General features: G+C 70.8%; 212 protein-coding genes, 4 tRNA genes, 2 pseudogenes and 1 riboswitch (2 of these 219 cut by a window edge). Of the genes and pseudogenes, 84 read left to right on the forward strand and 134 right to left on the reverse strand.

The genetic code is table 11. The annotated features are described in order from the left end of the window. The 3 genes in view from Dvina_RS52470 to Dvina_RS52480 are tightly spaced (at most 54 nt apart) and all read left to right on the forward strand, a layout consistent with a single transcriptional unit that may run on beyond the window. Positions 1-385: the 3' portion of a GNAT family N-acetyltransferase gene (locus tag Dvina_RS52470; RefSeq protein WP_223099850.1), read on the forward strand. The gene continues 116 nt to the left of window position 1, outside the view; 385 of the gene's 501 nt are visible here — the last part of the coding sequence; the start codon falls outside the window, past its left edge; the stop codon is at positions 383-385. Positions 386-439: 54 nt separating this feature from the next. After that, positions 440-940, forward strand: a complete 501-nt coding sequence (locus tag Dvina_RS52475; RefSeq protein WP_223099852.1) for a SigE family RNA polymerase sigma factor — start codon at positions 440-442, stop codon at positions 938-940. A 1-nt stretch (position 941) separates the two neighbouring features. After that, positions 942-2,156: a hypothetical protein gene (locus Dvina_RS52480; RefSeq protein ID WP_223099854.1), complete on the forward strand. Its 1,215-nt coding sequence runs from the start codon at positions 942-944 to the stop codon at positions 2,154-2,156. On the opposite strand, the gene Dvina_RS52485 is transcribed toward Dvina_RS52480, so the two are convergent. Further along, a complete protein-coding gene (locus Dvina_RS52485) occupies positions 2,153-4,234 on the reverse strand; it encodes a S9 family peptidase (protein WP_223099856.1) in 2,082 nt (693 codons plus the stop codon). The two genes, Dvina_RS52480 and Dvina_RS52485, sit on opposite strands and share 4 nt — an antisense overlap. A 149-nt stretch (positions 4,235-4,383) precedes the next feature. Between Dvina_RS52485 and Dvina_RS52490 the strand changes: the two genes are divergently transcribed. Further along, the gene (locus Dvina_RS52490) at positions 4,384-5,379 is read left to right on the forward strand and encodes a dienelactone hydrolase family protein (RefSeq protein ID WP_223099858.1); all 996 of its coding nucleotides are present in this window, start codon (positions 4,384-4,386) and stop codon (positions 5,377-5,379) included. A 241-nt stretch (positions 5,380-5,620) separates the two neighbouring features. Then, positions 5,621-6,874 (forward strand): FAD-binding oxidoreductase, encoded by a 1,254-nt coding sequence (locus Dvina_RS52495; RefSeq protein WP_223099860.1) that lies wholly within the window; start codon positions 5,621-5,623, stop codon positions 6,872-6,874. A gap of 205 nt (positions 6,875-7,079) precedes the next feature. Here the strand turns inward: Dvina_RS52495 and Dvina_RS52500 are convergent, their stop codons facing one another. The 9 genes from Dvina_RS52500 to Dvina_RS52540 form a co-directional block, all read right to left on the reverse strand. Further along, complete coding sequence (locus Dvina_RS52500; RefSeq protein ID WP_223099862.1) at positions 7,080-8,036, reverse strand: threonine ammonia-lyase; 957 nt, start codon at positions 8,034-8,036, stop codon at positions 7,080-7,082. A gap of 71 nt (positions 8,037-8,107) precedes the next feature. Then, positions 8,108-9,076 carry a TAXI family TRAP transporter solute-binding subunit gene (locus Dvina_RS52505; RefSeq protein WP_223099864.1) on the reverse strand — a complete coding sequence of 323 codons (969 nt, stop codon included), beginning with the start codon at positions 9,074-9,076 and terminating at the stop codon, positions 8,108-8,110. Positions 9,077-9,092: 16 nt separating this feature from the next. Then, positions 9,093-9,506, reverse strand: a complete 414-nt coding sequence (locus tag Dvina_RS52510) for a roadblock/LC7 domain-containing protein (protein ID WP_246655886.1) — start codon at positions 9,504-9,506, stop codon at positions 9,093-9,095. Further along, a complete protein-coding gene (locus tag Dvina_RS52515; protein WP_223099866.1) occupies positions 9,503-12,082 on the reverse strand; it encodes a sensor histidine kinase in 2,580 nt (859 codons plus the stop codon). The genes Dvina_RS52510 and Dvina_RS52515 overlap by 4 nt, the downstream gene beginning before the upstream one ends. 787 nt (positions 12,083-12,869) lie before the next feature. Beyond that, entirely contained in the window at positions 12,870-13,097 is a 228-nt protein-coding gene (locus Dvina_RS52520; RefSeq protein WP_223099868.1) for a hypothetical protein, read from the reverse strand. Between the two features lie 29 nt (positions 13,098-13,126). Further along, positions 13,127-18,880: a pullulanase-type alpha-1,6-glucosidase gene (gene pulA, locus Dvina_RS52525; RefSeq protein ID WP_223099870.1), complete on the reverse strand. Its 5,754-nt coding sequence runs from the start codon at positions 18,878-18,880 to the stop codon at positions 13,127-13,129. Positions 18,881-18,950: 70 nt separating this feature from the next. Further along, positions 18,951-19,400 carry a MarR family winged helix-turn-helix transcriptional regulator gene (locus Dvina_RS52530; protein ID WP_223099872.1) on the reverse strand — a complete coding sequence of 150 codons (450 nt, stop codon included), beginning with the start codon at positions 19,398-19,400 and terminating at the stop codon, positions 18,951-18,953. Positions 19,401-19,842: 442 nt separating this feature from the next. After that, positions 19,843-21,618: a gamma-glutamyltransferase gene (gene ggt / locus Dvina_RS52535; protein ID WP_380031472.1), complete on the reverse strand. Its 1,776-nt coding sequence runs from the start codon at positions 21,616-21,618 to the stop codon at positions 19,843-19,845. A 43-nt stretch (positions 21,619-21,661) separates the two neighbouring features. Further along, a complete protein-coding gene (locus Dvina_RS52540) occupies positions 21,662-22,648 on the reverse strand; it encodes a GlxA family transcriptional regulator (protein ID WP_223099874.1) in 987 nt (328 codons plus the stop codon). 19 nt (positions 22,649-22,667) lie between these two features. Between Dvina_RS52540 and Dvina_RS52545 the strand changes: the two genes are divergently transcribed. Then, positions 22,668-23,996 carry an MFS transporter gene (locus Dvina_RS52545; protein ID WP_223106212.1) on the forward strand — a complete coding sequence of 443 codons (1,329 nt, stop codon included), beginning with the start codon at positions 22,668-22,670 and terminating at the stop codon, positions 23,994-23,996. Between the two features lie 156 nt (positions 23,997-24,152). Here Dvina_RS52545 and Dvina_RS52550 read toward each other — a convergent pair whose 3' ends face one another. The 8 genes from Dvina_RS52550 to Dvina_RS52585 all read right to left on the reverse strand — a co-directional run bounded on the left by Dvina_RS52550 (position 24,153) and on the right by Dvina_RS52585 (position 34,645). Continuing rightward, positions 24,153-26,282, reverse strand: coding sequence for a DUF7933 domain-containing protein (locus Dvina_RS52550; RefSeq protein WP_223099876.1), 2,130 nt, complete (start codon positions 26,280-26,282; stop codon positions 24,153-24,155). A gap of 122 nt (positions 26,283-26,404) precedes the next feature. Further along, positions 26,405-27,964, reverse strand: coding sequence for an aldehyde dehydrogenase family protein (locus Dvina_RS52555; RefSeq protein WP_223099878.1), 1,560 nt, complete (start codon positions 27,962-27,964; stop codon positions 26,405-26,407). Positions 27,965-28,014: 50 nt separating this feature from the next. Continuing rightward, positions 28,015-28,449: a T3SS (YopN, CesT) and YbjN peptide-binding chaperone 1 gene (locus Dvina_RS52560; RefSeq protein WP_223099880.1), complete on the reverse strand. Its 435-nt coding sequence runs from the start codon at positions 28,447-28,449 to the stop codon at positions 28,015-28,017. A gap of 22 nt (positions 28,450-28,471) precedes the next feature. Then, the gene (locus Dvina_RS52565) at positions 28,472-29,020 is read right to left on the reverse strand and encodes a hypothetical protein (RefSeq protein WP_223099882.1); all 549 of its coding nucleotides are present in this window, start codon (positions 29,018-29,020) and stop codon (positions 28,472-28,474) included. A 519-nt stretch (positions 29,021-29,539) separates the two neighbouring features. Continuing rightward, positions 29,540-31,567, reverse strand: coding sequence for a glycosyl hydrolase family 28-related protein (locus Dvina_RS52570; RefSeq protein ID WP_223099884.1), 2,028 nt, complete (start codon positions 31,565-31,567; stop codon positions 29,540-29,542). A gap of 224 nt (positions 31,568-31,791) precedes the next feature. Then, the gene (locus Dvina_RS52575; protein ID WP_425516578.1) at positions 31,792-33,000 is read right to left on the reverse strand and encodes an adenosylmethionine--8-amino-7-oxononanoate transaminase; all 1,209 of its coding nucleotides are present in this window, start codon (positions 32,998-33,000) and stop codon (positions 31,792-31,794) included. Between the two features lie 107 nt (positions 33,001-33,107). Continuing rightward, positions 33,108-33,521: a VOC family protein gene (locus Dvina_RS52580; RefSeq protein WP_223099886.1), complete on the reverse strand. Its 414-nt coding sequence runs from the start codon at positions 33,519-33,521 to the stop codon at positions 33,108-33,110. A 92-nt stretch (positions 33,522-33,613) separates the two neighbouring features. Continuing rightward, positions 33,614-34,645 carry a winged helix-turn-helix domain-containing protein gene (locus Dvina_RS52585; protein WP_223099888.1) on the reverse strand — a complete coding sequence of 344 codons (1,032 nt, stop codon included), beginning with the start codon at positions 34,643-34,645 and terminating at the stop codon, positions 33,614-33,616. A 65-nt stretch (positions 34,646-34,710) separates the two neighbouring features. Between Dvina_RS52585 and Dvina_RS52590 the strand changes: the two genes are divergently transcribed. From Dvina_RS52590 to Dvina_RS52600, 3 genes are all read left to right on the forward strand, one after another. Beyond that, positions 34,711-35,952 carry an MFS transporter gene (locus Dvina_RS52590; RefSeq protein ID WP_223099890.1) on the forward strand — a complete coding sequence of 414 codons (1,242 nt, stop codon included), beginning with the start codon at positions 34,711-34,713 and terminating at the stop codon, positions 35,950-35,952. A 157-nt stretch (positions 35,953-36,109) separates the two neighbouring features. Further along, positions 36,110-36,754 carry a LysE family translocator gene (locus Dvina_RS52595; protein WP_223099892.1) on the forward strand — a complete coding sequence of 215 codons (645 nt, stop codon included), beginning with the start codon at positions 36,110-36,112 and terminating at the stop codon, positions 36,752-36,754. Between the two features lie 10 nt (positions 36,755-36,764). Further along, positions 36,765-37,979, forward strand: a complete 1,215-nt coding sequence (locus Dvina_RS52600; protein ID WP_223099894.1) for an RNA polymerase sigma factor — start codon at positions 36,765-36,767, stop codon at positions 37,977-37,979. 174 nt (positions 37,980-38,153) lie between these two features. On the opposite strand, the gene Dvina_RS52605 is transcribed toward Dvina_RS52600, so the two are convergent. From Dvina_RS52605 to Dvina_RS52645, 9 genes are all read right to left on the reverse strand, one after another. Further along, positions 38,154-38,363 carry a hypothetical protein gene (locus Dvina_RS52605; RefSeq protein ID WP_223099895.1) on the reverse strand — a complete coding sequence of 70 codons (210 nt, stop codon included), beginning with the start codon at positions 38,361-38,363 and terminating at the stop codon, positions 38,154-38,156. 875 nt (positions 38,364-39,238) lie between these two features. After that, the gene (locus tag Dvina_RS52610; protein ID WP_223099897.1) at positions 39,239-40,141 is read right to left on the reverse strand and encodes a DUF4142 domain-containing protein; all 903 of its coding nucleotides are present in this window, start codon (positions 40,139-40,141) and stop codon (positions 39,239-39,241) included. After that, on the reverse strand, positions 40,141-40,788 hold the full coding sequence (locus tag Dvina_RS52615; protein WP_246655888.1) for a COG4315 family predicted lipoprotein: 648 nt from the start codon (positions 40,786-40,788) through the stop codon (positions 40,141-40,143). The genes Dvina_RS52610 and Dvina_RS52615 overlap by 1 nt, the downstream gene beginning before the upstream one ends. Positions 40,789-41,057: 269 nt before the next feature. Beyond that, positions 41,058-41,633, reverse strand: coding sequence for a sigma-70 family RNA polymerase sigma factor (locus tag Dvina_RS52620; RefSeq protein ID WP_223099899.1), 576 nt, complete (start codon positions 41,631-41,633; stop codon positions 41,058-41,060). Between the two features lie 13 nt (positions 41,634-41,646). Continuing rightward, positions 41,647-43,155 carry an NADH-quinone oxidoreductase subunit NuoF family protein gene (locus Dvina_RS52625; RefSeq protein ID WP_223099901.1) on the reverse strand — a complete coding sequence of 503 codons (1,509 nt, stop codon included), beginning with the start codon at positions 43,153-43,155 and terminating at the stop codon, positions 41,647-41,649. Further along, positions 43,152-44,708: a ferric reductase-like transmembrane domain-containing protein gene (locus Dvina_RS52630; RefSeq protein ID WP_223099903.1), complete on the reverse strand. Its 1,557-nt coding sequence runs from the start codon at positions 44,706-44,708 to the stop codon at positions 43,152-43,154. The genes Dvina_RS52625 and Dvina_RS52630 overlap by 4 nt, the downstream gene beginning before the upstream one ends. A gap of 471 nt (positions 44,709-45,179) precedes the next feature. Beyond that, entirely contained in the window at positions 45,180-47,480 is a 2,301-nt protein-coding gene (locus tag Dvina_RS52635; protein WP_223099904.1) for a hypothetical protein, read from the reverse strand. Positions 47,481-47,522: 42 nt separating this feature from the next. Beyond that, complete coding sequence (locus tag Dvina_RS52640) at positions 47,523-47,963, reverse strand: MarR family winged helix-turn-helix transcriptional regulator (RefSeq protein WP_223099906.1); 441 nt, start codon at positions 47,961-47,963, stop codon at positions 47,523-47,525. Further along, positions 47,960-49,162 (reverse strand): FAD-dependent monooxygenase, encoded by a 1,203-nt coding sequence (locus Dvina_RS52645; protein WP_223099908.1) that lies wholly within the window; start codon positions 49,160-49,162, stop codon positions 47,960-47,962. The genes Dvina_RS52640 and Dvina_RS52645 overlap by 4 nt, the downstream gene beginning before the upstream one ends. Positions 49,163-49,294: 132 nt before the next feature. Here Dvina_RS52645 and Dvina_RS52650 point away from each other — a divergent pair, with 132 nt between their 5' ends. Both Dvina_RS52650 and Dvina_RS52655 read left to right on the forward strand, forming a co-directional pair. After that, positions 49,295-49,834: a TetR/AcrR family transcriptional regulator gene (locus Dvina_RS52650; protein ID WP_223099910.1), complete on the forward strand. Its 540-nt coding sequence runs from the start codon at positions 49,295-49,297 to the stop codon at positions 49,832-49,834. Between the two features lie 174 nt (positions 49,835-50,008). Beyond that, complete coding sequence (locus tag Dvina_RS52655; RefSeq protein ID WP_223099911.1) at positions 50,009-52,225, forward strand: NACHT domain-containing protein; 2,217 nt, start codon at positions 50,009-50,011, stop codon at positions 52,223-52,225. Here the strand turns inward: Dvina_RS52655 and Dvina_RS52660 are convergent. Beyond that, positions 52,222-53,115: an expansin EXLX1 family cellulose-binding protein gene (locus tag Dvina_RS52660; protein WP_246655889.1), complete on the reverse strand. Its 894-nt coding sequence runs from the start codon at positions 53,113-53,115 to the stop codon at positions 52,222-52,224. The two genes, Dvina_RS52655 and Dvina_RS52660, sit on opposite strands and share 4 nt — an antisense overlap. Positions 53,116-53,238: 123 nt before the next feature. Between Dvina_RS52660 and Dvina_RS52665 the strand changes: the two genes are divergently transcribed. Beyond that, positions 53,239-54,558 (forward strand): CehA/McbA family metallohydrolase, encoded by a 1,320-nt coding sequence (locus Dvina_RS52665; RefSeq protein WP_246655890.1) that lies wholly within the window; start codon positions 53,239-53,241, stop codon positions 54,556-54,558. Here Dvina_RS52665 and cax read toward each other — a convergent pair. From cax to Dvina_RS52685, 4 genes are all read right to left on the reverse strand, one after another. Next, the gene (cax, locus tag Dvina_RS52670; RefSeq protein WP_246655891.1) at positions 54,511-55,608 is read right to left on the reverse strand and encodes a calcium/proton exchanger; all 1,098 of its coding nucleotides are present in this window, start codon (positions 55,606-55,608) and stop codon (positions 54,511-54,513) included. The two genes, Dvina_RS52665 and cax, sit on opposite strands and share 48 nt — an antisense overlap. A 21-nt stretch (positions 55,609-55,629) precedes the next feature. Further along, the gene (locus tag Dvina_RS52675) at positions 55,630-56,691 is read right to left on the reverse strand and encodes a reverse transcriptase family protein (protein ID WP_223099913.1); all 1,062 of its coding nucleotides are present in this window, start codon (positions 56,689-56,691) and stop codon (positions 55,630-55,632) included. Positions 56,692-57,014: 323 nt separating this feature from the next. Then, a complete protein-coding gene (locus Dvina_RS52680; protein WP_223099915.1) occupies positions 57,015-58,340 on the reverse strand; it encodes an NAD(P)/FAD-dependent oxidoreductase in 1,326 nt (441 codons plus the stop codon). A 77-nt stretch (positions 58,341-58,417) separates the two neighbouring features. After that, positions 58,418-58,927: a mycothiol transferase gene (locus Dvina_RS52685; RefSeq protein WP_223099917.1), complete on the reverse strand. Its 510-nt coding sequence runs from the start codon at positions 58,925-58,927 to the stop codon at positions 58,418-58,420. Positions 58,928-59,189: 262 nt separating this feature from the next. Here Dvina_RS52685 and Dvina_RS52690 point away from each other — a divergent pair, with 262 nt between their 5' ends. Further along, positions 59,190-60,332, forward strand: coding sequence for a DUF1996 domain-containing protein (locus tag Dvina_RS52690; RefSeq protein WP_223099919.1), 1,143 nt, complete (start codon positions 59,190-59,192; stop codon positions 60,330-60,332). Between the two features lie 51 nt (positions 60,333-60,383). Here Dvina_RS52690 and Dvina_RS52695 read toward each other — a convergent pair whose 3' ends face one another. The 3 genes from Dvina_RS52695 to Dvina_RS52705 form a co-directional block, all read right to left on the reverse strand. Continuing rightward, positions 60,384-60,950 carry a hypothetical protein gene (locus tag Dvina_RS52695; protein ID WP_223099921.1) on the reverse strand — a complete coding sequence of 189 codons (567 nt, stop codon included), beginning with the start codon at positions 60,948-60,950 and terminating at the stop codon, positions 60,384-60,386. Then, entirely contained in the window at positions 60,937-61,476 is a 540-nt protein-coding gene (locus tag Dvina_RS52700) for an RNA polymerase sigma factor (RefSeq protein WP_223099923.1), read from the reverse strand. The genes Dvina_RS52695 and Dvina_RS52700 overlap by 14 nt, the downstream gene beginning before the upstream one ends. Positions 61,477-61,579: 103 nt before the next feature. Beyond that, positions 61,580-65,833: an Ig-like domain-containing protein gene (locus tag Dvina_RS52705; protein WP_223099925.1), complete on the reverse strand. Its 4,254-nt coding sequence runs from the start codon at positions 65,831-65,833 to the stop codon at positions 61,580-61,582. Positions 65,834-66,247: 414 nt separating this feature from the next. Here Dvina_RS52705 and Dvina_RS52710 point away from each other — a divergent pair, with 414 nt between their 5' ends. Further along, positions 66,248-67,606: a S53 family peptidase gene (locus Dvina_RS52710; RefSeq protein WP_223099927.1), complete on the forward strand. Its 1,359-nt coding sequence runs from the start codon at positions 66,248-66,250 to the stop codon at positions 67,604-67,606. Between the two features lie 52 nt (positions 67,607-67,658). Here the strand turns inward: Dvina_RS52710 and Dvina_RS52715 are convergent, their stop codons facing one another. After that, a complete protein-coding gene (locus tag Dvina_RS52715; protein WP_223099929.1) occupies positions 67,659-67,796 on the reverse strand; it encodes a hypothetical protein in 138 nt (45 codons plus the stop codon). 289 nt (positions 67,797-68,085) lie between these two features. Here Dvina_RS52715 and Dvina_RS52720 point away from each other — a divergent pair, with 289 nt between their 5' ends. The 6 genes from Dvina_RS52720 to Dvina_RS52745 all read left to right on the forward strand — a co-directional run bounded on the left by Dvina_RS52720 (position 68,086) and on the right by Dvina_RS52745 (position 72,710). Next, positions 68,086-68,892 carry an LPXTG cell wall anchor domain-containing protein gene (locus tag Dvina_RS52720; protein ID WP_223099931.1) on the forward strand — a complete coding sequence of 269 codons (807 nt, stop codon included), beginning with the start codon at positions 68,086-68,088 and terminating at the stop codon, positions 68,890-68,892. 171 nt (positions 68,893-69,063) lie between these two features. After that, positions 69,064-69,594 (forward strand): SigE family RNA polymerase sigma factor, encoded by a 531-nt coding sequence (locus Dvina_RS52725; RefSeq protein WP_246656706.1) that lies wholly within the window; start codon positions 69,064-69,066, stop codon positions 69,592-69,594. After that, on the forward strand, positions 69,587-70,804 hold the full coding sequence (locus tag Dvina_RS52730) for a hypothetical protein (RefSeq protein WP_223099934.1): 1,218 nt from the start codon (positions 69,587-69,589) through the stop codon (positions 70,802-70,804). Before Dvina_RS52725 ends, Dvina_RS52730 begins: the two co-directional genes overlap by 8 nt. Positions 70,805-70,897: 93 nt before the next feature. Further along, positions 70,898-71,365 (forward strand): RNA polymerase sigma factor, encoded by a 468-nt coding sequence (locus Dvina_RS52735; RefSeq protein WP_223099936.1) that lies wholly within the window; start codon positions 70,898-70,900, stop codon positions 71,363-71,365. Further along, positions 71,358-72,164, forward strand: coding sequence for a DUF4232 domain-containing protein (locus Dvina_RS52740; RefSeq protein WP_223099938.1), 807 nt, complete (start codon positions 71,358-71,360; stop codon positions 72,162-72,164). The genes Dvina_RS52735 and Dvina_RS52740 overlap by 8 nt, the downstream gene beginning before the upstream one ends. 144 nt (positions 72,165-72,308) lie before the next feature. Continuing rightward, the gene (locus Dvina_RS52745; RefSeq protein ID WP_223099939.1) at positions 72,309-72,710 is read left to right on the forward strand and encodes a hypothetical protein; all 402 of its coding nucleotides are present in this window, start codon (positions 72,309-72,311) and stop codon (positions 72,708-72,710) included. 70 nt (positions 72,711-72,780) lie between these two features. Here Dvina_RS52745 and Dvina_RS52750 read toward each other — a convergent pair whose 3' ends face one another. Further along, positions 72,781-74,397, reverse strand: coding sequence for an alpha/beta hydrolase (locus Dvina_RS52750; protein WP_223099942.1), 1,617 nt, complete (start codon positions 74,395-74,397; stop codon positions 72,781-72,783). A gap of 169 nt (positions 74,398-74,566) precedes the next feature. Between Dvina_RS52750 and Dvina_RS52755 the strand changes: the two genes are divergently transcribed. Further along, positions 74,567-75,328, forward strand: coding sequence for an RNA ligase family protein (locus Dvina_RS52755; protein WP_223099944.1), 762 nt, complete (start codon positions 74,567-74,569; stop codon positions 75,326-75,328). Further along, positions 75,325-76,158 (forward strand): AAA family ATPase, encoded by an 834-nt coding sequence (locus Dvina_RS52760; RefSeq protein ID WP_223099946.1) that lies wholly within the window; start codon positions 75,325-75,327, stop codon positions 76,156-76,158. Before Dvina_RS52755 ends, Dvina_RS52760 begins: the two co-directional genes overlap by 4 nt. On the opposite strand, the gene Dvina_RS52765 is transcribed toward Dvina_RS52760, so the two are convergent. The 3 genes from Dvina_RS52765 to Dvina_RS52775 all read right to left on the reverse strand — a co-directional run bounded on the left by Dvina_RS52765 (position 76,155) and on the right by Dvina_RS52775 (position 77,517). After that, positions 76,155-76,874: a hypothetical protein gene (locus tag Dvina_RS52765; protein WP_223099948.1), complete on the reverse strand. Its 720-nt coding sequence runs from the start codon at positions 76,872-76,874 to the stop codon at positions 76,155-76,157. The genes Dvina_RS52760 and Dvina_RS52765 overlap by 4 nt on opposite strands. Positions 76,875-76,944: 70 nt before the next feature. After that, entirely contained in the window at positions 76,945-77,217 is a 273-nt protein-coding gene (locus Dvina_RS52770) for a hypothetical protein (RefSeq protein WP_223099950.1), read from the reverse strand. Positions 77,218-77,247: 30 nt separating this feature from the next. Beyond that, a complete protein-coding gene (locus Dvina_RS52775; protein ID WP_223099952.1) occupies positions 77,248-77,517 on the reverse strand; it encodes a hypothetical protein in 270 nt (89 codons plus the stop codon). 164 nt (positions 77,518-77,681) lie between these two features. On the opposite strand from Dvina_RS52775, the gene Dvina_RS52780 reads away from it, so the two are divergent. After that, entirely contained in the window at positions 77,682-78,749 is a 1,068-nt protein-coding gene (locus Dvina_RS52780) for an App1 family protein phosphatidate phosphatase (protein ID WP_246655892.1), read from the forward strand. Here Dvina_RS52780 and Dvina_RS52785 read toward each other — a convergent pair. Then, positions 78,714-79,670: an exopolyphosphatase gene (locus Dvina_RS52785; protein ID WP_223099954.1), complete on the reverse strand. Its 957-nt coding sequence runs from the start codon at positions 79,668-79,670 to the stop codon at positions 78,714-78,716. The genes Dvina_RS52780 and Dvina_RS52785 overlap by 36 nt on opposite strands. A 72-nt stretch (positions 79,671-79,742) precedes the next feature. After that, positions 79,743-80,765: a coiled-coil domain-containing protein gene (locus Dvina_RS52790; protein ID WP_223099955.1), complete on the reverse strand. Its 1,023-nt coding sequence runs from the start codon at positions 80,763-80,765 to the stop codon at positions 79,743-79,745. A 9-nt stretch (positions 80,766-80,774) separates the two neighbouring features. After that, positions 80,775-80,930: riboswitch (cyclic di-AMP (ydaO/yuaA leader) on the reverse strand. Positions 80,931-81,294: 364 nt separating this feature from the next. On the opposite strand from Dvina_RS52790, the gene Dvina_RS52795 reads away from it, so the two are divergent. The 3 genes from Dvina_RS52795 (at position 81,295) to Dvina_RS52805 (ending at position 83,462) form a co-directional block, all read left to right on the forward strand. After that, a complete protein-coding gene (locus Dvina_RS52795) occupies positions 81,295-82,422 on the forward strand; it encodes a glycoside hydrolase family 19 protein (RefSeq protein WP_246655893.1) in 1,128 nt (375 codons plus the stop codon). A gap of 117 nt (positions 82,423-82,539) precedes the next feature. Continuing rightward, positions 82,540-82,611, forward strand: a tRNA-Lys gene (locus Dvina_RS52800). A 296-nt stretch (positions 82,612-82,907) separates the two neighbouring features. Continuing rightward, positions 82,908-83,462 (forward strand): Uma2 family endonuclease, encoded by a 555-nt coding sequence (locus Dvina_RS52805; protein ID WP_223099957.1) that lies wholly within the window; start codon positions 82,908-82,910, stop codon positions 83,460-83,462. Between the two features lie 213 nt (positions 83,463-83,675). Here Dvina_RS52805 and Dvina_RS52810 read toward each other — a convergent pair whose 3' ends face one another. The 3 genes from Dvina_RS52810 to Dvina_RS55920 all read right to left on the reverse strand — a co-directional run bounded on the left by Dvina_RS52810 (position 83,676) and on the right by Dvina_RS55920 (position 87,697). Further along, on the reverse strand, positions 83,676-84,989 hold the full coding sequence (locus Dvina_RS52810) for a condensation domain-containing protein (RefSeq protein ID WP_223099959.1): 1,314 nt from the start codon (positions 84,987-84,989) through the stop codon (positions 83,676-83,678). A gap of 12 nt (positions 84,990-85,001) precedes the next feature. After that, positions 85,002-86,009: an OmpA family protein gene (locus Dvina_RS52815; RefSeq protein ID WP_223099961.1), complete on the reverse strand. Its 1,008-nt coding sequence runs from the start codon at positions 86,007-86,009 to the stop codon at positions 85,002-85,004. Between the two features lie 80 nt (positions 86,010-86,089). Beyond that, a complete protein-coding gene (locus tag Dvina_RS55920) occupies positions 86,090-87,697 on the reverse strand; it encodes a helix-hairpin-helix domain-containing protein (RefSeq protein ID WP_223099963.1) in 1,608 nt (535 codons plus the stop codon). Between the two features lie 258 nt (positions 87,698-87,955). Between Dvina_RS55920 and Dvina_RS52825 the strand changes: the two genes are divergently transcribed. The 3 genes from Dvina_RS52825 (at position 87,956) to Dvina_RS52835 (ending at position 90,469) form a co-directional block, all read left to right on the forward strand. Next, positions 87,956-89,068, forward strand: coding sequence for an MBL fold metallo-hydrolase (locus Dvina_RS52825; protein ID WP_223099964.1), 1,113 nt, complete (start codon positions 87,956-87,958; stop codon positions 89,066-89,068). Between the two features lie 135 nt (positions 89,069-89,203). Next, the gene (locus Dvina_RS52830) at positions 89,204-90,265 is read left to right on the forward strand and encodes a LacI family DNA-binding transcriptional regulator (protein WP_223099966.1); all 1,062 of its coding nucleotides are present in this window, start codon (positions 89,204-89,206) and stop codon (positions 90,263-90,265) included. Positions 90,266-90,274: 9 nt separating this feature from the next. Beyond that, positions 90,275-90,469 carry a hypothetical protein gene (locus Dvina_RS52835; protein WP_223099968.1) on the forward strand — a complete coding sequence of 65 codons (195 nt, stop codon included), beginning with the start codon at positions 90,275-90,277 and terminating at the stop codon, positions 90,467-90,469. A gap of 184 nt (positions 90,470-90,653) precedes the next feature. On the opposite strand, the gene Dvina_RS52840 is transcribed toward Dvina_RS52835, so the two are convergent. The 8 genes from Dvina_RS52840 to Dvina_RS52875 form a co-directional block, all read right to left on the reverse strand. Continuing rightward, positions 90,654-92,162, reverse strand: coding sequence for an APC family permease (locus tag Dvina_RS52840; RefSeq protein ID WP_223099970.1), 1,509 nt, complete (start codon positions 92,160-92,162; stop codon positions 90,654-90,656). Between the two features lie 26 nt (positions 92,163-92,188). Further along, complete coding sequence (locus Dvina_RS52845; protein ID WP_246655894.1) at positions 92,189-92,815, reverse strand: GOLPH3/VPS74 family protein; 627 nt, start codon at positions 92,813-92,815, stop codon at positions 92,189-92,191. A gap of 171 nt (positions 92,816-92,986) precedes the next feature. After that, positions 92,987-93,583: a DsbA family protein gene (locus Dvina_RS52850; RefSeq protein WP_223099971.1), complete on the reverse strand. Its 597-nt coding sequence runs from the start codon at positions 93,581-93,583 to the stop codon at positions 92,987-92,989. Positions 93,584-93,621: 38 nt separating this feature from the next. Then, positions 93,622-93,987, reverse strand: coding sequence for a hypothetical protein (locus Dvina_RS52855; protein WP_223099973.1), 366 nt, complete (start codon positions 93,985-93,987; stop codon positions 93,622-93,624). Between the two features lie 38 nt (positions 93,988-94,025). Beyond that, the gene (locus Dvina_RS52860; RefSeq protein ID WP_223099975.1) at positions 94,026-96,392 is read right to left on the reverse strand and encodes an immune inhibitor A domain-containing protein; all 2,367 of its coding nucleotides are present in this window, start codon (positions 96,390-96,392) and stop codon (positions 94,026-94,028) included. A gap of 150 nt (positions 96,393-96,542) precedes the next feature. Further along, positions 96,543-97,199 (reverse strand): Crp/Fnr family transcriptional regulator, encoded by a 657-nt coding sequence (locus Dvina_RS52865; RefSeq protein WP_223099976.1) that lies wholly within the window; start codon positions 97,197-97,199, stop codon positions 96,543-96,545. Further along, positions 97,196-99,100, reverse strand: coding sequence for an adenylate/guanylate cyclase domain-containing protein (locus Dvina_RS55610; protein WP_343217119.1), 1,905 nt, complete (start codon positions 99,098-99,100; stop codon positions 97,196-97,198). Before Dvina_RS55610 ends, Dvina_RS52865 begins: the two co-directional genes overlap by 4 nt. Before the next feature lies 1 nt (position 99,101). Further along, positions 99,102-99,257 carry a hypothetical protein gene (locus Dvina_RS52875; RefSeq protein ID WP_223099978.1) on the reverse strand — a complete coding sequence of 52 codons (156 nt, stop codon included), beginning with the start codon at positions 99,255-99,257 and terminating at the stop codon, positions 99,102-99,104. 247 nt (positions 99,258-99,504) lie between these two features. Here Dvina_RS52875 and Dvina_RS52880 point away from each other — a divergent pair, with 247 nt between their 5' ends. Further along, positions 99,505-100,188: a hypothetical protein gene (locus Dvina_RS52880; protein ID WP_223099979.1), complete on the forward strand. Its 684-nt coding sequence runs from the start codon at positions 99,505-99,507 to the stop codon at positions 100,186-100,188. A 305-nt stretch (positions 100,189-100,493) separates the two neighbouring features. Here the strand turns inward: Dvina_RS52880 and Dvina_RS52885 are convergent, their stop codons facing one another. Beyond that, complete coding sequence (locus tag Dvina_RS52885) at positions 100,494-100,979, reverse strand: collagen-like domain-containing protein (protein ID WP_223099981.1); 486 nt, start codon at positions 100,977-100,979, stop codon at positions 100,494-100,496. Positions 100,980-101,112: 133 nt separating this feature from the next. Here Dvina_RS52885 and Dvina_RS52890 point away from each other — a divergent pair, with 133 nt between their 5' ends. Both Dvina_RS52890 and Dvina_RS52895 read left to right on the forward strand, forming a co-directional pair. Then, positions 101,113-101,664: a DUF6529 family protein gene (locus Dvina_RS52890; RefSeq protein ID WP_246655895.1), complete on the forward strand. Its 552-nt coding sequence runs from the start codon at positions 101,113-101,115 to the stop codon at positions 101,662-101,664. A gap of 16 nt (positions 101,665-101,680) precedes the next feature. Next, complete coding sequence (locus Dvina_RS52895; protein WP_223099983.1) at positions 101,681-102,193, forward strand: Rieske (2Fe-2S) protein; 513 nt, start codon at positions 101,681-101,683, stop codon at positions 102,191-102,193. A gap of 200 nt (positions 102,194-102,393) precedes the next feature. Here Dvina_RS52895 and Dvina_RS52900 read toward each other — a convergent pair whose 3' ends face one another. Both Dvina_RS52900 and Dvina_RS52905 read right to left on the reverse strand, forming a co-directional pair. Continuing rightward, the gene (locus Dvina_RS52900) at positions 102,394-104,820 is read right to left on the reverse strand and encodes an FtsX-like permease family protein (protein ID WP_246655896.1); all 2,427 of its coding nucleotides are present in this window, start codon (positions 104,818-104,820) and stop codon (positions 102,394-102,396) included. Continuing rightward, positions 104,817-105,761, reverse strand: a complete 945-nt coding sequence (locus Dvina_RS52905; RefSeq protein WP_223099987.1) for an ABC transporter ATP-binding protein — start codon at positions 105,759-105,761, stop codon at positions 104,817-104,819. Before Dvina_RS52905 ends, Dvina_RS52900 begins: the two co-directional genes overlap by 4 nt. A 169-nt stretch (positions 105,762-105,930) precedes the next feature. On the opposite strand from Dvina_RS52905, the gene Dvina_RS52910 reads away from it, so the two are divergent. Continuing rightward, a complete protein-coding gene (locus tag Dvina_RS52910) occupies positions 105,931-107,130 on the forward strand; it encodes a sensor histidine kinase (protein ID WP_223099988.1) in 1,200 nt (399 codons plus the stop codon). 263 nt (positions 107,131-107,393) lie between these two features. Then, on the forward strand, positions 107,394-108,056 hold the full coding sequence (locus tag Dvina_RS52915; RefSeq protein WP_223099990.1) for a response regulator: 663 nt from the start codon (positions 107,394-107,396) through the stop codon (positions 108,054-108,056). 350 nt (positions 108,057-108,406) lie between these two features. Here the strand turns inward: Dvina_RS52915 and Dvina_RS52920 are convergent, their stop codons facing one another. The 6 genes from Dvina_RS52920 to Dvina_RS52945 form a co-directional block, all read right to left on the reverse strand. Further along, entirely contained in the window at positions 108,407-109,918 is a 1,512-nt protein-coding gene (locus Dvina_RS52920) for a sensor histidine kinase (protein WP_223099992.1), read from the reverse strand. Beyond that, a complete protein-coding gene (locus Dvina_RS52925; RefSeq protein ID WP_223099994.1) occupies positions 109,915-110,610 on the reverse strand; it encodes a response regulator transcription factor in 696 nt (231 codons plus the stop codon). Before Dvina_RS52925 ends, Dvina_RS52920 begins: the two co-directional genes overlap by 4 nt. Before the next feature lie 290 nt (positions 110,611-110,900). Then, a complete protein-coding gene (locus Dvina_RS52930) occupies positions 110,901-111,176 on the reverse strand; it encodes a hypothetical protein (RefSeq protein WP_223099996.1) in 276 nt (91 codons plus the stop codon). A gap of 9 nt (positions 111,177-111,185) precedes the next feature. Beyond that, positions 111,186-112,823: a sodium:solute symporter family protein gene (locus Dvina_RS52935; protein ID WP_223106223.1), complete on the reverse strand. Its 1,638-nt coding sequence runs from the start codon at positions 112,821-112,823 to the stop codon at positions 111,186-111,188. 111 nt (positions 112,824-112,934) lie between these two features. Next, entirely contained in the window at positions 112,935-113,309 is a 375-nt protein-coding gene (locus tag Dvina_RS52940; RefSeq protein ID WP_223099997.1) for a response regulator, read from the reverse strand. Further along, positions 113,306-115,792 carry a hybrid sensor histidine kinase/response regulator gene (locus tag Dvina_RS52945; protein WP_223099999.1) on the reverse strand — a complete coding sequence of 829 codons (2,487 nt, stop codon included), beginning with the start codon at positions 115,790-115,792 and terminating at the stop codon, positions 113,306-113,308. Before Dvina_RS52945 ends, Dvina_RS52940 begins: the two co-directional genes overlap by 4 nt. A gap of 198 nt (positions 115,793-115,990) precedes the next feature. On the opposite strand from Dvina_RS52945, the gene Dvina_RS52950 reads away from it, so the two are divergent. After that, positions 115,991-116,212 (forward strand): hypothetical protein, encoded by a 222-nt coding sequence (locus Dvina_RS52950; RefSeq protein ID WP_223100001.1) that lies wholly within the window; start codon positions 115,991-115,993, stop codon positions 116,210-116,212. Here the strand turns inward: Dvina_RS52950 and Dvina_RS52955 are convergent. Beyond that, positions 116,162-116,524 (reverse strand): TraR/DksA family transcriptional regulator, encoded by a 363-nt coding sequence (locus Dvina_RS52955; RefSeq protein WP_246655897.1) that lies wholly within the window; start codon positions 116,522-116,524, stop codon positions 116,162-116,164. The genes Dvina_RS52950 and Dvina_RS52955 overlap by 51 nt on opposite strands. A gap of 119 nt (positions 116,525-116,643) precedes the next feature. Between Dvina_RS52955 and Dvina_RS52960 the strand changes: the two genes are divergently transcribed. Continuing rightward, positions 116,644-117,015 (forward strand): ATP-binding protein, encoded by a 372-nt coding sequence (locus Dvina_RS52960; protein WP_223100005.1) that lies wholly within the window; start codon positions 116,644-116,646, stop codon positions 117,013-117,015. 103 nt (positions 117,016-117,118) lie between these two features. Here the strand turns inward: Dvina_RS52960 and Dvina_RS52965 are convergent, their stop codons facing one another. Further along, positions 117,119-117,463, reverse strand: a complete 345-nt coding sequence (locus Dvina_RS52965) for an STAS domain-containing protein (RefSeq protein ID WP_223100007.1) — start codon at positions 117,461-117,463, stop codon at positions 117,119-117,121. Positions 117,464-117,572: 109 nt separating this feature from the next. On the opposite strand from Dvina_RS52965, the gene Dvina_RS52970 reads away from it, so the two are divergent. Together Dvina_RS52970 and Dvina_RS52975 are read left to right on the forward strand one after the other, a co-directional pair. Next, a complete protein-coding gene (locus Dvina_RS52970; protein WP_223100009.1) occupies positions 117,573-118,832 on the forward strand; it encodes a PP2C family protein-serine/threonine phosphatase in 1,260 nt (419 codons plus the stop codon). Further along, positions 118,829-119,782 carry a cobalamin B12-binding domain-containing protein gene (locus tag Dvina_RS52975; RefSeq protein WP_223100011.1) on the forward strand — a complete coding sequence of 318 codons (954 nt, stop codon included), beginning with the start codon at positions 118,829-118,831 and terminating at the stop codon, positions 119,780-119,782. Before Dvina_RS52970 ends, Dvina_RS52975 begins: the two co-directional genes overlap by 4 nt. A gap of 22 nt (positions 119,783-119,804) precedes the next feature. Here the strand turns inward: Dvina_RS52975 and Dvina_RS52980 are convergent, their stop codons facing one another. Next, positions 119,805-120,500, reverse strand: a complete 696-nt coding sequence (locus Dvina_RS52980; RefSeq protein WP_223100013.1) for an HAD family hydrolase — start codon at positions 120,498-120,500, stop codon at positions 119,805-119,807. Positions 120,501-120,542: 42 nt separating this feature from the next. Here Dvina_RS52980 and Dvina_RS52985 point away from each other — a divergent pair, with 42 nt between their 5' ends. The 4 genes from Dvina_RS52985 to Dvina_RS53000 all read left to right on the forward strand — a co-directional run bounded on the left by Dvina_RS52985 (position 120,543) and on the right by Dvina_RS53000 (position 125,667). Next, the gene (locus Dvina_RS52985; RefSeq protein WP_223100015.1) at positions 120,543-120,719 is read left to right on the forward strand and encodes a hypothetical protein; all 177 of its coding nucleotides are present in this window, start codon (positions 120,543-120,545) and stop codon (positions 120,717-120,719) included. 31 nt (positions 120,720-120,750) lie between these two features. Continuing rightward, positions 120,751-121,617 carry a mechanosensitive ion channel family protein gene (locus Dvina_RS52990; protein ID WP_223100017.1) on the forward strand — a complete coding sequence of 289 codons (867 nt, stop codon included), beginning with the start codon at positions 120,751-120,753 and terminating at the stop codon, positions 121,615-121,617. A gap of 177 nt (positions 121,618-121,794) precedes the next feature. After that, on the forward strand, positions 121,795-125,145 hold the full coding sequence (locus Dvina_RS52995; protein WP_223100019.1) for a S8 family serine peptidase: 3,351 nt from the start codon (positions 121,795-121,797) through the stop codon (positions 125,143-125,145). Between the two features lie 66 nt (positions 125,146-125,211). After that, positions 125,212-125,667, forward strand: coding sequence for a MaoC family dehydratase (locus tag Dvina_RS53000; RefSeq protein ID WP_223100021.1), 456 nt, complete (start codon positions 125,212-125,214; stop codon positions 125,665-125,667). A gap of 74 nt (positions 125,668-125,741) precedes the next feature. Here the strand turns inward: Dvina_RS53000 and Dvina_RS53005 are convergent, their stop codons facing one another. Genes Dvina_RS53005 through fabG form a run of 3 tightly spaced genes read right to left on the reverse strand, consistent with a single transcriptional unit; the run spans position 125,742 to position 128,716 of the window. Then, positions 125,742-126,779, reverse strand: a complete 1,038-nt coding sequence (locus Dvina_RS53005) for an acyl-CoA dehydrogenase family protein (protein ID WP_223100023.1) — start codon at positions 126,777-126,779, stop codon at positions 125,742-125,744. Continuing rightward, entirely contained in the window at positions 126,776-127,939 is a 1,164-nt protein-coding gene (locus Dvina_RS53010; protein ID WP_223100025.1) for an acyl-CoA dehydrogenase family protein, read from the reverse strand. The genes Dvina_RS53005 and Dvina_RS53010 overlap by 4 nt, the downstream gene beginning before the upstream one ends. A gap of 12 nt (positions 127,940-127,951) precedes the next feature. Continuing rightward, the gene (gene fabG / locus Dvina_RS53015; protein ID WP_223100027.1) at positions 127,952-128,716 is read right to left on the reverse strand and encodes a 3-oxoacyl-ACP reductase FabG; all 765 of its coding nucleotides are present in this window, start codon (positions 128,714-128,716) and stop codon (positions 127,952-127,954) included. A gap of 168 nt (positions 128,717-128,884) precedes the next feature. Here fabG and Dvina_RS53020 point away from each other — a divergent pair, with 168 nt between their 5' ends. From Dvina_RS53020 to Dvina_RS53035, 4 genes are all read left to right on the forward strand, one after another. Continuing rightward, the gene (locus Dvina_RS53020) at positions 128,885-129,865 is read left to right on the forward strand and encodes a TolB-like translocation protein (protein ID WP_246655898.1); all 981 of its coding nucleotides are present in this window, start codon (positions 128,885-128,887) and stop codon (positions 129,863-129,865) included. Between the two features lie 171 nt (positions 129,866-130,036). Beyond that, entirely contained in the window at positions 130,037-130,672 is a 636-nt protein-coding gene (locus Dvina_RS53025; protein WP_223100029.1) for a hypothetical protein, read from the forward strand. A 4-nt stretch (positions 130,673-130,676) separates the two neighbouring features. After that, positions 130,677-131,486, forward strand: coding sequence for an endonuclease/exonuclease/phosphatase family protein (locus Dvina_RS53030; protein ID WP_223100031.1), 810 nt, complete (start codon positions 130,677-130,679; stop codon positions 131,484-131,486). Between the two features lie 170 nt (positions 131,487-131,656). Then, a complete protein-coding gene (locus Dvina_RS53035; RefSeq protein ID WP_246655899.1) occupies positions 131,657-133,405 on the forward strand; it encodes a VWA domain-containing protein in 1,749 nt (582 codons plus the stop codon). A gap of 147 nt (positions 133,406-133,552) precedes the next feature. On the opposite strand, the gene Dvina_RS53040 is transcribed toward Dvina_RS53035, so the two are convergent. Together Dvina_RS53040 and Dvina_RS53045 are read right to left on the reverse strand one after the other, a co-directional pair. Then, entirely contained in the window at positions 133,553-133,858 is a 306-nt protein-coding gene (locus Dvina_RS53040; protein WP_223100033.1) for a ribbon-helix-helix domain-containing protein, read from the reverse strand. Further along, entirely contained in the window at positions 133,845-134,126 is a 282-nt protein-coding gene (locus tag Dvina_RS53045; RefSeq protein WP_223100035.1) for a hypothetical protein, read from the reverse strand. Before Dvina_RS53045 ends, Dvina_RS53040 begins: the two co-directional genes overlap by 14 nt. A 54-nt stretch (positions 134,127-134,180) precedes the next feature. On the opposite strand from Dvina_RS53045, the gene Dvina_RS53050 reads away from it, so the two are divergent. The 4 genes from Dvina_RS53050 (at position 134,181) to Dvina_RS53065 (ending at position 139,017) form a co-directional block, all read left to right on the forward strand. Continuing rightward, positions 134,181-134,969 (forward strand): SDR family oxidoreductase, encoded by a 789-nt coding sequence (locus tag Dvina_RS53050; protein ID WP_246655900.1) that lies wholly within the window; start codon positions 134,181-134,183, stop codon positions 134,967-134,969. A 26-nt stretch (positions 134,970-134,995) separates the two neighbouring features. Next, positions 134,996-137,482: a valine--tRNA ligase gene (gene valS, locus Dvina_RS53055; protein ID WP_223100039.1), complete on the forward strand. Its 2,487-nt coding sequence runs from the start codon at positions 134,996-134,998 to the stop codon at positions 137,480-137,482. Next, entirely contained in the window at positions 137,482-138,288 is an 807-nt protein-coding gene (locus Dvina_RS53060; protein ID WP_246656707.1) for a TrmH family RNA methyltransferase, read from the forward strand. The genes valS and Dvina_RS53060 overlap by 1 nt, the downstream gene beginning before the upstream one ends. 396 nt (positions 138,289-138,684) lie before the next feature. Next, the gene (locus Dvina_RS53065) at positions 138,685-139,017 is read left to right on the forward strand and encodes a hypothetical protein (RefSeq protein WP_223100043.1); all 333 of its coding nucleotides are present in this window, start codon (positions 138,685-138,687) and stop codon (positions 139,015-139,017) included. Here Dvina_RS53065 and Dvina_RS53070 read toward each other — a convergent pair. Both Dvina_RS53070 and Dvina_RS53075 read right to left on the reverse strand, forming a co-directional pair. Further along, entirely contained in the window at positions 139,010-140,275 is a 1,266-nt protein-coding gene (locus tag Dvina_RS53070; protein ID WP_223100045.1) for a cryptochrome/photolyase family protein, read from the reverse strand. The genes Dvina_RS53065 and Dvina_RS53070 overlap by 8 nt on opposite strands. Next, entirely contained in the window at positions 140,272-141,234 is a 963-nt protein-coding gene (locus tag Dvina_RS53075) for a phytoene/squalene synthase family protein (protein WP_223100047.1), read from the reverse strand. Before Dvina_RS53075 ends, Dvina_RS53070 begins: the two co-directional genes overlap by 4 nt. Positions 141,235-141,335: 101 nt before the next feature. On the opposite strand from Dvina_RS53075, the gene crtI reads away from it, so the two are divergent. The 10 genes from crtI (at position 141,336) to Dvina_RS53125 (ending at position 147,889) form a co-directional block, all read left to right on the forward strand. Continuing rightward, the gene (gene crtI / locus Dvina_RS53080) at positions 141,336-142,826 is read left to right on the forward strand and encodes a phytoene desaturase family protein (protein ID WP_223100049.1); all 1,491 of its coding nucleotides are present in this window, start codon (positions 141,336-141,338) and stop codon (positions 142,824-142,826) included. 1 nt (position 142,827) lies between these two features. Then, positions 142,828-143,358 carry an isopentenyl-diphosphate Delta-isomerase gene (idi, locus tag Dvina_RS53085; RefSeq protein WP_246655901.1) on the forward strand — a complete coding sequence of 177 codons (531 nt, stop codon included), beginning with the start codon at positions 142,828-142,830 and terminating at the stop codon, positions 143,356-143,358. Then, the gene (locus tag Dvina_RS53090; RefSeq protein ID WP_223106226.1) at positions 143,355-144,233 is read left to right on the forward strand and encodes a MerR family transcriptional regulator; all 879 of its coding nucleotides are present in this window, start codon (positions 143,355-143,357) and stop codon (positions 144,231-144,233) included. The genes idi and Dvina_RS53090 overlap by 4 nt, the downstream gene beginning before the upstream one ends. Before the next feature lie 168 nt (positions 144,234-144,401). After that, entirely contained in the window at positions 144,402-145,271 is an 870-nt protein-coding gene (locus Dvina_RS53095; RefSeq protein WP_246656708.1) for a polysaccharide deacetylase family protein, read from the forward strand. A 132-nt stretch (positions 145,272-145,403) separates the two neighbouring features. Beyond that, positions 145,404-145,476, forward strand: a tRNA-Glu gene (locus Dvina_RS53100). Positions 145,477-145,516: 40 nt separating this feature from the next. Further along, a tRNA-Asp gene (locus Dvina_RS53105) sits at positions 145,517-145,590 on the forward strand. Positions 145,591-145,619: 29 nt separating this feature from the next. Then, a tRNA-Phe gene (locus tag Dvina_RS53110) sits at positions 145,620-145,693 on the forward strand. A gap of 249 nt (positions 145,694-145,942) precedes the next feature. Further along, the gene (locus tag Dvina_RS53115) at positions 145,943-146,500 is read left to right on the forward strand and encodes a Uma2 family endonuclease (protein WP_246655902.1); all 558 of its coding nucleotides are present in this window, start codon (positions 145,943-145,945) and stop codon (positions 146,498-146,500) included. 378 nt (positions 146,501-146,878) lie between these two features. Next, positions 146,879-147,436 (forward strand): Uma2 family endonuclease, encoded by a 558-nt coding sequence (locus tag Dvina_RS53120; RefSeq protein WP_223100056.1) that lies wholly within the window; start codon positions 146,879-146,881, stop codon positions 147,434-147,436. Between the two features lie 249 nt (positions 147,437-147,685). Continuing rightward, complete coding sequence (locus Dvina_RS53125) at positions 147,686-147,889, forward strand: hypothetical protein (protein WP_223100058.1); 204 nt, start codon at positions 147,686-147,688, stop codon at positions 147,887-147,889. A 529-nt stretch (positions 147,890-148,418) separates the two neighbouring features. On the opposite strand, the gene Dvina_RS53130 is transcribed toward Dvina_RS53125, so the two are convergent. Together Dvina_RS53130 and Dvina_RS53135 are read right to left on the reverse strand one after the other, a co-directional pair. Further along, positions 148,419-148,724, reverse strand: a complete 306-nt coding sequence (locus Dvina_RS53130; RefSeq protein ID WP_223100060.1) for a hypothetical protein — start codon at positions 148,722-148,724, stop codon at positions 148,419-148,421. A 214-nt stretch (positions 148,725-148,938) separates the two neighbouring features. Then, positions 148,939-149,478 (reverse strand): bacterial proteasome activator family protein, encoded by a 540-nt coding sequence (locus Dvina_RS53135; protein WP_223100062.1) that lies wholly within the window; start codon positions 149,476-149,478, stop codon positions 148,939-148,941. A 120-nt stretch (positions 149,479-149,598) separates the two neighbouring features. On the opposite strand from Dvina_RS53135, the gene Dvina_RS53140 reads away from it, so the two are divergent. Together Dvina_RS53140 and Dvina_RS53145 are read left to right on the forward strand one after the other, a co-directional pair. After that, a complete protein-coding gene (locus Dvina_RS53140) occupies positions 149,599-150,417 on the forward strand; it encodes an alpha/beta hydrolase family protein (RefSeq protein ID WP_223100064.1) in 819 nt (272 codons plus the stop codon). 109 nt (positions 150,418-150,526) lie between these two features. Continuing rightward, positions 150,527-151,738, forward strand: coding sequence for an ABC transporter substrate-binding protein (locus tag Dvina_RS53145; protein ID WP_223100066.1), 1,212 nt, complete (start codon positions 150,527-150,529; stop codon positions 151,736-151,738). A 7-nt stretch (positions 151,739-151,745) separates the two neighbouring features. On the opposite strand, the gene Dvina_RS53150 is transcribed toward Dvina_RS53145, so the two are convergent. Both Dvina_RS53150 and Dvina_RS53155 read right to left on the reverse strand, forming a co-directional pair. Further along, complete coding sequence (locus Dvina_RS53150; protein ID WP_223100068.1) at positions 151,746-152,138, reverse strand: hypothetical protein; 393 nt, start codon at positions 152,136-152,138, stop codon at positions 151,746-151,748. A 49-nt stretch (positions 152,139-152,187) separates the two neighbouring features. Further along, on the reverse strand, positions 152,188-152,595 hold the full coding sequence (locus Dvina_RS53155) for a PaaI family thioesterase (RefSeq protein WP_246655903.1): 408 nt from the start codon (positions 152,593-152,595) through the stop codon (positions 152,188-152,190). A gap of 96 nt (positions 152,596-152,691) precedes the next feature. Between Dvina_RS53155 and Dvina_RS53160 the strand changes: the two genes are divergently transcribed. Both Dvina_RS53160 and Dvina_RS53165 read left to right on the forward strand, forming a co-directional pair. Next, entirely contained in the window at positions 152,692-154,038 is a 1,347-nt protein-coding gene (locus Dvina_RS53160; RefSeq protein WP_223100070.1) for an ABC transporter substrate-binding protein, read from the forward strand. 98 nt (positions 154,039-154,136) lie between these two features. Next, positions 154,137-154,385 carry a hypothetical protein gene (locus Dvina_RS53165; protein WP_223100071.1) on the forward strand — a complete coding sequence of 83 codons (249 nt, stop codon included), beginning with the start codon at positions 154,137-154,139 and terminating at the stop codon, positions 154,383-154,385. Between the two features lie 33 nt (positions 154,386-154,418). Here Dvina_RS53165 and Dvina_RS53170 read toward each other — a convergent pair whose 3' ends face one another. Continuing rightward, positions 154,419-155,834: a hypothetical protein gene (locus Dvina_RS53170; protein WP_223100073.1), complete on the reverse strand. Its 1,416-nt coding sequence runs from the start codon at positions 155,832-155,834 to the stop codon at positions 154,419-154,421. Positions 155,835-155,997: 163 nt separating this feature from the next. On the opposite strand from Dvina_RS53170, the gene Dvina_RS53175 reads away from it, so the two are divergent. Beyond that, positions 155,998-156,153, forward strand: a complete 156-nt coding sequence (locus tag Dvina_RS53175; protein WP_223100075.1) for a hypothetical protein — start codon at positions 155,998-156,000, stop codon at positions 156,151-156,153. A gap of 54 nt (positions 156,154-156,207) precedes the next feature. Here Dvina_RS53175 and Dvina_RS53180 read toward each other — a convergent pair whose 3' ends face one another. From Dvina_RS53180 to Dvina_RS53195, 4 genes are all read right to left on the reverse strand, one after another. Then, positions 156,208-157,008, reverse strand: coding sequence for an HAD family hydrolase (locus tag Dvina_RS53180; protein ID WP_223100077.1), 801 nt, complete (start codon positions 157,006-157,008; stop codon positions 156,208-156,210). Next, positions 157,005-157,823 (reverse strand): HAD family hydrolase, encoded by an 819-nt coding sequence (locus Dvina_RS53185; RefSeq protein ID WP_223100079.1) that lies wholly within the window; start codon positions 157,821-157,823, stop codon positions 157,005-157,007. Before Dvina_RS53185 ends, Dvina_RS53180 begins: the two co-directional genes overlap by 4 nt. A gap of 100 nt (positions 157,824-157,923) precedes the next feature. Then, the gene (locus Dvina_RS53190; protein ID WP_223100081.1) at positions 157,924-158,538 is read right to left on the reverse strand and encodes a hypothetical protein; all 615 of its coding nucleotides are present in this window, start codon (positions 158,536-158,538) and stop codon (positions 157,924-157,926) included. Next, entirely contained in the window at positions 158,525-158,986 is a 462-nt protein-coding gene (locus Dvina_RS53195; RefSeq protein WP_223100083.1) for a hypothetical protein, read from the reverse strand. The genes Dvina_RS53190 and Dvina_RS53195 overlap by 14 nt, the downstream gene beginning before the upstream one ends. Positions 158,987-159,066: 80 nt before the next feature. Between Dvina_RS53195 and Dvina_RS53200 the strand changes: the two genes are divergently transcribed. The 4 genes from Dvina_RS53200 to Dvina_RS53215 all read left to right on the forward strand — a co-directional run bounded on the left by Dvina_RS53200 (position 159,067) and on the right by Dvina_RS53215 (position 161,511). Then, a complete protein-coding gene (locus tag Dvina_RS53200; protein ID WP_223100085.1) occupies positions 159,067-159,492 on the forward strand; it encodes an OsmC family protein in 426 nt (141 codons plus the stop codon). Positions 159,493-159,550: 58 nt separating this feature from the next. Beyond that, positions 159,551-159,898, forward strand: a complete 348-nt coding sequence (locus Dvina_RS53205) for a metallopeptidase family protein (protein WP_223106229.1) — start codon at positions 159,551-159,553, stop codon at positions 159,896-159,898. 105 nt (positions 159,899-160,003) lie between these two features. Further along, complete coding sequence (locus Dvina_RS53210) at positions 160,004-160,729, forward strand: AIM24 family protein (RefSeq protein WP_223100087.1); 726 nt, start codon at positions 160,004-160,006, stop codon at positions 160,727-160,729. Positions 160,730-160,797: 68 nt separating this feature from the next. Then, the gene (locus Dvina_RS53215; protein ID WP_223100089.1) at positions 160,798-161,511 is read left to right on the forward strand and encodes an AIM24 family protein; all 714 of its coding nucleotides are present in this window, start codon (positions 160,798-160,800) and stop codon (positions 161,509-161,511) included. 24 nt (positions 161,512-161,535) lie between these two features. Here the strand turns inward: Dvina_RS53215 and pheA are convergent, their stop codons facing one another. The 5 genes from pheA to Dvina_RS53240 form a co-directional block, all read right to left on the reverse strand. Further along, complete coding sequence (gene pheA / locus Dvina_RS53220) at positions 161,536-162,483, reverse strand: prephenate dehydratase (RefSeq protein WP_223100090.1); 948 nt, start codon at positions 162,481-162,483, stop codon at positions 161,536-161,538. Between the two features lie 9 nt (positions 162,484-162,492). Continuing rightward, positions 162,493-163,008 carry a hypothetical protein gene (locus Dvina_RS53225; protein WP_223100092.1) on the reverse strand — a complete coding sequence of 172 codons (516 nt, stop codon included), beginning with the start codon at positions 163,006-163,008 and terminating at the stop codon, positions 162,493-162,495. A 91-nt stretch (positions 163,009-163,099) separates the two neighbouring features. Continuing rightward, positions 163,100-163,489 carry an ACT domain-containing protein gene (locus Dvina_RS53230; RefSeq protein WP_223100094.1) on the reverse strand — a complete coding sequence of 130 codons (390 nt, stop codon included), beginning with the start codon at positions 163,487-163,489 and terminating at the stop codon, positions 163,100-163,102. Positions 163,490-163,571: 82 nt separating this feature from the next. Beyond that, positions 163,572-163,997 carry a nitrogen regulation protein NR(II) gene (locus Dvina_RS53235; protein WP_223100096.1) on the reverse strand — a complete coding sequence of 142 codons (426 nt, stop codon included), beginning with the start codon at positions 163,995-163,997 and terminating at the stop codon, positions 163,572-163,574. A gap of 97 nt (positions 163,998-164,094) precedes the next feature. Next, a complete protein-coding gene (locus Dvina_RS53240; RefSeq protein WP_246655904.1) occupies positions 164,095-164,796 on the reverse strand; it encodes a nuclease-related domain-containing protein in 702 nt (233 codons plus the stop codon). 191 nt (positions 164,797-164,987) lie between these two features. Between Dvina_RS53240 and Dvina_RS53245 the strand changes: the two genes are divergently transcribed. Beyond that, positions 164,988-166,178 carry an arginine deiminase gene (locus Dvina_RS53245; RefSeq protein WP_223100098.1) on the forward strand — a complete coding sequence of 397 codons (1,191 nt, stop codon included), beginning with the start codon at positions 164,988-164,990 and terminating at the stop codon, positions 166,176-166,178. Position 166,179: 1 nt separating this feature from the next. Here Dvina_RS53245 and Dvina_RS53250 read toward each other — a convergent pair whose 3' ends face one another. The 26 genes and pseudogenes from Dvina_RS53250 to Dvina_RS53375 all read right to left on the reverse strand — a co-directional run bounded on the left by Dvina_RS53250 (position 166,180) and on the right by Dvina_RS53375 (position 195,426). Beyond that, a complete protein-coding gene (locus tag Dvina_RS53250) occupies positions 166,180-167,067 on the reverse strand; it encodes a DUF5926 family protein (protein ID WP_223100100.1) in 888 nt (295 codons plus the stop codon). A gap of 99 nt (positions 167,068-167,166) precedes the next feature. Then, the gene (locus tag Dvina_RS53255; RefSeq protein WP_246655905.1) at positions 167,167-167,568 is read right to left on the reverse strand and encodes an ATP-binding protein; all 402 of its coding nucleotides are present in this window, start codon (positions 167,566-167,568) and stop codon (positions 167,167-167,169) included. A gap of 4 nt (positions 167,569-167,572) precedes the next feature. Continuing rightward, entirely contained in the window at positions 167,573-169,063 is a 1,491-nt protein-coding gene (locus tag Dvina_RS53260; RefSeq protein WP_223100104.1) for a sensor histidine kinase, read from the reverse strand. A gap of 55 nt (positions 169,064-169,118) precedes the next feature. Further along, the gene (locus tag Dvina_RS53265; RefSeq protein ID WP_223100106.1) at positions 169,119-169,967 is read right to left on the reverse strand and encodes a glycerophosphodiester phosphodiesterase; all 849 of its coding nucleotides are present in this window, start codon (positions 169,965-169,967) and stop codon (positions 169,119-169,121) included. Beyond that, positions 169,948-170,286 (reverse strand): rhodanese-like domain-containing protein, encoded by a 339-nt coding sequence (locus Dvina_RS53270; protein WP_223100108.1) that lies wholly within the window; start codon positions 170,284-170,286, stop codon positions 169,948-169,950. Before Dvina_RS53270 ends, Dvina_RS53265 begins: the two co-directional genes overlap by 20 nt. Before the next feature lie 9 nt (positions 170,287-170,295). After that, entirely contained in the window at positions 170,296-171,372 is a 1,077-nt protein-coding gene (locus Dvina_RS53275; protein WP_246655906.1) for an LCP family protein, read from the reverse strand. Between the two features lie 316 nt (positions 171,373-171,688). After that, positions 171,689-172,939, reverse strand: a complete 1,251-nt coding sequence (locus Dvina_RS53280; protein WP_223100112.1) for an LCP family protein — start codon at positions 172,937-172,939, stop codon at positions 171,689-171,691. A gap of 71 nt (positions 172,940-173,010) precedes the next feature. Then, a complete protein-coding gene (locus Dvina_RS53285) occupies positions 173,011-173,979 on the reverse strand; it encodes an NAD-dependent epimerase/dehydratase family protein (RefSeq protein WP_223100114.1) in 969 nt (322 codons plus the stop codon). A 361-nt stretch (positions 173,980-174,340) separates the two neighbouring features. Then, a pseudogene (locus Dvina_RS53290) lies at positions 174,341-175,820 on the reverse strand (solute symporter family protein); the annotation flags it as partial. Beyond that, the gene (locus tag Dvina_RS53295) at positions 175,813-176,202 is read right to left on the reverse strand and encodes a DUF485 domain-containing protein (RefSeq protein ID WP_223100118.1); all 390 of its coding nucleotides are present in this window, start codon (positions 176,200-176,202) and stop codon (positions 175,813-175,815) included. The gene Dvina_RS53295 and the pseudogene Dvina_RS53290, both read right to left, overlap by 8 nt. A 165-nt stretch (positions 176,203-176,367) precedes the next feature. After that, complete coding sequence (locus Dvina_RS53300; RefSeq protein ID WP_223100119.1) at positions 176,368-176,871, reverse strand: flavin reductase family protein; 504 nt, start codon at positions 176,869-176,871, stop codon at positions 176,368-176,370. A gap of 10 nt (positions 176,872-176,881) precedes the next feature. Next, entirely contained in the window at positions 176,882-178,732 is a 1,851-nt protein-coding gene (locus Dvina_RS53305) for an ABC transporter permease (protein WP_223100121.1), read from the reverse strand. Beyond that, a complete protein-coding gene (locus Dvina_RS53310; RefSeq protein ID WP_246655908.1) occupies positions 178,723-179,502 on the reverse strand; it encodes an ABC transporter ATP-binding protein in 780 nt (259 codons plus the stop codon). The genes Dvina_RS53305 and Dvina_RS53310 overlap by 10 nt, the downstream gene beginning before the upstream one ends. A gap of 22 nt (positions 179,503-179,524) precedes the next feature. After that, entirely contained in the window at positions 179,525-181,222 is a 1,698-nt protein-coding gene (locus Dvina_RS53315) for a sodium/solute symporter (RefSeq protein ID WP_223100124.1), read from the reverse strand. Further along, positions 181,219-181,599: a DUF485 domain-containing protein gene (locus tag Dvina_RS53320; protein WP_223100126.1), complete on the reverse strand. Its 381-nt coding sequence runs from the start codon at positions 181,597-181,599 to the stop codon at positions 181,219-181,221. Before Dvina_RS53320 ends, Dvina_RS53315 begins: the two co-directional genes overlap by 4 nt. 105 nt (positions 181,600-181,704) lie before the next feature. Then, positions 181,705-183,282: a DUF4153 domain-containing protein gene (locus Dvina_RS53325; protein ID WP_223100128.1), complete on the reverse strand. Its 1,578-nt coding sequence runs from the start codon at positions 183,280-183,282 to the stop codon at positions 181,705-181,707. A gap of 227 nt (positions 183,283-183,509) precedes the next feature. Further along, on the reverse strand, positions 183,510-184,541 hold the full coding sequence (locus Dvina_RS53330) for a HAMP domain-containing sensor histidine kinase (protein ID WP_223100130.1): 1,032 nt from the start codon (positions 184,539-184,541) through the stop codon (positions 183,510-183,512). Beyond that, a complete protein-coding gene (locus Dvina_RS53335) occupies positions 184,538-185,185 on the reverse strand; it encodes a response regulator transcription factor (protein ID WP_223106231.1) in 648 nt (215 codons plus the stop codon). Before Dvina_RS53335 ends, Dvina_RS53330 begins: the two co-directional genes overlap by 4 nt. Positions 185,186-185,302: 117 nt before the next feature. Then, entirely contained in the window at positions 185,303-186,082 is a 780-nt protein-coding gene (locus Dvina_RS53340; RefSeq protein WP_223100132.1) for a LytR/AlgR family response regulator transcription factor, read from the reverse strand. Continuing rightward, positions 186,079-187,263, reverse strand: a complete 1,185-nt coding sequence (locus Dvina_RS53345) for a sensor histidine kinase (protein ID WP_223100134.1) — start codon at positions 187,261-187,263, stop codon at positions 186,079-186,081. The genes Dvina_RS53340 and Dvina_RS53345 overlap by 4 nt, the downstream gene beginning before the upstream one ends. 14 nt (positions 187,264-187,277) lie before the next feature. Then, a complete protein-coding gene (locus Dvina_RS53350; RefSeq protein WP_246655909.1) occupies positions 187,278-188,786 on the reverse strand; it encodes a sugar transferase in 1,509 nt (502 codons plus the stop codon). A gap of 164 nt (positions 188,787-188,950) precedes the next feature. Next, positions 188,951-190,402, reverse strand: coding sequence for a DUF2142 domain-containing protein (locus Dvina_RS53355; protein ID WP_223100138.1), 1,452 nt, complete (start codon positions 190,400-190,402; stop codon positions 188,951-188,953). A gap of 5 nt (positions 190,403-190,407) precedes the next feature. Next, positions 190,408-191,268: an Fpg/Nei family DNA glycosylase gene (locus tag Dvina_RS53360; protein ID WP_223100140.1), complete on the reverse strand. Its 861-nt coding sequence runs from the start codon at positions 191,266-191,268 to the stop codon at positions 190,408-190,410. Positions 191,269-191,381: 113 nt separating this feature from the next. After that, positions 191,382-192,539: a glycosyltransferase gene (locus tag Dvina_RS53365; RefSeq protein ID WP_223100142.1), complete on the reverse strand. Its 1,158-nt coding sequence runs from the start codon at positions 192,537-192,539 to the stop codon at positions 191,382-191,384. Between the two features lie 58 nt (positions 192,540-192,597). Further along, positions 192,598-193,941 carry an MATE family efflux transporter gene (locus tag Dvina_RS53370; protein WP_223100144.1) on the reverse strand — a complete coding sequence of 448 codons (1,344 nt, stop codon included), beginning with the start codon at positions 193,939-193,941 and terminating at the stop codon, positions 192,598-192,600. A gap of 105 nt (positions 193,942-194,046) precedes the next feature. Next, positions 194,047-195,426 carry a GuaB1 family IMP dehydrogenase-related protein gene (locus tag Dvina_RS53375; protein ID WP_425516579.1) on the reverse strand — a complete coding sequence of 460 codons (1,380 nt, stop codon included), beginning with the start codon at positions 195,424-195,426 and terminating at the stop codon, positions 194,047-194,049. 163 nt (positions 195,427-195,589) lie between these two features. Here Dvina_RS53375 and Dvina_RS53380 point away from each other — a divergent pair, with 163 nt between their 5' ends. From Dvina_RS53380 to Dvina_RS53390, 3 genes are all read left to right on the forward strand, one after another. Then, a complete protein-coding gene (locus Dvina_RS53380; RefSeq protein ID WP_223106232.1) occupies positions 195,590-195,976 on the forward strand; it encodes a CBS domain-containing protein in 387 nt (128 codons plus the stop codon). A gap of 117 nt (positions 195,977-196,093) precedes the next feature. Next, positions 196,094-197,188: an aminotransferase-like domain-containing protein gene (locus Dvina_RS53385; protein ID WP_379993147.1), complete on the forward strand. Its 1,095-nt coding sequence runs from the start codon at positions 196,094-196,096 to the stop codon at positions 197,186-197,188. A gap of 258 nt (positions 197,189-197,446) precedes the next feature. Continuing rightward, complete coding sequence (locus Dvina_RS53390; RefSeq protein WP_246655910.1) at positions 197,447-198,589, forward strand: magnesium and cobalt transport protein CorA; 1,143 nt, start codon at positions 197,447-197,449, stop codon at positions 198,587-198,589. A 92-nt stretch (positions 198,590-198,681) separates the two neighbouring features. Here Dvina_RS53390 and Dvina_RS53395 read toward each other — a convergent pair whose 3' ends face one another. Then, entirely contained in the window at positions 198,682-199,338 is a 657-nt protein-coding gene (locus Dvina_RS53395) for a hypothetical protein (RefSeq protein ID WP_223100149.1), read from the reverse strand. A 203-nt stretch (positions 199,339-199,541) separates the two neighbouring features. On the opposite strand from Dvina_RS53395, the gene Dvina_RS53400 reads away from it, so the two are divergent. The 4 genes from Dvina_RS53400 to Dvina_RS53415 all read left to right on the forward strand — a co-directional run bounded on the left by Dvina_RS53400 (position 199,542) and on the right by Dvina_RS53415 (position 202,471). Further along, positions 199,542-200,084 (forward strand): peptidylprolyl isomerase, encoded by a 543-nt coding sequence (locus Dvina_RS53400; RefSeq protein ID WP_246655911.1) that lies wholly within the window; start codon positions 199,542-199,544, stop codon positions 200,082-200,084. An 83-nt stretch (positions 200,085-200,167) separates the two neighbouring features. After that, complete coding sequence (locus Dvina_RS53405) at positions 200,168-201,112, forward strand: rhomboid family intramembrane serine protease (RefSeq protein WP_223100153.1); 945 nt, start codon at positions 200,168-200,170, stop codon at positions 201,110-201,112. 73 nt (positions 201,113-201,185) lie between these two features. Further along, positions 201,186-201,680: a SigE family RNA polymerase sigma factor gene (locus tag Dvina_RS53410; protein ID WP_223100154.1), complete on the forward strand. Its 495-nt coding sequence runs from the start codon at positions 201,186-201,188 to the stop codon at positions 201,678-201,680. Then, positions 201,671-202,471 (forward strand): hypothetical protein, encoded by an 801-nt coding sequence (locus tag Dvina_RS53415; RefSeq protein ID WP_223100156.1) that lies wholly within the window; start codon positions 201,671-201,673, stop codon positions 202,469-202,471. The genes Dvina_RS53410 and Dvina_RS53415 overlap by 10 nt, the downstream gene beginning before the upstream one ends. Here Dvina_RS53415 and Dvina_RS53420 read toward each other — a convergent pair. The 4 genes from Dvina_RS53420 to Dvina_RS53435 are packed head-to-tail and all read right to left on the reverse strand — an operon-like array spanning position 202,453 to position 207,053. Continuing rightward, positions 202,453-203,745 carry a hemolysin family protein gene (locus tag Dvina_RS53420; RefSeq protein ID WP_223100158.1) on the reverse strand — a complete coding sequence of 431 codons (1,293 nt, stop codon included), beginning with the start codon at positions 203,743-203,745 and terminating at the stop codon, positions 202,453-202,455. The genes Dvina_RS53415 and Dvina_RS53420 overlap by 19 nt on opposite strands. A gap of 43 nt (positions 203,746-203,788) precedes the next feature. Further along, entirely contained in the window at positions 203,789-205,339 is a 1,551-nt protein-coding gene (locus Dvina_RS53425) for an AMP-binding protein (protein WP_223100160.1), read from the reverse strand. Between the two features lie 38 nt (positions 205,340-205,377). Further along, positions 205,378-206,592 carry an acyl-CoA dehydrogenase family protein gene (locus tag Dvina_RS53430; RefSeq protein ID WP_223100162.1) on the reverse strand — a complete coding sequence of 405 codons (1,215 nt, stop codon included), beginning with the start codon at positions 206,590-206,592 and terminating at the stop codon, positions 205,378-205,380. Between the two features lie 5 nt (positions 206,593-206,597). Further along, positions 206,598-207,053, reverse strand: a complete 456-nt coding sequence (locus Dvina_RS53435; protein WP_223100164.1) for an SCP2 sterol-binding domain-containing protein — start codon at positions 207,051-207,053, stop codon at positions 206,598-206,600. Positions 207,054-207,120: 67 nt separating this feature from the next. Here Dvina_RS53435 and Dvina_RS53440 point away from each other — a divergent pair, with 67 nt between their 5' ends. Then, positions 207,121-207,741, forward strand: coding sequence for a TetR/AcrR family transcriptional regulator (locus Dvina_RS53440; protein ID WP_223100165.1), 621 nt, complete (start codon positions 207,121-207,123; stop codon positions 207,739-207,741). On the opposite strand, the gene purD is transcribed toward Dvina_RS53440, so the two are convergent. Continuing rightward, positions 207,712-208,974 carry a phosphoribosylamine--glycine ligase gene (gene purD / locus Dvina_RS53445; RefSeq protein WP_223100167.1) on the reverse strand — a complete coding sequence of 421 codons (1,263 nt, stop codon included), beginning with the start codon at positions 208,972-208,974 and terminating at the stop codon, positions 207,712-207,714. The genes Dvina_RS53440 and purD overlap by 30 nt on opposite strands. Positions 208,975-208,996: 22 nt before the next feature. Beyond that, a complete protein-coding gene (locus tag Dvina_RS53450; protein WP_223100169.1) occupies positions 208,997-210,283 on the reverse strand; it encodes an adenylosuccinate synthase in 1,287 nt (428 codons plus the stop codon). Between the two features lie 83 nt (positions 210,284-210,366). On the opposite strand from Dvina_RS53450, the gene Dvina_RS53455 reads away from it, so the two are divergent. Further along, positions 210,367-211,245 carry a diacylglycerol kinase family protein gene (locus tag Dvina_RS53455; protein WP_223100170.1) on the forward strand — a complete coding sequence of 293 codons (879 nt, stop codon included), beginning with the start codon at positions 210,367-210,369 and terminating at the stop codon, positions 211,243-211,245. Positions 211,246-212,997: 1,752 nt separating this feature from the next. Further along, a complete protein-coding gene (locus Dvina_RS55495; protein WP_425516515.1) occupies positions 212,998-214,713 on the forward strand; it encodes a MinD/ParA family ATP-binding protein in 1,716 nt (571 codons plus the stop codon). A 3-nt stretch (positions 214,714-214,716) separates the two neighbouring features. Here Dvina_RS55495 and Dvina_RS53465 read toward each other — a convergent pair whose 3' ends face one another. After that, on the reverse strand, positions 214,717-215,130 hold the full coding sequence (locus tag Dvina_RS53465) for a DUF3151 domain-containing protein (RefSeq protein WP_223100172.1): 414 nt from the start codon (positions 215,128-215,130) through the stop codon (positions 214,717-214,719). A 187-nt stretch (positions 215,131-215,317) separates the two neighbouring features. Here Dvina_RS53465 and Dvina_RS53470 point away from each other — a divergent pair, with 187 nt between their 5' ends. After that, complete coding sequence (locus Dvina_RS53470; protein ID WP_223100174.1) at positions 215,318-216,538, forward strand: LOG family protein; 1,221 nt, start codon at positions 215,318-215,320, stop codon at positions 216,536-216,538. Positions 216,539-216,620: 82 nt separating this feature from the next. After that, on the forward strand, positions 216,621-217,775 hold the full coding sequence (locus Dvina_RS53475) for a hypothetical protein (RefSeq protein WP_223100176.1): 1,155 nt from the start codon (positions 216,621-216,623) through the stop codon (positions 217,773-217,775). A 61-nt stretch (positions 217,776-217,836) separates the two neighbouring features. On the opposite strand, the gene fbaA is transcribed toward Dvina_RS53475, so the two are convergent. After that, positions 217,837-218,862, reverse strand: coding sequence for a class II fructose-bisphosphate aldolase (gene fbaA, locus Dvina_RS53480; RefSeq protein WP_223100178.1), 1,026 nt, complete (start codon positions 218,860-218,862; stop codon positions 217,837-217,839). 217 nt (positions 218,863-219,079) lie between these two features. Between fbaA and Dvina_RS53485 the strand changes: the two genes are divergently transcribed. Beyond that, the gene (locus Dvina_RS53485) at positions 219,080-219,292 is read left to right on the forward strand and encodes a hypothetical protein (RefSeq protein WP_223100180.1); all 213 of its coding nucleotides are present in this window, start codon (positions 219,080-219,082) and stop codon (positions 219,290-219,292) included. On the opposite strand, the gene Dvina_RS53490 is transcribed toward Dvina_RS53485, so the two are convergent. From Dvina_RS53490 to amrS, 6 genes and pseudogenes are all read right to left on the reverse strand, one after another. Continuing rightward, positions 219,276-220,172: an LCP family protein gene (locus Dvina_RS53490; RefSeq protein WP_223100182.1), complete on the reverse strand. Its 897-nt coding sequence runs from the start codon at positions 220,170-220,172 to the stop codon at positions 219,276-219,278. The two genes, Dvina_RS53485 and Dvina_RS53490, sit on opposite strands and share 17 nt — an antisense overlap. Next, positions 220,169-220,660, reverse strand: a complete 492-nt coding sequence (locus tag Dvina_RS53495; protein ID WP_223100184.1) for a SigE family RNA polymerase sigma factor — start codon at positions 220,658-220,660, stop codon at positions 220,169-220,171. Before Dvina_RS53495 ends, Dvina_RS53490 begins: the two co-directional genes overlap by 4 nt. A gap of 76 nt (positions 220,661-220,736) precedes the next feature. Continuing rightward, the gene (locus Dvina_RS53500; RefSeq protein ID WP_223100186.1) at positions 220,737-221,624 is read right to left on the reverse strand and encodes a phytanoyl-CoA dioxygenase family protein; all 888 of its coding nucleotides are present in this window, start codon (positions 221,622-221,624) and stop codon (positions 220,737-220,739) included. A gap of 165 nt (positions 221,625-221,789) precedes the next feature. Continuing rightward, the gene (gene amrB, locus Dvina_RS53505; RefSeq protein ID WP_281428332.1) at positions 221,790-222,308 is read right to left on the reverse strand and encodes an AmmeMemoRadiSam system protein B; all 519 of its coding nucleotides are present in this window, start codon (positions 222,306-222,308) and stop codon (positions 221,790-221,792) included. Positions 222,309-222,411: 103 nt separating this feature from the next. Beyond that, positions 222,412-222,558 (reverse strand): annotated as a pseudogene (gene amrB / locus Dvina_RS55925) (AmmeMemoRadiSam system protein B); the annotation flags it as partial. Beyond that, positions 222,555-223,619: an AmmeMemoRadiSam system radical SAM enzyme gene (gene amrS / locus Dvina_RS53515; RefSeq protein ID WP_223100188.1), complete on the reverse strand. Its 1,065-nt coding sequence runs from the start codon at positions 223,617-223,619 to the stop codon at positions 222,555-222,557. The pseudogene amrB (Dvina_RS55925) and the gene amrS, both read right to left, overlap by 4 nt. A gap of 46 nt (positions 223,620-223,665) precedes the next feature. On the opposite strand from amrS, the gene Dvina_RS53520 reads away from it, so the two are divergent. Continuing rightward, positions 223,666-224,439, forward strand: coding sequence for a DedA family protein (locus Dvina_RS53520; RefSeq protein ID WP_246655912.1), 774 nt, complete (start codon positions 223,666-223,668; stop codon positions 224,437-224,439). A gap of 2 nt (positions 224,440-224,441) precedes the next feature. Here the strand turns inward: Dvina_RS53520 and Dvina_RS53525 are convergent, their stop codons facing one another. The 7 genes from Dvina_RS53525 to clpB form a co-directional block, all read right to left on the reverse strand. After that, on the reverse strand, positions 224,442-225,089 hold the full coding sequence (locus tag Dvina_RS53525) for a class II aldolase/adducin family protein (protein ID WP_246655913.1): 648 nt from the start codon (positions 225,087-225,089) through the stop codon (positions 224,442-224,444). Positions 225,090-225,106: 17 nt separating this feature from the next. Then, the gene (locus Dvina_RS53530; RefSeq protein ID WP_033359976.1) at positions 225,107-225,487 is read right to left on the reverse strand and encodes an ArsR/SmtB family transcription factor; all 381 of its coding nucleotides are present in this window, start codon (positions 225,485-225,487) and stop codon (positions 225,107-225,109) included. Between the two features lie 57 nt (positions 225,488-225,544). Further along, on the reverse strand, positions 225,545-226,087 hold the full coding sequence (gene pyrE, locus Dvina_RS53535) for an orotate phosphoribosyltransferase (protein ID WP_223100189.1): 543 nt from the start codon (positions 226,085-226,087) through the stop codon (positions 225,545-225,547). A gap of 395 nt (positions 226,088-226,482) precedes the next feature. After that, the gene (locus Dvina_RS53540; RefSeq protein ID WP_223100191.1) at positions 226,483-227,259 is read right to left on the reverse strand and encodes an SDR family NAD(P)-dependent oxidoreductase; all 777 of its coding nucleotides are present in this window, start codon (positions 227,257-227,259) and stop codon (positions 226,483-226,485) included. Positions 227,260-227,282: 23 nt separating this feature from the next. After that, a complete protein-coding gene (locus tag Dvina_RS53545) occupies positions 227,283-227,975 on the reverse strand; it encodes a hypothetical protein (protein WP_223100193.1) in 693 nt (230 codons plus the stop codon). Positions 227,976-228,054: 79 nt separating this feature from the next. Further along, on the reverse strand, positions 228,055-228,420 hold the full coding sequence (locus tag Dvina_RS53550; protein WP_223100195.1) for a hypothetical protein: 366 nt from the start codon (positions 228,418-228,420) through the stop codon (positions 228,055-228,057). 24 nt (positions 228,421-228,444) lie between these two features. Then, positions 228,445-229,173, reverse strand: partial view of an ATP-dependent chaperone ClpB gene (clpB, locus tag Dvina_RS53555; RefSeq protein WP_223100197.1) — the 3' end only. It continues 1,866 nt past the right edge of the window; the window shows 729 of its 2,595 coding nt (coding positions 1,867-2,595); the start codon falls outside the window, past its right edge; it ends in the stop codon at positions 228,445-228,447.

The raw sequence follows: 229,173 nt of genomic DNA on the forward strand, positions 1-229,173 counted from the left end.
GTGGTGGGCAAACGTCAAGTCCGATCCGGCCCGGCGGGTGCTGATCTTCAACTACCGCGGCAACGACTGCGGCGTGGTGACGTTCAACGACCACGATCCTTCGGCGGGTACCGCGGAATGGGGCTTCTTCCTCGACGTCGACGGTCTGGAGGCCCGGGGCGAGCTCCTTCCGGCCTGGATGGAGCTGGAAAAGGCGGCCGTCTCCTACGCCTTCGAGGACATGGGCCTGCGGGCGTTCGGCGGGCGCACCCTGGCCTGGAACAAGCCGGTCATCGCACTGCACAAACGCTTCGGCTTCACCGAGGTACCTTCACGGCGCTACACCACGCAGATCGACGGCACCGACCAGCTCGTGGTCTGGACGGAAAAGTCGCGTACAACCTGAGCACCGCACCGACCCGTCTGAGGGGAGTCGATTTCTCAGGACGGAGGGACGCGGATGGGCGACGACGACTACGTCGAGTACGTCACGGCGCGACTGCCGGCACTGCACCGCCTCGCGTACGCGCTCACCGGCGACCCCCACCGCGCCGACGACCTCGTGCAACAGACGATCACCACGCTCTACGTGAAGTGGGCGAAGGTCCGGCGGGTGGAGCACCCGGACCGGTACGTCCGCAGCATGCTCGTCAACACGTTCGTCGACGAGCGACGCCTGGCCTGGTCGCGGGTCCGGCTGTTCGCCCAGCCGCCCGAGCGCCCCGCGCCGGACGACTATCGCGCGGAGCGCACGGCGGTGCGCCAGGCGCTGGCCCGGGTGCCGCGCCGCCAGCAGGCCGTGCTCGTCCTGCGGTTCTTCTACGACCTGCCCGTCGCCGAGGTGGCGGAGATCCTCGGCGTCACGCCCGGCACGGTGAAGAGCCAGACCGCCCACGGCCTGACGGCGCTGCGCAAGCTGCTCGGCGAGCAGTCCGTGACCGCCCTGACCAAGGAGCGCTGACATGGTGGACCTCAACGAGAACAATGCCGGCGACGTGTTCCGCGCCGGCCTGAGCGCCGACTCCCCCCGCCCGCCCCGCGTCAACATCGCGGAGGCGATGCGGGCCGGCCGCCGGGTGCGCACCGTCCGGCGGGCCTCGGTCGCCGGCGGGGTCGGCCTGGCGGTGCTGGTGGCGATAGCGGTCCCGGCCGCCCTGGCCGCGAACCGCAACAGCGCCACCCCGCCGCCGGGCGGGGCCACCCCGTCCGCGTCGGCCACCGGCACCCGGCCGTCGCGGGCCGCCCTGCCGCCGCTGGCCCCGCCCACCTCCTGCACCGCCGAGAACGTGCCCGCCCCGAGCGGCGCGAGCACCTGGTCGGTGACCGCGGCCTCGCCCGACGGCAAGATCATTTATGGCCAGTACATCCACGGCCGCGACTCGCGGGTGTGGCGGGTCCCGAAGCTCACCGCCCCGATCCCACCCGATGACCAGTACGTCTCCGGGGTCAACAACGACGGGCTGGCGGTCGGCTTTGGCAACATCGACGTCCAGGTGACCGCCTGGACGCTGCGCGGCAACCAGGTGACGCCGCTGCCCGGGGGTGTCATGGCCTACGCCACCGGCGTCAACGCGGCCGGCCAGGTGATCGGGAGCCGGGGGTCGACCGGGCCCGGCGGGCACCCGATCGTGTGGCGCGACACCGCCGCCGCCCCGGCCGACCTTCCCCTGCCGGAGGGCGCCTACGGCGGCGAGGCGCTGGCCATCGCCGACGACGGCACAGTGGTCGGCGCCGTCACCGTCGGCCTGCGGGAGTACCCCTACGCCTGGGGCCCCGACAACACCGGGCGCCCGCTGGCCATCCCGCCGGGCGTGTCGACGTCACCGAACGCCGGCACCGAGCCCGGCCCGCTGACGCTGGCCCGGCAGGTCAGTGGCCCGTGGGCGACGGGCGTCGCCGGGCTGCACCTGTCCCCGCAGCCGGTGCGCTGGAATCTCGACACCGGCGTCGCCGAGGTCATCCCCGGCCTGCAGGGCAAGGCCGTCGCAGGCAACGGGCGGGGCTGGGTGGCCGGCGTCCAGGCCGGCGGCAAGGGTGTCCTGCTCGCCGGCGATCAGCGCGTGGTCCTCGGCGCCGGCGATGCACCGGTGACGGTGAGCGAGGACGGCCGCACCATCGCGGTCAACCACGCCACCGGCCAGTCCACCACCAGCGCCAAGATCTACCACTGCACCTAGGATGCCTTGCCGACCTGATCCAGCAGCCAGGCGGAGACGAACGCCTCCTCGCGCCAGGCGTCATAGCGTCCGCTCGGCCCGCCGTGCCCGGCGCCCATCTCCGTCTTCAGCAGCACCTTCGTCGACGGGGAGACGGCCCGGAGGCGAGCCACCCACTTCGCGGGCTCGTGGAACAGGACCCGGGTGTCGTTCAGGCTCGTCACGGCCAGGATCGGCGGGTACTGCACCGCGCGCACGTTCTCGTAGGGCGTATACGACTTCATGTACGCGTACACCTCGGGATCGGCCAATGGGTTGCCCCACTCCTCCCATTCCGTCACCGTCAGCGGGAGTGACGGGTCGAGGATGGTGTTGAGCGCGTCCACGAACGGGACCTGGGCCACGATGCCGCCGAACGCCTCGGGGGCCAGGTTGGCCACCGCGCCCATGAGCAGGCCGCCGGCCGAGCCGCCGCGGGCGACCAGGCGGTCCGAAGCGGTCCAGCCGGCCTTCACGAGGTGCTGGGCGCAGGCGATGAAGTCGGTGAACGTGTTCTTCTTCGCCAGCAGCTTGCCCTCGTCGTACCAGCGCCGGCCCATCTCGCCGCCGCCGCGGATGTGGGCGATGGCGAAGATGACGCCGCGGTCGAGCAGGGAGAGGCGCGGGATCGAGAACCACGGGTCCATCGAGGACTCGTAGGAGCCGTAGCCGTAGAGGGTGGCCGGGGCGGAGCCGTCGCGCGGGGTGTCCTTGCGGGCCACGATCGAGATCGGCACCCGGGTGCCGTCGTCGGCGATGGCCCACTCGCGGTGCTGCTCGTAGCGGGAAGGGTCGAAGTCGCCGAGCACCGGCTTCTGCTTGCGCAGGGTCAGCTCGCCGCTGTCCAGGTTGCAGTCGTACACCGAGTCCGGGGTCACCATCGAGACGTAGTGCAGGCGGAAGGACGTGGTGTCGTACTCCAGGTTGGCCTCCGGGCCGACCGAGTACAGCGGCTCGGGGAAGGCGATGTCGTAGGGCGCCGAGCCCTGCAGCGGCACCACCCGGATGCCGGTCAGCCCGTCGCGGCGCAGCGAGACGACCAGGTGGCCGCTGAACGCGTCGACCTGCAGCAGCCGGGTGCCCGGCTCGTGCTCGATGAGCGTCGTCCAGCTGCCGGGGGTGTCCACCGACGTGTAGGAGAGCGCGAAGTCCTCGGCACCGTCGTTGTGCAGGATCAGGAACCGGTGCCCGTGGTGCTCGACGGAGTATTCGACGCCCTGGCGCCGCGGCGCGATCGAGCGCGGCTCGGTCAGCGGGGCGTCGGCCGGGATGACGAGCACCTCGCTCGTCACCTTACTGTTCACGTCGATCAGCAGGAAGCGCTCCGATCGCGTGAGCTCGATGCTCACCCAGAACCGCTCGTCGGGCTCTTCAAAGACGATTGCGTCGTCAGTACTGCCGGAGCCCAGCGAATGCCGCAGCACGCGATACGGCCGCCAGGCTTCGTCGACCCGGGTGTAGAAGAGCGTCGAGCCGTCGGCCGCCCAGGCCGAGCCGTAGAACACGTCCTCGATGACGTCCGGGAGGTCCTCGCCGGTGCGCAGGTCCTTGATCCGCAGCGTGAAGCGCTCGTCGCCGGAGAAGTCGGCGCTGTAGGCGAGCAGGTTGCCGTCGACGCTGACGTCGAACGTGCCGAGCGCGAAGAAGTCCGAGTCGCCGGCCAGCGCGTTGCCGTCGAGCAGGATCTCCTCGCCGGGCAGCGGGGTGCCGTCGCCGATCTCGGGGGGAGCGGTGCGCCCGTCGGCGGCGCGGACCCGGCAGTGAATGCCGTACTGGCGGCCCTCTTCGGTGCGGGTGTAGTACCAGAAACCGCCCTTGCGCGTCGGGACCGAGAGGTCGGTCTCCTTCGTGCGGGCCTTGACCTCGTTGAACAGCGTCTCCCGCAGCGACGCCAGGTGCGCCGTGGCCGCGGTCGTGAAGGCGTTCTCGGCCTCCAGGTAGGCCACCGTGTCGGGGTCTTCGCGATCCTGGAGCCAGAAGTACTCGTCGGCCACGGTGTCGCCGTGGTGGACCCGGTCGTGCGGGACCCGCTTCGCTACGGGTGGCTGCTCGCTCGTCACGCGACTCAACTCTACTTCCCCCGGCCCCAAATTACCCGTTCTCGAAAAGACGCAACCAGGCGCGTCATTTGGAGGTCTGTCCATGCAGAGAGAGCGACGCCGGTACCGTCATGGTCTCGTAGTTCGGGCGAGACCACGGAGGGATGCCGGTGCGGCGTCGTGGGGTGTTGCACATCGGGGTGACCGGGCTGGCAGCAATGCTGGTCCAGGCGTGCTCCGAGGGGTCGTCGACGACACCACCTGCGGGGAGTGGGTCCGCGGCGGGGGGTTCAGCCTCGCCGAGCACCGAACCGCAGGCGGCGTCGACGTTCGACCCCTCGGGGTACGTCCCGCCGCCCGTCGCGCTCGCGGAGCTCAAGAAGCTCTACAACTACGACAAGGGCTCGACGCTCAACGCCCAGCTCACCGACAAGCGCACCGGTGACGGCGTCATCCTCGAGGACATCACCTACTCCGACACGCGCGGCAACGACGAGATCCCGGCGTACGTCGTCAGCGCCGACATCCCCGGCGACACCCTGCGGATGCCGGCGATCGTCCTCGGGACGGGCCCCGACGGCGACCGGGACAAGCTGCTGGCCGAGGCCACGGCGATCGCCAAGATGAAGGCGCTCGTCATGGTGCCCAGCCTGCCGATCAAGCCGACCGGCGACCCGGTGGCCGACGCCAAGGTCATGGCGAACGCCGTGGTCGCCCAGCGCCGGGCGTTCGACCTGCTCATCCGGCGCAGCGACGCCGACGGGTCCCGGGTCGGCTACGCCGGGCACCACTCCGGCGCGGCGCTCGGTGCGGTCCTGCTCGGGCTCGAGTCGCGGATCACCGGGGCGGTGCTCGCGAGCGGGACCGGGCGGTTCTCGCGGTGGATGGTCAAGCAGAAGGTGCCGGCGGACTGGCACGCGTACCTCGACTCGCTGTCCCGCTTCGACGCCGGCCCCTACGTCGCCGCCTCCGGCAAGCGCTCGGTGCTGCTCCAGTTCGGCCAGCAGGACACCATCGTGCCCGAGGTCGAGCGGGCCGAGCTGGTGGCGGCGGTCGCGGGCGCGAAGCAGCGCAAGGACTACCCGACGGGGCACGACCTCGCGTCGTTCGCCGCCGCCACCGCCGATCGGGCGGCCTTCCTGAAGCAGGTCCTGCGGCTGTCGTAGGAGCGACCCGGCTCCTGGCCGGGGACAGGGCTTGCGGCCGGAGCGCCGACGCCATAGGCTTTCGAACGTACGTTCGAGTGCCGGTTGGTGCATCATGTGCACCTGACCGGGGCTCGACTCTATTCGAGCGTGTCATTGGGAAAGCCTGGATCATGTCGTCCTCTTCCAGGCTGCCGCGAAACCCAGCGACCGGTCTTCCCCACGTCCACAGTGGCCGCGGTGGGTGCTTACGCGCCGGCCGGTGAGCAGGGAAGCGGGATCAGCGGTGACGGTGATCGAGGCGTTGACCGAGGCGTGCGGCCCGGACCACGCATGGGAGGCGGGCCCGGCGGACACCGTCGACGGCGTCCCGGTCGGATGGGTGGCCGAGCCGGCCGACGCTGAGGGTGTGGCCGCAGTCCTGCGCTTCACGGCGACCGAGGGCCTCTCCGTCCTCGCCACCGGCGCCGGCACCAAGCTCGACTGGGGTGTCCCGCCCACCCACGCCGACGTCCTGCTCGACGTGGGCCGCCTGACCGGTGTGCTGGCCCTCGACCCGGCCGGCCACACCGCCACCATCGCCGCCGGCACCCCACTGCGGGCCCTGCGCGCCGCGCTGCTGAGGGAGCGCCGCCGCCTCCCGCTCGACGTGGGCTCCCCCGCCGCGACCCTGGGCGGCGTCCTGGCCACCAACGAGGCCGGCCCTCTCCGCCACCGCTTCGGCACCCCCCGCGACCTGGTGACGGCGGTGCAGGTGGCGCTGGACGAGGGCAGCCTGGCCCGCTCGGTGGACGGCTTCGACCTGCCCCGCCAGGTCTGCGGCTCCTACGGCACCCTGGGCGTCGTCACCGAGGCCACGGTCCGCATCGAGCCGATCCCGGCGAGCCGGGCCTGGGTGATCCGCCCGGTCTCGACCCCGCGCGAGGTCCAGCAGCTGACCGAGGCCCTTGTCGCCTCCCCGCTCGACCCGGCCGCCATCGAGGCCGACCTGCCCGGCAGCACCGCCACCAGCGCCCGCCCGGCCGAGCTGGCCGCGCTGTTCGAGGGCGACGAGGCCTACGTGACCCACCGCGCCGAGTCCGCCGCCAAGCTCCTGGGCGGCGGCGCGACAGTCGAGCCCCTCCCGCCCGCCTGGTGGGGCCGCTACCCGTTCGGCACCGACGACGTGGCGCTGAAGATCTGGGGCCGCCCGACCGAGCTCTTCGCCGTCGTCTACGCCCTGCGCGACGCAGCGGGGGCACCGGTGCCGGTCCGGGGCTCGGTCGGCCTGGGCGTGGCCCACGTGGCGCTGCCCGACACCACCACCCCCGACCGCCTGGACGGCATGCTCACCGCCGCCCGCACGGTGCTGATGGCCCGGGGCGGCGGGGGCTGCACGCTGCTACGCGCCCCGCTCGACCTGCGCGAACTGGTGGAGACCCACGGCCCCGAACCACTGCCCTCAAGCACGGCCCGCCTGAAGCTGACCCTCGACCCCGAGGACCGCCTGGCCCCGGGCCGCCTGCCCGAGCCCTGACCGGCAGGCGAGTTATCCACAGCCCTGTGGATACCAGGCTGTGGATAACTCACCCACGCGGGAGTAGCCATGGGGTTAATCCCCCATATCGGACTCACTCCGCGGCAACGATTCGGCGCGCTGCGCGTGACTGTGCGGATCCACACAGGCACTACACACAGGCTGTGGATAACTTTTCGCCGTGAACGCCGGACGTGCGGATCGGTCAGGCGAAGAGGGTGGCGGCCAGCTCAGGGGCAATGTTGCCGCCACTGATCACCGCGACCGTCCGCCCGGCCGGCAGTTCATCGCGCCGATGCAGGACCGCGGCGGTGGCAACGGCGCCGCTCGGCTCGACGACCAGCCGGGCCTTGCGGGCCAGCGTGCGGACCGTGTCGAGGATCTCCTCCTCGCTGACGGTCACGATCGCGTCCAGGTATGACGACAGGTGCGCCAGCGTCAGCTCGGACAGCGGCGTGCGCAGGCCGTCGGCGACGGTGCTCAGCATGCGGGCCTCGGGCCATACGCGGACCATGCCCGCGGCCAGGCTCTCGGCGGCGTCGGCGGCCACGGCCGGCTCCACGCCGATGACCGCCACGTGCGGGGCCAGGGACTTGACGGCTGTCGCGACGCCCGAGGAGAGGCCACCGCCGCCGACCGGCACCACGACGACGTCGACGCTCGAGAGGTCCTCGAAGATCTCCAGGCCCACGGTGCCCTGACCGGCGATGATGTCCGGGTGGTCGTACGGCGGGATGAGCGTCAGCCCGCGCTCCTCGACCAGCTGCCGGGCCCGTACCTCCCGCTGCGACTGCGGCACCAGGATGACCTCGGCGCCGTAGCCGCGGGTCGCCTCGATCTTCAACGGGGTGGAGACGTCGGGCATGACGACCGTGACCGGCACGCCGAGCGCCCGGCCCGCATAGGCAAGCGCCTGGCCGTGGTTGCCGGAGGAGTGGGTGACCACCCCGGTGCGGCGGTGTTCGATGTCGAGGCGGTGCAGCGCGTTGGTGGCGCCGCGGAGCTTGAACGCGCCGATGGGCTGGAGGCTCTCGGGTTTGAGCCACAGCTCCTCGGCCCAGGGGCTGGGTAGCAGCGGGGTGCGCACCACGAGCCCGGAGATCCGCGCGGCGGCGTCGCGGATGTCCTCCAGGTGAACGAGGTTTTGCTGGGTGGCGGTCACGGGGCCATCGTGACATCACCCGGGCCGGATCGCCCTAGTCTCTTGGACCGAATGAGAGATCCGTAACGCCCTTAACCACTGGTGTAGTAGCGGGCCGCACCTGGATGAAGGGGTATCGGATCGGTCTGCGGGGCCGCGCTGCGGTCGAAGTTGCCGCCCTCGGGGTGCACCCGGCTCAGCTCCGCCTGGTAGTCGAACAGGACCTTCGTCAGGTCGTGCGCGAGCTGCTCCGGCATGTCCGGCGAGACCACGATGAAGTTGCCGATCGTGATCGTGTCGACGTCGCCCGGCGTGTTGTACCGGTCCTTGGCGATCTTGCCACTGCCGTAGACGGGCCCATACTTGGCCTGCAGTGGCTGCACCAGGAAGTTGAGCGGCAGCACGGCGTAGGCGTTGGGTGAGCTGTTGAGCAGGTCGCTGATGCCCGGCGTGGGCACGCCGCCCACGAAGAACAGCGCGTCGGTGGTGCCGGCCTGCATGCCCTTGGTCGTCTCGGGCAGCGACAGGCGCTGGCGGATCACGTCGGTGTCCGGGTTGAGCCCGCCGGCGGCCAGCACGCGCCCGGCCGCGGTGTCGGCGCCGGACCCCAGCGAGCCGGTGGACACCCGCTTGCCGCGCAGGTCGGAGAATTTCGTGATGCCTGCCGATTTGCGCACCACGAGCTGCACGTAGCTCTGGTAGATGCGGGCCAGGGCGACGACCTTCTGCGGTTTGCCGTCGAAGGCGCCCTTGCCCGCATAGGCGTCGGCCGCGGTGTCGGCGATGGTGAATGCGACGTCCATGTCACCGGTCGCGACCCGCTGGATGTTCTCGCCGGACGCGCCGGTGGCCTCGGCCCGGGCCTCGTAGCCCTTGACGTGCTTGGTGATCAGGTCGGCCAGGCCGCCGCCGATGGAGTAGTAGACACCTGTCGTGTTGCCGGTGGCGATGAACAGCCGGCCGCCGTGCCACAGGTCGGCGCCCGGGCGCTGGATCGAGCCGGCGCAGCCGGTGACGGCGAGGACCGCCACCAGCGCCAGCGCTAACTTCCTGATCTTCAAGCCGGCCTTCTCGGGTTCAGCGGGACAGGGCGTCGCGCGGAAGGGGGTCCAGGGCGTCGGCCACGCGGTGGACGAGCATGGCCGTCTCGTAGCCGACCTGGCCCAGGTCGCAGCCGGGCGCCGCGAGGACGCCGAGCAGGGCCCGGTCACCGACGGACATCACGATCATGACGCCGCCGTCCATGTCGACGATCGTCTGCCGCACGTGCCCGGCCTGCATGACCCGGGCCGCACCGAACACCAGGCTGGCCAGGCCGCTGATCACGGCCGCGAGGTGGTCGGCCTGATCGATCGGGAGATCGGCGGAGGCGGCCAGGCGCAGGCCGTCGCCGGAAACGGTGATGGCGTGCGCCACGTCGGGCACCTGGCGCGCGAAGCTCACCATCAGCCAGTCGAGCTGTCCGGCGCCGTGCGGTTGCTGAGACATCATGATTCCTTGTTTCCTGGGGTACTGCTCTGCCCTGTTGCGGTGCTGGTGCTACGTCGTGCGGCCGCCGAGACTCCCTCGGCGAACGCGGACAGTCGCGACCGGATCTGATCCGGGTCGACCGCCGCGGCGCTGCGGCTCTCGGCAGGTGGTGCGGTGGTTTCCGGCGCCAGCTGGGCGCCGGGACGACGGCGAGGAAGATCCTGGTCCTGCTCCGACGACATCGAGCCACCTCCGGCACTGGAGGACGGGCTCCCCGGGCGTGGCGGCCAAGTGCCGGGGGATCCCCAGGTGGTTTGCGCGCTGTACTGCGGCGGCCGGACCGGCGGGTTCGCCGGTGGGGTGGCGGCCACCTGGGCCACGCCGCGCGACGGGGTGTTTCCGCCCGGCTGGACCCTGCTCGTGGCCGGCGGCGGGGTGGATCCGCCGGCCCGGAAACTGCCTTGCCCTTCAGAGCTGCCACTCAGATACGGACGGAACCACGGCGCCATGCCTCCCGCTGACGGACCGGCGGCGACAGGCGTGGGGGCCGGGGCCGGGGCCGGCTCCGGGCGGCGCTGCTGCGGGATCTGCGGCGCCTGCGGCTGGGACCGCTGCGGCTGGAACTGCTGCTCCGCGCGGCCGAGCGGGGCACCGACGGTGGAAGGCACCTGCACCGGCCGGCTCGGCGGCGGCTTGACCGCCGGGATCGTCTCGGTCGGGGCCGACCGGCCCATCGGCAGGGCGCTCACCGTGTCCAGCAGGCGGTGCGGGATGGCCACGTATGCCACGGTCCCCGAGCCGCTGGCGTGGAGCTGGACCCGGATGCCGTGGCGGGCCGCGAGGTGGGAGACCACGTGCAGGCCCATCGTGCCGGCGGCGGCACTGGACAGCACGCTCGGCACGGCCAGCCGGGAGTTGATCTCTGCCAGCCGGGCCGGGAGGATGCCGATCCCCTGGTCGTGCACGCGGATCATGGCGCCGTCGGTGGTGGCCCGGGCGTCGACGGTGACCGCCTCGGTCGGCGGGGAGAAGGCCGTCGCGTTCTCCAGCAGCTCGGCCAGCAGGTGCACGAGGTCGCCGACGACCGGGCCGGCGATGGCCAGGTCGGCCGGCTGGAACTCGACGCGGGCGAAGTCCTCGATCTCGGACGCGGCCGCGGTGATGACCGCGCCCAGCCCGACGGCCTTGGTCTGCGGGCGGCCGGGCTCGCCGCCGGAGAGGACGAGCAGGTTCTCCCCGTTGCGGCGCAGGCGGGCGGCCAGGTGGTCGAGGGCGAAGAGCCGGGCCAGCACGTCCGGGTCGGTCTCGTCGCGCTCGAACTCGTCGAGCAGCCGCAGCTGGCGGGTGATGAGGGTCCGGATGCGCCGGGCCAGCACCTCGGCCATGCGACCGACGTCGACGCGCAGCTCGGCCTGCTCACCGGCGAGGCGCAGGGCGGTGCGGTGCACCGTGCTGAACGCCTCGGCCACCTGCCCGACCTCGTCGTTGAGGGCGGCGATGCCCCGGGTGACCTCGGCCGCGGTCCGGCCGCCCTCCATGAGCGAAGGAGCCGGGGAGGACGAGCCGGCCGAGACGGCGTTGATCGCGTCCGGCAGGTCGCGCCGGGCGACCTGGAGTGCGGCGCCGCGCAGCGAGTTGAGCCGGCGGGCGGTGCGCACGGCCAGGACGATGGCGATGGCCAGAGCGCCCAGAGCGAGCAGGACGGTGAGGATACCGGTGGCCCAGGCCCGGCGGGACGCGCTGACGGCGATCTCGTCGGCCCGGACGTCGAGGTTGTCGGCGATCTCGACGGAGACGATGCTGACCCGGCGGATCACCCCGCTCTGCGCGACGAACCAGGCGTCGGCGTCGACCTTGAGCCCGGCCGCGTCCCGCTCGACGTCGCGTACCTTGGCGGCCATGCCGTCGGCGGTGTCCACGTCGGTGCCGCGCACCTCGTTGGAGTACAGCTGCCGCTGCTGGTCCGTCGAAACCCGGCGGAACTCGGCCTCGCGCTGCCCCTTGGCGCCCTCGATGAGCGCCAGGTTGCCGAGGTCTCCGGGCTGGAGGTTGCCGCGGCTGAAGATGGTGCGCAGCAGGTCGCGCTCGACGGCCGCGTAGTGCTCGATGAAGGCGCTGGAGGCCAGGGCGCGGGCCGCGTTGGACAGCTCGATGTCCTCGATCTGGCCGGGGACGGCGTCGGCCACGGTGAGCAGGGCGTCGGCGAGGCCGCCGTAGATCACGTCGGTGACGAGCACCATCGTGGCGGTGCCGTTGTCGATGGAGGCCCGGGTGAAGCCGAGCTGGCCGTAGTTCTCGCCGGCCACGCGCACCCGGTCGGCGAGAGCGGGCACGGCTTCGACGGCCTTGGCGGCGTCGGCGAAGAACCGGGACGCGGCCTGGTCGGTGCGGGACCGCTGGGCGGTGACGAGGGCGGCGCCGCTCGTGCCGCCGCGCTGGCGGAGCGCGGCGGTCTCGGCCAGCTCGCGCTCGATCTCGTGGACGAAGAGCACCGCGCTGGTGGCGGTGATGCTCAGGGTGCGGGCGTTGCCGGCGTCGCGGGCCGAGTTGACCGCGTTGGTGACCTGGATGCCACCCAGGACGAAAAGGCCGACCATCGCGACGATGATCGGCGCCAGCAGCTGCGCGCGGACCGACTGGAGCAGGCTCGCGCGGGGACCACCGCCTCGGCGGTGCCCGGCGACTGACGTATCAGTGCCCGCCGCACGGCGAGCCGGGCCGCCGGAGCTGACGCCGTGGCGCGGAACCGGGGCGCGGGAGGGGCCGCTGCCTGCCACCGCCTGGCCTCCTAAAAGTAGCGTCTCCAATACGGAGCGTGCCGCTGAGAGCGCTCCAACGCCACAGCGCCGGAGTCGGATCCATTACGGAACACGATCAGGCACGCTACTGGAAGAGGTTGAATCCCTAAAGGGTCCTTAGCCGTTCGTCTGAGTCGGTATGACTAAGCGTGATTACGGCGTCGCACAACGAACCAGATAAGGGCTCCGACGAGCACGAAAGCCCCTCCGCCGAGGATCCACGGGGTGGAGTTGCGCGATGACGCTTCCACGGCCACCGGGGTCGGGGAGATTGCGCTCGGGGCGACCGGCGGGCTCCACGACGAGGGCGGCGCGGCCACCGAGGACGGCGGCCGACCGGTGGGCACCACCGGTGTCGTGAGCGGCGGAAGTGTCGCGGGCGGGGTGAGATCCGGCAGCGTCGCCGAGGGCCCTACGGGCTCCAGAATCGGCGGTGGCCCGGGCAGGGGCGGGCCGGGCGGCGGCGTCGGCCCGAGGGCCGCGCCGCCGATCAGCAACGCGGCCACGAGCGACTTCACACAGGTCCCAACGGCAGCGGTGGGACCGGGTTGAGCCTTTTGGAACGGTTAAGCGAAGCTTTCGCCGATCAAGCCCGGCGGTCGTTACGGGGTGCCTGCACCGCGACCGGCTCGCCGTCGCGGAGGTTCTGCATGAACCTGTAGAACAGCACGCCGGACAGCACCACGCAGACGGCCAGGACCGTCGCCGCGGTCAGGGCCGTACGCGAGCTCGCCACCCAGCCGGCGTCGGCGAGCAGGACGAGCAGCCACATTGCGGCCGTCGCCTTCAGGACGCGGTTGCGGTATCGACTCATGCGAAGGGTGATACCCCGCTGCGCGGATCTCACTCCTCCACGAACACCGCCACTGTGCGTGCCGGAACCGTGAACGATCCGTGAGCACCGTCGAACGTGGATTGCCTGGCCACCGGGTCCGCCGAGGCCGCCTGGACCGGGTGGAGCGACACGTGGGCCCCGCGATACGCCGCGACCGTCTGCGTCGTCGCGACCGCGCCCGCATTGAACACCACGACGATCGAGCGCCAGTGCCCGTCCAGCCCGCGGGCGTCGAGCACCATCGTGATCACGCCCGGGGTCGCCTGCGCGCCCGAGAGCGGGAAGCTCAGCCGCTGCTGGACCTGGGCCGCCGTGCCGAGCGCGAACACCGGCGAGCCGGCCCGGATGCGCAGCAGCTCCTGGAAGCGGGCCGCGGCCAGGTCGACCGCGGCGCAGTTCGGCACCAGCGCCGGGTTGGCCAGCAGCGGCTGCGCGTACGGCCACTTGTCCTGGTTGTCCGCAGCGGGTGGCAGCCCGGCGCCGAAGCCGTTGCCGTCGGCACAGTTCCAGCGGATCTGGTTGAACCAGTCGCCCGAGTTGAACGAGTTGCGGTCGAGGGACTTGGAGCGCAGCCGGTCGGAGCCGGCCGTCACGAACCCGGTGCCCTGCCCGAGAATCGTCGTGGCCAGGGCCAGGACCTGCATCCGGGCCCGCTGCTCGGCGGTGGTGCCGGTCGGCAGCTTGTACGCCATCGTGTCGTACAGGATCTCGTTGTCGTGCGCATCCACGTATGTCACCGCCTCACTCGGCGAGCGCGTGTATCCGGCCGGCGAGCCGTTGTAGTCGACCTGCGCGCCGGTGACCCGGTGCCCGCTCGAGTCGGTGAACTCGTAGGCGGCCAGGTTGCCGGTCAGCCCCACCTGGATCAGGTCCTGGTAGTGCAGGAGCCGGGTGCGCTGCTCGGCCGCGGTGCCGTTGGCCGCGTCGCCGTTGGGGTCGGTGTACAGGCCGGTGGCGAAGCCCTGGATGCGCGGGTTGCCGTCGAACGGGCCGCCGCCGCGGACCGCGTCGCGCATCCGGTCGTTGAAGGTCCCGACGCCGGTGCCGGCCATGTTGGCCTGGGTGGCCTGCACGAACCGGGCGTCGCCGGCGACCTCGCCGAAGTTCCAGCCCTCGCCGTAGAGGAGGATCTTCTTGCCGTCGACGCCGTCCTTGGCCACGGTCAGCTGGTCGAGCGCGGCCCGCACGGCCATGATGTTGGCCTTCGGGTGGTGCCCCATGAGGTCGAACCGGAAGCCGTCGACCTTGTACTGCCGGGCCCACTGCACGATCGAGTCGACGACGAGCTTGCCCATCATCGCGTTCTCGGGTGCGGTGTTGGCGCAGCAGGTGGAGTTCGCGACGGTGCCGTCGTCGAGCAGCCGCTGGTAGTACCCGGGCACGATCTGGTCGAGCACCGAGTACTGATCGGTGCCGGCCGCGGTCGTGTGGTTGTAGACGACGTCCATGACCACGCGCAGACCCGCGTTGTTGAGCCCGGCGACCATCTGGCGGAACTGCGTGATCCGCGGGGTGCCCTGCGGATCGGTCGCGTAGGAGCCCTCGGGCGCGTTGTAGTGGAACGGGTCGTAGCCCCAGTTGTACCCGTCCCGGTCGGCGATCTGCGCGATGCACGCCTGCTGCTGCGGCGAGTCCGGCGGCAGCGCGGCCAGGTCGCACGGCGGCTGGGCCTGGTCGGCGCGCACCTCGGGGATCGTGGAGATGTCGAAGACCGGCAGGAGGTGGACGTACGACGCACCGGCCTGGGCCAGCTGCTTCAGGTGCTGCATGCCGGCCGACTGGGCCTGGGTGAAGGCCAGGTACGTCCCGCGCTGCGCGGCCGGCACGGTGGAGTCGGCGATGGAGAAGTCGCGCACCGACAGCTCCTGGATCTGCGGCCGGTTGGGGGCCGGGGGCTTGCGCAGGTCACCCCAGCCGCCCGGGCGCAGGCTCGGATCGTTGAGGTCGGCCAGCTGACTGTGGGTGCCGTTGGCCGCCAGCGACACGGAGTAGGGGTCGGTGACGGCGGCCGTGGTGACCGCGTGCACCGCCGGCTGGTAGGCCGTGACCCGGAACTTGTAGTAGAGGTTCTTCCAGCTCCGGTCGCCCGTCACCGACCAGACACCGGTCCGCTCGTCCCGGCGCATCGCGATGACCTGCGGAGGCTGCTTGATGTCGCGGTACAGCTCCAGCGCGACGTTCTGGGCGGTCGGCGCCCAGACGCTCACGCCCGGCTTCCCGCCGTCGAAGGTGGGGCCGAGCTTCGCGCTCAGGGCCGCGCCGTAGAGGTCGTCGAGGGCCCCCGCCAGCTGGACTCCGGTGGCCTCCGTGACCTGCCCGGAGCCGTCCCGTTCCACCGCCACCAGCTGCCCGCGCAGGGCGGCCGTGAAGGCGTTGCGGTCACCGTCGACGTGGAAGGTCTGGTAAGCCCACAGGTGCGGGAACTTCGCCCGCTGCGCCTCGGTCAGGTTGCCCGGCACGGCGCTCATGGCGAGCTTGGTGCCGTTGCCGATCACCTGCCCGTCCACGACCTTGAGCCCGCCCGCCGGCGCCGACCACAGCTCGTAGCTGTGCCCGTCGGTCGGCCCGGCGCGCCACGCCACCGTGTTGCGGTCGATCCAGACCGCCTTCGCCCGGTTGACGTCGGTGTCCGGGGTGCCCTGGGCCGGGATCGGCCGCAGGTACTTCTCCACGCCCGACAGGATCCACACCTCGTGCCCGACGGTGACCAGGTCGAGCGCCTGGTCGGACGGCAGGTCCTTCGTGTCGCCCCGGTGGATGATGTAGTTCAACAGTGGCGCATTGTCGGCCAGCGGCACGGTGAACGTCTTGCCGAACGCGTCGGTGCCGGACGGCTGCAGCGGGCTGCCCCAGTCGGTGCCGGTCGCGGCGCCCGTCCACACGTGCAGGCCCCAGCCGTCGTAGTCGCCGGCCGGGCGCCGGTAGTGCAGCACCGCGGTGTGCTCGGCCGCGGCCCGGGTCGGGTGCACGGCGGCCTCGCCGGAGCGCACCCACGCCTCCCCCTGGGTGCTGGGCAGCACTGACTGGTCCGGGCCGGGGTCCTTGGTGTCGCCGTTGTGCACGATGAAGTTCACCGGCTTGCTCGGGTCGGAAACGGGCACGTGCCAGTAGGCGCCGAACGAGTCGGTCCCGTCCGGCGGGCGCGGGCTCGCCCAGTCGGTGGCGGTGCCGGCGGCGAGGCCGTCGCCCCACAGGTGCAGGCCCCACCCGGTGTAGTTGCCGTCCGCGCGTCCATAGTGGATGGAAACACTGCCGGTAGCGGCCGCCTGGGAGGTGTAGATGGTCGCATCTCCTTGCTTGAGCCAGATCTCCGGATGCTTCGTCGGATCGAGCGAGCGGTCGGCCTCGACGTCCTTCACGCCGTTCGCGTCGACCACCAGGAAGCCCATGGTGGCAGCCCCCGGCTTCAGCTTGACCCATGCGAAGCGCCCGTACGAGTCCTCTCCGGCAAATGGCGCACCCTGCGGCCAGGTCATCGGGTCCTGGATGTCGCCCCAGGCGTACAGGCCCCAGTTGGTGTAGTCGCCGGCCGGCCGCTGGTAGTGCACGAGCGCGTAGTCAGGGGCGGCGGCACTCGGCGCCGTCCCGACCTTCGTGGTGACTTTTGCTTCGGCGGTACGCCCCGAGGCGTCGCGGACAACCGCCTTGTATTCGAGCTTCGTTCCCGCCGCGAGCCCGTCGAGATCGTGGTACGCGGCGTAGGGGCCGGCCTTGTCGGTGCCGAGCAGCTGCCACGAGCCGTTGCCGACCTTCGCCGCGAAGGTGACGGTGGCCAGCGGGTCGCCGGTGACGTCGGCCTTGACCGCGGCGACGCCGGCCGGGGCGGGGTCGACCGCGAGGGTGATCTGCGGCTTCGCGGTGGCCTTGCGGACCTGCCCCCGGGCCTTGAACACCAGCGTGGTCAGGGCCGGGATGCTCACCTGCAGCGAGCCGTCACCGGCGGTCGCGGCGATGGCGCCGGTCGACGGATACAGCTGGTCGAAGGTGGTCGTGGCCATGTACGTCGGGATCGTCACCGTCTTGGTGCCCGGCCCGTTGTTGCTGGCCACGACGTACTCGACCCGCTGGTCGGGGTCGATGCGGGAGAAGGCGAAGACGTTCTGGTCGGCGTACCGCGTGACCTGCACGCCCTGGCGCAGGCCCGGGTTGCGCTCGCGGAGGTTCGCCAGGCTCGAGATGGTGCGGTAGATCGGGTGGCTCGGGTCGTAGTGCGCGCTCGCGTGGGTGGTGTCCGTCCCGAGCAGGTCGTCGTCGAGGTAGTCGGCCGTCTTCGTGGCGAACATGTCCTGCCGGGCGTCCTTGTCCCCACCGGCCCCGGTGAAGCCCTGCTCGTCGCCGGAGTAGACGACCGGCTGGCCGCGGGTCAGGAACATGAGCTCGTGGCCGAGCTGGTCGCGGCGCAGGTGGGTGGCCGGGTCGGTGCCGCCGGTGGCGACGAAGTAGCCGATGCGGCCCATGTCGTGGTTGCCGAGGAACGTCGGGAGGTACTGCGCGCTCGTGCCCGGTGAGGTGTAGAGGTCGTCCTGGGCGTACATGGTGGCGAGCTCCTGGCCGGAGCCGCCGCGGGCCACGAAGTCGGTGGCGGCCTGCTGGAACGGGAAGTCCAGGGTGGCCGGGAGCCGGCCCTTGCGCACGTACTGCGAGTCGAACGCCGGGTTCGCGTCGTACACCTCGCCGAACATGAAGAAGTCCGGCTTGCCGGCCCTTGTCGCGGCCGCCTCGACGCCCTTGGTGAACTGCGGCCAGAACTGCATGTCGACGTGCTTGGTGGTGTCGATGCGGTAGCCGTCGATGCCGCTGTCCCGGACCCAGTCCGAGTAGATCTTCGTCATGCCCTGCACGACTTCGGGCCGCTCGGTCCACAGGTCGTCGAGGCCGAAGAAGTCGCCGTACTCCGAGTTCTCCCCGCTGAACGTCGAATCACCGCGGTTGTGGTACATCGTCGGGTCGTTCAGCCACGCCGGCTGCTTGACGGTCCTGTCGGCCGCCGTCGGGAACACCGGCGTATAGGGGAACGAGTCCAGATTGACCTGCGGGAATCCGTGCGTCCCGTCCGCATAGTTACGGTCGTCGAACTTGTTCCCGTTGGCGTCTTTGTACGGGTAGTCCGTCTTGTCGCGGTACGAATACTGGTTCTGTGCATACCGGATGACGTCAGCGGTGTGGTTCGTGATGACGTCGAGGTAGATCTTGATCCCGCGGTCGTGCGCCTTCTTGGTGAGGACCTTCAGGTCCTCCTTGGTGCCGAAGTGCGGGTCGATCTGGGTGAAGTCGGTGATCCAGTATCCGTGGTACCCGGCCGAGACGTCGGCCCCGCTGCCCTGCACCGGGTTGTTCTTGAACACCGGCGCGAGCCAGATCGCGGTGGTGCCCAGACCCTGGATGTAGTCCAGCTTGTCGATGACGCCCCTGAGGTCGCCGCCGTGATAGAAGCCCTTGTCAGTGGGGTCGTAGCCGGTGCTGAGCCGGTCGCCGGACAGCCCGCCGGTGTTGTTGCGCGCGTCGCCGTCGGCGAACCGGTCGGCCAGCACGAAGTAGAACTGCTCGGCCCGCCGGGCGTTCGCGCCCCGGCCGCCGTCGAGCAGTCCGTTGTCGATCAGGCTCGCGATCGACGGTTCGTTCGCCCACTCCGGCACCCCGGTCACGGAGTAGCTCGTCGGCTCCTGCGGCACGTCCGGTGTGCGGGGATTGTCGCCCGGCACCGCGGCCAGCACGGCGAGCGTGGTGAGAATGCCTAACGTCAGGTGCTTTGCGGACGGCATGGCGGGGCCTCCCTCTCTGGCGAGGTGGGCACCGTATCGACCGATGGAGATCCTTACAAGGCTTGACAACCTAGCCTTTGAGCGTTTGCCGGATCGCCTCGCTGATTTGTTTGAGCTGCTCAACCTGCTGCGGGCTGAGCGGGTCGAACAAATGGGTGCGAACCGTCTCGACGTGCCCCGGCGCGGCCGCCGCAAGTGCCGCGAACCCCTCGTCGGTGAGGTCGGCGAACTGGCCGCGCTTGTCGTCGTCGCAGTCGCGGCGCCTGACCCACCCGCGGGCCTCGAGCTTGGTGACCGCGTGCGAGAGCCGGCTGCGGGAGGATCGGGTCTGGACCGCGAGCTCGCTCATGCGCAGCGAGCGGCCCGGGCACTCGGAGAGCACGACCAGGATCTCGTAATAGGCGTGCGGCATACCGGCTTCGTGCTGCAGCTCGCGGTCGAGCCGGTCGATCAGCAGCGTGGTCGCGCTGTAGAAGGCGCGCCAGGCGGCCTGCTCTTCCTCGTCGAGCCAGCGGGTCATGGCATTTATTTTTGCACGGTCGGAAACGTTGTCCGCGATCTCGGGCCGGGCGCTAGGATCGGCTGGTCAACGACTACCAGCGCGCCGTCGAGGAGGCCCTCGCCGGCGTCCCCGCCCACCGGCGCGCCGAGCTGCTCGCCGATCTCTCCGAGCACATCTCGGCCAAGCGGGCCGAGCTGGGGCCGGAGACCGAGGTCGAGGTCCGCTCCGGTCTCGACCTGCTCGGCAGCGCTGAGGAGGCCGCGGCGGAGGCGCCCGAGGACGACGTCGAGCCCATCGTCATCGAGCCGAGGAAGAAGTCGGCCGCGCTGCTCTGGGTGCTGATCACGATCGCCGTGGCGGCCGGTCTCTGCGTGCTCGGCGTCCTGGCCATCGGCCTGCTCGTGATCGCCCGCGCGTAGCGGCCCCGGCCCCCTCGCGAGGGGGCCGGGGCCGACCTGCTCTAGCGGACGGTGCCGGCCGAGCCCGTGCCCCGCCGGACCGGTTCGGCACAGGCCAGCAGCTTGCCGTGGCCGAGGAACTCGATCGCGGTGGCCGCGCCGATCTCGGCCATCGGGGTGAAGGTGTGGCCGAGCCCGGCCAGCGCCGTGCCCTCGGGCGAGCTGATGAACGCCGGCTCCGCGGTGACGCTCGCGGTGTTGCGCTGCGAGGCCCGCGGTGCGGCGACCGCCTGCGGCAGGCTCATGCCGAGGTCGAGCCGGTTGACCAGGATCTGCAGGACGGTCGTGATGATCGTCGAGCCGCCGGGCGAGCCGACCGCGAGGAACGGCTTGCCGTGCTGCAGGACGATCGTCGGCGCCATGGAGCTGCGCGGCCGCTTGCCGGGGCCGGGCAGGTTCGGGTCGGCCGCGGTGCCCTGGGTGTTGGTGAAGTTGAAGTCGGTCAGCTCGTTGTTGAGCAGGAAGCCGCGGCCCGGCACGACTATCGCGTTGCCGCCGATCTGCTCGATCGTGAGCGTGTACTCGACCACGTTGCCCCACTTGTCGGCGACCGTCAGGTTGGTCGTCGACTGGCCCTTGTCGGGGCTCGCCCCGCCGGTCGCCGTGGTGCAGTGCCGGTCGTAGCGCCCGTCGGGGTTGCCCGGGAGCACCGGCTTGGCCTGGGCCTTGGCCGGGTCGATCCGGCACGCCCGCTCACCCGCGAAGCCGTCGGTCAGCAGCGCGTCCAGGAGCGGCCGGGGCGTGTAGTCGCCCACGTAGCGGTTGCGGTCCGCGAACGCCAGCGCGCTGGCCTCGAGGTACCGATGCAGCGCCTGGGTCTTGTCGAGCTTGGACAGGTCGGACCGCTCGAGGATGTTCAGCGACTCGCCCACCGTGGAGCCGCCGGACGACGGGGTGGCCATGCCGTAGACGTCGTAGCCGCGGTAGGAGATCTTCGTCGGGGCCGGGTTGCGCACGTCATAGGCGCGCAGGTCGTTCAGCGTCATGCCGCCGGGCCGGATCGGATACTGCCACGGCTGCCCCGGACTCGCGGCGACCGGCGGGTGCTGCACGGTGTTCACGATGTCCCGTCCGACGTCGCCCTCGTAGAACACGCCGGTGCCGCGCCGCGCGACGAGGTCGTAGGTGGCGGCCAGGTCCGGGTTGCGCAGCGTGGTCCCGACCGCGGGCGGCGCGCCGCCGGGCAGGAACAGCTTCGCCGTCGGCTCGAACTGCGCGAACGCGGCGGCGTTGTCCTTGACCTGCTGGTTGAACGTGGCATCGACGAGGAAGCCGTCGCGGGCGACCTGAGCCGCCGGGCGCAGCGCCGAGGCGAGCGGGCGGCTGCCCCAGCGCCGGGCCGCCTCCTGCCACGTCGCGAGCGAGCCGGGCACACCCGCGGACAGGCCGCTGACCCGGGCCTCCTGGAACGCGAGCGGCTGGCCGGTGGCCGGGTCGACGAACGCGGTCTCGCCCATCGAGCGCGGCGCGGTCTCCCGGCCGTCGAGGGTCGAGATGCGCCCGGTGCGGGCGTCGTAGTACACGAAGAATCCGCCGCCGCCGATGCCGGACGAGAACGGCTCGGTCACGCCCAGGGTGGCCGCGACCGCGAGCGCGGCGTCGACCGCGTTCCCGCCGTCGCGCAGCACCTTGAGCCCGGCCGCGGTGGCGGTGGGGTCGACGCTCGCGACCGCCCCGCCGTAGCCGGTCGCAGTGGGTCCGTTGACGGCCGACGCGGATGCGGGTGTGGCGGGCACTAACAGGAACGGAGCAAGGGCCAGTGGAATGAGCCTTCGCACGGGTGCCTCCCTGATGAGGATCGACGGCGATCGCTCCTCCTGCCTACCCGCCGGTGGTCTCCGGCACAACCCGGAACGTACGACGATAGGCACTCGGCGCGACTCCGATCGTGGCCTGCAGGTGCTGGCGCAGCCCGGCCGCGGTGCCCAGGCCGGAGCGGCGGGCGACCACCTCGACCGGCAGGTCGGTGCTCTCCAGCAGGGCCCGCGCGTGGTCGACGCGCCGCTGCAGCAGCCAGCGCGCCGGGCTCACCCCGGTCTCCTCACGGAACCGCCGGGTGAACGTGCGCACGCTCATGTTCGCGTGCGCGGCGAGGTCCTGGAGGGACAACGGCGCATCCAGCCGCTCGGCCGCCCACGAACGGGTGGCGGCCAGGGTGACGTCGGCCGGGCGGGGCAGGGGCCGCTCGATGTACTGCGCCTGCCCGCCGTCCCGCCACGGCGGCACCACGCTGCGCCGGGCCGCCCGGTTGGCCACCTCGCTGCCGAAGTCGGTGCGCACCACGTGCAGGCACAGGTCGATGCCGGCCCCGACGCCGGCGCTCGTCAGCACGTCCCCGTCGTCCACGAACAGCACGTCGGCGTCGAGCTTGACCTGCGGAAAGAACTCCCGGAACCGCTCCGCCCACCACCAGTGCGTGGTCGCCGGCCGCTCGTCCAGGAGCCCGGCCGCGGCCAGCACGAAGGCCCCGGTGCAGATCGACATGATCCGCTTGCCCGCTCGATGCGCCCGCTGGAGCGCATCCTTGACGTCCGGGGCGACCGTGCCCCGCTCGACCGGGTCGCCGGCGTGAATACCGGCCACGACGACGGTGTCGACCTGCTCCAGCAGCTCCAGCCCGTGATCGGGCACGACCTTGAAGCCGCCCGCCGTCTCGACCGGGCGCCCTTGCGGGCTGCAGACCCGGGTCCGGTACTTGCGCTGCCCGGTCTCGTCCCGCGCCGTCCCGAAGATCTGGTTCGGCGTGCCCAGGTCAAACGGGACGAGCCCATCGAGCACGAGGATCGCCACCTGATGCTTCTCGGTCATGGCCTAATTCTTGCGCATGATGGCTGTCGGGCCACTCGTCGCGGCGTGCCGAGTCGGTTGCAATTGTCACGTGAAGAGACTGCACCCGGCCTGGCTCGTCGCCGCCGTCGCATTCGTCGCCCTGGTCGGCGCCGCGGGCTTCCGCGCGACGCCGGGCGTGCTGATCCACCCGCTGCACGACGAGTTCGGCTGGTCGCTGGGGACCATCTCGCTGGCCGTGTCCATCAACCTGCTGCTCTTCGGCCTGACCGCCCCGTTCGCGGCGGCGCTGATGGAGCGGTTCGGCATCCGCCGGGTCGTCGCCTATGCGCTGCTGCTCGTCTCCGCGGGCAGCGGCCTGACGGTGTTCATGAAGCACAGCTGGGAGCTCATCGCGCTGTGGGGCGTGCTCGTCGGCCTCGGCACCGGCTCGATGGCCCTGGCCTTCGTGGCCACCGTCACCGGCCGCTGGTTCGTCAAGCGCCGGGGCCTGATCACCGGCGTCCTGACCGCGGGCGGCGCGGCCGGCCAGCTCGTGTTCCTGCCGCTGCTGGCCCTGCTCACCGACGCCCACGGCTGGCGCACCGCCGCCCTCACCGTCGCCGGCGCCGCCCTGGCCGTCGTGCCGCTCGTCCTCTGGCGCCTCCGCGACCACCCGTACGACCTCGGCGTCACGGCCTACGGGTCCGACGGTGACGTGACCCCGCCCCCACCGGCCACGACCGGCGCGGCCCGCCGAGCCCTCGGCGCCCTGCGCACGGCCGCCCGCGTGCCCGCGTTCTGGCTGCTGGCGGGCGGCTTCGCGATCTGCGGCGCGACGACCAACGGCCTGATCGGCACCCACTTCATCCCGGCCGCCCACGACCACGGCATGGCCGAGCCGACCGCCGCCTCGCTGCTGGCCCTGATCGGCCTGTTCGACATCGCGGGCACCATCGCCTCCGGCTGGCTGACCGACCGCATGGACAGCCGGGCGCTGCTGGGCTGGTACTACGCGCTGCGCGGGCTGTCACTGCTGGTCCTACCGGTGCTCTTCGCGGCCACGGTCCGTCCGAGCATGCTGGTGTTCATCCTGTTCTACGGGCTTGACTGGGTCGCGACGGTACCCCCGACAGTCGCCCTCTGCCGCGAGTACTTCGGCGCCAGCGGCCCCGTGGTCTTCGGCTGGGTCTTCGCCTCCCACCAGTTCGGCGCCGCGATCGCCGCGACCGCCACGGGCCTGCTGCGCGACCGCCTGGGCAACTACGACCTGGCCTGGTACATAGCCGGCGGCCTCTCCATCACCGCCGCGGCGCTGTCCCTGCTGCTCTTCCGCACCCGCCGGTCCGCACCGGCCCCGACTCCGCAGGTGGTCACGGCGGCGGCCTGATGCCGTCCGTGCACAACGGCCGGATCCGCTCTCGGATCCGGCCGTTGTTGCCACCCGGCTCGACGTTGCCAGCCGGCTCCGATAAGTCGGGCGCTCCGCGCCGCGACTTATCAATTATTTCGTAGTATTTTGCGCTCTGACCGTTTTACGAGGAATCTAGGCTTTCCGACGACGGCTTGCGAACAGCAGCCCTCCGCCGCCGAACACGGTCGCGAGCCCCAGCTGCAGCATCGCCGCGATCGGCGCGCCGGTGACCGCGAGCCCGCCGCCACCGCCGGCGGCAGCGACGGTGATCGCCATCTTCAGGCTGTGCGGCAGCCCGTTCGGCCCGACCCCCGCGGCCACGAGCGAGTGCGCGCCGACCACGAGGTCCGGCGGCACCCGCACCGGCTTGGAGAAGTTGCCCTGCCCGTCGGTGACGGCGGTCCCGAGCTCGATCGGCTGGGAGTACACGACGATCGTCGCGGTCGAGTAGGGCATGAAGCCCGTCCCGATCACCACGATGTCCTGCCCCGGCTCGGCCGTCTTGATGATCCCCTGGTCGGTCGTCAGCGTCAGGTCGGTGTCGGGCGGCGTGGCCGGAATCGTCGGCGCGGTCGGCGTGGCCTGGTTGGACGGCCCGGCCGCGCTGGAGTCACCGAGCGGATTGTTGGTGACGACAGTGACGGTGTACGTCACGCCCGCCGTCCCGCCCATGACGCACGACGTGGCCGCGGCCGATGTGGTCGTGCACTTCGCCGGCCCGGGGTTGGCGAACGCGGTGTACCCGGTCACGCCCGTGACGTCCCCGGGCGCGACCCAGCTGACGCTTATCGAGGACACGCCACCGGTCGCGGTGACCGACGACGGTGCCGGGATCGGCGCGCCGACCGTGAACGTCCGCGGCACCTGCGTGGCCATGGCCCAGGTCGTGTCGCCCGCCTGGTCGGCCAGGACGGTGCACGACCCCGGGGCCACGAGCGTGGCCGTGCTGCCGGAGACGGTGCAGACCGACGGCGTGGAGCTCGAGAACGCCACCGGCAGCCCCGAGGTCGCCGACGCGACGAGCCCGACCGAGCCCTTCGACACCGACCAGTCGGCCGGGGCGGTGAAGTCGATGGTCTGCGGCTTGAGCCGGACGCGCAGGCTGGGCCCGCACTCCCCCTCGGTCCGGTGCCGCCGCCGGCTCTCGGCGCAGCCGCCGCTCATGCGGGCCGCGACGCCCACCGGATCGGCGATCACCGTGTCGTCGAGCTCATAGGTGCCCGCGATGGAGCTGGTGATCGGCACCGTGAACGAGCAGTTGGCTGCGGCCCCGGTCAGCGAGCCGCCGGCCAGCGTGAAGAAGGTCGAGCCGGCCGCCGCCGTCACCGTGCCGCCGCACGTGTTGCCCGTGCTGCCGCCGGTGCCGACGGTCAGACCGCTCGGCAGGTTGAGCCGGAACCCGAGGCCGCTCGACACCGCCGTCGCGTTCATGTCGGTGCGGTCCAGCCCGACGGTCAGCGAGCTGCTGTCCATCACCACGATCTGGTAGGGCGAGATGTTGGCCCCGACCCGCGCCGGCGCGGTGGTGACGGTGAGCGTCTGCGTGGTCTGGCCGGTGGTCAGTCCGGTCAGGTTGCTGTACTGCGCGGACGTCAGCGAATACGACCCGGACGCCTCGGCCACGACCGGGAACGTGATCGTGCAGTCCTCCTGCACATCGGGCATCGAGATCCCATTCACGACCAGCGCGGTGCTGCCCGGGCTGGTCACGATGCTTGTCGTGCTGCATGTCGACACCTCGCTGCCCTGCGCCCGCCACAGGGCTCCGCCGCCGGGAAGCGTGATCGTGAAGTCCATCCCGCTGACCGTTGAGCAGGTGATGCCCTTGCTGACGGTGGCGACGAGCGTCGTCGTCTGGTGGTCGTCGACCGTTGCGTCGCCCCACACCGCCGAGACGGTGACGCCGGCGCTCTCGGCACAGGCGAACGCCCGCGCGCCCGGCTTGGCCGCGGCTTTGCCGGCACTCAGCCCGGTCGCCGCCTTGTCCGCGACGTCGGCCCGGCCCTTGCTGTCGCCCGTGACCGGCTGGACGTCCAGGTGCTTCTTGACGTCCTTGTCCGGCTTCTGCTGCCCGCCGTCCTTACCGGGCTTCGTGACCGTGTGCGGCTTGTCCGCCCGGTGGGCTTTCGCCGCCTTCTGCGGCTTGGCGGCGGTGTCGTGAGCGTGCGTCCTGCTCTTGGCGGCGGCGTGGGCCGGCCCGGCCGCCGCCGCGAAGCTCGTCTGTGGCACGGCCAGCACGCCGCAGGTGGCGAGCAGCGCCACCGCAACCCAGCGTGTCGGCCGGGCCCCCTTCTGCCGAAACATCTGTGGTTCCCCCCGTCGGGGCGTCCGTGCCACCTCGAGCACGGAATGCCCTGCTGGAGAATTTACGGCAAATATCCGATTTACTCCGGGTCGAGCCGATAATCCAGGTCCGGAGAAATGGTGAGCGTGTCCATCTGCGCCCGCTGCAGTCGCCCCGAGTAATCCCAGTTCATCGACTGCCACCGGGTGAACTGGTCGAGCACCCATACCCCGGACTGCCGGCTCCCGTTGCCCGAACGTCCGTTGCCCCCGAACGGCAGGTGCGCCTCCGCCCCCGACGTCGAGTTGTTGATGCTGACCATGCCCGCCCGGGTCCCGCGGCGAAACTCGAACGCCTTGCGCGGGTCGGTCGTGTAGATCGCGGCCGACAGCCCGTAACCCGGCGCGTCGGCGAGCTCGATCGCCTCCTCGAGCGTGGAGTACCGCGTGACGCCCACCATCGGGCCGAACGTCTCCTGCTGGAAGATCTTGTCCTCCGGGCGCACGCCGTGGACGAGCACCGGGTGGTAGAACAGCCCGGCCGCCGGGTCGCCGACGAAGCCGGCCCGCGGGTTGTCCGCCGTGATCCGCCCGGTGCCCGACGATCCGGAGACCCGGTGGTGGTCCTCGATCCAGTCCAGGAAGCCGTCGTACCGCTCGGCGAACCGCTCGCTCATCAGTGGCCCGTAGAGCACCGACGGGTCGGCCGGGTCACCGACGACCGCGCCCTGCACCGCGTCCTCCAGCCGCCGGGTGAACTCGTCGAGCACGCTGTCGTGGACGATGAGCGTGCCGAGCGAGGTGCAGCGCTGGCCCGCGGTGCCGAAGCCGGCGAAGAGCGCGCCGTGCACCGCCAGGTCGAGGTCGGCGTCCTCGGTGATGACCATCGGGTTCTTGCCGCCGAGCTCCAGGCACGCGCTCTGCAGGTGCCGGCCGGCGAGCTCGCCGATGCGGGCGCCGACCTCGGACGAGCCGGTGAATCCGATCTTGTCGATGAGCCCCTCACGCAGGCCCGCCTCCAGCCCCGCGTAGGTGTTGGGGCCATCGGAGTACACCACCTCGAAAACGCCCTTGGGAACGCCCGCACGCCGGATCAGCTCGGCGAACGCCTCGGCACACGCGGCGGCGTACTCGGCCGGCTTCCATACGACGGCGTTGCCGCAGAGGAGGGCCGGCACGAGGTACCAGCTGGGGACCGCCACCGGGAAGTTGCCGGCGGTCACGATGGCCGCCACGCCAACCGGCACCCGGAAGGTGAACAGCTGCTTGTCGGGCATCTCGCTGGGCACCGTCTGCCCGTAGAGCCGCCGCCCCTCGCCGAGGAAGAAGTCGCAGGTGTCGACGATCTCCTGCACTTCGCCCCGGGCCTCGGTGAGCGTCTTGCCGACCTCGCGGGTGACGAGGGCCGAGAGAGCCTCGAAGTTGGCCTCGACCAGGCGGCCGAGGTTGGCCACGACCCGCCCGCGGACCGGTGCCGGCACGTCGGCCCAGGCTTTCTGCGCCCGGCGGGCGGAGCGGCAGGCGGCGGCGAAGGTGTCGGCGTCGGCCAGCGCGACCTCGGCGACGACGTCGTCCAGGCGCGACGGGTTGAGCGAGGCAACGCGGTTGCCGGTGGCCGCAGCGGGTTGGCCGCCGACGGTCGAGGTGATGAGGCGCTTCATGCGTCTTATCTAACTGGTCGCCGCCGCCGGACCGAAGGCCAACCGCCCGCCTATCCGGTCGTCTCGGCCGGATCGAAGGCCAACCGCCCGCCGAACTGGTCGCGCAGCCGCTCGTCGTAGTAGTCCGCGGTGTCCGCAACCCAGTCGCAGGCGTTGCTGAGCTCGATCGGGTCAAGCGTCGAGGCGAGCATCTCCACCGCCGCGAACACACTGCCGTCGCGCCAGAACAGCCGGATGAAGTTGAGCCGCCCGTTGAGGTCGTTCAGCTCCACCAGCAGCTCCGGCGTGCGCTCCAACTCCCGCAGCACCGGCGAGAACACCCGCACGAACGGCGGCTCGCTGGCGATCAGGCGCAGATACACCACCGCCGTGCCGCTGCGGATCGCGACAGGCGTCGAGACCAGGTCAGCCGGCACCTCCGGCCCACCGAGGTAGTCCGTGACGAGCCCGTGCACCCTCGCCCGTAAGGCGTCGTCTATCGACACGCGTCCACGATACAAAAGGCGTTCACCCGCTCTTACCGGGCCGTCCGGGCGGCAGGAACCCTCGGCGGCGGGCCTCCTTCACCCAGCGGTGCGCCGTGCTGACCGGCACCCCGTGCTGATCGGCCAGGTCACAGGCCGGGCGGGGCGACTCCTGCGCATACTCGAGATACACGTCCGCCACCCGGCGGTAGAACACGTCGGGCCGGCCGCGCAGCCGCACCGACTCGGGCGCCGCCGTCCGCACGACCGCGAGAGCCGGCTCCACCATCTCCCAGCCGATGTCCGCGGCGAGCGGCGGTCCCACCGGCGCCTCGCGAACGCGAACCACCGCTGTCGTACTTCCCGCCACCTCATCCGCCGCCAGCTGCGCATTGGCCGCCGCCTCGATCCGCCCGACGGGGATGGCGCGCAGGAGTTCCGCACTCGGCGTCCCGTCGATGCGCAGCCCGGTCAGCACCAGCCGCCCGCCCGCGCCGACCGCGACGCGCACCAGGACCGTCCCGGCCAGCGGAGGCTCGTCCTGGCGCCATTCGTACCAGCCGTCAGCGACTGGGAAGAGGCGGCCGCGCACGAGGCCAGGCTAGCCACATTTCCTCAAATCAACAATTGCGCTCACTTAGACGTCTAGATACGCTGATCTGGACCCACCAGCCACAAGGCGTTCGGGCGTCTCAGGCGACACATGTCTTGGGGGTGGAGACGCCTGTCGGCCCGCGGCGACTTCGGGGGTCGGTCGTGCGGTTCAGCTTTGGCTGAGCGCACAACCGCGCAGGCCGGTGGCTCGTCCGCGTCGAGATTCGGGGGACAACGGGGCGACGCGGACGGTGGCCGCCGAGCGGGGGCGCGTACAGGCGCGATCCGCTCGGCGGCGTCCAACTCCAAAGCTGCGGTCGCGGGGTCTCGCCGGGCCCCGCGGCCGCTTCTTTTGCGCTCCTGTCGTTTTCTTCTGTGCTCCCGTCGGTGCCGACGGCCGCCGCTCTCTTGATGGCCGTTGTTCGTGGTGGACGTGAAGCGCCCCCGCCGGTCCATTGACACGACGGGGGCGCTTCGGTTCTGAGCGGTGTTGCCCGGTTCGGAGCGGTGCCGACTGCTACCAGGGCTGCGGCGCGGGAGGCGCCACGACCGGCGGGCGGTCATCGCAGGTGATCGTGTTCGGCAGCTCCCACGGCGCGAACCACGGGCCCGTGGTGCCGCCGCCGTCGTTGCCGCCCTGGTCGACGAGCGAGAACTCCGAGCCGGCCGGGGTGAAGTGGAACGAGCCGCAGTTGTTGATGCCGACCGCACCCACATTGCGGGCGTCGACGTTCTCGAACGTCGCCGACCCGGCCACGCGCGCCGAGACGACCGAGGTGCCGGTGCCGTCGACCTTGACGTCCTTGAAGTGGACGTTCGTGATCGAGTACTGGTCCTTCACCGGGAAGTCCACGACCATCATGATCGCGTTGTAGGTGTTGTCGAGGAAGTTGTCGCCGACGACCTGGACGTTCGCGTCCATGTTGCGCTCGAGGGCGTACAGCCAGATCGCGCCCAGGCCGATGTTCCAGTTGAGCTCGTAGGTGCCGGCCCGGACCGTGGTGTTGTCGGTGACCTTGATCGTCCCGGCGAACGGCTGGGCGCCGAAGCGGGTGCCCAGGTGCAGTGCACTGCCCTCGCGGATCGGGTCCGCGACCAGGTTGCCGGAGACCGTGATGTCCTTGCCGCCGTAGATCGCGATGCCGTTGGCCAGCGTCGGGGTCTGCACGGTGTTGTGGTCGAACGTGTTGTTCGCGTTCGTGGTCGTCTCCGCCCACATCGCCAGCGCGTCGTCACCCGTGTTGCGGAAGAAGCTGTTCGACACGGACGAGTTCGTGACGCCGGTGTGGAAGTTGAGCCCGTCGGCGATCTGGTCGACCACCGTGGTGTTGGTGACCTTCGTGTTGTTCATCGGGCCGTCGAACCACAGGCCCACCTTCGTGTGCTGGATGTACAGCCCGTCGACGGTGGAGTCCGACAGCGCCCCGCCGACGCCGTTGACCTGGTCGGTGTCGATGCGCTCGCGCACGTCACCGACGATCGAGAAGCCCGACAGGTGCACGTTGCGGCTGCCGCCGTCCTGCGCGTACTTGCCGTAGAACCCGACACCGGTGTGGATCGACTTGTCGGGCGCGGGCGTGCTGAGCGCAACCTCGTGCCCCTTGATGATCGTGTACCACGAGCCGGCGCCCTCGATCGTCACGTTGTCGACGATGATGTGCCGGTTCACCTGGTATGTGCCCGGCGGGACGTACACCTTCAGATGCGTCCACTTGGCGAACGCGATCGCCATGTCGAACGCGTCAGCCGAGTCGCGCTTGCCGGTCGGGTCGGCCCCGAAGAACAGCACGTTCGACGCCACCAGGTCGAGCTTCGGCGCGCCGACGAGCTGCGAGTCGAGCAGGTCGATCGCGGTCCACGCCGCGTTGCTGCCGCTGGGAACGCTCAGCCGGACCTTGTCGCCCGCCTTGTACGTCCGGCCGAGCAGCAGCCGCTGCTCATCGTAGAAGTGGAACGGCCGGAACGGCTTGGTGATCTGCGGCGCCGGCGACGTGGCGGCCGGCACGCACGCGCACTCGGTGATCCACCAGTCGGGGTGCAGCAGCCCCGCGTTCGGGTCGTTGCTGAACGGATACTGGTTGTACAGCCACGAGTACTGCGACGTCAGCGTCATCGTCTGCTTGGACTTGCCGTTGACCGTCACATCCAGCGGCGCGGTGATCCCGCCGCCGTTCGCAGCGTCCGGAATGCTGTAGCGGACGTTTATCGCGTTCGCCGAGCTGGGCAGCGTGAACTCGACGTACTGCCCGGGCGCGAGCTTCACCGCCGACCGGCCGGACGCCTCCGCCGGCAGCGTGTAGGCCGTGCGGTCCGGCCCGATGACCACCCCGTTGGTCGCGGCCTTCTCCGCCTCCTGCTCGGCGAAGCCGACGTTGGCGCCCCGGCCCGCGACGAGCGCAGGGTCCAGGCCCGCCCGCGTCACGGCCGGCGCCGCCGACGCGGCAAATGCGGTGGTCCCACCGGCGACGATGACCCCAAGGCCGACAGCGGCCGCGGTCGCCGCCGCGGACCACCGCGATGGTAATCCTGTGGTGCTCCGTGACATCGATTGACTCGTTTCTCTCGGGTAGGCGGCGCACCCAGATGCATCGAGTTGGCGGAACGTTCGAGCGGGGGGTGGCGGGTTTGGCAAACCTCGACGCTCGAGGCGGGATGGGAGCGGACGCCATGGAGGTGAAGGTGACAGTAGGTCGGCCGCACCCCCTTGCACAAGGTCTAGCGCGATAATTGCGCAACCCTGCCGCCTTCTTGCACAACCGAATGCCCGAATTACCCCGCGGCCGCCGCTCCCACAACCCCGGCGCAGATGCGGGCCAGATCAACGTCATCGGTCACGTACGGCGGCATCGTGTACACCAGGTCTCGGAACGGCCGCAGCCAAACCCCCAGCTCAACCGCGGCCCGGGTCGCCGCCGCCATATCCACGTCATGGTCGAGCTGCACGACCCCGATCGCCCCCAGCACCCGCACGTCCCGCACCCCGGGCACCGCCCGTGCCGGCGCGAGGCCGGCGACCAGGCCCGACTCGATCCGCCGCACGTTGCCCGCCCAGTCCCCGCCGAGCAGCAGCTCGATCGAGGCGTTGGCCACCGCCGACGACAGCGGATTGCCCATGAACGTCGGCCCGTGAGCCAGCACCGGCAGCTCCCCCCGGCTGATGCCCTGCGCCACGCGCGGCACGCACAGGGTGGCCCCCATCGACAGGTACCCGCCGGTCAGCGCCTTCCCCACACACAGCACATCGGGTGCGACCCCGGCCAGGTCCGCCGCGAACAACGCCCCGGTCCGCCCGAACCCGGTGGCGATCTCGTCGAACACCAGCAGCACGTCGTGCTCGTCGGCGAGCTCGCGCAGCGCGGTGAGGTACTGCGGACTGTGAAAGCGCATCCCCCCGGCCCCCTGCACCACCGGCTCGACAATGATCCCGGCGATCTCGTCCCGGTGCTCGCGCAGGGTCTCGGCGACGAGGTCGACGTAGCCGGGGTCGTACTCGACCGGCGGCATCGGCACGAAGACCTGCTCGGGCAGCACGCCGCGCCAGAGGCTGTGCATTCCGCCGTCGGGATCGGTCACCGACATCGGGTGGAACGTGTCGCCGTGATACCCGCCGCGCCAGGTAAGCATCCGCCGCTTCCCCGGCCGCCCCATCGAGCGGTGGTACTGCAGGCACATCTTGATCGCGACCTCGACCGACACCGATCCGGAGTCGCACAGGAACACATGCCGCAGCGGCCCGGGCGTGATATCGACGAGCGTCTTCGCCAGCCGCACCGCCGGCTCGTGGGTCAGCCCGCCGAACATGACGTGACTCACCCGACCGACCTGCTCGATCACCGCCGCGTCGAGCACCGGGTGCCGATACCCGTGAATCGCCGCCCACCACGACGACATCCCGTCGACGAGCTCCCGTCCATCCGCGAGCGTCAGCCGCACGCCCGATGCCGACGAGACGACCAGCGGGGGCTGGACGGCCGGCATCGGCGCGTACGGGTGCCAGACATGCTCGCGGTCGAGCGCGACCACCTCGTCGAGGTCCTCAATCGCCACGGCCAGACGATAAACAGCTTCTCCGTGGGTACCGCGAATCAGCCCTGCGCCTGCGTGATGTTCACCATCCACTGGACCCCGAACTGGTCGACGCAGGAGCCGAACTCATCGCCCCACATCTGCTTCTCCAGGGGCATCGACACCTTGCCGCTGGACGAGAGCTTCTCCCAGTACCCCCGCAGCTCGTCGCCGTCGGTCCCGCTGAGGCTGATCGTGATGTTGTCACCCGGGCTGAGCGTCATGTTGGGAGGCGTGTCGGAGGCCATGAGCGTGTATCCGCTTGGCGTCTCCAGCTGGCCGTGCATGATCTGCTCGGCCAGCGAGGTGTCGTCGGAGCCGAACTGCCCGAACGTATTCAGCCGCAGCTCACCGCCGAAGACGGCCTGGTAGAACTCCATCGCCTGGCGAGCGTTCCCCCGGAAGTTGATGTACGGGTTGAGCACGGAAGCCACAGCAAACTCCTTCGGTCGTGTGACGTGCACAATTTCCCGCAGCCTAGTTCCGCCACCCGGCCCCTGACGCGCTTTGCCCGGAACGTTCACGCTCAGGCCGCTCCTTGCGCAGCCAGCGCGTCCCCGAGCGCGGTCCGCCGGTACAGGACCGACCGACCGGCCCGAGCGGAGTCCACCAGACCACACCTCCTGAGCACAGCCAGATGATCCCCGACGGCACCGACCGCCAGCCCGAGCCGCCCGGCCAGCTGCGTAGTGCTCCCCGGCTCCTCCAGCGCCAGCAGAACCCGAGCCCGGGACTGCCCGACCAGCTCACCGAGCGCCCCACCACCACCCGCCTCCTTCTCCCAGAGCGCCCCCACCCCGCGCGCCGGATACACGAGCGCCCGCCGCCAGGGCTCCTCGGTGTACGCCCCGATCCCCGGCCAGATCAGCGCGGACGGCATCAACAGGAGCCCTTCCCCGTCAGACGGCACAACCCGCACCCCGTCCCGAGCCGGGCCGCCCCCGTCGTCCGGCCACCGAACCCGGGCCGCGTCCGCCGGGTCGGGCCGATCGGCCACCTCTACCGCCCCGTCCCGCCAGCGAACCCGCCGATGCAGCCCCGAGAACGCCGCCGCCCAGCCGCCTTCGCCCAGCCGTCCCGCGCGGTAGACCACGTCGCTCTCGCAGATCGCCCGCAGCTGCGGCCACTCCGGCGCCAGCAGCTCGCGCCAGGCGATCTCCAGTGCCGTGGCCAGCCGGTCGACCACCGCGTCGGAGCGCAGCACTTCCCGGGCATCGGCGCCGACCCGCGGCCCTTGAGCCAGCGCCCGCTCGATCTCCCGCCGTGCCACCGGCAACGGCGTCGCCCGCACCGTCGCGAGGTCGGCGGCGATGGTCTGCTGCATCCCGGCGGGCGGCGGCCCGATGAAGTCCGCCCCGTACCACACGGTGTGCAGCGCAACCACCGCGTCGAGCTCGGTCTCGGCCAGCAGCCGCGCGTAGACCGGCCGCAGCCGCGCGAACGGCCCGAGCGGCGCCAGCCCGTTCAGCCGCCGCAGCAGCCCGCCGAGCTCGAACAGCGGCGACACCGCGAACCGCGTCCGCAGCAGGTCCTCCGCGGCCACCTCAAGCCGGAGCATCTCTCGACCTTACGTCCGTGGACGTAAAAGTCCCCCCGAGCCGCGGACCCGGCGAGCCTGAGTCCATGACCACGTACTCGGCTGTGCTGCGCGACCACACGTTCCGCGTCCTCTTCGGCACCAGGACCCTGAGCGTCCTGGCCGACACCCTGCGGATCGTCGCGCTGTCGCTGCTCGTCTACGCGGCCACCGACTCGCCGGCGCTGGCCGCCCTCGCGTACGGCATCGGGTTCCTGCCCCAGCTCGCCGGAGCCAGCCTGCTCGGAGCCCTGGCCGACCGCGTCCGCCCGCGCCGGCTGATCGTGCTTGGCTATCTCGCCGAGGCCGCCGTTGCCGCGGTCCTGGCGACCGTCGCCCTCCCGGTCTGGGCCGCGCTCACCCTTGTCGCGGCGGCCGCTCTGCTCACCCCGGTGTTCATGGGCGCCCAGAACTCGCTCATCGCCGAGACGCTGACCGGCGACGCCTACGTCCTGGGCCGCTCGCTGGCCAACGTCGCTTCTTCGCTGGCCCAGCTGATCGGGATGGCGGGCGCCGGCATCGCGGTCGCCACCCTCGGCGGACGCAACGCCATGCTGCTGGCCGCGCTCGGCCACATCATCGCCGCCGCGTGGACCCACCTCTCCCTGCCCGACTTCCCGGCCCCGCGGCACCACCGGTCCGAAGCCCGGCGCGCACCCGGGACCGGGTTGGCCGCCGCCAGCTGGAAGGGCAACGCGGCCCTCCTGCGCGACCGCACCGTCCGCCGCCTGCTCCTCGTCCAGTGGCTCCCGCCGGCGTTCATCACCGGCGCCGAGGCCCTCATGGTCCCGTACGCGGCCACTCGTGGCTTCCCCGCCGGCGCCGCCGGCTGGCTCCTGGCCGCGATCCCGGTCGGCATGGTCGCCGGCAACGTGGTCGTCGGGCGGCTCCTCGCCCCTACCCGCCGCGAGCGCCTGGTCCCGGCGCTCATCGCGCTCATGGGCCTCCCGTGCCTGGCCTTCGCCGCCCCGGTGTCGTGGGGCCTCTCCTGGCCGGTACTGGCCGCCGCCCTGGTCGTGGTCGGCGTCGGCTTCGCCTTCGGCCTGGGTGTGCAGGCCGCCTTCCGCGACGCGCTCCCCGCCGACGGCCGCGGCCAGGCGTTCGGCCTGCTCAGCACCGGCCTCATGACCGCGCAGGGCCTCCTGCCCGCGCTGGCCGGCCTCCTGGCCGAAGCGCTGCCGACGGGCCTGGTCATCGCCCTCCTCGGCACGGCCACCCTCCTGGCCGCCGTCACCGCCGTCGCAAGACAGACCAGCTCGCGCCCACCGGCACCGGCGCACGTCGCCTAGAAGAACGCGCCGGGCTCGGGACGGCCGGTGGGCAGCCCGGCGGAGCGGCGGCCGTTTGTCGTCGCCCCGCGGGCGTAGCCGGGGCACGCCCTGGTCGTACGCCAGTCGATGCGAATTGGCCGTTCTGCGCCAGGCCGGCCACGGGCATCGTGTGGACATGATCTCCGTCGGTGCGGTGGTGGGTGTCGCGCTCGTGGCGCTCGGGATGGTGCTCACACCCGGGCCCAACATGATGTACCTGATCTCGCGCAGCATCACGCAGGGGCGTCGGGCCGGGATCACGTCGCTGGGCGGCGTCGCTGTCGGGTTTCTCGTGTACCTGGCGCTCGCGGCGACCGGGCTCTCCGTGGTGTTCGCCGCCGTGCCCGCGCTGTACACGACGGTCAAGCTGGCCGGGGCGGCGTACCTGGCGTACCTGGCCTGGCAGGCGGTCCGGCCCGGTGGCGCGTCCGTGTTCACGCCGGTCGAGCTGGAGCCGGACTCGAACCGGCGGCTGTTCACCATGGGGCTGATGACGAACCTGCTCAACCCCAAGGCCGCCATCATGTACGCGTCCCTCATCCCCCAGTTCGTCGACGTGCACGCCGGCCATCTCGTGGCCCAGGCGTTCCTGCTCGGCGGGGTGCAGATCGTCGTCAGCCTGCTCGTGAACACCGGCATCGTGTGCGCGGCCGGGAGCATCGCGGCGTTCCTGGCCCGGAGGCCGGCCTGGCTGCGCGTCCAGCGGTACGTCACCGGCACCCTGCTGGGGCTGATCGCCGTCAAGCTGGCGACCGACAGGGCGCGACCCGTCGTGGTGTAGAGATGGTGATGTGACGGTCGAGGAGGAGCTGCGCACGCTCGCGCCGCAGGTGCTGGGCATCCTGATCCGGCGCTACGGGCAGTTCGACGCGTGCGAGGACGCCGTGCAGGAGGCCCTCCTGGCGGCCGCGCTGCAGTGGCCCGCCGAGGGCACGCCGGCCAACCCGCGCGGCTGGCTCATCACCGTCGCGGTGCGGCGCCTGACCGACCAGTTCCGCTCCGAGGACGCCCGCCGGCGCCGTGAGGTGGCGGTCGCCGCGCTCGAACCGGAGCCGTCCGACGCGGTACCCGACCGCGACGACACCCTCACCCTGCTCTTCCTGTGCTGCCACCCGGCCCTGTCACCGGCGTCGCAGCTCGCCCTGACCCTGCGTGCGGTCGGCGGCCTCACCACCGCCGAGATCGCCAACGCCTTCCTCGTCCCCGAGGCCACCATGGCCCAGCGCATCAGCCGCGCGAAGGCCAAAATCAAGTCGGCGGGCGCCCGGTTCGCCCCGCCACCCCCGCAGGAGCGCGCCGCCCGCCTGGAGGTCGTGCTCCACGTCCTCTACCTCATCTTCAACGAGGGCTACACGGCCAGCTCCGGCACCGACCTCCACCGCGGTGACCTCACCGCCGAGGCCATCCGCCTGACCCGTGAGGTCCACCGGCTGCTCCCGGCGGACGGTGAGGTGGCCGGCCTGCTGGCGCTCATGCTCCTGACCGACGCCCGCCGCCCGGCGCGCACGCTCGCGGACGGCACCCTGGTCCCGCTGGCCGAGCAGGACCGCACACTCTGGCTGCGCCCGATGATCGACGAGGGCACCGAGCTCATCACGCGCACGCTGCCGCAGGGGCAGACCGGCCCTTACCAGCTCCAGGCCGCGATCGCCGCCGTCCACGACGAGGCCCCCGACGCCGCAGCGACCGACTGGCCGCAGATCCTGGCCCTCTACCAGCTCCTGGCGCACGCCGTCCCCAACCCCGTCATCACCCTGAACCACGCGGTCGCCCTCGCCATGGTCAAGGGCCCGGAGGCGGGGCTGCAGCTCCTGGCCACCCTCGACTCCGACGACCGCATGGCCGCCAACCACCGCTTGGCCGCGGTGCGCGCGCATCTGCTGGAGATGGCCGGATCGCACGCAGAGGCCCGCGAGTGGTACGCCCTCGCCGCCAAGCGCACCACCAGCCTTCCCGAGCAGCGCTACCTCGAGCAGAAGGCCGCCGCGATCCCTCTTGACTTGTGAACCAACGCGTTTGTGAACCCGAGCCTAGGCACCGGGTACGACACTTCCGCCCCCAACGAACCGGCGGGGTGCGAACGAACCGCACCCCGCCGAAAACCCGCCGAAACCAGCCATCCGAAGCCGCCGACAGAGGCCGCCAGAGGGCGAAGAAAGCCGCCAGAGGCGCCGAACTACCTACCGCCCACGCACCATGTTGATGAGACCGCGGATCACCTTGATGACGCCGTAGATGATCGGCCCCCAGGCCACGACGTACACGGGGATGTCGGCAACGTAGGTGATCACCGTGATCGCGATGCCGCCACCCATCCAGAGCAGACCCGAGATCAGCTCCTGCTGCCCCTGCGACCCACGCTTGACCTCCGCCCCCGGCTGCGGGGCCACATAGGGCGGCTGGCCGAAAGCCTGCGGCTGTCCGTAAGGCTGCTGCCCATACGGCTGCTGTTGCTGCCCGTACGCCGGCTGCCCATAACCCTGCTGCGGCGGCCCGTAAGCCGGCGGCGCCGAGTTCGGAGGCTGCCCATAAGCGGGCTGCCCATAAGCCGGCGGCGCGGAGGCGGGCTGTCCATAGGCCGGCGGCCCGGAAGCAGGCGGAGCAGAAGCGGGCGACGCAGAGGTGGGCGGCGCGGAAGCGGGCGGCGCAGAGGTGGGCGGCTGCCCGTAGGGAGCCTGCGGCTGCCCCCAGGCCGGAGGGGCAGGCGGCCCGGACGGCGCAGGCGGCGCCGAGTACGGCTGCTGCCCATAAGGCTGAGTGGAGTCCTGAGGGGAGTTCGAGGGGTAACCAGGTTGCATGCCAGTGGTCCTGTCAGGTGATCGGTAGGCCGTGGCGACTCAGCGCCGCGATGAGCTGGTCAGGGAACTCGTCGAAGAGGCGGGTCCGGCCGCGCTGCCGCCCCCGCCGAGCGCCGACTCCGGTCCGAGGGTCGCCGCCAGGCGCCCGGACCTTCCCGTTGTGTCGGTAGACGAGGTCCCCACTGAAGACAAAGTAAGCAGGATCGCCCGCGGCCGACGCGGCCCGGCCGACGCCGGGCAAGGTAATGCCCCCGTAGGTCACCGCGTCCTCCCCGTGTCATCGGCAACCGGCCCGCGCGGGGCCTAGCGCACGATAACAGCCGATCACCTGTGACAAAACCAATCGCCGCTCCTCATGGTGCCGAGAGGAGCGGCGATCGCGGGGTGCAGACAACTGGGCTCGGCGCCGTCGAGGCCTTCCTTGCACTCAACGGCGCCGAGGTCTCAGGGGTTAGGGGAAGCGTTTCCTAGTAGGCCGGTCGGCGCCGGGAACCCCGCGATCCGCGGAACATCCGGAAGGCGGCGATGGCACCGATGGCGACGGCGAGCCCGGCGACCGCCCAGATCGCATCGGGATGGAAAGTCGCATCGGTGGCACCGCCCTTCGCCGCCGATGACGCAGCGCTCACCGGCTCCGGCAGCGCCGCGAAGTTGACGTTGCCGATGCTCTCCAGCAGTGTCATGTGCTTCATCACGACGTTTACCGCCGTTTGGGCGAAGGTGCGGACCAGCTCGTTACGGGTACCGGAGCGGATCTGCGAAACGAGAGCGAAGACCTTGCCGTGGGCGGCGCGCAGGCGATTCGAGAAGACATCGTCGAACTGCTGCGGCGTCGCCGCGGCGTTCATCTCGTTGAGCCAGCCCTGCTGCTCGTCACTCGGTTTGTCCGGCAGGGGTACCCCGAGCTGCGCGGACACCTGCCGCACCTGCTGGTCGAGGCCCTTGTGGTCGGTGGCGAGCTGGCGGCCGACCTCCTTGACGCGCTCATCGGCGGCCTTGGTCTGCGCCATGGTGCCGGCCGGACCTTCCCAGAGCCCGGCCTGGCGCACCTTGGTCAGGAACTCGCGGTCGACCGGGCCCAGCGGGCCGAAGCTCGTCATGGAGTAGCCGGCGGGCAGGGCGGTGCCGGTCGCCTGCGGGCCGGTCGCCGCCACCTGCACGGGGTTGTTGCCCTGGGCTGCGTTGTACCCGGCCGCCGGCGCCGTCTGTTTCGCATCCGCCGAGCCCGCCTGGCCTCCGGTCAGTGCGGTGCGCACAGAGGGCACGGCCATACCGATGCCCGCGGCCGCGACGATGAGCAGCCACCAGGGCCACGCTCGGCGGCGCGACCACGGCCGGGGTGCGGCTCCTTCGGGCTCGACGGAGTACATCAGTAGCCGCCGGTTCCGCCGTCACCGTTCGTGGTGGCCTCGGCCGAGGCGGCCGGCGGCTGCACCGCGGTGGGAGCGGGCGTGGGCAGGCAGGTCAGGTTCTTCTTGCCGGTGGGGTCGACGACGAACCAGACGCCACCGACGTTCTGGCCTTTCCAGGCGCCCGGCTTGGGGTCGCCGATATAGCGGTACACGGGCCAGCCGGCCAGCGTGATCTGGCGGGATCCGTCGGCGCGGGTCACGGTACCGACGACTGAGGGGTCCACACCGGAGAGGTCGGGGTTGCCGTCGGTGGTCGCCGGCGGCCAGACCTGCGCGCACTTGTCGACGCAGTTCGACTTCGGGGGCTTGGCGGTGTCCTTGTCGAAGCGGTACAGGACGAAGCCGTCCTGGTCGGTGACAACCTTGCCCATCTTCGGGATCGACGCGGCCTTCAGCGTCGTGGTCAGCGGCACGGCCGGCGTCGACGCGACCGGGGCGAGGCTCTCGCCGCCGACCTCGTTCAGGGCCGGGACCTGCTGCTGCGCCGAGACGTCGTTGGTGTTGTCGGTGTTCGCGCCGGGGGGCGCGCACGCGGTCAGGGCGGCCAGCGCGGCCGCCGCCGCGGCGCATCCCGCCACGGTGGCGGTGAGCCTGGTTGCTGCCACTGGATCCTCCTCGGTTGGCGTATTTCGTGTTCCGCCCGGTGGTACGTGGGGCGGGTGGGGCCGAGACTGAAGGATCCACAGTGGACAAATTCACAAACATTGCGGTGAATTTCTTCGAACCCTCGCGAGTCCGGCCCCGTACAAGTGGGACGAAGCACGAAACGCCCGAACGCGGGTCAGCGGTTAAACCGGCAAATACCCCGTCGGGCGATAAGTCCGATATGTCGCGGCGCGGAGCGCCCGACATATCGTCACCCCGCCGACAACGGTCACCGGCCGGCGTTGTTGCGGGCGTCGAGCGCCGCGCGCAGCGAGCGGAGTGCGTAGTACACCCGGGACTTGGCGGTGCCCAGCGGCAGGCCCAGGAGCTCGGCGACCTCGTTCACGGTGCGGTCGCGCAGGTAGGTCTCGACCAGGATCTCCCGGTGCGCGCGCGAGAGGCTGCGCAGCGCGTCCATGACGACCATGTTGGCCAGGACGCGCTCGGTCTCGTCGGACTGGGTGATGTCGGTCATCCAGAGTTCGTCGAGGTCCTGACCGTAGGTCTCGCCCACGCGGGCGCTCGCGCTGCGGTGCTCGTCGATGGCGATGCGGCGGGCGACGGTGAAGAGCCACGGGCGCAGGGAGCCGACCGCGTTGTGGTCGAAGCGGTCCGCGTTGCGCCAGGCCCGCAGCAGGGTCTCCTGCACGATGTCCTCGGCCCGCTGGCGGTCGCCGCCGGTGAGGCGGGCCACGAAGCGGAGCAGGGCGTCGGCGTGCTCGCGGTACAGGGCGACGAGCAGCTCGTCGTCGGCATCGCGGGCGGGGGCGGGCCGTTGAGTGCGGGATCCGTATGCCTCAATCATCAACGTCACCGTTTCACCGTTTCGGGGCAGCCATGCGGAGCGCGAGTGCCGGACACACCGCAACCGCTTGCGCGGCAACGTTTTCCAGTCGTACCGGCACTGGCGTATCGAGGAACGTCGGGAAGCCGTTGCCGTCGAGCTTGATGAGGTCCGGGGCCACGTCGGCGCACAGCCCGTGGCCGTCGCAGCGGGACCAGTCGACGTGCAGGCGCCGCGTGCTGAGCTCTTCACGGGCGTCGGGCACCGGCAGGACCTTGGCGACCGGGCGCCCGCAGTCACCGGAGCGGGCGTGGTGGGCGAGGTCGTCGGCGAAGACTTCGAGGGCCGATGTGGCGAATCCGGCGGTACCGTCGGGATGGCTGCACGCGCCACGGCCCTTCACCGCCGCGGCGGCCGCGCGCACGACGGCCGGGTCGCCGGCCCCCGAGTTGAGGCCGTCGACGGCCCGGGCCAGGTCCGGCAGGCCCAGCCGGCACGGGCCGCACTGGCCCGCCGACTCGGCCGCGAGATACCGCACCACCCGCGCCACCTCGCCGACCGGGCACGTCTCCGGCCCGAGCGGCAGGATGATCCCGGCCCCGAGCGCACCGCCGACCGACTGCATGCCCTTGCGCGACACCAGCGCCCGCGCCGCCACGCCCATCTCCAGCCAGCGGCCGTGGAAGCCGCCGGTGAGGACGGCCGGCCCGGCCGGCACTCCGCACAGGTCCAGCACCTCCTCCAGCGGCGTGCCGGTGGGGCACTCGACGACGGCCGGGTGCCGGGCGCTGCCGGTGACGCTGAGCAGGACCGTGCCCGGCTCCTTGTTCTCCGCGTCGCCGATCTCGCAGTATCGCCGCGGCCCCATCCGAGCCGCGATGGCCAGCTGTGCGAACGTCTCGGCGTTGGACAGCAGCGTCGGCTGGCCCTCCACGCCGCCCTCGGCCGCCCGGCGCTTGATGCCCGGCGGGATGTGCGGGAAGCCGTTGATGCCCTGGACGAGCGCGCCGCCCTCACCGGAGATGAACCGGTGTGGCACCCGGACCACCCGCGCCGGCACCGGCATGTCGCGCTCGGCGAGGGCGTTGAGCAGCGAGCGCTCCCCCACCCCGTCGTCGGCGACGCAGAGCACGATCTCGATCGCCTTCAGCGCCCAGGCGACGAGCGCGGCGCCGTCGAGGATGAGGTGCGGGGCCCGGGTGAGCAGGACCTTGTCCTTCCACGCCGCGGGCTCGCCCTCGGTCGCGTTGACCACGACGAACGGCGCGAGCATCCGGCGCTCGACGGCGTCGGCGACGGCCTTCACCTTCTTGTGGAACGGGAAGCCCGCGCCGCCGCGGCCGGTGAGCCGGATGTCCTCGGCCAGCTCCAGCATCGCGCGCAGCGACAGGGGCCCGATCGGACCGTGGACCTGCTGGTGCGAGCGCAGGTCGAGCCGCTCGGCGCGGTCCAGGCCCGCGGTGAGCCGGGCCGGCCCGATGGACAGGACGGTCGGCACCTGCGGCGCGGCAACGGCGGTCCCGCCGCCTCGACGCGAGCTCATCGGGCCTCGCCCCGGATCTGGTTCCAGAACGCGACATCGTCCTCGTCGTCGTCGCGGTAGCGGCGGCCCCGGCGACCGGTGGTCTGCGCCTGCGCCCGCTCCTGCCGCAGCACGCGGCGGGTGTCGAGGTTGACAAGGGTCGGAGTGTCGTCGGCGACGTACGGGTCCTCGTCCGCCTCGGGCTCCGCGGCGTGGGCGGCGCGGCGGGCGGCGAAGCGGTCCCGCAGCGTCAGCGGCTCCTCGAGCACGGGCTCCACGTAGGACGGACGCTCGGCGTAGTCGGCGTACGGGTCGTAGTCGTCGTTGACCGGCGCCGTCGCCACACCGCGGTAGGCCGGGGCCGGCTCGTCGAAGTACTCGTCGGTGAGGTACGGGTCCGGCGCGGCGGGGCGCTCGTCGTAAGCGGGCGGCGGCACGTCGTCGGAGAAGACCGGCCGTTCCTTCGTGGAGAAGCGCTCATCGGCCGCGTAGACCGGGCGCTCAGTGGTGGAGAAGCGCTCACCGGCCGCGTAAACGGGGCGCTCCGTGGTGGAGAAGCGCTCACCGGCGGTGTAGACCGGGCGCTCCTCGCGGGCCACGACGGGGCGCTCGCGCGTCGAGAACGCCTGGCGCTCCTCGCGGGCGAACGGCTCGACGAAGCTCTCCTCGTAGGACGGGATAGCGGTCACCGGGGTGATGTCGACCGGAGCCGGCTCGCGGCGGTACTCCGCGCGCAAGTCGCTCGGGCCCTCCTGCGACCAGGTCTGGTCGGCCGGCGGCGCGTCCCAGCGGAAGCGGCTGCCGAAGCGCTGCTGACGGCGCTCGTATCCGGCCGGCTCGGGCCGCCCGACGGGCGCGATCTCGGTCGTGGTGCGGTCGGCGGCGAGCTTCTGCTGCCGCCGGGTGCGCTCGGCCGACAGCCGCAGGCCGAGCGCGGCGGTGACCAGGAAGAGCAGGACCAGGTAGCTGGCGGTGACCCAGACCGCCGGGGGGCGCCCGGCGTTGAGGCCGTGCCACATGGCGACGGGCCAGCTCAGGTACGCCGTCGCGTGCAGCGGCCGCCACATCCACGGCCGGCCGGTCTGGGCGAAGCGGGAGCGGACGATGCCTGTCCACATCACCATGACCATGAGGTAGGCCGCGACGGTCCCGGCCCCGACCGCGAACGGCGCCGCGACGAACGGCACCAGCGCGCCGAAGACGCCGACCCGTGCAGCCGCCAGCTCGGTGCCGATGTGCAGGGCGAGGCAGGCGATCGCGACGATGCCGAGCGTGCGGTGCAGCGACTGGACCCAGACCCGGTGCCGGGCGACGAGGATGATGCGGTCGGTGGCGACGAGCCCGATGATGACCGTCAGGGTCAGCGACACCAGGGTGAAGACACCGCAGTAGAAGACCAGGAAGCTGAAGAGCTGGCCAAGCGTTTCGCGCCCGCCCCCGGTCGCCACACCCAGCAGCAGCAGCCCGGCAAGGACCGCGAGCGCGACGTTGACGGCGGACGGCGGACCCCCCGGTGTGGATCGACCGCGTGACGACTGGACCCCGCCGGAGCCCGACGGGTGCGGCTGAACCATTGCAGATCCTCAATCCTGTTGAGCTGGTTCCGGCGGTTTCCACCAACCGGCGAAACCAACGTAGGCAAGGCCTGAGGAATGGGTCAATTTAAGTTTCATCCAGCTCGGGCAAGGCTCCGGAGCATGATCAACAAGCCGAATTCAAGGACTGTTAAAGTTCTTTGTTGATCCACTTGACCCGCGGCCGAGCGCTCAGCCGCCGAGAGTCGGGGGCATTTGCCCGTTTTGCCGCGCGCCACCAGCACATGCTGAACACATCGAGAAACACCGTGACCAAATGATTGCGAACGGTAACCCTCAACATTTTTGTGGCCTTTCTTAAGTAGCCGTTAGGGCTTCTTTCGGAAAGCCTTGAGCCAGTCATTGATCTCATCGTTCGGGCCCACACAAACGGTGCGACGGGGCACCCGCGGGGTTCGTACACAAGTTCTATCCACAGCCTGTGGACGAACATGTGTACGACGGTGGCGATCAGATCCGGTACACCGCGCAGGCTCCGGAGCGGTACATCAACGTCGCGTAGCGTGACAGCTCGGGCGACGGCGGCATGATGTCGTCCTCGGTGAAGAGCCAGCGGACGCGGTACCTGTCCCGCAGCACGCCGATGCTCGCCGCTGACGGGTTGCTGAAGGCGTTGTCGTTGTCGGCCAGGACCTGTGGGAGCCAGTACGCGGTGTGCTCCTGCGGCACCCCCTGGACCGCCTCCTGCTCGTGCGCGGCGGCGGTGTACGCCCAGGACTCGACCAGGACCCGGCGCTCGCTGTAGGCGGCGATCCCGAAGTGCCGGCGGTCGCACGGCGAGTGGCCGCGGCGCCCCTCGTAGGCGCAGTGCATATTGGTGGCCACGAGGTCGTTCGGGGACGAATGGTCGCGCAGCCAGCGGCCGGCCTCGAGCGTCCCCTGGGTGACGATCGGCCACAGGTCGGCCCGCTCACTCCAGCCGTTGTCGCGGCCGTCCTCGGCCGCATAGACCACCTGGCGTACGGCGGTCGGCGCCGTGCAACCCAGCAGGAACACGGCGACCAGGCCGAAGAACACCGGCCGGCGCCGGGCGATCAACAGCCCACCCAGGGCCACGGCGGCCGGCACCGCCCACGGCCACACCAGCGCCACCGTCACGGCCACCGCCCCCCGCGAAGGCCCGATGAGCGGCACATCGCCGCCGGTCGCCAGGCGCAGCACGAAGACCGTCGCCAGACCGGCGCCGAAGGCGAGGAGCCCGGATGGCCGCTCGAAGACGCGAACGATCCCCCAGACCGCCAGCGCCGCCAGATAGGGCCGGGCACCCTGGAGGAAGAAGCCCTCCGCCTGCCCGCCGGAGTGCCCGAACAGCACCAGGGTGGCGAAGCCGGCGAGCCCCAGTCCCAGCAGCAGCAACGCATCCGGCTCCAGGAGACGCCGGCGCAGGCCGAAGGCGCCGCCCCAGATCGCCAGCCAGCCGAGGACGGTCAGGGCGAGGAGCACCAGCAGGCGGTACAGCCGCGGGTCCTCGGTGTAGTGCGTGGTGACCCCGGCGGGATTGCGGCGCATGGCGTCGAGCGGCCCCAGGCCGAGCCCCTGGCTCTTGCCCCCGAACAGCACGAGCTGCGCGAAGACCAGCCAGCCCAGGACCACCGCCAGGGCCGCCGCGGCCACCCGGTGCAGGCGCCGGTGCAGTGCGAAGTGCGCGGCGACCACGAGCAGCAGGCCGCAGAGCAGCGTCGGCAGGAAGCTGGCCTTCGCGCCCATCACCGCGGCCGGCAGCAGCAGCAGCGCGATCCGGCGCCGGCGGTCCCCACCGTGCTCGCGCAGGAGGTCGAGCAGGATGAGCATCAGCGGTACGAACAGCAGCGCACCGAACGTCTGGGTCGGGCTCGTCCACAGGGTGAGCCGCAGGTTGGAGCCGTCGTCGGTCGCGTTGAAGCCGTAGTCGCGGTAGAAGAGGTCCTGCACCCAGCCGTACGGGTCGGGCGAGAGCGCGAAGAACGTCGCGAGCGCGGTGAGCGCCCCGGCCGGCCACGAGCCGCCGACCCGCCGGCCGACCGCGGCCACGGCCACGACCAGCGCGAACATCACCGGGAGCATGGACAGGCGGGTCACCAGCACGTAGGGCTCGATGCCGGTGGCCCAGCTCGCCGCGGCCATGTCGGCGTACGCGAACCAGTGGTAGTAGATCGGCTCGCTCACCACCCACGGCGTGACAAGTCCCATGTGGTGCTTGAGCTCGCCGACCAGGGCCAGGTGGAATGTCAGGTCGATGTCGGGCTTGCCGTAGCTGGGCCAGCCGAAGCCGTGGTGGCGGTAGTAGACGGTGCTCCAGAACAGCAGGACCAGCGCCGTCCCGGCAAGTGTCCACGAGTGCGCCATCGGGGCTCGTTCGGCGCACCGCCAGTACGATCGGCGCAGTTTTTTGATTGCCACGAAGGCAGCGATGACGCCGGCCGGCACTGTCAACGACGCCAGCGGGAAGCCGGCCGCGCGGGCGGGAACGTAGGCGAGGACCTCGAGGCCGTAGCCGACGGCCGTGCCCACCGCGAGATCCTCGCCGAGCCCGCGGGAGCCACGGTGGATCAGCCGCCACAGCAGCATCCCGGGCATGGTGACGGCGAGCCCGACGTACAGGGCGAACGCGAGGTACGTGACGACGGAGACGCCGTAGGTGTGCAGGACGGCCCCCGTCGCGGCGAACACCAGCCCGGCCGGCCACCAGCCGGAGCTCCAGCGCACCCGCAGGCGCCCGCCGGCCCGCTGGGGGCGCGTGTCCGATCCGTCCCGTTCCGCCAGCAGGGCCATGAGAGGCTTTCCTACCGGCCCGGCCCGGATCGCCGGCGCGTTTTACGGGGAATTCACCCGCTGGCGCTCGGCCACGCGGATCAGCACGGCCTTGAACGCCGCGTACGCGTCCGCGCCCACCGCGGCCGCGTGCCCCGCCTCGATGTCGGCCAGCACGGCCCGCGACTTCGCGATGAAGTCGAGCCCTCGATCCGTGGGGACGACCAGCTTGGCCCGGCGGTCCTGGGGGTCGGGGCGCCGGGTGACGTACCCCAGCGCCTCCAGCTCGTCCACGAGCGTCCCGATGACCTGCTTGTGCTGCCCGGACTGGGCGGACAGGTCGGTGGCCCGGCTGCCCTCCCGGTCGAGGTAGGCCAGCACCGCGCCGTGCCGGGGCCGCAGCTTCGGGTGCCCCTGCGCGGCGAGGCGCCGGTACAGCTCCTTCTGCAGAGCGAACAGCACCTGCGCGGAGAGGACGCCGAGATCGGTGGGTGTAGTGGTCACTGAGCCTGACTATAGGCCGGGCGAAGCACGACACCGTCGAGCATGGCCGCCGGCCCGCCGCCGAACGACGTGAGCCGCTTCTGCAGCGGCTTCGGCAGCCGGGGCAGCACCTTGAGCGCCTGGGCCATCGTCCACACCTGAAGCCCGCTGCGGGGCACGAGCGTCGCCAGCACCGACGGCCCGATCCGCCGGCTCGCGGCCACCGTCGACGCCATCGCCCGCTCATAGGCCGGGTAGGCCACGCCGTGGTCCCCGCCGGCCGCCGCCAGCTCGGTGGCCAGCACGTATCCGCCGACGAGCGCGAGGCTGCTGCCACCGCCGACCGCCGGCCCGGGCCCGTATCCGGCGTCCCCGGCAAGCGTGACCCGCCCTCGCGACAGGCTCTCCAACCGGATCTGACTGATCTCGTCGAAGTAGAAGTCGGGTGCGGATTCCAGATGCTCCAGGATTCGCGGTACCTCCCATCCGAGCCCGTCCACGAGCGTTCGCAACACCCGGTGCTGCGCCGCGGTGTCGCGGTAGTCGTAGGGGATCTCGGGACTGCGCATCAGGAACGCGGCCCGCACTCGTCGGGGATCGCTCGTCGGATAGATGGCGACCGACCGGTCGACGGTGCTGTAGTTGACCACCCGGTCGCCGAGGCCGAACACGTCGGGCAGCGTGTAGACGGCGAGGTAGGCGCCGAGGAAGTGCCGATACCCCCGCTCGTCACCGAACACCAGCCGCCGCACCCCGGAGTGCAGCCCGTCCGCCCCGACGATGAGGTCGAAGTGCTCCCGGGACCCGTCGCTGAGCGAGACCACGGTGTCGTCGATGCCATTGACCTGGACCCCGAACCTGTACTCCACGTGCCGCTCGGTGGCATCGTGCAGAATCCGGGCCAGGTCCCCGCGCATGATCTCGATGTGCCGATCGGAGACCCCGGCGAGCAGCTCGGCACCGTGAATGGTGACGTCCGCCTTCCCCGGCCGCACCAGTGTCATGAGGTCCGTGGACGTTCGATGCGCCCGCACGACCTCGCCGAGCCCCATCCGATCCACTACCTCGACGGCCGGCCCGAGCAGGTCGACCGGATGCCCCCCGCCCCCGGTGCGCAGCGACGCGGTCCGCTCGACGACAGTCACCTCGAACCCGGCCCGCTGTAGCCAGAACGCCACCACCGGCCCCGCGATGCTGGCCCCGCTGATCAATGCACGCATCTCGAACCCTCCCCCTGCTCCATTTTGGTGCAGCCCCATGTACTACCGCTCGGTTTACTTACCTACCGGACGGTAAACCCTTACCGCCCGGTAAGTCAATTAACTGTCCGGTAGGTCATTTAGGCTGGACGGGTGCCACGACCGAGGACGAGTGAGACCGCCGACCGCATCCGCGCCGCCGCGATGGCCCTGATCGCCGAGAAGGGGGTGGCGCAGGCCAGCCTGCGCGAGATCGCGGAGCGCGTGGGCATCACGAAGCCGGCGCTGTACTACCACTTCGCGTCCCGCGAGGAGTTGCTGCGCGGCCTGGTGCAGCCCCTGGTCGACGACATGGAGGAGCTCCTGGCCGCCGCTGAGGCCGCCCATGAGGAGGACCCGCAACGCCTCCTGGCCGACTACTTCGACGTGACGTACCGCCACCGCGCCATCACCAGCATGGTGATGACCGACCCGAGCGTCCTGGCCCACCTGAACCTGGCCGCGGCGGTGGACGGCTGGCGTCGCCGGCTGACGGCGCTGATGTACGGCCCGGAGCCGACGCTGGCCCAGCGGGTCAGGGCCACGGTGGCGATCGGCGGCCTCGGTGACTGCACGATCCTGGACCTGGACGCCGCACCGACCGAGGTGCGCCGGGCGACCCTGGAAGCCGCCTACGCCACCCTGGGCTTCTGACCCCGGAAAACCGCCGCTCGTGAGCCTGGCGGACGAGCCGGCCGGCGGGCCGTCCGTCAGTACAGACCATGACGTCCATCTCCCGCGTCGGCGGCCATGAGGGCGGACAGCGCCTCCGGCCCGCCGGACGAAAGGGCCCGCATGCCCGACGGCCGTAGCAGGTGGCTGTTCCGTGTGGGCGCCGCGGTCATCGTGCTGGCGGTCCTGTGGGCCACCTGGGTTCGCTTCCTCCCGCGCGAGAGCCGGAACGACGAGGCGACGTTCGGGCAGTTCCTGCTGGCGCTCATCGGCTTCCTGATGGCCGGGGCCGGCGCGCTGAAGACGCGGCCAGGCCCAGCCGCGCCCATCAAGATTGCCGATGAACTGGCGAGCGCGGTCCATGCCCAGTGGAAGAATTCCGCGGGCGAGCGAAGGCTGATTGTCCCGGCGCCGATCCCGTTGCGCTGGCGATCGACCATTTTCCCCATATTCGGCGGCCTGGATACCGTCTGGCCAGACGATCCGGACGCAGCGCCTTTTCCGCCACTTCCCGGCATGCCCGCGGTGACCCACCGGACCCTGCTGAGCGGAGGCCGTCAGGACCTGCTCCGGCTGTACGGTGGCCTGCCCACCGGACGCCTGGCGATCAGCGGCCCAGCCGGCAGCGGCAAGACAAGCGCCGGAATTCTTCTGGTTCTGGACGCGCTGAAACACCGAATGGACCTGCCCGAGTCAGACCGTGCGCGCACCCCGGTGCCGATCCTGCTGAGCCTCTCGTCGTGGGACCCCCTAGCCGAATCCCTCGAACGGTGGCTCATCACCCAACTGCGGCAGGCATACCCGGTCGTGCGTTCCGAACCATCGCGTGTGATCGAAAAGCTGTGCCGCGATGGTTCGCTATCGCTGATATTGGACGGCTTCGATGAAGTGCCGACCGGCACCAGGACCAATATCCTTGAAGCTCTGAGCACGCAGGCCAACGGTCGCGTCATCATCCTGTCCCGCCCTGACGAACTGGCCGCGGCGGCCCAAGCGCGGTTCCTGACCGGCGCCCTGGTCATTGGACTTGAGCCGATCGCCGGTAGCGATGCGGCAGCCTACCTGCAACGCGCCTTGAACAGGCCGGCCCCGGCGGACTGGGACACCCTGCTGAAGAACCTACGCTCCGACCGAGATGGCACGGCGGCGCGCGCATTGTCGACGCCGCTGAACATCACTCTGCTCCGTGACTCCGTGGAGCCTTCCGATGGCATCTCCGGTCTGCTCACGACCCGGGCCACCGATTGGCCGGATTTCGAAAGGCACCTCATCGACCGATTCACGAAGGTCGCGTACCAGAGTGAGATGGGCCCGACCGCCACGGGCGACCGAAACAATGCCCGGCAGGCCCTAGGCTGGATCGCGGCCGACATGGAGCGCCGCGGGACGCGCGATCTCGGTTGGTGGCATCTGCCGCTGGCTATACCTCTTGGCTGGCAGACGGTCATCATCGCGATGGTCGCGTTCGTACTGTTCGCAACGGACTGGAGCTGGGCTCCGGGGATCCGATGGGAATTTCCGGTCGTTCCGGCCCTGCAGGAGGCGTTCGCCTTTGCGGCCATCGTCGTGCTGGCGACGCAATGGCGGCTGACCGGGGCCCTCCAACCGAAGCCTTCGGTCATCATCACCGCGGCCGTCGGTATGACCTGCGGGGTCTTCTACTTCGTAAGCGGCGACGTCGATCTCGTGAGAGTAGTGGTCGCGGCCCTCGGCATCGCGTTCGGCTCCGGCACTCCCACCCTGCTCAGCCGCTCGCGTCGACCAGGGCGGGCACACCGCCGGTCAGCCCGGTTTCTGCTGCTGCTCATCCTCGCCGCGACATTTCTCATCGCGGTGGACCTCAATGCCATTCTGGCCGCCCCGTTCGGCCTCGGGCTCTTCCTTGCGGTCGCGGCCGTCCGCCGCGTCACCGTGCGATCCGATGTCAGCAGTCTGGGCCCTCTCGACACGTGGCGGGGTGACGCCGTCCACGCAGTCGTTACCGGATCCATCTTCGGGTGCCTGGTCGGTCTGGTCGTCATGGCCAACTGGAACCCGTTCGTCGAACGGAGCTCCTTCGGCCCCAACCCGCTGGTCGGAGGCTCGGTCGCGCTTGCCTACTACACTTTGGCCGGCCTGGTCCTGACAGCGGTGGCCCATCCGTCCGGTCAAACCTGGATCGCCGCGCTCTGGCTACGCATCCGAGCCGGGACGCCGATTCGGATCCTGGCGTTCCTGGAGGACGCCCGTCGGCGCGGGGTCCTGCGCACTGTGGGCGCCCTCTACCAGTTCCGTCATGCGACGCTCCAGGACCGGCTGGCCGCTGCCGCGGGGCAAGGGCCCGAGAGCTCGCCGACGTCGACGGGTTCGAACGTTGGCGGGGCGCCGCGCTAGCCCTGGCAGTGGGCGGCGGTCGGGGTGGAGGTGGGTGCGGCGGCGAGGGCGGTCGACGGGGCGGCGTTGGCGGGCTCGGGCTGGACGTCCAGGGCGGCCGCTGACGCCGGTGCTGAGGACGGTGCGGCGGAGGTGCGGGTGGGGGCGGTGGTCTTCGGGGCCGCGGCCGTCGGGCCGGTGGTGGTTGTGGCGCCCGGGCGTTGGACGGTGCCCACGGTGAGCGTTATGCCGGTCAGGGTGGTTCGGCGGCCGGCCGTGTCGGTGGTGCGGATGGTGAAGGGGCCCTTGCCGGCGCCGGACTCGGCGATCCAGTAGTTGTAGTCCGTCCTGGACAGCGGCTTCCACGAGCTGCCGACCTGGATTTCGGCGGTGGACAGCGGATTGCCGGTGTTGTCGAAGCGCAGCGCCAGCCAGTACTGCGACGAGCCCTCCTTCACCCGGACCGAGACCGGGCCGGGGACGGAGGGGCTGGCGACCTGGGTGTACGAGACCTTGATGATGCCGTCGCTGATCGTGCCGATGCGGGCGAACGCCTGCTGGCTCAGGTCGATGTGGCCGGCGGCGCATTCGGGGCAGCGGTCGGTGATTTTGACGCGGACCGAGCCCTTCGGGCCCTTCACGTCCAGGTAGCCGCCGCACGCGGCGCCCGACTGATACTCGGCGTTGCCGAGCGCGACGACAAGCGGCTCCGCCACCTTGTCGAACGAGCAGTTGCCGCCGCCGTCGGCCGCGTAGTACGTGGCCTGGCCCGAGCTCGACTGCACGACCGCCGCGCAGGCCGCGCCCGAGGTCTGGGCCACCAGGACGGCGGTTGCGGTGCCGGCTACGACAACGCCGACTCCGGCGCCGATCAGGAAGCGGCGGGTACGCCACCACGCAGTCTCTGCCACCGCCGCAGCGTACCGACGGCGGCGGGGGCGCGGCCGGAACCAAAGCGAACCTTAAGACGGGCCAGGAATCCTTTTCGCGCCGACGTAACCACCTGACCGGCCCTGATCAGGGACGCTGTCTGAGTGACGACGACGCTACGGCAGGTAAGGCCGACGGTGCTCGACTTCCGGGGACGGTTCGGCCCGAGCATCGACCGATGGGCGTACCTGCCGGTCGACGTGCCGCCGGGCGTCAACCGGATCACCGTGCGGACCTGGCACGAGCGGTTCTCCGTGCTGGGGCCGGCCCGCAACGTGCTGGACCTGGGGATCTTCGGGCCGGACGGGTTCCGGGGCTGGTCGGGCGGGGCGCGCGACGGGTTCACGGTGGCCGCCGGCGACGCCACGCCCGGATACCTGCCGGGGCCGATCACGCCCGGCCGCTGGTCGGTGGCGTTCGGGCCGGTGGTGCTGAACCCGTTCGGCATGCGGTGGCGGGCCCGGGTGACGCTCGAGCACGGCGACGACGAGCCGGTCGAGCATCCGCTCGGGCCGGCCGAGCGCACGAACCGCAGCCGCGTCGGCTGGTACCGCGGCGACCTCCACCTCCACACCGTGCACTCCGATGGCGTGCGCGAACCGGGCGAGCTGGCCGCCGAGGCGGCCCGGGCCGGCCTGGACTTCGTCGCCTCCACCGAGCACAACACCAGCTCCGCGCACCGGGCCTGGGCCGGCGGACCGGCGGACGGCCCGCTGGTGATACCCGGCGAGGAGGTCACCACCCGGCACGGCCACTGGCTGGCGCTCGGCCTGCGGCCCGGAGCCTGGGTCGACTGGCGCTACGGGCCGAAGGACGGGCGGTTCCCGGGCGAGGCGGACCGGGTGCGCGAAGCCGGTGGGCTGGTCGTGGCCGCGCACCCGGCGGTGCCGATGCCGGGGTGCGCGTGGGAGTTCGGGTTCAGCGACGTCGACGCGATCGAGGTGTGGAACGGCGCCTGGAGCGTCGACGACGAGGTGGCCCTGCGCATCTGGCACCGGCTCCTGCGCCGCGGCCGGCGGATCGTGGCGGTGGGCGGCAGCGACTCGCACGCGCCGCACCAGCCGGTCGGCCACCCGCAGACGGTGGTGCTCGCCGGCGCTCTGGCCCCGGAGGCGCTCATCGCCGGCCTCCGGCGCGGCCGGGCCTACATCGCCGAGTCGAGCGCCGTCGCCCTCGAGCTGAGGGCGCAGGGCGCATCGGTGGAAGCGACTGTCACCGGTGCCCCGAACGCGACGCTCTCGCTCATCACCGAGCGGGGCCGGATCGCGAGAGGCCGGGGCCGCGTGGAGGCGCAAGCCGCCGGGTGCCGATTCGTCAGGGCCGAGGTGCGGCACCGCTACACGAGAAGGATGGTGGCCCTGTCGAACCCGATCTGGCTAACCCCACCAGAAGACGGCGCCGATGATGGCGTACAGGGCGACTAGGCACGCGCCCTCCAGCCACGTCGACTCGCCGTCGAAGACGATGAACGCGACGGCGATCACCGTGATCGCCACGGCCATGATGAGCATCGGCGCGAACACCAGGGTCAGCGTCGTCGCGGTGAGCAGCGACAGCAGGACCAGCGCCGGGGCGAGGACCAGCGCGATCTGCAGCGGGCTGTTGATGATGACGCTCAGCGCGTAGTCCGACTGGTTCTTCCAGGCCAGCTTGATGCCGATCACGTTCTCGATCGCGTTGCCGGCGATGGCCACGATGACCAGGCCCGCGAACGCCTGCGAGATGCCGAGGGCCTCGATCGCCGGCTCCAGGGCGTAGACGAACCAGTCCGAGACGAGGGCGGCGCAGCCGCTGGCCACGGCCAGGAGGGCGACGGCGAGCCAGATCGGCCAGCGCGGCGGCTCCGTGTGCGCGGCGGCGCCGGCCCCCGAGGCGGTGGATGCGGAGCGCTTGAGGCTGGCCGGCAGCGAGAGCGCGAACACGACAAGCAGGATGATCGCCACGAAGATGGACAGCGCCTTCTCGTGCGGCTCGGCCGGCGTGTGGACATACGAGGCCAGGCTCGGCAGCACCAGCGCGCCCGTCGCCAGCACCATCAGGACCATCGTGGTGCGGGCCCGCTCGGAGTTGAACGTCTGCGTGCCGTGCTTCAGGCCGCCGGCGACGAACGCGAGGCCGAGCACCAGCAGGATGTTCGACAGGATCGAGCCGATGATGGCCGACTGGACGACCGAGACCAGGCCGGCCTTGAGCGCGAAGAAGCCGATGAACAGCTCCGGCAGGTTGCCCAGCGCGCCCTGCAGCACGCCGGTGGCGCCGGCACCGAACCGGTCGCCGAGCTGCTCGACGCTGCGGCCGACAAGCGAGGCCAGGCAGGCCACCGCCGCACCGGCCACGATGAACGCGACGACCGACGGCACGTTCGCGTAGCGGGTGACCGCCGCCGCTCCTACGGCCACGGCGCAGAGCCCGAAGACCATGAAATCGGAGCGCTCGAAAATCCGGTGCGGAGTGGGGGCGGCCTCGACAGTCACGCCGTCGAATATGACAGACGATCACAAGCCTGTCGCGGCGACCAGCCCGAACAGTTCCCGCAGTTTGGCCGCGCGCGCCGGGCTGCCGTGGCCGACCCAGGCGATCCGCCCGAGCAGGTGATTGCGAAAATCGGGGTGATCATCCCGGTTGGCCGCGTCGAGGCCGTCGCGGGCGGCGGCGTGCAGGATGGCCCGCAGCCGGTCGTACTCCTCCCGGGCCACCCCCGGCCGCTCGTTCACCACGAGGCCAGCCAGCCGCTGCCGATCGCCCCGCCCGCGCACGCGCGTCTTCGCCGGATTCACCCGGAAGCCCTCGCCGGCCACGATCTGCCTGACGGCCGCGATGACGTGATCGGCGTTGAACGACCCGGAAAAGGCGAGATCGTCGGCGTAGCGCGTATACGTGGCACCGAACGACAGCGCCAGCCCGGTCAGCCGCCGGTCGAGCCGGAACGTGCACAGATTGGCAAGCGCCGGCGAGGTCGGTGCGCCCTGCGGCAGATGCGGGGTGCGCAGCGCAATCGAGCCGCGCGCGATGTCCGACGGGGTGCTCGTCGTGCACAGTGCGGCGAGGGCGTGCGCGACCGGCTCCGGGTAGCCGACCGAGCGGAACAGGCCGTACACCCGCTGCACCGAAATGCTCGCAAAGAAGTGCGCGAGATCGATCCGTACGACGACGTCCCGCCCGGTGTGCGGCGCCGCGAAGGTGTGGACCGACCGCCCGGGGACGAAGCCGTGCGCCGCCGGGTGCACCGGAATGCGCCCGAGCACCTCGTCCAGCAGCCGGCGCTGCAGTCCGCGCAGGAGCGGCTTCGGTGCCTCGATCAACCGCCGGCCCATCCAGGTGTACCGGTAGTGCCTGAGCGGTTCCCGCAGAGTCTTCCGGTTCATCTCCCGCCGGTCGGCGAGCCAGTCGAGCCGGTCGCCGTCGAGCTCCAGGAGTTCGGCGAGGGCCGCGAGGTCGTCGAGCACGGGCGTGTCCCACCGCATCCGCACCGTCCGCGTCGGCACGGCCCGGCGCACGACGATCCGGACCGGCAACCGGGCCGGCAGGTGCGCCGCGATGAACTCGGCGAGCTCCATCGGGCGGTCGGCGGGCCTGTGGGGGTACCCCCGGAAAACGTCTGAAAGCAGTGCGGCCAGCCATCGCGGACGGCGCCCGAAGGTCGCGGCGCCGGCTTCGGCCAGCGCCGGGCGGGACCATTCCGGTGCCGCCAGCATCGCCAGCGCCAAGGCGTGTGCGACAGCGCGCCCCGACGTTGCCCGGTCGTGCCTGCCCGGTGTCGCACGAAGTGCGGCTGAGGGCCGGCGGTGTGCTGCGGTGCTCATCACTGCGCCCCCGGGGTTGCCCCGGAGCGATCACGGCGAGCCGCGATCAGCTCGGGGCGCGCTGCCACGGGCTCAGCCTACGGCAGCTTCTCCTGATACTCCTGAAGCGCCCGCCGGGCGAACACCTGCTGGAACGTGGCGACCCGCTCCGAACGGCCGCGGCCGATGAAGCTGACGAACCAGTGCAGGACAGCTGTCACCCGGTTCTTGAAGCCCACCAGGTAGAGCAGGTGCACCACCAGCCAGAGCAGCCAGCCGAGCAGGCCGGCGAAGTGGAACCGGCCGACGCTGGCGACGGCCGAGAACCGCGAGATGGTGGCGAGGCTGCCCTTGTCGAAGTACTTGAACGGCTGGCCGGTCGGCTGCCCGGCCAGGCGCTTCTTGATCTGCCCGGCCGCGTGCCGGCCGCTCTGGATCGCGACCTGGGCGACGCCGGGGAGCTGGTCGAGCGCCATCATGTCGCCGACCGCGTAGATCTCCGGGTGCCCGGGCACCGTGGTGTCCGGGTTGACCTTGAGCCGCCCGGCCCGGTCGGTCTCGGCGCCGGTCGCCTGGGCCAGCTGCACCGACAGCGCCGGCGCGGCCACGCCGGCCGCCCAGATCTTGGTCGACGACTCGATGCGCCGCCGCCCGTTGTCGGTCTCGACCTCGATGCCGCTCTCGTCGACGTCGACGACCTTGGTGCTCAGCTCCACCTCGACGCCGAGCTTGTGCAGTTGGCGCAGCGCCTCGGTGGAGAGGTGGTCGCCGAACGTGGAGAGCACCGTCGGCAGCGCGTCGACAAGGATGATCCGGGCCTGCCGCGGGTCGATGTTGTGGTATTGCCCCGGCAGGTGCCGGTGCGCGAGCTCGGCGATCTGCCCGGCCATCTCGACGCCTGTCGGGCCGGCGCCGACGACCACGAAGGTCAGCAGCCGATCGATCGCGGCCGGATCGGTCTCGATCTCGGCCAGCTCGAACGCGCCGAAGATCCGCCCGCGCAGTTCCAGCGCGTCGTCGATGCTCTTCATGCCCGGCGCGAATTCGGCGAACTCGTTCTTGCCGAAGTACGACTGGGAGGCGCCGGCCGCCACGATGAGCGAGTCGTATTCGACGCTGTAGGCGACCCCGGGCGCGACCACGTCGACCCGCTTGGCCACCGGGTCGATGTGGGTGGCGGTGCCGAGCAGCGTCTTGGCGTTCTTCTGGCGCTTGAGCACCTCCCGGATCGGCGGGGCGATCTCGCCCTCGGACAGGATGCCGGTCGCCACCTGGTACAGCAGCGGCTGGAACAGGTGGTAGGCCGTGCCGTTGATCAGGGTGACGTCAACCGGGGCGTTCTTCAGCGCTTTGGTCGCGAAGAGTCCTCCGAAGCCGGCGCCGATGACGACCACCCGGTGTCGCGGCTGCTCATGCTCGTCCATAAATCAAGTACACCACCGTTGCGTCGCTGCGAATGTGTGTCGTGCACTACCTGCTGTGAGCCGGCTCAGGTCGCTCGTTACGCGGGCAGCAGGCCCCGCACGTACGCGGCCTGGCCCGCGTGCTGGACGTCGTCGTCGAGGATGCTCACCAGCCGGACGCCGAGCGACACCGGCGGGTCCCAGCGCTCGTCGACGATCCGGTCCAGGTCGCCTTCCTCGAGGTGGGCCAGGTAGGAGCGGGTCCGGGCGTAGACGGCGTCGAAGTACTCGAGCAGCGCCGCGGCCGACTCCGGCCGGACCGCGTCGACCTGCTCGGGGCCGTGCCCGTAGCCGCTGTCACTGGCCTGCGCCTTCAGCCCGAACTTCGCCGCGTAGTCCCCGGTCACCCACAGTTGCTCCGCGCCGTCCATCAGGTCGGTGATGTGGTCGTCCTGCACCCGGGTGAGGTGCCACACCAGCCAGCCGATCGAGTTCGCCCCCGGCTTCGGCGCCCAGTGCAGCTGCTCGGCGCTCAGTCCGTCGACCGCTTCGCGCACCAGGTCGGGGAGCCGGCCGAACCCCTCGGCCAGCAGTTCGTGCACCCGCATCCGTCTCGCTCCCTCTCTGCTGTGTCGGCTCCGTCTGTTGTACCCCTGCAGCCGGAGTGCAGTCGTGTCGCAGCGCACGTTCACAACGTCTCGCCCCGCCAGCCCCACTCGGGCGAACGGAATCCCTCGATGCTTGTGAAGCGACCACCGGCCGGGACCATTCCCACCGACGCCGAGGGTTCGGAGAGCGCTCTCTTTGGGCTGCTTTAAGTGCGGCTTAGATGGCTCCCGGCGGTGGCCGAAGGCCGTCTACCATTCCGCCGTGGCGAAGAGGCTTACGCGGGGTCTGCTGGCGGGTGGAGCTGGCGTTTTGGCGCTGGCTGTAGTGGCCGGGGCGGTGTATCTCCGGGCCGGTGACGACGCCGCAGCGCCGGCGGCGGAGCCGGTGAGCGCTCTACAGTCGGGGGTCTCCGGCTCGTCCTCCGATGGTTCGGCCGGTCTCGGCGGGACTTCGGCCTCGGCCTCGGCCTCAAGCCCGGCCTCCGCTTCGCCGACGTCGGCCAAGGCCCCGGCGGCCGTCGGCGGGTGGGTCCCCGTTGACCCGGCCGTGTGGAAGGCGCAGGTCGACGCCTACGCGGCCCTGTCCCCCGACCCGGTTCCCGCCGGTGTGGGCAACCTGGCGGAGTTTCGGGCCGACTGCCAGTACAGCCACTCGGCCGCGGACGACCCGATCGTCTTCCCGGGCCTGCCGGGCGCCTCGCACATGCATTCGTTCGTGGGGAACAAGGCCACAAACGCCGCCACGACACCGTCGGACCTGACGAAGTTCACGGCCACGACGTGCAAGCCGGTCCTGGACCACTCCGCGTACTGGGTTCCGACCCTCTACGACGCCGCGACGAACCAGCCGGTCGAGACCACGGGCTTCCGCGTGTACTACCGCACCCGCATGAACACCTCGACCGGCCAGTTCCCGATGCCCAACGGCCTGCGCATGATCGCGGGCGACGCCAAGAAGAGCGTCCCCACACCCCGCGGCTCCCAGGGCCAGTTCTACTGCGCCTTCTACGGCCCGGGCGACCTGGACGGCATAGCCCGCAGCACGAACGGCAACTGGCCCATCTGCGGCGGCGACGCGACGCTGCACTTCATGCTGGCGTTCCCGGACTGCTGGGACGGCAAGAACCTGGACAGCCCGAACCACAAGGACCACGTCGCCTTCGGCGCCAACAACGCGTGCCCGAAAACGCATCCGGTGAAGATTCCCGCGGTGACCTTCGACATCCAGTACGGCGCCAAGGGCACGACCGCCGGCTACTACCTGTCCTCCGACAAGCAGGGCGCGAGCGCCTCCTCCATGCACGGCGACGCCTTCATCATGTGGGACCAGACCACCATGAACAAACGCACGAAGAACTGCCTCCTCCAGCGCCGCACCTGCGACGACAACGGGTACCAGCAGTAAGCCCACCGCCGGCCACGCGCCGCGCCGGCCGGCCGGCTTCCTCGATACGTGCTAGGCGGGAACCTGGTCGCAGGCGGCGACCGGGCCGTTGGCGAGGCGGATCGCGGCGCGCTGGTCGTGGGCCTTGCGGTTGACTCGGACCGTGTAGACAAGGGTTTGGCCCGGGGCGATGTACTGCGGGTGGATGCGGAAGTAGCTGTCGTTGCGGCCCGGCTCCGGCCACTCCACCAGCGCCAGCGGCATTGCGGCCGCCGGGACGTAGTCGGCGCGGGGTTCGCGGCAGGTGCGGTCGAAGGGCAGGAAGTCGACCTGGGCCCGGACGCCGAACGCGGCGAGCCTGGCGCGTAGGCCGTCCGGGTCGCGGTAGTCGAAGATGGAGACGCGGACCGAGCCGTCGTCGTCGCGGGAGACGGCGTACGCCGGCTGGTTCAGCTGGGTGATGAGCACCGCACCCAGAGCGACGGCCGACGTGGCGGCCACGGCGGCCACGGCGACCGGCCGGCGGCGGCGGGTGGAACGGGCGGGGGCCGGGGCGGTGCCGGCGGCCGAGCCGGTGGCCACCACCAGCTTCAGCTCGTCGAGCAGGCGGTCCTCGAAGGTCATTTCAGGCGTACCCATGGGCGTTCACTCCGATGCTGAGGCGGGCGCGGTGGAGGCGTACTCGGGCCAGGACGGGCGAGATGCCGAGGGCGGCTGCGGCTTCGGCTATGGTCAGCCCGTCGACGGCGACCAGTTCGATGATTCGTCTCGTGCCGTGGGGGACGTCGGCCAGCGCGGAGTACACCTGCCGGGCCTTTGACTCGGCGTCGATGCGCTCTTCCAGGCGGGCGATGTCGGAGGGGTCCAACAGCCGGCGGCCGGCGATGCGGCGGCCGGCGTCGTGCTCGCGGGTGGCCCGGCGGCGTTCGGCGGCGACCACGTTGTGGGCCACGCCGTAGAGCCACGGGAGCAGGGGGCCGCGGTCCGGGCGATACGTGTGGGCCGAGTCGATGACGGCCAGGAAGACGTCGGCGGTCAGGTCGGCGGCGGTGTGGGGGTCGTCGACCCGGCGGGCGATGAAGCGCTGGACCGCGTTGATGTGCTCGCGGTAGAACGCCTCGAACGCCTCCGGGCTCCGGGCGAACTCGGGAACCTTGTCAATCACACCTGTACTTGGTCTTTGCGCACCGGAGCGTTACAGGCCCGGCCACCGGACTCCGACATGCGGCGCAGTCCGGTGGCCGGGCCTCTCGACCGATCAACCGTGGCTAGTACTGGATGTTGATGTTGCTCGCCTCGTGCGTGTCGTACCAGCCGCCGGTGCCGCCGCTGAAGCCGGGCAGCACCGTGGCGGGCAGCGTCACCAGCGTGTCCAGGACGGTGGTGCCGTCGATGGTGACGACGAGGTCGCCGCCGCCGCCGGCCCGGACCTGGACGTTGTGCGTGCCGGCGCGCAGGTTGGGCACCCCGGCGGTGGCGGTCGCGATGAAGTTCACGCCCATGGCGCTGCCGCCCGTGGTCGCGATCCCGATGAAGTTGTTCGACGCCTGGCTACCCTGCGGATACGTCACGAAGCAGACCGCCACCCCCGGGACGCCCGCGAAGCCGAGGCCGCCGCCGGCCGCACCGAGCGAGCTCGACGTGCCCGCGGCCGGGTCGACGAGCATGAAGGTCATGCCGTCGGCACCGCCCTGGCCGTCCCCGATCCGGATCGTGAAGCTCGCGTTGAGGCGGGCCGGGTTGATCGGGGTGGTGTAGATCGCGGTACCGGCCTGCATCGCCACCGGCCCGGTGAGGCGGACGGTGCCGCCGTTGACCACCGTGGAGCCGTTGGCCTTCCAGTTCGCCGACGGCGGGGCCGCCAGCGGGGTGAGCGCCGCGCCCGACGTGATCTGCACGTTGGAGGCGGCGTGGACGTCGTTGACGCCACCGGTGCCGCCGGTCAGACCGACAAGCGCGGTGGCCTGCAGCGCCGGGACCCGGCCGCTGAGGACCTGGACCCCGTCGAGCTTCACGATGACGGTGAGCCCGACGACCTCGATCTGCACCTGGTGGTCGCCGGTGCGCATGTCGGTCAGCTGGGTGTTGGTGGCGACGTACGTGAAGTCGGCCGCGCCCGGTTTGGTGGTGGCGATGCCTATCCAGTTGCCCGACGCCACCCCGGAGCCCTGGTACGTCCGGAACGTCACCGCCACCCCGGACAGCCCGTTGACGCCGACGCCCGAGCCGGCCGTGCCGACGCCACCCGCCGACGTGGCCGGGTCGAGCAGCGCGAAGGACATGCCGTCGCCGCCGCTGCCGCCGCCCATGGTCATCGTGAAGGAGGCCTTGAGCCCGTTGGTGTTCACCGGCGTGCTGTAGAAGGCCGAGCCGGCGAGGTTGTTCTGGGCGGCCGTGAGGATCGCTTCGTCGCCGTTGGGATAGGCGCTTCCGTTGTACCGCCAGCCGGTCCCCGGCGCCGGAATGCCCGTGCCGCCGGAGGTGATGGCCACGTTGCTCACCGCGTGCCGGTCATAGGCACCGCCGGTGCCGCCGCCGAACGCGAGCAGCGTGCTGGCCGGCAGGGCCACCGTCGACTCGAGCACCTGGGTGCCGTCGATGGACACGGTGAGCTTGCCGGTGGCCGTGCTCACCACTATCGCGTGGGTGCCGGTCCGCAGGTTCGGGATGTTCGTCGCCGTGGCCAGGTACTGCAGGCCGGCCGCGTTGCCGGTCGTCGCGATGCCGATGAAGTTGGCCGACGTGTCGTTGGCGCCCTGCCACGTATCGAGCGAGACGTAGACGCCGGGCAGGTTCTGCACGCCCATCCCGCCGCCACCGCCACCGACGCTCTTGAGCCCGATGCTCCGGGACGCGTCGAGCAGTGCGAAGGCCAGGCCGTCAGCGCCGCTGCCGCCGCCGATCTGCGCGGTGAACGAGGCCGTCAGGTTGGCGCTGGGCAGTGGGTTGGAGTAGATCGCCGTGCCCACCTTGTCACCCGCGTTCGGGGTGAGCTGGAGGGCGGTGCCGTCCATCGAGGCCGAGCCGTTCAGCACCCAGCTGCCGCCGACGATGCTCGGCACCGGCGCGCCCGTCACCGTGGCCGTGCCCCGGACCGGGATGCTGTGGGCGCCGTGGCCGTCGTCGGAGCTGATGAGGTACTGCCCCGTGAACGTCCCGGCCTGGGTCGGCGTGAACTTCACCTGGATGGTGAGCTCGTCGTCCGGGCCGATGGCCTGGCTCTCCGGCAGCGGCGTGTCGACGACGAACGGCAGCGTCGGCGGGGCCGCCTTGGTGATGGTCAGCCCGAGGTTGCCGGCGTTGGCGACGGTGAGGGTCTTCGTGACCGACGTGCCGACCGGGACGGTGCCGAAGTCGAGCTCGCCCGGGTCGATGGTGAGCTCGGCGCTTCCGGTCACCCCTTGACCCTTCAGCTGTACTGTTGCAACCCCATTGGCCCCGGAGATGCTCAGCGACCCGGTGTGGGGGCCGCTGGTGGTCGGCACGTAGCTCACGCCGACGGCGATCGTCTGCCCGGGCGCCAGGACGGTGCCGGTGGCGGGCAGGCCGGTCACCGAGAACGGCGCCGCCGGGGAGGTGGTCGCGGTGACCGTCTCGTTCGCGGTGCCGGTGTTGGTGAAGCTGGCCGTCAGGACCTTGCTCGAGCCGACCGGCCGGTCTCCGAAGTCGACGACAGGCGTGTTGGCGGTGAAGCCGGGCTTGATGCCGTTGCCCACGAGCGTCGTGGCGACGGTGCCCGTGTTGGCGCCGTCGGTCACGGTGAAGTTGAGCAGCCCGCTGGCCGGGCCGGGCACTGTCGGCGTGAACTTGATCGGCACGCTTATCGTCTGGCCGGCGCTCAGCGTGACCGGCAGCGCCGGCGGGGTCGCCGTGAACGGGGCGGCCGTGTTCACCGCGGAGATGGTGATCGTGCGGGTGGCGGTCGCGGTGACGGTGCCGGTGCCGTTCGCGCCGAGGGCGACGTTGCCCAGGTCCAGCTGGGGCGCGGCGAGCGACGACGTGGTGGGCTGGCCGAAGCCGTAGACGAAGCCGTCACGGGTGCCGGCGTAGACCCGGCCGTTGGAGCTGGCGGGGGACGAGAACTTGGAGACGTACCCCAGAGTGAAGCACCGCAGTTGCTGCATCTGCTTGTTCACCGGCACACCGCGGTAGGCGCAGAGGCGGCCGCCGTTGCCGGCGGGGCCGTCGGCGCCGATGAGCCAGACCACCGCCGAGCCGGGGGTGGTGCCGTCCGATGTCACGATCGGTGAGCCCGAGGTGTACCCGAACGACTCAGCGCTGTTGCCGGCGAGTGAGAGGGCCGGCTTGCCGTCGCCGGTCGCGGCGTACTTGAAGGCCAGCAGCTGCGACGTCGACTGGAGCATGTAGATGTAGCCGCCCTCGCCGCCGTACACCGCGGGCCGGCTCCAGAACCCGTGGTAGGGGCCGAGCTGCTGCACCACGTTGTCGCCGCCGTTGGCGCCCTGCGCCTTGCCGCCGAGGTTGTCGCGGTTGAGCAGGAAGACCCGGCCGTCCTTGCCGCCCTGGACCATGAGGTGCGGGACGCTCGCGGTGCCGAAGTACTGGTCGGGCAGGCCGACCGGGCCGCCGCTGCCGAAGTCCTGGTCGTTCTGGTCGAGCACGGCCGCGTTGGACGGGCTGAAGAAGTCCTTGGAGGAGATGACCCCGTTGGCGTCGACGCCGAGGCGGATCACCGACTGCGACAGCTGCTTCGGCGGCGGCATGCCCGGGCTGTTCGGCGGGGTGGCGCCGTTGCCGGTGGCCACGAACATCCGGCCGTTGCCGTCGGACATGATGCCGCCGCCGGCGTGCCAGATGCCGGCGAGCTTGTTGCTCACGCCGACCTCGTCCGACCAGAGGTTGGTGACGCCGGTGCTGACGTTGACGCCGGCGACCCAGCCGACGTATGTGCCGTAGTCGCAGTGCCCGCCGAACGCCAGGTACACCACGCCGTTCATGAGCAGCAGACCCGGGCGGTTGTTGACGTCCTTCGCGTTGAAGGGGTGGTCCGGGTCGTTCGCGGGGGTGCCGGCGATCTTGATCGGCCAGCCGGACTTCTCGGCTCCGGTGGTGAGGTTGACGGCGTGGAGGTACCAGTTCGGGTGGTTCGCGTCCGGTCCGTCATTGGTCTTCGTGCTGATGTACGTGTAGCCGCTGGAGGCGTCATAGACCCCGGTGGAGGTGCTGCCGATGTTCGGCGTGAGGTCGGCGCAGCCCGTCGTCGCGGCCGGCCACGGCGCGCCGAGCGAGCGCGACCACTTGACGGCGCCGGTGACCGCGTCGAGCCCGTAGACCCAGTTGTCCTCGGTGGCCGTGACCACGGTGCTGCCGACCACCAGTGGCTGGGCGTAGACCTGGCCCTGCACCGGCGTCTTGAACAGCTGGCCGAAGTTGGCCCCGACCACCGTGCTCGGGGTCAGGCCCGGCTCCTGGTTGTCCCATCCGGTCCGCAGTACGTCCTTGGCGATGGTCGTGTTGTCCGCGTGGGCCGCGGGCGGCGCTACCAGTACGGAAGCCGCCAAAATCCCCGTGATTACCGCACTTACTATCGTCCGGGCTCGTACGCGCATGGAACCGGACCGTAGTCATTTTCATGTTCGTTTTCGACCGCTATTCGTACCGCCTCGTAATCCACCTGTCGGACGAGTCCGCGCTTTTACCGCGTAGCAACGAATTCCGCCGGACATTGGTAGGCATATGTCCGATTCAATCGGTTTGGTCGTTGCCGCAAATGGTGCAATGCACCTTTTCAGCGAGCTTCCAGGAGTCGACCAACCATCGTCACGTGATGGTGGCCGGATTATTCCGGTCGCGTGTCGGATTTGAAAGGCCACGGATATCGAGAAAGGGTAACGAATAGGGTCGTAGCCGTTCCGCGAGGGCGGGGTGAGCGGTTCCGATGGGCTTGTCATTGTTGGTCAGCACGAGAGGTGCCGATGAAGCTCATCTCGATCGTGTCCCGGGCCGCCGTCGCGACAGTCGTGACCACCACGGTGGCCGGTGTCGCCGCGGTGGCCGCGCCGGCGGCCACGGCCGCGGTGCCCGCGTTCAAGCTCCGCCCGGCGATCACCGGGCATGTCGAAAAGGTCTCCCGGACGGCGCCGCTGTCCACCTCCGACTGCGTCGCGCAGATCGGCATCCACTGCTACTCCCCGCTGCAGTACCGCACGGCGTACAACCTCAACTCGCTGTACTCCCGCGGCATCACGGGCAAGGGGCGCACGATCGTCATCGTCGACTCCTTCGGGTCGCCGACGATCCAGCACGACCTCGAGGCCTTCGACGCCCAGTGGGGCCTGCCGAACACCAGCGTGCAGGTGGTCCAGGCCGGCACCATCCCGGCGTTCGACCCGAACAACGCCGACCACGTCGGGTGGGCCCAGGAGACCACGCTCGACGTCGAATACGCGCACGCGATCGCGCCCGACGCCAAGATCGTGCTGGTGGAGACCCCGGTCGCCGAGACCGAGGGCGTGACCGGCCTGCCCGAGATGATGAACGCCGAGAAGGCCCTCATCGACAAGGGCGTCGGCGACGTGATCTCGCAGAGTTTCGGCGCGACCGAGAACACGTTCCCGGGCTTCGACAAGGGCGACTTCCGCAGCATCCAGAACCTGCGGTACGCCTTCGCCGACGCCGCGCTGCACGGCGTCACGGTGCTGGCCGCCTCGGGCGACGCCGGCGCGACCGACTACCAGGAGAACGGCGAGGACCTCTACACGTTCCCGGTGAACTCCTGGCCCTCGTCGGACCCGCTGGTGACCTCCATCGGCGGCACCCAGCTCAACCTCGACAACACCGGCAAGCGGGTCTCCGCCGACGTCGTCTGGAACGACGGCTACGGCGCCGGCGGCGGCGGCCTGTCCCACGTCTTCCCGCGCCCGCTCTTCCAGGCCGGCGTGAAGAACGTGGTCGGCAACCACCGCGGCACGCCCGACATCTCGATGAGCAGCGCCGTCGACGGCGGCGCGTGGGTGTACTACTCGTTCGTCGGCGCCGACTCGCCGTGGCACATCTTCGGCGGGACCAGCGAGGCCACCCCGATCTTCTCCGGGATCGTGGCCCTGGCCGACCAGCAGGCCGGCCGCCGGCTGGGCGACATCAACGCGGCGCTGTACCTTCTCGGCGCCGGCAGCACCCACACCCACCTGCCGACCGGCCTGGTCGACGTGACCTCGGGCGACAACAGCTTCGAAGGCGTCACCGGCTTCCCGGCCACACCCGGCTACGACCTGAGCTCGGGCTGGGGCACCATCGACGCGGGCAAGTTCGTCCCCGCGCTCGCGTTCCTGTAGCAACCGCCGCACGGTGAGGGGCCCCGGCGCAATGCCGGGGCCCCTCGCTTGTTCACTCCGACTTCGAGGGCGTCTGCGAGAGCGCGCTGCCCGCGGCCTTCTTGTCTTCCTTTGTCGCCTCGGGATCGCGCAGCACCTCGCTGGCCGCCGAGGCCGCCTGCTCGCTCGTCTGCTTGGTGTTCTCAGCCATCACTGCTCCTTCGCATCACCGGGGCGAGATCCGTTCGTAGGACGTGATGCCCCGTCGACGCCCGGCTCAACCGGCCGGACTCGCCCCACCGCCGGGTTCCAAGCCCTCACGCTGCGAATCCTTGCGATTCCGCAGCGCGGATCCGGCCTCATCCGTTCGGCCAGAACCGGCGGGAACATCCATCCGGCTCGTTGGCTTAAGTGGCGATTAAGTCCGATTCGTCGGCGTTGCTGAACTGGGAACGAGCTGGGAGATTCCTCGGGTCCATTCGCGACTTGATGGGAATCGTATGAAGCTACGGGGAATCAAGCGGATCGCCACGGCGACGGCCGCCACCGCTCTGCTCATCGGCGCCCTCGGCACGCCGGCCCGGGCGGTCGAGACGAGCCCGTCGCCGGCCAAGTCGCCGGCGGTGCAGACGGACGAGACGCCCGGCGACATCTTCCTCGACATCTCCGACGACGGCGTCTACGCCGCCACCGCGCCCAACAAGGGCTGCACCGGAATCGACACCGGCGTGGCGGTCGCGGGCACCGACGGCTGGCTGTTCGGCAAGCCGGCGCTGGAGTTCGAATCGATCTCCTACGCGCTCGCGTTCGGCGACGAGAAGACCGGCAAGCTCTACATCCTCTACGTCACGCCGGACGGCAACCTGTTCCAGGCGATCGACGGCGCCGACGAGGCCCGGGCCGCCGCGGCGATCAAGAGCAAGCGGGCCACGCTCTCCAAGCGGGGCGCGAACGCCGCCATCCCGGCGCCGCCCGCGGGCTGGACCGCCGCGCTCACCAAGGACGGCGTCTGGGCGAAGACCCCGGCCGGCCTCGTGCTCATCACCGGCATCGCGTTCACCGACCCGGAGTACACCGGCGAGAAGGACGTGCCCTTCCAGCTCGTGCGGGCCTGCCCCCAGCAGCAGCCGAACACCTCGCCGTCGCCGTCGCTGTCCGCCACGCCGGTCGCGCACCCGGGCCCGGGCCTGCCGGTCACCGGCGACAACGTCGGCATGATCACCGGCGCCGGTGTCGCGCTCCTCGCGGCCGGTCTGGTGCTGTTCTTCGTGTACCGGCGCCGTAAGAACGTCAAGTTCGTCGCCTGACCCTCCAGCTCCGCAGACCGCCCCCATTGGGGGCGGTCTTTTTTTGTGCCCGTCGATCTCTGTCGGCGGGGCGACAGAAGTTTGCTGCAACCGAAGGGCCCCGCCCCGCGTGTTGTCGCCGTACGGCCGGGGGCACCGGCCGCAATGGGGAGGAAGGGCAGTGTGGTGACGTTGCTTGACGGGGACGCACTCGGGAGGTTGTCCGACAGCGGACCGCCGCGCAGTCTCGGTTTCGAGGAGTTCTACGCGGCCTTTTTCCGACCGCTGACCATTCAGCTGTACGCGTACACGAACGACATGGCCACCGCGCAGGACATGGTCCAGGAGGCGTTCTGCCGCGCCCTGGCCCGCTGGAAGCGCGTGTCGGCAATGGACGATCCGGCCGCCTGGGTGCGCCGGGTCGCCTGGAACCTGGCCACCAGCCGCTGGCGGCGGACGCGGACCGCGCTGCTGTTCGCACAGCGCCAGCGCGAGGAGCACGCACCGTCGCCGAGCCCGGACCGGGTGGCGCTGGCCCGGGCCCTCAACGCGCTGCCCGCGCAGCAGCGCCGGGCGGTGATCCTGCACTACCTGGCCGATCTGCCCATCAATGAGATCGCGCGCCAAGAGGGTGTCGCCGAAGGGACCGTCAAGTCCTGGCTGCACCGGGGCCGCACGGTCCTGGCCGCGCAACTGACCGACAAGGAGAACCACCGTGGCTGACTTCGACGACCAGATCCTCGCCGGCGCGTTCGCGGACTTCCGCAACGAGGTCGCACCGCACGTCAAGCCGGCCGGCACCGCGGCCGCACAGCAAACGGTGCACCGCCGGCACCGGGTGAAGACGATCGCCGCGACCACCCTCGCCGCGCTCGCCATCGCCGCGCCGGTCGTGGCCTATGCGGCGGTCGGCGACTCCAACGGCCCACCGCCCGTCGTCCCCGGCGAGTCGGCGACTGTCGCGCCCACCGAGGCCGCCCCGACCACCGCGGACTCCCCAACCACACCGGCCACGTCCCCGAGCTCCGCCGCGCCGGACGGCAAGATCAGCAAGACCGACCTGGGCAAGGCGACGCTCGACATCCCGGCCTGGCCCGGCGGCCTCGCCGCCGGGACCTGCCCGGAAGGCAAGGTGAAGTTCACCGACGGCAAGGCCGGCTACAACGGTGTTGCCAAGCTGAAAGGCGACCTGGTGTACGCCGACGTCGACCACGACGGCGCGCAGGAGACGGTGGCGCTCATCGAGTGCACGCCCCAGGGCAGCGACTTCCAGGTCATCGCCTTCGACCGGGACGCCGGCGGCAAGATCGTCACACTCGGCCGGGTCGTCGGGAGCGCCGGCAGCCTCGGCAAGCAGGGCACGGACATCGAGACTATCTGGGCGATCGCGACCGGCGACAACGGCCAGGTCCGGGTCGACGTGGGTGACTACCGGCCGTGCTGCGAGATGGCGCAGGCCTCGCAGCACCAGTGGCGCACGTACGGCTGGAACGGCACCAAGTTCACCCAGACCGGCGGCCCGACCGCGTTCGGCACCAACCCGAACGTCACCGCGCTGACCATGACCGCCGACAAGCTGACGATGACCACGCAGGCCGACGGCACCCGCACGGGCACGCTGAAGGTGACAGTCCACAACGGAGCACAGGCCGCCACCCCGGGCCAGGTCGAGTTCTCCCTCGGTGTCGACTCGGGCTGGCAGGCGCAGGCCGGCCCGGAGTGCACCTTCCAGACCGGTGGATCCCCGCGGAGCTGCACGCTGCCGAGCCTGGCCGCGGGGGCGAGCCGAGTGATCACGATCCAGCTGACCGCACCCGCGGGCCCGCTGAACACCCAGTGCACCCTCTACGTCCACGCCGTCACGCCCGACAACGGCGTGTACCCGGACCGCAAGGCCGACAACTCGGTGAGCGTCCAGGTGGTCGAGGGCTGATCCGCCCGTCCCGAAATTCCCGGCCCTCCGCTCAACCGAGGGCCGGGAATCGACGTCTTCAGGTTCGCAACGCTGCGGGGGGCGGTCCAAACGGTGGTGCACGAAAACGCGAGGCGCGACTTCTTCGCGGCGAACTACGCCCGTCTGGCGGGCTGGGTGCGCCGCCAGGTCGACGACGACGAGACCGCGCACGACATCGCGGCCGAGGCGTTCACCCGGCTGCTGTCGCGCTGGTCCGACTCGTACGATCCACACGCGTACCTCTACAAGGTCGCGGTGAACCTCCTGCGGGACCACTGGCGACGCGCCCAGCGGGAGCGCCGGGCCCTGACCCTGGCGGCGGCCGACAGGCACGATGGTCCGGTCCTGCGGTCCGACCTGCGCACGATGCTCGAGCCGCTGCCCGAACACCAGCGCACCGCCCTGGTGCTGCACTACCTGGCCGGCTTCTCGATCCGCGAGGTCGCCGCGATCGTCGGCCGCCCGGAGGGCACGGTGAAGTCGGACCTGTTCCATGCCAGGGCGCGAATCCGAGCAGAACTGGACGGCACCGATGACTGACCCCGACGGCCGGTTCGAGGATTGGCTGCAGCAGCACCGAGTCGAGCCCCTCGGGCCGCCCCCGGGGGTCTACGAGCAGATCGCCCGGGCCGCACGCCGCCGCCGCGCGGTGCGGGTGACAGCCGTCTCCGCCGCCGCGGTGGTGCTCGGCGCGGGCGTTGCCGGCCTCGCGTACCGGATCGTCGAAGGGCCGCCGCCGGTCCCCGTTCCCGGCGCCTCGGCGTCCCGGCCGCCTTCTCCGCCCGCCATCTCCGCCGGCCCGACCGATACCGGCTCTGCGTCAGCCGTCGGCGCCGGCGGCCCCTCGTCGGGCGGTGCGGCCGGCGGCCCGGCCTCGTCGGGCGGTGCCACGACACAGCAGATCGGCCGCTGCCATACCGGCGATCTGAAAGTGACGGCGCAGGGCGCGATGAGCGGCGGTGGCGAGATGAACAACCGATATGTGTGGCTGGTCTTCACGAACACATCCAGCAGATCCTGCACCCTGTACGGCTACCCGGGCGTCTCGTGGGTCGCCGGAGACTCGGGCCAGCAGGTGAACGAGGCCACGGTACGCAAGAGCGGCACGACACCGGCCCGGTTCACCCTCGCACCCCAGGCGTCCGGCCACGCGACGGTCCACGACGGCAATCCCGACGCGTTCGGCCCCGAATGCCAGCCCGTGGAGGTACGCGGCTATCGGGTGTACCCGCCGGACGAGACGGCCGCGATATTCGTCCCGTGGGCGGTCATGGCCTGCTCGGGCCGGGGCGTGAACGTCGGCACCGTCTCGCCGCTCGTGCCGGGCCTCAGCGAGTGACGACAAGCATCACCGACACCGCGCGGGAAGCGATGGCCGGAGCCGTGTCAGGGGCGGCGTCAGGGCGGTGACCGGAGCGTGTCAGGCGGGGTCCGCATTGTGGTGACAACAGCGACACACACCACGATCCAGGGAGCGCCCGCCATGTCGATCAACCTCACCGAGCAGGACCGGCACACCATGCGCGTCGCCGCCTACGGGGCGGTCACGCTGCTGTCGGCGGCCGGGGCCGCCGGTGGGTCGCCGCACCGGATCGCCACCAGGGGCAGTATCGCGCTCGGGTCGGCGACCGGGCTCGTCGGGCACGTGCTGGCCACGCCGGCGAAGCACAGGGAGCTCAACGGGCGGTCGGTGGCGGAGATCGCCGACCGGGTGCTGCCGGCGCTGAGCGCCACAAGTGCGCTGCTGCGGGCGCAGGCGCCGGCGGAGGCCGGGAACTTCCGGGCCGCCGTTGTCACGGCGATGGAGGCGGCGACGCACGACGGGCGGCCCGGGCCGGCAGTTGCCGACATGATGCGGAAGATCACGGCGGCCATCGACGCCTGAGTGACCGGGCCGGGAAACAGCGGAGGCGCGGCCGGGGAGCCCGGCCGCGCCTCGCTGTGTGCCGCAGGTACTAGTGGTGCACCGGGTACAGCGGCTCACGGGCGGCCACGCTGGTGTCAGCGCGGAGCGTCTGGGCCGTTGCGGCGGCGGAGGCCGCGGTCGGGTCGGGCTGCGGGAGGGCGTCGCAGCTCTTGTCGGGGCGGTCGCCCGACTTGCGCTGCGGGAGCTTACCCGTGGCCAGGTAGTCCGCGATGGTGTTGTCCACGCACTCGTTGCCGTTGAGCGAGTTGGCGTGCGTGGTCTGGCCGACCTCGGCCAGCAGCGCGCCGTGCGGGAACCGCCGGCGAGCCTCCAGGCTGCCCTCGAACGGGGTGGCCGCGTCGAGGGTGGTGCCGACGAACAGGACGCTCTTGACCTTCGAGCCGTCGACCTTCACCGGCTTCTGGGCCTTGCCGGGCCAGTAGAGGCACGGCGCGTTGAACCAGGCGTTCGACCAGGTCATGAACGGAGCCTTGAGGAACGTGAGCCAGTTGTCCCGCTCCCACTTGCTCCAGCTCTGCGGCCACTGGACGTCGGTGCACTGCACCGCGTTGTAGACCGCGAAGCCGTTGTCGTCGCCGGGGGCGATGTAGTTGTTGTAGGCGTCGACGATGACCTGCGTGTTGCGGTCGTTGGCCCAGCCGGCGAAGGCGTCGGCCAGCTCCAACCACGTCGACTGGTAGTAGCCGGCGTAGAGGAAGATGTCCGTCCACTCGCTGGCGCCCACCACGCCGCCGGCCGGGGCCGCGCGGAGCTTCTGCTGCTCGGCGTACCAGCGCAGCTCGACCTGCTGGGCCGTCTTGCCGAGGTGGTACACGCTGTCGTACTTCGCCAGCCAGCCGAACCAGATTTCCTCGTTGCGCTGGAAGTTGACGTCCTGGTCGAGGTTGGCCTCGTACCAGACCTTGCGCACGTCGACGTTGCCGTCGAGCACCATCCGGCGCACCTTGTCCGGGTGCAGGGTGCCGTAGACCTGGCCGAGGTAGGTGCCGTAGGAGAAGCCGTAGAAGTTGATCTGCTTCTCGCCGAGCGCCTTGCGGATCGACTCCATGTCGTTCACCGAGTCGACGGTGGTCATGTGGTTGAGGAGCTCGCCGCCGGCCTTGCCGCAAGCCTGGGCGTAGCCCTTGGACTTGCTCAGCCAGAGGTTCTCCAGGCCCTTGTTCCACGGGATGTACTCGGGGCGCGGACCCGCGAAGTAGTTGTCGTCGCAGTGCAGCGCCGGCACGCTGGAGCCAACGCCGCGGGGGTCGAAGCCGATCCAGTCGTAGGCGTCGCCCGCACCGTTGGGCACGAACTCACCGAGGTAGGACAGCGTCAGGCCGGAGCCGCCGGGGCCACCCGGGTTGACGAGCATGGGGCCCTGGTAATCCTTGTCCGCGACCTTGTGCTTGATGCGCGAGACCGCGATCTGGATCTTCTTGCCGTTGGGCTTGCTGTAGTCGAGCGGCACGTCGAGCAGGCCGCACTGCGCACCACGGCGCTGCAGGCCCGGGCTCTCGCACTGGCCCCACGGGATCGTGGCGGCCGCGTAGCCGTCGGCGCTCGATGCACCCGGGGCGGCCAGGGCGCTCGCCGCGGGTGCGAGAGCCACGGCCATGGCCGTGGCGGTGAAGAGGACCAGCCCCTTCACGGTTCTGTTCGTCAAGACAACCCTCCCAAATCTGCCCAAATCTTTGCAGTGGCCAGCTGATTCGGGTCAAACAATGTCACGCCGATGCTTTCTGCCCCAGCAGCCGCGCGGAAGCCGTAACACCCTTTCCTCCACCCGCGTAAAACCGGTGTCGGGCCGCTTTCGGCTCCGGTACAACGGTCTGATGCTGCGCAAATACCCCCGGACGCCCCATGTGCAGGGTTCGCGCCTGCAGCCGGGGGACCACGATCTCGCGCAGGTGCCGTTCACCGAGCTGGCCGGCCGGGCACTGGTCGTGGAGGAGAAGCTGGACGGGGCCAACGCGGCGATCAGCTTCGATACCGACGGCACGCTGCTGCTGCAGTCACGCGGTCACTATCTGTCCGGTGGCCCGCGGGAGAAGCAGTTCGCGCCGTTCAAGGCGTGGGCGGCGGGGGCCCGATACGCCCTCTGGCCCGTTATCAAGGACCGATTCATCGTGTACGGCGAGTGGCTCTACGCGAAACACACCGTCTTCTATGACGCTTTGCCGCACCACTTCTGCGAGTTCGACGTGTTCGACAGGCAGGCGGGCACGTTCCTGTCCACCCGGCGCCGCCGCGAGCTGCTCGCGGGCCTCCCCATCGCGTCGGTGCCGGTGCTGGCCGAGGACGTCTTCACCGACCTCGCCGAACTGACCGCGCTGGCCGGCCCGTCGACGTGCCGGACGGGGTCGTGGCGGGAGGCGCTGCGCGAGGCCGCGGTGGCGGGCGGGGCCGACCCGGAGCGGGTGGTGCGCGAGACCGACACGGCCGAGGAGATGGAGGGCCTGTACCTCAAGCTCGAGGACGCCGACGCGGTGCTGGGCCGCTACAAGTGGGTCCGGCCGAGCTTCCACACCGCGATCCTCGACTCGGGCAGCCACTGGCAGGACCGCCCGATCGTCGCCAACCGGCTGCGGACGTGAACCCCGTCGACGAGGCGCTGCTCCTGCTCGACGCCGGAGAACACCGGGCCCGGCGCGTCCTCTGGGAGCGCGGGGTGCCGATCGCCTTCCGGGAGCACGTGGCCGCCCTGGTCCGCCACCATCGGCTGCCGTTCGGCGCGTTCGAGCACCGCGACCTGGACCGGATCGCCTTCCGGATCAGCCTGGTCGCCCGCAACTACCATCTGGCGGCAGTGGCCGCCGCGGCGGCGGGTGGCGACCGGAGGCTCCTCGGGGAAGTCGCGCTCTTCCGGGAGTACACCCGCGAAATCGGCTGTTTTGATCGTCCGAGGGACTTCCCGTCGGACCATGCGCGATTCGAGTATTTCCGCACGCCCGGCCGCGATCCGGCCTATGCGGCCCACGACGGCACGAAGTGCACGGTGACCGTGATGTCCGGGCTTCCGGGGGCCGGCAAGGACCACTGGATCGCGGCCAATCGGCCGGGCGTCCCCGTGATCAGCCTGGACGACCTGCGCGCGGAGCTCGGCGTGCGGCCGACGGGGGACCAGGGGCCCGTGGCCGCTGCCGCGTACGCCCGGGCGAAGGAGCACCTGCGGGCCGGGCGCGGCTACGTCTGGAACGCGACGAACCTGACCCGCGCGCTACGGTCGCGCAGCATAGCGGTGGCCGCGGACTACGGCGCGCGGGTCGAGGTGGTGAGCGTCGAGGCGCCGCCGGACGTGGTGCACCGGCGCAATCGGGGCCGGTCGCGCACGGTACCGCCGGCGGTCATCGACCGGATGGCCGGGCGCTGGGAGGTGCCCGACCCGTCGGAGGCCCACTCGGTGCTCTGGGTGCCCAACGTCTAACGGCTGGTGATGCGCTGGCGCTGCATGGCCAGGGCCTGCAGGGCCGATGAGCGGATGAGCAGCAGCGGGTTGAGCGGCTCGTTCGCCTTGATCGCCCGGGCGTAGGGGCGGTTCTCGACGGCCCAGCCGTCATGGATGTCGTACTCGATCGAGAGCGACCCGTCGCGCGCCATCTGGTAGTCAAGCAGGACACCGGGCCCGAGCGACCGGGTGGCGATCTCACCGGCCATGTGCGGGATCGGCGAGAAGAAGAACGCGACCTTGGGTACCGGCTGGAACAGGTCGACGTCGATGAGGTCGAAGACGCCGATCGGCTGGTACATCCCGTGCGAGTCGTGCATGCACAGGCCCGCGCTGAGCTCGGTCCGGCCGGCGTTGTCGATCTCCATGTGCCCCGCCGGGCCGCCCGGGGTCACGATGCCGGCGCCGTCGTTGCCCGAGACCGTGAGCACGCTGCCCAGCGGGGCCGGGTAGTTGTGCGTGGCGACGACCTTGGTGCTCGGCGCGTGCGCCATCTTGCGGGACGTGAACATCGAGTAGTTCTCGATCCACGAGATCTCGACATGGCGCTCGAGGTAGTGCGCGGAGAGCCAGATCGTCGGCGCGCCGCTGGCCGAGGTCGCGATCGCGTGGAGCCCGAAAAGCGCGAAGTGGTGGTCGCGCAGCTGCTCGATCGTGGCCTCGTTCATGTCGATCGTGAGTTTGTGCTGCTCCACGCTGTCCTCCTGGGTTGAAAACGGCCCTAGGAGGACAGTGTGGAGCGGACAGGTTGCACAACCCGGGCAATCAGTGAAAATCCCTCACGATGGCCTCGGCCGCCTGCCGAAGCTCGTGCTCGTCGGGGAGCCAGGCGTTGGCGATGTCAGGGTGGAGGCTGCTCCGGGCGATATCCAGGAGCCGGTGACTGACCTCCTCCACGGACTCTCCGTGGTAGTCGTGCTGGATGACCTCGGCGGCGCGTTGCAGCGCCGAGCTCAGCTGGGCCTCCAGCGGCTCCTGCAGCCGCTGGACAGCGGGGTCGGCACCGTCGGCTTCAATGTGGACGTGCAGCTCTTGCATGGCCGTGGTATTGCCCCGCGCGGGCGTTTTTCAAGCGGCGATCGTCCGCATCGTTCGGGGCCGCCGGTTGGTGTAGGTCGCGCGGACCTGGGCGAGGGCCCACGCCATGCGGGTGACGGCGGTCTCGGGGTGGTCGCCGAACTCGGCGGCGACGCAGGCCGCGCAGCCCCTGACGCCCATCCGGCGCAGGGTCGCGGCGACCGCACCGCGGATCTCGCCGCGGGCCGGGCACTGCGACGACTGCAGGTCCGAGGCGAACAGTGCCTCGGCCCGAACGGCCTCGAATGTGGTGGTAGCCATCTCGCACCTCCTGTGCGCCTCGGTCGTGCTTGCTTGATAGGAACTACGTTAGAGACGCCGGTTCGGTTCGGGCTCCCGGTTTCATGCCAGCGTCGTCTCCCCGTCACATTGCGTTGATCGGTTAGCGGGGTGCAGGGGTGGCACGGCTGTGACAGGGTGGGACGGTGTCCCTTCCTGTAGGTAGCGCCACCAGCGCACCGTTGCCGCTGCACCGGGCGGCGCGCATCGAGGACGCGTTCCACGCGGTCCTCGAGCGGCGCCTGCGCCGACGGGGCTGGAAGGTCGCGGTCACCGCCTACACCGGCTACGGCTCCGCCGCCACCGACGCCAAGCCGGGCTGGGTGCGGGTGCTCGGGCGGGTGCTCCTCGCCCGGATCGACCCGAAGCCGGGCAAGCGGCTCAAGAAGCTGCGCGGCTGGCGCTCGTTCACCGCCGTCTCGGTCAGCAACGCCCTGGTGCGCATCGAGGCCGGCGGGCACACCTCCGAGGTGCGCTGCGACCGCGGCGGGTTCATCGACGTGGTCGTCGAGGCGGACCTGGCGCCGGGCTGGGCCACCGTCACCCTGCAGAGTGAGGACAGCGCGCCCGTCGAGGCCCCGATCCGGATCATCGACCCGGCCACCACCCGGCTCGGCATCATCTCCGACGTCGACGACACGGTGATGGTCACGACGCTGCCGCGGCCGCTGCTGGCCGCCTGGAACACCTTCGTGCTCGATGAGCACGCCCGCGCATCGGTACCGGGAATGGCCGTCCTGTACGAGCGGCTGGTCAACGCCAACCCCGGCGCCCCCGTCTTCTACCTCTCGACGGGCGCCTGGAACGTGGCCGCGACGCTCACCCGCTTCCTGTCCCGGCACCTGTACCCGGCCGGCCCGCTGCTGCTCACCGACTGGGGTCCGCAGCCGGACCGGTTCTTCCGCAGCGGCCAGGCGCACAAGCGGGCCTCGCTGTCCCGGCTGGCCCAGGAGTTTCCGGACATCCGCTGGCTGCTCGTGGGCGACGACGGCCAGCACGACCCGGAGATCTACGCCGAGTTCGCCGCGGAGCATCCGGAGTCGATCGCGGCCGTCGCCATCCGGCACCTCTCCTCGGCCGAGACGGTGCTGGCCGGCGGGTTCCCGGGCGTGGCCGGGTCGCCCCGGCGCTTCCCGCCCAACGACCGCCGCTGGCTCAGCGCGCCCGACGGTGCGGGCCTATGGCGTCTTCTGCGGGATACGGAGATCCTCTAGCTTCCGGATGAGGTCCTCCAGCACCCGCTCGGCCTGGTCGTGCGGGACCTGGCAGGTGCCGGCGGCGAGGTGGCCGCCCCCGCCGTACTGCAGCATCACCGAGCCGATGTCGACAGGCGACGAGCGGTCCAGGATCGACTTGCCGCACGCGAACACGGTGTTGAGCTTCTGCTTGCCCCAGATCACGTGGATCGAGACGCGGGCCTCCGGGAACAGCGCGTAGACCATGAAGCGGTTGCCGGCGTAGATCGTCTCCTCGTCGCGCAGGTCGACGACGACCACGTCCCCGTGCATCGTCGACACCCGCCGCAGCTGGTCGTTGAACAGATCCTGCTGCTCCCGGAACAGCTCGGCCCGCTCCGCCACGTCGGGCAGCGCCAGGATCTCCTCGACGTCCTGATGGTCGATGCAGGCGTCGATGAGCTGCATCATCAGCTGGTAGTTGGAGATCCGGAACTGCCGGAAGCGGCCCAGGCCGGTGCGGCTGTCCATGAGGAAGTTGAGCAGGGTCCAGCCGGTCGGTTGCAGGATCTCGGTGATGTCGTACTGTGCCGAGTCCGCCCGGTCGACGGCCTCCATCAGCTCCGGGGAGACGTGCGGGAACCGCTCGGCCCCGCCGAAGTGGTCGTAGATCACCCGGGCCGCCGACGGTGCCTCGGCGTCGATGACGTGGTTGGTGGCCTGGCCGCGGTGCAGCTGCTCGGCGCGCAGCGTCTCCGAGTGGTGATGGTCGAAGACCATGTGCGCGCCCGGCGCGTAGGGCAGGTTGGTCAGGATGTCGGTCGGGCCGACATCGACCGCGCCGTCCTGCACGTCCTTCGGGTGCACGAACGTGATGTCACCGATCAGGTCGAGCTGGCGCAGGAGCACCGCGCAGACCAGCCCGTCGAAGTCGCTGCGGGTCACGAGACGGTACTTCACTGCAATCCCCTAAGCACAAACGGCCGGTCGACGGTTTCCCCATCGGCCGGCCGTTCGTGGAGGTGAGGTGTTTTACAAAATGGAGAGATGCACGTGGTTCGTGTGGTCACTCGAGGGATCACCGGCGACGCCGCTGTAGTGGTGCCAGCCGACCGCCGGGGTCCAGATCTCCTTGAACCAGATCACGTACATCACGCCGAGCGCGTTGGCGTTCTTGACGAAGTACGCCGCCAGCGTGCTGCCGTAGACGAAGTCGTCCCCGGAGGCCACGCCGCCGAAGCCGCTCTTCGTCTGCACCGAGAAGTCGCAGGCGCGACCCTTCGGATGCTCGTAGGGCCCGCTCGGGCGGAAGCAGGCGACGAACCGCTTGAAGCCGTCCTTCTGCGCCTCCTGCATGGCGTGGATCATGCGGGGGGTGATGCAGCCGGTGGTCGTGGGGTCCTTGACGCTGCACGACTCCTTGGGCAGCGCTCCGCCGGCCGTGCGGGGGACGGGGTCCGCGTTGGGCAGGTTGGCGGTGACGAAGCCCTTGCTCGGCCCGCCGGCCAGCTTGAGCGCGTTCTCCGCGTCCTTCTTCTTCTGCTCCATCGTGGCGACCTGCTGCTGCTGGGCGGCGACCTCGTCGTCGAGGGCCTTCTTCTGGGCCGCCTGCTGCTCTTTCAGCTGCTTGAAGTCGTGGAGCAGGTGATCGTTGTGGTGGGCGATCTGGTTGATGGAGCTGGCCCGCTCGGCGAAGCTGTCGGGGCTCGTCGAGTCCATCAGCGCGGAGATCGTCGTGAGCGGCCCGGTGCGATAAGCCGCGACGGCGATCGCCTCCACCTGCGCCTGGATCGAGACCAGCTGCGCCTCGGTCGCCTGCAGCTGCGCGGTGAGCTCGGCCTGGTGCTTGACGGAGGCGTCGTAGTTCGCCTTCGCGTCGGTCCAGGCCCGGGTGCTGTCCTCGAGCACGGAGCCGAGGGTCGGGTTGGCGCTGGAGCCTTCGTCGCCGGTGTCGCCACCGGGCTCGGCCGCGGCGGGCGTGGCGGCGAGCCCCCCGAGCACCAGAGCCGCCAGTAGCCCGACGAGGATCCGCCGGTAGGGATGTCGCGATGACATCTGGTTCGTTGTTCCTTCCGTCGGCCGCCGACCGAGTTAGCTGACGGGTTCGGGACGGAACGACCCCTACCATCCCCCCGCCTTGGGAGCGGAGGGGCGGATTCACCCCAACGTAACGGTGGGTCCCCGGCTCGCCACGGTGCGGCGATTGGGCGGCAGCCCCGCCCGGCACCGGGGGCGGTGCCCTTGAGGACGTGACCGTGGGTCACTGTACCCAGGGTGCTGCATTCGCGCACCGCACGGTTTGTGCGGAGGCCGCGTCCACCGGGCTCTTGGTTTATCCGCGTGACCGGGATCACTCTTTACCGTCGCTTTTACGCGGCCGCCAGCGGGTCCGACCACGCCGGCGTCGCAGCGGTGAGGCCTGCGGCGATGTTCGTCGGCGGTCATTTCCGCGTGGTTGGCTCGTAGCTCAGCGTGATGGTTCAACGCAACCGTAAATATTCTTCATAAAGCGATTTCTTTCGCTCCTTCCGGCATCCGGGCCTGATCTTCTGGGCCGGTCTTCCGGAAATGAAGGAGTGATCAGGTGTCGAGAGTGCGCCTACTGGCGATGCTCGCCGCGGTGACAATCGTGGGCGGTGTCGTCGCGGTCTTCAACATGCTGCCCGCGTCGGCCGCCGCCTGCAGCCCCGCATGGCAGGCCTCGGCGGTGTACACCGGAGGCGCGACGGTCTCCCACAACGGTCACAACTTCCTGGCGAAGTGGTGGACGCAGAACGAGGCCCCGCCCGGGAACACCGGCGTGTGGCAGGACCAGGGCGCCTGCGGCGGCTCGTCCACCGGCGGCGGTGGCGGGGCTCCCGCGACGGGCAGCGCCGGCGGCTGCAGCTTCCCGGCGTGGGTCCAGGGCCACAACTACGCGACCGGTGACATCGTGAAGTTCACCGACGGGAAGTTCTACATCGCGGAGCACGAGAACCCGGGCTACAGCCCCGTCGTCAGCACCTGGTACTGGGACCCGTACACCTGCACGGGCGGCTCCACCGGCGGCGGCTCCACCGGGGGCGCGACCACGCCGCCCCCCTCCACCGGAGGATTCGTCGTCAGCGAGGCGCAGTTCAACCAGATGTTCCCGTCCCGGAACTCGTTCTACAGCTACTCGGGCCTCGTCGCGGCGCTGAAGGCGTACCCCGCCTTCGCCGGCACCGGGTCCGACGCGCTGAGGAAGCAGGAGGCCGCCGCTTTCCTGGCCAACGTGAACCACGAGACGGGTGGCCTGGTCTACGTCGTGGAGCAGAACACGGCCAACTACCCCCACTACTGCGACACGAGCCAGCCCTACGGCTGCCCGGCCGGCCAGGCGTCGTACTACGGCCGCGGCCCGATCCAGCTGTCGTGGAACTTCAACTACAAGGCCGCCGGTGACGCACTGGGCATCGACCTGCTGCACAACCCCAACCTGGTCCAGACCGACTCCGCGGTGGCCTGGAAGACCGCCCTCTGGTACTGGAACACCCAGAGCGGCCCCGGCACCATGACCCCTCACAACGCCATGGTCAACGGCGCCGGCTTCGGCGAGACCATCCGCAGCATCAACGGCAGCCTGGAGTGCGGCGGCCGCAACCCCGCCCAGGTCCAGAGCCGCGTGACCGCCTACCAGCGCTTCGTCTCCATCCTGGGCGTGGGCGTGGGCGGCGGGGCGCTGAGCTGCTGATACTTCCCTACGGTGGCGGCGGCCCTCCCGGGGTGTGGGGGCCGCCGCCCCTCTTTTCCCGACGCCCCGGAAACACACGCGAACCACGGGGGCGGGACAGGGTACCCTGTGGGGCGCGGGCTGCTAGCTCAATGGCAGAGCTGCGGACTTTTAATCCGTAGGTTCAGGGTTCGAGTCCCTGGCGGCCCACTCTGTATCTTTGCGCGTTCCGCGCGGCGGGGGTTCCCACCCGCGGCCCCCATGGCCGCTGCGCGGCCACTGGCATCGCTGCGCCGCCAGATCACCATGGCTGGACGGTAGGGCAGAAGTCACTCGGCGTGGGGCTGAGTTGCACAGTAGCCCGGCGCTTCGGCGGGCGCGCTTCACGTTCGTGTGAATCAACGGTCGCCTGCACGTCAGATCGAGGCTGTGTAACGCCGAGAGGCGCATGCGGCGGGCGGATTTCCAGCCCGTGCTGCGGCGATGCTCGTTGGTAGGCTTAGTCCATGACTCAGCCCGCGCTCGCCTATCGATGGAGCCAGAGCGAGTTCGTGCGTGCCTGGGAGGCCAAGGCCTTCGACCACCGGGTGGAACTCGTCGAGGGAGAGATCTGGCCAGTGGTGATCGGATCTTGGCACGGCGACGCGGTCGGCCAGGTGCTGGCCTTGCTTCCGCGGGTCGGGGTGCGGGTGACGACGGCGACGCTGCCGACTGGGGGCTCGTTGCCCGATCCGGACTGTTGGGTGCGGCGGGCGGATGCGGAGCCGGTCGGGACCATCGGGACGCGCCTTTCCGTGTGGGACGCGGCCGACGTGTTGCTGGTCGTAGAAGTGGCTGACGAGACCACGATTCAGGACCTGAACGTCAAGGCCAGGCTGTATGGCCAGGCCGGTTACGCCGTCTATTGGGTGATCACCCAGGAGGCGATCTACGAGCACACCGGACCCATCGCAACGGGCTACCGGACTCGGGTCGAATACCTTCACGGCGAGCGAATCTCTGTTCCGTACGCCGGTGTCGAGCTCGCTGTGGATGACCTGATTGCCTCGGATCTCGCTTGAACGGCGGCAGCCCCGCACACATTTCTTCCACTGTCCAGTGCTGCCACACGCGGGATGGCTGTCCGCCCGGGTCTGATCTGCCAGCAGGTCCGCCGCCCGGCGATGCGTGCAAATCGTGGCTCAGCGGATCGGAAGCGGTCGCGTGGCGCGTTCGGCGCGGGCCGGATGACGAGGTGGGGGCGAGACCGCCGCTGTCGGGCGACGGGTTGAGCGCTAGGTGAGGGCCGCGGTGAGGACTGTCGACTCCGTCTGGTGCAGCAGGGCCGTCAGGTCGGTACGGCTGATGGCGGTGGTGGCGAACTGGGCGCGGATGCTCAGGGCGTCCTCGGCGTCGTTGACGTGCACCATCAGGGGCTGGTGGAGGCTCGGGAGCCGGCGCCACTCGAGGGTGGTGGGGGTGTCGGGACGGGTGGGCGCGGGGTCGATGAAGGTGTCCTCGGTGCGGCGGTTGTTGAACAGGCACAGGCGGTCGAGGTTGACGCCGTGGTCGCGGGTGAGTCTGGCGATGAGGGCGTCGACGTCGGTCTGGGCGTAGTAGGCGTGTTTCTGGGCGGTCAGCAGGCGGCGGCGGGCCAGGAGGACCAGGTCGTCGAAGGTGTCGGCGGCGGTCACGTCGATGGTGCACAGGCCGTGCTGGCTCATGTGGCCGGCGGCGTCGGCCAGGCCGGGGCGGAAGCGGTTGTTCACCGTGATCATGGTGGCCACCGTGGACGTGTCGGCCGCCCGGGCCAGTGCGCTGGTGAACGCCGCGTACAGGACGGGTGTTGTGGTCACGCCGAGGCGGGCGGCGATCAGGCGCAGGCCGCTGTACAGGGCCGGGGAGAGCAGGTCCAGCTCCCAGAACTCGGCCGGCGCCGCGGCGGGCGGCGGCGGGAGGCGCGGAGACGGGGCGGCCAGGAGCTGCGTCTCCCAGTGTCGCAGCGCCGCCTCGTGCTGCCGGAGCGCCGACGGGCTCTGCTGCAGGCGCGCCTGCTCCAGCGGCTGGAGGCCGGGTGGGCGCAGCGGCTCGCCGGAGTCGCGGTTGGAGAAGTCCTCGAACATCGCCATGGCGGCCGTCGGGTCGGCGACGTGGTGGGCGAGGGTCACGACCAGGTGGGTCAGCTCTCCGGCGCGGCGGATGAGCGCCACCCGCATCGGCCACTCCCGCTCGTAGTCGAACGGCACGGCGTAGTACTGCGCACTCACCTCCGCGGCGACCGCGGCCGGGTCGCGGTCGCCCGCGTCATACACGTCGATCCCGGCCGTCCCCGACGCATGGACGACCTGCGAGACGCCGCCATCCGCTGAAAAGGCCAGGAGCGTGCGCATCGATTGGTACCGGCTCAGGTAGAACCGGTACTCCTCGACGCACTGCCCGGCCGTCGTGCCGGGCTCGAGCTCTCGGACCGCGCCGAGGGCCAGCGAGCTGCCGGCCGTCGCCATCTCTTTCCAGATGGACTGCTGGCCCCAGCTCAGCGGGCCCTCCCCGGCGCCCTCGCCCTCGAACGGGATGGCGATTCGCTCGGACAGGCCGCTCATCATCACCATCCCGGTCGGGTACTACTGCTGCACGATGAACTCGACGCGGCGGTTCACCGAGTTGGCCGCGGCGTCGGTGCCCTGCACTTTCGGGCGGCTCTCGCCGAAGCCCTTCGAGCTCAGCCGGTCGCCGGCGATGCCGAGCGAGACAAGGGTGTCCAGGACCGTCCGGGCGCGGTTCTCGCTCAGCGTCTGGTTGTTGGCCGCGGTGCCGGTCAGGTCCGTGTGGCCCTCGATGCTCACCTTGATGTTCGGGTTCGCCTTGAGGATCGACGCCGCGTTCTCGACGACGGCCCGGCCCTGGGGAGTCAGCGTGGCGCTGTTGTTCTCGAACTCCACGGTCGGCAGGGCCACCAGCTGGGTCTGCACCTGCTCGGGGGCGGCCGCCTGGCCCACCACCAGGTCGTTCTTGACCGAGCCGGACTTGGACGCGGCCGTCTTCGCCGCCGCCTCCGCCCTGTCCTTCACGTCCTGGGCGGCGACCGTGCCGGTCAGGGTGATGACGTGGTCGGTGAGGTCCACGACGCCGACCTTGGTGTCCTTGCCCAGCGCCGCCGCGACCGCGCCGAGCCCGGCCAGGTCGGTGCCGTCGGCCGCCCGGGCCGCGTCGACGGTGATGTTGTCCTGGACGTTCTCGGCGCCGAACGCCTGCTTGGCGGCGTCGGTGAGCTTCGTCCGGTCACCGTCGCTGGGCACGGTGCCGGTGAGCGTGACCTTGCCCCCGTCCACCAGCAGCTTCACCTGCACCGACTTGAGCTGCTCCTGGACGGCCGGCGTCTCGGCCTTCGGCGGCGCCTGCACGTCGACGACCCGCACGCCCTCGACGGCCAGCGTGACGTCGCGCGCCTTGTCCTTCTCGTCGGCCGAGCCGACCTTGACCGTGCCGTCCCGCCCCACGAACTGCACGTCCGCGTCGATACCGGCGTTGGTCAGCGCCACCTTGGTGCGGTCGGTGAGATTGTCCTCAATCGAATGCCGATGTGGTACCTCGGTCACGACGGCCAGCACCACCAGCCCCACAACGGCCACGCCGATGGGAATCCACGGGCTACGCTTCCGGACCACCCAGTGAGAGCTGCTGCTGGTGGTCGTCCGGGTCGCACCCGCCATCAGGCCCGCCCGGTGTCGCGCCCGGCCACCAGGCGCCGGGTGAGATCGGCGAAGCCGTCCTCGTCCCCGTCGGCCAGGTGCGCCGCCTGCCGCGCCCAGGTCACGAGGCTCGGCGCGAACCGCAGCCCGGCCGCCTCGATCTTCGCGCGCAAGGTGTCGACATCGGTGTCGGCCAGCTGCCGATACGTCCGGATGCCCCCGGCAATCAACGCCGCCGACATCTTGGGCCCGATACCCTCGATCCGCTGCAGGTTGTCGGGCTCGACGTCCTCGACCGCAGCCGCCTGCGCCGGAATCACCGCAGGCGAAGGCTCGTCGACAACGGGCTCAGCCACGGCCGCGACCGGCTCGGGCGTCACAGCGACCTGCGCGGGCTCGACAACAACCGGCTCAGGCTCGACGGCGACCGGCTCTTCAACAACCGGCGCGGGCTCTTCAGCAACCGACGCGGGCTCTTCAACAACCGGCGCGGGCTCTTCAGCAACCGACGCGGGCTCTTCAACAACCGGCTCGTCGACGACGGGCTCGGCAGCAAGAGGCTCTTCGACAACCGGCTCCGCTGCCACCGGCTCGACAGCGACCGGCTCATCGACGACGGGCTCGGCAGCAGGGGACTCTTCAACAACCGGCTCGGCAGCGAGAGGCTCGACCGCGACCGGCTGCCCAACCGCCGTCTTGGCCGGAACATCCCGGCCGGCGATCAAGCGGCCGGTCAGTGCCTTGAAGCCGTCCTCGTCCGCGTCGGCGAGCAGGCGGGCCTGCTGCGACCAGGTGCCGATGCTCGGCGCGAACCGGAGATTGGCCCGCTCGAGCGCATCCTCCAGGTCGGCCCGGTCGGCCGCGGCCAGCTGCGCATAGGTCGTGATCCCGGCCGCCCGGAGCGCCGCCGCGATCTTCGGTCCGATGCCCTCGATCCGCTCCAACCAATCGGCCGCCGGAGCATCCTCAGCGGCAAACGCCGACTCGACCTCAGCCACGAGCGCCGCATCGACCGGCTCAGGCTCCGCCGCGACACGCTCCGCAGCAACCGGCTCGTCAACGACAGGCTCGTCCGTGACAGGCTCATCGGCGACGGGTTCTTCAGCAACGGGCTCGACAACGACAGACTCGTCCGTGGCAGGCTCGTCGGCGACGGGTTCTTCGGCGACGGGTTCTTCGGCGACAGGCTCGACAACGACAGGCTCGTCAGCAACGGGCTCGTCGGCGACAGGCTCGTCCATGGCAGGCTCGTCAGCGACAGGCTCTTCGACAACGGGCTCTTCGACAACCGGCTCAGCAGCGAAGGCCGCAACCGGCTCGGGCTCAGGCTCTTGCGAAACCTCAACGGCCGGCACAGCGGCAACGGCCGGCGAGGGGGCCGGCTCGGCAATCGGCTCCGGGTCGGCGACAGCTGCCGCGATCGGAGCGGCAGTAGCGGGGGCCGTTGCCGCAACCGGCTTGGCGGTGACAGCGGCGTCACGAACAGCTGGAGTGGATGAAGACTCGGTGGCGGACTCGGACGAACGGACCCGGCGCAGGCGCAGGCCCCACCAGAGGTAGCCGACAAGCAGTCCGAGCAGGAAGGCGAGCAAAATCAATAGGAGTGACTGGCCGGTGTACCAGACCACGACAGGCCTCCGGGGGCGAAGTGACCTACGCGTCGCAAGCGCGTGAAGAGGAAGTTTGCGCGCAGCCTTCCATACCTGGATGGCGCGCAACAGAGGGGTCGACCCCGGCCGTGACAGGGCGACGGGGCCGGCCGAAAGACGTTTTCGCAGATAGCAGCCCGTCGAAGGGGCTCTGCCGGTGTCTGTCCGACCGGAGGGCCGAGAGAAAATCGAAACGGACGGGTGCTGAACCTCACCACAACTGGAGGCGACGGAGCAATGGGGAAGACGACTCGGGTGCTCGCGTGGGCCGCGGTGGCGGCCGCCGCCGGTGGCGCCGCGTGGGCACTGCGTGACCTTCCGGCGCAGTTGGGAGCGGTCCCGGCCGGAGCGCGGGCGGATCGGATGCGCCGCTCGAAGCAGTACGGTGACGGCCGGTTCGTCAACACGGTGCCGGCCGACATCCTGCCGCCGCATGCGATGCGGGACACCTTCGTCGAGCTGCTGACGGGCAAGCAGCGCCGCAAGCCGCTCGGCACCATCCCGGTGCGGCGCCCGGACCTCGGTGGGCGGCTGGAGCCGGACGGGCTGCACGTGACGTGGCTGGGCCACTCGACGGCGCTCGTCGAGATCGAGGGCGTGCGGGTGCTGTTCGACCCGGTGTGGAGCGACCGCTGCTCGCCGACGTCGTTCGCGGGGCCGAAGCGCCTGCATCCGGTACCGCTGCCGATCGACGAGCTGCCCCGCATCGACGCCGTGGTCATCTCGCACGACCACTACGACCACCTGGACCTGGCGTCGATCAAAGCACTGCTCACAACCCAGCAGGCCCCGTTTCTCGTACCGCTCGGCGTAGGCGCCCACCTGGAGCGCTGGGGCGTGCCGGAGGACCGCCTGATCGAGCTGGACTGGGACGAGTCGGCCGAGGTCCGCGGGGTCACGCTCACCGCCACGGCGGCCCGGCACTTCTCCGGGCGCAAATTCACCCGCGACGGCACCCTGTGGGCGTCGTGGGTCGCGAAGGGGGCGCGCCGCAGCCTGTTCTACACGGGCGACTCCGGCTACTTCGACGGCTACAAGCGCATCGGCGAGCAGCACGGCCCGTTCGACGCTTCGCTGATCCAGGTCGGCGCCTACAACGACGCGTGGCCGGACATCCACATGAAGCCGGAGGACGGCGCGAGCGCGCACCTCGACGTGCAGGCGCGGGTGCTGATCCCGCTGCACTGGTGCACGTTCAACCTGGCCCTGCACGCGTGGTCGGAGCCGGTCGAGCGGCTGGCCGAGGAGGCCGTGGCCCGCGACATCGAGCTGGTTGTGCCGCGCCCCGGTGACCGGATCAACATCGACGCGTTACCGGCTCTTGAACCGTGGTGGCGCGCTATTGCGTGACGTTTAAATCCCCAGCTCAGACCACGTGTTGCGGCTCACCTGCCAGGACCTGACAAAAGCCTGGCCGGTGTCCGCGCGGCGGCGTACTGTATCGATACAGAAGGGTCTGGACCGATACAGGAGGGAGGGGCACCGATGGCGGCGACACTGCAGACCATCGCGGACGAGCTGGGCGTGTCGCGGAGCACCGTCTCCAACGCGTACAGCCGGCCGGATCAGCTCTCTCCCGAGCTGCGGTCCCGGATCCTCGCGGCGGCCGAGCGGCTGGGCTACTCGGGCCCCAACCCGACGGCCCGGTCGCTGCGCCGCGGCAAGGTGAACGCGATAGGGGTCCTGCTCACCGACAACCTGTCGATGGCGTTCACCGACCCCTACGCGGTGGCGTACCTGCGCGGGCTGGCCGAGGCCGCCTCCGCCCGGGAGACGTCGCTGCTGCTGCTCAACCTGCCCAAAGACGAGGAGGCCGGCAGGCGGGTGGTCAGCAACGCCGCGGTCGACGCGTTCTGCCTCTACTGCGTGCCCGACTGGCACGGCGCGCTGGAGCTGATCCGCGCCCGGGGCGTCCCGATCGTGATCGGCGAGGACCCGGAGGCGTTCGGCCCCGACGCCGGCTACGTCGGCATCGACGAGCGCGCGGCCGCGCGCCGGCTCGGCGAGCACATCGCCCAGCTCGGCCACCGCGACGTCGCGATCGTCGCGCACTGGATCGTGCACGGCGGCGTGACCGGCCCGGTCGACGCCGACCCGGACGCGCTGCGCTACTACGTGACAGGTCAGCGGGTGCGCGGGTTCCGCGATGCGTTCGCGGCGGCCGGCGTGCCCTGGGAGCGGGTGCTGCTCATCAACGCGGCCGACAACGGCCGCGACGAGGGCGCGGCCGCGGCGGCCCACGCGCTGGACCGGCTCGACCGGGCCACCGCGATCCTGACCACCTCCGACGTCCTCGCGCTCGGCGTGCTCGACGCGCTGCGCGTGCGGGGCCTGCGCCCCGGCCGCGACGTGTCGGTCACCGGCTTCGACGACATTCCGGAAGCCGAGCCGGCCGGCCTCACCACCATCCGCCAGCCCAGCGTCGAGCGCGGGCGGCTCGCGGGCGAGCTGCTGCTCGACCCGCCCGAAGACCCGGCGCGGCGTCACCTGACGCTGCCCGTCTCGCTGGTGGTCAGAGCGACCACCGGTCCAAACCACCAGATCTAGGAGCTAGCCATGACCCCGATCGCGATGTTCGTCTCGCTCGAGGCCGTCCGGGCCGAGGCCGAGTCCGCGCTGCCGAACGCCCCGGTCGTCGACGACCGCCGCCCCGAGTCGGCCACGATGAAGAAGGTGCGGGGCTTCACCGCCCGCACGCTGCGCGCGGCCGCCGACCGGGTCGAGCCCACGCCGGCCCTGACCTACGGGTAGGTCCCGGCGCCCCGGCGGCCGGAGGCCGAACCCTATCCACGGGTGACGCCCGCCGCCCAGCGCCGCCAGTAGTCGTACCGATTCTGTGAACCATGATCGGTGCTGAAGCAGTCGAGGGAGGCCGACCACCGTCGGCCTCCCTCGCTGTTGTGCGCCCTGTGGGAGTACCCCCCAGGAACGGCACTTAATGCACTTCGGCCGACTCCGCCGGCTCCAGGCGAGCGGTGTTCGCGCGGGCGCCCAGGCCGATCGCCTCGTAGTCCTGGCGGTTCAGACCGCGCAGGATGAGAGCCCAGACGATGCCGATGACGGCGGCCGCGGCATAGGCCGCCGGGAACGCCCAGACGGCGGCGTTCTCGGTGCCCGGCGCGAAGCCGAGCAGCAGGCCGAAGTTGTCGAAGACCTGCCACATGACGTAGCCGAGGGCGACGGTGGCCAGGATCGGTGCGACGAGCCGCGACCAGGCGCCCTCACCGCGGGCGTCCCGGATGAAGTAGAAGATCACCGAGAGGGACGTGGCCGCCACGAGCACCAGCACGCCGACACCGCCCGCGGTGCCCAGCCAGAAGAACAGGTTGACGAGCGGGTCCCAGCCGGCCACGGCGAAGAGCACCAGCACAACGGCGGCGATGATCGTCTGGAACAGCGAGCCGGCCATCGGGGCGCCCGAGCGGGCCCGGGTGCGGCCGAAGAACGCCGGGAGCACCCGCTCGCGGCCGAGCGCGAACGCGTAGCGGGCCGTCGTGTTGTGGTAGCTCAGCGCGGCCGCGGCGATGCTGGTGATCAGCAGGACCGTGCCGACGTCGCCGGTCCAGGAGCCGCCGGCCGCGATCAGGGCCGGGAAGAACGGGCCGCCGGTGTCGAGGGAAGCCCGGGCCTGCTCGACGGTCTGGTCGACGCCCATGCTGGCCGAGGCGGCCCAGCTGGTGAGCGAGTACGAGAGGAACATGACCGCGAGGCCCAGGAACGTCGCGACGGCGACTGTCCGGTTCTTGCTGCGGGCCTCCTCGGCGAAGACCGGAGCCGCCTCGAAGCCGACGAACGCGGTGGTCGCGACCGCGAAGGCCGGGCCGGCACCGTCCTTCAGCGCGCTCCACGTCCACGGCTCGAAGCTGAGCGAGCCGCCGGCCGGGTGGCTGAAGAAGATCACGTCGAAGATCGTCACCACGATCAGCTCGGCGCCGAGCAGGATCATGAGGACCTTGCTGTTGACGTCGACCCGCAGCAGGCCGAGGACCGCCACGAAGAGCCACAGCACCAGCGCGACGATCCACCAGTCGACGTTGAGCTTCGCTTTGTCGGCCAGGAACTGGGAGAGGAACGCGCCGAACGCGCCGTAGAGCCCGACCTGCAGCAGGTTGTAGGCGATGAGCGCGACCATCGCCCCGCCGACGCCGAGCGGGCGCCCGAGGCCCTGCGCGATGTAGGAGTAGAAGGCGCCGGCGTTGGTGATGTGCCGCGACATTGCGACGTAGCCGAAGCTGAACAGCGCCAGGATCACCGCGATGATCAGGAAGGCCAGGGGGAAGCCGGTCGTGCCGACCACACCCCAGCCGGTCGAGACGAGCGCGCCCACGACCATCAGCGGCGCTGCCGCGGTCAGGGCGAACATGATGACGGACGGCACACCCAGGCGGTCACGGGCCAGCGCCTGGGATACCACGCTGGGCCGCGCAGGCGGCGGTACGGACATCGATCCTCCAAAAGGGGTTGGCGGTGCTACCCGCGCTGTGACAGCACCGCGTCACCGACCGCCGCCTCGACCTGCAGGACCAGGTCGCGCAGGGGCGGCGGCAGGGCGCCGACCGTGTGTTGGATGCGCCGGCCGGCACCGGGCTCGCCATCCCAGAGGACGTGCCCGGACAGGCCGGTGGCCTCGGCGATCCCGGCGAGGGTCGCGTCGGCCACGCGCATCGGTTCGAAGCCGGTGATCAGGCGGCGCAGCCGCACCACGCGGCCGGTCGGGAGGTTCACGTCGACCGGCAGCCAGCGGGTGGTGGAGCGCAGCAGCCGCCGGACCTGGGTCTGCTCCACCAGGCCGACCCGGGCCAGCCGGGCCCCGACCTGCTCGACGGCGGTCTGGCCCAGGAACTGCAGCCAGGTGCGCACCTCGCGGTGCTGCACCTCAGCGATCATGGTGGCCAGATTGGTGTGCGCGAGCGGGTCGGCCGGCGGCTCCCCGCTGAGCACCCGCAGCCGCGCGCCCTCGATCGTGATCCGCTGCTCCAGCACCAGCTCGCCGAGCATCGCCCCGGCCAGCCCGAGGTCCACCGCGCGAGGGGAGAGCCGCGACCGGCCGTCCCGGTCGTCGTGCGCAATCAGAAAGAAGTCATCGGCCAGCAGCATCGACCGCGTACCCCGTCACCCAATCGTCGGCCTAATCATCCCCGGGCCCCCGAAACCCGAGATCACGACAGTTAGGGCCCGAAAGACCGTGCGACCCAACGCGAAAGCATGCCTTGCACATTGACCGACCGCAACACCCCGCTTGCAAAATCGGAGTTACGCCGGTAATCATTACCGAATTGACTGCCCGGAATTTCCCGAGACGGGTGGGACTGCGGCTTCGGCGGCCTCGTCGACGGCCTCCAGAAGATCGGCCAGGGCGTAGCCGCCGTCGTGGCGGACGCCGTTGACGAAGAACGTCGGGGTGCCGCCGACCCCGCTGCGCACGCCGCCGACGAGATCCCGGCGGACCCGGTCGAGGTACAGGTGGGCGCCGACCTCGTCGCCGATCTCCGACGAGGGCAGGCCGAGCCGCTCGACGCCGACCATGAGCCGGCGCGGGTTGATGCCCTCCCGGTTGGCGAACAGCCAGTCGCGCATCGGCCAGAAGGCGTTGCGCTCGGCGGCGGCCTCGGCCACCTCGGCCGCCAGGTCGGCGTAGGGGTGCACGTTCGTCAGCGGGAAGTGCCGGTACGTGTACCGGATGAGCTCGCCGCGAAGCCGCAGCAGGTCCCGCAGGATGACGTGGCTCATCGCGCAGTAGGGGCACTGGAAGTCGCCGTACTCGACGAGCGACACGGGCGCGCCCGCCGGCCCGAGGGTGTGGTCGTCGGGGCCGACCGGGACCGTCAGCCGGGGCACGGAGACCTGGAAGGGCGTGGTGGTCATGCCTCAAACGGTTCGCCGCGGCCGGGCGGAAGACGTCACTAGACGGGGGCGACGCTCGAGACCAGCAGCGGGCTGCCGGTGCAGCCGGTCTCCCGGTTCGGATCGGGCACGCCCGTCGCCCGGACCTGCTGGCCGTCGCGCAATTGGGCCGCGGCCGGTCCGACGAGCACCCAGTTGAGCGTCGCGGTGACCAGTTCGACGCAGGTGCCGGTAATGCGCACCCGGCCATCGGCAACGACCTGCGCAAATGCGTCGACCGGTGGCTCCGACGTGATTTTCGGCGGCCTCGTCGAGGCGGTCGGGCTGACCGGCGGTACGGTCGCCGCCGCTTCGTCTTTGGGCTTTTCGGCGGCGCAGCCGGTCAGCAGCGCAACGGCGAGGAGGAGGCCCAGGGGTGCTTTCATACCCACTTGGACCTCCTCCCGCGCTGTTCGGTTCCCGGTCAGCCGGTGACGAGCACCGCCATCGACGTGCCGTTCTCGAGGAGGACGAGGATCTTGACCCCGTTCTTCGGAACCTTCACGCCGTAGTAGGTGTTGGTCGCCGGGTCCTCCCGGTAGTAGCTCTGGCTGTCGTCGAACAGCGGGTTGCCCCACTGCCCGCCCAGCGTGCTCGGCGCACTGTTCGCGCCCGAGTGCAGGGTGAACCGGTCCGTCATGGTCCACGCAAACGGGTCGTCGAAGCCCTGGACGCGCGGGCGGAACGGCGTGCCGTCGGCCTTGAGGTTCAGGTCGGGGTGCGCGTCGATCGGCAGGATCTCACCTGCACCGTGGTGCTTGCTGGTGTTGTTGTCGCTGTACGAGGTGTCCCAGTACGTGACGAGCAGGCCGGTCTGGTACGGGAAGTGCTCGACGTACTTCGGCCGGTCCGCGAACCCGAAGTTGTACGGGCCGGTCTTCATGTACTTGTCGAACGACTCGTACGTGCGGTGCGAGGCGATGTAGTAGTTGTCGTACTCCGTCGTCAGCGAGTTGCCGGTGGCGGCGAAGCCGACAGCGGTCCAACCGTTGAGGCCGCTCTCGGCCCCGTCGGCGAACACCGTCGTCGACCCGTTGGTGATCTTGATGTCGTCGGCGAAGAAGCCGTCGCCACCGGTGTTCTCGTCGGTGGAGTACACGAAGCGCAGGCCGACCGTCTTGCCCGCGAAGGCGCTCAGGTCGAACGTCGCCGGCACCCAGCCGTTGCTCTTGCCGTCGATGGCGTTGCCCTCGGTCGCCTTGGTGATCGAGCCGGGGATCGCCTTGAAGCCGGTGCCGTCGTCGACCTCGACGTAGGCGTTGTCACAGACCGTGTTGCCGGAGCACGCCTCGGTGTCCCAGTACGCCTGGAACGACAGCGTCGTGGTGCCGGCCGGGACCGCGACGCTGCGGGTCAGCGTGTTCTCGAGCAGGTCACCCTTGCCGCTCCACCAGGACTTCGTGCCCTCCGGCGGGGTCGGCAGCGGGGTCGTGACCGGCTTCTTCGGCAGCACGACGACGACCGCCTGCGGCTTCTTGCTGTTGTACTCGTGCGGCCCGAGGTCGACGACCTTCGTCTTCCCCGCGTTGACCGTCGCGTAGTCCAGCCAGCCGAGCTGCAACTTGTCCCAGGCCCCGAGGTCGGCGGCGCGGGCCGCGATCCCGTTGTCGCTGGGCAGGCTCACGCGGCTCTGCGCCATGATGGTCCACCAGTTCACCGGGTTCTCGGCGTTGCCGCTGGCCCCCGAGGTGTCGTAGTGGTCGGGCAGGCCGAGGTCGTGGCCGTACTCGTGGGCGAACACGCTCAGGCCGCCGTTCTCCGGCTGGATCGTGTAGTCACGCACCCACAGGCCGGTGGCCCCGATCTGGGTCCCGCCGACCTTGTTGTAGTCCGGGCCGCTCGTGCGGTTCTGGAACGCCGCCCAGCGGTGGCTCCAGATCGCGTCCTCGCCCTGCTGGAGGTCACCGTCGGCCTGGTCGCCGCCGGCGTGGACGATCTGGAAGTGGTCGATGTACCCGTCCGGCTCGTTGAAGTCGCCGTCGTGGTCGTAGTCGAAGCGGTCCCACTGGTCGTACGAGGCGAGTGTCGCCTTGATGTCGGCGTCGCTCTTGCCCTGGGCGTGCTGCCCGTCGACCCACGCGTTGATCGCGTCGCGGATCAGGAAGTGGGTGTTGTCGCAGACGTTGTCCCCGCACGGGTAGCCGTTGCTGCGCCCGTAGCGGGCCTCGTTGTAGGGCACCTTCACCCAGTCGGTGACCTGGCCCTCGACGCTGTACCGGCCGGAGGACTGCTTCTCGTAATACGTCTTGAGCGACTCCGCCCCGTTGCCGCTGGCGAAGTACATGTTCTCGAAGTACTGCTTGCTGAAGTCCGGCTTCCAGATTGTCGAGTTGTCCACGCTGCGGTCCGGCTGCGGAATCGCGTTGTGCAGCGGGCCGTCGAACGTCGCCGGGCCCGGGATGGCCGGGGCCGTGTCCTGGTCCGGGTAGTCGGCGGCGCGCTGGTTGCCGAACTCGGCAAGCACCACGAAGATCTTGTCGGTCTTCTCCCGGGCCAGCTCGACGTACTTGTCGACGTGGCCCTTGCTCCTGCTCTTGTCACCGATCTTCACGACGGTGCTCGAGCCGCGCTTCTGCGCCTGCGCCTGGCCGTTCAGGACCTGCGAGAGGGCGACCTCACGGGATTCACGCCGCTCGTCCTCCAACGGGTTGGACAGCTCGTCGGAGGGCGTCGATGCGTCGGCGGACGGTGCCTGCTGCACCGGCGCGGCCATGACCGCGCCCCCGCCGACGAACACCCCCATCCCCGACGCGAGCGTGAGACTGAGCAGTCCCACGGTCAACTTACGCACAGGTACCTCCCTGGTGGGGCAATCAACACCGAGGCCCTGCGTCGATGCCTCGATGCACCTGTCGCGGAAGACTAGGTGGTCATCGTGGCCGTCGAAGATCAACAGCGGGGTATGTGCATATGTGCAAGGGTCAACGCGAGGGTGTACCCGTCATTGAGCGCGGTCTCTGAGCGCATCGAGATCATGGACGATTACGTGGAGTCGCCCGGTCTGGATCAGCCCTTCTTCACGCAGCGTGCGCAACGCCTTCGTGACCGCCTCGCGCGACGAGCCGGTCCAGCCGGCCAGCTCGTCCTGCGACAGCGGCAGGCCGATGCGCAGCCCCTCCGGCGCGGCCTCGCCGAACCGCTCGGCCAGCTCGACCAGCCGGGCCGCGACCCGGCCCGTCGTGTCGTAGGCGCCGAACTCGATACGCTTGCGGTCGGCGTCGCGCAGCCGGCGGGTCAGCTCGCGCATGAGCAGGAACGAGACGCGGGCGTGCCCCAGGAGGTACCGCTCGAAGTCGGGCGACGGCACGGACAGCGCGGTCACCGGCTCCAGCGCCGTCACGGTCGCCGACATCGGCCCGCCGTCGATCGCCGACAGCTCGCCGATCAGCGCACCCGGCCCCCGCACCGCGAGCACCACCTCGGTGCCCGACGCCGTGTCCGAGGAGACCTTGACCCGCCCGGCCCGCAGGATGATCACCGCCTCCGAGCGGCTCGCCTCCCGGAAGATCACCGCCCCCCGCCGCCACTGCCGCCGGTGCCCCGCCGCCTCCAGCGCGGCCTGCTCGTCGGCGTGCAGCAGATCGAAGAACTCGGTCATGTGAGCGCCTCCACCACGTAGGCCCGCACCGTCTGCCGGCGGCCCTTCACTTCCAACTCCCCGAGCGGCTTCGCGGTGACCCGCCCGGCGATCGCGTCATACGTCACGCCGCCGATCACCACCTGACCCGGCTCGGCGATCGTCTGCAGCCGCGCGGCCACGTTCACCGCGTCGCCCATCGCGTTGAACCCGCGCAGCAGCTCGCTGCCGATGTTGCCGACGAGCGCCGGCCCGGTGTTGGCCCCGACCCGGAACCGCGGCCAGTCGGGCCGCCCCTCGGCGATCCCCTGCACCGCCTCCTGCATCTGCAGCGCCGCCCGCACCGCTCGGGCCTCGTGGTCCTCCTGCCGCGCGGGGGCGTTGAACAGCGCCAGCAGCGCGTCGCCGACGAACTGCACGATCGTCCCGCCGTTGTCGAGAATGCAGGGCACCGCGACGCCGTGATACCGATTGAGCATCTCCACGATGTCCCCCGGCTCCACCGCCTCGGAAAACGTGGTGAACCCGCGCAGGTCGGCGAAGAGCGCGGTGACGTCGACGAGCCGGCCGCCGAGTGCGGCCTGATCGGGGTCGGCCAGCAGCGCGGCCGCCACGTCGGGTGACATGTACTGGCGGAACAGGGTGGAGAGCTCGCCGTACAGCCGGGCGTTCTCCAGTCCGATCGACAGCTGGTGCGCGAGCGTCTGCCGGACCTCCGGCCGAATCTTGTCGCTGATGGCGACGGCCCCGGCCAGCTGACCCTTGACCGTCAGCGGGAGCGCACCTTCGGGCTGCTCGAGCCGGCCGTCGCTTTTCAGTGCGATTTCGATGGTACCGAATGCGCCGCGGACGGTCTCGACAGTCCTGCGGATGAACTCGTCCTCACCGGTCTTGATCTCCGCCTGCTCGCCCACCGCCACCAGGGACTTGAGCTGGTCGGACAGCTCGCGCTCGGCGACCAGGGCGGCGGCCGCCCGGTCCAGGATCTCGGCCTGCTTCTCGGTCAGCCCGAACCGCTCGGCCATCCGCGCCGCCAGCCGCTCCGGCGCCGCGCCCTGCTCCGACTCCTGCAGCGCGGCGACGAGCTCCTCGAGCGCGGCTTCATACTGCTGTCGCATCTGCCGGTTGGTGGCGGCCAGCGCGATGCCGTCGAAAAGACCGGAAGCGCTGCCTTCGCGTCTGTACTGCACGTAGGCGCTGTAGGCCACGAAGAGGAACGCGGCGGTCAGGATGAGGTGCCACTCCCACCACGAGAGCCGCCACTTGTCGGCCAGGGTGACGGTGACCATCGCCTCGGCCAGCAGCGCGAACGCGGTCACCACGGAGATGAGCACGGCGCTCGGATTCCTCTTGTAAAGCAGGAAGAAGCGAATTGCGGCGGCCGCATAGAGCACCACCGCTGCCCACGACACCCAGACCAGCGGCCCCTCGACGTCGCGGATCTGATCCTGCCGCGACAGCGGCGGCAGGTCCGCCAGCGACCACACGATCCACACGAACAGCAGCAGCCCGAGCCCGATCCGCAGCCCGGCCTGCCACCGCGTGATCCGGTCCGGCAGCCGCAGCGACGACAGCACCGCGAGCACCGACCCGATGATCAGCCCGACCGCCATCGACTGGTCGAAGCCCGCGTTAGGATGCCCGATCAGCACGCCGGGCGTGGCGAGCGCGTGCGCGAAGAGAAACCCGGCCGCGGCCAGGAACACCAGCGACACCAGGAACAGCCGCCCGTCCCCCCGCCGCTTCGCCGCGATGCTCATGGCCACGCCGACGACGACGTTGATCGCCGCCACGATCATGACGAGCCAGAAGTGCGCCTCGTGGTGCTGCCAGATCTCGTCGGCCCCGGGGCGGCTGAGCAGCAGCCAGAGCCCAGCGAGCGGCAACGCGAGATGTGCCGCCCAGACGATGACGCGTGGCATCTCAGCCTCCCCTTCCGTTGCTGTTCTTCACGTCGGACTGCGCTTCAGGCATCAGCCACCGCTTCGCGGGCACCGACCACTGCACTTCGGACATCAGCCACTGCTTTGCGGGCACCGGCCACTGCTTCGGGGACGTCGGCTGCTGCTCCTCGGACATCAACCACTGCTTTGGGGACATCGGCTGCTGCTTTCGGGGCGGCTGCTGCTCCTCGGCACCGGCCGCTGCTCTTCGGCATCGGTCACTGCTCCTCGGACATCGGTCGCGATAAGGGTCGCACTTCGGCGGGTGATCTGGGTGGTCTCGTTCTGGACATTCATGACATCCCGCTTCTGCGTCTTTAGACGCAGACAGCTCCCGCGAACCTCGGTCTCATGGATACGAAGTCGACCACTGGGAGTTTCCGATGAAGTTCAAGGCACCGCTCATGACTCTGGCCGCCGGCCTGGCGGTCGCCGGCGTGCTCTACGGCGCAAACGTCAACCTCAGCCGCGGCCTACCCAAGAACAACACCGCCGCCACCCAGGCCCCGCCGCCGTCCTCCGCGGCCCCGGCGCCCCCCACGCCCTCCACCGCCCCGTCCCCCTCTCCCTCAACCGGCACGGGCAACGCGGCCCAGCAGGGCACGATCACCTACGCGGGCGCGGTGGACGGCGGCGCCGCCTCCCTGGGCGTGGTGGTCAACAACGGCAAGGCGATCGCCTACGTCTGCGACGGCCGCGCGGCCGAGTCCTGGATGGACGGCGAAATGGCCAACGGCCAGGCCCAGCTGAACAGCGCGAAGGCCACGGGCTCGCTGACCGGCACCTACACCGCCACCCAGATCAAGGGCACGGTGAAGGCCGGCACGAAGACCTGGACCTTCACCATCAAGGCCGTAGCACCCCCCTCGGGCCTGTACCGCTCCCAGTCCGCCCTCCGCAACAAACTCGACGCGAGCTGGGTCGTCTACGACGGCAAGCAGGTGGGCGTGGAGAAGCGCAACGGCGCCCTCCAACCGGCCCCGCCGTTCGACGTGAACGCAAGAACCGCCCAGGTGGACGGCACCAACGTGACCATCGAACCGACCAGCCCAGCAACCGGATACTGAGCCAGGAGCCCCGACATGAACGCCCCGATCAACGACCCCGCGCCCGAGATCCCGGCCCCTCCTGGCCCGCCCGAACCTCCACGGAAGCGCCTGGAGTTCCCCCCGATCCCCGAGCCGGGCCCACTACCGCCGGCAAACCCCGCCTACCGGTACCAGTCCCCTCAGTCCTACACAGTCGACCCCATCTTCACCGACCCTCCCCAGTTCGCTCCACTACCCACCGACCCCACCACCGCCCCCGACCCACAGCCACCCCAGCCCACCTTCCCTGCCGCAGCCCCCTATCCTTCCGCAACCACCTCTCCCTACGCGGCCAGCTCTTCTGCCGCGCCCAGCTCCCTCAGTCCGCTCGTTTCTCCTGCTCCCGCCAGCTCTCCGCCGTTGATCAGCTCTCCTACCTCGGGGAGCTCTCCTATGTCGGCGAGCCCTGCCGCGCTGGCCAGCTCGGTTGCGCCGGCCAGCCCCGTTGCGCCGCCCAGCTCTTCGGCGCCGCACAACTCTCTGGGGCCGGCCACCCCTCTGGCGCCGCACAGCTCTCTCGGGCCGGCCACCTCTCTGGCACCGCACAGCTCTCTCGGGCCGGCCAGCTCCCCGGAGCCACGCAGCTCTCTCGGGCCGGCCACCCCTCTTGCACCGCACAGCTCTCTCGGGCCGCAAAGCGCTCTTGCACCGGTCAGCCCTTCAATCCCGTTCACGCCCAACGCCCCGGTGAGCGCTCCAGTTCCGGTGAGCGCGCCGACGCCGATGACTTCTCCGACGCCGATGACCTCTCCGATGCTGGGAAGCCCCACCGCCCCGGCCAGCCACCCATACCCGGTGAGCCCTTCATCCCCGGCCAGTACCTACCCGGTGAGCTCCCCAGCTGCAGCCGGCACCTACTCGATGAGCGGTGCCCCTGCTCCGGCAGCCGGCGCCCCGACACCGATGGCGGCTCCGGCCAGCCGGAAGTCGGCGGCCACGCTCATCGTCCCGTTCCTGGTCGCCTGCCTCGTATCCGCGACTCTCGGCGTCTACGGCAAGCTCCACGAGCCGACGGGCGTCGCTGTGAACATCGCCGGCTTCTCCAGCCCGGCCACGGTCAAGGTCTGGCTGGCGACCCTCGCCTTCGTCCTGGCCCTGGTCCAGCTGTTCACCGCCCTCGTGATGTACGGCAAGCTCTCGCTCTTCGCCGACGCCAAGTGGCTAGGCCCAGCCCACCGCTGGTCCGGCCGTCTGGCCTTCCTGGCCTCCATTCCCGTCGCGCTGCACTGTCTCTACGCACTGGGCTTCGGCGACTACAACACCCGCGTACTCCTCCACTCTCTCCTCGGCTGCTTCTTCTACGGAGCCTTCGCCGCCAAGATGCTGGTCCTCGCCAAGAAGGGCGTCCCCGGCTGGGCGCTCCCGGTCTTGGGCGGCCTGGTCTTCACCGCGTTGTCGGGCCTGTTCGTCACCTCCGCGCTGTGGTTCTTCACCACGTTCGGCGTCAAACTCTGAAAGGGCCGGAAGAACCATGAGCACTCCAACCCGCCGCACCTTCCTGGCCACCGCGGGCGCCGCCGGCCTGGTCACCGCGCTCTCGGGCTGCGCCGCTTACGGCCTGGACAGCGCCGCCGCTCAGGACGGCCCCACCGCCGACGGCACCACGCCCCAGGGCGCCACCAGCGAAAACGCCCCAGGCACCGCCAGCAGCCCGAACGCCGCCAACTCCGGCACAAACGCTGCCGGCGGGTCCGCGGTGGGCGCGTTCGCCCGAACCGCCGACATCCCAGTGGGCGGCGGCCGAATCTTCGCCAACCAAAAGCTGGTGGTAACCCAGCCGGAGGCCGGCACCTTCCGCTGCTTCACCGCCGTCTGCACCCATGCCGGCTGCCTGGTAGGCGAGGTCACCGACGGCACCATCAACTGCGCCTGCCACGGCAGCCGCTTCAAGGTGACCGACGGCGCCGTAGCCGCCGGCCCAGCCAAGAAGGCTCTAGCCGCCATTGCCATCCAGGTGACGGGCGACGCCATCTCCAAAGCCTGACACCACAGGCTCACCCACCCTCGGCTATCCACAAAGGACGACCGAGCGCGAGAACGACAGACGACGCCAGGCCACCTCCGCATCACCTCCACCCCCATTCCCCCTCCGTTCTCCATACGCATCCACCCGCAAGTCCGTCTCCCGCCTGCACCCGTATTCGGTTCCAACCTCACGGTTGCCGGCGGGCCGGGCTCGGGTGTTCATGCCGGCGTCCGGATCGCCCGCTCACGCAGCATCCGCCGCGTGGGCAGTACGCCAGCCAGGAGCGCCAGCACCAGGCAGAGCCCCACAACCCCGCCGACGACCGACCACGGCACCACCAGCGCGACCGTCGCGCCGACCTGCTGACTCAGTCCAGCCCGAATGCTCACCAGAGCCCCGAACGCGACCACTCCACCGAGCACCGCACCGATGAGCACGACCAGCGCCGACTCCGCGGCGACGTACCCGGCCACCTGCCGCCGTGTCGCCCCCGCCAGCCGCAACACCCGCAGATCGGCCGCCCGCCCCTGGGCCGCCATGAGGAGAGTGTTCGCGACAGCGATCGCCCCGTAGCCAGCCGACACCGCAATGAGCATCAACGTGAACACCCACACCAACCGGTCCTCGGCGCTATCCGCCTCGGCCGCCCATGTGCTCAGACCGATCGCCCGCGCCCCGACACCGGCGGGCACGTCGACCGGCTCTCCCGACGGCAGGTACACGGCCGACGTCAGCGCCGACCGATCATGCCGCCGCACCGTTGCCCGATCCAGCAGCACGTCGGCCCGCACCGACCGATCGGCGACGACAGCGACGACCCGCAGTGGCACCCGCTCCCCGTCCGCGAACACCATCGGGTACGTATCGCCCACGGCCCGGTGCGCCGACTCCGACACCACAACCGAGTCCTCACCGCTCAACTCGGCAAGCGAACCGGCGATCACCCGGCTCCCCTGATCCGCCCGGGCAAACGCGACCGGGTCCACTCCGAGCGCACTCCACGACCGCATCGCCAACCCGCTGTCCTCGTCCGGCGCGAACACCGTGGTCGGCAGCATCGCCGCTCCCGGCACCCCGGCCACCGCGGCGTCGGACAGCCCGGGCGTCCGATCCGGCACCAGCACTTCCCCGGCGTCGACATCAGCCGCCCGCCCGGCGGCATACGCCGCTGTCGTCGTCTGCACCATCCCCGCTACGAGCACCGCAAAGGCCACGGTCAGCAGCACCGGCGCGGCCGTGGACGCCGTCCGCCGAGAAGCCGTGAGCGCACCCTGCCGCACCAGCAGCCCGACCGCACCTCCACCGCGCCGGAACGGCAGTCGCATGAGTCGCACGATCGGCGGTACCGCACCCGGCGCCAACGCCACCATCCCCGTCACCAGGGCCATCGCGCTGTACAGCGCATACGACGCCCCGTCCTGCGCATCGTCCGCCGTCGCCGTGCCCACGGCCAACGCGATCCCCAACGCCATCAGTGCTCCGCCGCAAACCCACCGGAGCCGCCCCATCGGCCGCTGCTCGACAGCCGCCTCCCGCAGCGCCTCCAGCGGCCGCACCCGGGCCGCCCGCCGCGCGGCCGACCACGCCCCGACGAGCGCAACCACCGGCCCGAGCACGAGCCCCGCCAGGAACGGCAGTCCGCTGTACCGCACCTCATAGGTCGCCGGCTCCAGCCCGGCCGACACCAACAGCCGCCCCACAACCGGCGCGGCCGCCGCGCCGACGAGCACCCCGAGAACCGCCCCGGCACCGCCGACGACCAGCGCCTCCCCGTAGACCATCCGCCGCACCTGCCGCGGCGTGGCGCCGATCGCGCGCAGCAGCCCCAGCTCTCGCCGCCGCTGCGCCACGGTGAACGCGAACGTCGACGCGACAACGAACACTGTGACGAACCCGGAGAGCACCGACACCCCGGTGAGCACCTGCATGCCGATCCATCGCGCCCGCGCGTCGTCGCCGGGTTCGAGCGCTCCGCGCCCGTCGCCGCTGAGCACCACGCCATCGGACCCCACGACCGCACGCGCCCCCGCCGTAACAGCACCCGCATCAGCGCCCGGATCGAGCACCAGCCCGATCGCCCGGACACCCGGCGCCAGTTCCGCCGCCACCTCGTCCGCGACCAGGTAGCCGGGCGCGTCCACCAACCCGGTCACCGTGTATTGAACAGGCCCGGTCGCCATAAGGAGCGTCACCGAACTCCCCGGCCGAAGCCCGAGTGCCCGATCGACCACCACTTCACCCGGCCCGCGGGGAGGCGCCCCGGCCACCAGCGCGAGCCCACCGAGCCGAGCCGAGGACCACCCATGCCCTTGGTACGTGTCCTGCCGCTGCCCCTCAACCGGCGGCGGCCGCCCATCAACCAGCGCCTGCACGTAGAACACCCGGTCAGGGACGGCGGCTGCAACCCCGGGCATCGCATCGAGTCGCCGGCTCAGCTCCTCTGCCCTGGCCGCGGACCACGGCACCGTCGGCGGAAACGCCTCGGCCGGACTTCGACTCTCGGGTGCCTGAACAACTACCGCCGCACCGGCCAGCCGGTCGGGAATCTTCGGCCGCCCCGCGACGAGCAGCAGCAGCGCCAGGGCGACCAGCGCGACACCGACGATCACGGCAACGAGCGCACCGCCGACACGGCGGATCTTCACCACGACTCCTCCAGGTGGTCCGCGTCCTGCCGGTTCGCCGCACGGCCCGGGCTTGCTTCCTCGCGCTCGTGCGTGTGGTCCGAACGCGGGACGGAATCGTGGTGTGCGGACCGTCGAACACCGGTTGCTTCCCGCTGCGAGACGGACGCCGACGCTTCCGGCTCATCTGGGCGCGTGGTCGCACCGGAGTGCACGGTCTTCCCTACGCCGCTCTTCTCCAGGTGCGTCGTGCGGGCCGCAATGTCTTCGGCCGTCTGTGCCTGCCGAATGTCGTCGGCAATGCGTCCGTCGGCGAGGAACACCACCCGGTCGGCGCGGGCGGCGGCGACCGGGTCATGAGTCACCATCACCACTGTCTGCCGGTGCTCGTCGACGAGTGCTCGCAGCAGATCGAGGATGTGCCTTGAGGTCACACTGTCGAGCGCGCCGGTCGGCTCGTCGGCGAACACGACCGCCGGACGGCTGATCAGCGCTCGGGCGATTGCCACTCGCTGCTGCTCGCCGCCGGAGAGCTCGCTCGGGCGGTGCCGAAGCCGATCGGTGAGCCCGACCGCGGCCAGGGCGGCAACCACGTCGGCGGCTCGCGGGCGGCGCCCGGCCAGGCGCATCGGCAGGGAAACGTTCTGCTCGGCGGTGAGCGCCGAGACCAGGTTGAACGCCTGGAACACGAATCCGATGCGGTCCCGCCGAAGACGGGTGAGGTCGTCCTCTGACAGGTCGTCGAGCACCACTCCGTCGACGGCCACCGAGCCCTCCACCGGGCGCTCGAGGCCGGCCGCGCAGTGCAGCAGCGTCGATTTGCCCGAGCCGGAGGGGCCCATCACCGCCGTGAACGTCCCGCGCTCGAAGGCCACCGAAACGCCGTCGAGCGCAACGAGCCGCCGTTCGCCGTCACCATAGGCGGCCCGGACCTCATCCAGAACCACGGTTTGCGTCGTCATGGCTCGAAACGATCCCGCGGCGGGCCGGCCTTGCGCATCGGACTGGGATGGACACTTTTCGTTCCACCCGCTGTGGTACGCCGAGCCCCATACGGCCCGCTTCTCATACCTGGGTATGACGGCTCCCAGGCCGACGCGCAAACCCGCCGAACCCACTACCGTCGACCGCATGAACCTGCCCCCGCTCCTCACCCGGCGGCTGACGCTGAGGGGCCTGTATACGCTCGACGCCCTCGGCGCCGTGGCCTCCACGGTGCTCTGTTACTGGGCGGCGGAGGCAGCGCCCGCGGACGGCCGGCCGGACGAGCCGATCTGGCTGTCGCTGGTGATCGCGTTGGCAATCGGCCTACCTGTTGCGGTCCGGCGCCACTGGCCCTATCCAGCGGCCATGACGGCCACGATCGCCGCATCGATCGGCCTGGCGACGGAGATCATCCCGGCCTTCGCGGCTGTCGCTCCGTTGTTCGCCATGGCCCTGGTCTTCTACGTGTTCAACTCAATAGCCCGGGACATGAGGGCCTTCTTCTTCATGTTCGCCTGCACGGTGCTGGTCAGCGCGAGCCTGGCCGGGCCAATATACATAGCCGAGTCCGAAGCCCCGACGACCGACGACACTCCTCCCTGGATGCTCGCCTTTCTCCTCGCCGCTCTCGTTGTCTCGCTGGCCAGCATGCTCGGCTTCACGGCCGGCGAGCGTCGCGCGCAAACCGCCGAGCGCAACGAGCAGATGCTGCAGCAGGCCACGGTCGAAGAGCGCCTCCGCGTCGCCCGCGAACTGCACGACGTCATCGCTCACACGATGACTCTGATCGTGGTGAAGGCGTCGATCGGCAACCATGTCGCCGAGGCCGATCCACGCGAGGCCCGCGACGCGCTTCAGGTCATTGAGGCCGCCGGACGCTCGGCGATGCTCGAGGTGCGCCGGGTGCTGGACATGCTGCGGGAGGACACGCCGTATGCGCCCGCACCCGGTATCGACGACATCCCGGCCCTCGTCCAACTCGCTTCGGTGGGCGGGGTCGAGGTGCAGCTCACCATGGACCGGCCCGACGAACCGGCGGTCGCGGAGGCGCCGGAGTCGGTGGGGCTGGCGGTGTACCGGATCGTGCAGGAGGCGATCACCAACGTCGTCAAGCATGCGGCGCCGGCGCAGTGCTGGGTGAACGTTGCGGTAGGTGCGGACGGCGTGCGGATCGAGGTCGACGACGACGGGAAGCGGCCCGCACGCACGCATGGAGCCGGGAGCGGGCACGGTCTGATCGGGATGCGCGAACGGGTGGCGCTGCACGGGGGAACGTTCAGCGCCGGCCCTCGAGCCGAGGGCGGCTTCTCGGTGCGCGCGCTGCTGCCGGCCGGAGGTGGTGCCTGAGAGACAAGAGGTCGTGTCTGAGAGACAAAAGGTGGTGCCTGAGAGACAACAAGGAGCACTTCGCGCGGCGGCGCAAACGAGATCAGGACGGTGCTGGAGGACTGCACGAGCCGGAGGTGGCGCTTGAAGGACGTAACGGGCGTCGCGGACAAGATCGAGACGATGTTGGCAGACTGCTTGGCTGGCGGTCGCGGGGAGCGTTGAGTCGCGGGCCGGGGTGCGGATCGTGGCGGCGCTGGAGACCTGCGTGGGGGAGGTCGGGCTTGATTCGGGTGTTGATTGCTGACGATCAGGCTCTGTTGCGCGGGAGCTTTAGGGCGTTGGTCGACCTCAGTGGGGACTGCACCACCGTTGGGGAGGCCGGGACCGGGAGCGAGGCGGTTCGGCTGGCTCGGGAGGTTCGGCCGGATGTGGTGCTCATGGATGTTCGGATGCCGGAGATGAACGGGATCGACGCCACGCGGCTCATCTCGGAGGACTCGGCGCTCGGGGGCGTCAGGGTTCTGATTCTTACTACGTTCGATCTGGATGAGTACGTCTACGGGGCGTTGCGGGCGGGTGCCAGTGGGTTCCTGCTCAAGGACACGCCACCGGCCGAACTGTTGAGCGCGATCCGGGTTGTCGCCGGTGGGGAAGGGTTGTTGTCGCCCTCGGTTACTCGGCGGCTTATCTATGAGTTTGCTCGGCGGCCGTTGCCTGAGCGGCCCGTACCGCGGCGGCTGGATGGGGTTACGGAGCGGGAGAAGGAGGTGCTCACGCTGGTTGGGCTGGGGCTTTCCAACAATGAGATCGCGGCGCATCTTGGGTTGAGTCTGGCCACGGTCAAGACGCATGTCGGGCGGATACTGGCGAAACTTGGGGTGCGGGACCGGGCGCAGTTGGTGATCGTCGCGTATGAGACAGGGCTCGTTGCGGTGGGTCTTTAGGCTGCGCCCTCGACGCTGGCGGGCCGCCGGGACATGCCGGAGTGCCAGGTGCTAGGCCGCCGTGGTGCCGGGCTGTCAGGATGCTGGGACGCGTCGAGCTGCCCAAGGTCCCAGGCCGCGCTGAGCCGTCAGAGTGCCGGGCTGCCGAGTGCCAGGGCGCGCCGAACTGCCGAGTGCAAGGGCGCGCCGGGCTGGCGAGGTGCTGAGACGTGCCGGGCTGCCAGGACGCCCGAACGCGACGGGGTGCCGGGGTGCCGGGGTGCCAAAAGTGACTGGTGACGCGGTGCTCAGGATGCCCACGCCGGCACGGATTGAGATTGCTGACGTGCCAGGCGTCGGTGTTCGGTGGGTTACTGGTGCAGTGGAATGGTTACCCGGAATGTGGCGCCCTCGCCGGGGGCGGTTTGCAGTGTGACCTCGCCGTTGTGGGCCTTCACCAGGGCGCTGACGATCGACAGGCCTAGGCCGGAGCCGCCCAGGGCTCGGGTGCGGCTCGGGTCGGTGCGGTAGAAGCGTTCGAAGACTCTGGCGGCGTCGTCGTCTGTCATGCCGGGGCCGTTGTCGGCCACCTCCAGGATTGCCTTGTCGCCCTCGGTACCCACGAAGACCGTGACCTCCGTGCCGGGGGGAGTGTGGTTCAGGGCGTTGGACAGGAGGTTTTGCAGGACCTGGCGCAGGCGGGCCTCGTCGCCCTCCACGATCGGGGCTTCGGTGTCGGCGTCGGCGTCTTCGCTGTTCGGGGTGCGTAGGCGTAGTCGGTGGTCGGCGGCTGTCACCCGGGCGTCGATCAGGGCGTCGGTCGCCAGGGCGAGCAGGTCCACCGGCTTCTTCTCCAGCGGGCGCTGCTGGTCCATCCGGGCCAGGAGCAGCAGGTCGTCGACCAGCAGGCCCATCCGGGTGGCGTGGTGTTCGATTCGGCGCATGTTGTCGTCGTTGTGGCCGGACTGGCGGTGCAGCTCGGCGAAGCCGCGGATCGAGGTCAGCGGGGTGCGCAGTTCGTGGGAGGCGTCGGCCACGAAGCGGCGCATGCGGCCCTCCGAAGCCAAGGCCGACTGCTCCGAGGCCAGGGCGGCCTGTTCGGAGGCGCGGCGCTCCTCGAAGGCGGTCTCGATCTGGCCGAGCATGGTGTTCAGTGCCTTGGCCAGGCCGCCGACCTCGGTGCGCGGGTCGGCCTCGGGGACGCGGCGGCTCAGGTCGCCGGCCGCGATGGCCTCGGCTGTCTGCTCGACCTCGACCAGGGGGCGCAGGCTGGAGCGGACCAGGAGGTACGCGACCACGGCCAGCACCAGCAGCACGAACCCGCCGATCGTCGCGCTCATCACGATCTGCCGAGAGACAGTGTTGTCGACCTCGTCGAGGCTGATGGCGACCACGACCGGGTCGTGGTCCTCGATCTTGTGCGTGAACGGGTTCCGGGAGGGGGCCTGCTGGGCGTAGAGGACGCGCCAGCTGTGGCCGCCGTCGACCGGATCCAGGGTGGCGTACGCGCCGCCGGTGTTGGCGGACAGCTGGGTGGTGTGGCCGACGATGGTGTAGCCCGACTCGGGCAGGACCGGGCGGCTCTGGTCGGGCTCGCTCGGGTTGGGGTTGAAGTAGAGCTCTCGGAAGGAGCCGTCCGGGTTGATGCAGCCGACGTAGTAGCCGACGCGCTGCACCGGGCCGCCGCCGGGGCCGCCCTTGCCGCCGTCCGTGTCGCACCTCGGGGTCTCCTGGCTGACGCTGTCCAGGAGCTGGGCGTCGACGCGGTCGATGAGGTAGTCGCGGGTGCTCACCACGCCGGCGATGCCGGTTGTCACAAGGGCCGCCGCCAGCAGGACGAGCATCAATATGACGAGCTTGACGCGGAGCGGCCACGATTTCATGTGCGTGGCAGCCGCAGCGAGTAGCCGACTCCGCGCAGGGTCTGCAGGAGCCGGGGCTCGGAGGTGTCGATCTTCTTGCGCAGGTAGGAGACGTAGGACTCCACGACGCCCGCGTCGCCGCCGAAGTCGTACTGCCACACGTGGTCCAGGATCTGGGCCTTGGACAGCACGCGGCCAGGGTTCGTCATGAAGTACCGCAGCAGCTTGAACTCGGTAGGCGAGAGCTGGACCTCCTGGCCGGCCTTGAACACCTCGTGGGTGTCCTCGTCGAGCTCGATGTCGGCGAAGTTCAGGCGCGACGTCTGAGCCGAGGAGCCGCCCGCCGGATCGGCCACCCGGCGCAGGACGGCCTGGATGCGGGCCAGGATCTCGGAGAGGCTGAAGGGCTTGGTGACGTAGTCGTCGCCGCCCAGGGTCAGGCCCTTGATCTTGTCCTCGGTGGCGTCGCGGGCGGTGAGGAACAGGACCGGCACACGGGTGCCCTCGCCGCGGAGCTTGCGGAGCACCTCGAAGCCGTCGAGCTCGGGCATCATGACGTCGAGCAGGATCATGTCCGGCCGGAACCGCCGGGCCTCCTCCATCGCCTGCCGGCCGCTGGTGGCGCTGGCGACGTCGTACCCGTGGTACTTGAGGCTCGCGGAGAGCAGTTCGACGATGTCCGGCTCGTCGTCGACCACAAGCAGCCGCGTCATGATTCGCTCCAAATTGCGTCAGAGTTCCCTTGTCACCTAAGAGCCTGCCGCCGGTACCTGACGCCCTGATGCGGTTTCCCTGAAAACCAGCTGTGAACCGCCTGCAACCGACAGCGACACCGCAACGACGGCGGCGGCGCCCCGCAAGGACCGAGGCGCCGCCGAAAAACCGTCAAAACCGCCAAAACACTGCCAAACGACAAAACACAGCAAACGCCAGAGGATTCCGAGGCCGCTTCGCTCCCGCCCCGGTTAGGGGGCTCCCGCCCCCATGAGCCCCCGGCCGCGCCCTACTCGCGCGCCTCGTCAGCCGGCGCGATGTCGGAGGTCTCGGGAGCCTCGGCCGGCCGCAGCCACTGCCACAGCAGGAACAGCAGGCCCAACACCAGCATGCCGAGCCCGATCCACAGGTTGATCCGCACTCCCGCCGCCTTGTCGATCTCCTCCTGCGAGTCGAAGATGCCAAGGATCGTCACGATCACCCCGTACACCGTGAACAGCCCGCCGATCACCCGGCGGACATCGAAGAGGCGAGCCGCGCGAGCGGTGTCGACCTTCTCAGACATGACAACCCCCTACAGGAACGGCAGATAGAACGCGAATGCCAGCACGAGCGCGGCCGAGCCGAGCAGCACCGGCGAGCGGTACCAGGCGGTGTCCCCCGCGAGCGCGTCGGCCGCGAGGTCGTGGCGCCCGACGCCGTACACCAGCCCGTCGAGCTCGGAGTCGGTCTTCGGCCTGGTCAGCGGCGTGACGATGACGGCGACGATGGCCACCACGACGAAGGCGATGCCCGCGCCCCAGAACGACTCGTCGAGGTCGGAGCCGAAGGTGAACCAGCCGAACCACTTGTACCCGGCGTAGGTGATGAACGCGGCCACCGTGCCCAGCAGCAGGCTCCAGAACCCGGCCCACGCCGTCATCCGCTTCCAGAACATGCCGATGATGAAGGCACCGAAGAGCGGGGCGTTGAACAGCGAGAACAGCGCCTGGATGTAGTCCATGATGTTGCTGTAGCCGGAGGCGATGAACGCGGTGCCGATGCCGATCACGACGCCGACGACGGTGATCAGCCGGCCGACCTTGAGGTAGTAGCCGTCGGGCTTGTCCTTGGCGACGTACTCCTGCCAGATGTCGTAGGTGAACACCGTGTTGAAGCCGGACACGTTGGCCGCCATGCCCGCCATGAACGAGGCCAGCAGACCTGTCACGGCGATGCCGAGCACGCCGTTGGGCAGGAAGTCGCGCATCAGCAGCGGGACGGCGTTGTTGTACTGCAGGTCCCCCGTGTCGGCACCGAGCCCCTTCACGGTCACCAGCGCGACCAGGCCGGGGATGACGGTGACGAACGGGATGAGCAGCTTCGGGTACGCCGCGATGATCGGCGTGCGTCGGGCCGCGCTCATGTTGCGGGCCGACAGGCCGCGCTGGACCTCGGCGAAGTTCGTCGTCCAGTAGCCGAAGGAGAGCACGAACCCGAGGCCGAAGACGATGCCCCACCACGGCGCGCCGAGCGGGTTGGCGCTGCTGGCGGTGTTGGCCCAGGTGTGCAGGCCGGCGTCGCCGAGCTTGGTGCTGTTGCGGACGGCGTCGAAGAGCCCGTCGATGCCGCCGAGCTTGACCAGGCCGACGATCGCGATCGGGAGCAGGCCGGCGATGATGACGAAGAACTGCAGGACCTCGTTGTAGATCGCGCTGGAGAGGCCGCCCAGCGTGATGTAGATGAGGACGATGGCGGCGCCCACGATGATCGCGATCCACAGCGGCCAGCCGAGCAGCGCCTGCATGATCAGGGCGAGCGCGTAGAGGTTGACGCCGGCGATCAGCACCTGGGCGAGCGCGAACGACAGTGCGTTGAGCATGTGCGCCGGGCGGTTGAAGCGGCGCCGCATGAACTCGGGGACGCTGCGCACTTTGGAGCCGTAGTAGAAGGGCATCATCACGATGCCGAGGAAGACCATGGCCGGCACGGCGCCGATCCAGTAGTAGTGCAGCGTCATCAGGCCGTACTTGGCACCGTTGGCGGCCATGCCCAGGATTTCCAGGGCGCCCAGATTGGCGGAGATGAACGCGAGGCCGGTCACCCAGGCGGGGAGCGAGCGGCCGGACAGGAAGAAGTCGACGCTGTTGCGGATGGAGCGGCGGGCGGCGAGGCCCACCCCCAGCACGGTGATGAAGTAGAGCGCCAGCAGGACGTAGTCCATCGCGTCCATCTGCAGGCGCAGCCCATCGGCGAGAGTCTGCACCCGTTCCTCCCTTTCCCCGGGTACGAGTGGAGCGTCGAGGCTCCTACCCAGCCAGGGACGGGAATCAAACCCTCATAATCAACTTAAGTGATTCGCAAGCATAGATACCAAATCCGCGGCCGCGTACGGTTTGTCCAGGAATGCGTCACATCCGGCCTCCATGGCCGCCGCCTTCTCGTGCGGCAGGACGCTCGCGGTCAGCGCCACCACCGTCGGCCGCGCGGGAGCCGCGTTGAGCTCGGCGGCCAGCGTCAGCCCGTTGCCGTCGGGCAGGTTGACGTCCAGCAGGATCAGGTCTACGGCATGCGCGGCGAGCGCGCTGCGGGCATCGGCGAGCGACCCGGCTTCGAGCAGATTCGCATGGTGTACCGCGGGAGCGTCGGCGCGCGCGATGATGGCCCGGACGAGCACGCGATTGAGCTCCTCATCCTCCACCAACAGGACTGTGCTCATCTGACGGCTCCTTCCTGTCGTGCCCCGGACACCGCGCTCAGGCCGATCCACTCGCGGACCCCGTCGGCCGCCGAGCCCCGCGGCACCGTGCCGATGACCTTGCCGGTCAGCCGCCGCCGGTCGGCGTCGGACAGGTCGGGCGCGGTCAGCGCGAGCACCGGGATGCCCTGGGTCGACGGCTCCTGGTCCAGCCCGGAGAGCAGGGCGAACCCGTCGACGCCCGGCATCTGCAGGTCACAGATGATCAGATCGAAGCGGCGGTTGCGGGACAGCCGCAGCCCCTCCGCGCCGTCGTCGCACGTGACGACGGCGATGCCGGCCTCCGTGAGCTGTCGCGCGACGACCGCCCGAGTCGTGTCGTCGCGGTCGACCACGAGCACCGATGCCGAGTCCTGCTCCGAGGCGGGCATGATGTGCCGGGCCAGCTGGGCCAGCATGGCATCGTGGTCGACCGGCTTGACGAAGAAGTCGGCCGCGCCCAGGGCCAGGCCGGCCCGCCGGTCGTCGATGATCGTGGTGAAGAAGACCGGGATCGAGCGCAGGGCCGGGTCGTGTTTGAGGCGCTTGATCACGTCCCAGCCGTCGAGGCCGGGCAGGACCACGTCGAGCAGTATCGCGTCGGGGCGCCAGGCGCCGGCCGCGGAGAGCCCGGCCTCGCCGGAGGCGGCGGTGCGCACCGCGTATCCGGCCCCGACCAGGTATGCCTCGAGCAGTTCGGCCGAGCGCGGGTCGTCGTCGACGACCAGGACCCGGCCGCGGGCGACGCCTTCGGGATGGGCCGTCGACCCGGTACCGGCCGCGGCCGCGAGCGCGCCGGCGGCCGGCAGGTGGACCGTGAACCGGCTGCCCTCGCCCGGCGTCGACGCCACCCCGATCGTGCCGCCGTGCGCCTCGACCAGCCGCCGGGTCAGCGCGAGCCCGAGCCCGGTGCCGGCCTTGCGCTGGGTGGCCGTGCCGAGCTGCTGGAACTCCTCGAAGATCCGCTCCTGGTCGGCCGGCTCGATGCCGCCGCCGCTGTCGGCCACCGTGATCGCCACGCCGGCCGTGACCGGCTCAGCGGTGATCGAGATCAGGCCCTCCTCGGGCGTGAACTTGATCGCGTTGGACAGCAGGTTGTCGAGGATCTGCCGCAGCCGCAGCGGGTCGGCGGACACCGCAAGATCGTCGGGCACGTTGCAGTACACCCGCAGGCTCTTGCGATCGGTCAAGGGGCGCAGCGTGGTGATGATGTCGCCGATCGCGCCGTCGAGCGAGATCGGCTCGGCGTTGAGCTCCAGGCGCCCGGACTCGACCTTGGCCAGGTCGAGGATGTCGTTGATCAGTCCGAGCAGGTGCCGCCCACTGCTGTGCACGTGATCGACCCACTCGGCCGGCACGCTGCGGCGATCGCCCTCGGGCCGCTCGGCCCGCATGAGGTCGCTGAAGCCGATTATCGCGTTGAGCGGCGTGCGCAGCTCGTGGCTCATGCCGGCCAGGAAGTCGCTCTTGGCCTGGCTGGCCAGGGTGAGCGCGGCAACCGACTCGGCCAGCCGGTCGGTCAGCTCACGCTGCTCGGCCAGCACGGCGCTGCGCTCGGCCAGCACCCGGGCCTGCCCGGCGAGGACATTGGTGAGGCGCAGGTCGTCGGCGCTGAACAGCGCGCGGTAGCGGTCGAGCACCAGCAGCGTGCCGATCCCGGGCAGCGGCAGCGCTGTCGCGAACCGGGTGCCGGTGGCCACGGCCAGCGGATGCCCCTTCGGCAGCCGGGCCGGGCGGCGGCCGGTGGTCAGGGCGTGCACGTCGAAGTCGAGGCGCCCGTGCGGCAGGTGGGTGCCGGAGCGGCAGACGGCGGCCCGGCGCTCCAGGTGCCCGTCCAGGAGCAGGACGGCGTCGGTACCCGTGGTGTCGTGGACGACCTGCACGAAGCGCCGCCACACCTGACCGGTGCTCGCGTCGGCCGGCAGCCGCTGCAGATCCTCGGTCGCCTCATACCAGGTCGTTGCCGACATCACCCGGCGCAGCCAGCGCGGCGGGTGGAACGCCAGCAGGGACAGGACGGCGGCGACGAGCCCGACGAACCGCCCGGCCGGCTGCCACCACACGTGCCGCCCCGAATACTGCGCGGCCGCGGTGAACAGCATCAGCAGCATCACCGGAAACAGGTATGTGGCCGCCGCGGCCAGGCGCAGCCGGGCCTTCCCGGCGCCGGATCGGCGGCCGGCCGCCCGCAGCAGCATGGTGCCCGCGATCAACTCGGTGACAGTGAAGGTCACGGTGATCAGCGCCAGGTAGGGCCGGGTCAGGGGCCGGGGCGCCACGCTCACGGCCACGACGGCGACGAGCAGGAGCACCAGCAGCGTGCCGTCCAGCCAGCGCGGCACCCGGCCGAGGCGCGCGGCGAGCCGGAGTGTCAGGTACGGCTGGATCATCAGCAGCGCGGTCGCCAGGATCGACGCGGCGAGCGGGACCGGGCGGTGCAGCTGCTCGCGCACGGCGGCGTTCACGCACAGCGCCAGCGTCGGCAGGAAGATCAGGGCGGTGTCGCGCTGCAGCGGGTCTCGGCCCCTCGCGTAGCCCCCAAGCGCCCGTAAAAAGACGGCCGCTACCAGCGCGGTTGTGACCAGAGTTACCATGTGAATACGCCCCGTAACGGTTTCCGAACGGGACTCACTTTAGTCAGACAATGAGGCTGGGGGGGCCGGATGAGCGATGACGTCCTGCGCGCCACCGTCGCCACGGCCACCCACGACCTGTCCAACGCCATCGGGGCGGTCGTGAACTACACGACGTTCCTGACTGAGGACCTGACCCGCAGCGGGGCCGCGCCCGAGTATCTGCCGCACCTGCAGAGCGCGGCCGAGCGCGCACTGGCCCTAGTAGCGGGACTCGCTGCGGCTCTTGCACGCGACGCAGAGCGTGACTGACGGGAACGCGGCCAGCCGGGCCACCGGGATCTCACCGTGACACGTCTCACACGTACCGTAGTGGCCGGCGTCGAGCCGCTCCAGCGCCCGGTCGACCTGGTCCATGCGGCCCCGGATCGACTCGGCGAGCATGAACTCCTGCTCGCGCGTGAACGCCTTGTTGCCGAGGTCGGCCACGTCGTCACCGGAGTCGACGACGCCCGCGAGTGTCATCTCGGCCACCGTGGCGACGTACTCCGCCTCGAGCTCCTCGCGCCGCCCGATGAGTGCGGAGCGAATGTCCTGGGTACGGGTCTCTGGGTAAACGAGCATCGTCGGGCCCCCCGGCATCGTGGCAGTAAGTCGTCGATCGGTGGCTTCCGGTGTGCCCACGAGTGGTGCTGCGCAAACCTGACTGTTTTTTGCGACCGGCACAGGGCACCATGAATACCGTGGAGGCGGATTTGATCGAGGTCGACGTGCCCGCGGGCCAGTCCCGCACGGCCCGGCGCGTGATCACTCAGGCGCTCGACGCCTGGGGTCTGCCCCAACTCAGCCGCTGCGCGGTCATGGTCGGGCACGAGCTCGTCGCCAACGCCCTGCGCCACGGGCTGCCGCCGGCCGTCCTGCGGCTGCTGCGCCGGGGCGACACGCTGATCATCGAGGTCGGCGACGCGAGCGACAAGGTGCCGCGCATCGCCGAGATCGACAACCTGACGAGCACCTCCGGCCGCGGCATGCAGATCGTCAACACGCTGGCCCGCACCTGGGGCGTGCGCCGCCACCAGGGCGGCAAGACGGTCTGGGCCGAGATCGCCGTCTAGGTCGACTCAGGCCCCAGGTCGACTCAGACCCGAGGCCGGCACCAGCTCAGGCCGGACCCGGCCCGGGCCGGGTCAACGGGGCGCGCTCTACGGCGGCCCGGGGTCAGGCCAGCTCCACGGGCTCGTTGGTGATCGGCAGGATCTGGTCCAGCCCGGTGATCTCCAGTGTGACCCGCACGTCCTCGTTCGGGTTGGCCACTACGAGCGTCGCGCCCGCGTTCTTGGCCCGCCGCCAGCAGCCGACGAGCGTGCCCAGGCCGCTCGAGTCGATGAACGACAGGTGCGTGAGGTCGACGACCACCTCCCGGGCCCCGGCCTCCAGCTCCTGCACCACCGCCGTGAGCAGGCTCGGAGCCGAGTCCAGGTCCAGTTCCCCGGTCAGCACCAGATGTACGCGACCCTCGTGCCGGCGCGCTTCCAACTCCCAGATCGCCTCGTCGTCAACCACCGGGCTTCCTTTCCTGACTCGCTGGTCAACAGTTTGGGGTACCCAATCGGTGGAGTTCAAACGCACAGCGCGGTTGCCCTCGATCGGCCGGCGCGGAACACTCGGTGACATGCGAGCTGCGTACCTGGTCGAGGCCGGGAGACAGGTGTCGGGATCACTCAACCTCCTGCACACCATCCGGCGCTCCCTGGCCGCCTGCGTGCCCGAGCTCGCCGACTGGGCCCAGCTGATGATCCTCACGCGCGGTGAGGCCACCTACACGTCGCTGCTCGACGGTGGCGTGCCCACCACCGCCCGCCGCCCGCTGCCGTCGCCCTCCCACGCCCGTCTGCTCGTCACCGGCCGCCCCGAGCTCCTGCACGTCGGCTTCGACGGGGACGCATCCGACGGCCTGACCGCCCTCGTCCCCGACGACGCCATGCGCGGCCAGGTCTCGGCCCTGCGGCCGGCAGACGTCCTCGGGGTGCCGCTTACCGCTCGGGGTACGACATTCGGGACTTTGACCCTGGCCCGGCGCGCCGGGCTCGGCTTCGACGTCGAGGACGTGGCGCTCGCCGAAGAGCTGGCCGTCCGGATCGCACTGGCCGTCGACGCGGCGCGGCGCTACACCGAGCGATCGCACGTGGCGAGCGTCCTGCAGAACAGCCTCCGCCCGCCGGAGCTGCCGAAACTGCGCGGCGCCGAGCTGGCCGCCCGCTATCGCCCCGCGGCCGGCGACGCCGAGATCGGCGGCGACTTCTATGACGTCTGGGGCCGGGACGACGACTGGGCGTTCACCCTCGGCGACGTCTCCGGCAAGGGCGTCGAGGCCGCCGTCGTCACCGGTCAGGCCCGCCACACGGTCCGCGGCGCCTCGGCGGTGGACCGCTCGCCCGCGGCCGTCCTCGGCGCGCTCAACACCATGCTCGCCGGGGCGACCGGGCGGTACGTCACCGCCCTCTACGGCCGCGTCACCACCCTGGACTCCGGCCTGCGGGTCGAGCTCGCCTCGGCCGGCCACCCGCCACCGCTCCTGCTGCGCCCCGACGGCACCGTCACCCCCGTCCCCGTGCGCGGCCTCGCCGCGGGCCTGGTCGAGGACGTCACGTATGAGCCGGCCACCGTCGACCTCGCCGTCGGCGACACCCTCGTGCTCTACACCGACGGCGTCACCGAGGCCGGCGACCGCAGCGTCCGTTCGGGCACCCGCCGACTGGCCGCGCTCCTGCGGCGCTACGCCGAGGCCGGCGTGGAAGCCCTGGTCGAGGCCGTCGAGATAGCTGTCGTCGAGGGAGCCGGCGCCGCGCAGCGCGACGATCTGGCGGTGCTGGCCCTGCGGGCGGGCCGGCCCGCCCGCAGCGCGCCCGGCCACCTGCGGACGGCCGGATGACGCGGACGTACTTCCAGTGCCTGGCCGAGCGCGACGGCGCCGCCGCACTGCGCGTCTGCACCGACCTGCTCGACGCCGGCCGCAGCCCGGTCGACGTCCTGCTGGACATCGTCGCTCCCGCTCAGCACGAGGTCGGCCAGCGCTGGGCGAGCGGCGAGTGGACAGTCGCCCACGAGCACGCCGCCACCGCCATCAGCGAATCGGTGGCCGTGGCCCTGGGCGCCCGAATCCCGGTGCCCGACCGCACCCGCGGACACGTGGTCATGGCCTGCGCCGAGCGCGAGTGGCATGGGCTGCCGGCCCGCCTGGTCGCGTACGCACTGCAGGAGGCCGGCTGGCAGACCACCTTCCTGGGCGCCTCGACCTCACCGGCCCAGTTCGCCCGCTTCCTGGACGACGTGGACGCCGACGCGGTGGCCATCAGCTGCTCGGTCGCCGCCTCCCTCCCGGCCGCCCGCCGCATGATCGACGCGTCCCGGGAGGTGGGGCTGCCGGTGCTGGTCGGTGGCGGAGCCTTCGGCGCGGACGACACCAGGGCCAAGGCTCTGGGCGCCACCGCCTGGGCCCCGGACGCCCGATCCGCCGTGAGCGCCCTGGCGGCCATCACGCCCCCGCCCCTGGACCCCGCCATCGTCCGCCGAGCCGGCCTGGACGAGCACGCCGAGCTGGTCCTGCGCTTCGCCGAGTTCCGCACCGCCACCCGCAGCCGCTGGCCCTGCGAAACCCCACTGGCCGAGGACGCCCTGGACCACGCCCTGCACTCGCTGTCGGCCACGCTGCTGACGAACGACCCCCGCCTGCTGCACGAGGCCGACGACTGGCTGAGCACCCTGTTCAAGGCCCGCAACGAGGACCCGGCCGCCGTCGGGTCGCTGTGGACGGCGCTGCGGGCCACAGTGGGCGAGCCCCTTCCCGAAGCCTCCCGCCACCTCGCCGCCCTGACCGCCTGAGCCGCCGCCGCGGTGGCGGCGGTCAGCCGGCTTCGGCCAACGACTTGCGGAAGGCGGAGGTCAGGGCCTCGTCCAGATGGTCGAGAAGGTCCTGTGGGTCCTCGTAGATCGCGGCCGCGCCGTGGTCGAGCAGCTCGGCCGCGCAGAGCCCGCCGCTCGTCAGGCCGATGCACGGAATGGAGAGCTTCGCGGCCGCGTGCACGTCCCACACGGAGTCGCCCACGAAGACCGTCTCCTCCGCCGACAGGCCCGAGCGTTCGAGCGCGACCTCGAGGATGTCCGGCGCCGGCTTGCTCTGCGAGGCGTCGTCCGCGCTCGTCACCGCCGTCAGGGCGCTGTCGACGTCCAGGCAGCGCAGGAGGGCGTCCAGCTCGGGGCGGGAAGCGCTCGTTGCCAGTACCACCGAAAGGCCCCTATTGGCACACGTGTCGAGCAGGCGGCGGGCCCCGGGCAGTGGGCGCAGCGCCGGCCAGTGGGGCGCGTAGAGCGCGGAGTGGGCCGCTATGAGGGCCTCGTCGGAGGACGAGTCGTGGTCCGGGCCCAGGAGCGCGTCGAGGATCTTGTCGGAGCCCATGCCGATCGCCCGGTGAATGCGGGCCATCGGCACGTCGTGGTCGTACTGGCGGAAGGCCTGCCACCAGGCGACGGCGTGCAGGTACACGCTGTCGACGAGCGTGCCGTCCACATCAAAGAGCACACCGGTCACGGGTTTGGTCATGTGCGGCTCTTACCCACCGGAGCAGGGGGTATCACTGGATCCATGACCGAGCCCGATCAAGCGGTTGTCGTGGAGTCGTTCCCGGGTTTCGACGCGGACGATCTCGGCGACTTCGCCACGGAGCACTGCAGTGTCACGCTCGCCGAGCAGCTGGCCGGTGGGCCCGAACACGCACGGGAGCGGGAAAGCCCGCGCGGGCTGGCCGGCATGGATGAGTAAAGACCTCTGCGCGGGGGCATGACCTGCGGACATGGAGTCAGTCCGTGACGCTCTCGGGGATGTTGTCCGCTTTGTCCCCTCCCTGCTGCTGTTCGTGGTCATCCTGCTCGCCGGCTGGCTTATCGCAACGCTGGCCCGCACCGCCGTCCACAAGGTGCTCGACCGCCTCCGGTTCCGCCGCCTCACCGAGCGCAGCGGGATCGGCCGGGCGCTGACCGGGGCCGGGACGGACGCCAACGACCTGCTGGCCAAGCTGGTGTACTACGCGCTGCTGCTCTTCACACTGCAGATCGCGTTCGGCGTGTGGGGGCCCAATCCGGTCTCCGAGCTCATCGACTCGGTCGTGCGCTGGCTGCCGCGGGCGGTCGTCGCCGTCGTGATCGTGGTGGTCGCCGCGGCCATCGCGGCCGGCGTGCGGGACCTGGTCGCCGGCGCGCTGGGCGGCCTCGCGTACGGGCGCGGGCTCGCGGCGCTCGGCTACTGGTTCATCCTCGGCCTCGGCATCATCGCCGCCCTCAACCAGATCGGCATCGCCACCGCCGTCACCACGCCGGTGCTCGTCGCCGTGCTGGCCACGGTGGCCGGCGTCATCATCGTCGGCGTCGGCGGCGGCCTGGTCCGCCCGATGCAGCAGCGCTGGGAGGGCTGGCTCGGCCGGATGGAGCGGGAGGCCCCGGAGGTCTCGGCCCGGCTGCAGGCGGCCGCCGCGGCCCGGCGGGAGGAGCCGCGTGCTCCGTCGGAGCCGTCGCCGGCACCTGCGGTACCGCCGCGGATCGTTCCTCCGACGCCCGGGCCCATCCCCGGCCTCGACGTGCCGACGGTCGTGGTGCCACAGCCGGCGCCCGACGACACCGTCGTGATCCCCCCGCAGCCGGGGCGTGACGAACGACAGCAGTAAATGCCGTAAAAGCGCCCCCACGCCGTCGTGGGGGCGTTTTTGTGTCGAAAACGGACTGACCCTCGTCGTTGCCCTACCGCGCCTTCACAATTCGATGTCACAGCGTGAGGACCCCTTTTCCGACCGTGCGAAAGCTGGCATGTTGAGGCATCACCAGCACCAGCGAAGGGGGGCACGATGGTCCGACGGAGATGGGTGCACGCCGCATTGGCGAGCGCACTCCTTCCGCCACTGTTCGTGCTGGCTTCGGCCAGCCCGGGCGCAGCGGCACCAGTCCCGGAGGAAAACGGCTTCAAGGCCGTGGAAAGTCTCAAGGCGGTCAAGCAGACCTCGGCGGCCAAGTCGCCGACGAGCCGCATGGCCAAGACCGACCCGAGCCTGCTCAACCGCTCCGACACGGCCAAGGTGTCGATTGCGGTCAAGCTCGACTACGACTCGACGGCCACCTATTCCGGCGATATTGCCGGATATGCCGCGACGAGCCCTTCCGTAACCGGGAAGGCACTGTCCGGAAACGCCGACGAAAAGCGCTATGAGAACCGAATCGCCGGAATTGAGGACAAGTTCCTCACCGAACTGAAGAAGCAGGTCCCCGACGCGAAGGTCGGCCAGAAGCTGCGCACGGTCTACGGTGGCGTGGCCCTCACGGTGCCGGCCAACAAGATCGGCGCGATCCTGGCCATCGATAACGTGGTTGCGGTCCAGGCGGACACCGCCCGGCAGCCGCAGACCGACTCCTCGCCGGCCTTCATCGGCGCGGACAAGGTGTACCCGCAGCTCGGCGGCGCTCCGAACGCCGGCAAGGGCGTCATCTTCGGCTCGATCGACAGTGGCGTCTGGCCGGAGCACCCGTCCTTCGCCGACAACGGCAACCTCGGCGCACCACCCGCCAAGGCTGACGGCACGCCGCGCGCATGCAACTTCGGCGACAACCCGCTCACGCCGGCCGCCGACCCGTTCGTGTGCAACAAGAAGCTCATCGGTGGCCAGGGCTTCCTGGACACCTACAACGCGCAGCAGCCGATCGAGGTCTACGGGTACACCGCCCGTGACTCCGACGGCCACGGCACGCACACCGCGTCGACCGCCGCCGGTGACCCGGTCGCCTCGGCGAAGATCTTCGACATCGAGCGCGGGCCGATCAACGGCATCGCGCCCGGCGCGTGGGTCTCGGTCTACAAGGTCTGTGGCGCCACCGGCTGCTACAGCACCGACTCCGCCGCCGCGGTCGCCCAGGCGATCAAGGACGGCGTGAACGTCATCAACTTCTCGATCTCGGGTGGCGCGAGCCCGTACACCGACATCGTGGAGCTGGCGTTCTTCGACGCGTACAAGGCCGGCGTCTTCGTCGCCGCCTCGGCCGGCAACAGCGGCCCGGGGGCGAGCACGTCCGACCACCTGTCGCCGTGGGTGACCACGGTGGCCGCGTCCACTCAGACGCGCGCGTTCCAGTCGACGATCACGCTGAAGTCGTCGGACGGCTCGGGGGCGACCCTGACCGGCACGTCGATCACGCCGGGCATCGCCGCACAGACGCCTGTCGTGCTCGCCTCGGCGGCTCCGTACAGCGACCCGCTCTGCATCAAGCCGGTTCCGGCCGGCCTGTTCAACGGCAAGATCGTCGCGTGCAAGCGCGGGCCGAACCGGGTCCTCAAGGGCGTCACGGTCAAGGCCGGCGGCGCGGTCGGCATGATCCTGTACAACGACCCGGCGGCCGAGACACTGAGCGACAGCCACTGGCTGCCGGCGGTGCACCTGGCCGACGGCAAGCCGTTCCTGAACTACGTGGGTGCTCACCCGAACGTCACGGCGAGCTTCACGCAGGGCGTCAAGGCCACGCAGCAGGGTGACGTGATGGCGAGCTTCTCGTCGCGCGGCCCCGGCGGCAACTTCATCAAGCCCGACATCACCGCGCCCGGCACGCAGATCCTGGCCGGCAACACGCCGACCCCGGACGACGTCGCCGTCGGCCCGCCCGGACAGTACTTCCAGGCGATCGCCGGCACCTCGATGTCCTCGCCGCACATCGCCGGCTCGGCGATCCTGGAGAAGGCGCTGAACCCGGCCTTCACCCCGGGTCAGATCAAGTCGGCGATGATGACCACGGCCACCACCAAGGTCCTCAAGGAGGACGGGGTGACCCCGGCCGACCCGTTCGACCTCGGTGCCGGCCGCGTCCAGGTCAACCTGGCCGCGACCCCCGGCCTGACGTTCGACGAGACGGCCGACCGGATGTTCGCCCTCGGCAACGACCCGGTCAACGCGGTGCAGATCAACCTGCCGTCGGTGAACGCGCCGGTCATGCCCGGCAAGCTCACGGCGGTGCGGACCGCGAAGAACGTCACGAACAAGACGCTTGTGTACCGCGTTGAGACGACGTCGCCCAGCGGCTCGTCGATCACGGCGACCCCGGCCCTGTTCTCGGTCGCGCCGGGCAAGAGCCAGCAGGTGAGCATCACCATCAAGTCGAACGCCACCCAGGGCCAGTACTTCGGCGAGGTCCGCCTCGTCCCGGTCACCGGCGGCGTCCCGACGCTCCACCTGCCCGTCGCGTTCGTGCCCAAGCAGGGCGACGTGAAGGTCACCCAGACCTGCACGCCGACCCAGATCGGTCTCCTGCAGACCAGCAAGTGCACGGTCACCGCGACCAACGGCACCTTCAACGACACCACGGCGGACTTCACCACCACGACGTCGCTGAACCTCCCGGTCGCGGGAGCCACGGGCGCCTCGGTGGTCAACCCGTTCAAGGTGGAGAAGAAGGGCGCGGCACTGGCCGGGGCGGTTCCCGGCACGCCGTCACTGACGCCGGGCACCATCGCCGGCTACCTCCCGCTGTCGGCGTTCGGGATCAGCCCGACCGCGATCGGCGACGAGGACCTGACGACGTTCAACGTGCCCGCGTTCATCTACAACGGCATCACGTACACGTCGATCACCGTCGACTCCAACGGGTACCTGTACCCGGGCAGTGATGATGCGAACGAGAACAACAACTGCTGCAGCATCACCCCGATCCCGGACCCGGCGAAGCCGAACAACGTGCTGGCTCCGTTCTGGACTGACCTCAACGGCACCGGCCGCAACGGCCTGTACGTCGGCACCCTGACCGACGGCGTCAACACCTGGATCGTGGCCGAGTGGGACGTGGTCGACTTCGGCACCACGAACGCCCGGCACTTCCAGGTGTGGCTCGGCACCAACGGCGTCCAGGACATCGTGTTCGCCTACGACCCGGCCTCCATCACCACCCTGCCGGCCGGGCAGGACATGGTGGTCGGCGCCGAGAACCTCAACGGCACCGGCGGCCAGGGCCTGCCGGTCAACACCCTGCCGACCGAGGACCTGCGCGTCGTCAGCACCGACCCGGTGCCCGGCGCGTCGGTCTCCTACACGGTGACGGTGTTCGGCCTGCTACCCGGCAACGGTGAGGTGACGTCGTCCGTCAGCTCGCCCGCGGTACCGGGCACGACGGTCGTCAAGAGCACCATCACCGTCAGCAACAAGCTCAACCACATCGGCACCTGATCCAAGTTGCTCACAAAGCGGCCGGCCCTCTTGCACAAGGGGGCCGGCCGTTTGAGGATCAGGACCATGCGGACCTTTGCGAGCGCGGAAGAACTGCTGGCCGCGGTCGGCGAGCACCTCGGCTACAGCGAGTGGGAAGAAGTCACCCAGGAGCGCGTCGACCTCTTCGCCGAGGCGACGGGCGACCACCAGTGGATCCACGTCGACCCGGCCAGAGCCGCCGCGGGCCCGTTCGGCACGACGATCGCCCACGGCTTCCTGACGCTTTCCCTGCTGCCCACCCTTACCGCGCAGATCTACCGCGTGGAAGGCATCCGCATGGGCATCAACTACGGCCTGGACCTGGTCCGCTTCCCGGCCCCCCTGCCGACGGGCTCGAAGGTCCGCGCGGGCCTCGAGCTCCTCGCGGCCGATGACAAGGGCGAGGGCTGGCTCCAGCTGAAGAACCGCGTCACCATCGAGCGCGAGGGCCACGAGAAGCCCGTCTGCGTAGCGGAGTCCCTCACCCGGATCCTGGTCTGAGCACCGCGATCCTGGTCTGAACGCCGCCCGCCCGCCCGACGCGCGCGTGGCGGCGGGCGGGCGTTCGCACCGCATCAGCCCGGCAGGTTCACCAGGCCGGCCAGCCGCGCCCGGTGCTGGGCCACGGACCCTAGAGCGACCGCGTTCGCCCGGGCCCGCTTCAGGTACCAGTGCGCCGGATGCTCCCACGTGAACCCGATCCCGCCGTGCAGCTGCACGCACTCCTCCGCCGCCTTCACCGCGACCGGTGAGCAGAACGCCTGGGCCAGGGAGGCGGCCACCGGCAGGTCGGGGTCGTCGGCGGCCAGGCAGTCGGCGGCGTAGCGGGCGACCGCGCGCGCCTCGGTCACCGCGATCCACAGGTCGGCCAGCCGGTGCTTGACCGCCTGGTAGGAGCCGATGGCCCGGGCGAACTGGCGCCGGGTCTTCGCGTACTGCACCGTCGTCGTCAAGCACCACTCGGCAATGCCCAGCTGCTCCGAGGCCAGCATCGCCGCACCCGCCAGCAGCGCCCGCTCCACCAGCGGCCCCGCGTCCGCCGCGACAAGCCGGCCCGCAGCGCCGTCGAATGAGAGGTCCGCCACCGGCCGCGTCAGGTCGAGCGACACCACTGGCGTGCGTGCGGCACCCTCGACCGCGAACAGCCCCGCGTCCGTCGGGACCAGGAAGACGTCGGCCGTCAGCGCATCCGCGACCGTCGTCACCGAGCCGACGAGATCCCCACTCACAGTCCATTGTGGACTATCCCAGGTGGACAGGGGCACGGCCAGCGTCGCCGTCCGGGTGCCGGCGGCCAGCTCCGGCAGCAGCGGGTCGTCGGCGGGCAGCGCGGCCGTGGCCAGCACCGCGCTGCCCAGGAACGGGACAGGCGCGGCGAAGCGGCCCAGCTCCTCCATGACCACTGCCGTCTCCCGCCACGAGGCACCGGCGCCGCCGGCCGACTCCGGCACCGGCAGGCCGGCGAAGCCCAGGTCGGCGGCGAGCGTGCGCCACAGCTTGAGGTCGACGGGGTCCGCGGTCTCCAGGCGCGACAGGTCCACCCGGTCGGACAGCAGGGACCGGATCGACGATCGGAGCTCTTCCTCGATCGCGGAGTACAGGAGATCTGTCATTTCGGAAGGTCCTTCCAGGCGACGTCCTTGTCGGCCCGCTGCTCCGGTGGCAGGCCCAGCACCCGTTCGGCCACGATGTTGCGCAGGATCTCCGAGGTGCCGCCCTCGATCGAGTTGCCCTTCGCGCGCAGGTAGCGGTAGCCGGCGGTACGGCCGGCGAAGTCGACCTGGAGCGGGCGGCGCAGCGTCCACTCGTCGTGGCGCAGGCCCTCCTCGCCGAGCAGGTCCAGCTCCAGCGCCGAGATCTCCTGGTTGAGCCGGGCGAAGAGCAGCTTCGACGCCGAGCCCTCGGGGCCGGGCTGGCCGGCCGCGAGCTGCTGGCGGAGGCGTACCCCGGTCAGCCGGGCCGCCTCCGCCTGCACCCACAGATCCATCAGCACCGCGTGCAGGCCCGGCGAGCGCAGCTCCGGGCGCTCCCGCCACAGGTCGGCGACGATGCCTATCGTGCCGCCCTCGCGCGGGACGGCCTGGCCACCGATCGACACGCGCTCGTTCATCAGCGTGGTCTGCGCGACCGCCCAGCCCTCGCCTACCTCACCGAGCCGGTCCGAGTCGGGGATCCGGACGCCGGTGAGGAAGACCTCGTTGAACTCGGCCTCGCCGGTGATCTGCCGCAGGGGGCGGACCTCCACACCCGCAGCTGTCATGTCCAGTACGAAATAGGTAAGGCCCTTGTGTTTCGGCACCGCCGGGTCCGTGCGCGCGATGAGGATCGCCCAGCGGGCCTCGTGCGCCATCGACGTCCACACTTTCTGGCCGTCGACCACCCAGTCGTCGCCGTCGCGGACCGCCCGCGTGGCCAGACCGGCGAGGTCGGAGCCGGCGCCGGGCTCGCTGAACAGCTGGCACCACACCTCCTCGCCGGTCCACAGCGGGCGCAGCCAGCGCTGCCGCTGCTCGTCGGTGCCGTGGCGCAGGATCGTCGGCGCGGCCATGCCCAGGCCGATGCCGATGCGGCGCGGGTTGTTGTCGGGCGCGCCGGCGTCGGCGAAGACCTGGTCGACCTCGACCTGCTCGGCCCGGGTGAGGCCGCGCCCGCCCAGGCCGGGCGGGTACTGCACCCAGGCCAGCCCCGCGTCGAAGCGGGCCCGCAGGAACTCCAACGGGTCGGTGAAGGAGTGGGCGGCCAGGAACTCCCGGGCCAGGTCCGCTGTACTCACAAGAAGAGCTCCCTAGTTCAGTGGCCCGCCGGCCACGTAGATGACCTGGCCGGACACGAACCCGGCACCGTCGCTGACGAGGAACGAGATCGTGTGCGCGATGTCGTCGGGCGTGCCGACCCGGCGGACCGGGATCTGCTCGGCCGCGCCCTTCTGGAACGTCTCGAAATCGATCTTCATGCGGGCCGCCGTCGCCGCCGTCATGTCGGTGGCGATGAAGCCGGGCGCCACCGCGTTGGCCGTCACGCCGAACGGGCCGAGCTCGATCGCCAGGGTCTTCGTGAAGCCCTGCAGGCCGGCCTTGGCCGCGGAGTAGTTGACCTGGCCGCGGTTGCCCAGCGCCGAGGAGGAGGACAGGTTGACGATCCGGCCCCACCTGGCCTGCGTCATGTGGGCCTGGGCGGCCCGGCTCATGAGAAAGGCCCCGCGCAGGTGCACGCCGATGACGGCGTCCCAGTCGCCGTCGGTCATCTTGAAGAGCAGGTTGTCGCGGATGATGCCCGCGTTGTTCACCAGCACGACGGGCGGGCCGAGCTCGGCCGCGGTGCGCTCGACGGCCGCGGCGACGTGCTCGGCGTCGGCGACGTCGGCGCCCACGGCGATCGCCCGGCCCCCGGCCGCGGTGATCTGCTCGACGGTGTCCTTGCAGGCGCTCTCGTCCAGGTCGAGCACGGCGACGGCGTGCCCGTCGGCGGCGAGGCGGATGGCGGTGGCGGCTCCGATGCCGCGCGCGGCGCCCGTGACGATGGCGACGCGATTCAGGTCAGAAGAGGTCACGTCTCCGATCCTCGCGCGTGAGACAGGGTCTCGAAAAGTATGCACTAGGAGTGCACATTTCCCAAGGCGGAAAAATCCCGGTTTCGGCGCGGGAACCGTTCAGGTGCGGCACGGTTGCGCCGATGTTCGTGGCGTCGCACGGATGAGACAGCACAACGGGGGGCACGGATGAACGGCAAGACGATGACGAAGGCGCTCACGATCGCCGGCCTGGCCGGTGTCGCCGGCCTCACCACCCTCCTGAGCGGCACCGCCGCCCACGCCGCCACCGGCGACGAGACAGTCGCCTACGTCCGCGCCGGCGTCATCTACCGCAGCACCGGCGGGACCGAGGTCCGGCTCACCGCGACCGACGGCAACGCCCGCCCGCGGTACTCCCCGGACGGCACCCGGCTGGCCTACCTGCACGGCGGCACGGTGTGGGTGATGGGCGCCAACGGCGAGAACCAGCACCAGGTCAGCAACCGCCCGGCCGGCGGCGCGTCCTGGTCGCCCGACGGCCGCTGGATCGCCTTCGCCGCGCTGTCGTGCACCGGCGGCCCCGGGGTCTTCCGCGTCGCCGCCGACGGCACCACCGGCGACGAGCCGCTGTTCCCGCAGAGCTGCCGCGACCAGGCCGCCCCGGCGGTGGCCCCGGTCGAGTCGGCCCCGGCTCCGACCAGCACCCCGACCGACGCCCCGGCCGCCGGCCTGGCCGACCGCCTCCGCACCGACGACGCCGTGGCCTGGTCCCCGGACGGCACCCAGATCGCCTTCCGCGGCGGTGAGTGCGAGAGCATCGCCGACGCCTGCCTCAGCATCGGCACCGTCGCGACCGGCGGCGAGCGCGCCATCGACGTCTACGGCGGCGGCGGCAACGGCGCCAGCGGCTTCGGCGTGGTGCCGGCCTGGAGCACCGACGGCAAGAAGGTCGCGTGGACGAGCTACGACACCGAGGGCAAGGCCGTCTCGATCACCGAGGCCGACGCGACGGGCGCGAACCGCCACCAGGTGGGCAAGGCCGACGACCGCGAGATGGTCTACGCGGGCACCGCCAAGGGCATCCTGACCGCCGCGTACAACGGCCACTCCTGGATCACCGCCGTCAACCTGGCCACCGGCCGGCGCACCCCGCTCCACCAGGGCTCGCAGCCGACCGTCGCGCCCTGATGCCGCTCACGCCGGCCCGGATATGTCGGGCGCTGCGCGTCGCGACATATCCGACTTATACCCCGACAGCCGCTACCACATGATGAATGCGGAGAAGTCATGACGCGTGAGCGCCGTGAGTTCTCCGCATTTATCGTATTTGTGGGGTTTACACCAAGCATCATGACGACTATGAGCCACAGGTGGTTTCCTTCCGTATTACTTTGTGCCGCTGCACTCGTCGGCGGCTGCGGCGGCACCGGAGACCCCACGCCCGCCCCGAGCGCCGCGGAACCACCGGAAACCCTGCTGACCGCCAAAGATCTTCCTGGTGGGTACTCCCCCAGCCCACCCGATGCGACGCCCGAGGTCACGGTGGCCAGCAGCGCCAGCGTCGCCGGGTGCGACGAGGTCCTCGACTACTTCCGTGACGGTGGCCCCGCCCCCGGTGCCAAGCAGGCGCGGTTCGAGGCCGGCGGGACCGGGCCGTTCCTGGCCGAGAGCCTGAGCACGCAGGCGCCGGCGCTGGCCGAGCGGGCCGGGCCGTGCCGCAGCTTCACCGACACCGACGGGGAGGGCGCCACGACGAGCGTCAGCGTCGCCCCGGTCACCGACTTCCCGAGCCTCGGCGCAGACGAGCACGTGTTCACGATGACGGCCGGCGGCGGCACCGGAGACGATGCCTACGCCATGAGCGGCTACCTGGTCGAGGTCCGGGTCGGCGCGCTGACCTGCACAATCGTGCACTTCGGGCAGCTCGGGGTCGACCGCGCCGAGACCGAGTCGATCGCCCGGGCGGCGGTGGAGAAGATCAGGCGACAAAGATAGAGGCATGCGGCTCGCGACGTTCAACCTCATGCACGGGCGCTCGATCACCGACGGGCTCGTCGAGACCGGACGGATCGGGGCGGCGATGGCGGCGCTCGATGCCGACGTGCTCGGGCTCCAGGAGGTCGACCGGGCCCAGCCGCGCAGCGGCCACGCCGACCTGACCCGCATCGCGGCCGACGCCCTGGGCGCCGAGCATGCGATGTTCGTGCCGGCTGTCGTCGGCACCCCGGGGGAAGCCTTCCGGGCCGCCACCGACGCGGACGCCGACGGGGTCGATCCGCACTACGGCGTGGCCCTGATCAGCCGCTACCCGGTGCTCGAGTGGCGGATCACCCGGCTGCCGGCCGCTCCGCTGCGCGCACCCATCCTGATCCCGGGACCCGAGCGGATGCGGATGATGCTGCTCGACGACGAGCCCCGGGTGCTGCTGGCCGCGGTGGTCGCCACGCCGATCGGGCGGGTGACGATCGCCACGACCCACCTGTCGTTCGTGCCCGGCTGGAACATTCGCCAGCTCCACCTCGTGAGCCGGGCCCTGCGGACGCTGCCGGCCCCGCGGATCCTGCTCGCGGACCTCAACCTGCCGGGCGGGCTGCCGCGGCTGTTCTCGGGGTGGCATCGGCTGGCGGGGGTACCGACCTATCCGTCCCCGGCGCCGCAGATCCAGTTCGATCACGTCCTGGCCGACCGGCGCGGCTTCGACCGGCTGCCGCGGGTCGTCGAGGTGGCCAGTCCCCGGATGCCGTTCTCCGATCACCGCCCGCTCGTCGTGACCTTGCGTAGCCGCCCGGGCACGCTTCCGCTCGCTTAATTTGGATCTCAGGCGCGCTTAACCGGTGGCGATTGCGAAGCGTGCTCGTATAACTACGATTCTTCGGCGCCTTGTAGATTGGGCGTTCGTTTGTTGGGATGCGTACCGTCAGTGATTTCCAACCGAAGGTATGCCGCCGCGAAGGCCCCCGGTCCGGAGGATAGAGAGCCGTGAAGAAAGGTCGCCACCGCCCTTCGGGGTCGTCGGGCGGTGCGCTGAAACTCGGCGCCGCCGCCGTCGCTGTTCTCGTGGTCCTCGCCGGCAGCTGGTACGCGTTCAACAAGTACTCCAAGCCCTCCTGCGGCACCGCCCAGGCGAAGCTCAGCATCGGCGCACCCGCGGACCTCTCGCCCGCGATCAAGGCCCAGGCCGCGGACTGGGTCGAGCAGGCCAAGAACAACGGCAACTGCGTCGAGATCGAGGTCCTCGACGAGGACCCGGCCGACGTCGCGGCGGCGCTGGCCGGCAAGTCGAGCAAGACGCTCACCGGCGTCGGGCAGCCCAACGGCAAGACCCGCATTCCGGACGTCTGGGTCGCCGACTCGTCACTGTGGCTGCAGCGACTGCGGGCCGTCGACCAGAAGACGGTCCCGGCGGGCGCGCACTCGATCGCCATGAGCCCCGTCGTGCTGGCCATGCCGGAGCCGATCGCGCAGACCTTCGGGTGGCCGCAGAAGAGCATCACGTACGCCGACCTGCTGGCCAAGGTCGCCACCGACCAGAAGATCAAGGTCGGCATCACCGACCCGACGCGCGACTCGACGGGCCTCGGCGGCCTGCTCACGCTGGCCACGGTGGCCGCGGCGTCCGGCGGCGGCAACGCACAGCAGGCCACCCAGACCGCGACGCAGGCACTGCGCGCGCTGGCCGCCGGCCGCTCCGCGGTGCGCTCCGACCTGATGCAGAAGTTCCCCAAGGGCAGCGACCCGACAACGCTCGGCACCAGCCTGACCGTGGCGCCGCTGTCCGAGCAGGCGATCATCCAGTACAACGGCCAGCAGCCGGCCGTCCGCCTGGCCGCGCTCTACACCGACCCGGCCGCGCCGCCGCTCGACTACCCGTACGTCACGCTGAGCGCCGACAAGACAGGCATCGCCGACGAGCTGCTCAAGTCCCTGCAGACGCAGACGTTCCGCGACAAGCTCGGCGCGATCGGCCTCCGCGGTGCCGACGGCGCCCCCGGCCGGGGCTTCGTCTCCCCGGCCAACGCCCCCGGCGCGCTTGCCGCCGCGGCACCGCAACTGCCGGACGCGGCGACCGTCGAGGGCCTGCTGACCAAGTGGCAGGCGATCACTCTCCCGGCCCGCATGCTCGCCGTCCTGGACATCTCCGGCTCGATGCTGGAGCCGGTCCCGACGGCCGGCAACGCGACCCGCATGCAGGTGACCCTCGAGGCGGCCCGCAAGGGCCTGGGCCTCTTCGACGACTCCTGGGCCCTCGGCGTGTGGGAGTTCTCCACCCTGCTCGACGGCAACAAGGACTACAAGGAGCTCGTCCCGATCGGCCCGCTGATCAGCAACCGCCCCGCCTGCCTGCAGGCCCTGGGCCAGATCACCCCGAAGAAGAACGGCGACACCGGCCTCTACGACACCATCCTGGCCGCGTACAAGCGCGTGCAGAGCGGCTACGAGAGCGGCCGGGTCAACTCCATCATCGTCATGACCGACGGCGCCAACGACGACCCGGCCGGCGGCCTGAAGATCGAGGAGCTGATCGCCCAGCTGAAGGCCGCCCAGGACCCGGCCAAGCCGATCCAGATGATCCTGATCGGCATCGGCGACAAGGTGGGCGAGGCCCAGATGAAGCAGATCACCGACGCGGTGGGCGGCGGCACCTTCGTAGCCCCCGACCCGGCCAAGATCGGCGACATCTTCCTGCAGGCCATCGCCCTGCGCGGCCAGATCGCCCAGCCGAAGTAGACACGTCCGGCAACGAGCCCCGGGCCACCACGACAGGCGGCCCGGGTAAGGCTCAGAGCGCGGTTCAGGTCGCCACGTAGCGCCGCCGGCCGCTGAACCTACCCCGGCCACAGCTACCACGCCGAGCGGCGAGGCGACCGCGACCGTCTAAGCCAGGCGGCGCAGGGTGGTCAGGGCGCGCAGTGCGTCGGAGAGGGAGATCGGGTGGTCGTCGGCCTCGGTGGCCAGGCACTGTTCGATCATCTGGCGCATCAGGGTCGACGGCTTGACGCCGCGGCGCCGGGCGATGGTGGCCAACTGCTCAGCGGTCTCGGTGGGGAGGCGGACGGAGTAGACCGCCATCGTCTCGCCGTCCGGCTTGGGGGGTAGGGCGGCTGGAGTGTCGGAGTACGTGATGTTGCCGGCGGCTACCGCGAGCGCCAGCTGGTCCAGTTGGTCGTCACTCGGGCGCATGACTTGCCTCCCATGCTTCGAACTCGGCGACCTGCGCGGGCGTCATGTCCAGCGCGCCGACGATGAGCCACTCCAGGCCGCCTTCGTGCCTCAGGACGACGATCAGTGGGCGTCCTGCTTCGGTGCGGGCCCACACGCTGAGGACCGGCAGGTCCAGAGCCACGCCCGCCCTCGGTAGGCGGCGGTCGGCGTTCAGGGCCTGCAATGCTTCGAGCGGGTCGATGCCGTTGAGGGCCGCCAAGGTCGCCGGCCACCAGCGGTAGGGCATACCCCAATGTACGACGGCCGTCATACGCCGTCCAGTACGCGTAATACTGGCAGCATGATCGTGGTTACCGGAGCGTCGGGGCAGGTCGGCGGGCGCGTCACCAAGTTGCTGCAGCGGCCGCACGCGCTGCTCGTGCGTGATCCCGCGAAAGCCCCTCAAACCGACAAAGAGCTCAAGTTCGCCGACTACAGCGACACCGCCGCGATGACCGCCGCACTGGAGGGTGCCGAGACCCTGTTCCTCGTGTCCGGGCGTGAGGATCCGAACCGGCTGGCCCAGCACAAGAGCGCCATCGACGCGGCGGTGCAGGCCAAGGTGCAGCGGATCGTGTACCTGTCGTTCGCGGGCGCGGCCAAGGACTGCACGTTCACGTTGGGGCGCGATCACTGGTACACGGAGCAGTACATCCGGGAGACGGAGCTCGCGTTCACGTTCCTGCGCGACAACATGTACCTCGAGATGATCCCGCGCCTCGCTGACGAGCACGGTGTCATCCGCGGGCCCGGCGGCGACGGGAGAGTGGCGGCGGTCAGCTACGACGACATCGCCGCCTCGGTCGTGGCCGTCCTGGACGAGCCGCAGCGGCATGACGGGAAGACGTACACCCTGACCGGGCCTGAAGCGTTCAGCCTCCAGGAGGCCGCCGAGAAGCTTGGGCTCCGGTATGTGCCGGAGACGGTGGAGGAGGCGTACGCGTCGCGCGCGCACTACGGGGCGCCGGACTTCGAGGTCGCCGGATGGGTGACGTCCTACCAGGCGATCGCCAACGGGGAGCTGGCCGAGGTCACCGACCACGTCGAACGGCTCACCGGGCGGCGGCCGAAGGAATTGAGAGGTGTTTGAAAAAGGGAGGCCATAGCATCGGATGCATGCCTGATACCCATCGCATTCCGCAGCGCCCCAGTCTCGACGGTCTCGAGGAGAAGTGGGCGCGCGTATGGGAGGTACAGCGCATTTACGAGTTCGACCGCGGCGCCGACAAGGCGAACGTGTTCGCGATCGACACGCCGCCGCCGACCGTGAGCGGAGCGCTGCACATCGGGCATGTGTTCTCGTACACACAGACCGACATCGTGGCCCGTTATCAGCGCATGCGCGGGCGCGACGTGTTCTACCCCATGGGGTGGGACGACAACGGGCTGCCGACCGAGCGGCGGGTGCAGCTCACGTTCGGCGTGCAGTGCGACCCGACGCTGCCCTACGACCCAGACTTCGAGCCGCCGGCCCGGCCGGGCAAGGAGCGCGTGCACATCAGCCGGCGCAACTTCGTGGAGTTGTGCCAGCGGCAGACCGCGATGGACGAGCGGTCCTACGAGCACCTCTGGAAGCTCCTGGGCCTCTCCGTCGACTGGAGCCACCTCTACACGACGATCGGCGACCGGGCCCGGGCCACCGCGCAGCGCGGGTTCCTCAACAGCCTGGGTCGCGGGGAGGCGTACGCGCTGGACGGGCCGACCCTCTGGGACGTCTCGTTCGGCACGGCGGTGGCCCAGGCCGAGCTCGAGGACCGGGAGCGGCCGGGCGCCTATCACCGGATCAAGTTCGGTGAGTTCTTCGTGGAGACGACCCGGCCGGAGCTGCTGCCGGCCTGTGTGGCGCTCGTGGCGCACCCCGAGGACAACCGCTTCAAAGCCCATTTCGGGGGTACCGTGCGCACGCCGCTGTTCAATGTGGAAGTACCACTGCTGCCCCATCGTCTGGCCGACCCCGACAAGGGCAGCGGACTGGTCATGGTCTGCACGTTCGGCGACCTGACCGACGTCATCTGGTGGCGCGAACTGGACCTGCCGACCCGCACGGTGATGCAGCGCAACGGGCGGCTCGGGCTGCAGCCGCCGGACGGCGTGGACGAGGACCTCTACGCCCCGGTGGCCGGGCTGACGGTGAACCAGGCCCGCGAGAAGATCGTGGCGCTCCTGCGCGCGTCGGGCGAGCTCGACGGGGAGCCGCGGCCGATCACGCATGCGGTCAAGTTCTACGAGAAGGGCGACCGGCCGGTCGAGATCGTGGCGACCAGGCAGTGGTACATCCGCAACGGCGCGCGGACGCCCGAACTGCGCGCGGCGATGCTGGAGCGCGGCCGGGAGCTCGAGTGGGAGCCGCAGCACATGCGGTCCCGCTACGAGCACTGGGTGGAGGGCCTCACGGGCGACTGGGTCATCAGCCGCCAGCGGTTCTTCGGGGTGCCGATTCCGCTGTGGTACCGCCTCGACGCCGACGCCAACCCGATCTACGACGACCCGATCGTCCCGGACTCCCTCCCGATGGACCCGAGCAGCGACACGCCGGCCGGCTTCGAGGAGATCGACCGCGGGCAGCCGGGCGGGTTCATCGGCGACCCGGACGTCATGGACACCTGGGCCACGTCGTCGCTCACCCCGCAGATCGCCGGGGGCTGGCTCGACGACCCGGAGCTGTTCGACCTGGTGTTCCCGATGGCGATGCGCCCGCAGGCCCACGAGATCATCCGGACCTGGCTGTTCACCACGGTGCTGCGCGCGCACTTCGAGCACGGCGTGCTGCCCTGGAAGCACGCGGCGATCGCCGGCTGGATCCTCGACCCGGACCGCAAGAAGCTGTCGAAGTCCAAGGACAACGCCAAGGACTCGCCCGAGGACTTCGTGGGCCAGTACGGCGCGGACGCGATCCGCTACTGGGCCGGCAGCGCCCGCCGCGGCGTCGACACCGCGCTCGACGTCAACCAGTTCAAGGTGGGCCGGCGCCTGGCGGTGAAGCTGCTCAACGCGAGCCGGTTCGTGCTCAGCTTCGGCGGCGCCGAGCCGGACCCGGCGAAGGTGACCGAGCCGGTGGACCGCGCGCTGCTCGGCGCGCTGTCCACTGTGGTCGCCGAGGCGACGGCCGCGCTCGAGGCGTTCGACTACGCCCGGGCCCTCGAGCTGAGCGAGCAGTTCTTCTGGACCTTCTGCGACGACTACGTGGAGCTGGTGAAGGCCCGCGCCTACGGTGAGGCCGAACCGTCCGAAGTGGACTCGGCCCGGGCCGCGCTGGCGGTGGCGCTGTCGGCCGTGCAGCGGCTGTTCGCGCCGTTCCTGCCGTACGTGGCCGAGGAGGTCTGGTCCTGGTGGCAGGCGGGCTCGGTCCACCGCGCGCCCTGGCCGCAGCCCCCGATGCCGGCCGACACCGCGCCGTTCGTGGTGGCGGCGGAGGTGCTCGGCGCGATCCGGCGGGCCAAGTCGGGCGCGCAGCAGTCGATGAAGGCCGAGGTGACCCGGCTCGAGGTCGCCGGGCCGGTCGGCACGCTGCACATGGTCAAGGCCGACCTGACCGCGGCCGGCAACGTCCGGGACTGGGCCATCTCCGAGGCGGAGGAGTTGTCGGCTACCGTCAGTCTGTGATGGAACTGCAGGCCATCGGAGTCCAGCACCCGGCCGTACGCCAGGTGCAGCACATCCAGAACAACACGGCCCCGAACCGCTACAAGCTGTTCGTCGCCGAGGGGCTCTGGGCGCACAACATGCTGCTGGAGTCCGGTGCGCCGATCGACACGTTCTTCTGGTGCCCGGAGGCGATCTACGCCGACGAGGCCCATAAGCGCGCCGAGGAGATCGCGGAGCGAGCCGAGCGCTCGTTCCGCATCTCCCTGCGCACCCTGGAGAAGATCTCCGAGCGCGACAAGCCCGACGGTCTGCTGTCGCTGGCCGCCCTGCCCCGCTGGGACGAGCGCGACATCCGGTTCGGCAAGACCGCCCTGATCCTGGTCGCCGACGGCCTGGAGATCCCCGGCAACCTGGGCACCCTGATCCGCTCACTCGACGCGTGCGGCGCCGACGCCCTGGTGCTGACGAACCGCAAGACCCGCTTGACGCATCCGAAGGTGATCCGGGCGAGCCAGGGGACGATCCTGACGGTACCCACCCTGGAGTACGAAACCGTCGACGCCGCCGTCGCCTGGCTGGAGTCGCAGCGCTTCTCGGTCCTCCTGGCCGACACCGACGAAGCAGTCAACTACCGCCAGGCCGACTACTCGGGCCGCACGGCGTTGGTGGTCGGCAGCGAGCGCTACGGCATCGCCAAGGGCTGGTACGGCCACGGCTACCAGCGGGTAGCCGTCCCCATGCTGGGCTCCGGCGACTCCTTGAACGTCTCCGTCTCCGCGTCGATCCTGCTTTACGAGGCGCAGGCCAGAAAGTCCCGCTGGTAAGCCGGGCCGATTCGGAAAAACCCGCCGTGCATGACGCCCGGACAGCTGAGCGTGACCATCACGTCGTTGCAGCGTTGGGCGAGCGGTGAGCCCGTGGACACAAGGGCGACCACCGGCTCCATGTCACCCGATCAGGTGATGACCGGGCAGTTCACCGCGCCGTTGGGCCACATGTCGTTGCACTTTGCATGTGCACGTTGGACGATTTTGTGTACGTCCCCGTAACGCTGTGCCCAAGGGTGTCCGGAGCCGGTGTGGCTCAGGAAGCTCGCGCGGTCGGGTGAACGGGCGGGTGCGCCGGCCCGGGAAAGCCAACTGACCCTTGGCGGCCCGGCGGCGCTACCCCGCCCTCCTGCTCCAACCTACGTGCACGCGGGAAAGGTGGTTCAACAAACCGTGGGGAACTCACAGGCCGGGGTGGCGGCCGCGCAGCAGGTTGTGGCCGTGCACCTGCCGTCGCTCAGCGGCGAGGAGTGCTCGGCGTGCGGAAGCGTGTATCCGTGTGACTTCCGCAAGGCGGCCGAGTGGACGCTCAACGTCTACGGGCTGCTGCCTCGGCGGGTTCCGGGTGCCGCGCTGCGGGCCGCCGGGGTAGCCCTGAACGGGGATCAGCGGCCGCGGCGAGCGCAGTGGGCCCGCAGCGACCGGCACCGGGGATGGTTCGACTCCGTCATCAACCCGGCCGCCGGGCGGGCCCCGGTGGTGTCGAAAGGGCGCGACGTCACTTGATGGGCGCGGGGTAGCCGCGGCGTTGCGCAGCGGGTAGCTCCCACGGCTGGTGGATCGCCTTGCCGGGGATGTGGGCCAGCTCGGGGACGTACCGGCGCACGTACTCGCCCGTCGGGTCGAAGCGTTCGGCCTGGCGCAGAGGGCTGAATCGCCGGTACGGCTTGGTGTCGTTGCCGGTGCCGGCGACCCACTGCCAGTTGCCGTAGTTGTTCGCCACGTCGCCGTCGAGGAGCAGGTCGAAGAAGTGGTCGCCGCCGGCGCGCCAGTCCACGTACAGGTGCTTCGTGAGGTACGAGGCGGTGATCAGGCGGGCGCGGTTGTGCATCCAGCCTTCCGCCCGCAGCTGGCGCATGCCGGCGTCGACGATCGGCATGCCCGTGTGACCCTCCTGCCAGGCCTGCAGGGCGTCCTTCTCGTCGCGCCACTCGTCCTCGGCGTTCGCGCGATACGGCTTGCTCTTCAGCGCGGGGAACGCGGCGAGCACCTGGTGGTAGAAGTCGCGCCAGCAGAGTTGGCGGATGAACGGCTCGGCGCCCTCCTGGCCCTGCGCGCGATCGACGACCTCGCGCGGGGAAAGGCACCCGAAATGCAGGTACGGGCTCAGCCGCGAGGTCCGGTCGGCGGCCAGATCGTCGTGAATGTCACCGTAGGCCGCGATGTCCGCCAGCCACGACGACAACCGCTTCCGCGCGGCCGTCTCACCGGCGTCACCGATCGCGGTGGAGAACCACGACTTCGGCGCGTCGGCCGGTAGTGAGACCTTCTTCGGAGCGCCGACGACGTCGCGGAACGTGAACGCCTCCCACGACCGGTAATACGGCGTGAACACCTTGTAGTGCGACCCGCCGCCGCCCGGCCGGACGGCGGACGGCGGCACCACCGTCACGCCCGGGAAAGTCTTGAAGGCCAGCCGCTCGGACTCGCAGGCCGCGGCCAGGCGCGTTTCCCGGGACCGGGCATACGCGCTGACGTCGGCGGCCATCGCAATCGCGGAGGCGCCGACCGTCTTCGCCGCGCGAATCGCCTCGGTCACCGGGTCACCGTGCAGTTCGGCCAGGTCGCCACCGCGCGCCCGCAGCGACGAGCGCAGGTCGTCGAGCGCCCCACGCAGGAACGCCCGGCGATTGTCGCCGGCCGGAAGGGCGGGGTCGTGCACGAAGAGCGGCAGGACCACATCGAACGCGCCGACCGACGACGCGAACGCCGGATTGTCGTGCACGCGCAGGTCGCGGGTGAACAGCACGACGCACGTCTTCATGCGGTGGTGCCCCGGAGGTCGAGCAGTGCCGCCCCCTCACGCTGCTGTGGGATCTCCGTCGCGGTCGGCATCGGGACGGGAGCGCCCGGCCGGGCCAGGATGCAGGAAAGAGCAACGGCCAAGCGCTTCCATTTGGGTACCGTCGCCCGCGCCGCGAACACGTCGGCGTCCTGCGCCTCCACCTCGTCGAGAATGCCGCCGTACAGCCGATAAGCGGCCCGCATGCACGCCTGCGACTTCGAGGCGAGCATCGGAATCCCGGGTGCCGCGAGCGCGTAGTGGTGCCGGGCGCGCTCCAACTGGTATCGGATGAGTCGCTTGATGTTCGGAGAGCTCTGCTTGGCGGCGAGCGCCGCTTCGAGGTCGGCCCGGGTGACGCCGAACTCGGCCAGGTCGCGCTGGGGCAGGTAGATCCGCCCCCGCTCGAGGTCCTCGGCCACGTCCCGGATGAAGTTGGTGAGCTGGAAGGCCAGGCCGAGCTGGCGGGCCGGTTCGCGGGCGGCCGCGCGGTCGGACGACTCGAGGATCGGCAGCATCATGGTGCCGATCACCGCGGCCGAGCCCTCCATGTAGACGAGCAGGTCGTCATAGGTCTCGTACTCGGTGACGGTCAGGTCCATCGCCATGCTGTCGAGGAACTTGCGGAAGTCCTCGAGGTCGATGTCGAACACCTGGATCGTGTGCAGGACCGCGGGCAGCAGCGGGTCGTCGGTGTGCCCGCCGCGCAGGCCGCGCAGGAACTCGGCCGACCACGCGGAGAGCTCGTCGGCCCGGGCCTGCGGGGTGCCGCCCTCACTGCGGTCGACGATCTCGTCCGCATACCGCGTGAACCCGTACAAAGCGTGCACATGCCGGCGCTTCCACTCCGGCAGCAGTCGCGTCGCGAGGTAATAGGTGCGACCGTGGAACCGATGCAACTCGCGGCACCGCTCGTACGCAGCGGCAAGGGACGCATCCATCTGACCTCCAAGTTTGCGTCCAATCGACGCGCGAATCGACGCAAGCCCGAGCCTACGCTACCCTTGCGAGCACAGCTACCCGAAACCCACAGGGGGACACCATGCGAACCGTTGAAGGGCGGACGGATCGCGTTGTGATCGTCGGCGCCGGGCTCGGCGGGCTGGCCGCGGCGATCCGGCTCGCGGCCGCAGGGCGCAGCGTCACCCTCCTGGAGCGGGAGGACCACCCGGGCGGCCGGGCCGGGCGCCTGGAGCTCGACGGCTACCGGTTCGACACCGGCCCGACCGTGCTCACCATGCCGGAGCTGCTCGAAGACGTGCTGGCGACGGTCGGCGAGGATCTCTCGGCCTGGCTGCCGATGCGGAAGCTGGACCCCGCGTATCGCGCCCACTTCCCCGACGGCTCGACCCTCGACGTCATCGCCGACACCGCGCGCATGGCCGGTGAGGTCGCGCGGGTCTGCGGGTCGCGGGAGGCGGACGGATACCTCCGCTTCGTCGACCACGCCCGCGAGCTCTGGGACCTGGAGCGCACCGACTTCATCGACCGCAACCTGGACCGGCCCACCGACCTCGTCACCGCCAACCTGTGGCGGCTGTTCCGCCGCGGCGGCTTCCGGCGGCTGCAGTCCAAGGTCGACTCGTACTTCAAGGACCCGCGGACCCGCCGCATCTTCTCGTTCCAGGCGATGTACGCCGGCGTCGCGCCGCACCAGGCCCTCGCCCTCTACGCGGTCATCGCCTATCTCGATTCGGTCGCCGGCGTGTACTTCCCCGAGGGCGGCATCCACGCGGTGCCCCGGGCGCTCGCCGGAGTCGCCGAGAAGCACGGCGTGGAGATCGTCTACGGCGCCGAGGTGAGCCGGGTCGAGGTCGCCAACGGCCGCGCCACTGGCGTGTCCACATCGGACGGTCGCCGGTTCCCCGCGGACGTCGTGGTGCTCAACCCGGACCTGCCCGTCGCCTACCGCGACCTGCTCCCGCCGACCCGGTGGCGCAGCCCGCTGCTGGGCTCGCTGCGCTACTCGCCGTCCTGTGTGGTGCTGCACGCCGGCTCGCGCCAGGCGTACGGCGCCACGGCGCACCACAACATCCACTTCGGACGGTTGTGGCGCGAGTCGTTCGACGAGGTCATCAACCAGGGCCGGCTGATGAGCGACCCGTCGCTGCTGGTGACCAACCCGACGTACAGCGACCCCTCGCTCGCGCCCGAGGGCCGGCAGACCTACTACGTGCTGGCCCCGACGCCGAACCTCACCGCGAAGCTCCTGGACTGGCGGGGCTCGCTCGCCGGGACCTACCGCAGCGAGCTCATCGAGACGCTGGAGCAGCGAGGGTACGTCGGATTCGGCGACGGCATCGAAGTGTCGAAGTTCATCACGCCGGCCGACTGGGCCGATCAGGGCATGGCCGCCGGCACCCCGTTCGCCGCGGCCCATACACTGCGCCAGACCGGCCCCTTCCGGCCGGGCAACCTCCACCCCACACTGTCCAATGTGGTCTTCGTCGGCTCGGGCACCCAGCCCGGTGTCGGCGTGCCCATGGTGCTCATCTCCGGCCGTCTCGCGGCGAGCCGTGTCACGGGGGAGTAACTTGTCTCGCGAATCTCAGCTGGTCGAGCTGGTCACGCCGGACGGCGCAGCCGACGGCAGCGCCACCGTCGACGCCGCCCACCGCGCCCCGGGCCGGCTCCACCGCGCCTTCTCCGTGCTGCTCGTCGCGCCCGACGGCCGGATCCTGCTGCAGCAGCGGGCCGCGGCGAAGACTCGATTCGCGCTGCGCTGGGCCAACGCCTGCTGCGGGCACCCCGGCCCCGGCGAGCCCGTCGCCACCGCGGCGGCGCGCCGGCTCAGCGAGGAGCTCGGGGTTTCCGCACCGCCGTTGCAAGAGGTCGGGGTGTACCTCTACCAGGCCGACGACCCCGACTCCGGACGTGTCGAGTTCGAGTTCGACCACGTGCTCGTGGGGCCGTACGACGGCGACGTGCGCGCCGACCCGGCCGAGGTCGCCGAGGTCGAGTGGGTCCACCCGGACGAGCTCGCCGACCGGCTGAAGCGCTTCCCCGACTTCTACGCGCCGTGGCTGGCCGGTGTACTCGATGCGTGGCGGTCGGCCGCGGCATGAGCAACCCCGCCGCCGCCTACTCGGCCGGTGCCGTGGCGCGGCGGCTCGGCGTCGCCGTGACGACCCTGCGCACGTGGCACCAGCGCTACGGCATGGGTCCGTCGCTGCACGAGCCGGGGCATCATCGGCGGTACACCGAACAGGACATCAAGCGCCTCGAGCTCATGCAGCGCCTGATCTTCGAGGGCGTCGCCCCCGCCGAGGCCGCCCGCTGGGCCCGGCGCCCCACGCCCGACGCCCCGGTCGCCGCACCGCTCGCGGCGCCGGACTTCACGTCGGCCGTCCGCGGACTCAACCGCGCCGCGATGCGCCTGGACGCGCCCGCCGTGCGCCAGCGCATCGCCGAGGCCGTCCGCGAGCTCGGGGTCATCGCGGCCTGGGACGGCGTGCTGCGGCCGGTGCTGGCGGCGATCGGCGAGCGGTACGCCGCGACGGGCGAGCTCGTCGAGGTCGAGCACCTGGTCTCGGGGTGCATCAGCGCCGTGTTCGGGGCGGTGCCGCAGCCGGGTGGGGAAGTACCAACCCGAATTCTTCTGGCTTGTGCAGATGACGAGCAGCACAGTCTGCCCATCGAAGCGGTCGCGGCCGCGCTGGCGGCCGACGGCGTCCCCACCCGGTCGCTCGGCGCGCGGGTGCCTCCCGAGGCCCTGACCGCCGCGGTGCGCCGGACGGGCCCCGCGGCAGTGCTCGTCTGGTCGCAGATCCGGTCCACGGGCGGGCCGGCCCAGCTGGCGGCGATCCTCGCCGAGCGGAGCCGGCCACTCGTCGTCGCCGCGGGCGGCCCGGGCTGGCATCGGCCGTCCGTACCGGCGGGTGTGGTACTTCCGGACAGTCTCGCCGAGGCGGTAGTCGCACTGACGTCAGCGCTCACCTAGTCATCTGCGTAAAAGTCCCTTGCCCCTGTACTCCCGGGTTCGTGCCACGGGCTGAACGCGGGAAGACACTGACTGTCTCGAATAAGTAACGTGTGGCTCCGTCAGCAAGAACCCGAATACCCCTCGGAGCCCCTCATGCCTCGTGTACGACTCGCAGCGTTGGGAGCAGTGATCAGCGCCTGCGCCCTGGTGGTTCTCGCCGGCTGCTCGTCCGACGCCCCGTCTGCCGCCTCGTGGCACGCATCCGGCTCCGGGTCCGCCCAGGGCCTCGCCGGCCAGGGCGGCGGCGACCCGATCGCCCACCCGATCGCCGCGCCCGGATCGGTGACCCCCTCGGCCGCGGCCTCCGCCTCGGCTTCGCCGTCCGCGTCGGCCTCCGCTTCCACGTCGGCCTCGGCCTCCCCCTCCGCGTCCGCCTCACCCAGCACTCCAGGTGACAGCATCATCCGCACGACGGGTGACCAGACGGTGGCGCTGACCTTCGACGACGGCCCCGGCCCGGACACGCCGACGATCCTCAAGATGCTGCGCGACCAGGGCATCAAGGCCACGTTCTGCGTCATCGGGCAGAACGTGAAGCAGTACCCGCAGTACGTGCAGCAGATCGTCGCGGACGGCCACACGCTGTGCAACCACACCTGGAACCACGACGAGGCCCTGGGCAAGAAGTCAGCGGACACCATCCGCGCCGACCTGCAGAAGACGAGCGACGAAATCCACAAAGCAGTGCCGGACGCCAAGGTTCTGTACTTCCGCCACCCGGGCGGCAACTTCACCCCGCTCGCCGTCCAGATCGCCGCGGAGCTGGGCATGAAGTCCCTGGGCTGGAGCGTCGACCCGTGGGACTGGAACGTCAAGAAGTGGCAGGGCCAGCAGATGACCAACCACATCTGCTCGGTAGTGAGGAACAACACGAAGCCCGGCTCAATCGTCCTCTCCCACGACGGCGGCGGCGACCGCAGCGCCACGATGGCCGCGTACAAGACGCTGCTGCCAGAGCTCAAGGGCAAGTTCACGCTGGTAGCGATGCCTGTCTGAGCCGGTCCGGACTCGCCGGGGGATACTCATTTGGAGAACGCGTGAGGGGTCACGTATGCTCTGAAAGCCTCCGGCGGGGCCGGATGGGAGCAACACCGCGTTAGTCGTGCAATATGCGATGATAGCGGGGCCGCCCTCATCGTCTAGCGGCCCAGGACGCCGCCCTTTCAAGGCGGTAGCACGGGTTCGAATCCCGTTGGGGGCACGGTCTCGCACCTCGGTGCGGGTTGGTAAGTGAATAGCTAGGTCCTGTGGAGCAGTTGGAGTGCTCGCCGCCCTGTCAAGGCGGAGGTCGCGGGTTCAAGTCCCGTCAGGACCGCAAGGCCCACCTTGTTCTTGGGTCACTCTGGGCAGGTAGCTCAGTCGGTACGAGCGTCCGCCTGAAAAGCGGAAGGTCGGCGGTTCGACCCCGCCCCTGCCCACAAAGCTCTTCGCCGGGCTTTACAGACCCCGACCAGCGGCAACGCGGTCGGGGTCTTTGTATGTCAGGGCTCGCCGTGAAGATCCTTATGTAGCAACCGCAGCGGTCCCTGCAGCGGACGGTCGGTGCATGAGTGCTTGTGACGGAGTGGGTACTTCTAACTACTCAACGTAGTCGCATTCGATCGGATCGCCGGCTGATGTTATCCGCGTGGGACACTGTCATGGCAGCTACCAGGAGGTGGACCAGCGTGAGCGTCAACGCACTCGACCAGCATCACGGGCCGTGGTCCGAAGACGAATACTTCGCGCTCGGCGAGACGACGAACCGCTTCGAGCTGATCGACGGGAGCTTGTTGATGAGCCCGGCGCCGACCCCGCGCCACCAGCACCTCTCACGACGCTTGGCCAACGCGCTGGAGCCCGGGGCGTCGGCGGCTGGCCTGTGGACATTCGAAGCCGTGAACCTGCGACTTCAGACCGATCGGATCGTGATCCCGGATCTGGCGGTCACCGACACCGACGAGCCAACCACGTTTGAGGTACCTGACGTGACCATGGTCGGCGAGGTTGTATCGCCCAAGAACGCCGCCGCGGACCGGTTGGTGAAGATGCAGCTCTACGCCGCCGCCAGGATCGGGTGGTACCTCCTCGCAGAGCGGGACGAGGAAGTCCATGTGACACTGCGGCTGCTGCGCCTGGACGGCGGCCACTACGTCGAGCACGCGATCGCCAAGCACGGCGAGGTCCTCTCGTCCGAGGTGCCGTTCGCCATCGAGATCGACACCCGCAACCTGATGCGCCGCTGAACGTGCCAGCAGCTTCCGACCTCACGAGGTCAGTCTGTGTAGCAACGCGTGTAGCAACGGCCGCGTACAACCGCGCTCATCGCCGATCGACGCCAGACTGGATCGCAGCTCTGGATCGCCGACTGCGCGAGGCTGCTCAGACCTGAAAAGCGGAAGGTCGGCGGTTCGACCCCGCCCCTGCCCACAAAGCTCTTCGCCGGGCTTTACAGACCCCGACCAGGCAGCAATGCCGGTCGGGGTCTTTGTATGTGCGGCTCCCCATCACCATGATCATCCGCGACCCCTTTGGCGGCGGACGGTCGTCATCGCCGGCCGCCCGGCCCACCGTGAGAGACTGGCAGGGGCGGCAGCATTGCATCCAGGGAGGTGGTCCACACCATGAGCGTGGCAACAATGGAGCACGCTGGCCCCTGGAATGAGGACGACTACCTCGCACTGGGCGAAACGCCGAACCGGATCGAACTGATCGACGGGAGCCTGCTGGTGAGTCCCGCGCCGAGCTCGCGCCACCAGCGTCTCTCGCGTCGCATCGCCAACCAGCTGGACGCACCCGCTTCATCCGCAGGCCTGCTCGTCTACGAAGCGGTGAACGTCCGGTTGCACACAGACCGCCTCGTTATCCCCGACCTCGCGATCGTGGACACGACCGACGACTTCGTGGTCGTAGATGCGGCGCACGTCGCGCTCGTCGGCGAGATCGTCTCACCCGGCAACGCGGCCGCGGACCGCGTCATGAAAATGCACTTCTACGCCGCTGCGCGAATCGAGTGGTACCTCCTCGTCGAACAGGAATCGTCGGACTCGCTGACCCTCCGGCTCAACCGGCTCGATGGCACTCACTACGTCGAAGCTTCGGTTGCCAAGTCCGGCGAGAGCCTCAACGCCGACCATCCCTTCCCGTTCCAGCTGGACACTCACTCGCTTCTCGCCTCATAGCTCGGCCGTCTCCATGTAGCAATGCGTGTAGCAACGGGGCCGTACGGCGCCGACCGCCTGCTGTCGGACTCACACTCGTTCGCCACGGTCAGGGCTCCCATCACACAGAGCGCTCACCCGTGTAGCAACGGCATGCCGCGCCACAGCGGATGGTCGAACCCGCGGGTCGCGGACCTGCCGCGTCTTCTCGGGCGGGCGTATCGTTGAGTGGCGCCCAGTCAGCGGTGGTGGCGGGAGTGGAGGCACGGCGTGACCAGCGAGGCGACCGAGATGATCACGGTTCCCCGGGCCGAGTTCGATGCCATGCAGGCAGAGCTCAAGCGTCTCCGCCGAGAGGCTGCACGCGACGTCGCGTTGACAACTATGCGAGCGGACCGCGGTCCCGAAGCCGGCGACGAGGCCCGCATGTTCACGCGGAAGCAGCTGGCCGAGGCGTGGGGAATTCGTGCCTGAACGGCAAATACGTTTCCCCGAGCAAGCGTGGCAACAGGTAGAGGCGCTGCCCAGCGACTGCGATGGACAGTCCAGCGTGCGATCTTCCACCTCCTCGATGAGCCGGTCCCTGCACTCGCCGACCCGTTCCCACCGGGCGATCCGTTGCCAGGCGCCTATGAACTTCACTTACCCGCGGACGGTGTGACCATCTGGTACATGATCACGCCACACGAGGGGAGCGAGATCATCAGCATTCAGCTCGTGCGAGCCGACACCTGAGGTAGCAGTGCATGTAGCAACGGCGCCGAACGGCCGCGACCATGGACGGCCAGGACCGGACGCTTCAGCGAGGTCAAGGGGCTCCTCTAAGCAGGTTCGCTCAGACCTGAAAAGCGGAAGGTCGGCGGTTCGACCCCGCCCCTGCCCACAAAGCTCTTCGCCGGCTGGCAGTAGCAGCACGCCTCGGTAGGTCGAGCGCGGCGCCGGCCGAGTGGTGCCGGGCTCCTGGACCCGAAACCCCTACGCCTTCCTGCGGCGAGGTCTGGCGCTACCTCGCCACGTCGGGCTGGTCCGGCGCCGCCGGGCGTGGGCGGGCCGCGAGTGACAGTGCGACGACGACCGCTGCGAGCGGCGGCCCAGCGGCGGCGAAGGGGCTCAGGTCGAGGTCGTAGACGTAGCCGTTGTGCGCGGCCGGGTTCAGCGGCACGGTGCTGTGCGGCAGGACCGGCGCGAGCTCGGCGGGCGGCATGAACTCGTCGATCGGGAGCCCGTCGCGCTCCGCGAACAGATCCGTCGTCCCGGCGGTGCGGGTCCTTGTGTCGTTCGCGTCCAGGTGGGTGAGCGGCGTCAGCACCGCGGCGAGCATCATGAGCCGCCCGGCCGCCAACCGATCCGCTGCCGCGGCCCGCCCAGCAGCCAGGTCCCGGACAAGGCATTCCCAGGCTCGACCGGCATCCACAGGCGGGGTGAAGACAGCCAGCCGGTTGCGGGCTACCGGCATGAAGGCGGGCCCGGACGCGTGTGCGTCGGGCCCGCGGAGTGGATTTGTCGGTCGTGGGAGAGCGCTCCTACAGGTACTGCCCCGTGCCCGTCGGCGTCGGGCCGCCGGGCTGGACGGCGGGGCCGCCCGGGCCGCCCATCAGAGCGGGGCGGCCGCGCATCTGTTCCAGCTGGACCCTGGCCGCCATCTGCTGGGCCACCAGGGCGGCCTGGATGCCGTGGAAGAGGCCCTCCAGCCAGCCGACCAGCTGGGCCTGGGCGATGCGGAGCTCGGCCTCGCTCGGGGTGCTGCCGTCGTCGAAGGGCAGGGAGAGCCGCTCCAACTCCTCGCGCAGCTCGACGGCCAGGCCGTCCTCCAGTTCGACTATGGAGCGGCGGTGGATTTCCTTGAGTCGCTGGCGGCCGGCCTCGTCGAGCGGAGCGGCGCGAACCTCCTCGAGCAGCTGCTTGATCATGCTGCCGATGCGCATCACCTTGGCCGGCTGCTCGATCAGCTTGCTCGGGTCTTCCGCGTTCTCGTCGTCGCCGGCGGACATCGTGCCCAGCGGCCGCCCGTCCGGGCCCACGACCAGCACGGTGCGCGACTCGTCCTGTGCCTCTTCTGCCATGAGTCCCAGTCTTACGCACGTCCGCCCGCTGCGAACAACGGGCCCGGCCCGTTTCGGTCGGCCGGCAACCAATCGGCCGGGCCACTGTTGCCACCCTTCGTGACGCGATAACGTCGCCCGGTGACGAGTGACCCCCGCAGTGTGCTGCGTCGGCCGGCTTCGGAGCCGGATTTCACGCTGCGTTACGGCGAGCACCCCGATCATGTGGCTGATGTGCGGCTTCCGGCGGTACCGAATGCGCCGCTTGTGCTGTTTGTGCATGGCGGTTTCTGGCGTCACGAATGGGATCGGGCGCATGCCGCCCCGCTGGCCGGCGACCTCGCGGCGCGCGGATATGCCGTGGCCACCATCGAGTTCCGGCGGACCGGGCAGACCGGTGGCGGGTGGCCCGGCACGTTCTCGGACGTCGCGGCGGCGGCCGTCGCGGTGCCGGATCAGCTGGCCAAGGAGGTCGCGCACCGGGGGTTGCTCCCCGTGTCGGTGGACCGGCCCATCATGGCCGGGCACTCGGCCGGCGGGCACCTCGCACTGTGGTACGCCTCCGTCGCCCCCGACGCCGTCGGCGGAGTGGTCGCGCTGGCCCCGGTGGCCGATCTCACCCGGGCGTATGAACTCGATCTCGACGGCGGCGCCGTGGCCGACCTGCTCGGCGGCGGGCCGGAGTCGGTGCCCGAGGCGTACCGGTCGGCCGATCCGCTGCGCAACCTGCCCTCGGGAGTGCGCACGGTGATCGTGCACGGCGCCGACGACGACATCGTGCCGGTGGAGCTGTCCCGGGACTACTGCCGGGCCGCGCGCCGGGCCGGGGACGACGCCACGCTGGTTGAGCTGGCCGGAGTCGAGCATTTCGGGGTCATCGATCCGCTGTCGTTGGCCTGGACCGCCGTGCTTGCCGCGTTCGGGACGGTGACCAGGGGCGAGACTGCGCAGGGCGATTGACTGTCCGCCGCGATGGCGGTACAAACCCCCCTGGGTTGTAGGCTCGTGGCTCGCTAGGAGCGCGGGCAGTCCACACCCGCGTCCGCGCGGGTCCCGGGGAGGAAAGCACGTGTCCCACCTGAACCGCCGCCAGGCGCTCCGGCTGTTTGCGGCCGCGGGTGCGGCGGGCCTGACCGCGCCGATCCTGTCCGCCTGCAGCAGCTCCGACGACACGACGACAAGCACCCAGGTGCCGAGCGGCCCGCCGATCAAGATCGGAATGATCGTCCCGCAGACCGGCATGTTCAAGGACTTCGGCAACGAGCTGGACAACGGCTTCAGCCTCTACCTGCAGCAGCACGACACCAAGCTCGGCGGCCGGCCGGTCACGCTTGTCAAGGCCGACGAGGGCGAGACGGCCGACAGCGGCAAGGCGGCGGCGGGCAAGCTCATCAACGATGAGAAGGTGCTGGCGATCACCGGCGTGGCCAACCCGGCCGCGATGCTGGCGATGGCCGGGGACATCGAAAACGCGAAGATCCCGCTGATCGGCTCGAACGCGTCGCCCAAGGCGCTGCAGACGATGAGCTTGAAGTACAACTGGCGCACGTCATTCGTCTCGGACGAGCCCGGCTTCGCCATCGCGAAGTGGGCGGCGGCCAACGCCGGTGGCCAGCTGGCCGTCTGCGGGCAGACCGGGCCGGGCGGCGACGACGATGACGTGGCGAGCTTCGTGGAGCAGTACAAGAGCGCCGGGGGCAACGTCGCGGGGCAGGCACGCACTGTCGCGTACGGCAGCAAGGACTTCGCCAACATGCTCAACGCCGTGAAGTCGGCGAACGTGCAGGCGGTCTACGCGCTGTTCAGCGGGGTGTCGGCGGTCGAGTTCGTGAAGCAGTTCCGCAACATGCACTTCCCGTCGAACGTGAAGCTGTTCGGGTCCGGCCCGCTGACCGAGGGTGCGGTCCTCAAGCAGCAGGGCGACGCCGCGAAGGACATCGTCACCGCGCTGAACTACTCGCCCGACCTGGACAACGTGGCCAACCGCCGGTTCGTCGCCGACTACCAGAAGGCGTTCGGCACGGTTCCTTCCACCTACGCGATGGCCTCCTACGACGCCGCCGCCGTGCTGGACAAGGCGATCGCCGACGCAACCAGGAGCCTCGACTCCGTCAACCTCAACGCGGCGATCGGCCGGCTCGGTCAGATCGACAGCCCGCGCGGCGGCTGGCAGTTCTCCCAGACGAGAACACCACTGCAGCGGTGGTACCTCCGGCAGGTCCGCAACGACGGCGCGGTGCTCTCGAACGTGCTGACCGCGGAGCTGGCCACTCGGGGCTGAGCGCTCTTCAAGCGGCTCCGCGCCGCTTCAGGGTGGCCACGGCCGATCCGGCCAGCGTCAGCAGGCACTCGGGGAGCTTGCCGTCGACAAGCGCCACGGTGAACAGGGCCGTGGCGCTCGGGACATCCTCGTTGATGTACGCGCTCACGAAGCGCGCCACCCAGCGCTTGTCGTAGTTGGCGTCGTCGATGTCGGGGAAGTCCAGCCGCCACGGGCCGCGGGCCAGGTTGTCGCCGACCATCTCGCCGGCGAGGCGCCACGCGACGTCGTACGCGGCGCTCATGCCGCGCCGGTCCACCACCGAGTCGAAGGTGTGCGTCACGGCGTCCTCGTCGCCCGCGAGTGCCGACTGCAGGACCTGAGCGGCGTCCTGGAACGTCTCGTCTCCCGGGTCATCCACGCCGCAACCGTATGTCGCGGCGTCAAGCCCCACTGTGCACTTCCGGGTGTCAGCCGCGGCGCAGCGCGCAGGTCAGACGGGCGGTGCAGACCCGCTCGCCGGCCTCGTCGGTGACCACGATCTCGTAGCTGGCCACGAGCCCGCCGAGCCGCAGCGGCGTGGCCACACCGGTCACCAGGCCGCTCTTGGCCGACTTGTGGTGGCTGGCGTTGACCTCGATGCCGACGGCGATCCCGTTGAACAGCCGGCCGGCGTGCAGGGCGGCGCCGATCGAGCCGAGCGTCTCGGCGAGAACGACCGAGGCGCCCCCGTGGAGCAGGCCGTACGGCTGAGTGTTGCCCTCCACCGGCATCGTGCCGACGACCCGCTCCGGGGACGCTTCGAGGATGACGATGCCCATCCGCTCGGGCAGATGGCCCTCCATGGAAAGGCCACCCGGCGCTTCTTGATCAGCCATACCGGGCAGCGTACCCGCGCCCCCACTCAACACGGGCCCGCGCCCGCGCTATGGTGCGCACGGCAGCTTTCGGGTGGTCCTGGGGAGGAGAAGCCAATGCGTGCACAGCCGGTCACCGCCATCATGGGAGCGCTTACGGCGATTGGAGTGCTGTTCGCGTCCGGCTGCGCCTCGGGCGGCAACGACGACGGCTCGCTCCCCCGGGCCGACATCCGGCTGTACGGCACGGACGGCAACATGGCCAACTCGTTCGGCGACGCGCTCAAGGACTCCCCGGCCGTCCTGAACGGCATGAAGGGCACGACACCGCTCACCCCGCTCAGCGACGACTTCAAGCGCCGGGTGAAGGTGGTCGACCCGACGCTCACCGACTTCAACTACTCCGGCGAGTCCTACGACGCGGTCGTGATCGCCGCGCTGGCCGCCGAGACCGGCAAGTCGGTCGAGCCCGCCGTCATCGCCAAGCAGATCATCGGCGTCACGACCGGCGACAACACCTGCGACAGCGTGGCCACGTGCCTGACCGCCGCGAAGTCGGGCAAGGACTTCAAGTACCGCGGCATCTCGATGCGCAGCAGCGGCTTCACGAGCGTCGGCGAGCCCTCGGCCGCGATGTACGGCGTGCTCAACTTCGGCACCAGCAACAAGATCGACGACGCCAAGACCGAGTTCGTCGGCGCCGGCGACCAGACGAAAGAGGACAAGACCGCGCCGCCGGCGGCCACGACCCCGAACACCAAGGGCGGCGCGAAGCCGGCGCTGAAGTACGGCCTGCTGCTGCCCAAGACCGGCGCGCTGGCCTTCCAGGGCCCGCCGATGTTCGCCGGCGCCAAGCTGGCCATCAAGGAGATCAACGAGGCCGGCGGCGTGCTCGGCCAGCCGGTGCAGGTCGTGGAGGGCGACGACGGCACCAACCCGGAGGTCGCCAAGGCCACCGCCGCCCAGTTCATCGCCCAGGGCGTCGGCGTGATCATCGGGGCCGGCGCCTCGGGCGTCAGCGCGGCCGTCATCCCGCAGGTCGTGCAGGCCGGCCGGATCATGATCTCGCCCTCGGCGACGTCGGACTCGCTCACCAAGGTCGACGACAAGGGCCTGTTCTTCCGCACCTCCCCGCCGGACAACCTCCAGGCCAAGGCGGTCGCGGACATCATCATGCGGGACGGGCACACCAAGGTCGCGATCATCGCCCGCGACGACAGCTACGGCAGCGGCCTGGCCGAGGGCGTGAAGGCCGACCTCACCGCGGCCGGCATCCGCCCCGAGAACATCCTGGTCAAGAAGTACGAGGCCAAGGACAAGTACGAGAAGTCCGAGGGCCCGGCGCTGTTCGACCCCATCGCCAAGGACATCAAGAGCTTCGGCGCCACCGGCATCCTCGTGGTCGGCTTCGACGAGGGTGCCATGGCCATCCGGTCCCTGGTGACGTCGGGCGTCAAGGCCTGATCTTCTGTCACGTTCTTGGCTCGCGCACCAGGGCCCCAGGGCCTACCGTGAACCCGATTACCCTGCGTTTCCCTAAGTCAGGTGAGAGGACCCACCAGATGACCGACAACGAGACCGTCGAGACCCGCGGCGACGAGCGCGTGGAGCTCCTCGTCGGCGACACCAACAACGACGGCAAGCCCGACCTCTGGGCGGTCGACACCGACGGGGACGGCAAGGCCGACCTGTTCCAGTTCGACACCAACGGCGACGGCAAGGTCGACATCACCATGAGTGACCTCGACCAGGACGGCACGCCCGAGACGGTCGTCGACGGCGACGGTGGCCTCCCGCCGGCCACGGTCTAGGTTCTGCTCGCCGGTGGCGCGGTTGACTCCTGGTCAGCCGCGCCGCTGCACGTCCACGTACTCGCGCCACTGCTGCTCCAGCTGCACCCGGCTCACCCCGAGCACCTCGCGGGCCGCCGAGTCGACCTCGGAGAGCCGCTGAAAAGCCTCATAGAACGCCACGAGCCGATCCTGGGTGTACCTCTCAGCGATCATCCGGCACGCGAGCCACCCGGCCACGTAGTTGCGCGGCTCCTCGTAGAACTGCTTGTCGTCCGGGAACTGCGTGACGGCCAGGTCGCCGAGTGCCTGGCGGATGCCGGCCGCGGCGAAGTGCCCGTCCTTGTAGGCGACGTACTCGGCGAACCCCTCCACGACCCACCGCGGCGTGTAGGGCCCCGTCACCGGGCCCATGGCCGCGTGCGTGAACTCGTGCGTGAGGTCGTGCTGCAGCTCGCCCCGGGCGGCCGACAGCTCGCTCGGGTTGAACACGATCCGCGTGGTCGCGTACGCGGGCCGGTTCGACCACTCCGCCACCGCCGAGTAGTACGGCACCGCGATCGCCGCCACCTGGGCCACGCGATCCTGCGACTCGGCGAAGTAGGTGTCGAAGATCCGCCGGTCCGCGACCGCCGTGAGCAGCACCTTCCCGTCCCACCCGCCGGGCTTCACCGCGGCCACCTGCTGCAGCCCGGTCATGGCCAGCTCCAGCAGCCCCTGCCCGCCGTCGGCCGGTCCGGCGTCGGCCGAGATGACGGCCGTGACCCGCTCGTTGCGCACGACGGCGATGGGCCCGGCCGCGTCCCAGGGCTGCCCCGCCTCCCCGGTCGGCAGGTCCTTCCCGGCCCCGTCACCGGCGATGACCCACCGGTGCCCCACGTAGGCGAACACGGCCAGCCAGGGCGTCGCCACGGGCCGGCTGTCCACGCCCTCGATGCGGTGCCGGATGGTGACGGGCACGATCCGCACGGCCGCGTGGTACTTCTCGAACGCCCCGGACGGCAGGAACGCGGCCATCTTGACGACCGACTGCGGCGTGCGCTCGAACTCGAGCTGGGCGAAGGGCAGCTTCGCGAGGTTGTCGAACTCCTGCCGCTGCCGCTTGCCGAAGGCCGGGTCGCTCTGGTCGACGTCGGCCATCCAGGCGGCCGCGTCCTTGCGCTGGACCGCTTGTGCGCGGCGTTGCAGTACCCGGTCAATGGCTTCGGCGTCGACACCGACCCAGGCCACCGCCGCCGGCGCCCGCCCGTTCTGCCGCAGGGCCCAGGCCGTCGCCGCTCCACCCCCGACGGCGATGACCGCGCTGAGGACGAGCAGGGCCGACAGTACGGGCCAGAGGTAGCTCGTGCGGGGCGGCGGCGGGAGGTGCAGGCTGGGGTACCAGGGACTGGGAAGCCCTTCACCATAGGCCGCGGGCGTCGTCTCGGAGGCCAGCTCAGCCGGCGGTCGCTGCTGCTGGGGGATCGTCACATACCCTGCCGACGTCGACGTTGCGAACCCACATCCTCCGCCACCCCCTACCGCGTTGTCGACCCTGCGCATTTGTGGTGTTTCACGTGCAACAGCGCGTGATCACTGCCGCCCGCACCCGCCGGCCGCGGCCCGTGGAACGGGACGGAACGCCTCTGTCGACATGCGACGAAGTGTCATACGCCTCCTCATCACCGCCGCCGCCTGCGTGCTGTCGATCCTGATCCCGACAACGGCGAGGGCTGTCGCGCTGGGCGAACCCCCGATCAAGCAACCCCCGACCCCCGGCGTCGCGCCGATGGACCCGGCCACCCGCTAGCCGGAGCGGCCAGAACCGCTGTCCCCGCCGGCGCGGAGGTCGCCGGCGGCCGGGCTAGAGGCCGTAGAGGCGCTCCAGGTACTCCGCCACGCCGTCGTCCTCGTTCGTGTGCTTGGTGACGTCGGAGGCGGCGGCGCGGACGGCCGGGTGGGCGTTGGCCATCGCCACGCCGCGCCCGGCCCAGGTCAGCATCGGCAGGTCGTTCGGCATGTCGCCGAACGCGACCACGTCCGCCGCCGTCACCGAGTGGCTGCGGGCGACGAGCGCCAGCGCCGAGGCCTTGGTGACGCCGGCGGCCGACACCTCCACCATGCCGGACGAGGAGGAGTTCGTGGCCTCGGCCAGGCCGGTCAGGCAGGCGCCCACGCGGGCGGTGAACTCGTCGGGGGACTGGACTCCGGCGCGGACCAGGAGTTTCGCGGCCGGGCGGGTGACGATGTCGGCCAGGGGCAGAGGTGCCACCGAGTCGTGGTCGGCCTCCCAGGGGCCCACGGGGAAGCCGGGCTCGTGGCGCATCTGGCGGCCGCCGTCCCGCTCCACCGCGAACACCACCTCCGGCACCTCGGCGCGCAGGCGGGTGCACGCCTCGGCCAGGACCGACGCCTCCAGCGGGGAGCTGTGGACGATGGTGTCGGTCGCCGGGTCGTAGGTGGCGGCACCGTTCGCGCAGATCGCCAGGGCGGGGATGCCCAGCTGGGAGTGGACGGGGGCGATCCAGCGGATCGGGCGGCCGGTCACCAGCACGACTATCACGCCGGCGGCGTGGAGGCGTTGGAAGGTGGCGATCGTGCGGGGGCTCACGTTCCGGTCGCGGCGGACGAGGGTGCCATCGAGATCGGAAGCCACCAGTTTCACAGCTTCAACATAGCTTCCAGGTACGACGCCACGCCGTCCTCGTCGTTGGTGAGCGTGATCTCGTCGGCCAGCGCCTTCAGCTGGGGGTGGGCGTTGGCGACGGCGACGCGGGCGAAGCCGGCCCAGCGGAACATCGGGATGTCGTTTGGCATGTCGCCGAAGACCAGGACGTCGCCCGGGTCGATGCCCAGGGCGGTGGCCACGACCATCAGGCCGGTGGCCTTGTCGACGCCGGGCGGGCAGATCTCGATGTAGCCGAGGCCGGCCTGGGTCACCGTGGCCGTGTCCGCCGGGATCAGCCGCTGGGCGGCGGCCAGCAGGTCGTCGACGTCGCAGGCCGGGTGGCGGGCGAAGCCCTTGATGACCGGGCCGGTCAGGCACTCGGCGCGGACTCGGGCCTCGACGGCGTCGTAGCGCCAGTTGGGGTCGGCGTCGCCCCAGAGCGGCGCGTCGTGGGTGTCGCCCGCCTCGATGAGCACCGACAGGGCGCCGAGCTCGACCTCCAGGCGGGCCAGGACGTCGGCCAGGACGTGGCCGGGGAGGCGCTCGTCGCGCAGGACGACCGGGTGGGCGGGGTCGCGCACGTCGAGTACGCGGCTGCCGCCACCCATGACCAGGAAGTCGGCGGCCGGGATGTCGTGGCGGACCAGTTCGGTCAGGCGGGGGCCGCGGCCGGTGGCGCCGACCACGTGAATGCCGGCCGCGCGGACGCGCTCGAGGACGTCGCGGGTGTAGTCGCTCACTGTCTCGTCGCTGCGCACGAGAGTGCCGTCGAGGTCCGTCGCGATCAGCTTGGGGAGGCCTGGGCCACGCATTGTCGCTGCTCCTTCCGCTTGTCTCTGCTTCAGCGGGGCAGCAACCGTACCTCTCGGATCCCGACCGGTGACAGGCTGCGAATAAAACTCAACCGAACGTTTACTGGAACGTCGGCGGTACGGGGGTCACCGAAAGCTCCAGCGCCTCACCGCCCTCGGGCCCCTCGTCGCGGCGCCGGCCGAGCGATCGCGCGGGCGCCCAGACGGCCATGGCGAGCGCCGCGGCCAGCATCAGGGTGGCCGCGTAGGCCAGCAGGTAGCCCGGCCCGTGGCTCACGTTGTCCTGCCGGCCCAGCAGCAGCACGAGCTCGCTGCCGCCCACACTCTCGATGACGCTGCTGAGGCCGACCAGGACCAGCGCGTTCGCCGCGAGCAGGCCGCCGGTGACCCCGGCCGCGACACGGCACACACCGACACCGGTGGCGGTGAGGACCACGGCCAGGGCGGCCAGGGTGGCGGTGAGTGTGATGAGGTACACGGCGACATGCGCCGGGCTGAGGTTCGTCAGCGGCACCTCGACCACCCGATCGGCGGAGCCGCCGCCGATCGACGAGGAGATGTCCACCTCGCCGCGGGTGAGGGCGACGCTGCCCCACGGCAGGTACTCTGCGGCCGCCGCCAGCCCGAGCCCGATCGCCACGAGCACGAGCGCTATCACGTCCGGCCGTCGACGCTCTCGCGGTACGACCGATGCCGGCTCTTCATGCGAGGACATAGTCCGCATCGTAGAGTCCGGCCCGGCCGATGGCGATGAGCCCGCAGGCGAAGCCGAGCAGGGGCAGCGACGCCAGGCCGAGCCAGCTGCCGGCCGTGATTGCGGTGTCGGTGATCCGTCCACCCGCCGGGGCCTTGCCGTCGTACGTGATGATCAGGCCCACCACGATGCAGGCGGTCAGCAGGGACAGGATCGGGCCCGCCACGCCCGCGAGCTTGCGGCCCCGGCCGACGCCCATCGCCGCGGTGCCGACGAGCGCGAACAGCGAGCACAGGAACAGCACGTACCACAGCCCGTAGGGCATATTGAGCACCGTGATGCTCTCCACACTCGACCGGGCGCGGCGGCCGGAGCCGGTGACGACGAGCTGGTGCATCCACGGCACGAAAATGGACGCGGCCCCGCCGACCAGGCCGGCCAGCGCCAGCCACCAACCGATTCGCACCAAAGTGCGCTGCATTGTTTCTGCTCCCATCCGAATGCCGGGCTGATCCCACCGGCAACACGGAATGGGCTAGCGTCTGGTTCATGCCAACTCGCACTTCATCGGCCCGCTGGGAGGGTGACCTCCGGTCCGGCGCCGGCACCGTCTCCACCGGCTCGGGCACCTTCCAGGGCAACTACTCGTTCCCGTCCCGTTTCGAAGAGGGCAAGGGCACCAACCCCGAGGAGCTCATCGCGGCCGCCCACGCCGCGTGCTACTCGATGGCGCTCTCCAACGGCCTGGCCAAGGCCGGCTTCACCCCGACGTCGGTCGAGACGTCGGCGGCCGTGCAGTTCGGGCCGGTGGACGGCGGCTTCGCCATCACCCGCATCGACCTGACCACCCGCGGCGACGTGCCCGGCATCGACGCGGCCGAGTTCGAGAAGCAGGCGCAGGACGCCAAGGCCGGCTGCCCGATCTCCAAGGCGCTCGCGGCGGTCGAGATCACGCTCGACGCGCAGCTCGTCTGATCTTTCGCCAATCGTTGTTGAGAGGGTCCCCGTTTTCGGGGACCCTCTTCGCATGCCGGTGCGGATGAACAAGGAGCGGTTCGAGGAGCTCGTCGGGGAAGCGCTCGACGAGGTGCCCCAAGAGCTGCTCGACCTCATGGACAATGTGGTCATTCTGGTCGTCGACGACGCTCCGCCGGAGGATCCGGACCTCCTGGGGTTGTACGAGGGGCACGCACTTACCGAGCGCGGGTGGGACTACGCCGGCGTCCTGCCGGACCGGATCTCGATTTACCGCCGGCCGATCCTTGCGATCTGTGACGATGAGGACGATGTGGTCGACGAGGTGGCGATCACCGTGGTGCACGAGATCGCGCACCATTTCGGCATCTCGGACCAGCGGCTGCACGAGCTCGGGTGGGACTAGGAGGCCGGACAAACCGCACGGAACCCGGCCTTCCGATGGTCGACATTGCGTCAACCATCTACCGTCACTGTGCGGTCTCAAGTACGTCTTCGAGAGGACTACCCCATGCGCAGTGCGCTGTTCGCCGCCGAAAACATGGAGAAGGAGTCGCAGGAGCCCGGCCTGCGCCTGCAGAACTCCAAGCTGCTCAAGGCCGAGCTCAACGGCGAGATCATGGCCCGCCAGGGGTCGATGGTCGCGTACCAGGGCCAGGTCCAGTTCCAGGCGCTCGGATCGGGCGGCGTGAGCAAGTGGATCAAGTCCAAGCTGACCGGCGAGGGCGTCCCGCTGATGAAGTGCAGCGGCCGCGGCGACGTCTTCTTCGCCGACCGTGCGGCGGACGTGCACCTGATCGACCTGGAGCAGGGCGACGCCATCTCGATCAACGGCTCCAACGTGCTCGCGTTCGAGCCGACGCTGCAGTACGACATCAAGATGGTCCAGGGCATGGGCATGATGTCCTCGGCCGGCCTGTTCAACTGCGTGTTCACCGGCCGCGGCCGGCTGGCGATCACCACCAAGGGCACCCCTGTCGTGCTGACCGTCGACGCGCCGACCTACGTCGACCCGCAGGCCGCGATCTGCTGGTCCGCCTCGCTGCAGACCGGCTACCACCGCGCCGACCAGCTCGGCCTGGGCACGCTGCTCGGCCGCTCGACCGGTGAGGCTTTCACGATGAGCTTCTCCGGCCAGGGCTTCGTCGTCGTGCAGCCCTCCGAGGAGCCCCCGCCCGGCGCCCACCAGTCCCAGCAGCAGCAGGGCGGCGTGCTCGGCGGCCTGCTGGGCGGCTGAATTCACTTCGGTAACGGCCCCGCCACCAGGACATGGCGGGGCCGTGGCTGTTCGCTACGCTGCGGGTCGTGCGAGGTGACATCTTCAAGGCCGAGAACATGGCCCAGCCCCCGACCCAGGCAGGCATGAGCCTGCAACACTCCAAGTGCGTCAAGTACGCCGTCAACGGCGAGGTCCTGGCCCGCCAGGGCGCGATGGTCGCGTTCCGTGGCAACCTGCAGTTCGAGGTGAAGAGCCAGGGCGTCGGCAACTTCCTCAAGCGTGCGGTCACCGGCGAGGGCGTCTCCCTCATGGCCGTCCGCGGCCAGGGCGAGGTCTGGTTCGCCTCCGGCGCGGCCGACTGCTTCATCCTGGACCTCGAGCCCAACGACGCGCTGTCGATCAACGGACGCAACGTGATCTGCTTCGATCCGTCGCTGCGCTACGACATCCAGATGGTGCGCGGCGCGGGCATGTTCGGCGGCGGCCTGTTCAACTGCGTCTTCACCGGCCAGGGCCGGCTGGCGATCGTCTCCGAGGGCGCGCCGATCGTGATCCCGGTCAGCCCGCAGGCGCCGGTCTGCGTCGACACGGACGCCGTCGTGGGCTGGTCGAGCAGCCTCCAGACGACCATCCAGAAGAACCAGAGCCTCAAGTCGATGCTGCGCGGCGGCTCGGGCGAGCTGTTCCAGCTGGCGCTGCAGGGCCAGGGCTTCGTGATCGTCCAGCCCAGCGAGGGCAAGCCGGCTCCGGCCCAGGCCAGCAGCGGCGGCGGCCTGCTGGGCAACGTCCTCGGCGGCTGACCGGCCGCTGTTACGCGCCTCGCCTCAGCCCGTCTCGCCCCCACGAATTCGACGCAGCCATGCGGCCGCATCCGCGAAGTCTGCGTCGGACAGACCGGGGGCGGGGCGGGGCGGGGGCTCCGCGTGGATGTCGGCCCGGGGGTAGGAGCCCAGGAACCGCACGTCGGCGCAGATCCGGCGCAGCGCCTGCAGGGCCTCCCCCATCTGCAGGTCGGCGACGTGGCCCCCGCAGTCCAGGAAGAAGACGTAGCGGCCGAGGCGCTCCCCCGTGGGCCGCGACTCGATGCGGGTCAGGTTGATCCCGCGGACCGAGAGCTCGGTGAGGACCGCGAGCAGGGCGCCGACCCGGTCGTGGGAGATGTACACCGCGAGCGTCGTCAGATCGTCGCCGGTCGGCGGGGGCGGTGGCCCGGGCCGGGAGACGAGCGCGAAGCGGGTCATCGCGTCCGGGTTGTCGGCGATGTCCTTCGCCAGAATGTGCAGGCGGTAGCGCTCGGCGCCGATCTGCGCGCAGACCGCGGCGTCGAACTCGCCCTCGGCCGCCCCGATCGCGGCCGTCGCGTTGGACAGCACGTCGACCACCGACGCGCCCGGCGTGTGGGTGCGCAGCCAGTCGCGGCACTGGATGCCGGCCTGCGGGTGGGCGGCGATCGAGCGGATGGCGTCGAGCGGCCGGGCGTCGCGCGCGGCCAGTACGAACTGCACCGGCAGCACCACCTCGCGGGTGATCATCAGCGGCTCTCCGCCGGCCAGCTCGTCGAGCGTCACGCCGACCTGGCCGCCTATCGAGTTCTCCAGCGGCACCAGCGCGGCGTCGGCGTCGCCGCCGCGCACCGCGTCGAGGCACTCGGGGACGCTGCGGGCGGCGGTCAGGACCCCGCGGTCGGCGGCCGGCACGCTCTTGAGCGCCTGCTCGGAGAAGGTGCCCTCGGGCCCCAGGAACACGAACCGCGTTGGCGGTACACCAGGCATGACACGACTCTAGTTGCACTCCACGGCGTCCAAGAACGCCTGGGGGGCCGTGGCGCGCACCTCTACCGTGCAGGGATCGGTCCCGAGAGTGACGACCGTCAGTGCCGTCGGCGCGCCCTTGGTGATCACTCGCATCGGCTCGCTGTCCGAGACATTGAGGATGGTGTACTGCCACACGCCCGCGCACACGGGAGCCTTCTGGATCGACACGCCGGAGCCGCCGGGCAGGCCGGTGCGCACCCGGCGCACGGCCGCGATGACCTGCTCGCCGCTCGGACGGCCGTTGCAGAACGCCACGTAGGCCTCGGAAAAGCCGGAAGGGCTGGGTGACGCGGACGCCGAGCGCGAAGGGACCGCCGCCGGGGGCGTCGTTTCGAGCGGCTGCGGTTGTACCGGCACGAGCGGCTCCTGGCTCAGGAGGCTCGGCTTGACCGGGGGCGGCGCGACGGCTGCTTCGTGGTGCGTGCACGCGGTCAGCAGGCATCCAAGGCTGACGATCGCGAGGGCGGCGGCCGCGGTGCGCATTGGCACATCGTAGGAGTGCCGGATCGCGGTTGGAACTCTGCCGGGCTCCGGCCGGGGCAGGCCCGCGCGCAGCGCCGCCGAGCGCTGCCGGTCAGGTTGTGACGCGGTGGCCGGCGGCACCCAGAGCGCTCAGCGCTTCGTGCAGCCGGACCGCCGGGACCAGCAGGTAGTCGGTGTCGAAGGTCGAGAAGGCGAAGATGTTGACGCGCGCGTCGGCCAGCGGTGAGACGATCGAGGCAAGCACGCCCGTCAATGCCAGCTGGACCGGCCCGGCGACCCGCAGGCACCGCCAGGGGCTCTCGACCGCGGCACCCGCGGGCACCCGGTCGGCCGGGCAGAGGATCGAGACCTCCTCCGGCGTCCACGTCACCGACACGACGGTGCCGGCGGCGGCGGCCTCGGCGAACCCGGCGGGCATGGCGGATCCGGCCGGCAGGCGGCAGATCGCGTAGTCACCCGGCAGGAGGGCAAGGTCCAGCATGACAAGGAGATTACGGTCTGAACGCGCTCCGTGGCGGCAGGCGTGATGACCGTAACTCCATATTGCCTTTTATGGATATCCGTTAATTGATCGGCGAGAGGAACGTGAGCGAGCCGACCGTCAGCCCGTCCTCGATCAGCGGCGTGGCGATGGCGTCGAACGTGCACGGGCCATCGGCGCAGCGGATCCGGATCAGGCCGCGGGCGAGGCGGCTCGACGTGAGCGCCAGGACCGTGGGCATCCGGGCGACCTCGGTCAGCTCGAGCGCCTGGCCGTCGCCGAAGTCGAGCAGCTGCAGGACGCCCCCGTCCTCGAGCAGGGGCCGGCCCACCGGTGAGTCGGCGAGGCCGAGCATCTTCTCGAACGACGCGGACATCGCCACCACCACCTGCTCGGCATCGATCACCAGACAGGCCTCCGCGGCTCCGTCCACGGTCGTGCCCCAGAGCTCAAGGGTCGGCACCGCTGGGGAAAGGTCGGAGATGGAGAACTCGACGTGCTGCGGCACAGCGCCTCCTCAGGCACCGGTCGTGCGAATGCGAACACCCGGCGTCCGGGCCCGATCGTGAATCTTCATCGCATCGCGTCCGGCCACCTCGAAGAGGCTACTCCGAGTGACCCCGCTTGTCAGTGCCCACCTGCTCACCCTCGCGGTACCACCGGTAGCCCTCGGCGAGCTCGTTGTAGTCCACCTGATACCAGGTGGCCGGGTGCGTGGCCAGGGCATACACCTTGTCGACGGTCTCGGTGGCGAGCCGCTGACCGCGGGCGTTGAGCACCCGCGGAAGCTCGTGGTAGGCCGTGACCAGGCAGCCCTTGGGAACGCCGTAGAAGCTGATCTTTCCGCTACCGGCGAACGCGAGCACCGGCATCACCGGGATCGAGACTCCGGCACTGCGCGACAGTGCCTCGGAGGTGGCGCGCGCCTCGCGGCGGGCCTCCTCGACGTAGCGCGGCCGCTTGCCGTCGATCTGGACCACGTCGCCGGCGAACGCGACCCGGCTGCGCCCGTGGTCCTTGACCGTCACGGCGAACACGCCGCCCGGCCCGACCGCCAGGAACCCGGTCCGCTCGGTGCCACCGAGCTCGCGGAGGTCCAGCACGTGCCACTCGTCGCCCAGGTGGCCGATGAGTGAGCCGACCCGGCGGTAGAGACGGTTGTGTGCCGCCTCTTCCCGGCGCGTGTCGCGCTCGGCCTTACGGGTGCGAACCCAGTCGATGGGGGTCGGCCGGCCCGCGTCGACGATGACGCGATCTTCGTACCCTTCGGGCTGCGAATCTTGACCGCGGAACAGGACGTCGGTCATGTCGCACACCTCCGATGTCGCCGCTTCGGTTGCGTGTGTGTTCAAACACCGTACGTGTTGGGGCCCACAGAAAGCACCAGGTGTGGTCGGAATGACATGGAGTGACTGGGATGAATGCCACATTCACGTCGCCTGGTGAATTTCACATAGCGCCAACCAGACGATATCGGGTCGACCGTTAAGGTGACCCCATGAGTGTCACCACAGAGGTCGGACGCCTGGTCACGGTGCTGTTGCACCGTCCAGGGGCGGAGCTGTCACGGTTGACGCCACGCAACAACGACTCGCTGCTGTTCGACGGTATCCCGTGGGTCGGGCGCGCCCAAGAGGAGCACGACACGTTCGCGGCCGCACTGCGCGCCCACGGCGTCGAGGTGCTCTACGTGGCCGACCTGCTGGCCGAGGCGCTCGCCATCGAGGCGGCCCGGGCCGAGGTGAGCACGGCCGTGCTGGCCGACTTCCGGCTCGGCGACACGCTTCGTGAGAAGGTCGGCTCCTACCTGGCCGAGCTGTCGCCGGCGGAGCTGGCCACGACGCTCGTGGCCGGGCTGAGCCGGTCCGAGCTCGGCGTGGGTCGCGCTTCCGGCCCGCCCGCACCGGACCTCGGCCTGGTGCACGCCCTGATGGCCCCGGGCGACTTCGTGATCGACCCGCTGCCCAACCTGCTGTTCACGCGCGACTCATCGGTCTGGATCGGCCCGCAGGTGGCGGTGACGAGCCTGGCCATGCACGCCCGCAGCCGCGAGACAACGCTCACGCACGCCATCTACCGGCACCATCCGCGGTTCGCCGGCACCACGCTGCTCTACGAGCCGACCCTCGAGCACCTGGAGGGCGGCGACGTGCTGCTGCTGGCCCCGGGAGTGATCGCGGTCGGGGTCGGCGAGCGCACCCGCCCGGCCGGCGCCGAGCGGCTGGCCAAGCGCTGCTTCGCCGCCGGCCTGGCCCACACCGTCCTGGTGGTGCCGATCGCCCAGGAGCGGGCCACGATGCACCTGGACACGGTCTGCACGATGGTGGACGTCGACGCCGTCGTCATGTACCCGAACATCGCCACGACACTGCAGGCGTGGACCGTCACGGCCTCGTCGTGCACGGGCCCGGCCCCGTTCCTCACGGCGGCCGCGGCCGCGATGGGCATCGACACCCTGCGGGTCATCGACACGGGCCTCGACCCGGTGACGGCCGAGCGCGAGCAGTGGGACGACGGCAACAACACCCTGGCCCTCGCCCCGCGCCTCTGCGTCGCCTACGAGCGCAACGTCGAGACCAACGCCCAGTTGGAGCGCAACGGGATCGAGGTCATCCGGATCCCCGGCTCGGAGCTCGGCTCGGGCCGGGGCGGACCGCGCTGCATGTCCGCCCCGATCAACCGGGACTGAGTCAGCGCAGTGGCTGCAGGCGGCCGATGAGGCCCTGCTTGCTGCGGCGTTCGACGGCGGTGAGTGGTTCGGTGACGGCGAGGGCCTGCTTGTAGCGCTTGTCGAAGTCGGCGACGGGGGTTTCCCAGTGCGCGGCCTCGATCTCCAGGGGCAGGTCCCAGACCGGGGCCAGCAGGCCGTGGGCGCGGAACATGCCGGCGAACTTGGTGTTGTCCCCCAGGAGCAGCTCGCCGGCGGCGGACAGGCGCGACAGGGCGTCGAGCGCGCGGTCCTCGTCGTCGCCCAGGACGAGCCGGACGTGCGAGCGGTCGGTGACCCGGCACCAGTAGGTCGCCGGGGCGGCGGCGAGCTTCACGGTCGGGAAGATGCTCGCGTTGGCCCGCTCCAGCGACGCGCGCACGTTGGGGTCGTCGGTGGCGTTCTCGTCGAGCCAGAACTCGAAGCCGTCGTGGACGCTGATGTCCAGCGGCGCGACCTCGATGACGTCCTGGAGGCGGTCACCGACACCGGGCAGGGCCGGGATGTCGACGGTCTTGCCCGACGGGGTCTCCAGCGCACACAGCAGGGCCACGGCCAGGTCGCGTGACACGTCACCGGACTGGACGTGCCGCTGCAGGCCGATCAGGACCCGCCCGTCCGGCTTCGTCATGGCCGGCCACGCCATCGGCAGCACCGTCGCCAGGGTGACCTGCCGGTCGCCGTACTTCTCAGCGAAGGCCGCCGAGAGCTTCAACGGCGCCGAGGCGGCCGGGACCAGCTCTCGCAAGGCGACCCACTCGGGCTCGTCGGCCAGACCCTCGAACGGTCGCCCGACGTACACGTCCCGGATCTTCTCGCGCTTCTCGCCGCTGCTGGCGCGGCCACGGGGGGTCTTTGCACGCTTGCTCACGGCGACCCAGCCTAGGCCTTCATCGACCGCCACGGGCGCACACCATGACCCACCGGCGCGTCAATCACCTTAAGAAGCCCACAAAAGCGACAAATGCCGCTAGAGCGTCGCCCACACGCACTGGCCGAGGCCGTCGCGCTCCACGCCCCAGCCGGTCGCCAACGCGGCCACGATTGTCAGGCCGCGGCCGTCCAGCGCGTCCGGAGTGGCCACGCGCAGCTGCGGGCCGGCCGGGGAGCCGCCATCGGTCACGCGGATCTCGAGGCCGCCGTCGGCCAGCAGGCGCCAGGCGACGCGGATGACGTCGCCCGGGAGGGGAGCGGCGTGGCAGACCGCGTTGCCGACCAGCTCGGCGGCGATGGCGACCGCGTCGTCCAAGCGGCCGGCGGGGACCAGGGTGTCCAGCTCATCGGCGAGGCGGTGGCGGGCGACGTGGGCGCCGCGGGCGTGGTGTGGCACCACGACGCACCAGGCGCGGGGTTCCGCGATAGTTGTGGACACGCTCTCAAGCCTCCCCGGGGCCGTCAGCGTCAGCTCGGGGCAGTCGCACTTCGGCGACGGTCCCTCCCCCTTGACGTGGTCGCAATGATACCCATCCATGTTGACGCTCAACGATCCGGCGAACCAGGTAGAGCCCCAGGCCGACGCCGCCGCTGGAGCGCTGGTCGCCGGTCTCCAGCTGCCAGAACCTGTCGAAGGCGCGTTCGACGTGCTCGGGCCGGATGCCGATGCCCCGGTCCGACACCCGGAACCAGACCGTACGCGCATCGGCGCCCGCGGTCAGCTCGATCTCTACCCACTTCGGGGAGTACTTACCGGCATTCGTCACCAATTCCGCCAGTACCGTGGCCAGGCTGGCCCGGTCCCCGCGCGTCTTGGGCAGCGAGTCGGGCAGCCGCACGGTCAGGGACTGGCGCTGCTCGGCGTTCAGGTCCTCGACCGCGCCGGCCAGGGACTCGACCAGGTCGAACGGCAGCAGCGTCGTCGACTCGACAGCCGGCGCCCCGTCGTCGCCGACCGCGTTGAGCAGCCGGTCGACCAGGCGGCTGAGCTCGCGGGCGCGCTGCCCCACGACCTGGATGGCCTCGCGGCGGGACTCCTCCGAGAGTGACTCCCAGTGGTCGACGAGCGTGTCCGCGTAGCCCCGGATGACCGTGACAGGCGTCCGCAGCTCGTGCCCGGTCAGCGCGATGAAGAGATCGCGGCCGTCGGGGGGCGGCTCCGGCCGGGCCCGGAACGAGACGGCCAGGTCCTGCGAGCCGGTGACCCGGGCGGTGCGAATCTCCATCCAGCGGCCGGAGGGCAGCTTGTGCGCGATCGTGGCGTCGCCGGCCGGCAGCGGGAACGGGAACTGCTCGCCGATGGCCGTCTCGGCCGGGACCGAGGTCAGCAGGGCGGCGGGCGGGTTCCACGCGCGGACCCGGTGCTCGGTGTCCAGAAGCGCGAACGGCTCACCCGCGGGCTTGACCGCCGGGCCGTCGCTGTAGACGGGCAGGCCCCGCCCCAGGCCGTACTGCAGCCCGATGAACGACGCCAGGAAGCCGAGCGCCGCCTTCTCCCGCTCGCCCGTGGGCTCCTCCGAGTCGCCGTAGGCCGCGAAGAGGACCCCGACGCCGGTACCGTTGGCCGCCGCCTCCGAGGCCATGACGCGGTACAGGCCCCGGCTCGCCAGCTGCAGGCCCCCGGCGGTGCCGATGAGGCTGCTGGGAAACTCGCGGACCCGGGTGCCGAACTGCAGCAGGCCGCGCACGGCGGGGTGGATCAGGTCGACCGGCCGCCCGAGCGCCCAGGCCAGCTCGCCCGCGGCCGCGATCACCCGGCCGTTGTCGGCGGCGTATTCGATGAACGCGGCCCCGGCCGCCCCGGTGACCAGGCCGGCCACCTCGACCGAGCGCTGCAGGCCGGGCAGGCCGCCGCCGCCGGAGTTCAGCGCCTCCGTGACCTCGGCCAGCCCCGCGAAAACCGGGGTACCGAAGGCGGAGCCACCATCGACCATGGTGCGAGTCTGCCTCGCCGGGCCGAGCTTTGAAAGGTCGAATGCGAAACTTGTATCAGGTCCGGTGACCCATCTCCCGGAGCCGCTCGATGACGTAGGCCGGCCGGTCGGAGATGATGCCGTCGACGCGCAGCTTCGCCACCAGGTCGACCTCGTCCGGCTCGTTCACGGTCCAAACGTAGACCGGGTGGCCGCGCCGGTGCAGGCGCTCCACCAGCTCCGGAGCGGCCCGTAGCAGCTGTACCCCGGGCCCGCCGATCGTGCTGCCCGGCGGGAGCCGGCCGATGCGGCTGGGCACTGACCACACGTCGATGAGCATGACCGTCGGCAGGTGCGGCGCGAGCTGGTGGACCCGCTTGACCGCGTTGGCCGAGAACGACATGACCGTCACCTGAAGTGGGCGTTCGGGGTCGGGGCGGTCCAGGCCGTAGCGCCGCAGCAGCTGCAGCACCGCCGACTCGACCGCACCGCCGAAGCGCACCGGGTGCTTGGTCTCGATGAGCACCCGCATCGGCCGCCCCGCGTCGGTGGCGACCCCGAGGAGCTGGTCGAGCGTCAGCACCCGGCCCCGCCGATCGGACAGCAGCCCTTCGTCGGACACGTCGGTGCGCCATGGCGTGGGCTCGGACACGTCGGTGCGCCACGAGGCGAAGTCGAACCGGTCCAGCTCGGCAAGCGTCTGGGTGCTGACCCGGCCCCGGCCGTCGCTCGTCCGGTCGATCCGCGAGTCGTGCAGGCACACGAGGTGCCCGTCGCGGGTGAGCCGGACGTCGCACTCGAGCCCGTCCGCGCCCTCCTCGATGGCGAGGAGGTATGCGTCAAGCGTGTGCTCCGCGTGCCGCCGCGACGAGCCGCGATGCGCGAAGACCAGCGGAGACCAGGGCTCAGATGACTCGGGGAACACCGCCGTCCCCGCTCACCATGGGCTTCCCGGCGGCCGCCCAGCTCTGCATGCCGCCCTCGAGGTTTATCGCGCGCTCCCGCCCGTTCTGCTGGAGGAAGGCCACGACTTGGGCGGAGCGGCCGCCGACCCGGCAGACCACGACGACGTCGCGGTCCGCGGGGATGTCGTCGATGCGGTGCGGGATCAGCATCATCGGCACGTGCACGGCGCCGGGCGCGTGCCCGGCCTGCCACTCGTCGTCCTCGCGCACGTCGAGCAGGTAGGCATCGTCCGCAACGTCACCGGCGGTCGTGCTCGGGAGAGAAGGTCGGCTGAACACCCAGCCAGGCTACATGTGGTTGACCCAGGTGGGATTCTCGACCGCCCAGGAGTCGAGCAGGTCCTCGCGCATCGCGGTGTAGAGACCCTCGGCCTCCGGGAGTGCGATGACGAAGGAGATGCCGCCGATGTCCTGCGGCTCCGACGGCACCTGCAGGCCCATCAGGTTGCTCGGGTCGACGTTGCGCAGCGCGAACATCAGGTCGGCCAGCGACACCCCGTTGGTGTCGACGGTCAGCGCCTGGCCGATCGCCCGGATGAACTTGTCGGCCGCGATCGGGTTGGTGGTGAGGCCCCGGTCCTTGGCCTTGTCGAGCATCGCCCGGATGAACTTCTGCTGGTTCTTCTGGCGGTCGTAGTCGCCGTTGGCCAGGCTCTTGCGCTGGCGGACGAGGTCGAGGGCCTGCCACGACTCGAGGTGATGGCAGCCGGGCTCGTAGACGGCCGGGTGGCCGCCGTTGGCCGGGGAGAGGTAGTTGCCCTTGTCGTCCCAGCCGAGGTGGATCGAGGTGACCTTCTGGTCGATGCACATGTCGATGCCGCCGAGCAGGTCGACGGCGGTCTTGAAGCCGTCGAAGTTGACGATCGCGGCCCCGTCGAACTGGATGCCGAGCAGGTCGTGCAGGGTCTCGGCGAGCAGCTGGACGCCGCCCTCGCCGCCGCCGCCATACTGGAACGCGCCGTTGATCTTCTCGTGCGACACGCCCTTGAAGTCGGTCGGCGCGAAAGCCGGGATCTTCACCCGCAGGTCGCGCGGGATCGACAGCAGGTAGGCCCGGTCCATCGAGGCCGGGATGTGCAGGATGATTATCGAGTCGGAGCGCTGGCCGTCTTCGGGGTCGAGGGCGCGCAGGTCCGAGCCGAGCAAGAGGAAGTTGAGCGGGCCCGTGACCGTGTTGTGGTGCACCTCGTCGGGGTTGCCGGCCCGGGAGTTCTGACCGAGCAGCGTCGACTGGTTAATGCTTGCCGAGTAGCGGCGGTTGAGCGCGTCGACGCCGGCGACCGCGGTGCCCGAGGCGAGCACGACGATGAGACCGGCCGCGATGAGCAGCTTCGCCCAGATCGGGTCACGCCCTGGAAGTTTCACCTTCGGCTTCTTCACCTTTGTCGGTGCAGAAGGGGCGATTTCGGCACTTTCCGGGGTAGGCTCGCTCGCGGAGGAGACCGTGCCGTCCAAGTCCGTCATGCGCTTCCCCCGGCCCACCCGCCTGCCAACGAGCGGGAATCAATACGAGTCTACGTACGCGTGCCCAGATCCGCCGACCGCGAATCCCCGCAAAGGCGTCGATGGGCGATTTCTACTCGTGCACTCGGCATTCAGGCAATGAGATGTAGACGACAGCCCGGACATGCAACCCCCGCCAAGGGAGGACATGCCCGGGCTTGTCCGTTTTAAGCGCCGGCTACTTGGACTTCGACGGGGCCGTCGACGGCTTCGGGCCGTTGGCCGCCGTCCAGTCGCCCATCTTGTCGTTGACCACCGCGTCGTACAGCGAGGTCGCCTTCTCCTTGTCCGGGACCACGACGTCCTCGCCGTTGATCTTCTTGCTGCCGTCGTTCGGGCTGACCATGAACGTCAGGTCGTCGCTGCGCAGGTTGCGGAACTGCAGCGCCATGTCGGCCAGCGAGAAGTCCTTGTCCACGGTCATCGCCTTGGTGACGGCCTTGAGGAACGAGTTGAGCTTCGACGGGTTCGTCACCGTGCCGGAGGAGACCGCCTTGTCGAGGATGGCCTTCATCATCTCCTGCTGGTGGCGCATACGGGCGAAGTCGCCGTCGGCGAACTGGTACCGCTGCCGCGCGTAGTCCAGGGCCTCGTCGCCGTTGAGGTGGTTCATGCCCTTCTTGAACTGCCGCTTCGGCGGGTGGATCGAGGTGATGTCCTTCTCGACGTTCATGTCGATGCCGCCGAGGGCGTCGATGACCTGCTTGAACCCGCCGAAGTCGATGAGCAGCACGTGGTCCATCCGGACCTTCGTGTACTCCTCGATCGTCTGCACGGTCAGCGGAGTGCCGCCCCACGAGAACGAGGCGTTGAGCTTCGCGTTCGTGTTGCCGTACTGCGTCGTCTTGCTCTTGGGGATGTGCACGTAGAGGTCGCGCGGCATCGAGATCAGGTAGGCCTTCTGGTGATCGGCCGGGATGTGCAGGACGATCATCGTGTCGGTGCGCCACTCACCCGCCTTGCCCTTGTTGTCGGGGTCGCGGGAGTCGCTGCCGAGCAGCAGGATGTTGAGCGCGCCGTCGACCACCTTCGGCGGGCGGCCATCGGTGATCTGCGAGAACGGGTCGTCGCGGTTGAGGCCCGCGTCGACGCTGCGGTAGTAGAAGTAGCCGCCGAGGCCGGCGAGCAGGGCCAGGACGAGGACGCCGGCCCCGGCGACCAGGGCGATGCGGCCCCAGCGCGGGCGGATCTTCTTGCGGCCCGAATACTGCCCCCCATTGCCCGGCGTGCGGCCGGTCCGGCCAGAGGTTGGCGGGGAGGAGGGCGGCGGCGGAGACGAGGACGGCCGCCCGTACACGCCAGGCGACGACGGGCTCGTAGGGGCGTTGGCTGCGGAGACCCGGGCGCGGGCGCCCGAAGTCCGAGCGAGCGCGCCGGGCACCGAGGCGCGACCCGCGGAGGGGCCGCGTGAGCTAGGCGTGTTGGGCATGACTCAACGATACGAATTCAATGCCTCCCCGCCACGTAAGGCGACGGGCGCGGCACGAACCCGGGAGAGGGTCAGCGGCCGCGGAAGTACTCGACGGTGCGCGCCAGACCCTCCTGCGGCCCGACAAGGGGCTCGTATCCGAGCAGCTCACGCGCCTTCGTCAGGTCGGGCCGGCGGCGCTCGGGGTCATCCGCGGTCCGCGCGATGAGCGCCACGCGGGACGAGCTGTCACATATGCGCACGATCGTCTCGGCCAGCTCGAGCATCGTCATCTCGTGGGTGGTGCCGCAGTTGACCGGGCCGGTCTCGCCGGAGTCGAGCAGCAGCAGGATGCCGCGCACCAGGTCCGACACGTAGGTGATCGAGCGGGTCTGGGTGCCGGTGCCGTGGACGGTGATCGGCTCACCGCGCAGCGCCTGGGAGATGAATGTCGGGATCGCGCGGCCGTCGTCGGGGCGCATGCGCTCGCCGTAGGTGTTGAAGATCCGCACGATGCCGACGTCGGCGCCGCGGCCGCGGTGGTAGCCCATGACGGCCGCCTCGGAGAACCGCTTCGCCTCGTCGTAGACGCTGCGCACGCCGATCGGGTTGACGTTGCCCCAGTAGGTCTCCGGCTGCGGGTGCACCAGCGGGTCGCCGTAGGCCTCGGACGTCGACGCCATGATGAACCGGGCGCCGTCGGCGACGGCCCGCTCCAGCAGCTGCAGCGTGGCCACCGAGCCGACCCGCAGGATCTCCACCGGCAGGGCCTCGAAGTCGGTCGGGCTGGCCGGGGAGGCGAAGTGCATGATCGCGTCGAACCGCCCGGCGAGGGCCTCGACGGCCGGCAGCGGCTCGGTGACGTCGGCCTCCACCAGCGTGAACAGAGGGTTGTCGCGCAGGTGCGCGACGTTGTCCTTGCTGCCGGTGAGGAAGTTGTCGACAACGACGACCTCGGCCCCGCGAGCGACAAGGGCATCCGCGAGGTGGGATCCGACAAACCCGGCACCACCGGTCAGCAGGACCCGGTGACCCGCGCCGTAACGTTGCGCAACGACCATGACCGACAGCCTATCGTGTCGCGGCACCGGGTCTGAGGGCTCGGCGGCGCCCTCAGACCCGATGCTCCCGGGGATGATCGTCAGTGCGCGCCGGCGCCGGTCAGCGACCGGGCCTCCAGCTCCGCGTACTTGTCCGAGTCCCGCTCCTTGCTGGTCATCGCGCCGATCGCGGCGAAGATGAACCCGATCGGGATCGAGATGAGACCCGGGTTCTCCAGCGGGATCGGCGCCGCCGTCGTGCAGCTGAACAGCGCCGTGGCGTTGGAGACCTGCTTGCTGTCCACCGGCACGCCGCAGGTCTTCGCCTGCGCCGCGTTCAGCGTCGCCGGGGTGCGGGCGCTGCTGACGCCGCCCCAGGCGATCGGGCTCATCAGCACGATGCCGACGGCCGCGATGAGGCCGGCGTAGATGCCCCAGGTCGCGCCGCGGGTGTTGAACCGCTTCCAGAACAGCGAGAACAGGATCGCCGGCAGGTTCGCCGACGCGGCGATCGCGAACGCCAGCGCCACCAGGAAGGCGACGTTGAGGTTGCGGGCGATGATGCCGAGCACGATGGAGACGGCGCCGATGGCGAGGGCCGACCAGCGCGCGACCTGCACTTCCTGCCGCTCGTCGGTCTGACCCCGACGCAGCACGTTGGCGTAGAGGTCGTGCGCCAGCGAGGACGAGGAGGCCAGGGTGAGCCCGGCGACCACGGCGAGGATGGTGGCGAAGGCGACCGCGGCGATGATCGCCAGGAGCAGCGACCCGCCGAAGTCACCGCCGAGATAGTCCTTCCCCAGGACCTGCGCCAGCTGTGGGGCGGCCGTGTTGCCGGCCGCGTCCTGCGCGACGATCGCCTGCCGGCCGACGAGCGCCGCGGCACCGAAGCCGAGCGCCAGGGTCATCAGGTAGAACGCGCCGATGAGGCCGATCGCCCAGACGACGCTCTTGCGGGCCGCCTTGGCGTTGGGGACCGTGTAGAAGCGGATCAGGATGTGCGGCAGGCCGGCGGTGCCGAGGACCAGGGCCAGACCGAGCGAGATCAGGTCCAGCTTGCTCCACGCCGTGGCCACCGCGTTGCCGGCGAACTCGCGGCCGTAGCGCAGGCCCGGCTGCAGGAAGGCGTCGGCCTTGCCCGACTTGGCCGCGGCCTCGCCGAGCAGGCTCGACAGGTTGAACTTGTAGTGCGCGAGCACGAGCAGCGTCAGGATCAGGGCGCCGATCATCAGCATGAACGCCTTGACGATCTGCACGTAGGTCGTGCCCTTCATGCCGCCGACCGTGACGTACACGATCATCAGCACGCCGATGAGCGCGATCGTGACGATCTTCGCGGTCTCGGCACTCATCCCGAGGAACGTGTCACCGGCCTTGATGCCCAGCAGCAGCGCGACGAGCGCGCCGGCGCCGACCATCTGGGCCAGCAGGTAGAAGATCGACACGATGATCGTCGAGATGCTGCCGGCCGTGCGGACCGGCGCCTGGCGCATGCGGAACGCGAGCACGTCGGCCATCGTGTAGCGGCCGGAGTTGCGCATCAGCTCGGCCACCAGCAGCAGCGCGACGAGCCAGGCGACCAGGAAGCCGATGCTGTACAGGAAGCCGTCGTAGCCGTTGAGCGCGATGATGCCGGCGATGCCCAGGAAGCTCGCGGCCGACATGTAGTCGCCGCCGATCGCCAGGCCGTTCTGGAAGCCGCTGAACGAGCGGCCGCCGGCGTAGAAGTCGGCGGCTGTCCGGTTCTGCCGGCTGGCCCAGATGGTGATGCCGAGCGTGACGCCGACGAGGACGATGAACAGCGTCAGCGTCAGCGTCCGCTGGGTCGTCACCGACGTCGCGGCGAGAATCGTCTCAGGCATCGGCCTCTCCCTCCGGGTCGGAGGCGGCGGCGACCGGGGCCGGCCCGCCCTCGATCTTGGCGCGCAGGTCGTCGGCCAGCGGGTCGACCCGGCGATCGGCGTAGCGCGCGTAGAGCCACGCGATCAGGAACGTGGACACGAACTGCAGCAGACCGAAGATCAGTGCGACGTTGATGTTCCCGACGATCTTGGTGCTCATGAAGTCGCGGGCGTAGGCGGACAGCAGTACATACAGCGCGTACCAGACCAGGAACGCGATGGACACGGGAAAGACGAACTTGCGCAGCGCACTGCGCAAGGCGTCGAACTCCGGCGTACGGGCGACGGCGATGTAGCGGTTCTCGCCGCCGGTCTCCGCGGGGGCCGGGGTCTCGGTGCTCATGGTTGATCACCACCTGCCATTGGGGTGTGGGTAAACGCGCACGTTAAGAACCCGGCAGGCATCAATGAAGATCTTTTGCCGCTTTGGTACCCCCCTGCGCCGAACGGCACCGCCCGTGCGCCAGGTGACAGCCGTCACACCGTTAACCGGTGGTATCGAAAATGATCAACGCCGGTAGCGGCCGCGCTCGTGGATCAGCGCATCGGTGGCGCCGGCGGCGAACTCGACCCGCTCGATCTCCGCCTCCACCAGCAGTGACCAGCCCTTTTCCGCCGACCCGACCAGGCGGCACCCGGCCCACGTGCGCCCGGCCGGCACCGGGCCGTAGTCCGTCGGCTCCCACTCCCCCGTCGCGAAGAGCCCGCCCGGCGAGGGCATCAGCCCGGCGAAGCGGTCGGCCAGCTGCCGGTCGTCGCTCAGCAGCAGGCTCACCGCGAAGCGCCCGCTCGCCGAGAGCGCCGTCCACAGGTCGCTCTCGTCGTCGACCAGGCCGAGCACCCGCCCCGGCTCGCCGTCCACCACGAGCATCGACGAGACGGTCAGTCCCTGGGGCGCGGAGCCGGCCGTGGTCCACAGCGTGACGGCCGACGGCAGGTGTCCGCGCAGCCGGCGCACGGGCGAGCGCTGCGAGTCGGGGGTGGCGAACGGGTCCGAGGCGTGGATGCTCACCGGGACATTGTCAGGCCCGCTTCGGGGTCACCGCGGCCAGAACCTCCGGAGCGCGCCGCTGGAGCAGGTTGCCGGCCAGCCAGGTGCCGAGCCACGCCAGCGCCAGGCCCCAGCCCACGCCGATCGGCAGCAGGATCCAGGTGAGCGCGGTGGGCAGCAGGGTGGAGGCGATGGCCACCGGCGAGGCGAGGATCCAGGTGGCGAACATGCTCACGAACGACAGCAGGCCCTTGACCCCGCCCCGGCCGCTGTTCATCGCGAACGGGTTGCTGGAGTCGGGCATCGGATACGGCGCGAGGACCGACGTGATGCCGGCCGTCCCCACCGAGATGCCGAACGAGCACAGACCCACCCCGAGGGCGGCCGGCAGCAGTGCGGCGTGCCCGGAGATGACCGAGGCGGCGACGGTACCGGCGGTCAGCAGCGGGAACGTCAGCACGCCGACGGCCAGGGCGCGGGCCGCCAGCTCGACCTGGCCCGGGACCGCGGTAAGCATGTGCAGCGCATAGGCGGTGCCGTCGTTGCCGAACTGGTTGACGAGCACCAGGCCGACGAACGCGCCCGCGAAGAGCAGCGAGAACACGAGCGCGCCCGGCCCGAACGAGGTGGGAGCGCCGCCGTCCGGCCGGCCGTTGCGAAGGCCGAAGGTGAACGCGAACGGGATGACGACCGACGCCGCCAGCAGCGAGATGAGGCTGGCCCGGCGGCGGGGGTCGCGCAGCCAGTACCGCATCTCGCGGGACAGCAGCGCCGTGAACCGGCCCGGCCGCAGGAACCGCACCAGGCCCGGGATGAACGCCCGGACCGGGGCCTCGCCGCTCGTCGCGCGGCGGGCGGCACCGGGGCCGCTGGCGTTGCCGATCATCGCCGACTCGATCGTGCGGCTCCACCACCACAGGAGCAGGACGATCCCGGCGGCGCCGATCAGCAGCCGGACCGGCACGAGCAGCCAGTTGCCCTCGATCGCGTCGACGTAGGCCACATAGGGTGCGGCCAGCGGGGTCCACGAGAGCACCTCGCCGACCCGCGTGGCCTGCGGGGACTCGCCCCGCTGGATGAGCGCGAACACCAGCTGGAAGAGCGGGTTGCAGGAGATGCCCAGCAGCGCGATGAGCAGGGCGGCCAGGTCACGGACCCGGCGCGAGCGCAGCATCCGGGCGAACGCGCTCGTCACGGCCCGGCTCGCGGCGACCGCCACGCCGATGCCGACGAGCGCGCCGAGGACCGCGACGAGCGCCGCACCGACCCCGCCGTCGAGCGCGGCGCCCAGGACCGAGCCGAGGGTGGCCAGCAGCGTGACCGTCGGCGGGATCCCGACGAACGCCGCGGCGAGCATGCCGCTGATCAGCGTGCGGCGCGGGACCGGCAGCAGCGCGAAGCGGGCCGGGTCGAGCGTCTCGTCGACGCCGAAGAACAGCAGCGGCACGAAGATCCAGGCCAGCACGACCGCGGCGCCGGCGAAGGCGGCCACCGTCGGGCGGAGGTTGTCGCCGGCCAGGCTGGCCGCGGCGAACGCGGCGAAGCCGCCGAGCGCGGCCCACAGCCCGAACAGCGCGCCCATGATGAACAGGATCAGCCGCCCGTGCCGGCCGAACCGCTTGGCCGCCGACTCGGTCGGGTGGGCCCGGCCCGGGCGCAGCGAGTTGCGCAGGATCCGCAGCTTGAGCCGGACGAAGTAGGAGATCCGGGGCCGGCCGGTCGCGATGGGTGCGCCCGCCGGCCGCGCGCCCGGCGGCAGCTCCCCCGGCGCCGGCCGCTGGTGAGGAATCGGCGCGGTTGGCGTCGCGGCGGGCCCGCGGCTCACGGCTTCGGCGCGGACCGGCTCGGCGGCCGGGCCGGGCCCGGCGTCCCCTACAGCCACGACAGCTCCGCGCCCGTCGCGACGCGGCCGCCGACCACGTCGACGAAGACGTCCTCGAGCTCGCGCCCGCCGCGGACCTCCTCGGTCGTGCCGACGATCTTGATGTGGCCGTCGGCCAGGATCGCGATGTGTGTGCAGAGCTTCTCCACGACGGCCATGACGTGGCTGGAGAAGATGACAGTCCCGCCGTTGCGCACGTAGCGAATGAGGATGTCGCGGATCAGGGCACCGGAGACCGGGTCGACCGCCTCGAAAGGCTCGTCGAGCACGAGCAGCCGCGGCGCGTGCAGCATCGCGCAGGCCAGACCGATCTTCTTCTTCATGCCGGCCGAGTAGTCGACGACGAGCGTGCGGCCGGCATCGGCCAGGCCGAGCACGTCGAGCAGCTCCGTGGCCCGGCTGTCGACGACGTCCGCCGGCAGGCCGCGCAGGAGGCCGGTGTAGGCGAGCAGCTCGCTGCCGGAGAGCCGGTCGAACATGCGGGCCGAGTCGGGCAGCGCACCCAGGCGCCGCTTGGCCTCGACCGGGTCCGACCACACGTCGTGGCCGAGCACGTACGCGTTCCCGGCGTCCGGGCGCAGCAGCCCCACGGCCATCGAGAGCGAGGTGGTCTTGCCGGCGCCGTTCGGGCCCAGGAGCCCGTAGAACGACCCCACCGGCACGTCGAGATCGACGCCCGCGACCGCGACCTTGTCATCGAAACGCTTTGTGAGCCCCCGCAGCGCGAGAGCCGAATTCGGCCCGCTCGTCACGTTCTGAACGTAGGTCACGCTGTCCATCCCCGCCAGTTGCTCACAACCGCAGCGCATCGGGTGCGTGCAGGCGAAGCATGATCGCTCCGACGCTCGCGGGCAACCGGCGCCTTGTCAGCAGGGAGACCAGAATCATGACCAGAAAGGCCAGCGGCACCGACCAGGCGGCCGGTTGAGCGGTGAGGACGCCCGCCCAGCCGTCGAGCGGGCCGCCGAGCACGGTCAGCAGCACGGCGGTGATCGCCGCCCCGCCGCCGGCGATGATCCCGGCCGCCGCGCCGGCCGCGGTCAGGCCGCGCCACCAGATGCCGAGCACCAGCAGCGGGCAGAAGCTCGACGCGGCGACGGCGAAGGCGAGCCCGACCACCTGAGAGACGTCCAGGCTGGCCACGAACAGCGCCAGCAGCAGCGGCACGACCCCGGCCAGCAGCGCCGAGCGGCGGAAGTCGCGGACCGAGCCGTGGCCGAGCACGTCCGTCGACAGCACGCCGGCCACGCTGGTGAGCAGGCCGGAGGAGGCGGACAGGAACGCGGCGAACGCGCCCGCGGCCACGAGCGCGCTGAGCAGCCGGCCGGTGACGTCGCCGCCGAGCACGGCCGAGGGCAGCAGCAGCACGACGGCGTCGGTGTTGCCGGTCATGAGCAGCTGCGGCGTATACACGCGGCCGAGCGCGCCGTAGAGGGTCGGGGTGAGGTAGAACACGCCGACGAGGCCGAGCACGACGAGCGTGGTCCGGCGGGCGGCGCCACCGTCCGGGTTCGTGTAGAAGCGCACGAGCACGTGCGGGAGACCCATCGTGCCCAGGAACGTGGCCAGGATGAGCGAGTAGGTGCCGAACAGGTCCTGGGGTGAGTCGCCCGGCAGCAGCCACTCGGTGGGCGAATCGGCGGAGACCGCGGCCACCTGCGGTACCGCCGCCGCTTCATCGAACACCAGCAGCGCACCTTCGGCGACCGTGTGCTCGCCCACTGTGAGCAGCAGCGTCCCGTCGATGAGCACGCCGTCGACGAGCCCGTGCCCGTTGACGGGCGTCGGTTCGGCGACCGTGAGCCGGGTCTCGTGCTCGACGTCGACGCTCGTCACGGCCGGGAACCGGGGCCCGTCCGGCGCGCTCAGCGCGGGGCGGCCGTCGTGCTGCCACTGCATGAGCAGGAACAGGAACGGCACGGCGAGGGCGGTGAGCTTCAGCCAGTACTGGAAAGCCTGCACGAACGTGATGGAGCGCATGCCACCGAGAGCGACGTTCGCGGTGACCACGACCCCGACGATCAGGGCGCCGAGCGCATACGGTGCGCCGGTCACGGTCTGCAGCGTGAGCCCCGCGCCCTGCAGCTGCGGCACCAGGTACAGCCAGCCGATGAACATCACGAACGCCGTGGCCAGCTTGCGCAGCCGCTTCGAGCGCAGCCGGACCTCGCAGAAGTCGGGCAGCGTGAACGCGCCCGAGCGGCGCAGCGGCGCGGCCACGAACAGCAGGAGCGCGAGGTAGCCGGCGGCGAACCCGACCGGATACCAGAGCAGGTCGACGCCGTGCTTGAGCACCAGACCGGCGACGCCGAGGAAGCTGGCCGCGGAGAGGTACTCCCCGCTGATCGCGGCGGCGTTCCAGGTCGGGCTGACCATGCGGGAGGCGACCAGGAAGTCCGAGGTCGTGCGGGCGAAGCGCAGGCCGTAGAGCCCGATGGCGACCGTCGCGAGGGTCACCAGCAGCACCGCGGCGACCGAGTAGGAGCTCACTTCTGGCCGCGGTCCTCGACGAGTGCGACGAACTCCTGCTCGTTGCGCTCGGCCAGGTGCACGTAGACGGCGCCGACCAGGTACAGGAACGGGTACGCCAGCACGCCCAGCAGCAGCCAGGGCAGCGACACCCCGAACAGGCGGGCGTGCGCGATGGCGGGCACGGCCGCGAACAGCAGCGGCAGCCCGCCGAGCCCGACCGCGACCACCGCCGAGAGCCGCACCGCCACGGACAGCTGAGCGCGCACCAGCCCGCGGGCCAGGGCGGCCCCGACCGGGCTCTGCTCCTCCAGCTCCGCACGCGCCCGCGCGGGGTGGATCGGCCCTCGGGAGGCGTCCCCGAGCACCACTCGAACACGCGGAGTAGGCGGCTCCATGGACGGCAGTCTTGCAACGGCCGGGAAACAAACGCAAGGGCCGACGTCCCCCGTATGAACGTCGGCCCCCTGCAGTTCCCCGGTTCGGTACTGCCGTTCTCCGGGTCAGTACCGCCGATAGCAGGGGTACTTCCCTGCGTCGAGCGGTCCCGGAACCATCTGACGCGCGTGGGCCCGGGCCAGGTTCCATCCCCGCCAATCGTCGGGGTTCGCCGCAAGGTCGGCGGCGATGCCGGACAGTGCGCACTCGCGCGCCCCGGCCGGGAGCCGGTCCAGCTCAGGCACCGCGTCGGCGGAGAGCGAGTGGAGGTACCAGACGTCGGCGTTGTTGCGATCGACCCGCTCGACGTTGTGCGCCGCGATGAACCGGTCGGGGTTGAGCACGGCCAGCCCGAGCAGCACGGCCACCCACAGCGCCACCCCGGCCCGCCCGAGCCAACGCCGGGCCGGGACCGCCCCGGCCAGCAGGACCAGCACGAACAGCCCGCCCAGCCAGAGCTCGACGGCGCTGACGAACACGCGCAGCCGGGTGAAGCCGTACGCCTGCTCGTACACGTCCATCCGCCACAGCGCCGAGCCGACCACGACGAGTGAGCAGAGCGCGAGCAGGCCGAGTACCCCCCGCAGAAGTCCTTTGTCCTGAGGCAGTGCCTTGCGGGCCGTCACGCCCATGACGCAGAGGGTGAGCAGCGTGACGACGAGCAACTGCCAGAAGCCTTTTCGGGCGTACTCCGCGAAGGTCAGCCCCACCGTGCGCATGACATAGTCCCGGTCGCCGAAGAACACGGTGAGCTGCACCCCGACGAACACGATGAACAGCAGGAGCAGCGCGCCGACAGGCACCAGCCACTCGACCCGGCGCACGTGCCGGACCCGCGGCTCGCCATCGCCGATCTCGGAGGGGTTGGCGACCAGGAACGCCCCGCCGAGCGCCAGGCCCGCCGCGACGAGGCCGACGAGCACCCAGCGCACCACCGTGCCGGCGTCGAGGGTCGGCGTGATCGCGGCGACCAGGCGCGCGAACCCGGCGTCCGCACTGGCGAACAGCGCCCCGAACACGATGAGCAGCGCGACGCCGATCCCGATCGAGCCGAGCAGCCGCAGCCCGTTGTCGGCCTGGACCGCGGTCGTGGCCCGCCTGGCCGGCCGGCTCAGCCCCGCGCCCGCCCAGGGAGCGGCCCGGAACACCGCGAGGACGAGCGTGAACGGCGCGTGCAGGATCGCCGGGACCCGCCCGTGCCGCCCGACCGCCATGGCCGTGGCGCCGAACGCGGTGAACGCGCACAGGGCGAACAGCCATCCGGCGGCGCGGAAGAACCCGACCGAGAGCAGCCCCATGGCCGCGGCGCACCACAGCACGCCCTCGATGCGCGCGCCGGCGGTCGCCCCCGGCTTGCGGGCCAGCAGGATCGCGAGCGGCGCCAGGAGCCCGAGCCCGGCGATCGGCCAGCCGAGCCCGGGCCGGTCGACGGGCAGCGCGACCGCGGCGACGATCGCCGCGCCCAAAGCGCCGCCGAGGGCCGTGGTGCTCGCCGCGGGGTTGAGCCGGGGCCAGGCCCGCTCCCACATCGTCGGCGACGGCGGCCCGAGCTGGAACGGGCTGCGCAGGGCCGGGTTGACCGGCGACAGCCGGTTGGCGAACGGGTCCTGCTGCGGCGGTCGCGGCCCGGGCGGCGCCGCCACCGCGACCGGGCCCGGCGGCTGTCCCGGCGGAATGAACGGGGGCCTCGGCGGAGCGGGCGGCTCAGGCTTTGCCGGAGTGTCGGGCATGGCGCGGCTCCAAATGTGGGCAGAGGGGTTCGCGCGGCCGGCCTTGTCGCCGGTCACGGGCACGCTGACTGCTGCGGTCGGCGTCGATGCCGATCACATGCGAGATTGACGTTCGAAGACGGGCGGAGGGTTACCGCCGGTTATGCGGGAAGCGTGACGCGGATCCGGCAGCCGGGGAGGTCGTCCGGCTGCTCCACGACGGCGATCGTCCCGTCGTGCAGCTGGGTCAGCCACTGGGCGATGGCCAGCCCGAGACCGGTGCCGCCGCCGGACGGGCGGGCGCCGCGGGTGAAGCGCTCGAAGACGCGCTCGCGCTCCTCGTGCGGGATGCCCGGACCCTCGTCGGCCACCTCGATCATCACGCGGCCCGGCTCGCGGCGCCCGACGATCGTCACCGTGCCGCCGTCGGGGCTGTGCCGGGTGGCGTTGTCGACGAGGTTGGACAGGACGTGGTGCAGGCGGGCCCGGTCGGCTCTGACCAGGGCGTTCTCCGGGAAGGAGCAGGAGAGGTACTCGACCTTGTGCCCGGTCGCCTGGGCCTTCACCTCGGCCTCGGCGACCACCTCGTGCAGGAGGTCCTCCACGTGGAACAGCTCACGATCCAGCGGTACGACCCCGGCGTCCAGGCGGGAGATGTCGAGCAGCTCCGTGACGAGCCGGCCGAGGCGCTCGGTCTGGGCCAGCGCGGTGCGCAGCGTGGCCGGGTCCGGTTCGGCGACCCCGTCGACGATGTTCTCCAGCATCGCCTGCAGCGCGGAGATGGGCGTCCGCAGCTCGTGCGAGACGTTGGCGATGAGCTCGCGCCGCTGCTGGTCGGCCGCGGCGAGCTCGCCGACCATCTGGTTGAAGGCGACCGCGAGCTGGCCGACCTCGTCCTTGGAGGTGGCGCGGACCCGCGTGGAGTAGTCACCGCGGGCCATCGCCCGGGCGGCGGCGGTCATCTCCCGCAGCGGCCGGGTCACCCCGTGCGCCAGCACCTGCGAGGTGAGCAGGCCGACGGTCAGCGCGATGTACGTCGTGTTCGGCGGGATCCACCCGATGCCGATCCAGAACACGCCGAGCCCCGCACAGGCCGAGGCGAGCAGCAGCACGGCGAGCTTGAGCTTGATCGACCGCAGCGGGTCGAGCGGCCGCGGCAGGAGGTCGGCGACCCTCTTGAGCTTGGCGTTCACGCCGACTCCAGTGCGTAGCCGACACCGTGCACGGTCCGGATCAGGTCGGCCCCGAGCTTGCGGCGCAGCGCCTTGATATGGCTGTCGACGGTGCGGGTGCCGGACGCGTCGGCCCACCCCCACACCTCGGCGAGGAGCCGCTCGCGGGGCAGCACCGTGCGCGGCCGGATCGCCAGGTTGACCAGCAGGTCGAACTCGGTGGGCGTGAGGTGCGCCTCGATGCCGGCCCGCGTGACCCGCCGCTGCGCCCGGTTGATCTCCAGGTCGCCGATGACGATGGGCGTCTGGTTGGGGTCCGGCTGCACCTGCGCGAGCCGCTCCAGCCGCCGCAGCAGCACGTGCACCCGCGCGGCGAGCTCCCGCATCGAGAACGGCTTGGTCAGGTAGTCGTCGGCCCCGACCGCGAGCCCGACGAGCAGATCGTTCTCGTCGTCGCGGGCGGTGAGCATGAGCACCGCGACGGGCCGCTCGGCCTGAATCCGCCGGCACACCTCGAGGCCGTCGAACCCGGGCAGCATCACGTCGAGCACGACCAGGTCGGGCCGCATGAGCCGGGCCGCCGTCACCGCCGCGGGCCCGTCATGCGCCGTGTCCACCGAAAACCCTTCGGCCCGGAGGCGCACCGCGATCGACTCCGCGATCATCCGCTCGTCGTCGACGACGAGCACCCGGCGCCGCTCCCCAGTTGTGTTCACACAGAGGAGCGTAGGCCCGCGAAGTGCAGGCCCTCGGTCGGCGATGTGCAGAAGTTGTGGAGAAGCTCAGGTCCAGGACTTCGCCGCGCGCACCAGGCGGTCCTTCAGCTCCCGTGTGTGACGGCGGGAGACGGGGAGCTCGTGGTCGTCGATCAGCACGACGTAGCCCGTGTTCGTCATGCGCAGCTCGGTGATCAGGCGGAGCTGCACGAGGTACGAGCGATGGATCCTCACAAATCCGGCATCGGCCCACCGCTCGGCCAGCGTGGCCAGCGACACCCGCACCAGATGGGAAGCGTCGGCCGTGTGCAGGCGCGCGTAGTCGCCCTGGGCCTCGACCCAGCGGACCGAGGAGCGGGGCAGCATCCGGGTCGTGCCGGCCAGCTCGACCGGGATCGTCGGGTCGTCCTGGCGGTCGCGGCGGGCGGCCACTGCCGGGTGGGCCGGCACCAGGCGGGTGGCCAGGACGCGGCGGATCGACTCGGCGATGCGGTCGGCGCGGACCGGCTTGCGGACGTAGTCGGCGACGCCCAGGTCGAACGCCTCGGCCGCCCGGTCGTCGTACGCGGTCACGAACACGATCGCCGGCGGGCGGGCGAAGCGGCCCAGGATGCGGGCCAGCTCCATGCCGTCCAGGCCCGGCATGCGGATGTCCAGGAAGACGGCGTCGATGTCGGCGTCGCGCAGGACCCGGAGGGCCTCGGTGGCGTCGCCCGCGCAGTGCAGGCGGCCCACCCGGGGGTCGGCGCGCAGCAGGTAGGCGAGCTCGTCCAGCGCCGGGACCTCGTCGTCGACGGCCAGGACCCGCAGATACCCGCTCTCGGGAAGAGACGAAGTCGAGGTCAATGCGATGACACCCCCGGACGGAATTTCGGCACGCGCATGCTCACCTTGGTGCCGGCGCCGGGGGCGGTCTCCACCACCACGCCGAAGCCGTCGCCGAAGACCGAACGTAGCCGATCGTCGACGTTGCGCAAGCCGACGTGCTGGCCGGCGTCGGTGGTGTCGTCCGCGTTGAGCAGGCTGGCCGGGTCCATGCCCACCCCGTCGTCCTCGACGGTGATGTGGCACTCGGCCCCGGCGTCGCGGGCGACGATGCTGACGGTGCCCATGCCCGGCTTGCGCGACAGACCGTGGCGCACGGCGTTCTCGACGAGCGGCTGCAGGCACAGGAACGGCAGGGTCACCGGCAGCACCTCGGGCGCGATCTGCAGCCGCACCTGGAGCCGCTCGCCGAAGCGGGCCCGTTCGATGGTGAGGTATCTGTCGATCGAGCGCAGCTCCTCGGCCAGGGTGGTGAACTCGCCGTGGGCCCGGAAGCTGTACCGCGTGAACTCGGCGAACTCCAGGATGAGCTCCCGGGCCAGCTCCGGGTCGGTGCGCACGAAGCTCGCGATGGCGGTCAGCGCGTTGTAGATGAAGTGCGGGCTGATCTGCGCCCGCAGCGCTCGGACCTCGGCCCGGGCCAGGCGGGCCCGGGAGGTGTCGAGCTCGGCCAGGGCCAGCTGGGTGCCGACCCACCGGGCGGTCTCGGCGGTCGCCTGCACCAGCCCCGGTGCGGGCGGGCCGTCGGAGAGGGCGACTATGGCCCCTTCGCGCTGCGCCAGGGGTACCACCACAGCGCCTCGAATAGGGCAGTCGACGAGGTCGCAGGGCAGGTCGCGCCCGCCGATCACCGTCGGGCGGCCCACCGCGACCGCCTTGACCGCCGCGGCCGCCGCATGGTCGCGATGGTGCTCCCCGATCCCGTCGAAGGCGAGCACGCGCTCGGCGTCCGTGAAGACGATCCCGGCCGCCCCGGTCAGCGTGCGCAGGTGCCGGATGGCCTTGCCCGCGGCCGCCTCGGTGAGCCCGTTGCGCAGCGGCTCGGCGGCCAGCTCGGCGATGTGCAGCACGTCGTAGGTGGCCCGCTGGGCGGCGGTCGCGATGGCCCGGCGGCCGCGGAGCCGGATGACGGCGTAGACCGCCCCGCCGAGCGCGCACACGAGCGCGACGACGATCAGTCCGGCGGCGAGGTTGGCACCCACGCCGCCATCGTCGTTTAGTACGCGCCCTTGCGGAAGACCACGACCCAGACGGTGCGCCACATCGTGTGCAGGTCGAGGACGAGCGACCAGTTGTCGACGTAGTACAGGTCCAGGCGGACGGCGTCGTCCCAGCTCAGGTCGCTGCGGCCGGAGACCTGCCACAGGCCGGTGATGCCTGGGCGGACGAGCAGCCGGCGGCGCACGTCGCCGAGGAAGTCGCCGTCCTCGGCGGGCAGCGGCCGCGGCCCGACGACCGACATCTCGCCCATCAGCACGTTGATCAGCTGGGGCAGCTCGTCGATCGAGGAGGCCCGCAGCCAGCGGCCGACCTTGAACACGCGCGGGTCATTCTTGATCTTGAAGAGCAGCCCGTCGCTCTCGTTCTGGTCGTCGAGCAGCGCCTGGCGCTCCTCGGCGTCGACGTACATGGTCCGCAGCTTCCAGACCCGGAACGTCTTGCCCTCGCGGCCGACGCGCGGCTGGCGGAAGAAGATCGGGCCCGGGTCCGACAGCTTGATCGCCAGCGCGATGAACGGGAAGAACGGCAGGCAGATCAGCAGCCCGAGCAGGGCCAGGACGCGGTCGAGGACGTTCTTGAACAGCCAGCCGACCCCGGAGAGCTTCGGCTCCTCGACGTAGAGCAGCGGGATGCCCTCGATCGGGCGGATGTGCACGCGCGGGCCGGCGATGTCGGTCAGCTGCGGCGCGACGGCCAGGTCGATGCCTGTGCCCTCGAGCTGCCAGGCCAGCCGGCGCAGCTCGACGGGCTCGGCGCTGGCCGAGCCGCAGACGGCGATCGTGTCGGCGTTGAGCTCGCGGACCAGGGAGAGGATGTCGCGGCCGGCGTGCACGGGCACCGGCGTCACCGTGTGCGGGTGCGGCGCGTAGCCCTCGGTCAGGTGGATGCCGACCGGCACCAGCCCGGCGGCGGGGTCGCGGGCGATGGCCGAGTGGACCTCCAGCGCCTCCTGCAGCGTGCCGATGAGCAGCATCCGGTGGGTGGCCAGGTGGAACTTGGTGCGGGCGAGCGCCAGGGCGCGGCGCGCGACGTAGCGCATCAGGAGCACGAACACGAGGCCGGCGACGAGCGCGAAGCCCACCGAGAACCGGGACAGCTGGATCTTGAACGCGAACGCGGCGAACGCGACGATCGCGACAACGGTCCAGGAGGCCCGCACGACCCGCTTGAACTCGTCGGTGCCGGCGCCGAGGTAGCGGCGGTCGTAGGCGCCGTGGCCCCACAGCACGAGCAGCCAGACGGCGGGCAGCGCCGCGTAGGTGATCAGGTCGAAGAGGCCCGGCTCGTCCTCGAAGCCGACGTTGGCGTTCTGCAGCGTGGTCCGGGCGATGAGCGTGGACAGCGCCACGCCCAGCACGTCGAGCACGATGAGGATCGCCGCGTAAGGCCGGTGCCAGCGGGAAGCCCGCTTGGTCCGCTGCCAGCCCGATCGCGGCACGCCGTTCGGGCCCAGCGAGACCACCGCGTGGTCGGGAAGAATCTCGAAACTGTCGAGTTCGCCCAAGGTCGATCTCCGGCTCGGCGGGGTGGCCGGACGTTGGAGACTAGTGGTCACCTCTGCGCGTCCTCTACTGCTCTGCTCGGCCGGTTATCTTCGTCGGAGGTCCCCGGAAGCACGTTGCAAAGTGTCCCACGGCGGCCGGGGCAACCGATGACGACCGGCCGACACTAGTTGCTGAACGTATTCGCTGTCGAGAGCACTGGCGTAGGGCGGACAGAACTCCGCGTGACAATCACCCCGAGTAGCCCAGCACCCACCAAAGCACACAGAAGCGGCACGACACTGCCGAGCGGTGGGGTCCAGGCCCCGCCGAAGGGGTTGAGCCCCGCGGAAATCCCGCGCTCGAAGCGGGTCATGACCCGGGCCAGGGCATAGAGCTGCATCGGTACCGTCAGCGCCGCGAACACCACCGGGAGCCACGCGCGCACCGGCGACCCGGCCAGCCACCCTGAGTAACCGGCGGCGAGCGGGGCGAGCAGGATCACCCCCACGCCGAGCGGCATCACATAGCGCCCGTGGGCGAACTGCCCGACCTTGGGGGCGAAGTACAGCTCGAGGGCCACGAGGAGTGCCGCGCTGCCGAGCAGGGCCGCCCCGATCCCGAGCCGGAGCCGCCGGTCGCCCATCCAGAGAGCGGGCAGCACCAGAGCCACGCACAGGAGGTACCACAGGGCGATCACGGCAATCGATATCGTCGTCTCGCCGTAGTTGAACTGGCCGATGATCTGGCGGGCCCAGAACTCGGCGCGGCCGTGCACGATGTCGTCGAGGATCGCACCCGAGCTGGTCGGGGAAGTCGGGCGGGCCGAGTCGAGGTCGCTGCCCCGGGACGCGACGGCCGCCCAGAACCCGGCGAACACCGCCCCGATCGCCGCGGGGATCAGGAACCTGCGCTCCAGCAAGCCGCGCCAGGGCGTCCTCGTCACGAACAGCCCGAGCGCGATGGCGGCCAGCGCGAAGAAGGGCCCCAGGTCCCGGACGGTGAAGAGCAGCAGGGCGCCCACGCCGGCCAGCGCCCAGCGGCGGTGGAGCAGGGCGACGAAGAGCAGTACCGCCGCGGAGATCTCCAGTCCGTTCGGGTTTATCGCACCGGCCAGGTTCGCCGCCATCGGCGTGGTCACCAGCACGATGGCCAGGCGCTCCAGCCGCCCGGGCGCGATGGCCACCGCCGCGGCGAGCAGTGCCGCCGAGAGTGCGGCGGACAGCAGCCGGGCCCAGATCAGGCCGGTCCCGTCGGGGCTGATCCGCAGCGGGAGGCCGGCCAGCAGGTAGTAGACCGGGCTGTATCGGGCGGCCGCGCTCGGTACCGCCGTGTCGGTCCGGTCACCGGTGGTCACCAGGCATGACGCCGGGTGGTAGACGGGCTTGTCGATCCAGGTGCAGTCCGCGTTCTCCGGCAGCAGGCTGCGCGGCCCCGTGAACGCGTTTGTCTCGATCCCGCTGGCGTCCCTCGCCCGCTCGTGCGGCAGCCACTGGCCGGTCCACACCGCGTAGGCCCGGACGAGATGCTGCTTCTCGTCGTAGGTCCCGTTCACCGGCAGGGCGAGAGCCCAGGCGGCACCGAGGAGGAAGAAGGCGGCAAAGGCTGCGAGGAAGGCGCTGAGGAAAGCACGACGCACGCGGGTCAGCGTACGAGCTTGGACAGGCGCCGGTCCGCCAAGGGCTTGCCGCCGGTCTGGCAGGTGGGGCAGTACTGCAGCGACGTGTCGGCGAACGACACCTCCCGCACCGTGTCGCCGCACACGGGGCAGGGCAGGCCGGTGCGGGCGTGCACGGCCAGGCCCGAGCGCTTCTCGGACTTGAGCGTGGCCGCCTTCTGCCCGACCGAGCGCTCGACGGCGCCGGTCAGCACCGCCCGCATGGCCGCGTGCAGCCGCGCCATCACGTCGTCAGTGATCTTGTTGGTGAGTGCGAACGGGGAGAGCTTCGCGGCGTGGAGGATCTCGTCGGAGTAGGCGTTGCCGACCCCGGCCAGGATCGTCTGGTCGGTCAGCACGCCCTTGATCTGCCCCCGCCGCGACCGCATCGCCTCGGCGAACTCGTCGGCGCTGACCGCGAGCGCGTCCGGCCCGAGCCGCGCGATGCCGGGCACCAGCCGCGGGTCGGTCACGAAGTAGGCGGCCAGGCTCTTCTTGGTGCCCGCCTCGGTGAGGTCGAAGCCGGACTCGTCGTCGAGGCGCACCCGCACCGCGATCGGCCCGGAGCCGGGCTTGAGCGGTGTCTTGGCGTTGAACGCGTCCCGGTAGTGCAGCCAGCCCGCCCGGGCCAGGTGGACGACGAGGTGGAGGTCGGCGCCGACGTGGATGTCGAGGAACTTGCCGTGCCGCGAGGCGCCGGTCAGCACCTGGCCGGCCGCGGCGGTGATCGGCGGGTCGAAGGTCTTCAGCGCACTGAGCGACGACACTTCGATGCGGTCGATGGTGTGGCCGACGGCGCGCTCCCGCAGGAACGCGGCGAGCGCCTCGACCTCGGGAAGCTCGGGCACCCGTACAGTCTGCCAGTTTTCCGGCTCGCTGCGCTCTGCGGCGCAGAAGGCTCCGGCGCCGGGCCGCCCGGGGTGGCGCCGGGGAATGTCCGCCGCGCCGGGGCGCGGACGGGTCAGCCGCGTCCGGCGACGGTGCGGTACACCTCGATCAAGCGCTCGGTCAGCACGTCCGGCGCGAACTCGCTCTCGTAGCGCGCTCGCGCGACCGGAGCCAGCGCCGCCGCGCCCGCGCGCGCCTTCGCCAGCCCGTCGGCGAGCGCGGCCGGCTCCGGTTCGACGACCCAGCCCGCGTTCCCGGTCAGGTAGGGCATCCCGCCCCGGTCGGTGACGAGCACCGGCCGCCCGCCGGACAGCGCCTCGAGGATGATTGTCGGCAGCACGTCGTGCCAGGTGGAGGCCGCGATCACGCACGCCGCGCGGGCGATCTCGGCGCGGACCCCGGCGTTGTCGAGCGGGCCGAGGTAGGTGACGTCGGACCTGGTCGCGGCCGCCGCCTCCGCGCGGGGACGCAGTTCACCGTCGCCGGCGATCCGCAGCGGCCCGAGCGCCCCGTCGTCGTGCCGGGACCAGGCATCCAGCACCAGCGCCAGGCCTTTCTCGGGGCTCAGCCGGCCGGCGAACAGGAACCCGTCGCCGGGGGCGTTCGCGGCGCCGGTGTCGGGGATGCCGTTGGGCTTGACGGTGATCCGCTCCGCGGGGATGCCGAAGTCGACCAGGTGCGTGGCGATGCGGTCGGTGAGGGCGATGAAGCGGTCGACCTGCTTCCAGGTGCTGCGGTGATACGCCAGCGTCGCCGCCATCACCGCGGATTGGGCCTTCGAGCCCCGGTAGCACGCGTGCGCGACAGCCGGCGTCGGGAACGTCTTGCCGCGGCACTCCGTGCAGATGTGGCCGTCGCGGAAATACAGGCCCGGCGCGCACACCTGCCGGTAGTTGTGCACCGTGTGCACGACCGGGACGCCGTGCGCGTGGGCCGTCTTCACCACCGTCGGCGACAGCAGCGGATACGGGTTGTGCAGGTGCAGCACGTCGGGCTTCTCGCGCTCCAGCAGCGTGGCCAGGGCGCGCTGGGAGTCGCCGCCGCGGATCGGGGCCAGCGGCAGCAGCACCTTCTGGGCTTTGGAGAACGTGCCGATCTCGTCGGAGCTGCGCAGGAACGGCAGTACCGTGACGCCGGCCGCGCCCAGCTGCGCGATCTCCGCGTCGACGATCACGTTCTCGCCGGAGGGCTGCCCGGACGCATACCGGTTGTGCGCGACGACGACCTTCATAGTGACCAGCAGCCTAGTCACGCGGCCCAGGCGGGAGCGGTTGCGGGGGCGACCGGGCCTAGACCTTCTGCGGGACCTCGGGCTGGGCGGAGGCCGGGGCGCCGGCGGGCGGGCCGACCCAGCGCAGCGCGTAGAGGTACAGGACGATCATGCAGACCAGGCCCGCGGTCGAGCCGGCCAGCAGGCCCCACGCGGCGCCGTGCAGGCCGCCCCAGTCGGCGCCCAGGGTCAGACCGCTCAGGGAGACCACGGCGAACACGACGTACTGCAGGAAGAGCATCCGGGCCCGGTGCATGCCCCGCATCGCCGCGGTGAACGGCACCTGCAGCAGGTAGACCGCGCCCTGCAGGGCGATCGGCAGCGCCAGCGGGGCGGCCTCGGAGAACTTGTGGGTGTGGACGAGCACGTAGGCGACGATCGGCCACACGATCAGCACCATCAGGGCGCCCAGGACGGCGAAGGCGATGGCCAGGGTCCGGGTCTGGCGGCGCAGCGCGGCGGCCGCCGCCGCGCCCTCGGGGCCGGGCTTGGCCGCGTCGGCGGCACTGCGGGAGGCCCGCGGCACGAGCAGGCTCTGAATCGCCGTGATCAGATTTTGTACCGGCTGCAGCTGCACGGTCTGCACGAAGCGCAGGTTGCCCAGGTCGACCTTGGACAGGCGCCCGGCGACGACGAAGCTGATGGCCAGGACCTGGATCTGGGCGACGACCGCCGTGACAGTGAACCAGCTGGACAGGTGGCGGGTCTCGGTCAGCCAGGCCATGGGGCGGCCCTGCCACGGCAGGCGGCGCTCGCGCAGGAGGTAGACGGTGATGCCCGCGGTCGCGCCGAGACCCCACACAGTGAGCAGCCCGCCGGCGCTCGAGCTGTGGGTGACGATCATGATCGCGACCATGACGGCCTGCGTGCCGGCCCAGACCACGTCGATGCCGAGGGCCTTGTCCGGGCGGCGGTCGGCCAGGTAGTCGCAGCGGGCGGTGTCGTGCAGCATGATCGGCACCATGAACGGGGCCAGCCAGATGAGGTCGTGCAGGTCGATCTCGCCGCGATTCGGCCACGCCGCCCACAGCACCACGAACACGACGGTGGTGACGAGACCGGAGCAGAGCGCGGTGGCCAGGCCGTTGCGGGCCAGGCGGATGCGGGGCTCGCCGTCGTAGCGCGACGCGAGCGCGAGCAGCACGTCGCCGACGATCGCCCGGTTGAGGTACATCGCGAAGTATCCGACCGCGAGGGCCAGGGCGAGCGCGCCGAACTGCTCCTTGGGCAGCAGGATGCCGCCCAGGAGCGTGTTCGCCGAGTTGGCCGCGGCGATCACGACCTGGTCGAGCAGGCCCGCACCGACGAATCGGGAAGCGCCGCGAAGACCCTGCAAGCGGCGCAGCAGCGGCCGTGCGGTCACAAGCCGAGGGGGTCGCGAGCGGAGTTCACGACACGCACCTTACGTGACCTGCGAGTGACGAATCCATCCGGTCTTTCCGGCAACTCTCAGGACTATTGGGTACGCTCACCAGCTCACATCGAGCGGCTTCCCTTCGGCGTACCCGGCGGCGCTCTGCACACCGACGGTAGCGCGATCAGCGAACTCGGCGAGATCGGCCGCACCCGCGTAGGTGCAGGCGCTGCGCACGCCGGCCACGATCGCGTCCAGGATGTCCTCGACGCCCGGGCGGCGCGGGTCGAGGTACATGCGGGAGGACGAGATGCCCTCCTCGAACAGGGCCTTGCGGGCCCGCTCGTAGACACTGTCGTCGGCGGTGCGACGGCTGACCGCGCGGGCCGAGGCCATCCCGAAGTTCTCCTTGTACAGCCGGCCGTCGGCGTCGCGGCGCGGGTCGCCCGGCGACTCATGGGTGCCGGCCAGCCATGAGCCGATCATCACGTTCGACGCGCCGGCCGCGAGGGCCAGGGCCACGTCGCGGGGGTGGCGCACGCCACCGTCGGCCCACACGTGACCGCCGTGGCGGCGGGCCTCCTCGGCGCACTCGAGGACCGCGGAGAACTGCGGCCGCCCGACGCCGGTCATCATCCGGGTGGTGCACATGGCGCCGGGGCCGACGCCCACCTTGACGATGTCGGCGCCCGCGTTCAGCAGGTCGGCCACGCCGTCCCGGGTGACGACGTTGCCGGCGACGAGGGGGACCACCGGGTTCAGCGCCCGGACCGCGCGCAGGGTGCTGATCATCCGCTCCTGGTGGCCGTGGGCGGTGTCGACGACGAGCACGTCGACCCCGGCGGCGAGGAGCTTGTCGGCCCTTCCGGCGGCGTCGCCGGTGATGCCGATGGCGGCCCCGATGCGCAGCCGGTGCTCGGCGTCGACGGCGGGGGAGTACAGGGTGGCCCGCAGGGCGGCGTGGCGGGTGAGGATGCCGACGAGCCGCCCGGCCGGGTCGATGACCGGGGCCAGGCGGTGGTGGCCGGCGGTGAGGCGGTTGAACGCGTCCTCGGGCGTCACGTCGTCGGGCAGCGTGAGCAGGTTGCTCGACATGACGTGGCGCAGCTGGCTGAACCGGTCGACGTCGGCGCAGTCGGCCTCGGTCACCACACCGACCGGGCGACCGTCCTCGACCACGATCACCGCGCCGTGCGCCCGCTTCGGCAGCAGGTCGAGCGCGAGCGACACGGTCTCGGTCGGGCCGAGCGTGATGGGGGTGTCGTAGACGAGGTGGCGCCGCTTGACCCAGGACACCGCCTCGCCGACCACGTCGATCGGGATGTCCTGGGGGATGACCGCGAGGGCGCCGCGCCGGGCCACGGTCTCGGCCATCCGGCGCCCCGCCACCGCCGTCATGTTCGACACCACGATCGGGATCGTCGTGCCGCTGCCGTCGCGGGTGGTGAGGTCGACCTGCATCCGCGACTCCACGGCCGAGCGGCTCGGCACCATGAAGACATCGTCGTAGGTCAGGTCGTGCCCGGGCGTCTGGTCGTTGAGAAACCGCACGTTGGGCAACTTTATCTCCCCCTTCGCCAGGGTGAGCGGCTCTTGTGACATCGCGGGCATACCGGGAGCATGTCCCGTAACCGTGCCCTTGCGAGGAGTGATCACCATGCAGGTACACGAAGCGATGTCCACGGCCGTCGTCCAGCTCGGCCCCGACCACACACTGCGCCAGGCGGCCGGGCTCATGGCCCGGCGGAAAGTCGGCTCGGCGATCGTGCACGACCCGGACGGCGCCGGGATCGGCATCATCACCGAGCGGGACATTCTCAACGCGATCGGCACCGACCTCGACCCGGACGTCGAGCGGGCCGCCGACCACATCACCTGGGACGTCGTCTACGCGAGCCCCGCGTGGACGATCGAGCAGGCCGCCTCCGCGATGGTCCGCGGCGGCTTCCGGCACCTGGTCGTCCTCGACGGCGACGATGTGTTGGGCGTCATATCTGTCCGCGACATCATGCGAGTCTGGGTCCAGACGTCAATTCCGGCGTAATCCTTCGCGCCCGCGGGCCGTTCGGTCGCAAGAACGCTCGAAACCCCCGTGTCCGGGCCGGGTGGACGGCGGGAACTCGGCTGAACGGCCACCGGGTCCGTGCGTAGGCTGCCAGGCATGCAGCTGATTTCTTTCGCCCGCGGCGCGCCGAGTCTCGACATCATCGACGTCGACGGGCTCAAGTCCGCCGCCGTTCGCGCCTTCGAGGCGGACCCGGCCGGCATCACGGCCTACGGCACGTCCGTGGGCTACCCGAAGCTGCGCGCCTGGATCGCCGCCAAGCACGGCGTGGAGGCCGAGCAGGTCATCGTGACCAACGGCTCGATGCAGGCCGACGCCCTGCTGTTCGCGCACCTGGTGAAGCCGGGCGACGCCGTGGTCGTGGAGAAGCCGACCTACGACCGCACGCTGCTCAACCTGCGCAACCTCGGCGCCGAGGTCCACCCGGTGACGCTGGAGTCCGACGGCATCGACGTCGGCGAGCTGCGCGCGCTGCTGGAGAGCGGGGTCCGCCCGGTCCTGGCGCACATCATCCCCAACTTCCAGAACCCGGCCGGGGTCACCCTGTCGGCGGAAAAGCGGACGGCGCTCATCGCGCTGGCCCAGGAGTACGGCTTCACGATCTTCGAGGACGACCCCTACGCGGACATCCGCTGGCGGGGCGAGAAGCTGCCGACGATGCTGTCCGAGGACACCGCCGGCGTCGTGGTGCACGCGAGCTCGTTCACCAAGACGATCGCGCCGGGCCTGCGGGTCGGCTACCTCGTGGGGCCGAAGGCGACGATCGCCGACATCGCCAAGAAGGCGACGACGATCTATATCTCGCCGAGCATGGTGGCCCAGGCGATCACGCACCAGTTCTGCGTGAACGGCGACATCGAGCGCTCGATCGCGAAGGTCTCGGCGACGCTCGGCGAGCGGGCCCGGCTGCTGGCCGAAGGGCTGCGCAAGCACATCCCCGATGCCACGTTCGTCGAGCCCGACGGCGGCTACTTCCTGTGGGTCGAGCTGCCCGACGACGTCGACACGACCGAGCTCGAGACGGTCGCCCAGCGGGACTTCAACGTGGCGATCGTCAAGGGCAGCGACTTCCTGCTCGACGGCGGGCGGCACTCGGTCCGGCTGGCGTTCTCGGCGGTGCTCACCGAGGAGGTCGAGGAGGGCGTCCAGCGCCTGGCCGCGGCGATCGAAGCGGTTCGCAAGTCTGCGTGAGACCGCGCACAAGGTATAAATACCTGCTCCAAGGAACCTGACACCAAACCGTGATGGTGGGGGTGGTTCCGCTGGCGGTGTCGGATGGATCAAAATCCAGCCCGGCGCGCTTTTGTGTCGCGCCGCACAGGCATCACCCCCCGCCCCCCAACGGCACCGGGTGGGCCGACCGCGCCCCCACCCCCCACCTGCGGTCGGTCCACCCGGTGCCAACATCGCGCGCGCGGACCGACCCCCGTCCCCACCCGGGAGGTCGAGATGGCCGACGAACAGCCCCCCAGCTCCGGTCCGCTGCAGCGCGCGCTCTCCCGGCCGGTGAGGGCGATGTCGCGGATGCTCAACAGCTCCGCGACCCTGCCCGCCAAGCCCGGGGCCGCGCCGCCCGAGCACAGCGCGATAGTGGACTGCGCGCTCTACATCGACGGGGTCCGCCAGCCCGGCCACCGCGACTACGCCGACGCCCTGGCCGCCGCCCGCCGGCACCACGGCTTCGTGTGGATCGGGCTCAAGGAGCCGGTGGCGGCCGAGATGGCCGCCATCGCCGACACGTTCCAGCTGCACGAGCTCGCGGTCGAGGACGCCGTGCAGTCACGGCAGCGGCCCAAGGTGGAGCGGTACGGCGAGATGACCTTCCTCACCATGCGCACCGCCCGCTACGTGGAGCACGACGAGCTGACCGACACCAGCGAGGTGGTCGAGACCGGCGACGTGCTGATGTTCATCGGCGAGCACTTCATCATCACCGTCCGCCACGGCGACGCCAGCCGGCTCGCTCCCGTCCGCTCCGGGCTGGAGCGGCGGCGGGAGGTGCTGGCCCGCGGCCCGTGGGCGGTGGCGTACGCGGTGGCCGACAGCGTTGTCGACACGCTCGTCGACGTCGCCCAGGGCATCGAGGAGGACGTGGCCGCGGTCGAGGACCAGGTCTTCAGCCCGCAGGCCAACCGGGGCCGGCACAGCGCCGACCGGATTCAGCGCATCTACCAGCTCAAGCGCGAGCTGATGGAGTTCAAGCGGGCCGTGCTGCCGCTCCAGCGCCCGATGAACGGCCTGGTCACCGGGCAGCTCGCCGACGTGCCGGAGGAGATCAAGCGCTACTACCGCGACGTCGCCGACAACCTCGCGCGGGCGGTCGAGCAAGTGCTGTACCTCGACGACGTCATCAACTCGGTCCTCGCGGCCCGGCTGGCGCAGGTGAGCGTCGATCAGAACAACGACATGCGCAAGATCGCGGCGTGGGCCGGTATCGCCGCCCTCATCACGTCGATCGCGGGCATTTACGGCATGAACTTCGACTTCATGCCGGAGACGCACTGGGTATTCGGCTACCCCGGCGTGATGGCTCTCATGGTGCTGGGCAGCGGTGCCCTCTTCTGGGGCTTCCGCCGAAGTGGCTGGTTGTAAAGTCCCCGTGGGTCAGGGGAAGTACTGACCAGCCACATAGGTGGCCCGTCCCTCGTGGCTAGGGACGGGCCGCCTACATGATCGAGCGTGCGTTACGGACGGCTGTTCGGCATCGGGGTCGTCTTGTCGTAGTCCCCGACGCCGGTCGGGCCGCTGTTCGTGCTCTTGTGCCCGATCAGGTCCGAGGCGCGATCCTTCGCCGCCTCGCCCATCGTCCTGGCCTTGTCGACGCCGGCGTCCATGGTGGACTTGGCGGCGTCGAGCATCGAGCCGGTGTCGCTGGTGGTGCGGGTCGAGCCGTACTCGTCCCAGCTCTGCTCGTCGCGGCGGCGGCGCATGTACGCGGCCGCCGCACCGACGGCGGCACCGGCCACGACCAGGCCACCGATGGCCAGCGGCAGTCGGCGCGAGGTCTTGGGCTCGCTGCGCGTCAGCTTGTTCTTGGCCTTGCGCCCCATCTTGTCGGCCTTCTTGCCGGCCTTCTTGCTCGCCTTCTGGGCCTGCTTCTGGGCCTGCTGGCTGCGCTCACGTGCGAGCATCATGACCGACTCCATGCCGCCCACGGCCCGGTTGACCCCACTGTCGAGCCGCGGCTTCACCGCTTTGCGGGCAGCGTCGACACGCGGCGCCAAGGCGCCTGAAGCACCATCGGCGGCGTGCGCCGCGGCCATCCGCAGGTGATCAAGACTCTGCCCGAGCTCGTCCTGCATGAGCCGGGTGTGCGACTGCACCTGACGACGTGCGAACACTTGCTCCACCTCCCGAGGCGCGATTTTCCGTCCATCCCCGGTTACCCCGATCCGGCCGAAGACACACCCGGGAGCAGGGAGAACCTCACGGTCAGGACCGCTGCCGTCATCGTGCCCCGATCCGGCGGCCGACACACCCGGAACCGGCAGAATCCGCGTCGGATACCGTGATGACGGAATGTCACCAAGGAAAGGGAGAGCTGGTGGCCGAGCAACTGTTCGCGACACTGCACACGAATGTCGGCGCCATCCGGATCGAGCTGTTCCCCACCAAGGCGCCGAAGACCGTGCGCAACTTCGTGGAGCTCGCCGAGGGCTCCGCGGAATACACGGACCCGCGCACCGGCCAGCCGGGGAGCGGTCCGTACTACAACGGCGTCATCTTCCACCGGGTCATCTCTGGCTTCATGATCCAGGGTGGTGACCCGACGGGCACCGGTACCGGCGGCCCGGGCTACACCTTCAACGACGAGATCCACCCTGAGCTGCGCTTCGACCGGCCCTACCTGCTGGCCATGGCCAACGCGGGCACGCGCTTCGGGCAGGGCACCAACGGCTCGCAGTTCTTCGTGACCGTCGGCCCGACCCCGCACCTCAACGGCAAGCACACGATCTTCGGTGAGGTCGCCGACGACGAGTCCCGCAAGGTCGTCGACCAGATCGCCACCACCCGCACCGGCGCCAACGACCGCCCGGTGAGCGACGTCGTGATCGAAAAGGTCTCGATCGAGCGCACCGGCAGCTGACGAAGCCCGCTGCACCGCAGCGCCAGGGGGCCGGGCCGCTCCGGTCCCCCGGCTGCGGATGAGTGCTGGCTAACCTTGAGAGCATGACTCAGCCGCCGGCGCCCGTGGTCCCCGTCTGCTACCGGCACACCGACCGCGAGACCTACGTCCGGTGCAACCGCTGTGACCGGCCGATCTGCCCCGACTGCATGAACGAGGCGTCGGTCGGCTTCCAGTGCCCGGAGTGCGTCCGCGCGGGCAGCAAGACCCAGCGGCAGGCCCGCACCGCCTTCGGCGGCACCCAGGCGGGCGCGGCCGGCACGGTGACGATCACGCTCATCGTGATCAACGTGCTGGTGTTCATCATCGGCATCATCAGCGCGGGCAGCAACGCCGCCAAGGGCGTGGCCGGCGGTGGCCTGGGCGGGCTGCTCAGCGGCTCGACCCCGCTGCACGACTGGGGCGCCGAAGTGCCCTACTTCACCGCACAGGGCTCGGGCATCCGGCTGGCCGGTGACAGCGTCGCCGACGGTGACTTCTACCAGCTGTTCACGTCGATATTCCTGCACTACGGCGTGTTCCACCTGCTGATGAACATGTGGGCGCTGTGGATCCTCGGCCGCCCCCTGGAGGCCGCGCTCGGCCGGGTGCGGTTCCTCGCGCTCTACCTGCTGTGCGGCCTCGGCGGCAGCGTGCTGGTCTTCCTCGCCGCCGCCCCCAACACGGCGAGCGCCGGGGCCTCGGGCGCGATCTTCGGCATGTTCACCGCGCTGATCGTGGTGTTCCGCAGGATGCGCCTCAGCGTCGCCAGCATCATCCCGGTGCTCGTGCTCAACCTGATCCTCACGTTCAGCATCAGCGGGATCTCCTGGCAGGCCCACATCGGTGGCCTGGTCACGGGCGCGCTCGTCGCGGCCGGCTTCGCCTACGCGCCGCAGAAGCAGCGCACGCCGGTCCAGATCGCGACGGTCGCGGGCACGCTCGTGCTGTTCGCGATCCTGCTCGGCGTCGGCCTGGCCAATGTGCCACCGGTCGGAAGCGTCGCGTAAAAGGGCGAAATCTCAGGCAACCCCGGGCGGCGAAGCCTCCGTTTCCTCCACGTACCCATAGGGGAGGGAACGGATGACGCCGGAGCAGTCATACCGCGAGTACGTCGGCGGCAACCTCGATCGCCTGCGCCGCACCGCATTCCTGCTGTGCGGCGACTGGCACACCGCCGACGATCTCGTGTCGACGGTGCTTGTCAAGCTGTACCGGCACTGGAAACGGGCCAACGGCGTCGAGCACCTGGACGCGTACGTCCGCCGCATGCTCATGCGCGCCTGGCTCGACGAACGACGCCGGCCCTGGCGCCGGGAGACCGCCACCGCGGCGCTCCCCGAGTCCGTCGCCCCGCCGGGGCCCGACGCCGACCGCCGGCTCGCCGTGCTCTCCCTGCTGGCCGAGCTGCCCCCGCGCCGCCGGGCCGTCCTGGTCCTGCGGTACTTCTGCGACCTCTCCGTCGAGGAGACCGCCGAGGCCATGGGGTGCAGCGAGGGAACCGTGAAGAGCCAGACGGCCCGGGCCCTTGACTCACTGCGGGCCGACCTCAGCGAGGGAGAAGCGTTGTGGATCTGAAGGACGCCATGTACGAGGCGAGCGACACCCCGCCGCCCACCACCATCGACGTCGATCGCCTGATCGCCGGCGAACGCCGCCGCACCCACGGCCTGCGACTGGCCGGCGTCGTCGCCGGGCTGACCGTGCTGGCGCTCGGCGCGACCCTGATGCCCCGCTACTTCGGCGACAACCTGGCCCCGCCCGTCGTCGCCGCGGCCCCGACGTCCGCCGCGTCTCCCGGGTCATCGCCGCGGCCGACCCCGACGTGGCTCGACCCGATGGTCATCGTCCTGCCGTCCCAGCTGGGCTCGCTGCCGCCGCCCGAGGCCCCCTGCTCCGTCGCGGGGCACGGCGCGCCGCCCCGCCGACCCATGCCGAAGTCGTGTGACGACATGGCCACGTTCCTGACGGCGACGTTCGCCGCCAACCTGCCGGACGAGATCCTCTACGACTTCCCGGCCCCCCGGTTCGTGCGCGACCCGAGTGTGGCGATGGGCTTCGCCGGCGGCCGGGACTACGTCAAGGACGGCCACCGCTTCGCGTTCCTGGTGCGGCTCGTCGCCAGCCCGGACGACCAGGCCGGCTGGGCGGACCGGCACCCGTGTGCGGCCGGGTGCCGGGTGGAGACGGTGAACGGCCTGACCGTGCACGTCACCAACGAGCGCAGGATCGAGACGTACAAGGCCGACGGCACCGAAGTCACCATCGAGGTGCAGGTCGACGAGCCCGGCTTCCGGCCGTTCGCCGTGGACTCGATGATCAGGTCGGCCGGCGCACGGGAGACCACGCTCTATCCGACCTGGTTCTGAGCGATCCGCTCGGCCGTGACCGCGGTGATGGCCCGGCCGCGGACCTGCGAGACGGTGAACCGCCAGTCCTGGACGGTCACCGTCTCGCCGGGGCCGGTCGGCAGCTTGCCCAGCCGGGCCAGCACCAGCCCGGCGACGGTGGTGAACGGCGCGTCCGGCCCGATCTCCAGCGAGATGCGCACGTCCTCCAGGTCGTGGATCGGGAAGGTGCCCGGCAGCAGCACGGTGCCGTCGGCGTTCTCGCGGACAGGGGAGCCGGCGGCCGGGCCGGGCAGCGCGCCGACCACCTCGGCGACCGCGTCGGTGAGCGTCACGATGCCGTCGATGGCGCCGCGCTCGTCGACGACGAGCGCAAGCTCCTGCCGCTCGGCCTTGAACCGCTGCAGGGCGTCGGCGACCGGGAGCGACTCCGGCAGCAGCAGGGCCGGGCGCATGACGTCGCGGACGGTGCCGCCGGCCGCTGCCGAGTTGGCGGCCCGCACGAGATCGGCCCAGTGCACGATCCCGGCGGCGCTGTCCAGGTCGCCGTTCTCGATGACCGGGGCCCGGGCATGGCCGGACGCGGCCAGCTCGGCCGCCGCCTGCGCCACCGGCGTCGCCGCCTGCAGCGCGAAGACCATCGGCCGCGGCACCAGCACGGCCCGGAGGCTCCGCGCGGCGATCTCGACCGCGCCTGAGATGATCTCGCGCTGCTGGCGCGTGAAGGTGGGCTGGGACGCGACGAGGTCCCGCAGCTCCTCCGGCCCGATCTCGTCCTGGCGGCGGCGCGGGTCGGCTCCGGCCGCGCGCACGACGAGGTCACTGGCCGAGGTGAGCACCCAGTTGGCCGGGCGCAGCAGCGCGGAGAGCGCCCGCAGCGGCCGGGCCACGGCCATCGCCCAGCCCTCCGCCCGCTGCATCGCGATCCGCTTCGGGGCGAGCTCGCCGATGACCAGGGTGACGAAGGTGAGCACCAGGGTGACCAGGACGATCGAGACCGGGCCGGCCGCGCCGCCGAGGAAGCCAAGCGCCGGCCGGACCGGCTCGGCCAGGGAGACCGCGGCCGTGGCCGAGGCCAGGAACCCGGCGAGCGTGATGCCGATCTGGATGGTGGACAGGAAGCGGTTCGGGTCGCGGGCAAGGCGGGCCAGGGCCCGGCCGGCACCGTCGCGGCGCTCGAGGCGGCGCAGCTGCCCCTCGCGCAGGGAGATGAGGGCCATCTCGCTGCCGGCGAAGGCCGCGTTGAGCAAGGTCAGCAGTAGGACCAGGGTCAGTTCAAACCAGACGTTGTCCATCGGACGACCGAGAATAACGCCACGAGCTGGAAGAAACCTGGGTTCACCTGGGGAAAAGCTGACGATGCATGATCTTGCCGGTGGCGTTGCGGGGCAGCCCGGCAACGAAGTACACGTCGCGCGGCACGGAGAAGCGGGCCAGCCGGTGCCTGACGTACTCGCGGACGGCGTCGGCGTCGACGGTCTCCCCCGGGTGCAGCGCGATCCACGCGGCCAGCCGCTGCCCGAACTCCTGGTCCGGCACGCCGGCCACGGCCACCTCGCGGACCTGCGGCAGCTCGGCGATCACGTCCTCGACGGCGGCCGGGTAGACGTTCTCGCCGCCGGAGATGACCATGTCGTCCTCGCGGCCGTCGATGAAGAGCAGCCCGTCGGCGTCGAGGTGGCCGAGGTCACCGGTGGCGATGAGGTCGCCGTAGTACTCGCGGCCGGTGCCGTTGGTGTAACCCTCGAACAGCATGTCGTTGCCGACGAAGATCCGCCCGACCGCGCCCGTCGGCTGCGGGGCGCCGGCCGCGGACAGGATCGCCAGGCGGGTGCCGTGCGGCGGGCGGCCGGCCGTGCCCGGCGCGGCCCGCAGCTCCCGCGGGACGGCTATCGACGCCCACGACGCCTCGGTGGAGCCGTACAGGTTGTAGAGCACGTCGCCGTACACGTCCATGAAGCGGGTGGCGAGCGGGCCGGGCAGCGCGGAGCCGGAGACCGCGACCACCCTGAGTGTCGGCGTCGGCACCGTAGGCGCCTCCAGGATCCGCTGGAGCATCACCGGCACCGCGAACAGCGACGTGCAGGCGTGCGCGTTGACCGCGGCCAGCGCGGTCGCGGGGGCGAAGCGGCGGGTCAGCACGATGGTGCCGCGCAGCGCGAGCGAGATCTGCAGGGCGGCCAGGCCCCACGTGTGGAACAGCGGCGCGGCCACGAACATCCGGTCGCCCGCATTGAGCGGGATCCGCGACACGACCGAGGCCAGCGGGGCCAGCCCGGCCGGGTTGCGCCGCTTGGCCCCCTTCGGCGCGCCGGTCGTGCCGCTGGTCAGCACGACGATCGAGCCGGGCTCGTCCGGCGGGGCGAGGTCGGCCGACGGCGAGCGGCCGATGAGCTCCTCGATCCGCTCTGTCGAAAGGCGCGGGAGATTCGGGGGTACCGCCGCAAGCATTTCCAGAAACGCCTCGTCATGCAGCAGCAGCTGCAGCCCCTGGTCGTGCGCGACGGCCTCGACCTGAGCGTTGCCCAGCCCCGTGTTCACCATCACGGCCTGCGCCCCGAGCGCGACAACGGCCATCATCAGCTCGATCATCGTCACGGAGTTTTCGCAGAGCAGGCCGACGCGGTCGCCGGGCCGGACGCCGAGCTCGACCCGCAGGGCGTTGGCCAGCCGGCAGACGCGCAGGTCGAGCTCGCCGTAGGTGACCTGGCGGCGCTCGTCGACGATCGCAAGGCGGCGCGGGTCGCGGGCGGCGGCCGAGCGCATCTCGCCGTAGAGGCCGAACCCCCACCGGCGCAGCGCGTTGAGCTGGCGCACCACGCGGGTGGGGGCGGCGGGGTTGAGCACCTTACGGCGGGCCAGTGTTCGCAGTACGAATCCGGCGTCCATACGCGAAATTTATCCCTCAGAACCAGGTTTGTGCGAAATCAGCGGACGTGGATTCCGGAGATCGCACGAGAGATCACCAGGCGCTGGATCTCGCTGGTGCCCTCGAAGATGGTGTAGATCTTGGCGTCGCGGTACCAGCGCTCGACCGGGTGCTCGCGCAGGAAGCCCGCACCGCCGAGGATCTGCACCGCCTTCTCGGTGGTCGCGACGGCCACCTCGCCGGCCTTGAGCTTGCTCATGGAGCCCTCGCCGGCCTCGAAGACGCGGTTGTTGCGCCCCATCCAGGCGGCCCGCCAGACCAGCAGCCGGGCGGCGTCGATCTCCATGCGCATGTCGGCCAGGGCGAACGCGATGGCCTGGTTCTCGATGATCGGCCGGCCGAACTGCACGCGGGTCTTGGCGTAGTCGAGCGAGTACTCGTAGGCGGCCCGGGCCACCCCGAGCGCCTGCGCGCCGACGGCCGGCCGGGACAGCTCGAACGTGCGCATCGCGGCCTGGCCCTGCGACCTGCGGCCCTCGCGGGCCCGGGCCAGCCGCTCCGCGAGCGCCTCCCGGCCGCCGAGGACGTTGTCGCCGGGCACCCGGACCTCGTCCAGGAACACGTCGGCCGTGTGCGAGGCGCGCAGGCCGAGCTTCTTGAGCTTCTTCGAGCCGTCCAGGCCCTTGGTGCCGGGCGGGACGATGAAGCCGGCCTGGCCCCGCGAGCCGAGCTCGGGCTCGACGCTTGCCGTCACGACGTGCACGTTGGCGATGCCGCCGTTCGTCGCGTACGCCTTCTGGCCGCTGATCACCCACTCGTCCGCGGCCTCGTCGTAGCGGGCCCGGGTGCGCATCGAGCCGACGTCGGAGCCGGCCTCGGGCTCGGTGGTGCAGAACGCGGCCACCTTGGGTTCGGCGGCGTCGCCGAAGCACTGCGGCACCCACTCGGCCATCTGCTCGGGCGTGCCGCTGCCGAAGATGGCGGCGACGGCCAGGCTGGTGCCGAAGATCGCCATGCCGATGCCGGCGTCGCCCCAGAAGAGCTCCTCGTTGGCGAGGCAGAGCGACAGCCCGGACGGGTCGGCCCAGGCGTTGGCGAGGAACTCGAAGCCGTACAGGCCGATCTTCGCCGCCTCCTGGATCACCGGCCAGGGGGTCTCCTCGCGGCTGTCCCACTCCGCGGCGGCCGGGCGCACGACTTCGGCCGCGAAGCCGTGCACCCAGTCGCGGAGATCCCGCTGGTCCTCGTTCAGGTCGAGCGAGAACTCGGGCATGGCGATCAGCCCTTGGGGATGTCGAAGAGGTTGGCGATGTTGGCGGCCAGGCCGAGATCGCCCTTGGCCTTCAGCTTGCCCGTCATGAACATCATCATGGGGTTGCCGACGCCGGAGACGACCTTGAGGAAGTCGACCGGGCCCACGGTGATCGCGAGCTTCGGCTCCTGGTCGGGGCTCGGCGAGAGCACGCAGGCGCCGTTGGCGATGACCAGTTCGTAGGAGTCGGCGCCGCCGTCGGGCGCGCCGGTGATGTTCCAGTGGATGATCGCGTTCGTCGAACCGGCGCGGTCGGCCCGGAACAGCTCGGGGAACCGGGAGAAGATCGTGTCCAGGATCGTCTTGCGCTGCGGGCTGTTCATGATGTCGGCCAGCTGCGAGTCCGACGCGCTCTTCACGTACGCGGCGAACTGCTTCGGGTCGATGTTGCTGAAGTCGCCCAGGGCGTCAAGATCGGACATGGCTGTCCCTTCGGTGGGGTTAAGCTACTCATGCGTAACCTTACGCACGAGTAGGTAAGGTGGCAAGATGCTGAAGCGCCTCCCCCGCGTCGTCCGTGAGCAGCAGATGCTCGACGCCGCAGTGAAAGTCTTCGCGAAGCGGGGCTTCCACGCGGCCTCAATGGACGAGATCGCGGAGGTGGCCGGCATCTCCAAGCCGATGGTCTACGCGTATCTGGGCCCCAAGGAAGACCTGTTCCTGGCCTGCCTGCAGCGCGAGGCCACCCGCCTGATGGAGGCGGTCGCGGCCGGCGTCGTGCCTACCGCCCGCCCTGACGAGCAGCTGTGGAACGGCCTGCGCGCGTTCTTCGCCTTCGTCGGCAAGCACCGCGACGGCTGGCAGGTCCTCTACCGCCAGTCCCGCAGCGAGCCGGTGTTCGCGGGTGAGCTGGACGGCATGCGCACCCGGATCGTGGAGCTCGTCGCCGGCCTCCTCGAAGGCGCCTGGGCGCAGTCGACACCGGGCCGCCCGGTGGCTCCCGACGACTTCCTGGCCATGGCCTTCGCCTACGTGGGCGCGGCCGAGTCCCTGGCCGACTGGCTGGCCGACCACGCCGACGAGGACCCGGACCGCACGGCGACCCGCATGATGAACTTCGTCTGGATCGGCGCCGACGGCCTACTCCAGGGCCGCGCCTGGAAGGCTTAGCCGGCCCTCGGCGGCGGCCTGGGCGATGTCGGTGCGGAACTGCGCGCCGTCGAAGTGGATGCTCCGCACGAGCGCGTAGGCGGCCTCCCGGGCCTCGGACAGGGTGGCGCCCAGTGCGGTGCAGGTCAGCACCCGGCCGCCCGCGGTGACCAGGGCGCCGTCCGCGCGGCGAGCGGTGCCGGAGTGGGCGACGCCGGGCACGTTGTCGGCGCCGGTGATGACGTCGCCCTTGTGGGCCGACTCGGGGTAGCCGGCGCTGGCCATGACCACCGTCACGGCGGACTTCGAGCGCCAGGCCAGCGGCGGGTCCTCGGCCAGGCGGCCGACCGCGGCGGCGTGCAGGACGCCGGCCAGCGGGGTCTCCAGCCGGGCCAGGACGGCCTGGGTCTCGGGGTCGCCGAAGCGGCAGTTGAACTCGATGACCTTCGGGCCGTCCTCGGTCAGGGCCAGGCCGACGTACAGGGTGCCGTTGAACGGGGTGTCGCGCCGGCGCATCTCGGCAAGCGTCGGCTGGACCACCGTCGCCATGACCTCGTCGACAAGGCCGGGCGGGGCCCAGGGCAGCGGCGAGTAGGCGCCCATGCCACCCGTGTTCGGGCCCTGGTCGCCGTCGAAGATGCGCTTGAAGTCCTGGGCGGGCTGGAGCGGTACCGCCGCCGTGCCGTCGGTCACCACGAAGAGCGAGACCTCGGGGCCCCGGAGGTACTCCTCCACGACCACGCGCCCGCAGGCCGCCGCGTGCGCCAGGGCGGCGTCGCGGTCATCGGTGACGACGACGCCCTTGCCCGCGGCGAGCCCGTCGTCCTTGACGACGTACGGCGGGCCGAACTCGTCGAGCGCCGCGGCCGCCTGGTCCGGTGCGGTACACACGAAGGATCGGGCAGTTGGCACACCCGCGGCGCGCATCACGTCTTTGGCGAAGGCCTTGGAGCCCTCGAGCTGGGCCGCCGCCTGCGACGGGCCGAAGCAGGCGATGCCCTTGGCCCGCACGGCGTCGGCGACCCCGGCCACCAGCGGCGCCTCGGGGCCGACCACGACCAGGTCGGCCCCCGACTCCACGGCGAGCGCGGCCACCGCGGCCGGGTCCAGCGCGTCGACCGCGGCCAGCTCCCCGAGCGCCGCCATCCCCGGGCTCCCCGGAGCGCAGACGAGCGAGGTCACGGCCGGGTCGGCGGCCAGGGCGGCGGCGAGCGCGTGCTCGCGGCCGCCCGTTCCGATGAGGAGTACGCGCACTTGAACAGACTAATGGGGCAGATCAGAGGAGCTGGTGGCGGACCACGTTCTCGTCCCGGCCCGGCCCCACGCCGATGATGGATACCCGGGTGCCGGCCAGCTCCTCGATGCGCTCGATGTAGCGGCGGGCGTTGGCCGGGAGCTCCTCGAACGTGCGCGCCTGGGAGATGTCCTCCCACCAGCCCGGCAGCTCCTCGTAGACCGGCGTCGCGTGGTGGAACTCGGTCTGCGTCATCGGCATGTCGTCGGTGCGCTTGCCGTCCACGTCGTACGCCACGCAGAGCGGCACGGTCTCCAGCCCCGACAGCACGTCGAGCTTGGTGACGACCAGGTCGGTGATGCCGTTGAGCCGGGTGGAGTACTTGGCGACGACCGCGTCGTACCAGCCGGTCCGGCGCTCACGGCCGGTGGTGGTGCCGTACTCCCGGCCGACCTTGCGCAGGTGCACGCCGTTCTCGTCGAACAGCTCGGTCGGGAACGGGCCGGAGCCGACGCGCGTGGTGTACGCCTTGGTCACGCCGATCACCTGGTTGATGGCCGTCGGCGGGATGCCGGAGCCGACGCAGGCGCCGCCCACGGTGGGGTTGGACGACGTCACGAACGGATACGTGCCGTGGTCCATGTCGAGCATCGTCGCCTGCGCGCCTTCGAGCAGGACCGTGCGGCCCTCCTCGAGCCCGCGCCACAGGACGTGCCGGGTGTCGGTGATGTACGGCCGCATGCGCTCGGCGTAGGTGAGGTACTCCTCGACCACCGCTTCAACTGCGATTTCCTTGCGGTTGTACACCTTCACGAGGACCTGGTTGCGTTCCCGCAGCACGATTTCCAGCTTTTTGCGCAGGATGCCCGGGTCCAGCAGGTCCTGGACGCGGATGCCCATCCGCGAGACCTTGTCGCCGTACGCCGGTCCGATCCCGCGCCCGGTGGTCCCGATCCGCGCCGAGCCGAGGTACCGCTCGACGACCCGGTCCAGGGCCCGGTGGTGCGGCATGATCAGGTGCGCGTCGCCGGAGATCATGAGCCGCGAGACGTCGACGCCCCGCTCGGCCAGCCCGTCGATCTCCGTGAGCAGCACCTTGGGGTCGATCACGACCCCGTTGCCGATCACGATGGCCGCGTTCGGCCACAGTGCGCCCGAGGGCATAAGGTGCAGGGCAAACTTCTGCCCGTCCGGAGTCACCACGGTGTGACCCGCGTTATTGCCGCCGGAGTAGCGCACGACGTAATCCACGCCGCCGCCAATCATGTCGGTAACCTTGCCCTTGCCCTCGTCGCCCCACTGAGCGCCGATGAGCACGATCGCTGGCATGTCTGCTCGCCCTCCAAGGTCGGGCGACCCGCGTTCGCCCAGGGTGCCAGGCTAACAACCTTCGGAAAGGCAGGCTGACAACGGTGGTCGACATCGTGCTGCTCACACTGGGCGAGGACGCGCAGTGCGGCTGCGATGGCGGCGCGTGCGGAACGCGTACTCCCATTCTCGCCTGCCGCGACGCCCTTCGCACTTCTTCTTCGCACGAGGTCCGCACCGTCGTCGCCCACGACGACAAGGAGATCGACGCGGCGCTGCGGTCCCTGCCGGAGGCCCGCCTGATCGTGGCGACGGCCGCCGACGGCCAGCTGCGTGCGGTGATGCGCCGCCTGGTCCGGATGTACGCGCCGGCCCCGAGCAAGCGCCCCTCCGACCTGCCCGGCGACCGGACCATCCCCGACCTGCCGCCCATCGGGGTGCTGCCGCTCGGCCCCGACGCCACCGACCTGGCCAGCCGGCTCGGCCTCCCCCGCTCCCCGGCCGACGTGGCCGCGGCCGTGCTCGGCGGCAAGGTGCGCCGGCTCGACCTGCTGCGCAACGACGGTGGCTCGGTCACCCTGGACGGCGCGCTGCTGGGTGGGGTACTGGCCTCCGGCGGGACGGGCACCTTCCTGGCCCGGGTCGAGGTGGACGACCACGTGCTCGCGGACGGCACGGAGCCGGTGCTCATGTCGGTCGTCGCCAACGCCGAGCGCTACGCCACCGTCGACGGCCTGCCGCTCGTCACCGCGCCCTCGATCGACGACGGGGTGCTCGACGTCGCCGTGGCGATCCCGGTCGCCGCCCGCCGCCTCTTCCGCCGCCCCCGCGTGGAGATCCAGGTCCGCCGCGCCCACGGCCGCGCGGTCGCCATCTCCCCCCGCGCCGAACTGCCGTTCGTCGATGACGGCGTCGAGGGGACATTGACGCACAAGCGCTCCTGGTGGATGGAGCGCGCAGCCTGGGCCGTCTACGTGCCGTAGGACGTTTCGTAATCTTGGCCGGGCCGCTCAGCGGTGTCGTAGGTCGAACTCGTCGCATACGGTGGAAGGGCACCGCGGGGAGGGAAGGCACACATCGTGAACGACATGGTCTGGCCGCCGGACGACAACGTCGACGGACGGCGGGGCGAGCGCGCCCACAAAGCCGGAGGCCCGGCCCCGGACCAGGCCGGCAGCTCGCCGTGGTCGCAGCCACCCGGCAGCGTCGACCCGCTGGCGTGGCCCCCGATCCGCGAGACCCCGGCTTCCGCCGACGACGAGGACAAGGTCCCACAGCACGGCCGCCCCGTCCCCCATACTCCCGCCGGCGGCGAACCGATCTCCTCCCCGGCCGGCGGCATCCCCGTCCCGGGCGCCGGCGGCATCCCGATCACGGGCGGCAACGGCATCCCGGTGTCCGGCGGCATCCCGGTCCCCGGCCCCTTCGGCGAGAGCCCGTTCACCCCCCGCCCCGCGGCCTCCACCCCACCCGGCCCAGCGTCCCCTCCACCCGGCGCGGGCTCCACTGCCGGCCCCGGCGCTCCGGTCTCCGGCGCCCCATCGTTCGGCGGCCCGGCGTTCGGTGGTCCGGCTTCCGGCCCGGGCACTCCGATCTCCAGCGGTCCGGTCTCCGGTGGCCCGGCCTCCAGCGGCCCCGCGTCCGGTGGCCCGGCCTCCAGCGGCCCCGCGTCCGGTGGCCCGGCCTCCAGCGGCCCGGCGTCCGGTGGTCCGGGCGGCTCGGTTCCCGGCGGTGCGGCGACTGGTCCCGGTGCTCCCGCTCGGGGCGGTCCGGCCTCGGGCTCCGGCCCGCTCGGTGGTCCACCCGCTTTCGGCGCCCCCCGCCTGAATCTGAACGCCCCGGCCTCCAGCACCCCGGCCGCGGGTTCCACGGCGCCAGTTCCAGGCCCCGGCGCTTCTTCCAGCGCGCCCGTTTCCGGCCCCAGCGCCTCGTCCAGCGCGCCCGTTTCCGGCCCCGGCGCGTTCCCCGCCGCACCCGTTTCCGGTCCTGGCGCTTTCCCCGGCGCGCCTGCTGCCGGCCCTGGGGCTTTCCCCGGCGCGCCGGGCTCTGGAACTCCCGCACCCGGCTCGGGACCGAATCCGGCTCCGCCGGCACCGTTCTCGGGCCCACCGGCTCCGGGCCCGTTCTCGGGAGCGCCCGGCACCGGACCTGCGCCGGTCGGCCCCTTCTCCGGTCCTCCGGCACCGACCCCGTTCTCGGCGCCACCTTCGGGCCCCTTCTCCACGCCGCCGGGCTCTCCTCTGCCACCGTCCGCGTTCGGCCCGCCGTCCGGCCCCACGCCTTCCGGACAAACGCCGCAGTCCGGCCAGATCCCGCCCCCGCCCGGCTCGATGCCACCACCTCCGGGCTCACCGCCTCCACCGCCGGGCGCATCGCCACCCTTCACCGGCTCCGTCCCGCCCCCTCCGGGCACCATGCCGCCTCCGCCGGGCTCGATGCCGCCGCCGGGCTCCATGCCTCCAGGTTCGATGCCACCGGGCTCCGTGCCGTCGGGCTCGATGCCGTCGGGCTCGATGCCGCCTGCATCATGGTCGACGACCGGACCACCACCCGGCGCCGTACAGATGCCGCCACCCCCCGGCCCGCTGCCCGGCGCCCCCATGTCCGGGCCGCCTGGACCGCCGTTCGCCGGACCTCCCGGGGCGCCCATGTCCGGGCCGCCGTTCGCCGGGCCGACCGGTGCCCCCGTGTCCGGACCCCCTGGGCCGCCGTTCGCCGGACCGACGGGGGCGCCCGTGTCGGCACCTCCCGGATCGCCGCCGCCGGTTTCGGACGGAGCCCCGCCGGCCCCAGCCACGCAGGTGCTCTCAGTCGTGCCGCCGCAGGGTGCGTCGACGCCCGAGCCGCCGCTGACCCACCCCTTCGGATCGCCCGCCAGGCCGCCCAAGAGCGCCGAACCCGAGTCCTCGGGGCCCGCGCAGGACACACCGGCCGGGCCGGTCGGGCCGCCGTCGCCCGGGCCGTACCAGGTTCCGCCGACCGCGTCGCCGTTCGGCCCACCGCCGGGCGCCCCGCCGCAGGACCAGCCGCCCGGCCCCAACCAGGGACCGCCGACCGGCGCGCCCCTCGGCCCGCCGCCGGGTGTGTCCTTCGGGCCCCCGCCCGGGCCGTACCAGGGTCCACCGGCCGGGTCGCCGTTCGGCCCGCCCCCCGGAGCCCCGCCGCAGGACCAGCCGCCCGGCCCCAACCAGGGACCGCCGGCCGGGCCGCCGTTCGGGCCGCCGCAGGACTCGCCGTTCGGAGCCAGCCAGGGCCCGCCGCCCGGTATGCCCTTCGGGCCCCCGCAGGGTCAGCCGGGGCCGCCGTTCGGGCCGCCGGCTGGACAGATGCCGCCGGCTGGATACATGCCGCCGCCTGGGCAAATGCCCCCACCCGGACAGTTCCCGCCGGAGCCGGGGCCCGGGCAGGTGCCGCCGCCCGGGGCGTATGGGGCCGGGGTCGGGTATGCGGAGCCGGGGACGGGCAACCCCGCCGTGCCGCCGCTGCCGCCCATGCCGCAGGAGAACTGGCACGACGGTTCGACGCCCACGGCCGAGGAGTTCGCGCGGCGGCGACAGGCCAAGCCGGCCGACCCCGTGGCGTCGCAGGGACTTCGGGGTGCGCTCGCCAAGAGCACGATGGGGCTCGTCTCCGTCGGGCCCGGCAAGCGCGAGCTCGAGTACCGCCAAGAAGTGGAGATGGTCCGCCGCAACTTCGGCGGGCTCCGTCAGGTCACCGTGGTCAACCCCAAGGGTGGCGCCGGGAAGACCGTGGCCGTGCTGCTGCTCGCCATGACGTTCGGGCAGAAGCGGGGCGGCTACGTGCTGGCCTGGGACAACAACGAGACGCAGGGCACGCTCGGCATGCGGGCCCAGCAGGACTTCCACAACCGGACGGTGCGCGATCTGCTGCACAACCTCAGGGACTTCCAGGGGGCGCAGGGGCGGATCGGCGACCTGTCGCAGTATGTGCGGGCGCAGGGCGAGGGCATGTTCGACGTGCTGGCGTCGGACGAGTCGGCCACGGCGGGCGAGATGCTGACCGCCGACGCGTTCGGTGAGCTGCGCGACGTCGTCAGCCGGTTCTACAAGCTGATCTTCGTGGACACCGGGAACAACGTGCGGGCCGAAAACTGGCAGGCCGCCATCGACGCCACCGACCAGCTCGTGGTCACCATGTCGGCGCGTAACGACTCGGCCGAGACCGCCTCGCGCATGCTCGACCATCTGGAGCAGCACGGGCGGCAGCGGCTGGTGCGGCAGGCGGTCACGGTGGTGTCGATGCCGCCCAGCAAGCGGTACGTCGACGTGCCCGCCATCACCCGGCACTTCGCGGCCAGGACGCGGACCGTCATGATCGTGCCCTACGAGCGGTTCATCGACTCCGGCGAGCCCATTCGCTACGCGGGGCTGTCGGCCGCCAGCCGCGACGCCTGGCTCAAGGTCGCCGCGGCCGTGTCCGAGGGGTTGTAGCAGCTACGAGAGTGCCGAGACCGCGGCCGGGTCGCTGTCGCGCAGGAATGTCGCGCAGCGCTCGGCCTCCTCGGCCTCACCGATCTGGCCGGCCGCCACCCCGAGGGCGTTCAGCGCCCGCAGGAAGCCCTGGTTCGGCTCGTGGGCCCACGGGACCGGGCCGTGCCCGCGCCAGCCGTTGCGGCGCAGCTGGTCGAGGCCCCGGTGATAGCCGGTCCGGGCATACGCGTAAGCCGTCACCGGCTCGCTCGCGCCCAGGGCCAGTTCGGCCAGGCGCGCCCAGGCGGCGCTGTAGGACGGGAACTGCGCGGCGACCGCCTTCACGGCCTCCTCGGAGTCGGCCTTGGCCAACAGGTCGGCCGCGTGCGGCTCGGCGGGCAGCAAAGTGGGCTCGGGCCCGGGCAGGAGGTTCTGCATGCCGCAATTCAACCAGAGACGGCCTGGCTGAACGGTTGAGCCCGCGCGAAGCGCACGGAGGGTGCAGCGCCGATCGCCGGGCGGCTAGAACTGAAAGTCCGGAGCCTCCCCAGGACCCGGTTCGCGGTGGCTCGATCCTCAGGATCGGGCCATCGTCGTTTGATCGGCTTTGGCAGGATATGGAGCCGTGCCCACCCCGCCACCGCCGGACGTCGTCGCGCTGCACGACCACTCGCCGGACGAGATCGAGTCGCCCGAAGAACTCCAGTTCCACCTGAGCCAGGGAACCATCGCCGGCAAAATCGTCCAGGGCCTGGACCTGGCCGCCGTCGACCTGTCGAAGATCGACGTGGCCGACTCGCTGTTCATCGGGTGCCACTTCGCGGCCCTCGAGACGGTCGTCGACCTGCTGCTGCGCCGGGCCGTCGTGGTGCCGGAGTTCGCCGGCGTTCCGTACCCGACCCACCCGAGCCAGCTGTACGTGCCGGAGGACCTCGCGGCCGGGTTCGCCGCCGAGGGCTTCGACGGCATGTTCGACACCGCGGTGTACCGGCACTTCCGGGCCACCGGCGGGGCGACGCCGGAGATCCGCGAGGCCGTCGCCCAGCGCATGCACGACTCGGGCATCGACAACGCGCTGGCCAACGTGACAGCCGGGTGGATCGGCGCGCGCGGGCCGGCCGCGGCGATCGGCATCATGGGCGGGCACGCGGCGCTGCGGGGCGCGGTGGAGTATCGCAACGCCGCCGAGCTCGCCTGGCGCCTGGCGCGGGCCGACCGCCTGGTGGTGACCGGCGGCGGTCCCGGCGTCATGGAGGCGGCCAACCTCGGCGCGTTCCTGGCCGAGCACCCCCTGGAGACAGTCGCCGCGGCCATCGACGCGCTCGCTGACGCTCCGGACTTTCACGACCACCAGCCGTACACCCAGAAAGCTCTGGAAGTTCGCGAGCGCTACGGGCGCCCGGTCCCGCCCACGCCCGACTCGGCCGCGCCGGCCGACCAGGCCACCGTCGACCCGGTCACCTGGGCGAAGCGCGGCGGCCTGGCCATCCCGACGTGGCTCTACGGCCACGAGCCGGCCAACCTGTTCGCGGCGAAGATCGCGAAGTACTTCTCCAACGCGATCCGCGAGGACACGATCCTGCGGCTGTCGCGGGGCGGGATCGTCTTCGCGCCCGGCATGGCCGGCACGGTGCAGGAGGTGTTCCAGGCCGCGACCAAGACGTTCTACGCCACCGACGGCGTGAGCGGACCGTTCGTGTTCCTGGACGTGGCCCACTGGAGCGAGCGGCTGCCGATCCGCGGCCTCCTGGAGCCGCTCCTGGCCGCCTCCCCGGTCGGCGACCTGCGCGAGCTGCTGCACATCACGGACGACGTCGCCGAGGCCGCGGAAATTCTGACCGCCTAAGTGAACGCATTTCGCCATTACTCAAAGTAATGCTGCTGTTACGTTGGGTCAGCAATAGGTTGCAGAAAGGAACCCAGACCCCATGCCGCAGCAACGAATCTGGCGAAAACGAGCCGTAAAGCTCGCCCTGAGCACCGCCGCCGGCACCGCCATGATCGTCGGTGGCCTGCCACACGTGGCCTACGGCGCCGCGCTGAGCGGCACCATCGCGATCACCACGCCGACCACCGGCAAGCTCGCCGCCGCCACCGCCAAGCAGGTCCTGACGCTCACTGTCACCGGCCAGACCCTGTCCGAGGCGCTCGTCACAAGCGTCGACCTCGGCCCGGACTGTCTGGCCGTGCCGACGTACATCGTGACGAGCCCCACCACGATCGCCGTCAAGACGCCCACCGCCGGCTGCGCCGCGACCACCGTGGCGGCCGGCGACAACATCGTCATCAACTTCGCCGGCGGCAACACGCTGACGAAGACCGGCGGGCTCTTCTTCATCACCCCGCCGGCGATCGCGGCCACCGCGAGCAAGCCGGTCATCACCGAGAACAGCGCGCTGCTCAACACCGCCGATCAGGTGCAGCGGGTGCTCGCCGCCGGTGGCCAGACAGTGCGGGTCAAGGCCGCGAGCACCTACGCGTTCGACCCGCGCACCGCACAGGGCCTCGCGGTCACGTTCGGCGGCAAGGCCGTGACCGATCTCAAGGTCTACGACGACTCGGGCAGCGCCCCGGTCCTCGTCGCCGCGAGCGCGACCTCCGCACCGCCGGTCGGCAACTTCATGACGTTCAAGACGGGCGTCGGGATGTCTTCGAACGACGCCAGCCTGACCATCACCCAGGGCGGCGTCAGCAAGACCTTCGCGGCCGCCGACACCGGCGCCAGCGTCGTCGCCGTGCCGACTGTCACCTCGCTGAGCGTCACCTCGGGCCGGGCGAAGGGCGCGACGAGCACCGTCCTGACCACGTCCACCCTCTCCGACAAGACGCTGGCCGACTGGCAGGGTGGCTCGGCGACCTGGGGCGTGAACTTCTGCGACAAGGCGGCCACGGTGACCGCGATCAACTCCACCGGCACCGGCATCACCGTCACGACGCCGGACGTCAGCGATGACGCCAACGGCCTCGGCACCGGCGTGTTCGCCGGCTCCTGCCCGGTGACGATCGTCGACCAGACCGTCTCCGGCTCGCCGGTCGTCGGCCCGGTCACCCCGGGCGGCTACTTCAACTTCCTCAACGAGTAGCCACCGAAACCCAAGCAGAAAGGCCCGGCTGGAGATCCAGCCGGGCCTTTTGGCGACTGCCTTACTTGGACAGCGTGGTGCCCGTCGAGCGCAGGTGCTCGCAGGCCTCGACCACGCGCGCGGCCAGACCGGCCTCGCCGGCCTTGCCCCAGGCCCGCGGGTCGTACGCCTTCTTGTTGCCGACCTCGCCGTCGATCTTCAGGACACCGTCGTAGTTGGTGAACATGTGGCCGGCGACCGGGCGGGTGAACGCGTACTGCGTGTCGGTGTCGATGTTCATCTTCACCACGCCGTAGTCGAGCGCCTCGCGGATCTCCGAGAGCAGCGAGCCCGAGCCGCCGTGGAAGACGAGCGACAGCGGCTTCTCCTTGCCGTACTTGGCGCCGACCGCGTCCTGGATCGTCTTGAGGATCTCCGGGCGCAGCTTGACGTTGCCCGGCTTATAGACGCCGTGCACGTTGCCGAAGGTCAGGGCGGCCATGTAGCGGCCCTTCTCGCCCAGGCCGAGCTTCTCGACCATCGCGAGGCCGTCCTCGACGGTGGTGTACAGCTTGTCGTCGATCGCGCCGACGACGCCGTCCTCCTCGCCGCCCACGACGCCGACCTCGATCTCCAGGACCACCTTGGCCGCGGCCGTCTTGGCCAGCAGCTCCTCGGCGATCTCGAGGTTCTCGCCCAGCGGCACGGCCGAGCCGTCCCACATGTGCGACTGGAACAGCGGCTCCTCGCCCTTGGCGACCCGCTCGGTCGAGATCTCCAGCAGCGGGCGGACGAACTTGTCCAGCTTGTCCTTCGGGCAGTGGTCGGTGTGCAGGGCGATGTTCACCGAGTACTTCTTCGCGACCTCGTGCGCGAAGGCGGCCAGCGCGACCGAACCGGTGATCATGTCCTTGACGGTCGGGCCGGAGAGGTACTCCGCGCCACCTGTCGAAACCTGGATGATGCCGTCGCTCTCGGCCTCGGCGAACCCGCGGATCGCCGCGTTGAGCGTCTGCGACGAGGAGACGTTGATCGCCGGGTAGGCGAACGCGCCGTTCTTGGCGCGGTCGAGCATCTCGGCGTAGACATCGGACGAGGCGATGGGCATGACGGCGCTCCTTGACTATGTGGATCGTGCGGTTTTTGGAGCCGACAGGCACGGCTCCGCGCGGACCGCGCTGTCCCTGCACGGAGTATCTCGCAGGCCCGGCCCTGCCCCGACGCCGGGTGACCGGGCCGGGGAATTGCCGGGGTGCCGGGGCGGGGCGGGTCCGACCGCGTACCGTGGAGGACGGCCGAGCAAGCGAGCGACAGGAGCCGCGGCGATGACCCAGCCAGACGAAGACCTGCTGGCCCTCGACGATCGTCTCGACCCGGACGTGCGCGATCCGGAGGCATCACCCGCCGACGCGGTCGAGCAGGCCCAGCCGGCCAACCCGCTGGACCGCCCCTACACGCCGCACGCGCGGCCGTGGGACGCGAACGAGTACGACGCGATCGAGCAGGACCGCGAAGTCGACCTCAGCGACGAGTACTAGAAGCGGCGTACTGCGGATGGGCGTCCAGCCAGGCGCCGACCCGCCCGTTGCGCATCGCGTCGTACAGTCCGTCGCCGGCCGGCCGGTCGGGTAGCTTGACCGCCGAGATGCCGGCCGGGTCGACGGCGCCGAGCCGCTGCGGCAGGTCGAGAAGCGAGGCCGAGCCGCGGTGCAGCTCCACGGACGCGCCGGCCGCGGCCAGCACCGCCGGTTTGGCCGCGGCCTTGGCCAGCGCGGTCAGATACTGGTGCAGCACCTGACCGTCGCCCGCGACAAGCGACTGGCGCAGGCGATCCACCGCCTCGTGCGGGTCGTAGTGCCGGCATCCGGGCGCGCACAGGTCAACGCCACCGGCCGCGCGGGTGACCGTCTCGAGGCCACCGACGTCGATGACCGCGCCGCCGTCGAGGGCCAGCCCGGTGAGGCCGGCCACCGCCTCGGCCACCAGCTTGTATCCACCGACCAGATAGGCCCCATCGGCCCGCTGCCGGCCGAGACCGGGCAGGTCGAGCAGGAAGTCGCGCGGGAGGAGCACCTCATACGCGGTGCGGGCGCCGGGGTTGACGTGCAGCAGCACTATCGCGTTGGCGTTCACCTGGACCGGCTCGCCGGAGCCGCGGTCGACGCCGATGACCAGCAGGTTGAGCGGCTGCCCGGGCGGCGGGGCGGCGACCGGCGGGGCCGTGCGCGGGCCGCTCAGGAACGGCATCAGCAGCAGGGTGAGCATGGAGCACAGGAACGTCAGGCCGGAGAACACCCAGCGCCGCAGCGCGCGCAGCCGCCGGGCCCCGACGACTATCGACTCGCCCAGCTCTGGGGTGGCCACCGGGACGAGCTCCTCGCGGCGGGCGAAGGTCTCGCGCAGCAGGTCGTCCATCATGAGCCGGCCACCGTCGGCGTGAGGTGGGTGCGGAGCGTGGCCAGGGCCCGGGAGATCCACGAGCGGACGGTCCCGACCTTGGTGCTCATCACGTCGGCGATCTCGCCGTCGGAGAGGCCCTCGTAGTAGCGCAGGACCAGGGCCGCGCGCTGCTGGCGGGGCAGCCGGTCGAGCCACAGCCACATCTCGTCGCGCTCGGCCAGGCTGTCGGCGTGGTCGGGCTCTTGCCCGCCGGTGTCGAGGTCCACTCCGCGCAGCGCGACCCGGCGCAGCCAGGAGCCGCGGTGCAGGTCGACGTACGCGTTGGTGATCATGCGCTTGACGTAGCGCTCAGGCAGGTCGGCCGCGGCGATCCGGCGCCACTTGAGCTGAGCCCGGATCATCGTGTCCTGGACGAGGTCCTGCGCCGTGTGCGGGTCGCCCGTCAGCATCACCGCATAGCGCAGCAGCGCCTGCAGCCTCGCCTCGACGAACTCTTCGAACGTCAACGAACGGACCCCTCGAATCCTCGGCCGCCGCCGGCCTCCGATCCATAGACGGATCGAAGACCGGCGAACATTGCGGCTACGGAATCAGCGGAGGGTAGGACGGGTCAAGCAGGCCCTTGTCGCGCAGCGCGACGTAGAGCGGCGTCGACTCGGGGTAGTGGCCCCAGTGGTGGTCGCCGTCGCCGACCCCGACGCCGCCGAGCAGCTGCTGCTGGACGGGGCTCAGGTCGTTCCACCACGGCTGCTGGGGCAGGCGGGCGATCTCGTCGCGGATCGCGATCCAGCGGTACGTGTAGCCGAGGAACACGCAGCGGCGGGTGATCTCGGAGTAGTTGAACGAGCGCGCGTGCCAGATCCGGCGGTCGAAGAAGACCACGTCGCCGGCGTCGACCTTGACCTGGACCGCGCCCGGCGGGGCCGGCCACGGCACGTCGCGCTTCGGCGGGCCGGGCAGCCAGTTGGTCTTGTGGCTGCCCGGGAGCAGCGTCAGGTTGCCGCGGCCCTCCTCGGAGACGTCCGAGAGCCAGTACGCGAGCTTCACCGACAGCCGCGGCCGCGGGTCGGTCTCCAGCTCACGGTTCTGCCGGCCGCCGTCCTGGTGCCAGTGCCAGAAGTCCGGCTTCGGGGCGGGGATCGTCGGGTGCACGTCGAGGTGCGAGTGGTAGATGTGCACGTTCCAGCCGAGGATCGACCAGACCAACGGGAACGTTGCCGGGTGGTCGATCAGACCGGCCAGCTCCGGGCAGCTCGTGACCGCGCTGAGCAGGTGCAGCGAGCCATCGGCCGCCCGCGGGTGCGTGGCGTGCGCGGTGTCGAGCACCGACGCGTAGTGGCGGACCTCGTCCGGGCTCAGCACGCCCTTCAATACGAGGTAACCGTCCGTATCGAACTGCTCCCGCTGCTCGCTCGTCATCGGCACCCAGTCGGTGCCGGCGGTCGGGCCGGCCGTCGTCGTGGCAGACATGCCCCGTTCTCCAGTTCCGGCGCCGTCCACACGGCGCCTCCATCTGCAAGACGGCTGGGGGGCACCGCAGTGGGGGTCGTCCGATCGGTCAGGGTCTTCTAGCCGATTCGGGCGCAACGGAATAGACCGTTATGACGTCGGTGTGCCGTATATGACTACACAGCGTCACGCGCCGAGCGATGCCGCCAGGTAGCCGACGACCCGGTCGCGCGGCCCGCCCTCGTCGCCGGAGGTGGCCTGGTGCAGCACACGCACGCCGAGGTCGAGGCCGCGGGCCCAGGCCAGCAGCCCCCGCAGCGCATACCGCCCGCACGCGGCCCGCTCCCCGATGCCATCGGCATCGAGCCGCACGATGGCGTCGACGGTCCGCGCGTCGGCCGCCTCGGCCTGCTCCTGCGTCAGATAGTGCGAAAGATCGGTGCTGCACAGCACGATCGACCCGGGTGTGGCGACCTTCGCGAGCAGCGCGGCCACCTCCTGCGCCCCGGCGACTCCGATCGCCACCGGCAACACCTCGGAAAACCCCAGAACCTGCAGAAGCGGCAGCTGTACCTCCAGAGCATGCTCCGGCGCGTGCGGCACGTCGTCGGCCACGGCCAGCCCGCCGCCCACGAGCTCGCCGGCCGCCTCCATGTCGATCGTCACAGCGCCGAGCGGCGTCGACCACGTGGACTCCGCCGGCACCGCCGCGCCGCGCAGCGGGACCCGGTGCGCGGGCCCCAGCAGGAATCACCCGCTCGGCCGCGCGCCCGGCCAGGCGCCTGTAGACGTGCACGGCCGTCGGGCCCGACCACCGGTAACCGGCGTGCGGGACGACGTATGCGGGCGCGTTGTCGGTCTCTGGACGTACCCCCGCCAAAAGCTCTTCGATTGTCGTGCGGAGCTCCGCGGGGTCTTCGGGGTAGAAGCTCCCGGCCACCGCCGGCGGCCTCATCCGATCTTCACCGGGAGCCGCCGACGGCCCCAGGTGCCGGCCGGGCCGTCGAACATGCCAGGCATCGCGTAGCCGCAGCGGCGGCACCGGCCGTCGTCGGTGAGCCCGTAGTCGAGCAGGTCGTACCAGTCCCGAACGATCGCCGCCGCCCCGCAGCCGGGGCAGGCCGTCGTCTGGCCGCCCTGGTCGTGGACGTTGCCGGTGTAGACGAAGCGCAGCCCGGCGTCGTGCGCGATCCGCCGCGCCCGGCTCAGTGTCTCGGGCGGCGTGCGCGGGATGTCGCGCATCTTGAAGTCGGGGTGGAACGCGGAGAAGTGCAGCGGCACGTCGGGCCCGAGGTGCTCCAGCAGCCATTCGCACTGCCGGTGCAGCTCCTCGTCGCCGTCGTTCTGCCCGGGGATCAGCAGCGTCGTCACCTCGAACCAGACGTCGGTGGTGCGCAGGTATTCAAGCGTCTCCAGCACCGCGTCCAGCCGCGCGAACGTGACCTTCTCGTAGAAGCGCTCACTGAACGCCTTGAGGTCGATGTTCGCCGCGTCGATGTGCCGGTAGAACTCCTCGCGCGGCGCCGGGTTCATGTACCCGGCCGAGACCGCGACCGCCTTGATCCCCCGCTCCCGGCACGCATCGGCGACGTCCATGGCGTACTCCATGAAGATCACCGGGTCGTTGTAGGTGAACGCGACCGACCGGCACCCCAGCCGCTCCGCCGCGGCCGCCAGCTCCCCGGGCCCGGCCGCCGCGGCCAATGTGTCGATCTCGCGACTTTTCGAGATGTCCCAGTTCTGGCAGAACCGGCAGCCGAGGTTGCAGCCGGCTGTGCCGAACGACAGCACGGCCGACCCGGGCAGGAAGTGGTTCAGCGGCTTCTTCTCGATGGGGTCGACACAGAAACCCGAGGACTTTCCGTACGTCGTCAGGACAATCCGGTCATCCCGCCGCTCGCGCACGAAGCAGAAGCCCCGCTGGCCCTCGTGCAGCCGGCAGTTGCGTGGGCACACGTCGCACTGAACCCGCCCGTCATCGAGGGGATGCCAGTGCGCGGTCGCGACCACCGCCATAGTCCGAGCTTAGTCCGGCCGGAAACCTCACGTACCCTGGTGACCCGTGGAAGAAAAGACGCGTGCCGTGGGCGACCTGCTCGCCTTCAACCCTCTCGACGCGAAGGGGCTGCTGAGCACGTTCGGCGTGATCGGCGTCTGGATCATCATGTTCGTCGAGACCGGGCTGCTGGTCGGCTTCTTCTTCCCCGGCGACTCGCTGCTGTTCCTGGCCGGCGTCGCCTCCTCGGAGGCCGCAACCGACCTGCTCGGGACCCGGCTGAGCCTCACGCAGCTGCTGATCGGCGCGCCGATCTGCGCCATCGCCGGCGCGCAGCTCGGGCACTTCCTGGGCGCCCGCTACGGCCGGCAGATGTTCAACCGGCCCAACTCGCGGATCTTCAAGAGGGAGTACGTCGAGAAGGCCGAGCACTACTTCGCGAAGTTCGGCCCGGCCCGCGCGGTCGTGCTGGCCCGCTTCATCCCGATCGTGCGCACGTTCCTCAACCCGGTGGCCGGCGTCGTCGGCATGCCCGCGGGGCAGTTCTTCGTGTGGAACGTGGTCGGCGGCGTCCTGTGGACCGACGGCATCATCTTCGCCGGATGGGCGCTGGCCGACCGCATCCGCAAGCTGATCCCGCCGGAGAAGATCGACACCTACCTGCTGCCGGCGATCCTGCTGATCGTGCTGATCTCGGCCATCCCGATCTTCATCGAGATCTTCAAGGGCTTCCAGGAGCGCCGCCGCAACAAGAACGCCGCGCCGGCGGTTGACCCGGCCAACGCTCCCACCGAGGTGTTCCCGACGATCCCCCCGGGCAACCACCGGGTGCGGGACTGAGGCTAGGCCGTCGCGCCAGGGCCCTGGAGCCAGTCCGTCGGCAGCACCGGCAGCGGACGGCCCAGGGCCAGCGCGCTGTAGGTGAGCCGCGCCGCCTCTTCCAGATTGACCGCTCGCTTGTGCGCCAGCTCCACGGAGTCGGCGATCACCGAGCACCCGTGCCGCGACAGCACGACGCAGTTGACACCGTCCGCACACGCCGCGGCGGCCAGCTGCCCCACCTCGGGGCGGCCCGGCGGCACGAACGGTGTGGTGGCGACCTGCCGCACGTAGAAGGCGTGGTCGGTGGTGGCCAGCCGGATCGGCTCGGCCAGCGCGTCCAGCAGCAGGACGGCCTGCGGATGCAGGTGAATGACGGCGCCGGCGTCGGGGCGGGCCCGGTACAGCGCCAGATGGAGCCCAAGCTCCGATGACGGCGCGACCCCGACAGAGTTGTCAAGAGCCGCGCCGTCCCTGATTCGGATCCGAACGAATGAACCGCGGTCGAGCCGGTCGAGCCAAGTTCCGGCCGCGGTTACCCAGCATTCGTCGGCGCCCGGCACCCGGGCGGACAGGTTGCCGCCCGAGCCCATGACGAGCCCGGCCTGCACGACCGCCCGCCCGGCGTGGGCCAGCTGGTCGCGAAGGTCCCCGGCCGGGTAGTGCCCCAAGGCGCTACCCGACACTGTTAGCGAGGCGCCTTCTTGGTCGCGCGCTTGCGCGGCGGCGTCAGAAGATCGGCGATGGTGCCGATGGCGGAGGGGACGAGGCGGTAGAACGCCCACACACCCCGCTTCTCGCGCTCCAGCAGACCGGCCTCGGTCAGGATTCGCAGGTGGTGGCTCACCGTGGGCTGCGAGAGCCCAAGGGGGGCCGTCAGGTCACAAACACAGGCCTCGCCGTCGGGCGCCGACTGAATCAGGCTCAGGAGCCGGAGTCGGGCCGGGTCGGCAAGTGCCTTGAGGACGCCGGCGAGACGCTCGGCATCGGCACGATCAATCGGCTCGCCGGCAAGCGGCGAGATCTGGGGCAGGGTCATCTCAGCCAGCGCAGTTCCCACGTATTCCATCCTTCCACCAACACCATCGACCCGCCTGCATATGCGCAGGTCCGAATCGACAATTTTTCAGCCCTGTCGGCCGAGGTCGGCCAACGAAAATGCTGAGCGATAGCTCAGCCCTGCGGCGCGAACCGCCTTTTCCGCGCCTCTATCGACGATAACGGCTACACCGACCACATCGGCGCCCGCCTCTCGCAACGCGTCGACGGCAGTGAGCACACTTCCACCTGTAGTGGAGGTGTCCTCGACGGCCAGGACGCGTCGGCCGGCGACGTCGGGCCCTTCGACCCGGCGCTGCAGACCATGAGCCTTGTCACTCTTACGGACGACGAATGCATCCAGTTGCCGTCCGCCTCGGGCAGCCGCCGCATGCAGCATCGCTGCGGCCACCGGGTCCGCGCCGAGGGTCAGCCCTCCCACGGCGTCGAACTCCCAGTCGTCGACCAGATCGAGGAGCACCCGACCGACCAACGGTGCACCAGCATGGTGCAGCGTCAAGCGACGGAGGTCCACATACCAGTCGGCAACTTGTCCTGACGACAGCGTTACCCGCCCGTTGACCACGGCGAGGTCACGTACGAGTTTCAGCAGGTCGTCACGGTCGGTCATGTCCGAAGCGTACGCGCTAAACCTCCGCGGTGAATCGATGACCCGCACTCTCGGCCAAATTTAAGGCCGTCAAGGGGACAAGGGTGAATACGAAGGTGATCGCAGCGATCACCACGAGTGACACGAGAGGTACTCGTGACGAACGATGCCGACACCGAGCGCAGCCGTCGATGAACCCGAATCTCGCTCTCATTAGATCGTTGCAATGCTCGATGCACGGCTCTGAGCTGCAGATATAGCCGAACGTACCAGGTCTGCGCTGGCTGGACGCCGTTAGGAGCGTTGCCATTCGGCCCATCAGCCGAACGTACGTGACCACAATCATGCTCGATACACAGCAAATTCAATGCTTGTCGGAGTGCACACATCGACGACAGACACCTGGTGAGCCGGTGTTATTGCTCCTCATGCCCGATGCGTCCCCTCGCGTCCCGGGCCACTCGGTGGAGCAGCCGGCGCGGCGCGTGGCGCATGCCGAAGACCGCGACCCGGTTGATCCAGCCGGGAACGCTCACCAGCCGACCGCGCCGCAGGTCCCGAAGGGCCGCCCGCACCACGGTGTCGGCGTCGAGCCACACCCAGGCCGGTGAGTGCGCCATGTCGATGCCTGCCACCTCGTGGAACTCGGTCCGGGTGTACCCCGGGCACAGGGCCATGACCCGCACACCGTGCTCGCGCACCAGCTGGGCCTGCGACTCACTGAAGTTCGTCACCCACGCCTTGGTCGCCGGGTATGTCGAGCCCGGCATCGTCGCCGCGAAGCCCGAGACCGACGAGACGTTGATGATCTCGCCCCGGCGCCGCTCGACCATTGGGGGCAGGGCGGCAAGCGTCAGGCGCAGCACGGCGTGGACGTTGAGCCGCAGCAGCTCCTCCTCCAGCTCGGGAGTGGAGCGCAGGAAGGACCGGTTGAGCGACCGCCCGGCGTTGTTCACGAGCAGGTCGACGGGGCGGTCCGGGTCGGTGAGCCGGGCCGCGACGGCATCGCAGCCCGCGGTCGTGGCCAGGTCGGCCACCAGGACCTCGACGGGGACGGGAAGCTCGGCGGCGAGGGCGGAAAGCCGCTCGCCGCGGCGGGCGACGAGCACGAGCTCGAAGCCCTCCGCGGCGAGTTGACGGGCGAACGCGGCGCCGATGCCCGCGGTGGCGCCGGTGACGACTGCAGTTGGCACCGCCGCAGGCTAGCCGAAGCGGGTCAGCTGCTGGGCGGCCAACCGGGCGCGCCGGGCTGACCGGGCTGACCGGGCTGACCGGGCTCACCCGGCTGACCGGGGAACCCGCCCGGGCCGCCGGAGCCGGGGACCGGGGGCTCCCACTGCGCTTCCTGCTTGCGGAAGTACGGGTGCGACGCCGGCAGGGCGAGCAGGATGATCGGCACCGCGATGGCGAGCACGATCAGGATGCCGAGGATGGTGCTGACGGGCTCGTACCAGCCGGGGACCCCGGCATACATGGCCTCTTTCGCGCTGTCCCAGGTCGGCAGCTCCCCGTAGGTGCGCCGGCCCGCGTCCCAGAACGTCTGGGTGAGCAGGCTGGCGCCGAGGCCGATGACGCTGCAGCACAGTGCGATGCCGCCGACCACCCACGTCAGGATCCGCGCCACCTGGTTGCCGCGGCTCACGAAGTAGCCGAGCAGCACCAGGATCACGACGATGAGGAAGCCGAAGACCACGCCGACCGTCGAGCCGATGCTCGTGCTCGCGTTCGCGTTGGCCTGGACGCCGGCGTCCTCATAGATCTTCTTCGTGTTCTCGGCGATCTTGCCGGCGTAGAGGAGCGAGAGTACGACGCTTATCACCTCGAGCCCGGCCGCCACAAAGAGCAGGGTCGAGGCGAGGCTGACGGTGGACGGCCGGGCACGCGGCCCGGCCGGGACTGCGAATGACACGGGTGGCTCTCCTCCCAGGGGAAATCCTGAGGATCACCGTATCGACGCGGCGCCAGTCCCGCAGCCGCGCGGTCGCACCTCAGGAGCGCAGTCGCTCCTCGGCGTAGCGCTCCAGGGTGGTGCTGCTCATGATGCAGCCGGTGAACGTCTTGACCTCACCGCGCTGGCCGCTCAGCTTCTGCCAGGCCGCCCGGCCCGCCGCCGCGTCGGCGTGGGTGAGCAGCTCGGCCGCGTAGACCCGGCCGGCCGGCGTGGCCTTGTCGAGCATCTTCTCCAGCCGGGGTCGCAGGTCCCCGCCGTGCTGGCGGAGACCCTCCTCGACGGCGAAGTACGCCTTCGTGGCGGGCAAGAGGGTGCCGGCGATGCCCACACCGCCGAAGGCCAGCGTGTCGGCGTCGGCGATCAGTTGCAGCTCGTCGTCGTAGGCCTGCTTCTTCCACAACATTGCGGCACCCTTCTTTCGGCACTCCTAGCCGCCGGAAACAACCAATGACTTCTTGTCGTCCGCGAGATCGACCAGCACGCGGTCCCCGTCCCTGATCTCGCCGGAGAGCAGCGCCCGGGCGAGCTGGTCGCCGATGGACGTCTGCACCAGGCGGCGCAGGGGGCGGGCGCCGTACACCGAGTCATACCCAAGACTGGCCAGCCAGTCACGCGCCGGTTCGGAGACCTCGAGCACGAGCCGGCGATCGGCCAGCCGACGGGCGAGGGCGGCGAGCTGGATCTCGACGATCGAACGCAGGTCGGCCTGCGACAGCGCGTCGAACACCACCATGTCGTCGAGCCGGTTGACGAACTCCGGCTTGAAGTGGCCGCGCACGGCCGCGATGACCGCGTCGCGCCGCTGCTCCGCGGTGAGCGTCGGGTCGTCGGCGAGCACGTCCGAGCCCAGGTTCGAGGTCAGGATCAGGATCGCGTTGCGGAAGTCGACGGTGCGGCCCTGCCCGTCGGTGAGCCGGCCGTCGTCGAGCACCGCCAGCAGCACGTCGAAGACGTCCGGGTGGGCCTTCTCGACCTCGTCGAGCAGCACGACCGTGTAGGGCCGGCGCCGCACGGCCTCGGTGAGCTGGCCGCCCTCCTCGTAGCCGACGTAGCCGGGCGGCGCGCCGACCAGCCGGGCGACGGTGTGCTTCTCGCCGTACTCGCTCATGTCGATGCGGACCATGGCCCGCTCGTCGTCGAACAGGAACTCGGCGAG

This window comes from Dactylosporangium vinaceum (assembly GCF_019904175.1).
GTDB lineage: Bacteria > Actinomycetota > Actinomycetes > Mycobacteriales > Micromonosporaceae > Dactylosporangium > Dactylosporangium vinaceum.

Bases quoted from the DNA above. Each gene is read 5' to 3' on its own strand.
- Dvina_RS53380 (WP_223106232.1), top strand. From the start codon at position 195,590: ATGCAGGTACACGAAGCGATGTCCACGGCCGTCGTCCAGCTCGGCCCC.
- Dvina_RS53335 (WP_223106231.1), bottom strand. From the start codon at position 185,185: ATGATCGCGGAGTCGATCGCGGTGCGCCTCCGGGCCGAAGGGTTTTCG.
- Dvina_RS52610 (WP_223099897.1), bottom strand. From the start codon at position 40,141: ATGTACTCCGTCGAGCCCGAAGGAGCCGCACCCCGGCCGTGGTCGCGC.
- Dvina_RS53410 (WP_223100154.1), top strand. From the start codon at position 201,186: ATGACGCCGGAGCAGTCATACCGCGAGTACGTCGGCGGCAACCTCGAT.
- Dvina_RS52935 (WP_223106223.1), bottom strand. From the start codon at position 112,823: ATGGACGCGATGGACTACGTCCTGCTGGCGCTCTACTTCATCACCGTG.
- Dvina_RS52995 (WP_223100019.1), top strand. From the start codon at position 121,795: ATGGTCCGACGGAGATGGGTGCACGCCGCATTGGCGAGCGCACTCCTT.
- valS (WP_223100039.1), top strand. From the start codon at position 134,996: ATGCCTGATACCCATCGCATTCCGCAGCGCCCCAGTCTCGACGGTCTC.
- Dvina_RS53040 (WP_223100033.1), bottom strand. From the start codon at position 133,858: ATGCGCCCGAGTGACGACCAACTGGACCAGCTGGCGCTCGCGGTAGCC.
- Dvina_RS53435 (WP_223100164.1), bottom strand. From the start codon at position 207,053: ATGTCCGATCTTGACGCCCTGGGCGACTTCAGCAACATCGACCCGAAG.
- Dvina_RS53295 (WP_223100118.1), bottom strand. From the start codon at position 176,202: ATGAGCACCGAGACCCCGGCCCCCGCGGAGACCGGCGGCGAGAACCGC.
- Dvina_RS52480 (WP_223099854.1), top strand. From the start codon at position 942: ATGGTGGACCTCAACGAGAACAATGCCGGCGACGTGTTCCGCGCCGGC.
- Dvina_RS52975 (WP_223100011.1), top strand. From the start codon at position 118,829: ATGACGCGGACGTACTTCCAGTGCCTGGCCGAGCGCGACGGCGCCGCC.
- Dvina_RS53230 (WP_223100094.1), bottom strand. From the start codon at position 163,489: ATGCTGGACCTTGCCCTCCTGCCGGGTGACTACGCGATCTGCCGCCTG.
- Dvina_RS53200 (WP_223100085.1), top strand. From the start codon at position 159,067: ATGCCAACTCGCACTTCATCGGCCCGCTGGGAGGGTGACCTCCGGTCC.
- Dvina_RS53420 (WP_223100158.1), bottom strand. From the start codon at position 203,745: ATGGACAACGTCTGGTTTGAACTGACCCTGGTCCTACTGCTGACCTTG.
- Dvina_RS52675 (WP_223099913.1), bottom strand. From the start codon at position 56,691: ATGGAGCTCGCCGAGTTCATCGCGGCGCACCTGCCGGCCCGGTTGCCG.
- Dvina_RS52475 (WP_223099852.1), top strand. From the start codon at position 440: ATGGGCGACGACGACTACGTCGAGTACGTCACGGCGCGACTGCCGGCA.
- Dvina_RS52555 (WP_223099878.1), bottom strand. From the start codon at position 27,964: ATGAAGCGCCTCATCACCTCGACCGTCGGCGGCCAACCCGCTGCGGCC.
- Dvina_RS53285 (WP_223100114.1), bottom strand. From the start codon at position 173,979: ATGGTCGTTGCGCAACGTTACGGCGCGGGTCACCGGGTCCTGCTGACC.
- Dvina_RS52930 (WP_223099996.1), bottom strand. From the start codon at position 111,176: ATGTCTGAGAAGGTCGACACCGCTCGCGCGGCTCGCCTCTTCGATGTC.
- Dvina_RS52805 (WP_223099957.1), top strand. From the start codon at position 82,908: ATGACTCAGCCCGCGCTCGCCTATCGATGGAGCCAGAGCGAGTTCGTG.
- Dvina_RS52595 (WP_223099892.1), top strand. From the start codon at position 36,110: ATGATCTCCGTCGGTGCGGTGGTGGGTGTCGCGCTCGTGGCGCTCGGG.
- Dvina_RS52510 (WP_246655886.1), bottom strand. From the start codon at position 9,506: ATGATGTCTCAGCAACCGCACGGCGCCGGACAGCTCGACTGGCTGATG.
- Dvina_RS53060 (WP_246656707.1), top strand. From the start codon at position 137,482: ATGGAACTGCAGGCCATCGGAGTCCAGCACCCGGCCGTACGCCAGGTG.
- Dvina_RS53050 (WP_246655900.1), top strand. From the start codon at position 134,181: ATGATCGTGGTTACCGGAGCGTCGGGGCAGGTCGGCGGGCGCGTCACC.
- amrS (WP_223100188.1), bottom strand. From the start codon at position 223,619: ATGGCGGTGGTCGCGACCGCGCACTGGCATCCCCTCGATGACGGGCGG.
- Dvina_RS52875 (WP_223099978.1), bottom strand. From the start codon at position 99,257: ATGTCCGAGGAGCAGCAGCCGACGTCCCCGAAGCAGTGGCCGGTGCCC.
- Dvina_RS53005 (WP_223100023.1), bottom strand. From the start codon at position 126,779: ATGACAGATCTCCTGTACTCCGCGATCGAGGAAGAGCTCCGATCGTCG.
- crtI (WP_223100049.1), top strand. From the start codon at position 141,336: ATGCGAACCGTTGAAGGGCGGACGGATCGCGTTGTGATCGTCGGCGCC.
- Dvina_RS53405 (WP_223100153.1), top strand. From the start codon at position 200,168: ATGACTCAGCCGCCGGCGCCCGTGGTCCCCGTCTGCTACCGGCACACC.
- Dvina_RS53485 (WP_223100180.1), top strand. From the start codon at position 219,080: ATGACCCAGCCAGACGAAGACCTGCTGGCCCTCGACGATCGTCTCGAC.
- Dvina_RS52635 (WP_223099904.1), bottom strand. From the start codon at position 47,480: ATGGCCCTGCTGGCGGAACGGGACGGATCGGACACGCGCCCCCAGCGG.
- Dvina_RS52680 (WP_223099915.1), bottom strand. From the start codon at position 58,340: ATGGACGAGCATGAGCAGCCGCGACACCGGGTGGTCGTCATCGGCGCC.
- Dvina_RS53430 (WP_223100162.1), bottom strand. From the start codon at position 206,592: ATGCCCGAGTTCTCGCTCGACCTGAACGAGGACCAGCGGGATCTCCGC.
- Dvina_RS53210 (WP_223100087.1), top strand. From the start codon at position 160,004: ATGCGCAGTGCGCTGTTCGCCGCCGAAAACATGGAGAAGGAGTCGCAG.
- Dvina_RS52905 (WP_223099987.1), bottom strand. From the start codon at position 105,761: ATGACGACGCAAACCGTGGTTCTGGATGAGGTCCGGGCCGCCTATGGT.
- Dvina_RS52825 (WP_223099964.1), top strand. From the start codon at position 87,956: ATGGGGAAGACGACTCGGGTGCTCGCGTGGGCCGCGGTGGCGGCCGCC.
- Dvina_RS52775 (WP_223099952.1), bottom strand. From the start codon at position 77,517: ATGGCTACCACCACATTCGAGGCCGTTCGGGCCGAGGCACTGTTCGCC.
- Dvina_RS53260 (WP_223100104.1), bottom strand. From the start codon at position 169,063: ATGGTCGATGGTGGCTCCGCCTTCGGTACCCCGGTTTTCGCGGGGCTG.
- Dvina_RS53245 (WP_223100098.1), top strand. From the start codon at position 164,988: ATGAGTGTCACCACAGAGGTCGGACGCCTGGTCACGGTGCTGTTGCAC.
- Dvina_RS53440 (WP_223100165.1), top strand. From the start codon at position 207,121: ATGCTGAAGCGCCTCCCCCGCGTCGTCCGTGAGCAGCAGATGCTCGAC.
- Dvina_RS52720 (WP_223099931.1), top strand. From the start codon at position 68,086: ATGAAGCTACGGGGAATCAAGCGGATCGCCACGGCGACGGCCGCCACC.
- Dvina_RS52910 (WP_223099988.1), top strand. From the start codon at position 105,931: ATGAACCTGCCCCCGCTCCTCACCCGGCGGCTGACGCTGAGGGGCCTG.
- Dvina_RS52970 (WP_223100009.1), top strand. From the start codon at position 117,573: ATGCGAGCTGCGTACCTGGTCGAGGCCGGGAGACAGGTGTCGGGATCA.
- Dvina_RS53385 (WP_379993147.1), top strand. From the start codon at position 196,094: ATGCAGCTGATTTCTTTCGCCCGCGGCGCGCCGAGTCTCGACATCATC.
- Dvina_RS52950 (WP_223100001.1), top strand. From the start codon at position 115,991: ATGAGCGATGACGTCCTGCGCGCCACCGTCGCCACGGCCACCCACGAC.
- Dvina_RS52840 (WP_223099970.1), bottom strand. From the start codon at position 92,162: ATGTCCGTACCGCCGCCTGCGCGGCCCAGCGTGGTATCCCAGGCGCTG.
- Dvina_RS52890 (WP_246655895.1), top strand. From the start codon at position 101,113: ATGGCGGCTCCGGCCAGCCGGAAGTCGGCGGCCACGCTCATCGTCCCG.
- Dvina_RS53425 (WP_223100160.1), bottom strand. From the start codon at position 205,339: ATGGACGCCGGATTCGTACTGCGAACACTGGCCCGCCGTAAGGTGCTC.
- Dvina_RS52625 (WP_223099901.1), bottom strand. From the start codon at position 43,155: ATGAGCTCGCGTCGAGGCGGCGGGACCGCCGTTGCCGCGCCGCAGGTG.
- Dvina_RS52955 (WP_246655897.1), bottom strand. From the start codon at position 116,524: ATGCTCGTTTACCCAGAGACCCGTACCCAGGACATTCGCTCCGCACTC.
- pulA (WP_223099870.1), bottom strand. From the start codon at position 18,880: ATGCCGTCCGCAAAGCACCTGACGTTAGGCATTCTCACCACGCTCGCC.
- Dvina_RS52755 (WP_223099944.1), top strand. From the start codon at position 74,567: ATGCTGCGCAAATACCCCCGGACGCCCCATGTGCAGGGTTCGCGCCTG.
- Dvina_RS53390 (WP_246655910.1), top strand. From the start codon at position 197,447: ATGGCCGACGAACAGCCCCCCAGCTCCGGTCCGCTGCAGCGCGCGCTC.
- Dvina_RS53160 (WP_223100070.1), top strand. From the start codon at position 152,692: ATGCGTGCACAGCCGGTCACCGCCATCATGGGAGCGCTTACGGCGATT.
- Dvina_RS53075 (WP_223100047.1), bottom strand. From the start codon at position 141,234: ATGGATGCGTCCCTTGCCGCTGCGTACGAGCGGTGCCGCGAGTTGCAT.
- Dvina_RS52920 (WP_223099992.1), bottom strand. From the start codon at position 109,918: ATGAAATCGTGGCCGCTCCGCGTCAAGCTCGTCATATTGATGCTCGTC.
- Dvina_RS52835 (WP_223099968.1), top strand. From the start codon at position 90,275: ATGACCCCGATCGCGATGTTCGTCTCGCTCGAGGCCGTCCGGGCCGAG.
- Dvina_RS52695 (WP_223099921.1), bottom strand. From the start codon at position 60,950: ATGGGTACGCCTGAAATGACCTTCGAGGACCGCCTGCTCGACGAGCTG.
- Dvina_RS53550 (WP_223100195.1), bottom strand. From the start codon at position 228,420: ATGTTGTGGAAGAAGCAGGCCTACGACGACGAGCTGCAACTGATCGCC.
- Dvina_RS52520 (WP_223099868.1), bottom strand. From the start codon at position 13,097: ATGAGTCGATACCGCAACCGCGTCCTGAAGGCGACGGCCGCAATGTGG.
- Dvina_RS52530 (WP_223099872.1), bottom strand. From the start codon at position 19,400: ATGACCCGCTGGCTCGACGAGGAAGAGCAGGCCGCCTGGCGCGCCTTC.
- Dvina_RS52540 (WP_223099874.1), bottom strand. From the start codon at position 22,648: ATGACCGAGAAGCATCAGGTGGCGATCCTCGTGCTCGATGGGCTCGTC.
- Dvina_RS53490 (WP_223100182.1), bottom strand. From the start codon at position 220,172: ATGATGGACGACCTGCTGCGCGAGACCTTCGCCCGCCGCGAGGAGCTC.
- Dvina_RS52880 (WP_223099979.1), top strand. From the start codon at position 99,505: ATGAAGTTCAAGGCACCGCTCATGACTCTGGCCGCCGGCCTGGCGGTC.
- Dvina_RS52630 (WP_223099903.1), bottom strand. From the start codon at position 44,708: ATGGTTCAGCCGCACCCGTCGGGCTCCGGCGGGGTCCAGTCGTCACGC.
- Dvina_RS52570 (WP_223099884.1), bottom strand. From the start codon at position 31,567: ATGTCACGGAGCACCACAGGATTACCATCGCGGTGGTCCGCGGCGGCG.
- Dvina_RS53465 (WP_223100172.1), bottom strand. From the start codon at position 215,130: ATGCAGAACCTCCTGCCCGGGCCCGAGCCCACTTTGCTGCCCGCCGAG.
- Dvina_RS52865 (WP_223099976.1), bottom strand. From the start codon at position 97,199: ATGACCGAGTTCTTCGATCTGCTGCACGCCGACGAGCAGGCCGCGCTG.
- Dvina_RS52855 (WP_223099973.1), bottom strand. From the start codon at position 93,987: ATGAAAGCACCCCTGGGCCTCCTCCTCGCCGTTGCGCTGCTGACCGGC.
- Dvina_RS52740 (WP_223099938.1), top strand. From the start codon at position 71,358: ATGACTGACCCCGACGGCCGGTTCGAGGATTGGCTGCAGCAGCACCGA.
- Dvina_RS53155 (WP_246655903.1), bottom strand. From the start codon at position 152,595: ATGGCTGATCAAGAAGCGCCGGGTGGCCTTTCCATGGAGGGCCATCTG.
- Dvina_RS52845 (WP_246655894.1), bottom strand. From the start codon at position 92,815: ATGCTGCTGGCCGATGACTTCTTTCTGATTGCGCACGACGACCGGGAC.
- Dvina_RS52940 (WP_223099997.1), bottom strand. From the start codon at position 113,309: ATGAGCACAGTCCTGTTGGTGGAGGATGAGGAGCTCAATCGCGTGCTC.
- Dvina_RS52810 (WP_223099959.1), bottom strand. From the start codon at position 84,989: ATGGTGATGATGAGCGGCCTGTCCGAGCGAATCGCCATCCCGTTCGAG.
- Dvina_RS52770 (WP_223099950.1), bottom strand. From the start codon at position 77,217: ATGCAAGAGCTGCACGTCCACATTGAAGCCGACGGTGCCGACCCCGCT.
- Dvina_RS52985 (WP_223100015.1), top strand. From the start codon at position 120,543: ATGACCGAGCCCGATCAAGCGGTTGTCGTGGAGTCGTTCCCGGGTTTC.
- pyrE (WP_223100189.1), bottom strand. From the start codon at position 226,087: ATGACCGACCGTGACGACCTGCTGAAACTCGTACGTGACCTCGCCGTG.
- Dvina_RS53190 (WP_223100081.1), bottom strand. From the start codon at position 158,538: ATGTCCTCGCATGAAGAGCCGGCATCGGTCGTACCGCGAGAGCGTCGA.
- Dvina_RS52585 (WP_223099888.1), bottom strand. From the start codon at position 34,645: ATGCTCCGGCTTGAGGTGGCCGCGGAGGACCTGCTGCGGACGCGGTTC.
- Dvina_RS52575 (WP_425516578.1), bottom strand. From the start codon at position 33,000: ATGCCGGCCGTCCAGCCCCCGCTGGTCGTCTCGTCGGCATCGGGCGTG.
- Dvina_RS53320 (WP_223100126.1), bottom strand. From the start codon at position 181,599: ATGGAGCCGCCTACTCCGCGTGTTCGAGTGGTGCTCGGGGACGCCTCC.
- Dvina_RS53185 (WP_223100079.1), bottom strand. From the start codon at position 157,823: ATGCGTGGCCCAGGCCTCCCCAAGCTGATCGCGACGGACCTCGACGGC.
- Dvina_RS52745 (WP_223099939.1), top strand. From the start codon at position 72,309: ATGTCGATCAACCTCACCGAGCAGGACCGGCACACCATGCGCGTCGCC.
- Dvina_RS53135 (WP_223100062.1), bottom strand. From the start codon at position 149,478: ATGGCAGAAGAGGCACAGGACGAGTCGCGCACCGTGCTGGTCGTGGGC.
- Dvina_RS52685 (WP_223099917.1), bottom strand. From the start codon at position 58,927: ATGCGGGTGCACGAACTGCTGGCCGAGGGGTTCGGCCGGCTCCCCGAC.
- Dvina_RS52590 (WP_223099890.1), top strand. From the start codon at position 34,711: ATGACCACGTACTCGGCTGTGCTGCGCGACCACACGTTCCGCGTCCTC.
- Dvina_RS52990 (WP_223100017.1), top strand. From the start codon at position 120,751: ATGGAGTCAGTCCGTGACGCTCTCGGGGATGTTGTCCGCTTTGTCCCC.
- Dvina_RS53365 (WP_223100142.1), bottom strand. From the start codon at position 192,539: ATGAAGGTCGTCGTCGCGCACAACCGGTATGCGTCCGGGCAGCCCTCC.
- fbaA (WP_223100178.1), bottom strand. From the start codon at position 218,862: ATGCCCATCGCCTCGTCCGATGTCTACGCCGAGATGCTCGACCGCGCC.
- Dvina_RS55610 (WP_343217119.1), bottom strand. From the start codon at position 99,100: ATGCCACGCGTCATCGTCTGGGCGGCACATCTCGCGTTGCCGCTCGCT.
- Dvina_RS53280 (WP_223100112.1), bottom strand. From the start codon at position 172,939: ATGCCCAACACGCCTAGCTCACGCGGCCCCTCCGCGGGTCGCGCCTCG.
- Dvina_RS52830 (WP_223099966.1), top strand. From the start codon at position 89,204: ATGGCGGCGACACTGCAGACCATCGCGGACGAGCTGGGCGTGTCGCGG.
- Dvina_RS52545 (WP_223106212.1), top strand. From the start codon at position 22,668: ATGGCTGTCGGGCCACTCGTCGCGGCGTGCCGAGTCGGTTGCAATTGT.
- Dvina_RS53450 (WP_223100169.1), bottom strand. From the start codon at position 210,283: ATGCCAGCGATCGTGCTCATCGGCGCTCAGTGGGGCGACGAGGGCAAG.
- Dvina_RS53025 (WP_223100029.1), top strand. From the start codon at position 130,037: ATGAGCCACAGGTGGTTTCCTTCCGTATTACTTTGTGCCGCTGCACTC.
- Dvina_RS52790 (WP_223099955.1), bottom strand. From the start codon at position 80,765: ATGTCATCGCGACATCCCTACCGGCGGATCCTCGTCGGGCTACTGGCG.
- Dvina_RS53165 (WP_223100071.1), top strand. From the start codon at position 154,137: ATGACCGACAACGAGACCGTCGAGACCCGCGGCGACGAGCGCGTGGAG.
- Dvina_RS53045 (WP_223100035.1), bottom strand. From the start codon at position 134,126: ATGCCCTACCGCTGGTGGCCGGCGACCTTGGCGGCCCTCAACGGCATC.
- pheA (WP_223100090.1), bottom strand. From the start codon at position 162,483: ATGCCTGGTGTACCGCCAACGCGGTTCGTGTTCCTGGGGCCCGAGGGC.
- Dvina_RS52515 (WP_223099866.1), bottom strand. From the start codon at position 12,082: ATGGTCGGCCTTTTCGTCCTGGGTGGCATCCAGGTCACCAACGCGGTC.
- Dvina_RS53120 (WP_223100056.1), top strand. From the start codon at position 146,879: ATGAGCGTGGCAACAATGGAGCACGCTGGCCCCTGGAATGAGGACGAC.
- Dvina_RS53070 (WP_223100045.1), bottom strand. From the start codon at position 140,275: ATGAAGACGTGCGTCGTGCTGTTCACCCGCGACCTGCGCGTGCACGAC.
- Dvina_RS53225 (WP_223100092.1), bottom strand. From the start codon at position 163,008: ATGCGCACCGCGGCCGCCGCCCTCGCGATCGTCAGCCTTGGATGCCTG.
- Dvina_RS53530 (WP_033359976.1), bottom strand. From the start codon at position 225,487: ATGGAATACGTGGGAACTGCGCTGGCTGAGATGACCCTGCCCCAGATC.
- Dvina_RS53000 (WP_223100021.1), top strand. From the start codon at position 125,212: ATGCGGACCTTTGCGAGCGCGGAAGAACTGCTGGCCGCGGTCGGCGAG.
- Dvina_RS53020 (WP_246655898.1), top strand. From the start codon at position 128,885: ATGAACGGCAAGACGATGACGAAGGCGCTCACGATCGCCGGCCTGGCC.
- Dvina_RS53030 (WP_223100031.1), top strand. From the start codon at position 130,677: ATGCGGCTCGCGACGTTCAACCTCATGCACGGGCGCTCGATCACCGAC.
- Dvina_RS53175 (WP_223100075.1), top strand. From the start codon at position 155,998: ATGCGACGAAGTGTCATACGCCTCCTCATCACCGCCGCCGCCTGCGTG.
- Dvina_RS52645 (WP_223099908.1), bottom strand. From the start codon at position 49,162: ATGCGTGCATTGATCAGCGGGGCCAGCATCGCGGGGCCGGTGGTGGCG.
- Dvina_RS52620 (WP_223099899.1), bottom strand. From the start codon at position 41,633: ATGATTGAGGCATACGGATCCCGCACTCAACGGCCCGCCCCCGCCCGC.
- Dvina_RS53375 (WP_425516579.1), bottom strand. From the start codon at position 195,426: ATGGTGCCGAGCCGCTCGGCCGTGGAGTCGCGGATGCAGGTCGACCTC.
- Dvina_RS52925 (WP_223099994.1), bottom strand. From the start codon at position 110,610: ATGACGCGGCTGCTTGTGGTCGACGACGAGCCGGACATCGTCGAACTG.
- Dvina_RS52895 (WP_223099983.1), top strand. From the start codon at position 101,681: ATGAGCACTCCAACCCGCCGCACCTTCCTGGCCACCGCGGGCGCCGCC.
- Dvina_RS52850 (WP_223099971.1), bottom strand. From the start codon at position 93,583: ATGACCACCACGCCCTTCCAGGTCTCCGTGCCCCGGCTGACGGTCCCG.
- Dvina_RS52980 (WP_223100013.1), bottom strand. From the start codon at position 120,500: ATGACCAAACCCGTGACCGGTGTGCTCTTTGATGTGGACGGCACGCTC.
- Dvina_RS52710 (WP_223099927.1), top strand. From the start codon at position 66,248: ATGAAGCTCATCTCGATCGTGTCCCGGGCCGCCGTCGCGACAGTCGTG.
- Dvina_RS53090 (WP_223106226.1), top strand. From the start codon at position 143,355: ATGAGCAACCCCGCCGCCGCCTACTCGGCCGGTGCCGTGGCGCGGCGG.
- Dvina_RS53500 (WP_223100186.1), bottom strand. From the start codon at position 221,624: ATGTCTGCCACGACGACGGCCGGCCCGACCGCCGGCACCGACTGGGTG.
- Dvina_RS53475 (WP_223100176.1), top strand. From the start codon at position 216,621: ATGCCGCAGCAACGAATCTGGCGAAAACGAGCCGTAAAGCTCGCCCTG.
- Dvina_RS52715 (WP_223099929.1), bottom strand. From the start codon at position 67,796: ATGGCTGAGAACACCAAGCAGACGAGCGAGCAGGCGGCCTCGGCGGCC.
- Dvina_RS53240 (WP_246655904.1), bottom strand. From the start codon at position 164,796: ATGACCGACGTCCTGTTCCGCGGTCAAGATTCGCAGCCCGAAGGGTAC.